Genomic DNA, 230,686 nt, shown 5'->3' with positions numbered 1-230,686 from the left:
GCACCATCATCGGCTCGGACGATTTCATCCGAAAGTACCCCGAGGTCACCAAGCGCGTGGTGCGGCAGTACGTCCTGGCAGCCCGATGGGTCGCGGAGCAGGAGAAGGACCTGAGCGAGGCGTACCGCGTCTGGTCGCGCTCCGGCGTCCCGTTCGCGTCCTTCAAGGAAGACTGGGCTGGCGAGTCCCCGCGCGAGAAAGACAGCCCGCTCGTGGACGCGTACGTGGTCGCTCGCTACAAAGCGAGCATCGCGGACGCCAAGCGCCTGGGCTTGATCCGCGCGACGTTCGACTTCGAGCCCTGGGTCGACCGCAGCTTCCTCGAGCAAGTCCTGAGAGAGGAGAAGCTCGAAGGTTTCTGGAAGCCCCGCCCGGCGCCCTGACGCGGCCGGGAGCTCGAGACGAAGCTGCCGATCGAGGCAGCGCGGATTCTGATGCCGGCTGTCGTGCGCGGCGCTGACGGCGCCCGGCGGGCCTGGTACACTGGCGCTCCGCCATGACGATTGACGACGAGCTCGTGGTGATCGTGCGCGAGCTGGATGTGGTGGTGGAGCGCGCCGGCGGGCTGTTCCTCGGCCGGCGCGATGCCCTGCCAGCGTTCGCCGATTCGCCCGTGTTCCTCGGCAGGTTCGAGGATCGCGGCTGGTACGCGGCGCGAGCTCGACGTGATGTCGAGCTTCCGGCCGAGCTCGCGTTCGCGTCGGTCCGCTCCCTGTTCTCCGAGCTGCCCGAGCCGACGCTGCACATCCTGGGGATCGCGCTCGCTGGCGTCGAGTTCGCCGAGACACACCGCCACTGCGGGCGCTGCGGGACGGCCACCGAGCCGGGCGCGGCGGCTCCAGACGGGCGCGAGCCCAGCGCCGGTGCGCAGACGCGGCGCTGCCCGAGCTGTGGGCTCAGCGTGCACCCGCGGATCGCGCCCGCCGTGATCGTGCTGGTGGAGCGCGAGGACCGCGTGCTCCTGGCGCGCAGCGCGCGCTTTCCGCCCGGTCGCTTCAGCGCGGTGGCAGGCTTCGTCGAGATCGGCGAGTCGCTCGAGCAAGCGGCGGCGCGCGAGGTCGGCGAGGAGGTCGGCGTCCAGATCCGCGATCTGAAGTACTTCGGCAGCCAGCCGTGGCCGTTCGGCCGCTCGCTGATGATCGGCTTCTCGGCCACGTATGCCGGCGGCCTGCTCACGCCCGACGGCCACGAGATCGTCGAAGCCGACTGGTTCTCGCGCGACCAGCTGCCCGACCTTCCACCCAAGGTCAGCATCGCGCGCCGTTTGATCGACGCCTTCGTCGAGCGCTCGACGCCGCGATCCTGACCGAGCAGCGTCCACGTGGACGGCGGCGCGCCGGGGGTCGGCCAGCGCGCTTCCGACGTCGACTACTTCACGACCTGCTCATTGGCGTACGGGTTGAACTCGTTCGTGTAGAGGCGGTTCAGGGCGATCTCGCCCGGCTTGAGCTCGCCGCTCCTGACCATCCAGTCGATCCAGATCTGGAACTCGCGCTCCGCGATCAAGCCACCTTTGCCGGCGACGCCGTAGCTGCGCCAGAACCTGATGGCCGAGTCCTCCTCGTTGCGGCCGCGCTTCTTCATCAGCGCGATGCAGCGCTCCACCACCGTCTCGCGCGGGGTGTTCCGGGCCCACTCGATGGCCTTCGCGGTCGCCTCGACGAAGCGCCGCACGGTCCTCGGGTTTTCCTTGATGAAGCTGGTCTTCATCACGTAGCTGCCCGCGGTGAACTTGCCGTAGAGGTCGTAGTCAGAGAACAGCGAGCGAATGCCGCCGCGCTCGAGCGCGCGATCGCGGTAGATGTCGCCGAGCGTCGCCACGTCGACCTGCTTCTGGCGGAGCAGCTGCTCGCCGTTCACCGGGGGAACGACGAGCAGCGTGACGCGCCGGGCTTCCTCCGGCGTGATCTGGCTCCGCCACAGGAACTCCTTGACCATGAACTCGCTGTGAGCGCCGAGCGTGTTCATGGAGATCGACCTGTCCAGCAGATCCCGCGCGGTGCGCAGCGGGCTGTCTTCCAGCACGTAGGCGTGGCTCTGGCGCTTCTCGTCGACACCGTAGTAGCCCGCGACGGCGATGATGGGCGCCTTGGCCGCGACGAGCTTGATGATCGCGCCGTTGAAGGCGCCGCCGAAGTCGGTGTCCCCGGTGACCACGGCCTGCACGCTCTGCGGTCCGCTCACCGTGCTGCTGACGAAATGCAGGCGGATCGGCGCGAGATAGCCGAGATCTTCCGCGAGCTCGATCGGCGCTACAGTGCCGTTGTTGCCCTGATAGCGGAGCTCGAGCGTCTCGAACTCGCCCTCGGTCCCGCCGGCGGAGGCGCGCGAAGCGTCGTCGCGCGAGCAGCCGGCCGCGCCGCACAACGCCAGCAGGGCGAGCAGCAAGACCGCGGGCAATGCGGCGCGGAGCAGGCCGGGCCGGACGGGGTACGAAGGAGCCATATCCGTTATAGTGGACAAACGTCCGTTGAAATGCAAGCATCGCTGGCCAACATGTCCTCCAGTCCCCTGCCCGCCTCTTTCCGCGTGGCCGTGCTCGACGACTACCAGCGCGTGGCGCGCTCGCTCGCGGCGTGGGACACGCTGGGGCCGGGCGTCGAGGTCGAGTTCTTTCACGATCACGTGGCCGATGCGCGAGCGCTCGTGCACCGGCTCTCGCCGTTCGACTCCATCGTGGCGATGCGCGAGCGGACGCCGTTCCCGCGCGCGGTGCTCGCCGAGCTCCCCAGGCTGCGGTTGCTGGTCACCACCGGCGCACGCAACGCCGCCATCGACGTGGCCGCCGCGCGCGAGCGCGGAGTGGTCGTGTCCGGCACCGGAGGTCTGCCCTATCCGACGGCCGAGCTCACCTGGGGCCTGCTGCTCGCGCTGGCGCGGAACATCCCGCGCGAAGATCGCGCGGTGCGCGCCGGCGAATGGCAGACGAGCCTGGGGCTCGGCCTGTCCGGCAAGACGCTCGGGCTGCTCGGCCTCGGCCGCCTCGGCGCGCAGGTCGCCCGCGTCGCGCTCGCGTTCGGCATGCGCGTGACCGCCTATAGCCAGAACCTCACGCCCGAGCGCGCCGCCGAGCACGGCGCGACATTCCTCCCGCTCGACGAGCTCCTCTCGGGCGCGGACGTGGTCAGCGTCCACCTGGTGCTCTCCGAGAGGACCCGCGGGCTGCTCGGCGCGCGCGAGCTCAACCTGCTCAAGCCCGGCGCGCTGCTCGTGAACACCTCGCGCGGCCCGATCGTCGACGAGCGCGCGCTGATCGAGGCGCTCACGAGCGGTCGGCTCGCGGGCGCGGCGCTCGACGTGTTCGACGCCGAGCCGCTGCCCGCGGAGCACCCCCTGCGCCGGCTGCCGAACACCGTGCTCACCCCGCACCTCGGCTACGTCACCGAGGAGACGTACCGCATCTTCTACGGCGACGCGCTCGAGGACATCGCCGCGTTCCGCGCGGGCCAGCCCGTGCGCGTGCTGTGATCCCGTGAACGCTGGTCCATGACGTGAAGCCCGGACCCCGGGACGGGCGCAGCCGCGCTTGTCTGCTATAACGGATTCACAGTATTATAAAACGGAGGGCAACCGTGATGGCGCCAACCGATCCGGCTGATATTGCAGTGGAAGCGGAATACTGCCTGGGTATCTTCTGGCGCGCGGAGTGCGCGGTCCTGAGGGACACGGGAGCTCGCTGCGCTGCGGATGGGCGCCTGTCCGGGGTGCTGGACGCACCGGCGCGCGATGAAGGGGCGATAGCGCTGGCCTTGCTGTTTCCGTTTTGACGGGTCGACGCCAGATCACGAAGGGTCGAGACGTTTCGAATGCTCGAGGTGACCCCGCGGCTCCGGGTCCGCATCACGCCCCGAACCACCATCCGATGAGCCCGGGATAGCCCAGCTCCGCGGCGTCGGGTGAGCCTGGGACACCGAACAGGCTGAAACCCAGAGAAAAATGAACCACAGAGGGCACAGAGGCCACAGAGGGCACAGAGGCCACAGAGGGCACAGAGGCCACAGAGTTTTTTGGCTGTTCCTCTGTGTCCTCTGTGCCTCTGTGGTTCAAATCTCTTCATTCCCGGGCGTTTCAAGCTGTTCGATGCTCCAGGCGCGAGCCGCGCTGGTGCGCGCTCTACCTCGGATCGAGGAGCGCCCGCGCCCCGCGCTCCGTCTCGGGCGCCGTGAGCCCGTGCTCCGCGCCGGTCCGCGCCACGGCGCGCCGGAACCTCCGGCGCGCCTGCGCCTGCTCCACGCTGATGAGCACGAGGCACAGGAGCGCCAGCGCCGCGCTCGCTCCCTGGCTCGGCACCGACCACGCGAGCGATCCCACCGCCACCGTCAGCAGCACGCTGCAAAGCACCATCGACTCGTTCAGCGCCTGCGCGCCGTCCGCCGCGGCGTGAGCCAGCGCCCGCGCCGCCGCCGGTGGGATCTCCCGCTCGGCGTCGCCGTGCTCCACCGAGGCCGCGCCCGCCGCCGGTCCGCTCGGCATCGACGCGCTTCCCGCCGCCGACGCCCCGGTGCTCAGGGGCCCCACCCCGCCGCGCCGGCTCTCCACGCCCGCATCGATCATCGTGCTGGGGCTTCGCGAGGACATACACGCTCCTTGCTCCGACGTGCGGAGCTCTTCTCACCTTCGTCCGTCGCTCGGTCATTCGATCTGGCCATCGATCTGGACCCTCGATACCGGCCCATCGAACCCGGTCGAGCGCGCGGGCGCCGAGCCGCCCGCGCGCCCCCTGACGTCGAGCGCTCAGGACGCGCCGGCGGGCGCCTCCGGCCGGAGCAGCGCTGACGCCAGCGGCCCCCGCGGCGCCGCGAAGACGCTCGCCCTGGCCGCGGGCTCCTCCAGCGCGCCCAGCGCCTCGGCCACCGTCGGGAACACCCGGCCGCCGGCGACCTCCCGGAGGATGCCCGCCTCCTCCAGCCGCTCCGCCACGGCCTCCGAGGCCCGCGACACGAGGGCCCGCGTCCCCTGCTCGCGCAGCCGCGCGAGCAGCGCCCGGAACGCCTGGATGCCCGTGCAGTCGATGAGCGGCACCCCCGCCAGGTCGAACACGAGGTGCCGCGGCAGCGGATCCCCTTCGGCGAGCGACCTGAGCTCCGTGTGCGACGCGAAGAAGATCGGCCCCTCCACCCGCACCACCGCGACGGGCGGCGTCGGCCCGAGCGAGCGGCGCGCCGGCAGCTCGAGCAGCCGCGGGATCTCCGCCGGCTCGTCGGTCAGCGCCGTCACCAGCGACACGTCCACCCTCCGCTGCATGTGCGCGAAGTGGACCAGCGACAGCACGAGGCCCATCAGCACCCCGCCGACGAAGTCCGACACGACGATCGACGTGGCGGTCGCCACGAAGACGAACGCCTCGAACCGCGACACCCGCCACATGAACCGCGCCTGCTGCCAGTTGATCAGCCGGTAGCCGACGACGAGCAGGATGCCGGCGAGCCCCGCCAGCGGCAGCCGCTCCACGAACGGCCGCGCCAGGTACAGGAGCCCCAGCAGCGTCACCGACTGCGTGAGCGCCGCGAGCCGCGTGGTCGCCCCGCACTGGAGCGCCGCCGACGACCGCACGATCGCGCCCGCCACCGGCATGCCGCCGATCATCGAGCTCACCATGTTGGACACCCCCTGCGCCACGAGCTCCTGCTCGCTCGAGTGGCGCTTCGCGTTGCTCTGCGCGTCGATCGCCACCGCCGACAGCAGCGAGTCGATCGACGCGAGCAGCGCCAGGGCGATCGCCTCGGGGAAGATCGCGATGAACTCCAGGCGGTGGAACTCCGGCAGCGACGGCGCGGGGAACGACGCCGAGATCGGCCCGACCGAGGCCGTGCCCACGCCGAGCACGCTCACCGCCGCGATCGCCGCCCCGAGCCCGATGAGCCCTCCAGGGAGCCGCCGGTGCAGCTTCGGCAAGAGCACCGTCGCCGCCATGACCAGCGCGCCGATGCCGACGGCGAACAGATCCACGTGCGCGAGCCAGCCCGTCCCCGGCAGCGAGGAGACGAGCCTCATCTCCGCCGGCAGCCCGAGCAGCCGCGGCAGCTGCGAGTTGAAGACGAGCAGCCCGACCGCGGCCATGAAGCCGCCGATCACCGAGACGGGGATCATGTGGATGAGGCGCCCCACCCGCGCGGCCCCCATGATCACCTGCAGGACGCCGCACAGGAACGTCGCGCACAGGAGCCCGTGGGGCCCGTGCCGCTGCAGGATCTCGAAGGTCAGCGGCACCAGCGCCACCTCGGGCCCCGTCACCTGCAGCCGCGACCCGCCGATCAGCGCCGCGATCGCGCCGGTCACCGCGCCCGTGATCAGCCCGGCGCTCGCGGGTAATCCGCACGCCAGCGCGAGCGCGAGGTTCAGCGGCAGCGCCACGAAGGCCACCGTCAGCCCGCTCAGCAGGTTGTCCACGAGGCTCCTGGGAGCGACCATCTCCTTCCAGGAGGTCACCGTCTCTGCCCAGGTCGAGCCCCAGAAGCTTGGTTGGGGCCTTGTGCTCATGCCAGATGAGGTGGTCATTCCGACGCGCCATGTTCACGGGACGTGCCAGGCCCGCGCCTCGCCCGGATTCCGCGGCCCGCGCGCCGTCCGCCCGCCCGGTGTCTGGATCCGCCGACACCCGCCTGAGGGGCTCCGCCGACACCGTCGGTGGGGTCCCACAGGGCCCGAACGGCAGCCCTCCTCCGGAAGATCCTGAAATGTCCGCAACTCGTGCGTCCGGTGGCGCGGGAGGCCATAGTCAGCCGCTCGCATGCGCCTCCTGACACGGCTCATCCTCTCTCATACAGCCCCGGTGCTCGTGATGCTGATCGCCCTCGGCGTCGTGCTCGGGTCGCTCGCGCGGATCACCTCCTCGCAGACCTTGCTGAGCGACGAGACCGAGGAGCTCCGCCGCGAGGCGGCGCTCCACCATGCCGCCTGGGCGGTGGGCCTCGCCATGCGGCGCGGCCAGGAGGCGTGCGTGCGCGGGGTCCCCTGGGAGAGCGTGGCCCCGACCCTCCGGGAGCGCATTGCCGTCCTGAAGGCGGAGATCGGCGACACCGCCCTGCTCCCGCCCGGCCCGATGCTCCCGTCGATCGACGGCCACCTCCATCTCGTGCAGCGCGCCCTGGACGACGACACGTGCGATCGCCTCACCGACCCCGACGTCCAGCGCGAGCGCGTGCGCCTCGACGAGCAGCTCACCGACGCGTGGGTCCTGCGCATCGGCGAGCTCCAGTCCCGCGCGCAGGTCAAGGAGGAGGACGCCCGCATGGCCAGCGACGCGGCGCTGTCGAACGGCCTCGCCATCGCCGTCGCCGCCTGCGTCATCGCCGCCGTCCTCGCCCACCGGATCGCGCGCACCGTCACCGAGCCGCTCGCGGCCATCGCCACCCAGGCGCAGCGCCTCGGCAAGGGCAATTTCGACGCTTCCCCCGAGGTGCGCGGCCCCGCCGAGGTGCGCGATCTCGCCCTGGAGATCGAGACGATGCGCAGGCGCCTCGCCGAGATCGAGACCCTCAAGCAGAGCTTCCTCGCCTCCGTCTCCCACGAGCTGCGCACCCCCCTCACGAAGATCCGCGAGGCGATCTCCCTCCTCGGCGACGGCGTCGGCGGCGGCGCGCTGAGCGAGCGCCAGGCGCGCATCCTCCACATCGCCCGCGTCGCCTGCGAGCGCGAGATCCGCATGGTGACCACGCTGCTCGACCTCTCCCGCTTCAGCGCCGGCTCGCCCATCCGCCTCCAGGACGGCTCCTCGATCGACGAGCTGATCCGCAGCGCCGTGCGCGAGGAGGAGCAAGAGGCGCTCGAGCGCGGCGTCACCGTCCACATCGAGGCGCCGGGCGCCGTCCCCCCGTGCAGCGTCGACGTGGCCCTCATCGAGCGCGCCGTCGCCAACCTGGTGCGCAACGCGACCTCCGTCTCGAAGCCCGGCCAGCAGGTGCTCGTGCGGCGCGAGCTCGTCCCGGCGGGCCCCGGCGGCCGCCCGGGCAGCCGGGTGATGATCAGCGTCACCGATCAGGGCCCCGGCGTGCCCGCGGAGATCCGCCAGTCGCTCTTCGAGGAGTTCAAGACGCAGCCGGTCGCGAACTCCCCGAAGCGCGTCGGCATCGGCCTCGGCCTGGCCCTCTCCCGCAGGATCGCCCGCGCCCACGGCGGCGACCTGGAGCTCGACGAGCACGCCCAGAGCGGCGCGGCCCCCGGCGACGGCGAACGCGCCGCGGGGGCCACCTTCCGCCTGTGGCTGCCGCTCTCGACGGAGCGGCCTTCCGAGCACGTCGCCGCTGCGCTACACCCCTCTGCCGCCCTCTCATGAGCTCTGTCAGAAAACCCCACGTGGTCATCGTCGACGACGAGCCGCACCTCTGCGAGCTGCTCGCCTTGCGCCTCGAGCACCACGGCTACCGGGTCACCACCGAGCTGACCGGCAGCGGGGGTATCGCCGTCCTCTCCCGCGAGCACGTCGACGCGATGATCGTCGACCTCCGCCTCGACGACTGCGACGGGCTCGACGTGCTCACCGAGGTGCAGAAGCGCTCTCCCGACGTGCCCGTCGTCATCCTCACGGCCCACGGCACCATCGAGACGGCCGTCGAGGCGATGCGGCGCGGCGCCTACGGCTTCCTCACGAAGCCCTTCCACGACCTCGACCTGCTGCAGAAGCTCGCGCACGCCGTCGAGAGCAGCAAGCTCCGCCGCGAGGTCGCCGGCCTCCGCCGCATCATCGGCGCCCAGAGCGACGAGCTGCGCCTGCTCGGGACGAGCGACCGCATCGCCGCCGTCCGCGAGATCATCGCCCGGGTCGCGCCCACCGACGCCAACGTCCTCCTGCTCGGCGAGTCCGGCACCGGCAAGGAGCTGGCGGCCCGCTCGCTCCACGGCCTCTCCCAGCGCCGCGGCAAGCCGTTCGTCGCCATCAACTGCAGCGCCCTGCCCGCCGAGCTCCTGGAGAGCGAGCTGTTCGGCCACGTGCGCGGCGCCTTCACCGGCGCCGCGCGCGACAAGGAGGGCCTCTTCGCCTCCGCCAACGGCGGCACCCTCCTCCTCGACGAGATCGGCGACGCGCCCCCCGCGGTCCAGGTGAAGCTCCTCCGCGTGCTCCAGGAGCGCCGCATCACCCGCGTCGGCTCCCTGATCGAGGAGGACGTCGACGTGCGCCTGGTGGCCGCGACCAACCGCGACCTCCGCGCCGAGGTCCGCGACGGCCGGTTCCGCGAGGATCTGTTCTACCGCCTCCACGTCGTCCCCATCGTCATGCCCCCCCTCCGCGAGCGCGTGGAGGACATCCCCCTGCTCTGCGAGGTCTTCCTCGCCCGCGCTGCCGCCCGCCACGGCCTCTCCGAGCCCCAGATCTCCCCCGAGGCCCTGCGCGTGCTCCTCGCGCACCCCTGGCCCGGCAACGTCCGGGAGCTCGCCAACGTCATGGAGGGCGCCGTGTTGCTCTGCCGCGGCCAGCGCCTGCAGCCGCAGGACCTGAGCGCCCTGCTCGTGCCGCCCGCCCGCAAGCTGGACAACTGGTCCAGCGCCGCGGAGCCCGAGGACGCCGAGCCCCCCGCGACCGCCGACGCCGCGGGCGGCGCCATGTCGGTCGCCTTCGGCGACGCGGGCGCGGAGCTCCCCTCGCTCAAGGCGGCGCGCGACGCCTTCGAGCGCGCCTACCTCGTCGAGGTCCTCCGCCGCGCCAGCGGCAACGTCAGCGCCGCCGCGAAGCTCTCCGGCAGGAACCGGACGGACTTCTACGATCTCCTCCGCAAGCACGGCCTCTCGTCCGCCAGCTTCAAGGAGTGACGCCGCCCGCCGTCGGCGCGGCGACCGGCCGGAGGGGCCTTCCCCCGCGGCGAGGGCGCTCCGAACGAGGGAGTCGCCACGAAGGTGGGTAGTTCGAGTTGCGCGGTGTGTTGATGTCGTAGGATTCGCGTCCGACCTGCCTCAGGCCAGTCGGAATTTTCGTCCCTTCGGGGCTTCGTGGACTATTTTCGTGCGAAGGCGGGCTATCGCGCTGCCGGCCAGCGCGCGAGATCCAGCGCGAGACCGATGGCGACGAACCGAGGAAGGGACGATCATGAGTGACGCCAAAGACGAGGCCAGCGCAGAGGCGAGATCGGATGTGGAAGGGGCACGCGTCGAGCTGTCGGCCACAGTGCCGCAGGGCCCATGTGCAGATGTCGGCGGCGAGAGTGGCAGGCCGGGCACCAAAAAGACCTCTACCACGGTCGACACCGTCGCCATCATCAAGGCCGCGATGGCCGACCCTCTGCTTCGGGGCATACCCATCCACTGGGAAGATGGCTGGGAAGAGAGGGCCAACGACGAGGGCCCGCTCGTACCCCGCGGCCTTGTGCTTCATCACACCGGCACGCCGGATCCAGACAAGACCAAGGACTACCCGACGTTGAACGTCATCATCAATGGGCACGGTGGCTTACCCGGTCCTCTGGCCAACTTTGGCCTCGGTCGCTTCGGGGACATCTACGTTATCGCCGCTGGCTGCGCGACTCACGCGGGGTGGACCAAGGGCTTCAACGGCCTCGAGGGAAACGACAGCGTGTGGGGGATCGAGGCCGAGAACGATGGGGACGAGGAGGCGTGGAAACCCTTCGTCCAGACGTATGTTTACCCTCGGCTCGCGGCCGCCATCGCTCGCGCCACCGGGTTCGAGGCCGACATGATCTGCTCACATAAAGAGTGGCGACCAGAGGCTATCACCAAGGGCGGCGTGACGCAGGACGCCAAGAGCGATCCCAAGGACATCGCCGACAACATGAACGGGTTCCGCAGCCTGGTCCGCGATCTGCTCCTGAACGGACCGCAACCCCGGCCGATCAAGTCCATGATCGCCCCCTCGGACTATAGCGATGGTACGAGCTGGACACAGGGCTTCGGGTTCTTCGACGGGTCGCCGTTCGTGTACCTGAAAGGGGGTGGCTCGGGCGCCTTCGTCTACAGGTTCGACCTTCCCGACTACCACGTGGAGGACAGCCAGGCCAGCGTCATCGCGACCCTGGCCTCCGCCGACGTCGCCGCGGGATCCGAGGTCTCGTTGATCGTGAACGGTGTCCCTCAGGGCACCCAGCACGTCCAGGCTTCCGATCCTGGGTCCGGGGGCACGCAGTACCAGTGGCTGCTCCCCGAGGCCGCGTTCAACCCGAACAGCACCAACGTGATCGAGTTCAGGGTCCTGGCGGATGCCCAGCTCCGCAACGGGCTGTCCATCTTCAACAGGGTCGTTGCGCCCATCGCGGGAAGCGAGATCCGGGTCAGCATCCCCTTCGAGCAGCTGCTTCCTACCCAGCCGACCTACGACGCTGCCTTCCTCTCCCAGAGCGTCCCCACCTTGATGATCGCCGGCGGCGCTTATGCCGTCTCCGTGACGATGCGCAACATCGGAGACCAGGTGTGGAGGCCGGGCCGGATCCGGCTGCGATCGGAGCAGCCGGCCGACAACCTGACCTGGGGATTGAACCGGGTCGATCTGCCCGATGGCGCCAACGTGGATCCGCAGTCGGACGTCACCTTCCACTTCAACGTCGTCGCCCCGCAGACGCTCGGAGAGCACCTGTTTCGGTGGGGCATGATTCGAGAGGGGGTCAGGCCCTTCGGGCAGAGAAACGCCGCTGTCAACGTCATGGTGGCCAAGGAAGCCCTGTTCGTGCGCCAGAGCGTACCGGCCACGATCGTGGCGGGGACCACTCAGCCTGCCTCGATCACGTTTCGCAACATCGGGACGGTCCCCTGGACCCGCGGCGCATCGTTTCGTCTGGGCAGCCAGGGCCCTGCCGACAACACCCTCTGGGGAACGCACCGGGTCGAGCTGCCCCACGACGTGCCCCCAGGCGCCGAGGTGACCTTCCACTTCTCGATCAAGGCACCGCTGACCGTGGGCAAGCACAACTTTCAGTGGCAGGTCCTCCGGGAGCTCGTGTCGTGGCTCGGCCAGCCCTCTCCGGCCTTCGAGGTGCGTGTCATGCCCGCGCTGACCAAGGCCGCGGTGTTCGTCTCGCAGTCCGTTGCCAACCCCATCCCCCCCGGGGCCGTGCAGGTGGTCGCGGTCACGATGCGAAACGTCGGCACCGAGACCTGGACGGCGGGTGCTCAGTTCAAGCTCGGTTCCCAGAACCCCACCGACAATGTCCGCTGGGGCACGAGCAGGGTTCCCGTGCCCAGGGACGTGCCCCCCAACGCCGAGGTGACCTTCACCTTCGGAATAGCTGCCCGCGAGGCGGCAGGGACCTGGAACTTCCAGTGGCAGATGCTGCAGGAGGGCTCCGCGTGGTTCGGGCAGATCACGCCCAACGTCGAGGTGAACATCGCGCCTCTGCAAGCGCCGCTCCTGGATCTTTGCTTCTTGAAGACCACGAACGTCGCCCAGGGCAAGGTCGAGGTCTTCACCGCGACCAGCAGCTCGGGCCACGCTGCGGGGCTGTCGTCGCTCACCCGCTTCAGCTCGGCTGACGCTGGCGACGGCTGGGTTGGTATGCACCGCAATGGCAACATCTACCTCGTCAAGACCAGGAATACAGGGTCGCGCAAGGTGGAGGTGCTCACCGCCACCCGCAGCTCCGGCTACCTGGAGGGGTTGTCGGCCGTCACCCGCTTCGATGCGAGCGACGGGGCGAACGGCCGGTTCGGGGTGCTGCCCAATGGAGACCTCTACTTCGTGAAAGAGAAGAACACGGGGACGGGCACGATCGAGGCGTTCACCGCCCTCGGGCCCACCTACTCGACGGGCCTGTCGACTCGCACCAGATTTGCGGCGGCCGAGGCCGGCAACGGTGTGTTCGGCATGCTCCAGACCAGCGATGTGTACTTCGTGAAGACCAGGAACACCGGCTCGGGAAAGGTGGAGGTGTTGACCGCCACCAGCGCATCCGGGTACACGGCGGGAGTCCATGCTATCACCCGGTTTGCTGCTGGGGACGCGGACAACGGCACCTTCGGCGTCCTGGCCAACGGGGATGTCTACTTCGTGAAGACCAGGAACACGGCGTCCGGGAAGATCGAGGTCTTCACCGCTACCCGAGCATCGAACTACGCATCCGGCCTGTCTGTCGCCAGCCGCTTCGGGAGCGGCGACGGAGCCAGCGGCGTCTGGGGGGTGGTATAGGGCCTGGATCTCCGCCCCTGCAAGTCGTTCGATGGTGCGCTTCGGCCTCGGTCCTGTCCGGTCGAGAGAGGCCGAGCGAAGGCGCCCGTTCGGCGGACCTCGCCCAGGGGCCTCCGGGTGAGGCCGCTTGCCCCCGCGCGGCGCAGCGCTGCTCCAGCCAGGAGTGGCGCGCGCGCAGGCGCGATCGGCGGGCTCGCTTGCACTGGCGCCCTGGGATAGCATCGGCGCGCGCTCCAACGGTATGCGCAGGAGGTTTCCTTGATCCACGCGACGAAGCACAAGCCACTCGCAACGACCATCACCGGCTCTCTACCGCGGCCGTCATGGTATGTCTCCGGCCTCGCGGGCCGTCGGTTCTCGACGGCCATGGCCGACCTCGTGTTCAGGGAGCAGTACACCGACGCGGTCGCCGTCCACATCACCGATCAGATCCGGGCGGGCCTCGATATCGTGACCGACGGCGACGCCCGCTTCGACATGGATGTCGGGGGCCGCTCCTGGTTCAGCTATCTGGCCGAGCGCATGGAGGGCATGGAAGATCCCGGCCTCCGGCCCCAGCCCTGGACGTCGCCGCGGGAGCGGGCCGCGGGCGATATCCTCCACGAGGTGATGGAGGCCCGCCTCCCCTTCTTCGTGCGCGGCCCGGTCGGCCGGGGAGGGCTGGAGTACGCGCGCGTCTGGAAGGCGGCGCAGCGCCTGACGAGCAGGCCCATGAAGTTCGGCACCTGCTGCGGCCAGCTCCTGGAGGTCGTCGTCCTCAACCAGCATTACGCGAACCGCCGCGAGCTCCTCTTCGCCATCGCCGACAGCCTCAATCAGGAGCTGCACGAGGTCGCCGACGCCGGGTGCCCCGTCGTCCAGCTCGAGGAGCCCATGCTCCATTACGTCGCCGGACAGGACAAGGGGGCGGAGCTGACCACGGGGCTCTACATCGACGCCTTCAACCGCGAGGTCGCCGGGCTGCGCGCCAAGACCGAGGTCTGGGTGCACACCTGCTGGGGCAACCCGGCGGCGCAGCGGGTGGAGGTCGCGACGAGCGGCTACGAGGGCTCGCTGGAGCTGCTCGACCGGCTCGACGTCGACGTCATCACCTTCGAGGCCGCGAGCGACGGCGGCGCGGCGCTCCCGGCGATCGGCAAGGTCATTGGCAAGGACAAGAAGGTCTCCATCGGGGTCGTGCACCACCGCAGCCTCGAGGTGGAGACGCCCGAGCAGGTCGCGGCGCTCATCCGCAAGGCGCTCCGGTTCATCGAGCCGGAGCGGCTGATCCTCAGCAGCGATTGCGGCTTCGGTCGGCAGGGCATGAGCCGGATGCACGCGTTCCACAAGATGGTGTCCCTGGTGCGCGGGGCGAACATCGTCCGCCGCGAGCTCGGCCTCGACCCGGCGCCGTGCCTCGCCGCGGAGCAGCGCTATTCGATGCTCGCGTAGCGCTGGGCTGAGCAGGGCGCCTGGAGGCGTACCAAGAAAGCTCTTCGCGTCTGTGTAGACATCCGGTCGTCAATGGCCTGGCTACAGTCCTCAACGCCGCGTCGATGTCGCGGCGAGGAACCAAATAGTAAGGAATTTCACATGACACAGAAGGCCACCACCTACAACCACGGCGTTCCGTGGGAAGACGGCTTCGGCGTCACCCAGGGTTACTGCGTCAACGGCACCATCTACATTTCGGGGCAATTCTCCCACGACATGCAGGGCGCGTTCGTCGGCGAGGGCGACTTCGAGGCACAGGCCCGGAAGACGCTGGAGAACCTCGATCGGGTGCTGGCGGGGTTCAACGTAACGAAGTCGAACATCGCCGAGATGATCATCTATCTCACGAACCCGAGCGAGCATTTCGAGCGATGCGTTGGTATCTTCAAGGAATATGTGGGGCAACATCGTCCAGCAGGCACGCTCATCGGCGTTTCGGGCCTGGCGTTCCCGCACCAGCTGATCGAGATCCGCGCCGTCGCGCACACCAGCTGACGCTGTCACGGCGGGCGACGCTCGATGAATGATCGTCCGCCTACGAAGCTGCGGCCCATTCGAGCAACACACGGCGGACGCGCTCGAGATAATCAATCTCGCGCACGATCTCCTGGTATCCCGGCACCGCGCCGACCCACTCCCGCATGCGCACGTTCGGCGCATCGGTGAGGTACATCGTGGGAAGCCCCATGAGCGCGGGGCCATCCATCCCCGCGGTCGTGACGCCGAGCTGGCCGACGAGGCCGTGCGCTCGCTGCAAGTGCTCGAAGAACTGCAGCTGCGCCCGACGCATGTCGAGTCGTCGAAAGGTGGGGTCCTTCCAGAAGAGGGTCATGTCGACCGCGCCCTCGGGGATTTTGCCGTCTCGAAGGGCGTCGCCGGTCAACACAGGCACGAGCCCCGTGCGTTGAACGAGGTCCGTCAGCTCCAGAAGCTCGACGAGCGTCGTGTTCCGGTGCGGGTGGTGGAGCCCCTCGCGGATCCAGAGCAGCACCTTCCTCCGACATGGCTTTCCCGCGCACGCTTCCGCGAGCCTGCGGTCGACCCAGCCGGTCACCGACTCCGGAATCGGCGCGTCCCCGAGAAAGGCCGCGCGGAGCCGCCGCTGGGCGGAGGACGGCTCGGCCTTGAAGGCGCGCGCGACGATCTCCGTCGTCTGCTTCACCGCGCGCGGGCGCGAGCGGTACGCCTGAAGGTGATCGCGGAGGCCTGCATCGCGAAGAAACGCCTCGGCTTGCGGTGTTCCGGCCTTGCCTGGCTCGACCTGGATGGCCGCGCCCTCGAGGACGGCGGCCGCGGCGACGTACCACCCCTCGCCGAAGGAGAAGCCGTTGTCCGTGTGGAACGTATACGCGTGGTTCCGCTCGTCGATGATCCTGCGCGCCGCGCGGGCGGCGACCTCGGCCTTGTGAGCTGCCGCATGCGCCGCGCGGGCGACTCTCGACCGCGGCGAGCCGGCCTCGAGCTCTGTGGCGCTGATCGCGGCCGCGCGGGCCGAGGCCTCCGCGCCGGCTGCGATCGCCTCCACGCGCCGCCAGCCGTCGTCGCACGCTTCGCGCGTCGGCGCGCGCTGCGCGCTCAACGAGAGCTGCCCCGCGCCGTGAAGCGCGTCTTCTGCTCGCGCCGCGTGGGCCCTCGCCAGCGTCGAACGGGCGCCCATCCTCGTCGCGAGGAGTCGCTCTCTTCCGACGGCGAGCTCATGTTCCTGGAGGGCGGCGCGCTCCTGCTCGGCGGCGGCCAGCGCGCGATCGGCCTGCTCGATCGCGCGTTCGAGCAGATGTCGGTAGCGCTCGCGCTGCCCCGGCGCGTGCAGCGTGGCCGCCAGGGCGAGCGCGGCGTCGAGGCAGCTGGCGGCGTCGCGCTCGAGGTGCTGCGCGGCGAGCGTCTCGGCGGCAGCCACCGCCGTGCACGACGGCTCGGGTCCCTCGGTCATCATGGAATGCCTCTGCTCCTCCTGAGCGCCCCCGTTGCGATACTCCGCTCCATGCTGTAACACCGCGCGTCCAGCCTCGTCCCGCGCTTCCTTCCATGCCCTCTCCACGCCTCACCCGCATCGCGCCTCCGCTCTTCGTCGTCATCTGGTCGACGGGGTTCATCGTCGCGCGGCTGGTGGCGCCTCACGCGGAGCCGCTCACCTTTCTTCTGGTGCGCTACGCGCTCGCCGGGCTCGTGCTGGCCGTCATTGCGCTCATGACGCGGGCGCGATGGCCGAGCTCGGCGCGGTCGTGGCGGGACGCTCTCGTGGCTGGTGCCCTGCTGCACGGGTTCTACCTCGGCGCGGTGTTCTGGTCGGTGAAGCACGGGCTCCCGGCGGGCATCTCGGCGCTGGTCGCGGGGCTGCAGCCGCTGGTCACGGCGGCGCTCGCCGGGCCGCTGCTCGGCGAGCGGGTCTCGCCGCGCCGCTGGCTCGGCATCGGGCTCGGCTTCCTGGGGGCCTGTCTCGTCGTGCTCCCGAAGCTCGGGGCCGGCGTGCCGCCGCTCTCGCTCGGGGTCGCCGTCCTGGGGATGCTGTCGATGACGCTCGGCACCCTCTGGCAGAAGCGCACCGGCGGCGGGGTCGACCTGCGGGTCAATGCCGTCATCCAGTACATCGGAGCCGCCCTCGTCACCTTGCCGGTGGTGCTGCTGGCCGAGCAGGGCCGGATGGAGCTCACGCTCCCGCTCTGCGCGGGGCTGCTCTGGGCGGTGTTCGGGCTCTCGATCGGGGCGGTCGGGCTCCTGCTCTACCTGATCCGGCAGGGCGCGGTGGTGGGCGTGGCGACGCTCCTCTACCTCGTGCCGCCGGTCGCGGCCCTCATGGCGTTCGGGCTCTTCGGCGAGACCCTGAGCCTGATGCAGATCGCCGGAATGGCCCTCGCGGCGCTCGCTGTCTACGGGGTCGTGCGTCCGACCTGAGGAGCCCTGGATGCCCTCGAATCGTTTCGCTCTCCCCTCTTCGTTCATCACCACCTTCGGCGGTGATGCGCGCGGGCGCGCTCACCAGCGGCTGCGCACCGCGAGGCCGGCGCCGGTCGGTCCCGCGAGCAGCGACCAGCTCACCGCGCCCGTGCGCGGGAGCGGCGGGGGCGGCTCCGTCAGGAGGAGCAGCACCGCCGCGCCCGCCAGCGCGCCGCCGGCGCCGAAGCCGATCGTGCTCACCAGCCCGAGGTGCTTCGCGCGGTCGCCGGCGGCCTTCCCGAGAGGGCTGCACTCCGCCACGTCGGGGCCGATATCCGAGCACTCCCTGGCCGCCCGGCTGCTCTCGCCGAGCGCCATCCACCCCGTCACCGACCCGAGGACCAGCCCGCTCACGGCGAGACCGCCCGTCACGTAGGTCAGCGCGCGCCGCCCGCCGGGCCCCGAGGCCGGCGGCGCCGGCGCGGGGTCAGCCACGCGGTCACCGGGCGGCGCGACGCCCTGCTTCACCGACGGGCCCTGCGACCTCACGGGCGGCGGCTCCTCGACGGGCCGCTCCACCTCGAGATGGATCGTCCTCGACTCTGTAGCGCTCGTGCTGCTTGATCTGCTCGGCCTCCGACATGCGGGAGTACAGCGCCAGATAATCGTTGTAGCGCGCGACCGCAGTCGCGATGCGCCCCCGCCTGGCCTCGCACTCGGGGAGCGTGAACAGCCGCCCTGGGCGAGGGTCGAGGCGATGGCTCTCGGCGAGCGCAGGACAGCCGGTCTCATACCGGCCCGCGAGCATGTCCGCACGGCCGCGCACGAAGAGCGACTCGGCCATGGCCACCGCGTCGGTTTGCGCGCTGGCCGGGGCGGCGATCGCGACGCTCAGCAAGCCGCTCAAGAGGTACCCAGGCGAATAGACGCGCATCGGCGAGATGAAATCCTTCGGGTTCGTCCCAGCCAGGAGATCAGCGCTCCGCTGCCCCCCTGCGTTCAGTCAGCCGTGTAGAGCGACTCCCGGGACGTGGATGCAGCTGACCTCCGCCGCTGCGCGGACGGCGCGGGCTTGCGCTCCGCGTTTGGCGGCGTCGCCGGGAGCGTCGCGCTCGCGGACGGCGCCGCGTGGGCGAGCGCAGGGTCGCTGTCGGCGCGCGGCGCGGAGGCCGAGGGCGCAGGCGCCACGAGGTCGTGCCCTCCGGGCGCCGCGGAGGCCTCGATGAAAGCGGGATCGGGCGGCGCAGCGGCCGGCGAGAGCGCCGCCGCCTGCGCGGCCTGCGCGCGCTCCGCGCCGCCGAGGGCCGCGGGCGCCCGGCCGCCCAGCGAGGTCAAGGCGATGGCGCCCCCGCCGAGCGTGACGAGCGCCGCGACCGCGAGCGCGGAGCGGCTCCGCGGCTTCGCGGGGACAACCCTGGTCTCCACGCCCGCGCTGGAGAACCGAGCGGCGCCGGGCACCGGCGACGCGGGCCACACGCTCCCGCGCGGGAGCGGCGTCTCCAGGGCGGACAGGCGCGACGACCTCACCGGCATGGAGGGGAGGTCGAAGACCTCGGCGAGCGCCTCCACCGCGGCCGATGCGGTCGCGAAGCGCGCCTCGGGGGCGCGCGCCGTCGCCTTGGCGAACCAGGCGTCGAAGGCCGGAGGCAGGCTCACCCCCTCGGGCGCCGCGCGCGCACACGCGGGCTCCTGCGGGCCGTGCACGGCGAGCGCCGCGAACGCGAGCGTGACCTGGAACTCCCGCATGTCGTGCAGCCAGTACGCCTTGCCGACGAGGAGCGTGTAAGCGATCATGCCGAGGGCGAAGATATCTACCGCCCTGGAGATCGACCCGCCGTCGAACTGCTCAGGCGCCATGTAAAGCGGCGTCCCGAGCGCCGCGGTGGTCGCCGAGTCGAGCGCTGTCTCGGCGACGAGCTTGGCAATGCCGAAGTCGAGCACCTTGATCCGGGGCTCCTCGTCGTCGTCGCTCTCTGCCAGAAAGAGGTTGGCCGGCTTGAGGTCGCGGTGGACGACCCCGGCGGCGTGCGTCTTGTCGAGGGCGAGCGCGGTCTGGCGCAGGCAGGCGACGGCCTCTTCCGGCGGAAGGCGCCCGGAGCTGCGGAGGCGCTTGCTGAGATCCTGGCCACGGAGCAGCTCCATGACGAGGAACGGCATGCCGGTGTCCACGTCGATCCCGGCGTCGAACACCTCGACGATGTGCTCGGTCGCGATGCGCGCGGCGATGCGCGCCTCCAGCTTGAACCGGGCGCGGAACTCCGGGCTTTCGGCAAGGTGCAGGTGCATCACCTTGAGCGCCCGGCGGCGCTCCGTCTCGACGTGGATGACCTCGTACACGGCGCCCATCGCGCCGGTCGCGAGGCTACGCACCACGCGGTACCTGCCTGCGAACAGCGTCCCCTCGTGGAAGTCAAGCGACATGGGTCCCACCGCGTCGGGCCAGGCTTATACCATGAGGTCCGATCGCTGCGCTCGGGAACTGATCTGGAGGACGGCAACAACAGGATCAAATACACAGAGGGCCGGCATGCGTACTGGTTCGTGTTCAACGACGGTACAGGAGGGGTGCAGGCGCCCACGGACTCAGCTCGCATCGTCAGCGAAATCGACCCGCCGCGCTCAGGCATCCAGGGTGAGATCAGCGAGATGGCCATGCACACGAGCGGGGAAGGCTTCACCACATGGGGGGCCGGCGTCGGCACCGATCCTGAACAGCACCTTCTACGACGCCTCCGAGTACCGCGGCATCACCTTCTGGGCCAGGGCAGACGGAGACTCCCCGACGGAGTTGAACGTGGATTTCGTCGACAGGCAGACCGTCTCGGGCGGCGGCATCTGCGTACGGGAGCCGACCGAGCCTCACACGAGCTGCAACGATCATTTCCACACGTCCTTTGCCCTGGATTCCCGGTGGAGGTATTTCCACATCACGGCCTCATGCCTCGTGCAACAAGGGTTCGGAATGCAGTTCGACGAGGTGAAGATGGACGAGCTCAAGACGCTCCATTTCATCGTACTCGGGCCTCGAGCCTTCAGCATCTGGATCGACGACGTCGCTTTCTATCGATAGGCGCGGCGGCGGAGCCGGCCGGCCGCCCGCCGCGCGCCCGGAGGCGGTGAGCGAAAGTGGCGACTCGACCCAGGTTGACGTTGCGACCGAGGTTGGCGCTGGACGGATTGACCAACCCAGGTCGAGGTGAGCCGACCCAGGTTAAAATCTATTAATATGTATTTACTAAGGCCATAGACTTGAGTACTCTCCGGGCGGCCTTTGGTCGTTTCCGGCGAGTCCCGAGGCTTCCCGAGGTTCTTGACGTGGTCCTGTCCATCCTGGCCAGCGAGGTGTTCTTCATGAAGAGTTTGTCCGAGATGGTTGCCCCCCCTGGAAGTGAGTGGAGGCCCGGGGGAGCGCTGTATGGTCGTGAGAGCGAGCCGAGTCAGGCGCGGTCATCCGGGGTTTCTGGCAAGCTCGTGTCTGTCGATGGAGGTCGATGGCTGGCGGGGCGCTCCCATCAGCGCGCGGCGCGCGCCACCTTCGTTCTGCTGGCGCTCCTCATGAGCGCGTGCACCAGCGAGGACGCCCCCCCTGGTACGAGCGGCGATCAAGGCCCCGAGCCGGGGACCGGCGGCGACGGCGGCACCGGCCCCGAGCCGGGGACCGGCGGCGACGGCGGCACCGGCCCCGACCCGGGCACCGGCGGCGGCGGCGGCGACGGCGGCACCGGCCCCGACCCGGATACCTCGATGGCCCCCAGCAAGAACCCGCAGTTCAGCTGGTTCGAGTACGAGGGCAAGGACCCCGTCTATCAGGAGTTCACGGCGGGGGAAGGCGAGTACTCGAACCCGATCCTCGCGGGGTTCCACCCTGATCCCAGCATCTGCCGGGTCGGGGAGGACTACTACCTCGTCAACTCCTCGTTCTCCTACTTCCCCGGCGTCCCGATCTTCCACAGCCGCGATCTCGTCCACTGGACGCAGCTCGGGCACGTGCTCGACCGCCCCTCGCAGCTCGACCTCGACAGCCAGGAGATCTCCGAGGGCATCTTCGCGCCGGCGATCAGATACCACGACGGCGTGTTCTACATGGTCACCACGCTCGTCGGCGGCGGCGGCAACTTCTTCGTGACCGCCACCGACCCGGCGGGGCCATGGTCGGACGCCATCTCGCTCAACAGCGTCGACGGGATCGACCCCTCCTTCTTCTTCGACGACAACGGCAAGGCCTACGTCGTCAACAACGGCCCGCCGGCTGGCGCGTCGCTCTACGACGGCCACCGAGCGCTCTGGATCCAGGAGTTCGACGTGGCGACGCAGAAGATGGTCGGCCCGCGCTCGGTGATCGTCGACGGCGGCGTCGACATCTCGAAGAAGCCGATCTGGATCGAGGGACCCCACATCTTCAAGGTGGATGGAACATACTACCTGATCGCCGCCGAGGGCGGCACAGGCGATCAGCACTCCGAGGTGGTGTTCCGCAGCGCGTCGGTGACCGGCCCGTACGAGCCCTACGCGGGCAATCCTATCCTCACGCAACGCCACCTCGATCGCAACCGGCCTTTCCCGGTGACCTCCACCGGCCACGCCGACTTCGTTCAGCTGCCGAACGGCGACTGGTGGTCCGTCTTCCTGGGCACTCGGCCCTACGAGGGCGATCTCTACAACACGGGCCGCGAGACGTTCCTGATGCCCGTCCGGTGGGTCGACGGCTGGCCGGTCATCACGGCAGGCACGGAGACGGTGCCCTACGTGCACGAAACCCCAGCCCTGCCGCCGCAGCCGGCGCCGGCCATCCCGATGAGCGGCAACTTCACGTACCGGGATGAGTTCGACGGCGACGAGCTCGCCCCGACCTGGAACTTCATCCGCACGCCCGTCGAGCAATGGCACGATCTCACCGCGTCGCCCGGGTGGCTTACCTTGAAGGCGCGCGCTGCCCACCTCGGGCAGCGCGAGCAACCGTCGTTCGTCGGTAGGCGGCAGCAGCACGGCTGGGCCTCCGCCTCCACGGCCATGAAGTACCTGCCGTCAGCGCCAGGGGACGCGGCGGGGCTGGTCGCGTTCCAGAACGACGACTTCTATTACTTCCTGGGCGTCACGCTGGCGGACGGCAAGCCGGTCATCCAGCTGGAGAAGAAGGCCGGGAGCACCGCGAACGGCGAACCCCAGGTGATCGCCTCGGCTCCGCTCGACCTCTCCGCGGGCGCGCCCATCCACCTCAAGATCGAGGCGCAGGGCGCCGCCTACAGCTTCTCCTACGCGCGTGAGCCCGGGGCGTGGGTCAGCCTCCTGGAAGAGGTCGACGGGAAGATCCTGAGCACGCAGCAGGCCGGCGGCTTCGTCGGGACCTACATCGGCCTCTATGCGTACACGGAGCAGCCGTGAGCAGATCGGCGCGAGCTCTGCCCCGTCGTCGGTTTACCTTGAGGTGCGGGCATCGCGCCGACCGGTCGCTCCCCCAGGGGGTCACATGTTAAGCATCGGTTAACCGACGCTTCCGCGCGGCGCGCGAGTGCTACCCTGCCGTGACGATGGCACCGGAGAGAGGCACAGCGTCGATCGTGTACATCGAGGACGACGAGAAGCTCGCGCGGCTCACGGCGCGGTACCTCGAATCCCACGACATCCGCGTCACGCTCGCGACCGAGGCCCGCGAGGGCATCGCCTGTGTCCTGCGCGAGCGCCCCGACGTCGTCCTCCTCGATCTCATGCTCCCCGAGCTCGACGGCTTCGAGGTCTGCCAGCAGCTCCGCGCCCGCGTCGACACGCCGATCATCATGGTCACGGCGCGCGGCGAGGAGGCCGACCGCGTGATGGGCCTCGAAGGAGGCGCCGACGACTACATCGCCAAGCCGTTCTCGGCGCGGGAGCTCCTGGCGCGCATCCGGGCGCAGGCGCGGCGCGCCCGTGGCGTCGCGGGCCTCGCCTCCGAGCGCCGCCTCGTCGCCGGCTCGCTCACCATCGATCCGGCCGCGCGGAGGGCGCCCCTCGGCGGCCCGGAGCTGTCACTCACGACCTACGAGTTCGATCTGCTCCACGCGCTGGCCGGGCGCGCAGGGTGCGTGCTCACGCAAGAGCAGCTCGTCGATCTCGACCCGGAAATGGGAGTCGGTCACGTGGCGCTCGGCGAAGAAGAAGTCGAGCTGATACTGCCGTCCCACCTCGAGGCCCAGCGTGTCGAGATCGACGGCCGCCGTCTCCTGGGCGTGAATTCCGCCGAGGTCGACGACCTTCTTGCCATCGATGTACGTGAAGACGTCATCGTCGCCGGCGAACGTGAACTTCTCGCCGCCATTGTAGATGAAGCCCATGTGCATCTCGAAGGTGAAATGATAGTTGTGGGGCCGACCTTCGTTCCCAAACAGCATCCCGTCGATGGGGAAGAACTCCTGGTCATCGTACGTCCACACCCCGTCGCCCTCGGGGTCGACGAACTGGAGCGTGAGCGGCATCGGGTAGTTCACGCCCTCGGCGTCATGGTACCACATGTCGAAGTTCGCCGGACCGGTCGTGGTCAAGGTGCCCTGAGCATCACCGGCGTAGACCGGCTTGAAGTCAGCTCCGAGCGTGTCGGCGACAATCGCGCGATCGTCGCAGACATCGCACTTGCCGGAGTGCCCCGGTTCCATGTCGGGGAAGCTGTCGTGGAAATCACGGATCGTTCCGGTGTACTTGCCGTCGCACGACTCGCCGTTGCCCTGGCCAGGGACCGTGCCGCCTCCACCCCCGCCAGCGGAGCCGCCCGGGTCGATGGTGCCGAAATCGCCGCCGCTGCTCGTCGTCGCCCCGCTGGCGCTTCCCGGACCCGTCGTCGCTCCACTGGAGCTTCCCGGAGGCGACGAGCTTCCCCCGGTGCTGTCGTCGCCGGCACTTTCATCATTGCCAGCAGCACAAGCGCTCAGTATTCCCATAAGAGCAAACGCCGTCACGAGACCAAACTTCGCAGCCATCTCACTACCTCGTTTCGAAAGGCCGCCGCTCGAGCCCGCACGGACATTCAGCACAATGACTCATGAAGTCTCATGTTGATGTATCGCGCTGCTGACCTCGCTCGTCAGGCTGCGCACGGCCACGTCCAAGATCCCTGCGAGCATCATCGGGCACGCCGGCACGCCAGGGCACGCCATGCCAAAGGTCCCCCGGACAGCACCTCATGCCCAGCAGTTTGAAGACAGCCTTCAGGCGATCAATAGAAGGTGATGTCGTCTATACAGAGGTCGAACTCGGGCACGGTGTTGAACTGGAACTGGATCGAGTAGATCTTCGACGCGTCGATCGCGTCCGTGGCCGCCGGATCGCCCCAGCCGCCCTGCGCGAGATCCGCGAAGGGAATCGTGAACGCCTTCCACTCCTCGGTGAGAGAGAGCGACTTCGCCCAGTTGTCGTTGCACGCCGTGGTGCAGACGCCGCCTTCCGGAGCCGTGCTCTGATCCGAGATCATGACCTTCGCAGCCGTCGCCGAGGTCGGGCCGACCTTGGCCCAGAACTTGATGCCGGTGTACCCCGAGGCGTCGTAGGCGGTCTTCTCCCCCGACAAACTGTTGAGATCGACCCCGACCCCGGCGCCCCAGTCCTCGAAGCCCGAGCCCTGCGAACAGGCCGCGATCGTGCTCTGTACCCGAGGCCGGATCCATCCCCGCTCACAACGAGGCTTGCATGACGCCCAGGCGGTACGACCTCGTGGCGTGCGCGCCCTTCGCCTCCGCGCCGCGCGCCGACGGCGACCGCTCCGCGCCGCGCGCCGACGGCGACCGTGCGCTCGCCCACGTAGAGCCTTCGGCGACCGTGGAGATGGCCGCGATGCCGCCGCGGGGCGCGGTGCGCAAGGCTGCGTCATGCGCGCGCCCGTCGGCTTCGGCGTCATGCAAGGCCCGGGAGTGGCTCTACACGCCCGACTGAGCGCAGGAGCCGCGGAGCCGCTGCGTGTTGCGTTCGCGCACGCCTTTCGCCCCACGATCATCCTCCTGCCCCTGCTGGCCTGCCACTACCTCCACAAGAGCCTGGAGCTGTTTCTGCCGATCGGGCTCGGTTACACCTTTCTCATGACCGCGCTGGAGCAGATCATGCCCGCGAGGCCGGAGTGGAAGCCACTATCGAGCTTCAAGCAGGTCGCCGTCGACTTCGCGTTTCGATACCTCGCGCCTGTCGCGACTTCGCGTTCTGATACCTCGCGCCTGTCGCTCATTCTGGACCGGTCGTTCCAGAATGAGCGCTCCAGCTAGCAGTCGAAGACGCCGGCGCCTCTCTCGATCTCGCCGAACGGGTCCACGAGCGCGCGCACGAGCGAGCGCGCCGGGGCGCTCCGGATGCCCCTGGCCGCGCGCCAGGTGGCATACCGCAGCTCGCCCAGGAGGGCCCCCGCGAGCGGCGTATAGACGAGATCGAGGGCCGAGGGGCGGACGCCGTTGGCCTCGTAGCCATATTCCCAGAGGTGGGTGCCGGCGATGGCGAACGCCACCGCGGCCGGGGCGCTGAAGCGGCAAGTCCGGGCCCTCAGGTAGATCTCGCTCCCGAGCAGGCCGTGGCCGAACACGTTGATCGGCCAGGGGTCGTGATCCCACCGGAAGGCCGGCTGAGCGGCGTCGAAGAGCGGCGGCTTCGTGAACGCCTCGCCATAGTGGTATCCCCAGCGCTCCGGGCGGAAGTCGGCGAAGGGGTCGGGCCACAGCACCGCTTCGACGCTGCGGGTCACCGTGAACACGGCCAGCGAGTGCAGGATCGGCGGCGCCCAGGCAGGGTCGGCGCTCTCCGGCGCAGCGGCGCCCGCCTCGGCCGCGGCGCGAGGGCGAATGCCCGTGGCCTCCGGCACGGGCGCGCCCTCCGGGGGAACCGCCGAGTCAGCCCGCGCAGCGGCCAAGTCACCGCGCGGAGCAGCCGAGTCAGCCCGCGCAGCGGCCGACTCCACCGGAGCAGCCACCGTGGCCTGACCGGCGCACGCGGCCGAGACGACGGCGAGGAAAGCGGCGGCGCACGTGCGGATCGGGCCCATCGGGGACAGCGGACGCGGCGCGCGCCGGGGGCGGCGGCCGGACGCGAGTCTAGCGCGGCGGCGAGCATCGGGCGCCAGGAGAACCGCGCGCCAGCTCCCCTCCCCGTCCGTGGCGGGCGTCCGCGGCGCCGCGCTCATTCCCCCACTGCCTGGCGCCAGCGCGGCGCCGAGCAGCGGCGCCGGCCCTCCGGAAGGCTCGAGTATGCTCCGGCGGCATGGCCGAGATCATGATCGTCACGGGCGGCAGCCGCGGCATCGGCGCCGCCACCGCGTCGCTCGCCGCGCAGCGGGGCTACGCGGTCGCGGTGAGCTACCTGCGCGACGAGGCCTCCGCCGCGCGGGTGGTCGACGCGATCCGCGCGCGCGGCGGCGTCGCCCTCGCGGTCGCGGCCGACGTGAGCGTGGAAGACGACGTCGTGCGCCTGTTCCAGACCGTCGACGGCGCCCTGGGGCCGGTCACGGCGCTCGTGAACAACGCGGGCGTGCTCGACCGACAGGCGCGCCTCGAGGACATGACCGCGGCGCGCGTGCAGCGCGTCCTCGCCACCAACGTCCTCGGCAGCGTCCTCTGCGCGCGCGAGGCGGTCCGGCGCATGTCGACGCGCCGCGGCGGCACGGGAGGCGCCATCGTGAACGTCTCGTCCCGGGCCTCGCAGCTCGGCTCCCCGGGCGAGTACATCGACTACGCCGCCTCGAAGGCCGCGGTCGACGCGCTCACGATCGGCCTCGCGAAGGAGGTCGCGGCCGAGGGCATCCGCGTCAACGCCGTGAGGCCGGGGATCATCGACACCGACATCCACGCGAGCGGCGGCGACCCAGGGCGCGCCGAGCGGCTCGGCGCGACCCTCCCCCTCGGCCGCGCCGGCAGCCCCGAGGAGGTCGCGCGCGCGATCCTGTGGCTCGCCTCGAGCGAGTCCTCCTACTGCACGGGCTCCCTGCTGGACGTCGCTGGCGGCCGCTGAGCCCGCTGAGTCCCGCCAGCCCGCTGGCGCTTCATCGCCGCTCGCGCGCCCCGATCGCCCGGGCCACGACGGCCGCGAGCGTCCTCGCCGCCTCCAGGAGCGCCGGCTCCGCGTGCGCGCCGAACCCCAGGATGAGCCCGGGCGCGCGCGACGCCCCGGCGCGCGACGCCGCGCTGCGCGAGAGCGGCAGCGCGTCCACGCCCCGCGCCGCGAGCGCCTGGACGATCGCGACGTCGTCCGCGTCCGCCGGCAGGTCGAGCGTCAGCACCGACCCCCCCGCCGGGGCGCGCGCCCGCACCGCGCCCGGCAGCAGGCGCCCGAGCTCCGCGAGCACGAGGTCGCGGCGGCGCCGCGTCGCCTGCTTCAGCTTCCGGAGGTGGCGCGCGAAATGGCCCTCGTCGATGAAGTCGGCGAGCGCGGCCTGGAGCAGGTACGGCGGCGAGCGCGTCGACGCCGCGCGCATCGCGGCCACCGCGCGCACCAGCGCGGGCGGCACGATCATGAAGCCGAGGCGCAGGCCCGGGAACAGCGAGCGGCTGAAGGACCCCACGTGGATCACGCGGTCCTTCACGCCCTCGATGTCGAGGCCGAGGAGCGAGGGCAGCGGCGAGCCGTCGAACCGCAGCTCGCCCTCGTAGTCGATCTCGACCACGACCGCGCCCGCCCTGCCGGCCCAGGCCAGGAGCTCGATGCGCCGCGGGAGCGTGAGCCGCGCCCCGGAGGGGAACGCGTAGGCCGGGGACACGAACGCGACCCGCGCGCGCGGCGCCCGGCGCGCCCCGACGTCGACGCGCACCCCGTCCTCGTCGACGGGGATCGGGACCAGCCGCGCGCCCGCCATGCGCACCGCCGCGCGCAGGGCGAGCGGCCCCGGGTCCTCCACCCAGGCGGCGTCGCCAGGGTCGAGCAGCGCGCGGCAGCACAGGTCGATCGCGGCCTGGGACCCCTCGGTGATGAACACCTGGTCGACCGTCGCGCGCACGCCCCGGGCCACCGCGACGTGGTGGAGCACGGCGCGCCGGAGCAGCGGCGCGCCCCGCGGATCGTCGAGCAGCGCGTCGGCGGCCGACATCGCGCGGAAGCGGCGCGCGAGGCACCTGTCGAGGATGCGCCACGGGAGGAGCTCGAGGTCCGGCAGGCCGACGCCGAAAGGGCGCGAGCGGGCGCGGCTCTCGAGGAGCGCGTCGAGCTTGTCCGGCGGCACCACCGCCGCGAGGCGCCGCGCGCTCTTCGAGGTGCGCGGCGCGGACGCCGCGGGCTGGGCGCGGGCGGCGCCCTGCCACCCCGCGCGCGCCGGCACGTGGGCGACGACCGGCGCCCGGCGCGGGCGGACCACGATGGTGCCGTCCGCGGCCAGCGCCTCGTACGCCGCCGCGGCGGTGTTGCGCGACACCCCGAGCTCCCGCGCGAGCTCGCGGGACGACGGCAGCAGGTGATCGGGCTGGAGGACGCCGTCGAGGACGGCGCGGCGCAGCTGCTCCACGAGCTGGGCGGCCAGGGTCGCGGGCGCGCCGCGCTGGAGGCGGAGGAAGGCGTGGGAGGCGGAGGGCGCTGGCACCATCGAAGTCCCCTGCGGTGGCCCTTTCCAGGGTGCCAGGCGCAGGTCACTGTGTCGACGAGGAGCACGCCATGCGCACCGAGGACGACCGCGCCACGCCGCCCATCGCTCGCCAGGGGCGGGCGCCCGCCGAGGGCAAGACCGGCGAGCTGTCGTCGCGCATCGCGCGCCGCGCGGCCGAGGCGCACGCCGGGCAGCCGCTCGATCGCCTGCTGGCCGAGGACCTCCCGGGCAACGAGCTGACCACGCTCCTGCTCCACTCCCTGCGCCAGCGCGCGCTGCGGCGGAGCTTCGCCGACGTCCTCGACCACGCGGAGCGGGCGCCGATGACGCACGCCTCCGCCGCCGACGGCCGGCGCCTGCACGCCTTCGACGCGGCGGCGTTCGCGGCGGCGGCGGACTTCGAGGTGGTCGATCTCGCGCCGGTCGTCCCGCTCGGCGCCACCGCGTGCGCCGGCGTCGAGCCGAACAACGTGCTCGCGACGGTCCGCTTCGCCGAGGTCGCCGCGGACCCGACGACGGGGCTCGCGCTGCACGCGGCGCGGCGCCGGCGCGAGTCCCGGGGCGGCGAGGCGCTGCGGCTCTGCGCGAGCCAGCGCGTCCTCCGCATGCAGCCCACGAAGACGCCGGGCTTCACGCCGCACTTCCGCCTGTTCGCGCTCGCGACCGCGGCCCGCTCGCCGGGCCGGGGCGAGGACGACGCGTGCGAGCGGCGCGCCTTGCTCGAGCACCTGCTCGTCTGGGCCGATCTGGTCCGCGCGCTGCCGGGCGCCGGCTTCCGCGCTGCCGGGCTGCGCGTGGTCCTCTCCGACACGTCCCTCGTCCGGGCGAGCCTCGCCGCGCGCGGCCTCGACGCCGACGCGCTGGCGCGGCGGGCGAAGGCGCACGAGCCCGGGTTGACGGAGGCGGCCCTGCGCGAGGCCTCCGTCGATCTGCCGCGCGCGGCCGCGGATCTCGTGGGGGCCGCGCGGTCGCTCGGCCTCGGGCCGGAGCTCCTCGCGCGGGCCGAGCGCTGGGTCGCCGAGGTGGCCGAGCCGCTCGCGCGCGCGCGGCCGGAGGTCGAGGTCGTCCACGATCTCGCGCGGCTGCAGGGGCTTGGCTACTACACCGGGCCGTTCGTCCAGCTCCACGTCCGCCGGGACGACGGCCTCGAGCTGCCGGCCGGGGACGGCGGCGCGGTGCCGTGGCTCGGCGAGCTGCTCTCGAACCGCCGCGAGCGGATGATCGCGACCGGCCTCGGGGCCGAGCTGCTCGTGAAGCTCTTCGATCGATCGACCACCCGGGCCGGCGAGGCTCGGCCGGAGGAAGCGACCCGATGATCCTCGAAATGCCCGCTCTCACGCTCCGTCCCTGGACGCCGGCCGACGCCGACGCGCTCGCGAAGAACGCGAACGACCGCCGCGTCTGGGCGAACCTCCGGGATCGGTTCCCGCACCCGTACACGCGCGAGGACGCCGAGGGCTGGATCGCCTTCTGCACCGAGCACGCGCCGCCCGGCGACAACATGGCGATCGTGGTGGACGGGGAGGTGGCCGGCGGGATCGGCCTCGAGCGCTTCGACGACGTGCACCGGCGCACCGCGGAGATCGGCTACTGGCTGGGCGCGCCCCACTGGGGCCGCGGGCTGGCCACCCGGGCCGTGGTCGCGCTGACCCGGTACGGGCTCGAGCAGCTCGGCCTCGAGCGCATCCAGGCCGGGGTCTTCGACTGGAACGGCGCGTCCGCCCGCGTGCTCGAGAAGGCGGGCTACGCGTACGAGGGGCGGATGCGCCGTCACGTGGTGAAGGACGGGCGGGTGGGAGACGTCCTGCTCTACGCGCGCGTCCGCGAGGAGGGCGCGGCTGGCGGGGCCTGAGCCGCGCCGGGCCCTGGGCTCCTGCTCAGGCCGGGTGCAGCGGCGCTCTCCTCTCCGCCGCGGGCGCCTCCTGCGCGACCGGCTCCGCGATCGGCATCGTGAAGTAGAACCGGGCGCCGTGCCCGATCTCGCTCTCCACCCAGATGCGGCCTCCGTGCGCATCGACGATCCCCCTGGCGATGTAGAGCCCCAGCCCGGTGCCCTTCTTGCCTCGCGTCTCGTCCTTCCAGAACCGTTCGAAGATGCTCGGGAGGTTCTCGGGCGGGATCCCGGGCCCCGTGTCGGCGACGGAGAAGCGGGCCGTCGCCCCTTCCCGGTCCACCGAGAGGGTCACCTGACCGCCCTGGGGCGTGAACTTCAGCGCGTTCCCGAGGAGGTTCGACAGCACCTGGAGCACGCGCTCCCGCTCCGCGCGGATCACGAGCCCGGGCTCGTTCGTGCGCGGCTCGAGCCGGATCTGCCTGGCCTCGGCGAGGGGCCCGAACATCTCCAGGGTCTCGCGGAGGAGGTCCTCCACCGCGCACGGCGCCGGCGTCACGGAGAACGTGCTCGCCTCCATCGTCGCCACGTCGAGCATGGATTGGATGAGCTGCTCCATCCGCCTGGTGACGTTCTCGATCGACGCCGCGTGCTGCCGTATCTTCTCCGGCTCCGCTCCCTTCCGCACCAGCGCGGCCTTCATCATGATGGCGCCGAGCGGGTTGCGCAGGTCGTGCGCCACGATGCCCATGAGCTCATCGCGGGCCGCCAGGGCCTTGCGCGCGGCCTCGCGCGCGTCGCGCACCTGGTCGTACGATCGGCCGAGCCGCTTCGTGAAGTACCAGGCGATCCCGAAGCCAGCCAGCACCAGCAAGCCCAGCAGGCCATACAGCCGCCGTTCCAGCTGGACTCGTTCTATCTTTGCGCGCTCGTAGTGATCCCTGACGACGGCTTCCTTGTAGTCGACGAGGCGAGCGAGGGAGCGATCGAGCTCGCGGCGAGCCGGCCGCAGCTCCGTGTCGAACCGGCGCACGAGCGAGCCCAACTCCTCGGAACGCTGCCGGGCGGCGAACAGCTCTTCCTGGAGCCGGGTGAATTGTCTGGTCGCCTGGTCGATATCCGTTACCAGCCGGAGCCCCGTCGGGCTGAGCGGCAGGTCGCGGAGCGCGCGAACGTTCTCGTCGAGGCGCGCCCTGGAGTCGTGGGTCTCTGTGAGGAGCTCTTGTTCTCCGGAGAGGAGGTAGCCTCTGCCCTGGGACACGACGAGCTCGCTGCTCCACCGGAGCCGCTCCACGAGCGCGATCGTGTGCTCCTTGGCGCGGAGCCGGGCGATCTGAGCGTCTGCCACGGACGAGAAGCGTCGAATCGAGAACGCCATGCCGACCGCCAGGAGCACGGTCAGAACGGCGTAGCCCATCTTCGCCGTGGCCTCGAAGCGCGTCCGCGTCGGCATGGCCGGAGGTCCTTCCTGCTCTCGATTCGCCCTCGAAAACTAGACCGGGCAGCGCGATGAGCAAGGTGCCCGCGGAGCTGTGCCGGAGCGACGTCGAGCGCCGGCGGCGAGCGGAAGCCCGCAGAAGCCAGGGCGATCGCGCGCGTCCTGGAAACACGGCAACTCCGCCCGTTGCCGCTGTGCTGGTTTGGTCGTCACGCCGCGCGGCTCGCTCGCCGGCGCCGAGGACGCCACGACAGCCCGCCGCGCGCCCCGCCAGGTCCGTCGTCGCGAGCTCGCCGCGCGCCCGGGGGCGCGGCGTCGCGGCCGACTGGCGAGCTCACCCCTTCTCGACGGTCTGGTAGGACAGGAGGACGACCCCGCTCCTGAACGTCTTTGTCGCCGTGAGCTTCAGGTTGAGCCTCTCCTTGAGCCCCTTGAATATCGACCGACCGTCGCCCAGGGCCACGGGGTTCACCATGATCGCGAACTCGTCGACCAGGCCCGCCTGCGCCAGCTGGGTCACGATGCTCCCGCTGCCCAGGACCGTCATGCTCTTCCCGGGCACCTCCTTCATCCGCCGCACCTCCTCCTCGAGGTTGCCCTTCGAGAGCCTCGTGTTGCTCCACTCGGCCTTCTCCAGCGTCCTCGAGAAGACGACCTTCTCCGCGCGGTTCATGCCCTCGGCGACGGCCGGGGCGTTCTTTATCGCGGCCGGCGTCGGCCAGAAGCTCGCCATGTGCTCGTACGTCACGCGCCCGAACAGGAGCGTGCTTCCGGAGCCGAGCGAGCTGGCGGCGAACTCCCCCTCTTCCGCGCCGTGGCTGTTCCAGCTGACGTCCCCGCTGGGACCGGCGAAATAGCCATCGAGCGTCACGAAGTTGAACACCTTCACTGTTCCCATGTCGACCTCCAGCGGTTCGGTTTCCGTCAACGAGCGAGCGGGTAAGCCCCTGAGATGATCGCGGTCCCGAGGCGACTCACGGGCTGTCCCCGGTGAACAGGAGCTCCAGGTAGCGGCGCAGGTGGCCGAGGCACTCGGCCGCCACGTCGCGCCCGCCCCTCGCCTTCGCGAGGACGAACGCGCCCTGGAGCACGGCCTGCGTGAAGAGCGCGAGGCCGTCGGCGCTCCACCGCGCCTCGGGCGCGTAGCGGCTCCTGGCGGCGGCGATGTCCTGGGCCACGGACGCCGCGTGCGCGCTGATGTGCTTGTCGCAGGCCGCGCGGATCGCGGGGTGGGTGCCGTAGGTCTCCTGCACCATCGTCCCGAGCAGGCACGTGAAGTCCGGCAGCGCGCCCCGGAGCATGGCGATGCGGAAGTCGACGTACCCGAGCAGCCGCTCGAGAGGGTCGGTCGCGCTCGTATACGGAGCCGCCGCGAACCTGCTGTCGGCCATCGCGGCGAAGCGCTCGGCCGCCGCCAGCGCCACGTCTTCCTTGCTCTTGAAGTGATGGAAGAAGCTCCCCTTGGTCAGGCCGGCCGCCTCGCACACGTCTTCCACCCGGGTCGCGACGTACCCCTTCGAGCGGATCATCCGGATGGCGGCGTCGACGAGCTGCGACCTCGAATCTCGCGTGGCGTCAGGTGATTTCATACAATACCCACCGGTCGGTATGGACCGTACCAACAGGTCGGTATGGAGGGCAAGCGCCGCGTTCGCGCCGGCTTCGATGGGTACCGGGAGGGGGCGCGCGGACGGGCGATGGAGGTGAGCTTCCGGCGCGCTCGAGCAGGGCGGCTCGGCCCGAGGTGGTGTGGAGGCGCACGTCCATGGATGACGCGTACGCCTTCCTCGGTGTAAAGGATGCTTGTCATGGTCGACCGAGCTGCGAACCGGGTCCGGGAGCGGCGCGAGGTGCGCGGGCTGTCGCAGGTCGCGCTCGCGGAGCGCGCCAGCCTCACGCGGCAGAGCGTGGGCGCCATCGAGGCGGGCCGCGCCACGCCGGCGGTCGACGTCGCGCTGCGCCTCGCGAGGGCCCTCGACTGCCGGGTCGAGGACCTCTTCGACGACGCGCCCGCGCGTGGGGCGGCGGTCGTCACCGCCGAGGCCGACGGTCCGGCGGCGCCGGGCCGCGCCGCGATGGCGCGCATCGCGGGCCGCTGGGTCGCCTACCCGCTCGTCGAGGACGCGGTGCGGGTGGCCGCGGACGGCATCGTGACGGCCGAGCGGCGCGGGAAGGCGGAGGTCGAGCCCCTCCGGGCGCTCGCCGAGGTGGAGGAGAACGTCGTGATGATGGGCTGCGCCGCTGGCCTCGGGCTGCTCGCCGACCGGCTGAACACGAGGCCTGGGCCGGGCCGGTTCCTCTGGTTCCCCCGCTCGAGCACCGCGGCCCTCCAGGCGCTGGCGCGGCGGCGCGCCCACGTCGCGGGCGTTCACCTCGTCGATGCGCGCACGGGCGAGGCGAACGTCGCCGATGTCCGCCGGCTCGGCCACTGCGAGCCGATCGTCCTCATCACGCTGGCGCGCTGGGAAGCGGGCCTCGTGGTTCGCCGCGAGGAAGCGGGCCGCATCCGTGGCGTCGCCGACCTCGGCCGCCCCGGCCTGCGGCTCGCCGGCCGCGAGGCGGGCGCCGGCGCCCAGCGGCTCCTCGAGCGCGAGGTGCGCGCTCGCGGGCTGCCGCTCGAGCTCGCGCGCAAGCCGCAGCTGCGGGTCGCGGGCCACCTCGACGTCGCGCGCGCCGTGGCGATGGGCGCGGCGGACGCGGGGGTCGCCACGCGCGACGCCGCGATGGCGTTCGGGCTCGGCTTCGTGACCCTGGCCGAGGAGCGTTACGACCTCGCGGTCCCGCGCGAGGCGCTCGCCGACGCCAGGGTGCAGCGCCTGCTGGACGTCCTCGTCTCGGGGGAGTTCCGCCGTGAGCTCTCGGTGCTCGGCTACGACGTCCGCCCGGCGGGCGAGCGGGTCGCCGAGGTCGCGGCGGCGTGATGGCGCGAGCGAGGGCGAGGGACAGGCGGAGCCGAGGCGTCGCGCCGATGCGCGGCGTCCGGAGGTGGCGTTCGCGGCTCCTCCTGCTCGCGCTCGTGGCGGCGTGGCTCGTCTCGGCTGGCGGCTGCCAGCGCTCGGAGGCGCCGCCTGCCGGGCGCGAGGACCGGCTGGTCGTCTTTGCCGCCGCCTCGCTCCGGGACGTGTTCACCACGATGGGCGAGGACTTCGAGCGCGCTCACGCCGGCGTCGAGGTCACGTTCAACTTCGCCGGCACGCAGGAGCTCCGCGCGCAGCTCGAGCAAGGCGCCGCGGTCGACGTGTTCGCCTCGGCCGATCAGCGCCACATGGACGAGCTCGTGAGGTCCGGGCGCGCGGTGAGCCCCGCCGTCTTCGCGCGCAACGAGCCCGTGATCGTCGTCGCGAGGGAGAGCGCCGGGACGATCCGGGGGCTCGCGGACCTCCCCGCCGCGACCCGCATCGTCATCGGCGCCCCGGAGGTCCCGATCGGCCGCTACACGCAGGAGATCCTCGATCGCGCGTCCATGTCCATGGGCGCCGACTTCCGCGCGCGCGTCGAGGCGAGGGTCGTGTCGCGCGAGCTCAACGTGCGCCAGGTGCTGGCCAAGGTGCGCCTCGGCGAGGCCCAGGCCGGCGTCGCCTACCGGACGGACGCGCGGGCGGCGCAAGCGGCGCAGGCGGCGCAGGCGGCGCCGGACGACGTGTCGATCGTGGCGATCCCGCCCGACATCAACGTCATCGCCGGGTACCCGATCGCTGTCGTGGTCGGCGCCGCGCACCCCGGGCTCGCGCGCGCGTGGGTCGATCTGGTCCTCTCGGAGGCCGGGCAGGGCGCCTTGCAGCGCGCCGGGTTCCTCGGGCGTCCCGGGGGCGGGTCGGGCCCGTGAGCGCGCGCCTCCGTGCGGAGCGGGGCGCCCTGGCCGCGGTGGGCGCGGTCCTCGTGGCGTTCCTGGCTGTCCCGGTCCTGGCCCTCTTCGCGACGGCCACGGCGGCGGACGTCGCGCAGGGGCTGCGCCACCCGCTCGTGTGGCCCGCGCTCCGCCTGAGCCTCGTCACGACCTCGGCGAGCCTCTTCCTCGTGGTGATCCTGGGGACGCCGCTCGCCTGGACGCTGGCGCGCGCGCGGGGGCGGCTCTCGCGGGCGCTCGAGGTGGCGGTGCAGCTGCCGATCGTGATCCCGCCCGCGGTCGCCGGGGTCGCGATGCTGCTCGCGTTCGGGCGGCGCGGGCTCCTGGCTGGCTGGCTCTACCCGGAGGGGTGGTCGGTGACGTTCACGACGACCGCCGTGGTGATGGCCGAGGTGTTCGTCTCGGCGCCGTTCTTCGTGCAGGCGGCGGCGAGCGCGTTCCGTCGGATCGACGCGAGGCTCCTCGTCGTGGCGCGGACCTTCGGCGCGACGCCGCTGCGGGTGTTCTTCCGCGTGGCGCTGCCGCTCTCGGCCCCGGGGCTCGTCGCGGGCGCGGCGATGAGCTGGGCCCGCTCCCTCGGCGAGTTCGGCGCGACGCTCATGTTCGCCGGGAACCTGCAGGGGGAGACGCAGACGTTGCCGCTCGCCATCTACACGGCGCTCGAGTCGGACATGCGCGCCGCGCAGGCGCTGTCGATCGTCCTTGTCGTCGTGGCGTTCGCGCTGCTCGTGTTCGTGCGGGCCGTGGCGCGGCGCTCCACCGAGCTGCCCGAGGCGAAGCGCTGATGGGCGCCGAGAGCCTGCGGGCCCGCGTCGTCGCGCGCGTCGGGCGGCTGCTCCTCGATGTGGACATCGACACGGGCGGCGGGACGCTGGCGCTGGTGGGGCCGAACGGCGCCGGGAAGACGAGCCTGCTCTCGGTCCTGCTGGGCGTGCTGCCCGTGGAGCGGGGTCGGGTGGAGGTCGGAGCCGCGGTGCTCCTCGACACGGCGCGCGGGCGCGACGTGCCTGTCGAGGAGCGCCGGATTGGCTATGTGCCCCAGGATTATGCGCTGTTCCCGCACCTGAGCGTCCGCGAGAACGTCGACTTCGCGGTGAGGAGCGCGCCGCCGCGGCCGAGGGGCGCGGCCCGCGCCGAGCGCGTCGACGCGATGCTGAACGAGCTCGGCATCGCGGCCCACGCCGGGCGCCGGACGCAGGCGCTCTCCGGGGGCGAGAAGCAGCGCGTTGCCCTCGCGCGCGCCCTCTCGGTGAGCCCGCGCGCGCTGCTGCTCGACGAGCCGCTCGCCGCGCTCGACGTCCATTCTCGCCGCGAGGTCCGGACGTTCCTCGCGGGCTACCTGCGGGCGCTCGCGCTGCCGACGATCGTCGTCACGCACGACGCGTCGGACGCGCGGCTCCTCGGGCACCGCATCGCCGTCCTCGAGGCAGGGCGCGTGACGCAGACAGGCACGTGGGACGAGCTCGCCGCCCGGCCGGCGTCGCGCTTCGTGGAGGAGCTCGTCGCGTCCGCGCGGGGAGGAGAATAGCCGCCTTTCTTCCGGATGGACCACGCCAGCCGGACCTACCGAAGCCATGGCAGAGAGAAGAAAACGACTGGAGCTCACGTGGATCGGCAAGGAGGAGCGGCTCCGCCTGGAGCCGCGGATCCTGCTCGAGGACACCGCGCTCTCGTACCACGCCGCGGAGCGCGTCACGGACCACGACCTCTTCGACAACCGCCTGATCCACGGGGACAACCTGCTCGCCCTGAAGGCGCTGGAGCAGGAGTTCGCGGGCAAGATCAAGTGCATCTACATCGATCCGCCGTTCAACACCGGAAAGGCGTTCGAGCACTACGACGACGGCGTCGAGCACTCTCTCTGGCTGGATCTGATGGCCAGGCGTGTCGAGCTGATGCGCACGCTCATGGCCGACGGCGGGGTGCTCTTCGTCCATCTCGATCAGGAGGAAGTGCACTACATGAAGGTCGTGCTCGACGAGGTGTTCGGCCGCCCCCAGTTCCTGGGGCAGATCGCCTACGAGCGGTCCGGCGTCTCGGGCATCGGCCAGGGTGGGGCCTTCCTCGTGAACACGCACGAGTACATCCTGGCCTACACGAAGGATCGCTCGAGGTTCAGCGCCGTGGACCTGCAGGGCGAAGGCCCCCTCGAGCCGAGCGCGATGAAGCGCTACAACCGGGTGCTGGTCTCGGCGGGGGCGCGGAGGGAGGTCGCGCGGTTCAAGGCGCCCTCGACCGGGGAGCCGGTGGTCATCTACAAGCACTCCGGCTTCGACGTGCAGAGCATCTCGCTCCGCGACTTCGAGAAGCGCAAGGAGGAGATCGACGCGGAGTACGCCAGGCACTTCGCGGCGATATTCCGGCTTACCAGCATCCAGAAGGAAAACGAGTTTCAGAACCGCATCATCTCGCACTGCAAGGACGGCTTCTTCTCGGCGGACTACCTCGTGTCGCGCGGCAAGAGGGAGGGCGAGCGCACGACCGTGTACTACATGGACGGCCAGGCGGCGGTCTGGCTGAAGGACACCGCGAAGCTCGTGGATGGCCGGGTGGTCCGGACCGGCAAACAGTCCGACTTCTGGGCTCACGCCGACATCCCGAAGGCCAACCTGGCGAACGAGGGCGACGTGGACTTTCGCCGCGGCAAGAAGCCCGAGTTTCTGATCAGGCGCCTGCTGAAGCTGGTCACCGAGCCGGGCGACTGGGTCCTCGACGCCTTTGCTGGCTCCGGGACGACAGGGGCCGTCGCCCACAAGATGGGGCGTCGCTGGATCATGGTGGAGATGGGGGACCACTGCAGGACGCATGTGCTCCCGCGCCTCCGATCCGTGATCGACGGCTCCGACAAGGGCGGGGTCACCGCGACGACGGGCTGGCGAGGCGGGGGGGGCTTCCGCTTCTTCGACCTCGCGCCCTCTCTCGGCGGAGAAGCTGCTGTGCGATCCCAGGCGCGCCGACCAGCTGCAGGATCCTGTCGTGCTCGCGAAGGCGCGGACGGCCGCGACGTGGTGCAAGCATGCGACCGCCCGCGAGACAGCGAACAAGGGCAAGCCGTGGCGCTACGTGCTCATCCCGCACGACGCGATCACTGACGGCACGACCGTCGGCGGGCTCGCGGCGCTGTACGCGAACAGGGGCGCGCCGTAACGTCGCAACGGCCTGGCTAGGGTTCCCGCACGGGCTCGTCGTCTTCGTCGTCGCCGAAGAGCACGCCGACCTGCAGCGGAGTCGTCTCGAACGGCTCGGCCCGGACCTGCTCGCCGCGCTCGGCGGCGAGGATCTCGACGTAACCTTCCTGCGTCCAGCGATAGACGGCCAGGGTCTCTTCCTGGGGGTCGATGATCCAGTAGTGCGGAACCTGGTGCCGGTGATAGACGCGCTTCTTCTTGATGAGATCGTTCCGCTTGTTCGTCGAGAGGATCTCGCAGATCCAATCGGGGCGCACCATGATCGGGATACCGCGCGGGCGCTCCGGGACGCGGCCTCGTCGCCAGCCGACCACGTCGGGGCGGAAGGTGTTCGCGGCGTCGAAGTAGACATCGACCTCGGTGGCGAACCACCATCCCCCGGGCCTGCGCCCGCCGGGGCGCTGATCGTAGGGGTCGACGTAGGCGGAGAGCTTGCGCTGCACGGCCCCGTGCTCGCCGGTCGCGGCCCCCTTCTCGACGATGCTGCCCTCGATGAGCTCGTGGCGCCGCTCCTCCTCCGGGATCGCAAGGAGATCCTCCAAGGTCGCGGGACGGGCAGCCTTCGGCGCCGATGCGGTCATGCCTCGACGATAGCAAGTCCGTTCGGGCGGTGGCTCCATCGTGATGGCCGACGGCGAATACTCCGTCGCCGTCCAGCCGGGGGATTGAGCGCCGGCGCCCCAGCTGGCCAGCGAGCATGCCGGGCGGGCGGAACTAGGAGGTCACGGGCGCGGGGGTCGCGGGCGCGGGGGTCGCGGGCGCGGGCGCCGCCGCCGGCTTGCCGTTGGCCTGTCCGGGCTCGGCGGCCTTGCGGGCCTTCTCGCGCCGCGCCGCCGCGCGCCGGCGCCGCTCGTAGGCGCTCGTCACCTCGCGGGCGATCTCGGGGTGGCGCCGGAAGACGTGGGCCGCCGTCTTCCGGATGGCGCCGACCCGCGCGACCATGAGGTGCAGGAGCTGGTTGCGGGTCGTGGTCGCGGCGGCCGAGGCGCCGGCTTCGGGGGCCGCCGCCAGCGCTCGCCGTTGCAGGTCCTCCGCGAGCTTCCTGGCCTCGGCGATGAGGCGCACGTCGAACGCCTCGTCCGCCTCGACCAGGCGGTCCTTGAGCGACTCCGCGAGCCCCGCGTAGTCGCGGAGCGCCTGGGAGAGGGCGCTCGAGCGCTGGCCGTCTTGCGCGTGGAACTCCTTGATGCGCGCGAGCTGCGCGTCGGCGGGCTCGTCGACGTCGTCGTCGAGCAGGAACTCGAGCGCCGACTCGAGCTCATCGACCACGAACCGGGCGCGCTCGCCGAGATCGGCCACGGCCGGATCGACGACGAGGAGCAGCCGCGTCTGCGCTTCCTGCACGGCGTGCACGATGGAGAGCAGCTCCTCGCTGCTCGAGGCGGGCAGGCGGCTCTTGACCCGCTTGAGGCCCGGGCGATCGCCGTCGGGCTCCCAGTACTTCTTCACGAACGCCGCGGCGGCGACCGCCTCGCGCACGGCGATGTCGTACGGAATGTTCAGCGGGTTGTCGGTCCGCTCCGACCCGGCGGCGACCTTGAACCAGCGATCGAAGTCCGATCCTTGCTTTGCCATGATGACGTTGACCCCTCATGGTCGAGCGCGTGGTCGCCGACATCGACGAGATCGTACGGCTCGTCCGCTTCCCCGGCTGGCAGAACACGGCAGCCGGCGAGCGCGAGGTGGAGAAGGCCCTGCGCAAGAGCCTGCTCAAGTACCAGCTCCACCAGGACGCGCACCTCTTCGATCGCGCCTACGGCTACATCCGCCAGCACTACTGACCATCACGCAGCCGCTCCTGAAGCCGGTGGGATGAGCTCCGACGGTTGGGCGCTGGCGCCTCGCACCGTGGCCGAACGACTCAGTGTACCCGGAATGGTTCCTGGGGTATCCTCGATCCCTCGCGGCGCGGCCGTCCGTCATCGGTGCTCATGTCCACATTCGACTCGACCAAAACCCAGCTCAGCGTGCTCCTTTCCAGGGTGGTGGAGGGCAAGCTGCAGCTGCCCGACTTCCAACGAGGGTGGGTGTGGGACGACGAGCACATCCGGTCCCTGCTCGTCTCCATCGCGCGCTCCTTCCCGATCGGCTCGGTGATGCTCCTCGAGACCGGGGGCGAGGCCCGGTTCCAGGTCCGGCCCGTCGAAGGCGTCGAGCTGCCGCCCAAGTCTGCGCGCCTCGCCGAAGAGCTGATCCTGGACGGGCAGCAACGCCTCACGTCGCTCACCCAGGTCCTGAAGTTCGACAAGCCAGTTGCGACGCGCGACGCGAAGAAAAGGGACCTCCGCCTCCACTACTATTTCAACATCGAGAAGGCGCTCGAGGGGCCTGAGTCACTGGCGGATGCGATCGTTGCCGTCGACGAGCAACGGACCCTGCGCAGTGTGTTCGGGCGCAAGGTCGACCTCGACCTGAGCACCCGTGAGAAGGAGCTCGAGGCGTTCCACTTCCCGTGTAGCCAGATCCTGAACTCGGACGACTGGGAGCAGCTCCTCTCGGAGAGGGCTCCAGACAAGCTCGTCCGCTTCATGAAGTTCAGGCGCCAGGTGGTCGAACCGTTCCGCAGCTACATGCTGCCGGTCATCAGCCTGAAGAAGGAGACCTCGAAGGAAGCCGTCTGCCTGGTGTTCGAGAAGGTGAACACCGGGGGCGTTCCGCTCTCGGTCTTCGAGCTCGTCACGGCGACGTGGGCTGCCGATGGGTTCAACCTTCGCGACGATTGGCTCGGCGGCCGCGGTCACGCGGGCCGGCATGCTCGTCTCAGCAAGCGGCCGCTTCTGCGCGACCTTCAGCCGACGGACTTCCTTCAGGGCGTGTCGCTCCTGTACTCCTCGGAGCGCCGCGCGCGGGACCTCGCAGCAGGACGTTCAGCAAAGGAGACTACCGGCGTCACGGCCAAGCGTGAGCACATCCTCGACATGCCGCTCGCCGCCTACGAGAAGTGGTCGGAGCTACTGACCAAGGGCTTCGAGCAGGCCGAGCGTTTCCTGCGCAGTGAAGGGTTTCATCACCCCAAGTTCCTCCCGTACCGCACGCAACTCACGCCGCTCGCAGCCGTGCTCGCGCGCCTCGGCGAGCGATGGCTCGAGCCACAGATCAAGGCGAAGCTCGCACGCTGGTTCTGGTGTGGCGTCTTGGGCGAGCTGTACGGTGGGGCGGTGGAGACCCGCATCGCGCTCGATGTCCAGCAGCTGATGGCGTGGATCGAAGACGCCTCGGCGCCCGAGCCCGCGACGGTCCAGGCTGCCGGGTTCAATCCGAACCGACTCGATACCCTCCGCTCGCGCACGAGCGCGGCCTACCGCGGCTTGTACGTGCTGCTGCAGCGCGAGGGGGCCTGTGACTTCTTCTGGAAGGCGCGGATGGTCGATCTCGACCTTGATGATGTGAAGCTGGACATCCACCACATCTTCCCGAAGAAGTGGTGCGAGGAGCGCGGAATCCCGCCGCGCATCTTCGACGCGATCATCAACAAGACGGCCATCTCGTACAAGGCGAACAGGATGATCGGCGGCCGGGCGCCTTCGCTGTACCTGGCGCAGATCCAATCCCACGCGCAGGTCCAGCTCAAGGACGCCGCGATGGACGCCATCCTGAAGAGCCACGTCATCGATCCTGCGCTGCTGCGCGCCGACTCGTTCGAGGCCTTCTATGCAGCCCGCAAAGCCGCGCTCCTCGGGCTCGTGGAGCGGGCCATGGGCAAGGCCCCCACCGAGGCGTCGCCGATCGTCGCGGACGATGAGGGGGACGACGACGGCGAGAGCGACGCCTGAGACTCGGTCAGCAGGTGCGTCGTCGTGGGTGCCGCTCGATCTCCACGCGTCCGCGAGTTCGCGAACTCCGCGCGATGGCGGCTCATGTTGAGCAGCCCCGGTGAATCGGCCTCAGCCCCCTCTCTCTCCGGCGGATGCCGAGAGAGAGGCGAGAAGCTGTCCCCGGCGGGTGAGATGATCGCTATGGCGCGCTCTCTGCCCTGCGCGCCGCGTCGTCACGCGCGGCGCGCGTGCCCGCGAAGGCCCAGGCTCTGCGCAGAAGCAGCGAAGCCCCCTCGGATCTCTCCTCGGGGGCTCCTGTTGACTGGCTCTCGCCTGAACTTCGCGACGAGAGAAGGATGGCTCCAGCTGCTGGACTCGAACCAGCGACCCGGCGGTTAACAGCCGCCTGCTCTACCAACTGAGCTAAGCTGGAATGCGTTGGAGACGGCGCGAGAATAGTCAGCCGGCTCTTCCCGTCAAGCGAATCCGCACGCCGCTTCACTTTGGTGACGCGCCTGCGAGCTCGCCCGCTCCCTCCCCCGCCCCCGCGTGCTTCGCCTCGCCCGCTCCCGCGAGATTGCCCGCCCGGCGTGCTTCTGCGACAACGCCGCCGTGTCGCGCCCCGCCGTGCCCCTTCCGCCGCAGCCGCCGGACGCCCCGGACCCCTCGCCGCCCCTCCCGGCCACGGCCCCCGCCTCCCCGGATCCCTCCCCCTCCGCCGCCCGCTCCGCCGGCCGCGGCGGCCTTGCCATCGCGGGCGCCAAGGTCTCCTTCATCGTCTTCGGCTTCGTCCAGCAGCTCATCCTCCCCCGGCTGCTCGGCACCGACGGCTACGGCGAGGTCTCCGTCGTCCTCGCCGGGGTCGGCGTCGTCAACAACGTCATCGTCGCGACCGGCATCCAGGGCGTCTCGCGCGCCGTCTCCAGCGTCGCCGAGCGCGACGTCGCCGAGGCCTTCCGCCGCACGCTCGCCCTCCACGCCGTCCTCGCCGTGGCCGTCTCCTCGGCCTTCGCGCTCCTTGCCGGCGCCATCGCCTCCTTCTCCGAGGCGCCGCACGTCGCCGGCCCGCTGCGGCTCGCCGCCGCCGTCGTCCTCCTCTACGGCCTCTACGCCCCGCTCGTCGGCGCGCTCAACGGCCAGCGGCGCTTCCTCACCCAGGCCGCCTTCGACGTCGGCTACGGCGCGCTCCGCACCGCGAGCATCGCCGCCGGCGCCCTCCTCTTCCTCCGCGCCGGCCAGAGCGGCGTCCTCGGCGCGATCGCCGGCTTCGTCACCGCCGCCGCCATCATCGTCCCCCTCGCGCTCACCCGGACCGGCCTCGGCCGCCGCGGCAGCGCCGGCCCCTCGATCCGCGAGCACCTCGTCTTCCTCCTGCCGCTCGCCGTCTCGCAGACCTTCCTGAACCTCCTGCTCCAGACCGACTTCTTCCTCCTGCGCCGCTTCCTCGGCCAGGCCACCAACCACCTCGCGCTCGGCGCCAGGGCCGCCGACGACCTCATCGGCGTCTACCGCGGCGCGCAGCTCTTCGCGTTCCTCCCCTATCAGCTGCTCCTGTCCGTCACGTTCATCCTCTTCCCGATGCTCGCCCGCGCGCACGCCGAGCAGGACCGCGCCGCCGTGCGCCGCTACGCCATGACCGGCGTCCGCCTCTCGTTCCTGCTCACCGGCCTGCTCTGCGCCCCCATCTCGGGCCTCGCCCCGCACGTGCTGCGCTTCGCCTTCCCGGTCGAGATCTGGAGCCGCGGCGGCGGCGCGCTCCGCATCCTCTCGCTCGGCATGGGCGCGTTCGCCGTCCTCGGCGTCGCCTCGGCCGCCCTCACCAGCCTCCGCCGGGAGCGCACCGCAGCCGCGCTCACCGCCACCACCGTCCTCCTCGTCGCGGTCGGCTGCTCCCTCTTCGTCCCGCGCGCCCCCTTCGGCCCCGACATGCTGGTGAGCTCCGCCATCGCCACCTCGCTCGCGCTCGCCACCGCCGCGGTCGTCTCGGGCTTCCTGCTCCACCGCGCCGCCGGCGGCTTCGTCCCTGCGCGGACGGCGCTCCGCGTGGGCCTCGCGCTCGCCGTCGCGGTCGCGATCGGCGCGCGGCTGCCGTGGCTCGGCAAGGTCGCCGTGCTCGGCGAGGCGATCCTCGTGGCCCTCGTTTACGTGGCGCTCCTCGTCGCGACGCGCGAGGTCGGCCGGGACGACCTGGCCATCCTCCGGCAGGCGTTCGGCCGCGGCGGTAGCCGGGCGTGAGCTGACCGACGCCCGCCGGCCTCCGCCGGCGATCCTGCCCTTTCCGCCGGCCGATCCTCTCGCTCCCGCGCCCGATCCTCTCGCTCCCGCGCCCGATCCTCTCGCTCCCGCGCCCGCCCCTCTCGCCCCCTCAGGCCCCCCCGCGACCGCCCGCCAGAGCCGCCCTGCCGCCTGCCGTCGACGCCTCTTGACCGACAGCCGGCAATCTCGCATACGCCGGTCTCCCTGATCCGGCCAGCGGCCGGGGCCCGCCCGGTCGACGCTCGGTCGATCGGGCGGCGCGCCTCCATCCCCCACCCGCCGCGCGCCGGGCGCGCACACGCAGGAGATACCGTGGCTCCTCAATTCATCTTCACGATGCAGGACGTCCGGAAGGTGCACCCCCCGAACAAGGAGGTGCTGAAGGGCCTGTGGCTCTCCTTCTACCCGGGCGCGAAGATCGGCGTCCTCGGCTCGAACGGCGCCGGCAAGAGCACCCTGCTCCGCATCATGGCGGGCGTCGACAAGGACTACCTCGGCGAGGCCAGGCCCGCCGACGGCATCCGCATCGGCTACCTCGCACAGGAGCCGCAGCTCGAGGCAGGCAAGACCGTCCTCGAGCACGTCGAGATGGCCGTGCACGACGTCCGCTCCCTCGTCCAGCGCTTCGAGGAGATCGGCACCAAGCTCGGCGAGTCGCCCCCCGACATGGAGGCGCTCCTCGAGGAGTACGCCGCGCTCCAGGACAAGATCGAGGCCGCCAACGGCTGGGAGATCGACCGCGTCGTCGAGCGCGCCATGGACGCCCTCCGCCTCCCCCCGCCCGACGCCGACGTCACCAAGCTCTCCGGCGGCGAGCGCCGGCGCGTCGCCCTCTGCAGGCTCCTCCTCGAGAAGCCCGACATCCTGCTCCTCGACGAGCCGACCAACCACCTCGACGCCGAGAGCGTCGCCTGGCTCGAGCGCTTCCTCCACGATTACCCGGGCACCGTCGTCGCCGTCACCCACGACCGCTACTTCCTCGACAACGTCGCCGGCTGGATCCTCGAGCTCGACCGCGGCGCCGGCATCCCGTACGAGGGCAACTACACAGGCTGGCTCGAGCAGAAGAAGAAGCGCCTCGAGCTGGAGCAGAAGCAGGAGAGCTCGCGCAAGCGCACCCTCGAGCGCGAGCTCGAGTGGGTCCGCATGGCCCCGCGCGCACGCCAGGCCAAGAGCAAGGCCCGCCTCGCCGCCTACGAGTCGCTCCTCGCCGAGGACAGGTCGAAGAAGGTCGAGGAGAACGAGATCCACATCCCCGCCGGCAATCGCCTCGGGAACGTGGTCGTCGAGGCCGACCACCTCCGCAAGGGCTACGGCGACCGCGTCCTCATCGAGGACCTCACCTTCTCCCTCCCGCGCGGCGGCATCGTCGGCGTCATCGGGCCGAACGGCGCCGGCAAGACCACCCTCTTCCGCATGATCATGGGCCAGGAGCAGCCCGACGGCGGCGCGCTCCGGCTCGGCGAGACCGTCGAGCTCGCGTACGTCGACCAGTCGCGCGACGCCCTCAACCCGAACAACAACGTCTGGCAGGAGATCTCCGGCGGCGAGGACCGGCTGCTCGTCGGCAAGCGCGAGGTCAACTCGCGCGCCTACGTCTCCAGCTTCAACTTCGCCGGCAGCGACCAGCAGAAGAAGGTCCGCGACCTGTCCGGCGGCGAGCGCAACCGCCTCCACCTCGCCAAGCTCCTCCGCCGCGGCGGCAACGTCCTCCTGCTCGACGAGCCCACGAACGACCTCGACGTCGACACCCTCCGCTCGCTCGAGGAGGCGCTGCTCAACTTCGCCGGCTGCGCCGTGGTCATCAGCCACGATCGCTGGTTCCTCGACCGGATCGCGACCCACATCCTGGCGTTCGAGGGCGACAGCAAGGTCGTCTGGTTCGAGGGCAACTACGCCGACTACGAGGCCGACCTGAAGCGCCGCCTCGGCGCCGACGCCGCCGAGCCCCGCAAGATCCGCTACCGCAAGCTCACCGCGAGCTGATGTCGCGCAGCTGAGGGAATCCCCTCATCTTGCAGCCCTTTTCAGCGGAGAAATTGAACAGGGAGGCGGGGAGACGGGGAGTATTTGAAGATTTCCCTCCCCGCCTCCCCGCCTCCCTGTGAATTTTCCGAAAGATTTGAGGGATGCCTCGGGTGGCCAGCGCACCGCGTCTCGCGGCGCTCCAGCCCCGGAGCACGTTTCCGGTCTGGTGCGACGCGGGCGCCCGCAGTAGCTCTTCTCCTCCATGGTCCGGAGCTCCCTGGGCGCAGGTAGCGCATGGCTCAGCGCGGCCGCCGCGGCGGCCATGCTCGCGACGACGGCCGCCGCCGGCTGCCGGGACGCCGCCGAGACCCGCTCGCCGTTCGCCGTGGCCCCGTCGAACGGAGACGGGGGCGGCGGGGCCGCGGGCGCGGGCGGCTCCGCCGACCACGGCGCCGGCGGCTCCGCCGACCACGGCGCCGGCGGCTCTGCCGACCACGGCGCCGGCGGCTCGGACGGCGGCGCCGATCCGGTCGGCCCGCCGCCCGACACCGCCCCGCTCGCGGTCGTCACGTGGAACACCAAGGACTTGTTCAACGACCAGGAGGACAGCGACGTCGCCGATGAGCTCCTGCTCAGCCCCGCGCGCTACCGCGAGAAGCGCGAGGCCGTCGCGGCGGTGCTCGCGGCGCTCGCCCCCGACGTCGCCGTGCTCCAGGAGGTCGAGAACCTCGACGTGCTCGAGGACCTGAACCGCACGGAGTTCGGCGGCGCGTACCCGCACGCCGCGCTCGTCGACGCGTACGACCCGCGCGGCATCGACGTCGGCGCGATCTCGAAGATCCCGTTCGACAAGGTCGTGTCGCACCGGGACGACCGCTTCACGCTCCGCGGCACGCAGGGACCTGTCTATACGTTCACGCGCGACTGCCTGGAGCTCCACCTCACCCGCGCCGGCCGCAAGGTCATCCTGCTCGGGGTCCACTTCAAGGCGAAGGCGGCGCCGGACAACCCGGACCGGCGCCTGGCCGAGGCGCAGCGCGCCCGCGCCATCGCCGACGCGCTCGCCGCCGAGCACCCCACCGCCGCCATCGCCGTGCTGGGCGACTTCAACGACCTGCCCGGCTCACCCCCCTTCGAGGCCGTCGCCGGCGCCGGCGCGGCCGCCTTCACGGACGTCGCCGCCTCCGTGCCGCCCGCGGATCGGTGGACGTACGACTTCAACGGACAGCTAGAGCTCATCGACCACCAGCTGGTCAACCCGCTGCTCCGGGACATGCTCGACCCGGGCTCGGTCCAGATCCCGCACGGGCCGCCGGTCGACGAAGCCAGCGATCACGCGCCGGTCTTTTCCGTGTACAGGGTCACCCCTCCCACGTAAGCGTTCGACCGCGGTTCAGCTAAGCTGCGCCCCGATGCACGGCACGAGGAGAAAGGGCTCCCCGCCGAGAGCCCGCAGGGACTGGGGGCGCGTCGCCGTGCGCCTGCTGTGCGCCGTGTTCGCGGTGATCGGGGCGATCCCGCTCGCGGTCGGCTTCCTCGTGCGGACCGAGACGGTGCGGGCCTGGGCCGCGCGCGAGACGGCCGCGCTGCTCCAGCGCGAGCTCGGCATCACGGCCCGCTACGACGTGCGCGTGCAGGCCTGGCCCCTCATGGTCGGCCTGAACCGCCTCGTCGTCGACTCCTCGGACGGCGGCGCGCCGTTCCTCGAGCTGGAGCGCGTGGCGATCCGCCCGCGCCTCTTCTCGCTGCTCGCGGGGCACATCGACGCCGGCGACGTCGAGATCATCGGCCCCCGCGTCCGCGCCGTGGTGAAGGACGGCGAGCTCCGGAACCTCGAGCTCCCGAGCACCGGCGGGAGCAGCGGCGACAAGGGCAAGCTCGACCGCGCGCCGCTCTCCTCCGTGGCCATCACCGACGCGCGCCTCGACCTCACGATCGACAACGTCCGCGTCCAGGCCCGCGAGGTCGATGTCGACGTCTCCGCCGAGCCCTCCGACGCCTTCGAGATCGCGATGCGCTCCGGCGTCATCTCGGTCGTCCACACGCACGCCGCGCCCGGCCGCGAGGCCGAGGAGGACAGCGTCGACGAGGACGTCGTCTGCCGCTTCGACACGCGCGTCCGCGTCGAGCCCGACCGCGCCCTCGTCCGCCGGCTCATCCTCGAGGGCGCCGCCGACTTCGACCCGGACCCCGGCACCACGCCGCCGTGCGAGCTCCCGGCCGGCGACTGGCGCCGCGTCGAGCTCGAGCTCGGCGCCCTGCGCGCCGTCGGCCTCGGCGGCGGCATGCCCCACCGGATCGAGGGCCGCGTGCGGGCGCGCCTGCCGGTGCCGGTCGTGCACCGCTTCGTGAACCTGCCGCCCGCGTCCGGCGCCGTCTCGCTCGACGTCGCCGCCGAGTACGACGCGGCGGCCGCGCCGTTCGGGCTCGCGCTCCCCCGCGTCAAGGGCACCCTCCTGCTCGACCAGCTGGGCCTCGACGGCAGATCCTTCGTGACGCGGCTCTCGGGCGAGGTCTCGACGACCGCCGACGCCGTGCAGCTCTCGAACGCCGACATCGCGTGGGGCGACGGGACGCTGAAGATCGCGAGCGCGGAGCTCAAGCCGTTCGAGAAGGGCATGCCGCTCCAGGCGGGCCCGATCGACATCGCCAACATCGAGCTGCCCGGCCTGCTCCGCGACCTCGGCGTGCACCCCCAGGCGCACGTCGCCTGGACGCTGCGCGAGGGCCGGTTCGATCACTTCGGCGGCACGCTGTCCCCGCTCTCGCTCGAGGGCCCGCTCGCCGTGCAGTCGCGCGGCTTCGAGATCTTCGATCGCCCGACGAAGGACCCTGCCCGCCAGCGCCTCATGGGCGTCAGGGAGGCCGCGCTCCGCGGCTCGTTCCAGGTGCGGCCGAACGCCGTCGTGCTCGCGGGCTTCTCGGTCGACACGCCGGTCTCGCACCTCAGGACCACCGTCTCGCTCGGCTTCAACGACCAGCTCGGCGCCGAGGTCCACCCGGGCTCACGGGTGGACCTCGCCGAGGTCTCGCCGCTCGCCGATCTCGAGCTCGCCGGCGTCGCCACGATGAAGGCCTCGATGCACGGCTCCTACGCGCACCCGAAGCTCACGGGCGAGGTAGGCATCGAGAAGTTCGTCTTCACCGGCTTCCCCATCGGCGACCTCGAGCCCTCGCCGGTCGCGTTCGAGCCGCTCGCCCTGACCCTCGAGAACGCGCGCGTCCGGCACGGGGCGAGCCGCGTCCGCGTCCCCTCGATCAAGATCGACTTCGACCCGGCGGGCAACCTGCCCAGGGGACGCCCGCTCGACAGCGCGTCGGGGGTCGTCGTCGTGGACGCGACCGTCGACACGCGCGAGGCGCCGCACCTCGGCGCGCGCGACCTGCTCGAGATGCTCCGCATGGACAAGGACCCGCGCTTCGCCGCCTACAAGGCGACCGCGAGCGGGACGGCGCGGGCCCACTTCGCGCTCGGCGGCCCGGAGGACCGCTGCGGCGGCGGCTACCTCGCCGTGAGCGCCGGGATGCGCCTCACCGGCGTGGAGCTCCTCGAGGAGCGCTTCGACGAGGGCGAGGTCGACCTCAACCTGATCTGGGACGACCAGGCCGCCGGCGCCGACGGCATGCGGCTCGACGTCCGCTCGGCGTCGCTGCGCAAGGGCACGGGCTCGGTGCTGGCGAGCGTGTCCGTGGCGCACGGCGGCGCGCTCAAGGGGAGCGTCATCGCGAGCGGCCTGCCCCTCGCGCGGGTGGACGCGCTCGGCGCGGCGGGGTCGCTGTTCGACGGCTCGGTCTCGCTCGTCGCCAACCTCGGCGGCACGGTGAGCAGGATGGCCGGGTTCGCGGACGTGCACGTCTCGCGCGTCGGCATCCGCCGCACGCACGCGAGCCTGCCGCCCTCGCGCCTCGAGCTCACGATCGTCCCCACCGACAGGCAGCCCAAGATCATCGGCAGGACGCCGATCTGCGGCAACCCCCAGGGCGCGCCGTTCGACCCGGCGGAGCTCGAGCGCGACCTCCCCGACGGCTCGTTCGTCGCCAACGGGTCGCTGTTCGGCGGCCAGATCGCGCTCCAGGGGCTCCGCGTCACGCGCCAGCAGCGCAAGATCGTGGACGGCAAGGTGCGCGTCGACGCGCTCGACCTCGGGACGCTCGCGAACCTGATCCCGGGCGTCGCGTTCTCGGCGGCGCCGCCGAAGGGCACGCTGACCGCGTCGCTCGACGTCGCGCGGCTCCCGCTCGCGGATCCGCGGCAGGCGGCGCTCACGCTCACGGTCGACGCGCTCAGGCTGGAGCGCGACGGCCAGGGGCTGACCCTCAAGAGCCCGACCGGGCCGATCCACCTCGCGGGCAACACGGTGAAGGTGCCGGAGCTCCACCTCGAGGCGCACACCGCCTCGCGCCTGTCCGCCGCGTTCACCGCGTCGGGCGAGGTCAAGCGGGCGTTCACCGCGCCGGATCTCGACCTCGCCATCCGGGTCAGCCCGACGAACCTGTCGCGGCTCAGCGCCGACATCCCGCAGATCCGGCACGCGCGGGGCACGGTGCAGGCCGAGGTGCAGGTGACCGGGCCGCTCACGGGGCTGCGCTACTCGGGCTCGGCGACGCTCAAGGAGGGGGAGCTCGACGTCGTGGGCCTGCCCGTGTCGCTCGACGACATCGACGTCGAGATCGCGATCGGCGGCGACCAGGTGCGCCTCACGAAGGCGACCGCGCGGGTCGGCACCGGCACGGTGACGGCGGTCGGGCAGATGCCGGTGCGCGGCCTCTCGCTCGGCACGGCGACGGCCTCGATCGTGGCGACCGGCGTGAAGCTGCCGGTCGCGGAGGGGGTGAACCTCACCGCGAACGCGAACCTCAACGCGACCTTCCGGCCCGGCGTCGAGGACGAGGAGGCGGGGGAGAAGAACCTGCCGTTCGTGATGGGCACGGTCACCCTCACGTCGTTCAGCTACACGCGCCCGATCCTCATGGCCGTCGATCTCGGCGACCTCACGGGCCGCCAGCGGACGGCGGTGCAGACCTACGACCCGGCGGCCGACGTGGCCCGGTTCGAGGTCACGGTCCTGTCGCCCAACCCGCTCCGTTTCTCGAACGATCTCGCGGACATGCGGCTCGAGGTCTCGCCGACCGGGCTCCAGCTGTCGGGCACGAACCAGCGCTTCGGCGCGCGCGGCTCGCTGCGCATCCTGCCCGACTCGAAGCTCATGCTGCGGAGCACCGAGTTCGAGGTCCGGGAGGGCTACGTCCGCTTCGACGACCCGTTCCGCATCGCGCCCAAGGTCGACGTGCGCGCGGAGAGCGAGTACCGCCGCTACACGTCGGTGGCGAGCAGCGGCGCGGCGGACGCGTCCGGGAGCGCGGAGCCGGCGGCGCCCGTGAGCGCGGGCCTCGGCACCGGCGCGAACTCGAGCGGGCAGTGGCGCATCAAGCTGCACGCCCAGGGCGACGCCGACAACCTCCGGCTCAACCTCACGAGCGATCCGCCGCTCAGCCAGGAGGACATCGTCCTGCTGCTCACGCTCGGCGTGACGCGCGCCGAGCTCAACCAGGGCGTCGTCTCGTCGCTCGGCGAGACGATGGGCCTCGAGGCGCTCTCCTCGCTGACGGGCGCCGACAAGGCGGTGAAGACCATCGTCCCCATCATCGACGAGTTCCGCTTCGGCACCGGCTACTCGTCCAGGAACGGCGCCCCGGAGCCGACGGTGACCCTGGGCAAGCGCATCACGGACGCGGTCCGCGCCAACGTCACGACGGGCCTCTCGCAGGGCAGCCAGGTGCGCGCGGGCGTCGAGGTGAAGCTCAGCGACCGCATGAGCTTGCAGGGCTCCTACGACAACGCGAACGACGCCTCGAGCTCGCCGGTCGGCAACGTGGGCGCCGACCTCCGGTGGCGGCTCGAGTTCGAGTAGCGGGCGGGACCGGCGGCCCGGCGCTCAGGTGGCGGCGGCGCGGCGGAGCCGGCGGCCCGGCGCTCAGGTGGCGGCGGCGCGGCGGAGCCGGCGGCCCGGCGCTCAGGTGGCGGCGGCGAGCGCCGCGTCGAGGGCGCTGTAGCGGTCGTCGCGGCCGGCGACCCACTGCTTGTGGCCCATGAGCTCGAAGATGCGCCGGTGCTTCGGGTTCTTCCAGGTCATGCCGAGCAGCACGCGCTGGAACGCCTCGGCCTTGGCCTCGGGCAGCGACGGCATCGCGTCGAACATCGCGAAGTCGTAGGCCGGCGTGGTCCAGAGGACGTCGACCCGGCGGAGGTCGATGTGGCCGTTCGCCTGCTCGGCGAGCCACACGGCGTCCCCGACCGCCGCCGCCTGCGCCTTGCCGTCGTGCAGCGCCGCGAGCGCCTGGACCTCGCTCGTCGCGGTGTCCCCGTGCTTGCCGACGTCCACCTCGAACGGCAGGAGCTGGATCTTCTCCACCGCCACCCCCGCCTGCCGGAGGAAGTGCAGCGGCAGGATGCGCGCGTGCGCCGAGTCGGCGCTCCCCACCGCGAGCACCTTGCCCTCGAGGTCGCTCAGCGCCCCGACCGCGGCGTCGCGGCGGACGAGGAGCTTGCTGTGGAAGTCGCGGTCGATCTCGCGCATCGCCAGCGAGCGGGAGCGGCCCTCGGTCTGCCGCTTGACCCGCACGTGCGCGATGGCGCTGTCCCAGGCCACGTCGATGTGACCGCGGACCAGCGACTCCACCTGGCGCTCGTAGGTGGAGAACAGCGCGAAATCAATCAGGATTCCATGCTCGCGGAAGTGCTCGCGCAGGCTCTCCCACAGCGTGACCACCTTGGCGTCGTGCGCCACGGCGCCGACAAGCATCGCCAGGTCCTTCATCCGGTGCCTCGCACGGGCGGCGACGCTAGCACGAGGTCCGCCCGCCGAGAGCCCCGCGTCTCGCACATCGACGCCCCGGAGCGCGATCCGGTCCGGCCGGGCCGGGCCAGGCCTGGAGCCTGCGCACCCCGTGTCGGCGCGCGAACCCCGCGGCGGCGCCGGCGGCGCGCCAGCACGAACGCCGCGCGGGCGGCCTCTTGCCCACTTTCCGCCCAACCGGGCTACGCTGCGCTCCTCGTGCAAGCCGGCGCCGGTTCGTTTCGGTTTCGTCCCCCGGCGCTCCGCGCCTGATGGCCCGCTTTCGCTCCTCCCTCATTCCCTTCTTGCTCGGCTTCTTGCCGCCAGGCGCGGCCGCCATCCCCGCGCGCGCCCAGCAGGCGCCCGCGAGCCAGGCCAGCGAGGTTGGGGCCAACCCCGGCGCCCTCGCTCAGGCCGACCCCAACCCCAACCAGGTCGGCGCCAACCCCGGCGCCCTCGCTCAGGCCGACCCCAACCCCAACCAGGTCGGCGTCAACCCCGGCAACCAGCCCAACGCCAACCAGGTTGGGGTCAACCCCGGCAGCCAGGCCCAGGCCAGCCCCGCCCCCAACCAGGTCGAGGCCAACCAGGTCGAGGCTCGCCCGGCGCCCTCGGGCGCGGCGAGCACCGAGGCCACCGACGTGCCGTCGCTGCAGCCGCCGATCGCCCTCGGAGAGCTCGCCGGCAAGCCGATCGTCCGCATCGACGTCGTCGCCGTGGGCAATCGCTGGCAGAGCGCGTCGCCTGTCGCCAGCGTCGAGCTCGGAGAGCCGCTCAGCCTCGACGCCGCGCGCCGCGCCATGCGCGAGCTGCTCGCCTCCGGCAACTTCGCCCGCGCGTCGGCCGAGGCGAGCCTCATGCCCGACGGCGCCGCGCTCCGGATCGTCGTCGTCCCGCGCCGGCGCATCGCGACCATCCAGCTCACCGGCAGCGCGCTCGACCGGCAGGACACCCTCGAGGCCGCCGGCGTCTCCGAGGACGGCGACATCACCGCCGCGACGCTCGCCGGGCTCGGCCCCCGCGTCCGCGCCTTCTATGCGCTGCACGGCTACCCCGCGGCCACGGTCACGGTGCGCGCCGTCGACACCGACGACCCGTCCGCGATCGTCCTCGCCCTCAACATCGAGGCCGGCGCCCCGCGCGTCGTCGCCCAGCGCGTCTTCGTCGTGGCGCCGCGCGCCGACAAGGAGCTCGGCGCGCTCAAGGAGAGCTACCCCCTCGGCGCCGGCGCCCGCGTCGACGAGTCCGCCCTCGCCGACGCCGACCGCGAGATGGCCGACCTGCTCCGCCGGAGCGGCTTCCACTACGCCCAGGTCTCCCACCGCGTGCTCGCGGTCGGCCCGAACAACTACCTCTACGTCTACCTCGAGCCCGGCGCCCGCATCGTCCCGGCCTTCGACGGCAACCGCGCCTTCGACGACGACGCGCTCGAGGCGGCGCTCGGCCTCGGCGAGACGACCGAGACGAAGCCCAATGACCTCACCGACAAGCTCCGCGCGTTCTACGTCGCGCGCGGCTTCCTCGACGCCGAGGTCACCCCTTCCCTGGGCGGCAAGCCCGAGGACCCGGTCCGGTACCTGACCTTCACCGTCCGCGAGAACGAGCAGGTGCGCGTCACGAAGCGCGTCTTCCCCTGCCTCACGGGCGACCTCAGCGCCGACGACCTCGGCCGCGAGATCGAGAGCTTCCTCGAGGAGGACCTGCCCGGCGAGGTCTTCACGCTCCCCGACCCGCGCGGCGTCGCGGACCTCTTCGGCCCGACCCGCGGCGCCGGGGGCCGGGCCCGCCCGGTCGAGCTCATCCCGGCGATGACGTACGCGCCGGAGACCTACGACCGCGCCCTCAAGCACCTGCGCGACCTCTACTTCAGCAAGGGCTACCTCAACGCTGCCGTCGGCCCGGTCTCCGTGCTCCGCGCCACCTGCTCGCGCCGCTCGCCGCCCGGCGCCTGCATCCCCGAGCCGGTCGCCGAGCGCGTCACGGCGCAGTGCCGCACCGACGCGCTCGGCCTCCCCCTGCCCGAGCCGCCCGTCCCCGCCGCCCTCACCTGCCGCCCCGACCCCGCGCGGCACATCGCGTGCGCCCCCGAGGTGACGCTCCGCATCCCGGTCCACCCCGGCCCGCAGACCCAGCTCTACGACCTCGCCTTCGAGGGCAACAAGGGCTTCTGCGGCCAGGCCGGCCTGGGCGAGCGGGACCGGACCACCTGCGCGGAGGAGCGCCCGTTCAGCGAGCGCTGGCTCAGCGACATCGCCGATCTCGAGGTCGGACAGCCCCTCTCGACGCTCGCCCTCGACGCCGCGCGGCTGCGCATCCTCGATGCGTACCGCGACCTCGGCTACGCCTTCGCCGAGGTCCGCGCCGCGATCGAGCCGTCTCCCGACCGCACGCGCGCCCGCGCGCGGTTCATCGTGTCGGAGCGGGACCGGGTGATCGTCACCGGCATCGTCATCAAGGGGGCGGTCCGGACCGACGAGCAGCTCATCCTCCGCCGCGTGCTGCTGCGCGAGGGCGCCCCGTTCCGGCAGGGGCAGGCCCGCCTGAGCGAGGAGCGCATCGCGACGCTCGGGCCCTTCTCGAGCGTGTCGATCGCGCTGGAGGACCCGGACATCCCGCAGAAGAACAAGCGGGTCATCATCCACGTGGTCGAGCAGCTGCCGCAGTACCTCAACCCGCAGATCGGGTTCTCGACCGGCGAGGGCGTCCGCTTCGCCTTCGAGTACGGGCACCGCAACATCGGCGGCCTCGCCGTCGGCCTCACGATGCGCGTGCAGCTCAGCTACCTGTTCGAGTTCATGATCGTCGACCCCGCGGCGCGGCGTCACTACGAGACCGTTCTCAACGGCGACGACCAGCTGGAGCGCCGCAACACCGTCTCGGTCACGCTCCCGGACATCGGGCTCGGCCCGCTGGTCAGCCTGTCGCTGTCGGGCGTCGACGTGCGCGACAACCAGCTCGATTTCGGCTTCACGAAGGACGCGCTCATCCCCGCGCTCACGTACCGGCCGCGGCGCGCCGTGACCGCGCAGCTCGCCTTCTCCACCGAGCTGAACAAGGTCGACTTCTTCGGCGACTCGGACTCCGACAAGCGGGAGATCCTCAACCAGCTGCGCATGCCCGAGGGCCGCACGATCGCCCTGGCGCAGCGGGTCGACGCGTCCTGGGACACGCGGGACACCCCCTTCGCCGCGACCCGCGGCTTCCTCCTGTCCGGCGGGGTCGAGCACGTCGACGCGTTCGACGTGTTCGACTCGGTCGGGGACACGACGAGCTTCCCCGAGAGCCATTTCCTCCGGTTCACTGGCCGCGTGTCGGGCTACATCCCGCTGGCGCGCCGGTCGGGGCTCACCCTCGCGCTCAGCCTGTCCGGCGGCTACATCCAGCCGCTCGTCGCCACGAGCGGGACGTACCCCGATCGGCTTTTCTTCCTCGGCGGCGTCGACTCGCTCCGCTCGCACCTGGCCGAGTCGCTGTACCCGGAGGACGGGATCGAGGAGGCGAAGAAGGTGCTGCCCGAGGGGGCCACGCTCTCGACCGACGACATCCCCCGCGGCGGGACGGTGATGGTGAACCCGCGCGCCGAGCTGCGCGTCCCGCTGACCGATCTGCTCCAGCTCGGCCTCTTCCTCGACGCGGGCAACCTCTGGATCAGGGCCAGGAACGTCAACCTCGACCCGCGCCTGCTCCGCTACGGGCTCGGCGCCGGGCTGCGGGTGAACACCCCGATCGGCCCCCTCGCCTTCGACTACGGCCTCAACCTCGACCCGCGCGAGGAGCTCGACGAGATCAACGGCGCCCTCCACTTCTCCGTGGGGCTCTTCTGAGCGGCGGCGCCGCGGCTCTTCCGAGGCGACGCCGCGTCCACGACAGGCTCCCGCGGCGCGCTGTGGGCGCGCCGCGCCAGCGCGCCTCGCCGCTGCTGAGGTCGCCATCGGCCCGGCCAGCGCTCGCCACCCCGGCGCAAATGCCTGACAGGCCGCTCCAGCGGGGACGCTAGGATCGTTCGCCCCCACGACACCGGGACGCGCTCTCGGCGGCTCAGCGACGGCGGGGGCGCAACGGCAGCTCCCCCCAGCTCAAGACGACGAGGCTCCCCTGATGAACCGTTCTCTCCGCGCGTGTGCTCTGCTCGTCCTGACTTCGTCCCTGACGACCTTCGGCTGCGGGGATGACAGCGCCGCGCCGAGCAGCACGGCGAGCGCGTCCAGCGGCGGCGGGGGGGACGGACAGGGCGGACAGGGACAGGGCGGCCACGGCGAGGCCGGCGGCGGCGGGGCCTCGACCGGCTCCGGCGGGGCGGCGGTGTGCGGCGACCTGCGGTGCGACGCCGGCGAGACGTGCGAGAGCTGCCCCGGCGACTGCGAGGCCTGCGCGCCGGGCTGCGGCGATGGCCAGTGCGAGGCGCCCGAGACGTGCGGCTCGTGCGCGGGCGACTGCGGCGAGTGCCCGCCCGTCTGCGGCGACGGCAAGTGCGAGCCCCTGCGGGAGACGTGCAACGCGTGCGCCGCCGACTGCGGGGCGTGCCCGCCGGACGACTGCAGCCACGATCCGTGCGAGGAGGGAGATCCCCTCGGCGCCGGCTGCGACCCGTGCGTGACCGCGCTGTGCGCGGCGGACCCCGCGTGCTGCATGAGCGCGTGGGACGCCCACTGCGTCGAGGGCCTCGCCGCCGCCTGCGGGCGGGCCTGCGGGTGCGCGCACGACCTCTGCGAGGCGGGCGAGGCGCTCGACCCCGCGTGCAGCAGCTGCGTCGCCAACGTGTGCGATGAGGACGAGGGAGACAGCTACTGCTGCACGTTCGGCTGGGACCCGTCGTGCACCGCGCTCTCGCAGCTCCGGTGCGGCGTCGCGTGCCCGTGAGCGCTCAGCCCGCCGCCTGCCACGAGATCGACGCGCGGAGGCGCGCGCTGGCGAGCGCCCCGGCGAGGCGGGTCGCCGCGCCGCCCCCGTCGCGCTCCGGCGCGGCGTAGCTCACGCGGTGCACGGCGCGCAGGCCGAGGTCCGGGACCGCCACGCCGAGGACCAGGTGGGCGCCGGCGGGCACGCGCGCCGGCGACCCCGCGCGCTGTCCGCCCAGCACCGCCGCGTGGAGCGTGATCGAGACGGGGCCGGCCGTGAGGTGGAAGGAGGCGGTCGCAGGGGCGTCCGGCGCCTCCAGCAGGGCGCCGGCTGCCTCGAGGTGCGCCGCGGCCGCGCCGAGGGCCGCGGCGGCGAGCAGCGCTGTCGTGTTCGTGGTCAGCCGCATGGACGACTCCTGGGGGTGGGCGGGGGCCATCCTGGCGAGGATCGCCGCCGCGCGGAAGCGGCGAGCAGCGAACCGCCCGGCCGCTGCAGGGAGCGAGGCGGGCGCCGCGGCGAGCCGTCCAGGGGGACGGCGACCGGGCGCCGCGGTCAGCGCGCCGTGGCCGCCTTCATCTCCCGGACGAAGCTCGCGACGGAGCGCGCGGCCGCCTCGGGATCCCCGAGGTTCGACGCGATCCGCTGGACGACAGCGGACCCGCTGATCACGCCGAACGCCCCGGCGGCGAGGGCGGCGCGCACGTGCTCGGGCTTCGAGATGCCGAACCCGAGGATCGCGGGCGGCGCGCCGAACCGGCGCAGCGTCTCGAGGAGGTTCCCGTGGCTGAGGCTCAGCTGGTCGTCCGCCCCCGTCACGCCCTTGCGCGTCACGCAGTAGGTGTACGCGGCGCACCGCTCGGAGAGCAGCTGCAGCGTCGCCTCCGAGGCGTTGAGGGGCGCGATCAGCACCGGCGCCACGCCCACCGCGCGCGCCGCCGCCACGTAGGGCTCCGACTCCCGCACGGGCACGTCGGCGACGAGCACGCTGTCGACCCCGGCCGCGGCCACCGACGCGTAGAACGCGTTGAGATCGCGGTGCTTCACCAGGTTCGCGTACGTCAGGATCCCGACCGGCACCTCCGGCGCCTCCGCCCGGAACTGGCGGAGCAGCTCGATGCAGTCGGCCGGCCGCACGCCGGCGCCGAGCGCCCGCACGGCGGCGGCCTGGATGGTCGGGCCGTCCGCGATCGGGTCCGAGAACGGGATCCCGACCTCGATCGCGTCCGCGCCGCCCTCGACGACCGCGCGGAGCAGCCGCGCGCTCGTCGCGAGGTCGGGGTCCCCGAGCATCAGGAAGGGGATGAACGCCCCCTCGCCCCGCTGCCGCAGCCGCTCGAATGCGCGATCGTAGCGCGTCGTCATCGCTTCCCGACTCATGTCGACCTCCCGGGATCGAGCAGCTTCTGCGCCTGCTCCATGTCCTTGTCTCCGCGGCCCGACAGGTTCACGACGAGCACCGTCTCGCGCCCTGCCTGCGCCGCCTCCGCCGCCATCTTCAGCGCGTGCGCGATCGCGTGCGCCGACTCGAACGCCGGGATGATGCCCTCGCTCCGCGCGAGCTTCTGGAACGCATCGAGCGCCTCTTCGTCGGTCGCCGCCACGTAGGTCGCCCGGCCCGACGTCATGAGGTGCGCGTGCTCCGGCCCGACGCCGGGGTAGTCGAGCCCCGCCGAGACCGAGTGCGTCTCGGCGACCTGCCCGTGCTCGTCCTGGAGGATGTAGGTCTCCGACCCGTGCAGCACGCCCGGGCGGCCCTTGAGGAGCGTCGCGCCGTGCTTGTCGGTCGAGAGCCCGTGGCCGGCGGGCTCGACGCCGATCAGCGCCACGCCCTGGTCCGGGAGGAACTCGGAGAAGATGCCCATCGCGTTGCTGCCGCCGCCCACGCACGCGACCACCGCGTCGGGCAGGCGCCCCTCCGTCTCCAGCACCTGGGCCCGCGCCTCTCTGCCGATCACCCACTGGAAGTCGCGCACGATCGTGGGGAACGGGTGGGGCCCGGCCACGGTCCCGATCAGGTAGTGCGTGTCCTCGTAGCTCTCGGTCCAGTAGCGCAGCGCCTCGTTGAGGGCGTCCTTCAGCGTCTGCGTGCCCGAGCTCACGGGCACCACCTCGGCCCCCATCAGCCGCATCCGGAAGACGTTGAGCCGCTGCCGCTCGACGTCCTTCGCGCCCATGTAGATGCGCGTGGGCATCCCGAGCAGGGCCCCGATCATCGCCGTCGCGACGCCGTGCTGGCCTGCCCCCGTCTCGGCGATGAGCCGCTTCTTGCCCATGCGCCGCGCGAGCAGGCCCTGGCCGAGCGCCTGGTTCGTCTTGTGCGCGCCGCCGTGGAGCAGGTCCTCGCGCTTCAGGTACACCTTCACCCGCGGGTCGCCGGTGAGGTTGCGGCAGAGGGTGAGCGGCGTCGGGCGGCCGGCGTAGGTCGTCAGCAGGGAGTTGAACTCCGCCGCGAACATCGGATCGCCGCGCGCCTCCAGGTACGCGCGCTCGAGCTGCTCGAGCGCGGGCACGAGGATCTCCGGGACATAGGCGCCGCCGAAGGCGCCAAAGCGACCGCTTTGCTGCATGGTGATTGCCTCGATCGTCGGTGTGCGTGGTGTTGTGCGTCGTGGACGAGTGGGGGATGCGGTCAGGGGGAAGCGAGGTCCGCCGGGGCCGCGGGGTCGGGGCCGTGGCGCGAGGGCCCGCGCGCGCCGTCGAACAGCCGCACGAGCAGGTCGGCGCACTTCTCGCCGGGCGCGCGCTCGACGCCCGAGCTCACGTCGAGCGCCCAGGTCCCCACCCGTCGCGCCGCGTCGATGTTGTCCGGGTTGAGCCCGCCCGCGAGCAGGCTCCGGGGCCGCGCCGGGTGGCCCGCGATCGCGCTCCAGGCGAAGGTCCGGCCGGTGCCGCCCCGCGCCTCGGCCGTGCGCGTGTCGAAGACGAGCCGGTCAGCGCGCCGCTCGACCTCGGCGCCCTCGCCTGCCGCGCCGGGGCCGCCTGCCGCGCCGGGGCTGCCTGCCGCGTCGCCGGAGGGCGCCATCGGGACCGCCTTCCAGACCTCGCACCCCTCGGGGAGCGCGCGCCGCAGGCCCTCGACGAACGCGGCGTCCTCGTCGCCGTGCAGCTGCACGGCGCGGAGCCCGAGCGCGCGCGCCGTGTCGGCGACGAAGTCCGCGGGTTGATTCAGAAAAACGCCGACGAAGGGGAGCCCCGCGGCGGTGGCGACGACGACCTCGGCCTGCTCCCGGGTCACCCGGCGCGGCGAGGCCTCGGCGAAGACGAGGCCGCCGAAGCGGGCGCCGAGCCGCTCCGCCTCGCGCGAGTCGCCGGGCCGGGTCAGGCCGCAGACCTTCACCCGGCCGTTCACCAGCGCGCGCGCGGCGTCGGCGATGTCGGGGCTGCGCATGAGCGACGTGCCGACGAGGAACCCGTCGACCGAGCGCGCGAGCCGGTCCACGTGGGCGCGCGACTCGACGCCCGACTCCGCGATGACGATCCGGTCGGCCGGCACGCGCGGGGCGAGCCGCTCCGAGACGGCGAGATCGACCTTGAGCGTCTTGAGGTCGCGGTTGTTGATGCCGATCACGGGCGCCGGCAGCGCGAGCGCGCGGTCGAGCTCCGCGTCGTCGTGGACCTCGACGAGGCAGTCCATGCCGAGCGCCTCGGCGGCGCCCAGGCACCGGAGCACCGTCGCGTCGTCCAGCACCGACAGCATGAGCAGGATGGCGTCCGCGCCGTGCGCGCGCGCCTCGACCACCTGGTACGGGGTCACGACGAAGTCCTTGCAGAGGAGCGGCACGTCCATGACCGCGCGCACCGCCTGGAGGATCTCGAAGCTGCCCTGGAAGAAGGGCTCGTCGGTCAGCACGCTCACCGCGTCGGCGACGCCGTAGTACGCGGCGGCGACGGCGTGCGGGTCGAAGTCCTGCCGGATCAGGCCCTCGGACGGGGAGGCCTTCTTGCACTCCAGGACGAACCGCGCGCCCGGCGCGGACAGGGCGCGCCGGAGGCTCCGCGACGTGGGCGGGGCCTTGGCCCTGAGGTCGGCGAGCGGGGTCCGCCGCTCGCGTTCGGCCACGTCCGCCCGCTTTCGCTCGACGATGCGCGCGAGGACATTGCTCTGCTCAGCCATGGTGCGCCTCCTTCCGTGCTTCCTGGGCCCCTTCGCGGCTCAGCGCCACGAAGCGCGTGAGCCGCTCGCCGGCGCGCCCCGACCGCAGCGCGTCGAGCGCCGCGGCCGTCCCCTCCCTCAGGCTGTCGGCGCGCCCGGCGATCCAGAGCAGCGCGCCCGCGTTGATGGCGACGGCATCGCTGTGCGCGGGCTCGCCGCGGCCGGCGAGCAGGTTGCTGAGCCACGCGGCGTTGGCCGACGGGCCGGCGCCCCGGAGCGCCTCGATCGGCGCCGGCGCGACCCCGGCGTCGGCGGGGTCGATCGTGAGCTCCTCGACGACGCCGTCGCGGAGCCGCGCCGCGCGGGTCGGGGCGTGCAGGGCGATCTCGTCGAGCCCGCCGCCGTGCACGACCAGGGCCGCCTGACAGCCGAGCATCCCGAGCGTGCGGGCGGCGGTGGTGACGAGCTCCGGATCGTAGATGCCCATCACCTGGATGGGCGGCGCGCTCGGGTTCACGAGCGGGCCGAGCAGGTTCAAGATGGTGCGCACCCTGAGGACGCGGCGCACGGGCATCGCGTGGCGGATTCCGGCGTGGTACTGCGGCGCGAAGAGGAAGCAGAACCCGACCTCGTCGAGGGCCTGGCGCGAGACCTCCGCCGGCGGATCGAGCCGGGCGCCGAGCGCCTCGAGCACGTCGGCGGAGCCGCACTGGGAGGAGACCGAGCGGTTGCCGTGCTTGGCGATCGGCAGCCCCCCTTCGGCAGCGACGAAGGCGACCGCCGTCGACACGTTGACGGTGGAGTGCCCGTCGCCGCCGGTGCCGCAGCAGTCGGCGTAGGCGTAGGCCGGCCGCGGGAAAGGCGCCGACGCCCCCCTGAGCGCGCGCGCGGCGCCCGCGATCTCGGCGGGGGTCTCGCCCTTCGCCTTGAGCGCGACGAGCAGCGCCGAGATCTCGATCTCGGTCAGCGCCCCGGCGATCGCGTCGCGGAACAGCGCCTCGGTCTGCTCCGCGGAGAGGTCCACGCCCGCGCAGAGCGCGTCGATCACTGCATGCACCATGGTTCGCTCCTCATGTTCACGGCCGTTCCGGCAGACACTGCTCCTCGAGACTCGAGCGTCGGACTGCGGCGCCCTGCATAGCGGACAAAAACGAAAAGGCCCACCGTTGTTCGGCGGGCCCTCTTTCTTCTTTCCTTCAGGTCGTCCTCCCTGCAGGGAGGCGCATTACCCGTCGTGAGGGCCCGCCGCGGTAGACCACCAGCGCCACCAGCGAAGCCCTGCCGCGCGCGATCCCACCTGGGCGACAGCGCGCACGGCGGTGCCGAGGACGAACGCCTCGGAGCCGGAGTGAGCGCTGGACGCGGTGAGCGCGCGATGCATGCGGGAAACATAGCTTGGGTTCGCGCGGGGGGTCAAGCGGGTTCGCTGCGGTTTCCGCTTCGCTGGTTCTGCCGGTCTTCGGTCTTGTCTGTCTTCCTGCCAGGGTTCCTGCCGGGGTTCCTGCCGGTCTTCCTGCCGGTCTTCCTGCCGGTCTTCCTGCCGGTCTGCCCAGCGGCCTGGCGGGTGTCCGCGCGGGCGGCGCCGGGTGTGCGGGACAGACGCGGTGTCGGGATCGGCGCGGCGGGATGTATCCATTCTCGGCGGGCTCGGCCCGCTGTCAGGCTATCTGGTCGCTCGGAAGAGAGGAGTGTCTCGGCGACAGCGCTGCCCGCGAGTCGCCGCGATGGATGGCGACGAGGCCGCGCCCCCCCCCATGGCGCCGCACTTCCCGGAGCGCCCCAGATACGTAGGAGTCCTGGCGATCATGCGCTGGCGAGGAGCGGGCGGAGCTGTACACGGCGCTCCTGGTGCTGGCGACGATCGACCCCTGGGGGCACACTCTGCAGAAGGAGCTCATGACGATGGTGGAGGACATGGAGGAAGGGCTGCTCCGGCGCACGCCGATCATCGGGGAGATGATCCTCGAAGCCGAGCAGAAGGGGCAGAAGCAGGGACGTGAGGACGCGATCGCCGAGCTGCTCGGCCGCCTCTTCGCGCGGCGGGTCGGGCGGCGGCCCACGACCGAGGAGGAGCGCTCGATCACCGAGCGGGCGCGCGCGCTCGGTCCGGGCGAGGTCGAGGACGCGTTGCTCGACCTCGAGGGCGACGCGCTGATCCGCTGGCTCGCCGAGCCGGCGCGCCGGTCCTGAGTTCATGGAGAAGGATGCATGGCTCGAAGCTCGGCTGCGGCCGATCGGCGTGATCTCCTCCGAGCTCACGCGCCGCAGCGAAGCGCCCCGACAAGGCTCGGAGGGGGCGCCCGACGCCTGGATCGAGGTGCACCCGTGGGCGGCGGAAGGACTGCAGGGCCTCGCCGCTGGCGACGAGATCCTCGTCATCACGTGGTTTCACCAGGCATGCCGCGACGTCCTCCGCGTCCATCCGCGGTCCGACGCGCGCAATCCGCTCACAGGCGTCTTCGCGACGCGATCCCCGGACAGGCCGAACCCGCTCGGTCTGCATCCCGTCGTCGTGCGCGCGATCGACGGCAACCGCCTGCGCGTAGGCCCGATCGAGGCCATCGACGGAACGCCGGTCGTCGACATCAAGCCGGTGCTGAAGTCATCGTCTTTCTTCTCTTCCAGAGGTTCTCCCCGATAACCGTTGTCGTGAGCCGCCAAGCTGTCCGTATGCACTGCTGGCCGGCCACCGGCTGGCCCGATGACCAGGCGCTGGCGCGGGCCTGTCGCCGCTTCCGGCGTCCGCGTTATCTGGAGATCACGAGCCAGGTCAGCTCGTCGATCCCGGAGCGCGGCGCCGTCTTGACGGACGCGCCGTCGGCCTCACCAGCGACAGGCGCCGAGAGCTTGCCATCGTACTCACTCATGCTCCGGAAGCTCACCGGCGTCCCGGGCGCCAGCTCCGAGGGAGCCTGAACCCCGATCGGCGAGCCGCTGGTCGTCGCGAACGGGGAGAGCGCATAGACCGCCACGATCTCCTCTCCGCCCAGCTCGGGGAGCGGCGGCACATGCTCCGGCGGCATCCGCCGGGCCGCGATGTCGTGGAGCGATACGCCGGGCGGCGCGACGAGCTCCGCGCGGCTCACGGTGAGCTGGAGGCCGTCGCCGACCTCCAGGGTCTGCGGATCGCGGCTGCTCGGGCCGAGAACGGCGCCCGCGGGCAGATCCGGCACGAGGAGCGTCCCCGCGTCCACGGTGCCCGCGTCGCGGAAGCGCAGCGGGAACATGGTCACTCCCCGGCGCGGCGTCGCCCCCGCTTCCTCCAGCGACTTCACCACGAAGTCGACGGGAAGCTCCTCGTCGCACTCGAAGGTGAAGCGACCATCCGCCCTCGATCGATCCGAGTAGCAGACCGTGGTGTTGCAGAACAGCACGGGGGCACCGCCGATCGGCTGCCCCGCCTCGTCCGCGAGCACGCCGGTCACGCCCAGACCCGCCGGACCACCACCCGAGCCAGCGCCGCCCGCCGCTGCGCCGCCGCCCGTCGCGCCGCCGCCGCCCGTCGCTCCATGACCCCCGTCGCCGCCGCCCATCGCGCCATCGCCCCCGCCGCCGCCGCCGTCCTCCGCGCCGCCCGTCGAGCGGCCGTCGCAAGCGGACGTGATGAGCGCGGCCAGCAGGAGCAGGGCGCGGCTCGTCACTCCGCCAGCGCCTGCTCGATGATCGCCGTCATCGTATCCGGGTCGTACTCGTGGCTGGCGTACCGGACGATGCCGTCCTTTCCGACGATCACGTCGACCGGGAAAGGGTTCGGCCCGGGGAAGCTCGACGTCACGGCGGCATAGGTGCTCGCGGTCTCCTCGAGCCCGACAGGAAAGGTGATCTCGATGTTGTCGCAGTACGCCTGCACCTGGCCGATCTGCTCGACCGGCTCCCTCGGGTTCAGGGCGACGATCTGCAGGCCCTGGTCCTTGTACTTCCGCCAGAACCGCTCCTCGGTGTCGGGCAGGTGGTTGGCGCAGACCGGGCAGAAGGTCGCAAAGTAGGTGAGCAACAGGACGCTCCCGGCCGACTCCTCCGAGGTCCAGGTCGTGCCCTCCAGCATCGTGCCCGTCGTCGCGGGCAGGGGCGCGCCGACGCTCACGCCGGGCGCGTTGCCGACGAGGTAGGCCTTGCGCACCGGGGCCGCGGGATCATCGGACACGATGTGGAGATAGCCGATCTCCGGATCCCCCGCCGACGCGGCGTAGGTCAGCTCGAGCTCGATCTTCCCGCCGGGCTCGATCCGGGCCTGGCGCGGCTCGACGCTGAAGGCGGAGCCGCTGATCCAGCTGTCCACCAGCGTGAGCGGCGCCGTCCCCTGGTTCGTGACCTCCAGCGGCAGGGTCTTCCTGTCCCCGATGGCCACCGGGCCGAAGTCGATCCGGGAAGCGGCTTCCGGGAGACGGATGTTGGGGGCGAGGCGGTCCGGCTCGAGGCGGTAGGAATACGGGTTCTCCCAGGTGCCGATGAACACGTCTCGACCCCGGGCGGCGACGCCGAAGGTGCGCATGGTCGGGAGCTCGCGATCCGGATCCTCGTACTCGAACTCCCTCGGGATGCGCACGGCCGCGATGAAGGTCGGGGCGGCGGGCGTGGACACGTCGTAGACGCGCACGTCGTTCCACGCGGCGACGAAGAGGCGGTGCTCGGAGTACGCCAGGCGGAGCGGGGTCCCGGGCATCTCTGCGCGGCCGACCACGACCGGGTTCGCGAGATCCGAGACGTCGACCACGGCGACGCCCGCCGAGCCCGCGGCCACATAGGCGAAGTCGCCGTCCACGACGACCCCCTTGGCCTGGCCGCCGGTGGCCACGCGACCGAGCTCGATCGGCTGCGCGGGGTCCGTCGCGTCGACCGTGACGAGCCCGTCCACGCCGTCGGCGACGAAGACCTGGTTGTCGCGCGCGGCGACGCCCCACGCGTTCGTGAAGCCACCCAGGCTCCCGACGCGCGTGAACCCGACCGCGCCGTCGTAGTTGTAGACGCCGAGCCCATTTCCGTGCAGCCCCACGAAGATGTTGTGGTTCGCGACGTCGACGCCCTCATAGCTGATCCCCGGCTCCCGCAGGACATGGAGCTGCGTCGGGGCCTCGGGATCGCTGATGTCCCAGCCGCTGAGGAAGGCCGGGTTCCGGATATTGCCGAGGTGCGTGGTGAAGACGAGGTCGTCGTCCCACGCGAGGTGCTTGCAGCCGGGAGTGCGGGTGTCGTCGGGGATGGAGTGCTTGAGCCCCCCCGCGAGCAGCTCCATGCCAGCGGCGTCCTCCGCGTCGATGACGTTGAATGTGTAGCTGCAATTGAGGAGCAGACCGTCGCCGCGGACCCGGACCTCGTCCGTGTGGCTCCCGACCTCGTGCAGGCTCTGGAGCTGCACCAGCGGGCTCAGGAAATGGCCGGCCGCGAGCGCGGTCGGGACGCACTCCCCGTCGACTTCCTCCGTCCCCTCGCCGCAGGTGACCTCGGGGCTCGTCGCCGCCGGCACGCACGCGCCGCCGGCCTCCATGGTGCCGGGGCCGCAGGACAGCCCGGCCCCGCTCACCGCGTCATCGCCCCCGCAAGCGGACGAGGCGACCATGACCAGCGCGGGGAGGACAGCGCGACGTCGCAGCAGCGTCATGACGTGGCTCCTTGGCTCGAGGCGAAGATGAGGAGTGCTCAGCAAGAAGGACTGGCAGTGTCGCTGCGAGCATAACGGTCACGACGACCCCGCGGGCAAGGGGAAACCGGGGTCGGGGCGGGTCGACCCCGTGCAAAGCACGATCCCGCCCGGACGCGGCTGGCCACCTCCATCAAGGACGCTCGCCGTCGATGCTCTCGTGCAAGCGCAGCGCCTCGGGGATGGCCAGCAGGTCCGCGATCGTGGCGAGCTCGCGCGCGGGGGGCGAGCTCGCGCGCGGGCACCGACACGGCGCATCCGTGGCGCCGTGACCGCCCGGCTTCGGCCAGCGCGCCCCCTCGAGCTGCACGCGCCGCACGCGCCGCGCGCGCCGGCGGCGAGCGACCTCGGGACCCGAGCGCCCCGCCCTCCCCGGCCGTCCAGTCCCGCAGGATACTTTGCGGCCCCGCACGCCGATGGTAGGCCCCGTCATCCCCCCAGGGCGCACGACCTCGCGGCCAGGCGCGACAGGCCCCTCGCGAGGCGCCGCGCGGCCCTCCCCCCTGTGTGCCCATGATCACCGCCGAACCAGGTCCTCCGCCCCCGAGCGCCGCCGGCTCTCATGACAGCGTCCCGCCGCGAGCGCCGAGCGGGCCGCCCGCCCACCCGAGCTCGCCGCCGGCGCGGTCCGTCCCCCCGCCGGGGCGGTCCGCGCCCCCGCCGCCGCGCCGCAGCGCCTGGACCACCCGCCTCGGCGAGGCCTGCGTCCTCGGCCTCGGCGTCGCGTCGCTCTCCGCCGTCCCCACCGCGCTGCGCACCGCCCGCGCCGGCGCGTCCTTCCTCGACGGGCTCCTCGTCGGCGCCGCGGTCCTGCTCCCGCTCGTCACGCTGGCGCTCATCCTCTCGCGCGCCGCCGGCCGCGGCTTCCGCGGCATCGTCGGCACAGGCGGCGAGCGGCTCGCCGTCCTCCGCGTCGCCCTGTGGATCGGCGTCGCCTTGCCCGTGCTCGCCGCCCTCGCCGCCCTGCTCAAGGTGGCGACCCACCACCGCGGCCTCGCCGGCGCCACCTTCGGCGTCCTCGGCCTCGCCGGCGTCGCGGCCGCGGCGCTCCTCACCCAGCGCCTCGTCGCGCTCGGCGACCGCCTCGCCGCCCGCGGCGTCAAGCCGTGGATCCTCGCCGTCGCCGGCGCCGCCATCGGCGTCCTGCCCCTCGTCGCCGCCTTCGCGCCCCTCACCGCCTTCGCGGGCAACAACACGACCGGCGACGCCGGCGCCGCCGTGCGCGCCGCGATCGTCGACGGCGCCATCGCGCTCGTCGCGACCGCGCTCGTCTCCAGCGTCGACCTCAGCGCCGCGGTCGGCCGCATCGCCGGCCTCGCGGGCGTCCCGCTCGCCGCCCTGGTCCTCATGACCGCGACCGCCCGGGTCGAGTCCTTCCCCCCGCTCGGCCAGGCCGTGCGCGCCGGCGGCGGGCTCGCGGCCACGCTCTTCGGCGCCCTCGAGCGGTGGACCGACCGCGACGGCGACGGGATGGGCTCGCACTTCGGCGGCAGCGACTGCGACGAGGGCGACCCCACCCGGTACCCCGGCGCGCGGGACATCCCGGGCGACGGCATCGATCAGGACTGCAGCGACGGAGCCCGGGCCGACGCCCCCCGCCCCGCCAGGGCGCTCGCGGCCGCGCCTGTCGACGTCGACGCCCCGCCGGCCGCCCCGGCCCCGCGCCCGCCTGCCGCCGCCGCCGCGCCCGCGCCGCGCGACGATCGCGGCGCGGTCGTCCCGGCCGTCCTGACCAGGATCGCCGCGGACACCGCGCCGGCCGCAGCCACCGCCGTCGGCGCGCCCTCTCCCGCCGCGCCGGCGCCCGCCGCCCCCGCCGCCTCGCCCGCCCAGCGGCGCCCCGACATCCTCCTCGTCACCCTCGACACGGTCCGCGCCGACCACACGTCGGCCTACGGTTACGGCCGCGACACGACCCCGCGCCTCGCCGAGCTCGCGGCCCGCGGCGTGCTGTTCGAGCGCGCCTACGCCGCCTCCAGCGAGACGCAGCGGGCCCTCTCGCCCCTCGTCACCGGCCGCCGCCTGAACCGGGCGGCGCGCGACCGCCGCGAGTGGCCCACGCTGCTGCCCGAGAACGACACCCTCGCCGAGCGCATGAAGCGCGCCGGCTACCTCACCGCCGCGGTCAGCTCGTTCACGTGGATCAGCCAGGAGCGCGGCTTCGATCAGGGGTTCGACCGCTTCGAGACCGTCTACGATGACGCCCACCCGGAGCGCGAGGCGACCGGCCACCTCGCCGTGCAAAAGGCGATCGAGCTCCTCGCCGGCCATGCCCAGCGCCCCCAGCCGGTCTTCCTCTGGCTCCACCTCTTCGACGCCCACGAGCGCTACCTCGCCCACCCCGGCATCCGCTTCGGCTCCGGCAGAACGGCCGCCTACGACGGCGAGCTCGCCTACGTCGACCGGCAGCTCGGCGCGCTGCTCGACGCCGTCGCGGCGGGCCCGCGCGCGGGCCGCACCGCGGTCATCGTCCACGGCGCGCAGGGCGAGGGGCTCGGCGAGCACGGCCCTGTGGGGCACGGCGTCGAGCTCTACGAGGAGGCGATCCGCGTCCCGCTGGTCGTCGCCCTCCCCGGCGCCGCCCCGGCCCGCTACCCCCACCCGGTGAGCACGGTCGACATCGCGCCCACCGTCCTCGAGCTCGGCGGCGCCGAGGCCACCGCCGTCGAGGGCGGCTCCCTCGCCGCGATCGCGACCGGCGCCGACCGCGCCCCCCGCGGCCCTGTGTTCGCCCGCACCGCCCGCCGGTCGGCGCTCGTCGATGGGCAGCTCAAGCTGCTCGTCGCCCACCGCAAGAAGCGCGACCGGCTGTTCCTTTTCGATCTCGAGCGCGACCCTCGCGAGACCCGCGACCTCGCCAGCGAGCGCCCCGACGACGTTGTGCGGCTCCGCGAAAAGTTGTCTGCCCTCGAGTCTCCCGCGCAGTAGAGTCTACGCGAGGGATCATGCATCCACCTGCCCGTCCGGCGCGGAAGCCCGCGCCCCCCCGCGCGAGGGCGCTGCGCGCCGCGGTCGCCGTCGGCTTCGCGCTGGGCGTCGCCTCGCTCGCGCTGCTCGTGGTGCGGCTCGCTCGCGCGCCGTCGGTGCCGCTGACGCTCGGCGCCGGCGCCATCACGGCCGCGCTGCCGCGGCGGCTCCGCTTCGAGTGGCGCCTCGTGCGCGACCGCCACTGGCAGATCGCCTCGTCCCCTGCGGCGTCGCGCGACGCCATCGATCAGCTCGAGGGCAACCGCGGCGTCTGTCCCACGGGCATGGTCGAGGTCTCCGGCCTCATGAAGCTCGACCCGGCGCCGAAGGCTCAGGGCGACCTGCGCACCATCGACGAGATGCAGCGGACGACCTGCAAGCACTGGATCAGCCGGGACTACCCGGAGCGGTGCGCCGAGTTCGATCGCGAGCAATGGCTGCTGATGTCGAGGGACCTCGACGCGAAGCCGATGCACTTCTGCATCGATCGCTACGAGTACCCCAACCAGAAGGGTGTCTATCCGGTCATCCTCGTCTCGTTCTACGAGGCGGCCGAGCTCTGCGCCGAGGAGGGCAAGCGCCTCTGTGACGAGGCCGAGTGGACCTTCGCCTGCGAGGGCGAGGAGGCGCGCCCCTACCCTTATGGCTACGTCCGCGACCCCGAGGCGTGCGTCGTCGACCAGCCGTGGCGCGCGTACATCGAGACAGCGCTGCGCCCGCGGAGCGGCCCCGCCGCCATGGCCGAGATGGATCGGCTCTGGCAGGGCAGGTCGTCCGGCGCGCAGCCTCGCTGCCGCAGCCCGTTCGGGGTGTACGACATGACCGGCAACATCGACGAGTGGACCCGTTCCGTCCGTGAGGGGGAGCGCCCCTCCATCCTGAAGGGCGGCTACTGGGGCCCTGTGCGCACGCGCTGCCGCCCCTCGACCCGCTCGCACGACGAGAACCACATGTTTTACCAGCAGGGCTTCCGCTGCTGCGCGGACCACGACGCGGCGCGCGCCGCGCCCTCGGAGCGCCCTGTCGCCGCCGACCCGGCTGTCGCCCCGCTGCCGCGCGAGCTCCGCTGACGCGCGCGGCCAACACCCCGCGCGCCTCGCCTCGACACACCGCGCGCCGCGCGGTCGACCCGGCTCGCGGCAGCGCGTATCCTCTGCGCTGATGGACGACTCCCCCGCCGGACAGGGTGCCTCGCCCGGCCCTCGCGACGCGCACGCCGGCGCGCGCCCCGCCGCCGTCGCGGCGCCGCCCGGCGCCGTGCCGGCGCTGCCGCACGCGCGCCGGCTGGACCGGCTGACCGGGCTCGTGCTCTTCGCCGCCGCCGCCGTCGCCCTCCTCCCGACGGCCCCGCTCCTCCTGCGCGCCCTTGCTGGCGAGCGGCCGCCGATGCAGGGCGCTGGCCGGTTCGCGCACCTCCTGGAGCGCCGCTCCCCGGCGGCGGAGCGCTCGCGGTCTCACCCTCGCTTCCCGTTCGACGCCGACCCGGGCGCTGACGACCCGAGGTCGCCGCGCGAGGACGATCCCGGCCTCGACGAGGAGGCCGAGGAGCCGGGCGGCGCCTCGCCCCTCCAGCTCGGCATTGCCTCGCGCGGCATCACGCTGCTCGACGAGCCTGGGGACGGCGCCCGGGTCGGCGTGGTCGCCGCTGGCGAGCTCGTGATGGTCGTGCGCGAGTCGGGCGCGTGGGCGCTCGTCGCCAAGAACCAGGGCGGCAACATGGTCATGGGCTGGGCGCGCCGGAGCGAGATCGCGATCCGATGAGCGCGCCGAGCCCCCGGTCCCCGCGCGCCTACCGCGGCCGCCTGCTCACCCCGCTCGCCGCGCCGGCGAACGGCTCCCCGGTCCGCTTCCTGGACGACGCGTTGCTCGTCGTCGGCGAGGGTGGCCTCATCGAGCAGGTCGTCCCGTTCTCTCCGGGCGCCTTCCGCGGGCTGGTGCTCGACCTGCGTCCGGCGGTGTTGATGCCGGGCTTCATCGACGCGCACGTGCATTTCCCGCAGACCCGCATCATCGGCAGCGCCAGCGGCGCGTTGCTCGACTGGCTCGAGCGCTCTGTCTTCCCCGAGGAGGCTCGCTTCCGGGACGACGGCTACGCGGAGCTCGTCGCTGCCGAGTTCACGGGTCACCTCCTCGCGTCGGGCACGACCACCTGCGTGGCCTTCTCCAGCTCGTGCCCTGGCGCGACCGACCGGCTGTTCCGCGCCCTGGAGCACGCCGGCCTGCGCGGCATCGCAGGTCTCACGTTGATGGATCAGAACTGCCCCGAGGCGCTCTGTGTCCCTCGCGACGAGGCCATCGCGGCGGCTCGCGATCTCGTGCAGCGCTGGCACGGCGCGGCTTCTGGCCTGCTCGAGTTCGCGATCACGCCCCGCTTCGCCCCCACGTGCTCTCGTCGCTTGATGGAGTCGGCCGCGCAGCTCGCCGCGGATCATGGCCTCCTCGTGCAGACGCACGTCGCCGAGAACCTGGCCGAGGGCGAGGCGACGCGGCGCGAGCACCCGTGGGCGCGCGATTACGTCGACGTCTACGATCGCGTCGGCCTGCTCGCGGGCCGCGCCCTGCTGGCGCACGGCATCCACCTCTCGCCGCGCGAGTGGGATCGCGTCGCCGAGGCGCGCTCCTCGGTCGTTCACTGTCCTGACTCCAACTTCTTCCTGGGCAGCGGCCGCATGCGCCTTGGCGACGCGCGTTCCCGCGCTGTCCCCGTGGCGCTCGGCAGCGACGTCGGAGCGGGCCGCAGCTTCGACATGCGCCGCAGCATGTCGAGCGCCTTTGACAATGCCCTCTGCCTCGGCGACCGCCTGCCCCCGGCCGATCTGTTCGTCATGGCCACGCAGGGCACTGCCGACGCCATCGGCCTGGGCCGCACCATTGGCAGCCTCGAGCCCGGCAAGGAGGCCGACTTCATCGCCGTCCGTTTCCCCGAGCGGGTCCAGGGCGAAGCCGAGCTCCTGAACCACCTCGTCTTCGCCCCCGAGACCGCCACGGTCCGCCGCTCTTTCGTCCGCGGCAAGCCCATCCACCCCCGCCCCCACTGACCCCCTCTTCCTACGGCCACGAGGCCCCCTCGCCGGGGGCCGGCCTACTCGACCTCGTAGACCTCCAGCTCCCAGACGAGGATCTCGAAATCCCTCCGCAGGATGTACCGCGCCCCGTCGTCCCCGCGCACCTTGACGTAGAGGTGGTCCCCCCCGAACCACCGGTCGATGATCTCGGTCACCCGCACGCGCCGCTCCCCCAGGGTGAGCGCCTCGGGCTCCTCGCTTCCGCCGTGGCCGGCACGGCACGCCACATCGACCCGCATCTGTCTCCCGCTCAGGCTAGCAGGCGCGGGCGCCCCGCTCTCGCGTTCTCCGGAGCGGGAGCTCGCCGGCCGGGCGCCTCGGCGTCGCGCCCCCGGGCGCCGCGCCCGGGGGCGCTCCCTCGCTCAGAGCGGATCGACCGAGCAGCCGTAGAGCAGGTTCATGCTCGCCGTGTTGTCCTGGACCGCCATGGTGCACGTGTCCGGGCACAGCCTGATCAGCCCCTCGTCGATGTAGAACGACATCGCCTTGCACTCCTCGGGGCTCTTCACCTGGGAGAAGGTCTGCTTCTCCCCGCCGTTGCTCGGCGTGAACTCGATCTGCACCGTCTCCAGATCGATCGAGTGCCCGCCTGGCGCCTGGGGCACCTCGATCTCGCACGACAGCTTGGCGCCCGAGATCACGCTGTCCGCGATGGCCTGGAACACGGCGTCGTACGTGTCGTACCGGTTGATCGGGTACCTCAGGCCGCCGGTCATGACGCTGAGGGTCTGGTACGTCGTCCCGGGGTCGACCGAGCCGGGCCGGCACTGCTCCCAGGTGGCGGGCAGGTCCGGCGGCCAGGGCGCGGTCGGCGGCGTGTTCTCCTTGATGCCCACGAAGCTGAAGAACATGTAGTTGCGCGCGCTCGGCGTGCCGAAGTACTCCGGCGCGACGGTCGTCAGGGCCGCGTCGAACGCCTCGGCCGAGGTCGCCCCCCCGGCGGTGTTCTCGTTCTCCGGCAGGTCGTCGTCGAGGTCGTACAGCGTGATATCGCCGTCGTCGGTGAGCAGCTTGTCCGCGCCGAGCGATCTCGTCGAGCAGTCGGCGCCGTCGTCGGTGATCTCGACAAACACCTTGAGCGAGTCCGTGCGCAGCCATTGTGACCACCCGGGCGACGTGGCCTCGCCGCGGGGCGGGATCGCGCCCTTCACGGTGTCGATGGCCAGGCAGAGCGAGTCGAGGCTGCCGACCTCCAGGTTGTACTGGTAGAAGTGCGGCGGGTTCGAGTTCGGCGTCGCCGGCACCGGCGAGCAGCCCCCGCTGCCGAGCGGCGCCTCGATACAGACGGACTGCTCGATCGACGAGCTGCCGTGCCTCGACAGCATGATGACGCGGTAATCGATGCCGCTCCCGTCGATGATCGAGGCGAAGTTCTGGTTGATGTTGCGCTGAACGCTCTCGATCTCCTCCGTCATGCTCTCGGAGTTGTCGATGAGGAAGATGATGTCTGCCGGGCGCTGCTCGTAATCGGCCTGCAAGCTGGTCGCGACACACGCCGTGTCCGGGTTGAGCGAGCTGCCGGTCGTCCCCCCGTCGGGCGTGAAGCCGCCGCTGTTCCCGATCCCGCTCCCGGTCGTCTCGCCGCCCCCGCCACCGTTGCCGCTGCCGGCGCTGGTCCCGCTGCCAGAGCCGTTGTTGCCGGAGCTCGCCTCACCACCCCCGCCGGAGCACCCACCGATGGCTGCCACCGCCGCAAGCAAACCCAAACCGACCAGCCCAACAAGCGTCTTCGTCGAGACCTTCAAAATGACCTCCCAATCGGGGGGCGCGAGAATGCGCAGCGACGGATGTTACCAGAGACACGTTCTCATGGATGCGATCAGCATGAATTATTTGAGCCTCACCGGAGGTAGACAACCGGCCACCGTTGTCGGTCCATGTACCTTGTCCGCGACCTTTCGACTCGCGGTCTGGGACAGGCTCCCCTAAGGGGCGAGCGCATGGCCGAGCGCGGGTGGACGGGCGCGCCGCGCGACAAGGAGGGTGCGTGTGCCCCGCCGAGACCACCCTCGAGCACACGCGACGAGCGCCGCGCACCCGCGGGCGCTCGCGTCGCGTCCGTGAAGCGCGCGGCGTTCGCGTGGATCGCGCGGAGCTAGCCTGAGGCTCTCGAAGCGACGATGTCGCGCGCCGCGGCGAGCAGGCGCTCCGGGGTGTTCGCCTCGGGCTCCTCGGTGACGAGCTCGACGAGGCGCTCCAGGGTCTCACCGATGAGCTTGCTGGGCGGAATCCCGAGCTCCTTCATCAGCACACTGCCGTTCACGGCGAGATCCTTGACGGAGAGCGCCGCGCCCGCGGCGAGCAGCGCCTCCACGCGCGCCCGGAGCCGCCCTATCGAGGCGATGTCCTCCGTCACCTCGCGCCCCTTGCCCAGCGCGTCCGCGAAGCCGATCTCGTAGAGGTCCGGCGCGAGCGCCGGCGTCACCCGGCGGAGCCAGCGGCGCACCGCGCCGTCCGTCCAGGTGTCGTCGTAGCAGATCAGGTGGTGTCGAATCAGCGCCACGACCCGCGCCCGCTCGTCGTTGGAGAAGCGGAGCCGCGTGAGGATCGGCTCCGCCATTTCAGCGCCGATCCGCTCGTGCTCGTAGAACGTGTAGTCGTGCGTCTTGTCGGAGAACGCGCGCGTCCGCGGCTTGCCGATATCGTGCATCAGCGCCGCCACGCGGAGGATCGGCTCGGGCTTGCACGCGTCGAGGCAGGCCATCGCGTGCCCCCACACGTCGTACGCGTGCCAGCGGTTCTGCTCGCACCCGACCGACTCGATCATCTCCGGGCAGGTGATCGCGAGCAGCTCCGTGCGGCGCATGATCTCGAACGCCACGCTCGGGCGGCGCGCCCGCATCGCCTTGAGCCACTCGTCGCGCACCCGCTCCGCGCTCACGCAGCGGAACGTCTGGTGCGACCGCGCGGAGCCCATCGCGCGCTCCGTCTCGGGCTCGATCGACCCCTCCAGCGTCGCGGCGAAGCGCGCCGCGCGCAGCACCCGCAGCCCGTCCTCGGCGAAGCGCTCGTTCGGGTCGCCGACCGCGCGGATGACCTTCGCCTCGAGGTCCCTCTGACCCCCGAACGGATCGATCAGGTGCCCGTCGACCGGATCGAGCGCGATCGCGTTCATGGTGAAGTCCCGCCGCGCCAGGTCGGCCGTGATGTCGTCCACGAACTCGACCCGGTCCGGCCGCCGGCCGTCGCTGTACGTCCCGTCCCCGCGCAGCGTCGTCACCTCGTACGGCACGCCGCGCACGAGGACGGTCACCGTCCCGTGCTGGATCCCGGTCGGGATCACCTTCCGGAACGACGCCACGACCTCGTCCGGCCGCGCGTCGGTCGCGACGTCCCAGTCCTTGGCGGGCTGCCCGCGGAGCAGGTCGCGCACGCAGCCGCCGACGATCCAGCCGCGCTTGCCGCGCTCGCGGAGGCGGTGACAGATGCCGAGCACGTCCTCGGGGACGAGGGTGATGAGCTGCTCTACCGGGGTCACCCCCGCGGCTTAACACGGCGAAAGCGGAGCGGGGCGCACGGCGCGCGGGCGCTCACTTCTTCTCTTTCGCCCAGGGGTCCCGGACGTCCGAGCCCTTGGGCGTGCGGACCGTCGACGGCGTCGCCGGAGGCCGGGCCCCGCTGGGCCTCGCCTTCATCCCCTTGTCGTCGACCTCGACCAGCTTCACGAGCTTGCTCGGCTCGGTCCCGTCGAGCACCACCGTGCTGGGGACGTACCCCTCGGCCCGGATGTCGATCGTGACCGTCTGCCCCCGCTCGATGTCGATGCTCGCGGGCAGCTTCATCTCCACGCCGTTGCGGTAGCCGACCGCCGTCTCGGGCACGGCGGCCAGCGCGACGACCGCCTTCTGGACCGGCGCGGGCACGGGCGCCGGCGCGGGCACGGGCGCCTCGACCGGCGGCTTCGGCGCCGGCGCGGCGGTGTGGCTGGCCGACCCGCTCCCGCCGATGACGAAGATGGCCGTCACGATCCCGACCGCGGCCGCCGCGCCAGCGACCCACACGTAGCGGGGCCACGGCGAGCGCGGGGGCGACGGCGGCGTCGCCGGGACGATGACCTTCGACGTCTTGAAGTAGTCGTGCGGCACGTTGAAGCCGCCCGAGCGCGCCATCATCTCCGCGACGGCGCCTGGCACGCCGCCGCCCTTCACGCGCTCGAGATCCGCGTGGAGGTCGCCCATGCTCTGGTAGCGCGACTCCGGCTTCTTCGAGAGGCACTTCAGGATCACCGCCTCGAGCCCGGGCGGGCAATCCGGGCCGCCGACGAGCGCGCGGATGGGGACCGGCGCCTTGTACATGTGCTGCGTCAGGATCCCCATGAAGTTGTCGGCGTTGAACGGCAGCTGCCGGCTCACGAGCTCGTAGAGCATCACGCCGAGCGAGTAGATGTCGGTCCGGTGGTCGATGGGCGCGCCCGCCGCCTGCTCGGGCGACATGTAGTGCGGCGTCCCGAACACCGCGCCGGCGCGCGTCAGCTTGGTCGTCGTGCTGGTCGACACCTTCGCGATCCCGAAGTCGAGGATCTTCACGAAGTTCGGGTCGCTGCCGCGGGCCACCACGAAGACGTTGTCCGGCTTGAGATCGCGGTGGATGATGCCGGCCTCGTGCGCGGCGGCGAGCCCCGCGGACAGCTGCAGCGCGAGGTGGCAGATGCGGTCCGTCGGCAGCTCGTTCGGCGAGTCGATGAGCTGCGCCAGGCTCACGCCCTCCAGGTACTCCATCACGAAGTACGTGGAGCCGTCCGGCAGGTCGCCGAAGTCGGAGATGTCGACGATGTGCGGGTTGCCGATGCTCGACGCGGCGCGGGCCTCCTGCACGAAGCGCTCGAAGATCTCGCGGTCCCGCGCGAGCTCCGCGCGCAGCACCTTCACCGCGACGCGCTTGTCGATGACCTTGTGGCGGGCGAGGTAGACGTACCCCATCCCGCCCTCGCCGAGCAGCCGCTCGATCTTGTACCGGTGATCGAAGGTCGTCCCGATGTACGGGTCCTTCGCGCCGGGCGGCCGCCGCTCGCGCGGCTCGACCTCGTCCGGCGGCGGGATCTCCATCGACGGCTCGCCCTCGCTCACCGGGGCCGCGCTCGTCCGCCCGCCGGCCTCGTCGATGTCGGGCTCGCTCTGCCGCGCGAAGCGCGGGGTCTTCTGGCGCAGCGGCGGCGGCGCCACGAAGCTCGGCGCCTCGCTCGCCGGCCCCTCGACCCAGCCCGACCTGGAGGGCCGCGACGGCCTCGACGAAGGGCGGACCTCGACCTCCACCGGCACATCCTCGCCCGCGTCCTCGGGCCCCACGCTCGGCGCGCGCGCCGCCCCGAAGCCGGACGAGCGCGCCCCGCCCGCCGCGCCGCTGGGGCGCGACACCGGCGCCTCATCGAGCGCGCCAGCCTCGTCGTTGAAAACTCTGCTGCGCGCGGTGTGGTGCTCGTTTTTGGTGGCGCTCATGAAAGGCTCGCGGGCAGAGGTGCACGCCACATGCCGCCGTCTGCGGCAGGGCTGGATTCTAGCAGGCGTTCGGTCCGGGAAGCGAGGGCATGCGAGCGCCGCGCGCGAAAGTCCGCGCGCGCGCGCCGCCGGACGGCCGCACCCCGGCGTGCCGCGCGCGCGGCGTTCTGCTAGGAGGGCACCGCGATGAGCTATCCTATCGAGGTCGCGCTGCGATATCTCGGCTCCAAGAAGCGCGCGTTCATCTCGGTCGGCACCACGTTCGCGATCCTCGGGGTCGCGCTCGGGGTCGCGGCGCTCGCGACCGTGATGAGCGTGACCGGGGGCTTTCAGGCGGAGTTCCGCGACAAGGTCCTGGGCGTCAACGCCCACGTCCTCGTGATCAAGTACTCGACGGATTTCCGGGAGTATCGCTCGATCATGGATCAGGTCGCCCAGGTGCCTGGCGTCATCGGCGTCGCGCCTTTCAGCATCAACCCCATGATGTTGACGCACGGCGACGCGACGGCGACCGGCGTCCTCGTGAAGGGGGTTGACCCGGCCCGGAGCCTCGGTGTGGGGACCGACGGCGGCGCGCCGGTGCTCGATCTGCCTCGCCACATCCTCCCCGGCGGCGATCTCACCGGGCTGCGGCGCCCTGGCGCGAAGCCCCCCGAGCGCGGGGCGCCGCCCTCCTTGCCGGACGTCCCTTCCATCGAGGCCGACGCGGGCGCCCGCGGCGCGCTCGAGCCCCCGGACGCGGGCGCCGAGCTCGATCTCCTGAAGGCCTACGAGGCGCGCATCCAGGAGGACGAGCGCGCCGCCGCCGCGCGGAACGCGCGGAACGTCGACACCGAGCCCGCGCCTTCCGCGGTGGATCTGGAGGGCGCGGCGGACGCCGGGTCTGACGAGGGCGAGGAGGCCGAGGTCGCGGTCGCCGAGGGCGCCCCGCGCGGCGCGATCGAGCCGGAAGGCGGCTACGGCAGCGTGCTCCCCGACGACGACGAGCTCCCCGCCGACGTCGATCCCGACCCGTGCGCCGACAAGGAGCAGATCGCGAGGATGCCGGGCATCGTGATCGGCGCCGCGCTGGCGAAGAACCTGTCCCTCGACCTCGGCCAGTGCGTCACCGTGACCTCGCCGACCATCGGCTTCTCGTTCTCGAACGGCGCCATCAAGCCGCCGGTCGCCAAGCGGTTCCGGGTCATCGCGATCTTCGAGGCCGGCTTCGAGCAGTACGACACCAAGCTCGCGTACGCCGATCTCTACGAGACGCAGGCCTTCTACGACCACGGCGACACGGTGACCGGCGTCGAGATGAAGGTCGACGACATCGACAACGCCAGCACCATCGCCCGCGAGATCTCGAAGCTCCTCAGCAACGGGCTCTACTACACGATGGACTGGGAGGAGCTGAACCACGGCCTCTTCACCGCGCTGCGCATCCAGCAGATCGGCATGAGCGCGGTGCTGGCGCTCATCATCGTGGTCGCCGCGTTCACGGTCATCGCGACGCTGATCATGGTGGTGCTCGACAAGAAGAAGGAGATCGCCGTGCTCAAGGCGATGGGCGCGACCGACGGCGCCATCCTCCGCATCTTCCTCTACCAGGGCGGCATCATCGGCGTCGCCGGCACCACGCTCGGGCTGCTGCTCGGCGTGGCGGTGTGCAAGGGCCTCCTGGTCTACGGCTTTCCGCTCGATCCGAAGGTCTATTTCATCTCCCGCCTGCCCGTGCAGGCGCGCCCGCAGGAGTTCGTGATCACCGGCTGCATCGCGATCCTGATCTGCCTCGCGGCCACGATCGTGCCCAGCCTGTACGCCGCCCGCCTCCGCCCCGCCGAGGGCTTCCGCGCGCAGTGAGCCGAGCAGCAGCCGATCAGCGGCGAGAGGCAGCGTAGAGCCGCTGCTTCCCGTCCGTGTCCAGGTTGGACGCCAGGTACAGCGTGCACTCGTCGGGCGAGAGCGACGGCGTCATGACCGCGACGGTCGGGGGCAGGTTCGACAGCAGCATCCTCGCCGGCTGCCCGTCCGCGGGCTGCCCGTCGGGCCCGAGCTTCACGTAGAAGCTCCGCAGCACCGACGCCTGCGCGCAGTTGCCCCGCGGGCTGTAGGGCGCCTGGAAGAAGAGCACGCTGCCGTCGGGCGTCACCCACGGGGCGAGGTCCTCGCCCTGCGCCGGGCAGTCGCCGGGCAGGGTGATGTCGAGCGGCTGCGCCTCCGCGTCATGGACGCGCTTCGTGACGAGCCGGTGCGTGATCCCCCCGTCGTCCTGGTGCTCGCTCATGAACCAGTACCTGTAGGGGCGCGCGGAGTGCGCGACCGCGACCGAGTGGCTGCCCCCGTCCAGGTTCAGCGGCTCGAACGGCTCCGCGGCCGTCGCGTCCAGCGCGTCCGCGACGAACAGCCGCCGCAGGCTGCCCGGCCCGGGGAGGAACCTGTCGAAGAGCAGCGAGCCCGGGGGGAAGCCGTCGCGCGGCGAGAACGCGTCCACCGGCAGGAGGAGCGGGCCCGACTCCGCCTCCGGCGAGTTGACCATCGCGCTCGAGACGACCGCGCCCCCGGTCCACGGCCGCCCGGTGGCCGTGGCGATCTGCCTGTCCGGGCCGAAGCCGGCCACGTAGACGAGCCGCTGGGTCGCCCCGTCCTCGCCCGCCTCCGCGCGCACGCGCGGGAACGCGGGCGACGTCCCCTCGACCTCGACCTTCGCCGGCGTCCCGAACGACAGCAGGCCGCCGCGGTCGGCGCACCGCACGCAGGTCTCGCTGGCCGTGCAGAACTCCCCTTCCTTGCAGGCGCCGCAGCCGCCCTCGCCGCCCCCGCCCGACGTCGACGAGGAGGACGACGCCGTCGTCACGCCGCCGCCGCCGCCCGCGCCGCCGCCGCCGCCGCCCGCGCCGCCCCCGCCGGTCCCCGAGCTCGACGAAGCGGACGTGGTGGACGCGGCGCCGGCCGCGAAGGGCTCGCCGCAGCCGGGCAGGGCCGAGAGCGAGGCCAGCGAGAGGGTTCCGTAGAAGCGAAGCGTGCGCAACCGAGCTGCCTCCTGCCGTGATCCCGCCGCGCAGAGCAGGCGCGCGCCCGGGTCAAGACGGCTTGTTGTAGTCCGTGTCCTCGAGAAGGATGACGTTCGTCTTCGAGCGGGTCTCGCCGACGCTGGTGACGTAGACCGCCGGCTTGTCCTGCACCGGGCAGACCTTCTCGCACGCCCCGCAGCCGATGCACAGCGACGGATCGACGTGCGGACGCTGCACGTGGACCATCTTCAGCAGCGGCTCCTTGCCGTGCTCCGCGGCCACGGGCTCGCGCTTCGGGATGTCGACCTCCTCGACCCAGATCGCCTTGGGCGACGTCGGGCAGAACTCCTCGCAGACGATGCACGGCACGCTCATCGACCACGGCAGGCAGCGCCCCTGGTCGTAGAACGCGGTGCCGATCGAGATGGGCTTCTGGCCGATGCCCATCTTCTGCTCCTCGGTGATCTTCTGGATCGCGCCGGTCGGGCAGACGTCGCCGCAGAGGACGCAGGAGTGCTCGCAGTACCCGATGCGCGGGATGACGATCGGCGTCCAGATGCCCTCGATGCCCGCCTCGAAGAACGCGGGGTGGATCGCGTTGTTGGGGCAGACCTTCATGCACTCGGCGCACCGGATGCAGCGCTCCAGGAACTCGCGCTCCTCGACCGAGCCCGGCGGCCGGATGACGCGGTGGTCGTAGTTCGCGTCGAGCACGTCGGCGATGCGCGCCGTCGGGATCATCACCGCGCCGGCGGCGGCGGTCGCGAGGGCGGTGCGGCGGCCCGTGTCCGGCGTCACGAGGGCGCTCTTCCGGTTCGGGAGGAAGCGGAACTTGATGACGTCCTCGGGGCAGGCGTTCTCGCAGTTGAGGCACATGTGGCACTCGTCCTGCCGCCACTTCACCCCGCCCTGGGGCGAGTCGGCGCCCTGGCAGTGCACGAGGCACAGGTTGCAGTCGGTGCACTTCGCGTGGTCCTTCTGCATCCCGAAGAGCGCGAAGCGCGCGAACACGCCGAGGAAGGCGCCGAGCGGGCAGAGCACGCGGCACCAGAACCGCGGGATGAAGCGGTTCATGAAGAGGATCGCGACGAACAGGATCCCGACGAACCACGCCTGGTGGAAGTAGAACTGCTTCGTCTGCCACACGCTCGAGGCGAGGAAGTCCTGCGCCTGATCGGCGGTGAACTGCACCGGCCGGCTCCCGGTCCCGGCCGCGGCGCCGGTCACCACGGCGGCGACGTACTGCGTGGCGGGGATGACGGCGAGGCCGATCGCGCGGACCGCCACGCAGATCGGGTCGAACAGGCCGCCGATCACGCTGCCGGCCACGCTCGCCGCGAGGAAGGCGTACATCATGTAGTACTTCACCCGCTGCCGGGAGTACGTCTTGTTCGCCTCGACGCGCTTGCCGCCCTTGCCGTAGCGCGAGGGGAAGATCCACCCGAAGAAGTGGTGGAGGGTGCCGAAGGGGCAGATCCAGCCGCAGAAGACGCGCCCGAAGACGAGCGTCAGCGCGAGGATCCCGAGCGACCAGAGCAGGCCGCGGTAGACGGTGTGCGTCGAGAGCAGGGTCATCGCGCCGACGAACGGGTCGGCGAGGAGGAAGCCCTCGACGGGCAGCGGCAGGCGGACGCGCGCCTCGGCCGACGTGAACGACCCGCGGAAGCCGGTCTGGAACAGGAAGTAGAGGAACAGCCCGAGGCAGCCGGCCTGCACGGCGCGGCGCACCCAGACGAGCACCTGGATCGTCTTGCGCGCCGGCAGCCCCGAGCCGGACCGGCGCTTCGGCGCGGGCCGGACGATCGCGCGCGCCTTGCGCAGCAGCGCGGTCCAGGGGGCCACCCGCGCGGGCGCCACGCGGCTCGGCGCCGCTGCCCCTTCAGCTGGGCGGTGCGCCGGCTCGGCCGGCGTCGGATCGGGATTTGCCATGAGTGCTACACCTCGGCGAGCCGCAGGTTCTGCCAGTGCATCGTGCCAAGGCCCCGGTCGTGGCCCATCTTCAGGTACGGGATCTCCTCGGGCTTGCGGCCGATGAGCTGGCATCCGTACGCGTCGGCGGCGACCTGGTCGGTCGTCGCGATGATCGTGTGCATGTCCTTCGCGTCCGCGACGTTCCCGCCCTGCGGCCCGTTGCGCATGAGGACGCGGACGGCGTCCACGATCGTGAGCGTGGGCTGGATGAACGTCGCGAGGTCGGCGATCGACACGTCGATGTTCTGGTGGAGCCGGTTGCGCCGGCCGCCGAGCGCCCCGTACCAGTTCTTCATCGCGGCGGTGTACCTGGACAGGTTGTGGTGCTTCGCGATGGGGACGTTGATGACCTTGTCCGCGTTGACGAGCGGCGTGTACACCGGCCAGTCGTCGAGCACCTCGCCCTTCAGGCGCATGCCGCGGAAGCGGTGCGCCGCGGGGATCACGACCTCGGCGCCCACGTCGTACGCGGCCTTCCAGATGCCGGAGCGCTGGAAGCAGCGGTTCGGCTCGTTGCACGAGGCGTCGGTCACGATGACGGTCTTGGCGCCGGCGTCGTAGGCGAGGCGCACCACCTCGGCGACGACCTTCGGGTTGGTGTTGGCCGCGTGGATGGGCGTGCGGTCCCACCCGATGTTCGGCTTCACGACCACGACGTCGCCGCGCGAGATGAACCGGCGCATCCCGCCGAGCGCGTCCACCGCCTTGCGGACCAGGGCGGCGGGGTCCGGCGCGCCCTCGGCGAGCGCCTCGGCGCCGGCGCGGGCGATCACGAGCTGCGGCACCCCCGCGGGCGTGTCGCGGAGCCGGTAGTCCCGCGTCTGCGGGCGCTCGGCGGCGATGGCGGTGCTGCCGCCGCGGTCCCACCGGGCCGCCGCGACCCCGGCCGCGCCCCCGAGGACGAGGCCCGCCGCGCCAAGGCGACGCAGCACTTCACGTCGAGAGATGTCACCCATGGCCCTCGCCTCCCTGGCCTTACGGATAGCCTCCCCGGGCGGTCGCCACAAGCAGAGGTGGCCTGGCGACAGCCGCGTCCGCCGCTTCCGGCGGCGGCGCTCAGGGAGGAGCGGCGGTCGGCGTCGAGGCCGCCGGGGTCGCCGGCGCCGCCCCGCTGCCCGCGGCGGCGGGCGCGCCCCCGCTCGCCGGCGCGCCCGCGCTCGCCGGCGGCTGCGGCGTCGCGCCGCTCGCGGCGGCCGGCGCTTGCGGCGCCGGCGAGGGCGGCCCCTCGTAGGGCTCGGCCGCCTCGGCCTTCAGGCGGTCGCGCTCTTTGACGCAGCTCGCGCGCTCCGCGTCGCAGGCGGCGCGCGCCTGCGTCGCGGCGGCGAGCTCGGCGGCGCGCTGCTCGGCCAGCGCCCTGGCCTCGTCGCGCTCGGTGACGAGCGCGGCGCGCGCCTTCTCGGACTCGGCGAGCCGCTCGCGGTCGGCCATGCTCGCCTTCTCCGCGGCCGCGGCGCTCTCCTCGCAGGTCTTGAGGCGCGCCGCGTGGGTCGCGTGCAGCGACTGGATCTGGCGTGCGTGCTCGGCCTCGGTCATCGAGCCGCTCTTCTGGAGGGTGGCGAGCGTCTCGTTGAACTCCGCGCGGTCCTGGTCGCGGGCGCTGCGGCACGCGTTCGTATCGGACTGGGCGATCTGGTGGGACGCGATGCACGTGTCGAGCTTGTCGAACGACTCGGCCCCGACCTGGCGCGCGCGATCGAGCTCGTTCGCGAGCCGCAGCGTCTCGCGCTTCGAGACGCCGAGCAGCACGACCGCGCAGCCGATGAGGGTCATCGCGCCGGCCGCGATGCGCACGCGCAGGTAGGACGTCTTCTGCTTGATCCGCAGCCGCTCCGCCTCGCGCTCGGCCTCGCGCTCCGGCTCGAGCAGCACCTCGAGCTCCTCGGCGATCTGGCGCATCGTGGGCCGCTCGTTCGGGTCGATCGCGAGCCACCGCTTGAGCGCCTCCTGGAACAGCTGGCGGGGGGGCCCGGTGAGGTCGGGCAGCGCGTTGTCGGCGAGCGGCTTGTCGGCGCGGACGTCGTGCGACTCGACGAGCTCGGTGCGGGTCTGCGCGGACTCGCCGGGGAAGTCCCTCGGGTTCACGAGCGAGTAGAGGAGCGTCGTGGCGAGGCCGTACGTGTCCATCTTCTCGGTCAGCGGCACGACGCCGGGGAAGCCGTTCAGCGCGCGGATCTGCTCGGGCGAGGCGTAGAGCGCGGTGCCCGCGCAGAACGAGGCCTCGCGCTCCGCGGCCACGCCGAGGTCGAGCAGGATCGGGTGGACGCGGCCGGCGAACCTGGCGAGGAAGATGTTGTCGGGCTTGACGTCCTGGTGGCGCAGCCCGGCGGCGTGGAGCGCCTCGAGCCCGCGCGCGACGGGGAGGAAGATGTCGTACGCCTCGCGCATGCTGAGGGGGCTGCGCTCGAGGCGCTGCGCGAGGGTCTCGCCCTCGTACACGGGCATGGTGAGCCACACGTACTCGGCGTTCATGCCGTGGTCCTTCAGCTGGACGACGTGCGGGTGGCCGACGGTGGCGAGCATGACGAGCTCGCGCTCGACGTTCCGCATCGCGTAGAGCGAGCGGGGCATGAGCTTGAGGGCGACCTGGTGCTCGGGGACGTCGACGCGCTGGGCGACGTAGACCTTGCCGAACATGCCCTGCCCGAGGAGGCGGCCGAGGCGGTACAGCCCGCCGACGACGTGGCCGACGTCGGGGAGGATGGAGGGGCCGCGGCTGCTCCTCTCCGGGTCGTCGGTGCCACCGCCGCCGCGCGACGTGGTGCGCACCAGGCTCGACGGGTCCGCGACCGTGACGGCGAACGCGTGGACGATCGTGGTGCGGAGGTTCGGGTCGACGATCGGCACGGCGGTTGCCAGGGTAGCGGAAGGGTCGCGCGCTGAGAAAGAAGCCGGCAGACCGGAGACGGCGGGCGCCGGCGGTTTATTCGCGGACGGTGGCGGAAACGCCAGGCCCCGGGATCCGGTCGTGGAGAGGACAGCCTCGACGCGGGCGGGAGCACGCGCTGGCGGGGGGCGGGGACGTCGCCGACCTCACGGCCGCTCGAGAAGTCCTGCACGGGCACATCCCGACTCCGCGCCGCGATGGCGCGGCTCGGACGAAATGGCGCGGCTCATTCCAGCGACAGCCGCGGCGACCGCCCGCGGAGGGCGCTCCAGACGGCCAACACGAGGACCTCTCCGGCCGAGGGGTCGTACACGTAGTACACGAGGTAGCGCGATGTCGGCAGCGGGGCGCGGCGAACGCCTTTGATCCGACGGTGTGCGTGCGGGGCCCCGACCTCCGGCGCTGTCCTGAGCAAGTTCAGCAGCGCGGCGAGCTCCTCGCGGAACAGCGCGGGAGCGGCGGGGCGGTTCTCGATCCACCATGCGGCCGCGTCCCTCGCCTGTCGGGCTGCATCCCCGGTGAGCCGGATGCGGGCTCGTTTCATCCGCGCGCCGGCTCGAGGCGCGCGATCTCGGCCAGGAGATCGTCCGCGTCGATCGTCCCCTCGCGCGCGCTCGCCAGCGATCGCTCCAGCGCCTCGTCGAGGCGGGCGCGCTCCTCGTCGTCGAGGTCGTCGTTGTCGGCCACCACGAGCTCGATCACGGTGCCCTCGGCGAAGCTCGTCGGCTCGTCGAGGACCAGCCGGCCCCCCTGCACCTTTGCTCGCAGCGCGCTCATCGCCACAGCGTACCATTGCGGGTCCTGGCCAGGTAGGTCACGGCCAGCTGCGCTCAGCCTCCCGGCTCGCCAGCTCCCGCTCGATGAGCGCGCAGGAGCACGCGCTCTTGCCTTCGAGAGCGCCCGACGGCTCAGCCGTCCGAGGGCAGCGCCGACGCCGCCAGCGAAGGTACCACCGGCGGCGGCGCCGAACCCGCGCGCCTGGAGCGCGCCGGCCAGGCTGGCCTGCCCGATGCACAGCGCGATCGCAGGCGCGCGGCCGTGAGCAACGGTTCCACCGCGCGCGCCGCGAGATCAGGAATCCACGCAAATGCTCGCCAGAACCGCGCTCGTGATCGCCTGTCTGGGACTCGCCGGGTGCGCCGCGTTCCGGCCGCCGGCGTCGCCGCCCGAGCTCGCCCGCGCCCGGGCGGCGATCCGCGCGGCCGAGCGGGAGGGCGCGAGCGCCGACCGGCGCGCGGCCATGCACCTCGCGCTGGCGAGGAGCGAGCTCGCGCAGGCGAGGCGGCGGCTCTCGGTGGGCGACCAGGAGGGCGCGCGCTGGCTGCTGCGGCGGGCCGAGGTCGACGCGGAGCTCTCGACCCTCCTCGTGAGGGAAGCGGGGCTGCGCGACGCCGCGAGCCGCACGCTGGACCAGGCGAGCGCGCTCGCCGAGGGGAAGAAGGGGAAGAAGTAATGGGCCGCGTGCGCGCCGGAGCCCCGCTCGCGATGGCCCTCGCGCTCGCAGGCTGCGCGAGGAGCGCGGCCGCGCCGTCCCCCGAGCTCCTCACGGCGCGCGCCGCCGTCGTGCAGGCGCAGGACAACCCGCTCTCGCCGCTCGCCATCGCCGAGCTGAAGCGGGCGGAGGAGGCGCTCTCGATCGCCGAGCGCGAGGCGCGCGAGCGCCCGCGCTCCCCGTCCGCGCGCGACGCCGCCTACGTCGCGCGGCGGATGGCGCAGTGCTCGCTGCTCTCGTCGCTCGTGCGCGCGAACCAGAGCGCGCTCGTGCGCGCGCGGCTCACCGCCACGCGAAAGCCGTAGACGCTCCGGGACGCGCCGCCGGAGCCACGTCGGCTCGCGGCCGCCGCCGGGGCGCGCGGCGTACCGCCCCGGGCGTCAGCTCCGGCCTGACGGAGCAGTTTCTCCTGGGATCGACCGGGCTTTGGATCCAAGATGCGCGCGATACGCCTCCGCAGGCGGCCAAAGCGTCCCGGGGGCGGGCAACGAACGAAGGGATCCCCGGGTCCCGCGGGCGAGGAGAGCGCGATGAAGGAAGGCGCGAACGTGATACTGGTCCCCGTCGACTTCGAGGAGGCCTCGCGGAAGGCCGTCGAGCTCGCGAAGGACCTCGGCGCGAAGCTGGGGCGCGAGGTCGTGCTGCTGCATGTCTACCAGCTCCCGGTCTACACCTACCCCGGGCTCGAGCCGGCGCTGATGCCCGGGTTCCACGCCGAGGTGAGCGCCGCCGCGTCGCGCGCGGTCCAGCAGCTCTCGGCGCAGACCGGTGGGCTCCGGGCGCTGCTGCGCGACGGCGACCCGGCGACCGAGATCCTGGCCGCCGCCGAGGAGCAGCGGGCCGCCATGATCGTCATGGGGACGCACGGCCGCCGGGGGCTCACGCACCTGTTCCTGGGGAGCGTCGCCGAGCAGGTGATCCGCAAGAGCGGCGTCCCCGTGCTCACCGTGCGCGTGGCCAGCTGATCCCGCGCGATCGCCTCGTGTAGATCAGGCCGGCGCTGCTGCTGGCCAGGGCGCGGGCCGGCCTGGCCGCGCCCGTGTGGACCAGGACCATCCGGGTGCCGTGACGCACCTGCGACGCAAGGGATGCCCGCAATGCCGCCCCTGTCTGCGCGCGATCTCGCCCTCCCGCCGAACCTGATGAGCCTGGCCCGGCTGCCGCTCGCGGCGCTGTTCCCGTTCGTGGCCACGCGGCCTGCGCTCGCGCTCGCCGTCCTCTGCTGCGCCGGGCTCACCGACGTGCTGGACGGCTGGATGGCGCGCCGCTCCGGTCAGGTGACCCGCATGGGCGCGATCGTCGACCCGATCGCGGACAAGGTGTTCGCGCTGGCGGTGGTGGGCACGCTCCTCCGGAACGGCGTGCTCCCGCTCTGGGGCATCCCGGCGCTGCTCGCCCGCGAGATCCTCGAGCTGCCGCTCGCGCTCTGGATCGCGCTGAGCCGCCGCTTCCGCGGCGCGCGCCTCTCGACCGCGAGCGCGAACATCCCGGGCAAGCTCGCCACGACGGTGCAGTTCGCCGCGGTCCTGGTCGCGATCGCGCTCCCCGCGGCGCTGCCCCCCACGCTCGCTGCGGCGGCGGGCGCGGGCGCGGCCGCGGGCATCTCGTACTGGGCGCGCCAGCTCCGCCGCGCGCCCGGCACCCCGCCCGCGGCGGGCGCCTGAGCTTGAAGCACGTGCCTCCGATCACGTGAACGCGGCGGTGTGCCCCGCGTGCGCCCGGAGGACGGCATCGAGCCAGCCGAGCAGCGCCGCGACGGGCGCCAGCGCCCGCGCCTCGCCGTGCCAGAGCATGAGCGTCCTCGGGCCCGCCGGCGTGGCCACGGCGATGTCCAGCAGGGCCTCGTCCGGAATGCCCGGGCGCTCCGAGCGCCGGGAAGGCACGGAAGACAGGCCATCGAGGATGCCAGCCAGCGATTGCCGCTCGGCGGGCGAGAGCGCCACGGGGCCCGGCTCCGTGCGCCGCCCGAGCACCTGACCGCGAATCAACAGCGTCCCTGTCGCGTCGACCGTGACCGTCCAGGCGCCGAACCGCCCGTTGGGCCCGTGGGCATGACCTCCGGAGAACTGGAGCACGTGAGCTGGCGGCGAGGCGGGCAGCACGCGACAAGCTCTATCATCCCTGAACCCGAGGATCTCCACAGCAACAGACCATGAAGCGCACTCACGATCGGGCCGCACGTCACCGATCCGGAGCGTGATGGTCCACGGCGGACTGCCGTCTGCAGGGGGGTAAAAAGCACGACCGCGACGGCCCGCGAGCGTGCCGGGAGCTTGCGGCGGGCTCGACCGATGTCGAGACTCGGGGCGCCCCTGACCAAAGGAGGGTATCTCATGGGTTATCGCAATCTCAGCCCCCAGGCGATGGTCAATATCTCCGGCCCGTGGCTCGATCCGGAGCAGGATCGAAGGGTCTTCACGTCGCTGCCGCTGCTCGCGCCGCTCGTGCCCGCGGTCCAGGAGGCGCACGACCGGATCAGGACCACGCAGCGGCTCGGCTCCAGCCTCCAGCAGCAGACGAAGGCGCTCATGGAGAGGGCCATCGCGCTCGACGCGACGCACGACCGCAAGCTCCGCGGCACGTACAACTACCTCGGCGCGCTCGCCGAGATGAGCGACGACCCCGCGTTCGCGGCGGCGCTCCTCGACCTCCGCGATCGGCTCGCGCCGTCGGGGCTCAAGGCGATCTCGCGGAGCTACGGCGATCAGGCCGGCGACGCCAAGCTGCTCCGCTCCCGGCTCGACGAGGCCTCGGAGAAGCTGCTCAAGAAGCTCAAGACGCCCGAGGGGCCGCTCGCGCAGGTCGTGGACGCCTGGGTGGCGGCCGCGCTCGAGCTCGAGAAGGTGGAAGCGCAGCGCGAGCAGCTCGCGCTGAGCGCTCCGTCGAACACCGACGGGGCGACGCCGCGCGAGGTGCTGAGCGCCCGCAACGCCTGGATCCGCGTGGTCCGCGCCGTTGAGACGAACCTCGCGCTGGAGAAGGCGGCGACCGGCGAGATCGCCGAGCGCCTCCTCGGCCGGCTCCACCGCGAGTCCGCCAGGGCCGACCGGCGCGGCCGAAAGGGCGCCGCGGACGGCGCCGCCGAGCCCACCGAGCCGGCGCCGGTCGAGGACGCCGCGCTGCCCGCCGGCGACGACGACGATTCGTTCGACGGCGCCTGAGCCTGGCGTTCCTCGCCTCCAGCCCCCACGGCCCATCGTGCGCCAGGGCCCGTGAGGCAAGCTGCGTGGCTGCACACGGAACATCCCACCCCTTAGAAGTAAGCAATTTTACTCAAATCGCCGCCCGATGGCGGGCATGCAGCTGTTCACTCGCGCAGATCGGGTAGCAGGAGGCGATTATGGTGAGTTTTCTTACGCACGATCGCTCCCCTGCGGCGGTCTCACGTAAGACAGTTCACCACGAAGCGGTGCACGCCAGCGATCGGATGCAAGCTGGCTCACGTTGAAATGCCACCAGCCGGCGATCGCCGGCAGTCTACTTGCGCCGAAGCGCCGCCCGCCGGGGATCGCACGCAAGCCTGCTCACGGTTGGACACCGCCCGCCGGCGATCGTCGGCAGCCGGCTTGCTCCGAGGCGCCGCCCGGCGGCGCTCGCGTGCTGGCGCTCGTCTCCCATGGACGGGACCTCCGCATGTCCCATCGACGGGACCTCCGCGTGCCGGACGACCGCGTCGCGTTGCGCATGCTGTAAGGTCGTCCGAGCCGGGTGCGTTCCGCGCATACCGATCGGCGCCACCTCTCGAGGAACCATGCGAAGAACGCTGCCCTCCTGGGCTCTCCTTGCCTTGCTCGCAGGCCCCGTCGCCTGCGCCACCTCGAAAGCAGGCGGCCGCTCCGCCGAGGCGGGCGACGTCGCGAGCCCGTCGATGCCGGCGTACGCGCCGCAGGCTGCGGCCACAGGAATGCCCGTCCCGGGCGGTGATGCGTTCGACGCGTCGTCGCGCGAGGAGGCGTCGTACGACTTCGACGCGTCGGTGGCCTCGGTGGAGCTCGCCAAGGCTGCGCCGGCGCCCACGCCCACGCCTGCGCCTGCGCCTGCGCCTGCGCCCGCGCCGAAGGTCACGCAGGCGGCGCCGTCGCCCGCGCGGCCGCCGTCCCCCCCCGTCGCCCAGACCGCGGCGGAGAAGCCGGCGCCAGGCCCTGCCGCTCAGCCCGCGACGACGCCGGCCGCCCCTGCCGCGCAGGGCACGCCGGGCGCGCAGCAGGTCGCCGCCGAGGTGAGCGAGGCGCCAGCGCCCCTCCTCATCTACACGGCGCAGGTCGCGATGGCGGTGTTCGAGGTGGGCGCGTCGCTCGGCAAGGTCGAGGCGCTCGCGCGGGAGCTCGGCGGCTTCCTCGCCCGCCGCGACGACCGCACGATCACGATCCGCGTCCCCGCCGCGCGGTTCGACGAGGCGCTGAAGCGCCTCGAGGGGCTCGGCGACATGCTCCAGCGCAACGTGGTCGCGGAGGACGTGACCGAGGAGTTCCTCGACCTCGGGGTGCGCATCCGGAACGCGCGGGCGGTGCGTGATCGCCTGGAGAAGCTCCTCGAAAAGGCTGCGAAGGTCGAGGAGTCGATCCAGCTGGAGCGCGAGCTCGCGCGCGTCGCCGGCGAGCTCGAGCGCCTGGAGGGGCGCCTCAAGTTCCTGCGCGATCGGGTCGCGTTCTCGACCCTCACCATCTCCTTCCAGCCGCGCTCGACGGAGACCATCACCCCGTCGGGCCCGCGGCTCCCGATCGACTGGCTCAACGAGCTCGGCCTCTCGCGGCTCCTCAACCTGTGACCTGGGCGCCTCCGATGATGCACTCCCTTCGCCACGCCTTCGTCCTCGTCGCCTCGCTGCTCGGCGCGGCGGCGCTGCTCGGCTGCGGCCGGCCCTTCGTGCCCGCGACCCCGCCGGGCTTCGTCGACCTCGGCGACCGCTATGGCGACGACGAGTACCGCGCGACCACCGCCGAGGGGGTGGTGCTCGGGATCCGCGCCTTCGAGAACGAGCCAGAGGGCGACCTCGCCTTCTGGTCCCGCGTGATCGAGAAGCGGCTGCGCGAGGGCGGCGGCTACGCGCTGCTCGGCAAGGCCGACGTGAAGAGCCGGAACGGCCTGCCGGGCGTCCAGCTGCGCTTCGGGCACGACGAGGGAAAGGACGCGCACCTTTATTACCTCACGGTCTTCGTCAACGAAGATCGCGTCTTCCTCCACGAGGCGGGCGGCCGGAAGGAGCTGGTCGAGCGGCACCAGCAGCAGATCGACTGGGCGATCCGCAACTTCGTCCCGGAGTGACGCGCGCTCTGCCCGCGCCGCCGCCCGCGTCTGCCGCGCGCGGCGCTCGGGGGCTGAAGGCCGCCGCGCTTGCTCGCGGAAGCCCTGTTTGCTACCTGGCGGACGTGCGTACCCGCCCCATGCTCCGCGACGCGCGGCGGCGCCCGTCGGCCCAGGCGCTGCTCCTCGCCCTGGCGGCGTCGCTCGGCAGCGGCAGCGCCCTGGCCCACGGCGAGGGAGAGCGACCGCTCTCCACGGTGCCCGCGCCGCCGCCCGGCGACGGCGCGAAGGCGGTGCAGATCCTCCAGGAGATCGAGGCGCGCCTGGCGGCGCCGCCCCCGGCTGGCGAGGGCGAGAAGACCGCCGCCGGTGAGAAGACCGCCGCGGGCGAGAAGGGCGCCGCGGGCGAGAAGGCCGTGGGCGAGAAGGCCGCCGCGGGCGAGAAGGCCGCGGGCGAGCAGACCGCCGAGGCGCCGCGCGTCGAGCCGGGGGCCGCGAGGGGGCCGGCGAAGGGCACGGCGAAGGTCGTGGCCGAGCCGGTGGCGCAGGCGAAGCGCGCGCTCCAGCGCGCGCACGGGGCGCGCGCGGCGGGCGACGCGACGAACGCGCGGCGGCTCGACGCGGTGGCGCTCGAGTGGGCGGAGACAGCGAGGACGCTGCTGCGCGCCGCCGCGGCGGAGTCGGCGGCGATGGACGCGGCCAGGCGGGCGCGCGAGGTCGAGACGAAGCTCGAGCGGGCGCGCGCGCTGCTGGAAGAGACACAGGCGCGGCGGGGCCGCGCCGCGGCGGAGCTCGATCGGATCGAGGCCGAGGCGCGCGAGGCGACCAGGGCCGCGGCCAGCGCGGAAGCGCAGCGGATCGAGGCCGGCAAGAAGGGCGGCGCCAGAGGGGCGACCCCGGCGGCGCCCGCGGCCGAGCGGGCGCCCGCCGCCCCGCAGGGCGCCGGGGCAAAGGGCAGCGGGGGCGCTGGCACGGGGGCTCCGGCGGGCAAGGAGGTCACGCCGTGAGCGCGCGCCGCCTCGCCACGATGGCTGTCGCCGGGGTGCTGCTCGGCGCGTGCGCGCCGATCCCGCGGCCCGCGGTGCTCGACGAGCTCGAGCACGTCCGCGCCGGCGCGGTCGCGGCCGAGTCGAAGCGGTACGCGCCGGGCGCGTTCGCCCGGGCGGAGAAGCTGCGCGGAGAGGCGCTCGCCGCGCTCGACAAGAAGGATCGATCCGGGGCGCAGATCCTCGGCGAGCACTCCATCGCCGCGCACGCCTACGCGCACGCGCTCTCGCGGGTGGCCCGGGCCGAGGCGGCCGAGACCGAGGCGAAGGCGCAGAGCTCGACCGGCGAGGCGTCCCTCGCGGGCCTCGAGGCCGAGCAGGCGCGCGTCGCGGCCGAGGTCGACGCGCTCGACATGCGGATCAAGGTCGCCCGCGACGCGCAGCCCGTGGTCCCCTCGGGCAAGGCCGACGCCGATCGCGAGAAGGCCCGCGTCGCCGCGGCGCGGTCGCTCGCGCTCCAGGCCCGGCTGCTCTGCGGCGCGGCGCGCCTCCTGATCGCGCCGGCGGAGCCCGCCGGCGCGCAGCCCACCGCTGCGCAGCCCGCCGCTGCGCAGCCCGCCAGCGCCGATCTCATGGCGCAACTCGACGTCGCGACCGCCGCGATCCGGAAGCTCGACGCGGAGCTCGCGGAGGTCGGCGGCTCCGCCCGCCCCATCCCGGCGCCCATCGACCAGGCTTCCCGCGCGCGGGCAGGCTGCCTCGCCGCGCTGACCGCCGCGCGCCGCGCCGCCACGCCGGTGACCCGCGCGCCCGGCGCCGGCGATGCCCTGCTCGCGGAGCTCTCGGCCGCGGGCACCTGGTCGCCCGTCCGCGACGACCGCGGCATCGTCGTCACGCTCCGCGGGCTGTTCGCCGGCAACGCTCTCACCAAGGCCGGCGAGGCGCGCCTCCGCGACCTCGCGCGGGTCGCCGCGGCGCACCCCTCGTTCCCCGTCGCCGTCGTGGTGCACACGGACAGGGACATCAGCTCCAGGGAAGAGCCTGCGTGGTCCGCGCGGGCCGATGCCGTCGTCCGTGCCCTCGGCCCGGCGCCCGGCGCGAGCGCCGCGGGGGCCTCCCCCGCGACCCAGCCCATCGCGCCGTTCGTCGCGGGGTCCGCGGCCCCGGTCGTCGACCCGGGCGGCAGCGAGCGCGCCCGCAACGCCCGGGTCGAGGTCGTGTTTGTAACCCCCGAAACCCTTTGAGGAGCGATGGTCCCGGTCGCCGGAACTCCGCTGCCCTGGGAGAGTCGTTCTCGATGATGCGCTCTTCAACCCTCGCTCGAAGCGAAAGCAAGCCGCTCGTGCTCGCCTGCGCCCTGGCCGCCACCCTCGCGAGCGCGTGCCAGGAGGACGGCAAGACGTCGCAGAAGCACGCCGCGGAGCTCTGCGCCAAGCTCGCCCCGGTCGTCGCGGAGGACGTCGGCCAGGTGCGGACGGGCCTCCCCGCGGGCGCGGCGAAGCTCGCGGCGCTGGTCGACGCCGATCCGGGCGCGAACCTGCTCGGCCTCCAGCGCGCGATCGCCGGCGCGCGCGCCTCGGTGAAGGAGCTCGAGTTTGCGAAGAGCACCTTCTTCTCGTTCACCGATCCGAGCGGCACGGTGCTGCGCAGCGAGGCCGATCCGGACATGCTCGCCAACCGGTCCGTGCTCGCCTCGTTCCCTGAGCTCAGGAAGGTGCTCGAGCCGAACAGCGGGGTCGTCGAGGCGTTCGGCGAGATGCAGGAGATGCGCGGCGTCAGGAACGGCCCCGACCTCCAGTGGGTCGCGGCGCATCCGGTCAAGGCGAGCGGCGGCGAGCTCAAGGGCCTCTTCGTCACGGGCTGGTCGTTCCGCGCCTACGCCTACCGGCTGCAAGAGGCGGCCAAGCACGAGATCGCCGAGATGGCCAAGCGCGACGGGGTGAAGTCGACGCCGCTGCACTATGTCTTCGCCTGGAAGGGCGCGAAGGCGTACGGCGGACCGGTGACGCCCGATGTCAACACCGAGGCGCTCGAGAAGCTGGACCTGCCGGCGAAGACCGCCTCGGGTCCGTGGAGCGGCACCGTCGAGATCGCCGGCCGCACCTTCGGCGCCGCTGCGCAGCGCGCTCCGGAGCTCGCGGCCGACGCGGGCGTCGCCGCGCTCGTGTCGACGCTCTGAGCGGGAAGCTGGCGCGACCGACGCCAGCTGGCGCGGCCCGCTGTCCCGCAGCGTCGGCCCCGCGGCGGTCGGCAGCCGGGTGATCGCCCGATCGAGCGAGGCCGTGCTAGTCTCGCGACTGGCTCGCGCTGCCGAGCTCACCCCCCATGCCGGCTTCCATCGATCAGCTTCTCAAGGTTTGCCGCGAGGTCATCGCGCCGCTCGTCCGAGCCGACGGCGGTGAGCTCTACATCGTGGCCGTCGAGCCCGATCACCTGACGCTCCATCTGGCCGGCGCATGCTCGGGCTGTCCAGGCGCGATGCTCACCGCGCGCGCGGTGATCGAGCCGGCGGTGCTCGCGGTCGCACCGTCGGCGCGCGTCGTCGTGACCAACGGAATGCGCGTCCCCGAAGGCGCCTCCCTGGCCTGAGACGTCACCCGCTTCGGATACGGGCCCATCTCGACGTTTTCGGTGCTCGGCGTACTGGAGTCTCAGGATCCTACACATCATCGCTTGATGTGCGCCGCGTAACATGATCCAAGCTGCGGATGGGTTCACCTGCAGCAGAGCACGCGGCGTCACTCGCCCAGGAGATGAGCGACGCCCACTTCGGCGACGCGCGGCTTTCGAAGCGTCAGACCAAGCTGGTGAAGAAGCTGGCGCAGGCGCCGGACAAGAGCTTCCCCTCGCTGCTGTCCGACAGCGAGCTGGAGGCTGCGTACCGCTTCTTCGGCAACGACGCCGTCACTCCCGCGGCGATCCTGGCTCCGCATGTGCGCGCCACGCTCGCGCGCATGCAGGCCGAGCCGGTCGTGCTCGCCATCCATGACACCACGACCCTCTCCTTCCGCTCCGACGGCCAGCGGCAGGGGCTCGGTCGGCTGCGCTCCTCGGGGCAGACGTTCTTCGCCCACTTCACCCTGGCGGTCAGCGGTGATGGAACGCGCCGCCCGCTCGGCGTGCTCGACCTGAGCACACACGTGCGCGACGACCACCCCACGGGCAACGAGCACGACCGCTGGGGAGAGCAGGTGGAGCGAGTCGCAGCCCTGGGCTGTGCACCGCACGTGGTGCACATCATGGATCGCGAAGGCGACGACTACGGCCTGTTCGCGCAGCTGCTAAGCGCAGGGCATCGGTTCGTGATTCGGCTCGCGCACAACCGCCTCGTGGAGGCTGCCGTCCCCGGAGAAGAGGCCAAGCTCGAGCAGGCGCTCGCGCAGGTTCAAGCGGTGGCCGTGCGCGAGGTAGAGCTCTCCACGCGGCCGGCGGGCAACCGCAGCCCTCAACAGAAACGCCTTCATCCCTCCCGCGCCGGACGCCTGGCGAAGCTCGCCGTTGGAAGCACGCGCGTGACGCTGCGACGACCGAGATCCCAGCCGCGTGAGATGCCTGCGACGCTCTCGCTTCAGGTCGTACGCGTCTGGGAGCTCGATCTGCCGCCAGGCGAGGCGCCGGTCGAGTGGGTGCTGCTCACGAACGAGCCGGTCGATTCCGATGAACAGCTGACGCAGCTCGTCGACTGGTACCGCGCGCGCTGGACGGTGGAGGAGTTCTTCAAGGCCCTCAAGACCGGATGCGCCTACGAGAAGCGCCAGATCGAAGATCTGCACGGCTTGCGTAACGTGCTGGCGCTCTTCGCCCCCATCGCCTGGCAGCTACTGCTGCTGCGCAGCGAGGCCCGGCGCGCTCCGGAACAGCCCGCGAGCGCCGTGCTCACGCCCACCCAGCTCGAGGTGCTACGGGCCTTCGCCCGCAAGCCGCTGCCCGAGAACGCCACGGCCCGCGATGCCTTCCTGGCGATCGCCGCGCTCGGCGGACACCTCCGGAGAAACGGCGAGCCCGGCTGGCAGACCTTGGGACGCGGCTACGAGCAGCTCCTCATCCTCGTCCAGGGCTGGAGCGCCGCGAAGGAGTCGGGGAAATGTGATCAATCCTGAGACTGGAGTACGCCTGCGCGCCGAAAACGCCGATCTGGGCCCGTCTCCTGTGCGGGTGACGCCTCAGGCCGGACTGCTGGGACCGAGAAGACGGAGCGCCGCGGCGGGGGAACGCCGCGGCGGGGGAGCGCCGCGGCGGGGGAGCGCCGCGGCGGGGGAGCGCCGCGACGGGGGCTACTTCTTTTTGCCGGGCTTGTCGGCTGCGGGAGGGGGGCCCGGAGGGGCCTCGTCCTTGCGGATGGCGGACGCGACGGAGGGATCGATGGCGTTCACGTCGACGGGCTTGTTGGGGCGGAGCGAGTCCAGGCTGCTGAGCGTCACGAGATCCTCGTAGGCGAAGGCAATCTCGGTCTCGCCCCGCTCGATCACGCGGAAGCGCGTGCCCGCGTCCTTCCAGTCGACCTCGGTGACGTAGCGACCCTTGTCCGGATCGGGCGGCGTCACACGGCCAGGCACGCCGAGCGCCGTCGCGAGCTTGACGACGGCAGACTGGAAGTCCTTGCCGCGCGAGCTGCCCTCGCCCAACGCGTGCTCGTCGATGATCTTCCAGAGCTTGTCCTGGATGAAGAAGAAGTACCGCTTCCCGCCGTCGCGGGTCAGCGTCATCATCGACTCTTTGTTGAGGTAGGTGTACTCGCCCTTGAGCGGCGTCGAATCGATGCCGGTCGGCAGCTTGCCGAAGTCGATGCGGCTCCGGCGGAACGCGCTCTTCTCCTCGGCGAGCTCGGCGTCGAGCGCCCTCATCTTCACGCCCGGCGAGGTCGCCTTGTAACGCGGCACGTAGGCCTCATCGAGCATCTTGTCGATGACCGCCGCGACCTGCTTCGTGCTCAGCCCCCACGCGATCCCTGGAGGGGTCAGCGCGATCGTCTTCTTCGTGACCGGCGGCTCGGCGGGCCGGGCGGGAGCCGCAGCGGCCGCCGCGCCCTTCCCCCGCTTCGGCTGGGCAGCCACCACGGCCGTGCTCGTGATCGCCGCTAGGCCAAGCCCCACGGCCAACCCCGCTCCCAGGAGCCTCTTCGCTTTCATGTTCCTCCTCCAGCCGGCGCAGGCCCTGTCCCCGCGCGCTCTGCAATCGCAAAAGTTAGGACGACCCGCCCGGCAAGCCCGGGCACGCTAGCACCAGCGGTAGGACAGGAGAATAGGATCTCCGCGCCGATCAGCGCCGACCAAGGCCGCCGGACCATTGGACGGCCGCTCGTCCGGATCGATGGAGCACAGTGCGCGGCGAACAGCTGGAGCGCAGCGCGCGGCCGACAACGGAACCGACGACACCGACGACACCGACGACACCGGCGAGCCAGCGGAGGGAGGCGCGCGAGACACGGGGCTCGAGAGCGGGCGGAACGGGAAATAACGGCCCTGAATGGACGAGGATGACGACGAGGATGACGACGAGGACGACGACGAGGATGGCGACGAGGTCCGGCGGCGGCGACGGCGACGGTCTCAGCAGCGCACGTCGCCGGTGTGTGCCGGGTCCTGACAGGCGCCGGCCGACGTGCTACGGACTCCGGTCCCAGGAATGATTTCCGCCGCCGGTGCTGCTCCCCTGCGCCTCGCGCTTGCCGCGCTGGCGACCGTTGGCTCCGCCGGCGGCTGCATCGCCGACCAGGAGCGCCCCGCGACGTCCATCGACCCGTACTCCGGCCTGCCGGCGTGGGAGGGGCACGTGGTCGAGGTGTTCGACGACAACATCGAGCCGGCCGCCGTGGGCTTCTCGCTCGACGGACCCTCGCCCAGGTCCGACCCCTTCCTCCGGGAGAGGGCGCAGACGGCCGACGTCGTCACGCGGGTGCGCGTCAGCACCGTGACGGTCGACTCGATCGGCGAGCAGAGCAGCTACCACCTCGGGGTCCAGGTCGCCGACGCGCCGCTGACGACACCCCGGGTGCAGGACCGGACCTTCGAGCTCCACATCCGCCCCACGAGCCGCGCGTTCGGCGTCGCGAAGGCGGTCGACGCGCGGCTCCGCGGGGTAACCTTCATCGCGTTCATCCGACGCTTCGCCGGCGAGGCAGGCGAGCCGGAGTTCCACTGGCACCTTTCACCTGATACAGCGGAGGTCGCCGCGGCCGTCAAGGAGGCCGTCGTCCTCGGGGAGCTGTCTGCGCCGTGAGCAATGTGAGCATCAAGACGGTCAAGGAAGTCGACGCCCTCCGGGTAGCCTCCCAGATGGCATCGGAGACGCTCCTCGGCGTCGGCGACATGATCCGCGCCGGCATCACCACCGAGGACATCAACACGTTCGTCCACGAGGACACGATCCGCCGCGGCGGCTACCCCGCGCCGCTCAACTACCACGGGTTCCCGAAGAGCGTCTGCACCTCGATCAATGAGGTCGTCTGCCACGGGATCCCGTGCGATCGCGTCCTCGAGCCGGGTGACATCATCAACGTGGACGTCACCACCATCTACAACGGGTTCTACGGGGACACGTCCGCGACCTTCTACATCGGCAAGCCCTCGCCGGAGGCGAAGCACGTGACCGAGGTGTCGCGGCGCTGCCTGCAGCTCGGCATCGCCCAGGTCCGGGACGGGGCGCGCCTCGGCGACATCGGGGCCGCGATCCAGGAGTTCGCCGAGGCCGAGGGCTGCTCGGTGGTGAGGGCCTTCGTCGGCCACGGCATCGGGCGGCGCTTCCACGAGGCGCCGCAGGTCTCGCACGTCGGCAAGTACGGCAGCGGCAACCGGCTCCGCGCTGGCATGTGCTTCACGATCGAGCCGATGATCAACATCGGCACCTACGAGGTCGAGATCCAGGAAGACAAGTGGACCGCGCTGACGGCCGATCGCTCGCTGTCGGCGCAGTTCGAGCACACCATCGTCGTCACGAAGAGCGGCTGCGAGGTGCTGACCCGACGCAGCCGGCCGCTCGCGAACAGCGAGATCTTCCCCGATCCGTTCGTCGTCTCCGCGGCGCAGGCGCTCTGACGCAGAGGCCCGCGCGGCTGACGTGCAGGGCCGCGCCGGCCGACCGCGGCCAGCAGCGCCGAGCGGACCGGAGCCGGCTCCCGGGGACCGAGTTTTGTGGACCGATCGGCGTAGGATAAGGGTAGAAGCAGGGGCATGGCCTTGGACGAAGCGTCGCGCGCCAGAGTCGCGCCGTATGTGTCGAGCCTGACGGCTGACGTCTTCTCGCTGTCGGGTCTGCCCGAGGAAGTCATCGCCGTGCTGTTCGCGTACTACTCGCGCAGCCGCGACGACCTGCGCACCAACCTGGCGCGCCTGCTCGGCGACGAGGAGCTCGACGTCGCTCCGCAGGGCGACGACAGGTCGCGGCGCGGGCTCGCGTTCGCGTCGGACAAGGCGCGGAGCTTCCACGAGAAGTGGGTCGTCGGCTACGGCCACGCGTCCGTCGCGGAGCACGCCGTGGTGCACCTCGCGATCGAGAACGTGAGCATCGTCGCGTCGAAGGTGATCGAGGACCTGCGGCTCGGCTCGTACACGGAGAAGAGCACGCGCTACGTGGTCTTCGATCAGCACGCGTTCATCGATCTGCCGGAGCTCGACGCCGAGCACAGCGCCAGGTACCAGGCCTCGAGCGAGCGGCTCTTCGCGACCTACCTCGACCTGGTCCCGAAGGTGACGGAGCGGCTGAGCGCGCGCGAGCCGAAGCCCGAGAAGATGTCGGACGCGGCCTACAAGGGGGCGCTGCGCGCGCAGGCGTGCGATCTCCTGCGCGGCCTCTTGCCGGCGGGGACGCGGACGAACATCGGCCTCACCGCGAACGCGAGGGCGCTCGAGATCCTGCTCACGAAGATGATGTCGAACCCGCTCGAGGAGGTGCGCAGGGTCGGCCGCGAGATGCACGCGGCGGCGCTCGCCGTGACCCCGACTCTGGTGAAGTACGCCGCGCCGAACGAGCTCCGGAAGGAGCTGCAGGGCACCGTCGCCGAGGCGATGAAGCGGGTCTACACGCCGCCGGAGGAGGGCGTGAGCGCGACGATGGTGATAAACCAGCCGGTCCGGCTGGTGCGCTACGACAAGGACGCCCTGGAGCGCATCGCGCTGGCGCTGGCGTACGAGGGCAGCGATCCGGGCGTGCACGCCTACAACCTGGGCGACGCGCTCCGCCGCGCGACGCTGCCGGAGCTCATCGGCATCGCGCAGACGGCGTGCGCGAAGCGCGGGCCCTACGACGCGCCGCCGCGCGCGTTCGAGGCGTCGACCATGACCTTCGAGCTGATGCTCGACTACGGCGCGTACCGCGACCTGCAGCGCCACCGGATGCTGACGCCAGCGACGCAGCGGCTCACCTGTCGGCTCGGCTTCGAGACGCCGCACGTCCTCTCGGAGCTTGGTCATGCCGAGGCCTACCAGGACGCGATGCTCGCCGCGCGCGACGCCTGGCACGCGATGGAGGGGCGCTACCCCCTCGAGGCGCAGTATGCCGTGCCGCTCGGCTTCCGCGTGAGGACGCTCTGGACGCTGAACCTGCGCGAGCTCTTCCACGTGGTCGAGCTCCGCTCGGCGAAGCAGGGACACACGAGCTACCGGCGGATCGCCCAGGGGCTTTACCGCACCGCGATCACGGTGCATCCCTGGCTCAAGGACCTGATCCGCGTCGATCTGAACGACTACACGCTCGCGCGGAGCTGATCCGCGCCACGCGGCTGATCCGCGCCGCGCCGCGCGGCCGATCCGCGCCGGCCCCACCTCGGGCACGGCCGTCGCAGAGCGGCGGTCACCCGCACAGGAGACGGGTCCAGATCGGCGTCTTCGGCGCGGAGGCGCACTCCAGTGCGCTGAGCACCGAAGACGCCGAGATGGGCCCGTATCCGAAGCGGGTGACCGCCGCTCGCTCTAGAGACGCGCCGCCTCGATGAGCTCCGTCGCGGCCTTGAGCGACGCGCCGGTGACCTTCGCGCCCGACAGCATCCGCGCCACCTCGGCGATGCGGTCCTTCTTGTCGACACGCGCGACCGAGCTCTTCGCGATGCCGCCCGCGTTCTCCTTGGCGACGACGAAGTGCGCGTCGGCGAACGCGGCGATGGGCGCCAGGTGCGTGATGCAAAGCACCTGGTGGTGGCGCGCCACGTCGCCGATCGCGCGCCCGATCTTGTCGGCGACAGCGCCGCCGACGCCGCTGTCGACCTCGTCGAAGACGTAGAGCCCCGCCGGCCCGCACTCCGCGAGCACGCGCTTCAAGGCAAGGAGGGCGCGCGACAGCTCGCCCCCCGAGGCGATGCGGCGCAAGGGGCGAGGCTCGATCCCCTTGTTGGGCGAGATGAGGAACTCGACACGGTCGATGCCGTCCTGGCCCAGGCGGGCGCCGTCGACGACCAGCTCGGCGCGGTCTCCGCCGTGCGGCGCGACGTCCACGACGACCCGCGCGCCCCCCATGCCGAGATCGGCGAGCTCCGCGGAGATCGCGACGCCGAGCTTCTCGCCGGCCTTCCGGCGCTTCACCGAGAGCTTGCGGGCGCGCTCGGCGGCGACGGCGAGCAGGGCGTCGCGCCGCCGCTCGAGCTCCGCGACGTGGCTCTCGACCCCCGCGAGCTGCTCCAGCTCGGTCGCGAGGCGCGCGCGCGCGGCGAGCACGTCGTCGATCGTGGGGCCGTGCTGCCGGAGCAGGCCCTCGAGGCGGTACATGCGATCCTCGATCTCGGAGAGGCGATCCGGGTCGGCCTCCGCGCGCTCGGCGTAGCGGGCGATCTGGCGGGCCGCCTCGCTGAGCTCCGTCCAGCACGCGTCGACCGCGCGGGCGACGGCGTCGAGGGCGGGATCGATCTCCGCGGCAGCCTGGAGCTCGGAGGCGAGGCGCGCGAGCTCGTCGCACATCGCTTCATCCCCCTGGTCGAGGCGGGAGGCCGCGCGCCGCGTGATGTCGTGCAGGCGGCCCGCGTGGCGGAGCCGGTTGCGCTCGGCCGCGAGATCGGCGAGCTCGCCAGGGCGCGGCGACAGCGCGTCGATGGCCTGGAGCTGGAAGGCGAGGAACGCCTCGCGCTCACCGCGGCCGCGCTCCAGCTCGCGGGCGGCCCTGAGCTGCGCGCTGAGCGCCTCGAGCTCGGCGACGTCGGCCGCGAGCTCGCTGCGCGCCGGCACCAGGCGGCCGAAGCGATCGAGGTAGCCGAGGTGCGTCGACGGATCGGTGAGCGCGACGCTCTCGTGCTGCGAGGCGACGTCGGCGAGCTCCGGGGCGAGCGCCTGGAGCTCGCCAGCGGTGCAGAGGCGGCCGTTCAGGTAGGCGCGCGAGCGACCGGTCGCCTGGACCACGCGGCGGACCACGAGCTCGCCGCCGCTCGCGATGCCCGCGGCGTCGAGCATCGCCATCGCGCGATCGGAGCTGCGCACGTCGAACAGCGCCTCGATCTCGGCCTCGTCGGCGCCGGGGCGGATCTGCTCCGCGCTCGCGCGGCCGCCGAGGACCAGCGAGAGCGCGCCCACGACGATGGACTTGCCGGCGCCCGTCTCGCCGGTGAGCACGTTGAAGCCAGGCTCGAGCCGGAGCTCGAGAGCATCCATCAGGATGAAATTCTTGACCCGAAGCGCGACCAGCACAGCGGCGGGAGGATAGGAAGCTTTCGGCCCGTCGTCAGCGGATCTTCACCTGCTTCATGACGGTGACCGGAATTCCCTCGAAGGGCGGCACCGTGGCGCTGCGGAACGCGGCGGCGATGCACGCGGCGGTGGCCGTCCCCACGAGGTCGCCCCCTTCCACGCGCGACGACATCGCCTTCCCCGAGGGGGAGAAGGTGACGGCCACCCGGGCCGTACCGGTGAGGCCCTCGCCCGTGCACCCGGCGGCGGCCGCCGCCGCGGACGCGAGGGCGCTGCTCGCCGCGCTCTGGTCGAAGCGGGCCGGCTCGTCCCGCGCCGGGAGGAGCTGCGTGGGCGCCGGCTGCTTCGCCGCCGGCTTCGCGCGGTCGGGCGCGCTCGGCGCCGCGGCGCGGGCCGGCTTCCCTACGGCCTGAGGACCGTCGCTCGGCTGCGAGCCCGCACCCACGACCGCAGGGGCCGGGGGCGCTGCCGGGGCGCTCGCCGCTGGCGCGGCGCTCGCGGCCGGCGCCGCGGGGGTCGGCTCGGGCGCTGCCGCGAGCGCAGGACCTGCCTGCGCCGGCTCGGGCGGCGGCGCGGCCTGCTCGCCCGTCGGGATGGCCGAGGCGGGAGCGGCCGGCGCCTGCTCCGCCGCCCCAGCGGCTGCGGCCGGCGGGTCGGCGACCGGCTCGTCGTCGAGCGACGGCTCCCGGTCCGCGGTCTGACCTGCCGGAGCAGCCGCGGCGGCCGGCGCCGCCTCTTCCGGCGGGGCCGCGGCGACCGCGCCGCTGCTGCCCGCGGCCGCGACCTGGGCCGGGGCGCTGGCCGCCCTGCCGCGGGCCTGCGCGAAGTACAGCGCGGCGCCGAACACGACGAAGACGACGGCCACCCAGCCGGCGATCTCCAGGTACTGGCGCGCCACCGGCGTCGAGAGGGCGCGCCGCCCCTCGGACACGAGGGAGCCGGCCGTGATCGAGGTGCGCACCGGCGTCTCTTCCCCGGAGGCAGTGTGCCCCTCGGCGGAAAGGAGGAACTCCGGCTCGATCGGGTCGTCGGGGAGCGGCCCCTCGACGGCGCTGTCGAACAGCCCGCCGCTGATGCTCAGGACCTCCTCGTCGGCCCGGAGCTCGTTGCGACGCTCGCCGCCCTCGGCGACGGGCGGCGGCGCCATGCTGCGCAGGTCGATCAGACCGGAGTCCTCCTTGCGGCCGGCGCGGCCGCGGAGGTCGGTCTGGCTGATCCGGTCGGCCGACGGGCCGGGGGCCGGGTCGCTCGAGGCGCGGGCAGCCCCCCGGGGGGCGTTGCTCGCGCGCGCCGGCGGCTCGCGCGAAGGCCGCTCGTCGTTCCCCTGCTCCCGCAGATCCCCGGCGGGGCCGCGCGCCTCCGCCCTCGGCCTCGCGCGCTCGCGCTGCGGCTCCTCCGCGGCGCGCGGCGGGACCGTGGCCGGCGGCGGAGCCAGCGACCCCAGCAGGGCAAGGTCCGCCGGCGAGGAGTCGGCGGGCATGGCGCCCGGGCCGGACCGGGGACGCCGCGCGGAAGGCAACGGCTGCGGGGCGAGCGCCGCCATCGCCTGCACGTCCTGGAGGCGGAGCTCGGGCGACGAGCGGTGAGACGACGGCCGGCCCTCGTCGATGGACAGGGGCGCCGGCGGCCCCTCGGACAGGGGCGCCGGCGGCATCTCGGACGGCGGCGCGATCGGCCGGGAGGAGGCGCTCGCGCGCGGCAAGGTCGCGGAGCGCGGCCGCACCGTCGCGGTCGCCGTGCGGTGCTCGCGGCGCGCCGGCGGCCGGACCGGGACCGGCGTGTGCGCGGTCGCGCGAGGCGCGGGGTGGCTCGCGCGCTCGTCCTCGGAGCCGTCGTGCCCGAACGAGAGCGAGGGCGGCTCGACCCCGGGGGAGAGCATCTGCGCGAGATCCTGGATCGAGACGGGATCGGAGTCGGCGGGAGGAAGCGCGGACGGGCTCCGGCCCGTCGACGGCGCCGCACTTCCGCGCCGCGCGTCGTCGCGGGGGACGCCGGCGAACGTGCGAGACCGCATCAGGATGTCGCGCCGGCCCAGCCCGCCGTCCGGCGTCACCACCGCGTGCTCGAGCGAGGCCTCCGCGGCGGCGTCGAGCGCATCCAGCGGGCGCGCCCTCGGGCTGGACACCGGCTCGTCTCCCAGGTCCTGCTGCGCGATCCGCTCCGCGAGCGTGAGCCCTCGACCCCGCACCGCCGGAGCCGCCCCCGCGCGTCGCTCCGAGCCGCCCGCGAGCTCCCGCTCGCGCTGGATGCCCGCCCCCGGCAGCGTCGACTCGGCGTCCAGCAGGTCGCCGGACAGCCCGTAGTCCCTCGCTGACGGGCGCTCGGAATACGGCCTTGCGAGCTCTGGCTCGCTCGGCGGCTCCCGCCGGTCGCGCCCGTTCGCGGAGCTCGGAACGACCGAGGGGGAAGAGCGCGGCTCGGCCCCGCCTGTCCTGTCAGACGCCGCCTGCTTGTTCTTCGTGCGGCAGGATTTGCAGACAAACGGAAGGGACGGACGCATCTCGCGTCCCACACCGATCTCCACGTAAGCCCTGCAGAGAGAGCAGGCGAGTTGCACCTTGAGAAGAGGATCGCGCAGCTCGGCAGAACGCGCAATCTTTCTCGCTGGCGACCAGGGCGGTCGCCCTCGTGGGCAGGGCTTGCCCGCGCCGTTTCGACTGCCGCGGGTGATTCCGTCCTACGCGGCGGGCGTGCTGGCGATCACAGGCGGCAGGGGCGCGGGCGGGCGCACCCAGCGCTGCTCCAGCCACTCCAGCGAGACCGCCGCGCTCCGCAGCGCCGCGTCGACGGCGCGCGCGGCCGCATCGGGCGCGGTCGAGGACCCGAGCGCGCGTGTCGACAGGAGCCAGTTCGACAGCTCGTAGTGGTGCAGGAGCGGCGCGAAGCGGTGCGCGTCGAAGCCAGCGAGGATCTCGGCCGCGCGGCTCATGCGATCGCAGGGCAGGAGCGCCGTGGTCACGTCGAAGAGCAGGGCGCGGAGGTCCTCGAAGGCGCGCTCCGGGTCCGCGGACACGCCCTCCAGGAGCGCCTCGAAGCCGGCGTCGGAGAGCCCGGCCGCCTCGGCCGCCTCGGCCATCGCGGGCACCTGCGTGGCCAGGAAGTCGGCGTTCGGGGCGTGCCCGAGGAGGCGACCCACGAGGTACATATCGAAGGCGCTCGCGATCGCCTCGGCGAGCAGGAGCCCCTCCGCGCTGGGCGGAGCGCCGCCGCCCGCGGCGGTGAGGGCGCGGTGGGCGAGGTGGTGCCAGGCGACGTGCGCGACGACGTCCGCGGCGAGGTGATCGCTGGCGATCAGGTCGCCTTGCTCGCTCTGGCTCCAGAATGTCAGGTTCAAGAAGACCACGCGATCCCAGCTCGCCTCGACCTCGGGCACGCGGAAGCGGTACCCGTCGCGCCGGAGCACCTGCTTGAGATCGTCGTAAAGTCCGACGTGCCGGAAAGAGCGCTCGTCGTCGATGGTCAGCTCGTCCAGGGTCAGGCTTCTCAGCTTCACGCCGCGGACCTTAGACCCTGATCGTTTCATCAGCCACAGCGGATCCTGGAAGAACCCGGCGGCCTCGCGGGTTTGGGGGCTGGAGCCGGGCTCTTCCCGACCAGGGACGCAAGTTCCCGCCAATGGCCGGTGTTGCAAGCGCCGCCGGCTTAGGCATGATGCGCCCGTTCCTGCGCCAGCCGAGGAGGCACACCGAATGATTTCCGTCAGGTCTCTCTGTTCCATCGCGCTCGTGCTCGTCGCCAGCGGTGCCGCCGGCTGCAAGGAGGACCCGCCTCCTCCGCAGCCGGAGCCGGCCAGCTCCGCGGCGGCGAACAAGGGCAAGGCGAGCCTGCGGACGCCCGTGTCGCCGATCGCGAAGGTCGATCCGCAGTCGATGAAGGAGTACCGCGTCGACGCCTGCTACTTCGGGACGCTCTCGCTGAAACAGGCCCGCGACGCGTACCTCGCGAGCCTCGGCAAGGACGAGCCCAGCGAGAAGAAGGTCCCGAGCTTCGGCACCGAGGATCAGAGCAAGCCCGGGGACGCCGGCAAGGCCGTGCTCCCCGCGAAGCCGCCCACCCCCACCACGCCCGCGGCGCCGAAGACGACCGCCACGCCGCCCGCGGCGACGGCGGCGCCGCCGGGCGGCAGCGCCAAGGCCGGGCCCGCCAAGCCCGACGAGCGCCGGCCGATCAACATCGGCGCGCGCGCGCCGTACGAGCGCAACGCGCGCGCCTGCACCGTCGCCCTCAGCCTCAAGGATCCGGCCATGCCGGACGTGGACGCCGCGCTCTCCGAGTACGCGCCGTTCGCGACCGAGCTCGCGAAGAACATCGCCGCGGCGTCCAACTACTACCAGCGCGAGGAGTACAAGAAGGACAGCTTCGCCAAGGGCAAGGAGCTCCACACGAAGCTCCTCGCCGACTTCGAGAAGCTCGACGCGCACTCCGACAAGCTCGGCCTCGCGGTGTCCGCGTGGCACGCGTCACACCTGCCCGACCTCGCGAAGGCGGACGAGGGCCAGAAGGCGGCGCTCACGGCCCTCGAGGACGCGCGCACGCTCATGCTGACCCTCGCGAGCAAGAACCTCGACCCCGCGGCGGCGAGGACCCAGCTCCAGAAGCTGGAGACGTCCGCGGCGGCGCTCAAGGCCCACGGCACGACCAACCAGACCGACCCGTGGTCCAAGATCATGGCGCCCGCGCTCGACAACTTCATCCGCGATGTGAAGGCGGCGGAACCCAAGCTGACGGACAAGGGGATCAGCTCCCCCGCCCTGTACCTGCCGGTGGTCACGAGCTTCGTTTCGCTGATCGAGGGGAAGCACCGGGCGCTCTCCCGCTCGCTCACGGCGAAGGGCCAGCCGGGCACGCGCGAGGCCGCCGGGAACGCGCAGCCGGCCGCTCCGGCTGCCCCGGCCGCGCCCGAGCCGCAGAAGGAGTAGGTCGGCAGGAGCAGCGACGCGCCCCGGGCGGCGCTCCCCGGAAGGGGGGCGCGCCCGCGCGCGCGGATCGCGCCGCGTCCCCCCGCGGCGGGCGATCAGCGCGTGAGCGCGATCAGATCTGGCGTCCGGTCCGGCGGGAGATGGCGAGGCGGTAGAGCGCCTCGTACTGCCGCGCCTGGTGCGACCAGCCGAAGTTCTTCTTCATCGCGCGCAGCTGCATCGTCCGGAAGTAGGCCGGGTCGGCGCGGTAGAGGTGCACCGCCCAGGCGACGGTGTTCCCGAGCGCCATGGACGACATCTCCTCGAACTTGAAGCCGGTGACGTTGTTCTCGACGGTGTCGTCGAGGCCGCCGACGGCGCGCACGACCGGCAGCGTCCCGTACCGCTGGCTGTAGAGCTGGTTCAGCCCGCAGGGCTCGTAGCGCGACGGCATCAGGAAGAGGTCCGCGCCGGCCTCGATGCGGTGCGCGAGCCCCTCGTTCATGCCGACGTAGACGCGGAAGCGGTCGCTCGATCCGGAGATCCGCGAGAACAGGTCCTCGGCCCAGCGCTCGCCGGAGCCGAGGATCACGAACTGGACGTCGAGCGAGAGGATGTGGTCGAGCGCGCCCGCGAGGATGTCGATCCCCTTCTGGGTCGCCAGGCGGCTGATCAGCCCGAGGAGCGGGACGTCGGGGCGCTCCTCGAGGCCCATCTCGCGCTGGAGCGCCGCCTTGCAGAGCCGCTTGCCGCTCAGGTCCTCGGCGGAGTACGTCGCGGCGATGTGGGGATCGGTCGCGGGGTTCCAGATGGCGTCGTCGATGCCGTTGAGGATCCCGACCACGTCGCTGCCGCGATCCCGGAGCACGCCGTCGAGCCCCTCTCCCCCTTCCCACGTCTGGATCTCCTGCGCGTACCTGGGCGAGACCGTCGAGACGATCGTGGCGTTGTAGATGCCGGCCTTGAGCAGGTTGATGCTGTCGTACGCCTCCAGGCAGAACCTGTGGAACTGGTCCCAGCCGAGCCCCGTCGTGGGGAGCTGGGACTTGTTGAACCAGCCCTGGTAGCCGAGGTTGTGGATCGTCAGCACGGTCGCGGCGCGCGCGAGCGGCGACCGGTGCTCGAGGACGTTGATGTAGAGCGGCACGAGGGCCGACTGCCAGTCGTGGACGTGGACGATGTCCGGCCAGAAGCCGAGCGCGTGGCAGAGCTGAAGCGCGCCGCGCGACAGGAGGGCGTAGCGGGTGAGGTTGTCGCCGAACTCGCCGTGCGCGTCGCCGTAGATGCCGTCGCGGTCGTAGAGCACGTCGTGCTCGATCATGTACACGCGGGGCGCGGGCGCGCCGGGGGTCCCCGGATCGAGGCGCGTCTCCCAGATGCCGGTCCACGCCTCGCCACCGCCGATCGGCACGCCGAGCGCGTCCGGCAGCCGGTGCGGCATGAAGCGCTCGGCCGGGGGCGCGCCGTCGCCGCCCTGCGCCGCGACGAGGGAGGGCGCGGCGTCCGGCGCGGCGACGTGCGTCGGCGCGGCATGGGCCAGCGCGGCGTCGGCCGCGGCGAGGGCCGGCGCGCCGGCAGCGGCCGCGACGACGGCCGGCGCGGAGACGGGCCCGCTGCCCTCGAGCTGCTGCTCGGCGGCCGCGATCTGGCGGGCGAGGTAGCGCTTGGCGACCCGGTAGGCCGGCATCACGACGCGCACGTCGTGGCCGGCTTCGGCCAGCGCGAGCGGCAGCGCGCCGGCGACGTCGGCGAGGCCGCCCGTCTTGCTGAAGGGGACGCATTCGGACACCACGAAGAGAATTTTCAGGCGCGGCATGGACATGGGAGGGGGCGCGCCCCTGATCAAGGCGAGCGCGTCGCGTCCCTTCTACCAGCTTCACGGGCGATCTTGACCACGCGATCGACAGACCGGGCGAGACCGAGCGCCGACGTGTCCACCACGAAGTCGGCCTGCTCATAGAGGGCGCGCCGCGCCTGGAAGAGCGCCCTGAGCTCCTTCATGGCGTCGGCCCGGTTGGCCATGGGGCGCGCGTCCCCCTGCTCGACCACGCGCCGCCAGTGGTCCTCGGGCTTCGCCCGCAGCCAGACCGTCACGGCGCAGCGCCTCAGCCGCTCGAAGGTCGCCGGATCGGTCACCAGGCCGCCGCCCGTCGCGACGATCCCGTGGGCGCGCGCGTCGGCGAGCCGCGCCAGCTCCTCGCGCTCCAGCCGCCTGTAATAGGCGTTTCCGTGGATCTCGAACAGCGCCGCGAGGCTCATCCCCGCGCGCGTGGCGACGAGGGCGTCGAGCTCGAGGAAGGGCACCCCGAGCCGCGCCGCAGCGCGGCCGCCGATCGTCGTCTTGCCGGCCCCGCGCAGGCCGAGCAGCGCGACGAGGGCCCCGCCTGACCCGCCCTCCGCCTCGGAAGACGTGCCGCGCGTCCCCTCGCCATCGACGAGCTCGCCCGCTCCGAGCAGCGCCGCGGCCGAGGTGCCCAGCGCGCGGCCGATGTCCTCCAGCCGCACCACGGACACGTTCGCTCGGCCGCTCTCGACCAGCACCAGGAAGCGCTCGCTCACGCCGGCGAGCTCGGCGAGCTCGCGCAAGGTCAGCGCGAGCTCCTGCCGCCGCTGCCGGAGCCGCCCGGCGAGGTGCGCGAGGATCGGCGGCGCGCCGTCCGCGGCGCTGGCCCCGCCCGCTGCCCCGGCCTCCGGGGACCCCGGACCTTGCCCGGCGCGCGGCGCACGCGCTCCACGTGGCGTTCGGCGCGGGTCCTGTCGGGACGGCATGTCTACAACGCACTATATTTCATGAATCCAGGATCATCAAGCACTATACTGCTTGACGAGAGGGCGCCGGGGTGGTGGGCTCAACGGCGTATGGAAGCGACCACCTCTCCTCCTTCCGCGGCCGCAGCGCCGCAGACCAGGGCCCGGGAAGAGGGCTCATCCGGCGAGGGCGCGCCCCTCCGCTTCGAGACGGAGCCGGGCCGTTACCGGCACTGGAAGCTCTCGTTCGACGGGGCGATCGCGCGCGTGGCGATGGACGTCGACGAGGAGGCGCCGACGCGGCCCGGCTACCAGCTGAAGCTGAACAGCTACGACCTCGCGGTCGACATCGAGCTCGCGGACATCGTGCAGCGGCTGCGCTTCGAGCACCCCGAGGTGAAGGCGGTGGTCGTGACCAGCGCGCAGCCGCGGATCTTCTGCGCGGGCGCGAACATCTACATGCTCGGGTCGTCGACGCACGCGTTCAAGGTCAACTTCTGCAAGTTCACGAACGAGACGCGGCTCGCGCTCGAGGAGGCCTGCGCCGAGAGCGGACAGCGCTACCTCGCGGCGCTGAACGGCGTCGCGTCGGGCGGCGGCTACGAGCTCGCCCTCGCGTGCGAGGAGATCTTCCTCTGCGACGACGGGAGCAGCGCCGTCTCGTTCCCGGAGACGCCGCTGCTCGCCGTGCTCCCGGGCACGGGGGGGCTCACGCGGCTCGTGGACAAGCGCAAGGTGCGGCGCGACCTCGCGGACGTCTTCTCGACCCTGGCCGAGGGGGTGCGCGGCAAGCGCGCGCAGGACTGGGGCCTCGTCGATCGCTCGATCCCGAAGAGCCGGTTCGATCAGGCGGTGGCCCAGCGCGCCGCCGAGCTCGCGGCGGCGACGCCGGACAGGGAGGGGCCCGGGGTGAAGCTCGCGCCGCTCGAGGCGCAGCGCGCGGAGAAGGGCGACGTCTCCACGTGCGAGTACCGCCACGTGTCGCTGAAGGTCGACCGCGCCGCGCGGACGGCGGAGATCCGCGTGCGGGCGCCGGAGGGCGAGGGGCCGTCGGACGCCGGCGGGATGCGCCGGGCAGGCGCGGATCTCTGGGCGCTGCGGGCGTTCCGCGAGCTCGACGACGCGCTGCTCGATCTCCGCTTCAACCACCCCACGGTGGGCCTCGTCCTGCTGAAGACGAGCGGCTCCCCCGCGGCGGTGCGGGCCGCGGACGAGGCGCTGTGGGCGAGCCGGGACGACTGGTTCGTGAGGGAGGTCTTGCTCCACATGCGGCGCGTGCTCAAGCGGCTCGACCTCACGGCGCGCAGCGTGTTCGCGCTGATCGAGCCGGGCTCGTGCTTCGCGGGGAGCCTGTTCGAGCTCGCCCTCGCGGCGGACCGGTCCTACATGCTGGACGGCGGAGGGGACGGCGAGGAGGCAGCGTTCATCGGGCTCAGCTCGCTGAGCTTCGGCCCGCTCGCGATGTCGAACGGCCTGACGCGGCTCGCGTCGCGCTTCCTGGGCGCGCCGGAGCGCGTCGACGCCCTGAAGGAGAGGAAGGAGCTCCTGTCCGCCGAGGAGGCGCTCGAGGAGGGGCTCTGCACCTTCACGCCCGACGCGATGGACTGGGACGACGAGGTGCGGCTCGCGATCGAGGAGCGGGTGAGCCTGTCGCCCGACGCGCTCACCGGGATGGAGGCGAGCCTGCGCTTCTGCGGGCCCGAGACGATGGAGACGAAGATCTTCTCCCGGCTGTCGGCCTGGCAGAACTGGATCTTCCAGCGCCCCAACGCGGTGGGCCAGCGGGGCGCGCTGACCATGTACGGGCGCCCGGAGCGCCCTGAATTCGACTGGAGGCGGACGTGAGCGCAGTCATCAACTCGGAGAGGATCCCGAACAACGTCGACCTCGCGTCGGACAGGAAGCTCCAGCGCGCGCTCGAGGCGTGGCAGCCGAAGTTCATCGACTGGTGGCGGGAGACGGGGCCCGCGGGCTTCCAGGCGGACGACATCTACCTTCGTACGGCGATCAGCGTCGATCACGAGGGGTGGGCGCACTTCGACTACGTGAAGATGCCGGAGTACCGCTGGGGCATCTTCCTCGCGGATCCGGTGCCCGATCGGAAGATCGGCTTCGGCGATCACCTCGGCGAGCCGGTGTGGCACGAGGTGCCAGGGGAGCTCCGCAACATGCTGCGCCGGCTGGTGGTGACGCAGGGAGACACGGAGCCGGCGAGCGTCGAGCAGCAGCGGCTGCTCGGCCAGAGCTGCCCGAGCGTCTACGACCTGCGGAACCTGTTCCAGGTGAACGTCGAGGAGGGGCGGCACCTCTGGGCGATGGTGTACCTCCTGCAAAGCCACTTCGGGCGCGACGGCCGGGAGGAGGCCGAGGCGCTCCTCGAGCGGCGGAGCGGCGACCCGGACAAGCCACGGATCCTGGGCGCCTTCAACGAGCCGTGCACGAACTGGCTCTCGTTCTTCATGTTCACCTACTTCACGGACCGCGACGGCAAGTACCAGCTGCTCGCGCTCGCGGAGAGCGGCTTCGATCCGCTGTCGCGCACGACGCGCTTCATGCTGACCGAGGAGGCGCACCACATGTTCGTCGGCGAGACTGGCCTGCTCCGCATCTGCCAGCGGACCTGCGAGCTGATGAAGCGCAACAAGAACGAGGACGCGCGCGCCGAGGGCGGCATCGATCTGCCGACGATGCAGAGGTACCTGAACCTCTGGTACTCGCTGTCGCTGGACCTCTTCGGCGGCGAGATCTCCTCGAACGCCGCGTCGTTCTTCGCGTCGAGCGTGAAGGGGCGCGCGAAGGAGGAGTCGTACGCGGATCACCGGGCGGTCGAGGGCGTGTACGCGCTCGACGTGCCGGTCGCGGCGGGCGGCGGCGCGGTGTCGGGGTGGCGGCGCGAGGAGGTGCCGCTCCGCAACGCGATGAACGAGGTGCTGCGCGACGAGTACGTGAGCGACTCGCAGCGCGGGATCGACAAGATGAACCGGGTGCTCGAGGAGGGCGGCGTCTCGTTCAGGCTGAGGCTGCCGAGCCGGCGCTTCCACCGGAGCTCGGGGATCTACGCGGGGCTCCACTTCGACGTCGACGGCAACCCGCTCTCGAAGGAGGAGTGGGAGCGCCAGCGTGACGAGTGGCTGCCGACCGCGAGCGACGAGGCCTACGTGCAAAGCCTCATGGAGAAGCCGGTGTTCGATCCGAAGCAGATGGCGAACTGGATCGCCGCGCCGGCCAAGGGGCTCAAGGGCAAGCCGGTCGACTTCGAGTACGTGCGGCGCAGCGGCTAGGGGGCGCCCGCGTCGGGGGGAGGCGCGCCCGCATCGGCGGGCGGCGGCGGTGGCGCCTTCTTCGGCGGGTCGCCGTGCTCGGCGGCGAGCTTCTTCATGAGGCCGTCGAGGAGCACCTGCTCGTGGTACTGCGGCATCGCGGGGAGCTGCACGGCGACGTGCACGCCGGCGTTGCCGTTCACGACCTCGATCGAGCCCTGCGTCACCCGGCTGCCGCTCTCCGGGCTCCGGTACTCGAAGAGCAGGTAGCCGTTCGAGACGTCCTTCTCCACGAGCTTGAAGCCGAGATCGACGCGCACGAGGCGCAGCGCCGTGCCGAAGGTCTGCTCGAAGGTGTAAGGCGACTCATAAGCGACGCTGGCGCTGGCGTCCCGAGCGCCGAGGCCGATGGCCACGGGGGCGGCCAGCGCGACGAGGAGAAGCGCGATCGGCGGAAGGCGGCGCATGGCACAGCGGCGTAGAGGGACGGCCGGGGATGGGCCAAGTTTGTTGCCGGCGCGCGCGCGGGTATGCTGGCGTCGATCGCGATGGACCGACCCTACGTCGAGCAGCTCCGCATCCAGGGCTACGGCTGCGTCCAGGACGCGACGCTGGAGCTCACGCCGCTGCACGCGCTGATCGGACCCAACGACGGCGGCAAGAGCACCGTGCTGCGAGCGCTCCGGACGCTTTCCTCCGTCCTGGAGCGGGCGCTCGGGGCGCCGGCCCCCGACACGCTCGGGCGCGCCGGTCCGGCGAGCAAGGCGCCGGGCGGGTCCGTGTTCGAGGTGTCGGCGGCGACCACGACGTGGCGCGTGGAGCTCGACGCCGCGGGGCGGGTGCGCGCCACGTCGTTCCCGAGGGACCTGGAGCCCCCTTCGTTGCTCGACGACGCGGACGATGACGACGTCGCGAACGGCGCGCCGAGCCCCGAGCGCCCCGCGGCGGACATCGTCCAGGCCCTGCGCGGCACGCAGATGCTCCGGCTCGACCCCGACGCGCTCAGGTCGCCGCACCCGCTGATCCCCGACGGGCAGCCGCTCTGCTTCGCCGACGAGCGCGGCACCGGCCTGCCGGCCGTCTACGACGCTGTCATCAGTCGCGACCTGTCGGCCTACATCGACCTGAACGAGGAGCTCACCCGCCTCTTCCCCAGCGTGAAGAGCATCCACCTCGGCAACCCGAGCCCGACAACCAAGGCCATCGGGGTGAAGCTCGAGGGCGGCGGGGTCGTCCCGGCGGCGCTCATGAGCGAGGGGATGCTCTACTACCTCGCCTTCGCCGCGCTGCCGCACCTCGATCCGATGCCGCTGCTCCTGGTCGAGGAGCCCGAGCACGGGCTCCACCCCGCGCGCATCGCCGACGTGATGCGCGCGCTGCGCATCGTCTCCGAGAAGACCCAGGTCCTCCTCGCGACGCACAGCCCGCTCGTCGTGAACGAGCTCCAGCCCGAGGAGGTCACGGTCGTCACCCGCTCGGGCGAGCAGGGCATGAAGGCCACGCGCATCCTGGACACGCCCGGCTTCGAGGACCGCGCGCGGGTGTATGCGCTGGGCGAGCTCTGGCTCAGCTACGCCAACGGCGCGGACGAGGCGGCGCTCCTCGGAGGAGGCCCGCGGCCGTGATGAAGCCGCCCGAGAAGACCAGGGTCTTCCTGGTCGGCGAAGGCGAGAACGAGCTCGGCAGCCGCGCCGGCGCTCCCGCCTTCCAGTCGGACAAGCGCCCCGGCGTGCTCTTCACCCTGCTCACCCGCGTCCAGCCGAGCGGGTGGGTCGTCGGCGGCGCCCGCGAGTGGAAGAGCATCCGGAAGTACAACGCGCGCGGAGCGACCCACGAGGACACGCGCCACGTGCTCGGCGCGGCCCTCGACGCGAAGGAGGCGGGGTGCGATGTCCTCGCGTTCTCCCGCGACATCGATCGCGATCCGGCGCGCCGCGACGCGGTCGCAGAGGGCATCCGGCGCGTGTCGTCGATCCTGTCCGCGCCGCCCGAGGTGATCGGCGGCGTGGCCGTGCCGGCGCTCGGAGGCTGGATCCTCGCGCTCCTCGGGGAGAAGGCGACCGAGGAGCTCTCGCCCCTCAGGGCGCAGGCGATGCTCGCCGCGAAGGGCATGATGCCGGACGACGGCGCCGCCCTGGTGCGCGTCGCCGAGGACGCGGACCTCGACGCCGTCCCCCAGGACGCCACCTCGCTCACGGAGTGGATCGCGCGCGCGCGCGCCGTGCTGCCGCGGCGGACCGTCCGCGGCGCGCGGTGAGCCGCTCGGCGGCGGCGCGGCTCACCGACGGCACTGCGGCGCCGCGGAGAGCGCAGCCCTCGCCGTCTCGCGCAGGCCGTGCGGCGTGTCCTTGTCGAGGAGCGGCTTGAGGCGCGCGGGCAGGTCCGCCGGGTGCACCGCGCCGAGCGCCGCGAGCGCCGCCGAGCCGAGCCGCTGATCGCGCTCGCCCATGGGCGCCTTCGCCCGCAGCGCGAGGCGCGTCCACAGGTCGACCGAGCTCGCGTCGCACATCGCCCCGAGCGCGAGGATCGCCCGCGCGCGCACCTCGACGTCCTCCTCCTTGTCCTCCGCGCGATCGCGCACGGCCTCGATGTGGGCGACCGCGCGGTGCGCGCCGAGCCCGTCGAGCGCGCTCCGGCGCACCTCGGGCGCGCGGTCGGCGAGCGCCCCGACGAGCGCCCGATCGCCCGCGGGCGCCGCCGGCATCGCGCCGATCGCGAGCGCGGCGCTGCCGCGGATGAACGTCCACGGGTCCGAGGCGAGCCGCGCCGCGAGCGCCGCGGGCGCGCCGGCGGGCAGCTTCGCCCCGGCGGAGGCCGCGCGCGAGAGCGCCACGATCGCCGCCTCGCGCACGCGCACCTCCGGATCGGAGGCCGCCGCGAGCAGGTCCGGCGCGAGGGCCGGGACGTCCGCCGCCACCTCGGCGGCGCGGAGGCGCACGTGCGCGTCCGCGTCCTTCCGGAGCGACGCGCGCAGGTACGCCTCGGCCGGAGCCTCGCCCGCGCGGGCGAGCGCCGCCGCCGGCGCCTGGAGGAGGTAACGCCGCTCGAAGGGGGCGCTCGCCGCAGAGGCGAGCGCCTGGAACGCGGCGCCGCCACCCTTCACGCGCCCGAGCGACGGCCCGAGGGCGCGGAGCAGATCGAGCTGCGCCTCCTCGGGGCGGGCCCGCAGCCGGTCGAGCTGCACCTCCTCCTCGACGACGTCGGCGGCGCGCTCGCTCCGCGCCGCCAGCGCGAGCGCGGCCCGGAGCTCGCGCCGCGTCGCGCCGCGCGCCCCGGCGAGGGCGTCGAGCAGCGCCGGAATCGCCTCGGCGGGCGCCACGAGCGCGATCTCGCGGGCCGCCGCCACCCTGGCCGCGGCCGCGCCCCCCTTCACGATCTCGGCGAGCGCCGGCGCGGCCGCGCGCCCGCAGCGGCGGATGCGATCGCGCGCGTGATGGAGCTCGGGATCCGGCTCGGGCGGCGCGGCGCGCGAGGCGCGGCGCGGCGGGGCCGCGGCCGCGCCGGACGCGAGCCGCGCGGTGAAGAACGGGATCTGCACCGCGCATGGCGCCGTGTCGATCACGCCCGCCGCGAGCTGCCTGCCCGCCGGATCGAGCTTGTCGTAGCCGGCGATCGCCGCCTCGACGGCCTCCGGCCCGCTGCGCGCGAGCAGCGCCGCCGCCGCCCTGGCGCGCTCGCCGCCGCCCGCGAGCGCGCCGACGAGCGCCGCCGGGCCCTGCCCGTCGAACGCCGTGCGCGCCGTGATCTCGGCGATCGTGACGCGCACCTCCGGCCCGGACGGGGCGCCGCGGTCCCCTGCCGCCGCCGGCGCGCCGCGCGGCGCGTACGCGTCGTCGAGGACGACCGCGATGCACGAGGCCCTGATCTCCTCGGGCAGCTTCACCTCGTAGCCGGCGGTCTCCTTGAGCCACGCGTCCTCGGGCAGGCTCACCTGGAAGAGCCGATCGGGCGTCGCCACGAAGAGCGTGCGCGGCGCGGCGCCGCCCTCCACGACCTCGGTCGGCTTGATGCGCAGGCCGAGGCCCGTGATCCCGACCTCGTCCGCCGACGAGAGCGACACGAACTCGCCCCGGCCGGCGCCCACCTTGCCCTCGGACCACGCTGTCTTCGGGTCGCCGTCGGCGATCTCCGCGAAGCGCTTGCCGACGGCGCTCGACGCCGCGGTCGGGCGCAGCAGCCTGAAGGCGGGCGCGGCCGCGTCGGCCTCGCGGCGCTCGGCGGCCACCTTGCTCGCCGCGCGCCGCTCCTCGAGCGGGAGGTTCTGGAAGCTCGCCCCCTTCAGGAGCGTCATCGTCCGCGGATCGACCTCGCTCGCCCCGACGAGCGCCGGGCGCCCGCAGATCGTCACGTCATCGCGCAGCTGCCCGACGAGCACGCGGCTGCCGCTGCCGAGCGGCTCCACGACGACGGCGTCGCTCCGCCCCTCGCCGTGCTCCCCGGTGGAGACGCCGGTCCAGCCGCTCCAGAGGACGATCGGCTCCGTCCCCTTCCCCGCGAGCGGCGCGGCGAGCAGCATCACCCAGCTGCCGCCCCCGGCGCCGAGCGCGGTCGCGGCGGCGCCGGCCGGCGTGGCGGCGACCGGCGCCTCGATCTTCGCGAGGCGCTTGCCGTCGGCCAGAGTGACCGGCACGACGCGCGCGCCGCCGAGGAGCGGCGCGACCTCGGGAGCCACGGCGAGGACCTTGCCGCCGTCGGGCGCGCACGCCGCCGCAGCAGGACAGGCGCGGGCGGTGATCCCGCCCGCGTCGATGCGGACGGCGAGCGCTTGCTGGCCCGCCGCGTGAGGGAGCACCACGGGCGCGACCTGCGCGGCGGCGTTGCCGAGGAGAGCCGAGGAGGCTGCGATCCATCCGACGGCGGCGCCGACGCGACGCCACCCGGAACGAAACGGCGATCTGCGCATGCGCGCCATCGTAGTCGCGCTGCGCGGCGGTGCGCTCGGGAGTTGAGCGAGAGTTGAGCCTCGCCGAGCGCGTCGCGCCGCGGGGGCGCGCGGCGTCGCTGCAGCGCGTCGTTCGAGCAGGCCCGCCGCGCGCCGCGGCGGGCCTGGGTGTCTTCGTTACTTCGGCGTCTCGGCGGCGGGGATCCAGAAGCCGCCCTCGTCCGGCGGCGTCATGCCGAGCGCCTTCGGGAGCACGTTCGTCCAGCCCGCCACCGTCTCGAGCAGGTAGATCTCCGCCCCGGCCTCGATCTCGCCGACCGGCTTCTCCTTCTCGTCGCGCCGCGCGCGGACCGGGATGGCCCTCGTCGCCTTCACGATCGGCGGCGCCTTGTCGAGCGCCAGCTGCGCGCCGGCCACCGCGGTCGTCGGCGGGATGTACTGGTCCATCATCTCGCCCTTCTTGAGCGGCTCCAGATCCTTGAGGCGCGCCCAGGCGTCGATCGTGAGGTCGCCCCGCGACATCAGGTGGACGAAGCCGTTCTTGGCCTCGGTGCTCCAGAAGAGCTGGGCCGTCCCCTCGAGCATCTTCAGCGTGAAGATCACGTCGCCGCCCGCGCGATCGAACAGCTCGATCGTCGACGTCTTCATGAGGTAGCCGCGGGCGCTGCCGGGGATCTCCATCCTCACGGGGGCGCCGCGCTGCAGCGCGAAGGCGTCGCACGAGGCCGAGCCCTTCGCCGTCTGCCCCTCGGACCCGGAGATCGAGAGCTCCGCGCGGAGCGAGTCGCCCGTGGCCGCGACGAGCTTCACCTTCTGCGCGCTCGAGATCCAGATGTGCCCGGCGATGACCGGGATGTCGCGCGTCGTGAACACAGCGACGTCCGAGGGCGCGACGTAACCGTCGAGCCGCAGCGCCGGCGAGCCCTCCGACGTGCTCAGCCGCGCCCGGCCCGACGCCGGATCCGCCGGGATCGCGCTCAGCGTCATCGGGACCAGCGCGCCGGTGAAGCTCGCGAGCGTCCGGCCGCCGCTCGGCGCGTCGTAGAGCCGAGCGCCCTTGGGCACCGGCGCGGTGCCCTTCAGCTTGCAGGTCGGCCCGGACACCGCCGCCTGCGCGGCCGCCCCGGTCACCTGCGCGGCCGACACCGCCACCTGCGCGGGCTCAGCGCTGGCCTCGGAGATGGCCGGCACGCCCGGGAGCCCCGCGCCGCAGAGCACCACCCCAAGAGCCAGAAGACCAAGTCCCAGAACGTCGCTTCTCATCCACTTCCTCCGACGTAGGCCGGCGGTCCCGCGCTCGCGGCACTCGCACGCGCGGTCCTCTCTTGTCGAGTCTCCCCTGGAGCCGCCGGCCTCCTGCGCGGCGACAACCTGCAGGACCGCCCGGCGCGCCGAGCCGTCCGTGCCGTTGGTCGGATCATCCTAGCGGAACATTCAGGCTCCGCCCGAGAAAGGTCCTACCCCGCAGCGCTTCAGGCGATTCCGGTGTATTGAGCAGGGCGCCCCGAGGCGGCTCATCCCGGGCAGCCCGGCTGGACGGTACCTGCCTCCCCCGGGAAGCTACGCCATGCACGGATTCGATCTCGCCTTCGCCTCCCCCCGCAAGCTCCCGCGCGCCCGCGACCTGCGCGGCAACGTCGCCGTGCTCGACATCGCCTTCGCCTCGGAGGCGGGAGGGAAGAGCTTCGAGACGGTCACGCTCCCCTTCATCCAGGAGCTCGGGCCGCGGCTCGCCGCCTGGGTCGACCACCACGACAGCGCCCACCACGCGCGCTTCGCGGGCGATCCCCGCTTCGTCCTGTCGACCAAGGCCGAGCACGGCGCCTGCCCCGAGATGGTCACCCCCGGGGTCGTCGCCCGCGCCGGGCGCGTCGATACCCTCGTCTGCCACGTCGACTTCGACGGCCTCGCCAGCGGCGCCAAGTGGATGCGCGGCGGCGTCGAGCCCTACCCCGGCTGCGACGAGGACGCCCGCGCCATCGATACCCGCATCGGCGTGCCGAGCCCGGTCGCCACCCGCATGGACCGCGCCCTCCGCGCCCGCCCCCGCGACCAGGCCCTCTTCGGCCTCATCATCCGGCACCTCGCGTCCGGCCTCGCCGACCCGTCGCTCTGGACCCCCATCGACCAGGCCGGCGCCGAGCTCGCCACCATGGAAGCCGAGACCCGCCGGATCGCGCTCCGCTACGAGCGCGTCGAGCCAGGCCTGGTCCTCGTCGATGCCTCCCAGCGAGGCGGGTCCTACGACAAGACCCTGCTCCTCCTCATTGGCCAGGAGCGCGCCCCCATCTCCGTCGTCGTCGACAACGACAGCATCACCTTCGCCGCCCGCTTCGACAGCGGGGTGAACTTCCTCGAGACGTTCAAGATCTCCGGAGGGATGCCGACCCGCATCTCCCTCCAGCGCGCCAAGCTCAAGGACGCGCTCCTGGCGCTCGGCGTCAAGCCGGCGGACGCGAGCCGGCTCGCCCCTCCCCCCTGAGCCCGCTCCCACGCCGGTCCCCGCGGTCCCCGCGGTCCCCCCCGGATTCCTCCGGTCCGCCGACATCGTTGACGCTGTGGGCCCTGGCTGCTAGGGGGCATTGCAGATCTGCAATTTGCAACTCTGCAATGCTGGCGTGACCCGAGGCATCACGCCTGCGCCGAGAGCACGAGGGGTATGGCGGCGAGAAACCTTTCTTTGACGTCGAGCAGCGGTGTCGACGAGCTCCTGTTCCGGAACGACGCTGTTTCGCTCTGTCTCCTGGTCAACCGGCGGCACCGGACGCTCCGCATCATCGACTTCCGCGCGGGGCCGACCCCGTCCAAGCGGAACTTCGTCCTGTCGGCCGCCAAGCGCGAGGGGGTCGAGAAGATCTTCACCCTCGTCGAGCGCGACGAGGTGCCGACGTGGACGCGCCTCGGGTTCGTCCGGGAGGGGTCGATCCCCGGCTTCTACAAGCGCAGCGACGCGTGGATCCTCGGGGCGGTCGTGGCCGAGATGTCACCTTCGCTGCGCGAGGAGAGCGACGACGAGGGCGCCGAGGGCGACGGCAAGGCGGGGTCGCCGGCGGTGATGCTCGCCGAGCGCACGATCGCCCGCGCGCGGCGGCTGCTCCGGGAGAGCGAGGGGCGGCCGCTGCCCGCGATGAAGATCGCGCCGGCGAGCGGCCAGGAGCTGCGGCGGGCCGTCGCCGCCGCGCAGCGGGAAGGGCGGGCGCTCACGGGCTTCGAGCCATTCGGGCGCGACGCGCTGCGGACGGGCTACGTGCTCTCCGCGCGGGGCGGCTTCAGCCTGCACGCAGCGTGGGAGATGCAGTCGTGCTTCGGCAACTCGTTCCTCGAGATCCTCTCCTCGCCGCGCCATGAGTCGGAGCGGCTCGCCACGACGGCGGCGATCGGCGCCCTCTGCGAGCGCCTCGTCGCGGAGAGGGCCGTCAGCACGTTCACCTTCGCCCCCGCGGACGACCAGGAGCTGTGCGCCGCGCTGCTCGCGAACGGCTTCCGCCGCTCGGCCGTGATGGCGCGACACCTCGTCGTCGGCCGCGCCCGCAAGGACGCCATCCTCTGGTCGAAGAAGCTCGTCGCGCCCGAGGCCTGAAGCCGCATGCGGCACACGGCGCTGCTGCCCGGCACATCGGCGCTGATGCCCGCCGCGCCGTTCGATCGCCGGCCCGCCGCGCGGCGGGGCTACTTCGCGAGCGTGACCTCGTAGTCCTCGATGACCGTGTTCGCCAGCATCTCGTCGGCCATCTTCTTCAGCCGCTCCTCGAGATCGGGCGCGCTGCCGAGCGAGGGGTCGAGCTCTATCTCGATGAGCTTGCCCACGCGCACGCCCTTCACGCCGGGGAACCCGAGCGAGGTGAGGGCGCGCTTCACGGCGTCGCCCTGCGGATCAAGGACTTCCTTCTTCAATCGGACGGTGACGACGGCTTTCACTCGCTTTGCTCCAGGCGCTCTCGGCGCGACGCTAGCACTCGTACGGGCGCGGCCGCGCCCACCTACACTCCCAGGTTGCGCGGGATGCGGACGGCCGGGTCCTCGAGGTCGGGGACGAAGGCCGCGCCGGTGATCCGCTCGAACGCCGCGATGTAGCGGCGGGACGCCTCGATCCGGATCTCGTCCGGGATCGGCGGGATCGGCCCGTCGCCCTGGAAGCCCCGCGCCGCGAGCCAGCGGCGCACGTACTCCTTGTCGAACGACTCCGGGTCCTCGCCGGCCGCGAAGCGATCGGCGTAGGAAGACGCGAACCAGAAGCGGGACGAGTCGGGGGTGTGGATCTCGTCGATGACGACGATGTTCCCGTTCCGGTCCTTGCCGAACTCGTACTTCGTGTCGACGAGGATGAGCCCCTGGCCTTCGCAGTAGCGGGCGCCGTGCTCGAAGAGCGCGAGGGCCATCTCGGCGGCGGCGTCGAAGTCGCGCGGCGCGATCGTCCCGAGGGCGAGGATCTCCTCGCGCGAGGCGGAGAGGTCGTGCCCGCCCTTCGGCGCCTTGGTGCTCGGGGTCAGGATCGCCCGCGGCAGGCGCTCGTTCTTGCGGAGGCCGTCGGGGAGCCGGTGGCCGCAGAAGACGCGCTCGCCGCGCGTGTAGTGCGTCCAGATGCTGGTCGAGGTCACGCCCGTCACGTAGGCGCGCACCACCATCTCGACCGGCAGCGGCGTGCACTCGAGCGCCTCGAGGACGTTCGGGTCGGGCTGGGAGAGCATGTGGTTCGGCGCGACGTCGCGCGTGCGCTCGAACCAGAAGGAAGAGAGCCGGTTCAGCACCTGCCCCTTCAGCGGCAGCGTGCCGAGCACGCGATCGAAGGCGCTGATGCGGTCGGTGACGACGAGCAGGCGCCGGCCGTCCGGCGTCGTGTAGCAGTCCCGGACCTTCCCCTCGTAGCGGGCGAAGGGGCCCGCGAGCGAGGTGCGCTCGAGCACCCTGCCGAGCGCGGTGCGCAGATCGTCCTCGGTGACCATGGGGCGCGGCTTACCCGGCCTCGCGGGCCGAGTCGACAGGTTTCCGAAGCCGCCGGCCGAGTTCCTTCCCGGCGGCCCACCCGGGAGCCCCGTTGGTCCCCGGCCGGGGGGGTGGTAAAGGGCCGCCCATGGCCAACCGAAAGAAGATCGCCCTCATTGGCGCCGGAAACATCGGCGGGGAGCTCGCGGCCCTCATCGCGCGCAAGGAGCTCGGGGACGTCGTGCTCTTCGACATCCCCCAGAAGACCGATTTCGCGAAAGGCAAGGCGCTCGACCTCGAGCAGAACGGCGCCGTCCTCGGCTACGACGCGTCGATCAAGGGGACCTCGAACTGGGCCGACTGTGCCGGCGCCGACGTCCTCATCATCACGGCCGGCATCCCGCGCAAGCCGGGCCAGAGCCGCGACGACCTCGTGGCGACGAACCTGCCGATCATCCGCAGCGTGGCGGACGGCGCGAAGGAGCACTGCCCGGACGCGCTGGTGATCGTGATCTCGAACCCGATCGACGCGATGGTGTACGAGTTCAAGCGCCGCACCGGCTTCCCGCGCGAGCGCGTGCTCGGCATGGCGGGCGTGCTCGACAGCGCGCGCTTCCAGCTGTTCCTGGCGCGCGAGGCGAACGTCTCCGTGAAGGACGTGCGCGCGATGGTGCTCGGCGGCCACGGCGACGACATGGTGCCCATCCCGTCGGCGTGCACGATCAACGGCGTGCGCGCGACCGAGCTCATCAGCAAGGAGAAGCTCGACGCGCTCATCGCCAGGACGCGCAAGGGCGGCGGCGAGATCGTGCAGCTCATGGGGACGAGCGCCTACTACGCGCCGGCCTCGAGCGCCGTCGCGATGGCCGAGAGCTTCCTGCTCGATCAGAAGCGGCTGCTGCCGGTCGCGGCCTACCTGGACGGCGAGTACGGCTACAAGGACATCTACATGGGCGTGCCGGTCGTGCTCGGCGGCAAGGGCATCGAGAAGATCGTCGAGCTGCCGCTGACCGCGGAGGAGAAGGAGATGCTCGCGAAGAGCGCGAAGAGCGTGCAGGGCATCACCGACGTGGTGAAGGCCGCGAGCTAGCGCACGGCGCGCGCCGCGCCGGGGGGCAGGGCGCTGAGCCGGTTGGAGGGAGAGAGAAGAACCGTCAAGACGCCAAGAGAGGCGGAGAGAGAAAGGATGAAGAGTCTTTTCTCTCGGTGTCCTTGGCGCCTTGGCGGGACCATCACACGGCGGCGCGAGCGGGGATGAAGTCCGCGACCTCATGCGGTGAGTCGCTGGCGAGCTCGCCGGCGCGCGCGTAGGGGGCGGGCACGTCCATCGTCGCCTCGCCGCCCTCGGCGATGTCGTTGATGCGCTGGCAGATCATGTTCATCATCTGCCACCCCTCGGTGAGCGCGCCGCGCAGCGAGGCGACGTCCAGGCCGGGGAAGCTCTTCAGGAGCTCGTAGCCCAGCTTGAAGTGGTCGGCGTCCACCTGGGCGTGCGTGGAGAAGTAGTTCGAGCCGGGGAAGAGCGCCTGCGCCGCCGTGAGGAGGACGTCCGCGCAGCGCTCGATGACGAAGTGGACGAGGACCGTCCGCTCCTCGGTGGACGCGGAGCCCATCCGCTCGATGAACCAGGACGACGCCGCGGCGATGCCGCGGTCCCAGGACGGCACGCGCGACGGGCCGTGCATCCGGGCGAGCCGCCAGTTGTGGCCGATCTCGTCGGCCAGGTGACGCTCGGCGATCGCGCTGGCCGCGGGGTGCGACTCGAACACGACCCGGGCGCACAGGACCTTCTGGAACGCGTCCGACCAGATCTGGAGCGCGCCGAGCATGCGTCGCTTCACGTCGTCGCCGCGGGCGCGCTCGGACCGGATGAGCCGCATGAGGGGGCTGCCGGCGAACTCCCGCGCATGGACCTCGTTCTCCTCGACGAGGCGCTCCAGGGGAGGCGCGGCGCCGCGCGAGGGGTCCTCGCCCGGGCCGCCCGGCGCGGGCGTCGCGCAGAGACACGGCGTGTCCCAGCGAGCGCCCTCGCCCTCGAAATGGATGGATATCGCAGAGAGCCCGCCAGGCGCCCCGCCCACGAGCCCGGGGAGCCCGCCAGGAGGGACCAGCACGACGTCTCCGGCCTGGACCCGCCGGGGCGAACCGCCGAGTACCTCGCCAGAACCATCGGTGATGACGAGCATGCCTCTCTTCGGGAGCTCATGGGGGCTGAACGACTGATCCGGAGAGAGGCGCACCCATCTCAGGGACAGTCGGCAAGCTTCTGGGAAGAAAGCCGAGAGCTCCGGGTGCTCCCGGAAATCCTTGAACAACCCCAGAAGGGTGCGTTCGTCGGTCTTGAGGGACTCGATCGCGGGAATGCAAGCTGTGTTGATGACGCGCATCTATCGTCCTCTGGGTCGACGCTGTGGTGCGGGGACTGTGCACGGCTCGACTGCCTGTGTCCAGAAGGTGCATAGGGGATAAATGAGAATCCCAGAGGCCTAGAGAAGGAAGAGAACATGAAGTTTCCCTGGCCGGAGGTCTGACGCGCGGAGCTAGCGCTCGGCCATCGCCCTCGCGCGGAGCCCGATGAGCAGGGCGTCGAGGCCGAACTCGAAGTGCTGTCGCGCGTCGTGGCCCTTCAGGCCCGAGACGACCGCGGTCAGGTGGGGGAGCTCCTCGCGAGACAGCGCATCGTGGCGAGGGGCCGAGGCGTCGCCAGCCGGGCCGGACGACGCGAGCGCGTGGCCGACGACGAAGGCGATGAGCGCCTGGTACGCGCCGACGCACGCCTCGGGGCCGAAGCCCGCGCCGCGCAGGACGCCGAGCGCCGCATCGACGTGGCGGAGCGCGGCCGGGGTCACCGGCGGGCGCGACGCGAACAGCGGGAGCGCGTTCGGGTGGGCGGCGAGCGCGCCGTGAAACGCGCGCGCCGCGCCCCGCAGCACCTCGACCCAGTCGGGCGCAGGACAAGGGAGCGGCAGCGCGTCGAGGATCACCTCCTGCAGGCCGTCGAGGACGGCGGCCTTGCTCGGGACGTGGTTGTAGAGCGACATCGCCTCGACGCCGAGCTCCGCGCCGAGGCGGCGCATGCTGAGCGCCGAGAGCCCCTCGCGATCCACGAGCCCGAGCGCCGCCTCCAGGATGCGCGCGCGCGAGAGCGCGCGGCGACCGTGCTTCTCGGCCGATCCGGCCCTTGACGACATAGGGACTTACACCATAAGCTTACGTCGTAAGTACAGGGGGAAGCACACGGGCGCCACGGGGGCGCGGCGGGACCTGCGGGGACGCGCGGAGACCGGGAGGCATCGATGTGGGTGAGCAAGACGCGAGCGCAGAGCGCGCCGGCGCTTCGGGCGGTGTCCGGCGTGGACGAGGAGGAGCTGCGCGAGCACGTCGGGTGGCTCTCGGTCCGGCGGAACTTCTGGCATCAGGCCGCGGTGAACCAGCGGATCGGCGAGCGGCTCGGGGATCTGTTCACCGCGCTCGGCTACCGGACGTCGATCGAGGGGCCTTTCCGGAACGTGGTCGCGGTGCCCGAGCGCGCCGCGGGCGAGGCGTGCACGCTCGTCTGCGCGCATTACGACAGCGTCCCCTCGTCGCCGGGCGCCGACGACAACGCGAGCGGCGTCGCGGTGGCGCTCGCGGTCGCGCGCGCCCTCGCCCGCGCCGCGCCGGGGGCGCCGGTCGCGTTCGTCGCGTTCAACGGCGAGGAGGACGGCCTGGCCGGCAGCGCCGATTTCGTGACGCGCCTCGCGCACCGGCGCGGGCTCCGCGTGCGCGAGGCGCACGTCCTCGAGATGGTCGGCTTCACGTCGCGCGCCCGCGGCTCGCAGCGCGCGCCGCTGCCCGTGCCGATCCCGGGGATGCCGGACGTGGGCGACTTCCTGGGCCTCCTGGGGAGCGGGCCGTCGCGCGCCAGCGTCTCCGCGATCGTCCGCGCGGCGAAGGAGGCGACGCCGGATCTGCGCGTGGTCGGGCTGAAGACGTACCTCGGCGTGGACCGGCTGCTGCCGGTGCTCCACCGGAGCGATCACGCGCCGTTCTGGAAGGCCGGCATCCCGGCGGTGCTCTGGACCGACACCGCCGAGTTCCGCAATCCCAACTACCACCGCGGCACAGACCTGCCGGGGACGCTCGATTACGGGTTCATGCGGCGTGTGGCCGAGCTGCTGCTGGCGCTGCTGGCGAGCACCTCGCGCGCGGGCACGTGAGGGCCGCGGGAGACGAGATGGAGGGCGTGGCGGGCGGCTGGGCGCGCGGGCCGGCGCGACGAGCGCGCGCTGGCGGCGTAGGGGTTCCAGCGCCGCCGCGCGATGAGGCAGAATGGGGGCGTGAGCCAGCCGCAGCTCGTACCCACCATCCGCCGCGCCGTCGAGGCAGACCTGCCGACGGTCATCCATCTGTTTTCGATCCCGGACGAGGGCAACCTGAAGACGGACCACCCGGGTCCGCCGCTCGATCCGCGCTACCGCGAGGCGCTCGCGGCCATCGCCGAGGATCCGAACAACGCGCTGCTGGTCGCCGAGGTCGAGGGGCGCGTCGTCGGAGCATTTCACCTGACCATCATCCAGTACGTGGCGAACCACGGAGGACGGGTGGCGCAGGTCGAGAACGTGATCGTCGACCCGAGCCAGCGCAGCCGCGGGGTCGGCGAGGTGATGATGCGCTGGGCCATCGACGAGGCGCGGCGGCGGGGGTGCTTCCGCGTGCAGCTCACCTCGAACAAGACGCGGCTGCGGGCGCACCGCTTCTACCAGCGGCTCGGCTTCGTGGCGAGCCACGAGGGGATGAAGCTGAAGCTCTAGGCGCAAGCCGATAGGCAACCGCGGGACACGCTGTGTACCCTCGGCCCAGGAGGATCGAGCGTGGCCACGGCGAAGAAGACGACGACGAAGACCGCGGGCGCAGTGAAGGCAAAGGCGGCCGCGGGCGCAAAGGCGACCGGGAGCGGCGGCTCAGCAAAGGCCACCAAAGGCGCGGCCACCAGGGGGACAGCCACCAAGGGCGCCGCCACCAAAGCCACAGCCACCAAAGCGGCAGCCACCAAGGGCGCCGCCACCAAAGCCACAGCCACCAAGGGCGCCGCCACCAAAGCGGCAGCCATCAAAGCGGCAGCCACCAAGGGCGCCGCCACCGGCGGCAACACAAGCACCTTCGAGGCGCTGCGGAGCATCCTCCAGCGGCACGCGCGCCACCTCGTTGTCGTGCACGACACGCCCGATAATTACTACCTCGACACGCGCACGAAAGGGCCGAACGGGAAGCCGCTCTTCTTCGGAGCGACGCGGGTGGGCCGGGCCTACACGAGCTTCTACCTCATGCCGGTCTACACGAACCCCGAGCTGCTCGGCGACATGAGCCCGGAGCTCAAGAAGCGCATGCAGGGCAAGTCGTGCTTCAACTTCAAGACGAACGAGCCAGCGCTCTTCGCCGAGCTCGAGGCGCTCACCGGGCGCTGCTTCGAGAGGTGGAAGGCCAGCGGCCAGGTCTGAGCGGGGAGGCCGCGCCGGGCGCCGGAGCCGCCGCCTCGGCCGGCGGCGGGCGCGCGCCGCTCACAGGAGCGGCTCCCCCTCGGGCCCGAGCAGCGACAGCGGGAACACGGGCGCCCCCGCCAGCACGTCGCGGCAGAGCGGCTCCACGTCGGGGCCGCGCAGCGGCAGGGCCTTGATCTCCTTCAGCGTGACCCAGCGCGCCTCGAGCGAGTGCTCGTCCGGCTCGCTCTTCGGCGGCATGTCGCGAGCCGGGCGCGCGAGGAAGAGCACCCGCAGGCGCGCCTGCAGCGAGGTCGGGCTGTGCTCGATGCGCAGGATGCCCTGCAGCTCCACGGGGACGCCTGTCTCCTCCAGCGCCTCACGGCGCGCCGCCGCCGCGAACGTCTCACCAGGCTCGACCCGGCCCGCGGGCAGATACCAGAGCTGGTCGTGCTTGCGCTCGTGCACCAGGAGGAAGCGGTTCCCGAGCTTCACCAGCACCACGGCGAAGCACCAGGTCGGAATGGGAGAGCGGGACATGATGGATCCGACCGCCAGCTTACCCTGAAGCTCCCCCGGCGGTCTTCATGGTACGGTTCGCTGCACCAAACGCGTCCGAGCACCGCTGTAGACGCCCCGCCCGTTGCGCTTCCAGGACGATGACAACCGGAGCCGATACAGGAACATCCTGACTCTACCTCGGGCCGAGGGCTCGCAGCGCCGCGAGCCGGGGCACCGGTGAGCCCGTCCCCGCCGTGCTACGGTCATCGCGCCGGGTTACCCAGAGGAAAGCGAGGGCTCCAGTGCTGCACATCCAGGAGAGCATCCGCATCGAGGCTCCGCTCGAGATCGCATGGGCGTGGATAAGCGACCTCGAGCGCCTGATGAAAGTGAACGAGTTCCACGTCTCCATGCGCTTCGAGACCGACCAGCGCCGGGGCAAAGGCACGTGCGTGCACATCGTTCACTCGTTCTTCGGGAGCTCTCCTGAGGTGCGCGGGGCTCGGGTGACCCACTGGGAAGAGGGGGCGGGGATCGGCTGGGTCGAGACGGATCTCAAGGAGCCGAGGGGTAATTTCCCGCACTCGTCCCAGTACCGGCTGAAGCCGCTGCCCGACGGGGCGACGCTGCTCTCGGACGAGCTGCGCGGCTCGCTCAACCTCCCCTTCCTGGGGAAGGTCGCCGACAGGCTGATGCAGGACGTGTTCGCGTCGAGGATCGTCCGGCGCGAGTGCGCCTACATGAAGGCGCATATCGAGGAGTTCGCGGCCGGCTGGAAGGCGGGGCGCGCGGCGGCGTAGCGCGCCGGGGCGCGCGGCCGGCCACGCCCCGCGCGCTCGCGCTACCGAGGCCGGAGCTCGCCCGGCCTCGCGGCGTGGCGCTATGCGCTTGCGGCGAGGGGGGGCTCCTCGTAGCGTCGCGGTCGCCTGCAGCGCATGCGGTCATGCGCTACGTTCCGGCCCGCGCATATGAGATGGTCTCCGCTCCTCGCCGCCCTGCCCGTGCTCGCGGCCGCGTGCACGCGGACCGCCCCCGCGGACGAGGGAATCGCGCTCTCGCCCCAGGCCGCGAAGGGCAAGGCCCTCTTCTCCACCCACTGCGCCACCTGCCACGCCCCCGCCGCCAGGGTGGTCGGCCCTCCGCTCAGCGAGATCGCGGGCCTGTATGCGACCGACCCCGAGGGCATCGTCCGCTGGGCCGTGGAGCCGGGCCGCAAGCGCACCGACGTCCCCCCGATGCCCAGCTTCCGCGGCATGCGCGCGTCGGATCTCGCCGACGTGGCGCAGTACATCATCGAGGCCGGCACCGCAGCCGGGAAGCAGAAACCATGATCTATTCCATCGTTCTTCTGTTGCACTCGTGGCTGCGCTGGGCCGTCCTTTTGCTCGGGCTGGCGACGCTGGTGCGATCGGCCCGGGGCTGGATGCAGCGCCGGCCGTGGACCGCGGCCGATCGCAAGCTCGGCGCCGCGTTCGTCGGCTCGCTAGATCTCCAGCTCCTCCTCGGCCTGGTGCTCTACGTCGTGCTCAGCCCGCTCACGCCCAAGTCGCTGGCCGCGCTGAAGGCCGCGATGCCCGTCCCCGCGCTGCGCTTCTTCGCCGTCGAGCACGTCTTCGCGATGGTCCTCGCGCTGGTGGTCGCCCACATCGCCTCGGCCCGGGCCAAGCGCGCCTCGGATCCCACGGCGCGGCACCGGCTCATGGCGCTCGGCGTCCTCTTCGCGCTGCTCCTCGTGCTCGCCGCCATCCCCTGGCCGTCCTCGCCGCACGGTCGTCCGCTGTTCCGGCTGCCCTGAGGGACCGCCAGCCATCGACGCTCATGGGCATCGCCGATCGCATTCCCGCGAGCTTCGTCAGGCAAGTCGAGCGCCACCATGGGACCTTCGCGCCGCCGAGCTGGCTCGCCAGAGCTACGAGGAGGTGCTGGAACAGATGCTCGCGCAGCTGCCTCCCGAGAAGCTTCTGGCAAGGCTGACGCCCGAGCAGCGCCTCGCGGGGCACACGCCCGAAGAGATCTTGCGTGCGGTTCCGCCCGAAGTGCAGGAGTTGCTCGCGAAGAAGCTCGACCGCTGAGCCACGGCGAGACGCAGAAGCGGCTGCCCGCACCGCACGCGAAGAGCGAGGCTCCTTCCAGAGGCAGGCGCCCGCCCCGGCCTGCATAGGACATGGGCCGCGTGCTTCGCGGCACAGATCCGTTCACTACATCACGGCTCGGCCTGGGCTCAGGCGTCTTCCGCCGATGCCACGCCGCTCGCAGACGGCGTAACGGCGGGCGGGAGCGCGATGAGGGGCTCGCCGTCGGGGAGGAGGAGGAGGCTCGGCAGGTAGGGGTCGAGCTCGCCGGCCTCGAAGCGGCAGAGGCCGATCACGTGCCAGAAGGAGCCAGCGATGTCGCCGCCGAACCGGTAACGGCCGTCGGGGGTGAAGGCGGCCCAGCCCTCGGGGCAGGGCAGGAGGATGGCGAGGCACAGGCCGGTAGCCACGTGCCAGAGGCGGAGGGTGCCATCGGAGGAGGCAGAGGCGAGGAGCGCGCCGTCAGGGCTGAAGGCGACGCTCGACACAATCGCCCTGTGGCCACCGAGAACGCGGAGGGCTCGACCGCTTGGGACATCCCACAGCCTCACGCACGCGTCATCCGATCCCGAAGCCAGCAGCCGGCCGTCGGGACTGAATGCTACGCTCCTCGCCCAGTTGGCATGGCCCTCTAGGACGCGGAGGACTCGGCCGCTCTCCACGCTCCACAACCTCACGGTCCTGTCACCCGACCCTGAAGCCAGCATGCGGCTATCGGGGCTGAACGCCACGCTCATCACGCCGCCGCCATGGCCCTCGAAGACGCGGACGGCCTGCCCGCCCTCGACCTCCCACAACCTCACTGTCTTGTCGACCGACCCCGAGGCCAGCGTCCGGCCATCGGGGCTGAACGCCACGCTCATCACGCCGCCGCCATGGCCCTCGAGGACGCGCAGCGCTCGCCTGCGTCCCACCTTCCACCACCACACGGTCCCGTCGCCCGCCCCCGAGGCCAGCGTTTGACCATCGGGGCTGAACGCCACGCTCATCATACCGCTGCCATGGCCCTCGAAGACGCGGAGGGCTCGACCACTCTCCACCTCCCACAACCTCACGGTACTGTCACCCGAAGCAGACGCCAGCCTCCGACCATCGGGGCTGAACACGACGCTCCTGACCCAATCTCGATGGCTCTCGAAGGCGCGGAGAACTCGCCCGCTCTCCACCTCCCACAACCTGACGAGCCGGTCATCCGAACCCGAGGCAAGCGTTCGGCCGTCAGCGCTGAACGCCACCATCATCACCCTGGCGCCATGGCTCTCGAGGACGCGGAGGGCTCGCCCGCTCTCCACCTCCCACAACCTCGCGGTCCTGTCGACCGAACCCGAAGCCAGCGTCTGGCCATCGACGCTGAACACCACGCTCGTCACCTCAGCGGAATGATCATCGAAGACGTTGAGGGCTCGCCCGCTCTCCACCTCCCACAACCTCACGGTCTTGTCATAAGACCCCGAGGCAAGCGTACGGCCATCGGGGCCGAACGCTACGCTCGTTACCGTAGCAAAATGGCCCTTGAAGACGCGGAGGGCTCGCCCGCTCTCCACCTCCCACAACCTCACGGTCTTGTCATAAGACCCCGAGGCAAGCGTACGGCCATCGGGGCTAAACGCGACGCTCATCACGGCACCGTCATGGCCCTCGAAGTCATGGTCCTCGAAGACGCGCAGGGCTCGCCCGCTCTCCACCTCCCACAACCTCACGGTCGTATCATAAGACCCCGAGGCAAGCGCTCGGCCATCGGGGCTCAGTACAACGCTCATCACCCACGCGCCATGGCCCTCGAAGGTGCGGAGGACTCGCCCGCTCTCCACCTCCCACAACCTCGCAGTCCTGTCAGCCGAACCAGACGCCAGCGTTCGGCCATCGGCGCTCAGCACAACGGTCAGCACTCTGCGACCATGACCGTCGAGAACACGGAGCGCTCGCCCGCTCGTGACCTCCCACAACCTCACGGTTCTGTCATCCGCACCCGAGGCCAGCGTTCGGCCATCGGCGCTGAACGTCACGCTGTTCACCGGGCCGAGGTGTCCAGCCATTCCCCTGATAGCTTGACCCGAGAACGCATCCCAGAGCCGGACCGAGCCGTCGTGATGGCCCGTGGCGAGGAGGTCGCCCCGCGGACTCCAGGCCACCGCGTTGCACGCCGAAGTCAGCATCCATATCAGGTCAGCCCCGGAAGGCCGAGGTGGTGCCGCTCCCTCCGCCGCGATCGGCGCGACGGTGACCCCCCGGGCGCCGACTAGCTTGGCGCCACGCAGCGCCGCCCCCTCGAGATCCGCGCCGGTCAAGTCCGCGCCCACGAGGCAAGCGAACGAGAGGTCCGCGCCCCGGAGATCAGCGCCCGTCAGCGAGGCATCGCGCAGATCCGCCCGGCTGAGCCGCGCGGATACAAGCGAGGCGCCGGCCAGCCTGGCCTCGACCAGCGTGGCGTTCGTGAGGTTGGCTCTCGCCAGATTGGCCCTTCGAAGATCCGTGTGGTTGAGGTTCTGCCCGCTCAGGTCCTGCCCGGCCAGGTCGGCGCCTTCCGCCGCATCCTTCTCGTCGTCCTCGGCGCCCGCGTCCTCCTCACCCCTCGCCAGCCAGCGCGCTACCCGCAGCCCGTTGTCCTTCGCGTGGCCCTCCGCCGCCCCGTGCAGCACCCGCGCTGCCCACGCCGACGCCTGCTCGCGCCCCGCCAGCGACACGAAGAAATCCACCATCAGCTCGCTCATCTCGTCAGCCGCGAGCGCCGCGCTGTCGCCTGTCCCCATCACCTCCCGCGCCGCCGCCTCGGCCACGAGCCACTCCAGCACCGACCGGTGGACGAACGAGAACGCCCCCTCCGCGTCCCGCACGAGCAGCGATCCCGAGCCGATCAGGAACTCGACCATCGCACGCTCCAGCGGCGGACCGTCCACCGGCTGCACGCCCTTCACGAGGCTCTCGGGCAGCTCGCCGATCCCGACCGCGCGCACCCGCCTGTCCCAGAGCAGCCGCGCGAGGTCGGTCATCGCCCTCCGGAGCGCCCCGCGCGAGATCCCGCGCGGCGCTCCCCGCGGATTGGCGCGCCGGTGCTCGTAGTCGAGCCACTGATCCACGAGCAGATCGTACAGCTTCGCTGCGGTGATCTCCCCGGTCCCCTCCCTCGCCTCGAGGAGCTTCTTCTCCTCGATCCTCGCGATGAACCCCAGCATCCGCGGGTTCTCCGAGAGCCCCAGCAGATCCTTGACCTCGTGGAGCAGCCGGTACCGCGCCTCGGCCTCCGCGGGCTCGGGGATCATGTTGCCCAGGAACCTACGGATCTGCGGTTCGCCGAACCCCTGGAGCTGCACGAGCCGGTAGCCCTGGACCTGCTCCGCCCGCCGGGCGAGCTCCTGCTTGATCTGCCGGTCGTCGAGGAAGTGCTGCGTCCGGCTGGTCACCACCACCTTCGCGACCCCCTCGGCCGCCTGCACCACGGTCTCGAAATGCTCCAGCACCCGGTCGTACGTCAGCCGCAAGGCGAGCTCGTCGAAGCCGTCGAAGAGCAGCGCGATCCGCCCCTCGGCCAGCATGTAGCTGAAGGCGCGCGGGTCGACCGGCTCGTCCGCGAGCGCGAAGTGCTGCGCCACGAGGACGCTCAGCGAGCGCTGCTTCTCGAGCCGGCTCATCTCGATGAGCACCGGCACGAGCGGGTGCTTGTCCCTCGCCATCCGCCGCGCGAGCTCGTGCAAGAGGAAGGTCTTGCCCGCCCCGAAGTCGCCGAGCACCAGCACGAAGCGCCGGCGGGGCGCGTCGAGCAGCTCCCACAGCGACGCGAGCGCGCTGTCGGTCGCGCTCTTCTCGCGGTCGCCCAGGCTCACCACCGCCGGCTGATCCACGTAGAGCCACGGCGGGTAGGTCGGGTCCGCCTCGATCCGGTCGGTCTGCCGCGCGAGGTACCGGCCGAAATCGAGGAGCCCCTGGTACTCGGAGAAGCTCTTCAGCGCGACGCCGCGGCGCCACGCGCGCTGGGCCAGCTCCGGCGGCGCCTGCGAGCCTGCGTGGATCAGCATCGACCGCAGCAGCGGGTCCTGCTGCCGGAACCGGCGCTCCACGTCGGTCACGTAGCGCGCGACGAGCTCCTCCGTGATCGGCTGGTCCAGCGCGCCGATCACCCGCACGTCCACGAGCGATCCGTCGCGCGCCGCCACCTCGAGCACGCCCGCGAACGGCGGCGGCGCGCGGTGCCTCGTCACGGTCGCGCCGGGCGCCCGCAGCAGCGCCACGCGCTCGATGCGCTGGAGGAAGCCGTCGCGCCGGTCCTCGAACGCGCGCTCCCCGCGCTCGCCGCTCTCCGCATTGCGCTCGACGCCCTCGGCCACCGCGCGCCGCTCCCAGGGCTCTCGCTCGATCCGCGGCGCCGGCTCGAGGTGCTTCTGCAAGAACGCGAGCAGCACCGCCGCCGACGCCCGGCACGCGAACCCGCGGAAGCCGTCGTCCTTGGCGAGGTCGGCGTGGTCGCTCACCGCCTTGATGAAGATCGACCGCTTCTGGCTCCGCGCCGCGAGATCGCCGATCGCCGCGCCCTCCATGTCGAGGCCCAGCGTGCCGCGCACCACGCGCTGGAGGTCGCCCCAGACGCCAGGATCCTGCATCACCGCCGTGAACGTGGCGATGGCCCCGACGTGCACGCGCAGCGGCGGATCCGCCGGCGGCCCGTCCGGGTGGAGCAGCCGCTCCTCCAGCGCCCTCTCCCGCCCGGCGTCCGTGAGGCGCAGCGCGCCGCCCTTCATCGCGGCGAGCCCCTCCCGCACGGCCTCCTTGAGCCGCGCCGTCCACCCCGGGCAGGCGCGCCTGCGATCAGGGTGCGCCACGGGCGCGGGCCCGCCCTCCGCCTCGTGCGCGTGGAGCGCGTCGACGAGCCAGCGCTGCTGGGCCTCCCTGGAGGGCGGACGCTCGCGCGAGAGCGCCGCGAGATCGAGCTCGCGCGCGAGGAAGGCGGCGTCCATCTTCCACGTGGCCGCGAGATCGAAGGTCCGCACGTCGTGGAGGAGCTCCGCCTCCTTGCCCGGCGGCGCGACGCGCTTGCCTTGGTCGAAGCTGTAGAGCCGGTCGGCGACGATCACGTCGCCGAGCGCCACCTTGCCCGGATCGCCCGCGCAGACGCCGCACATCGCGAGGCACGCGGGGTCGAGCTCGGTCAGGAGCTGCTGCCCCCGGATCGCCGCCGTGCGCTCGCCGGCCTCGCCGATCCACGCCGCAGCCACGGCGATCGATCCTCCGTGCGCGGCCGGAAACGTGCGCCGGTAGTAGCGGAAACCGCCCAGGTCCCGCAGCGCGCGCCACCCGTCGGCGCCGCCTTCCCCCTGCTCGAGCACCCCCTCGAGCTCGTCCTGGAGCGCCGTGACGACGAGCACGTCGACCGTCCCGCCGTCGCGCTCGGCGCCCGCGCCTCCCCTGCCCTCGTTCCCCGCCTCCGCCGCGTCGTCGTGCTGCGCCTTCGCCACGAGGCATGGTGCAGCCGGAGGGAGAGACGCCGCAAGACGCCACGGCCGCGCGGTTCGAGCCGGCTGCCGGACGGGGTACGCTGAGCCCACCTCGAACGGGAGAGCAGCACCGTGAACGACGTCGACTTCGCCTTTGCCTGGGAAGGCGCCTCGGAGGGAGCCGGGCCCTGGCGACACCTGCAGGTCGTCGAGCTCCGCGGCAGCGACGCCATCTCGAGCCTGTACCGCCACGAGCTGGTGCTGGTCGCCCACGAGCCAGCGCCCGAGGTGGACCCGGAAGAGCTCATCGGGACCCGGGCGACCCTGCGCGTGACGACGCGCTCCGAGCCGGCCTACCGCGTGGTGCACGGGATCATCACCGAGGCGGAAGAGCTCGGGCCGATCTACGACGGCATGCTCTACCGCGTCGTGCTCTCGCCGCCGCTCGCGCGCTCGATGCACCGCTCCCGCTGCCGGATCTTCCTCGAGAAGACGACGCGCCAGATCATCGACGCCGTGCTCCAGGGCGACTCCTCGCTGCACCGCGACGACGGCGCCGCGCTCGAGCCCGACGGGGGCGACGCGCTCGCCTTCCAGCCGGCGCGGGAGCTCTACGCGTGGCGGGTGACGGACCCCACCCGCATCGACGACGTGGCCACGCGGCCCTACTGCGTGCAGTACAACGAGAGCGACCTCGCGTTCGTGTCGCGCCTGCTCGAGGAAGAGGGCATCAGCTACCACTTCGAGCACGGCGACAGGGCGTGCCTGCTCGTCCTCGCCGACGCGGACAGCGGCCGGGCGCGCCTCGCCCCGTTCACCCCGCTCGGCCCGGGGCTGCTCGGCCGCGAGATAGCGACGATGAAGCTCGGCGCGCGCCTCCGCCCCCGGCGGGTGTCGCTGGTCGACTACAACTGGAAGAAGCCGGCGCTCGACATGAAGGTGTCGACGTCGGGCCAGCCAGACGGCGAGGACCTCGTCGACCACGAGTACCCGGGGCGCTACCCGGACACGCCCGAGCAGGGGCGGCCGCTCGCCCAGGCGAAGCTCGATCGGCTGACCGTGGAGGCGAGCTACGCCGTCGGCGAGGGCACGGCGCGGCTGCTCGGCGCGGGCAGCGTGTTCGCGCTGGATCACCCGGCGTCGCGGTACGACGGCGAGTACCTGGTGACGCGGGTGGAGTCGCGCGGCGAGCAGCAGGGCGCGCTGCCGCCGGAGCTCGCGGCGCGCTTCGCGCTGCAGGGCGTGCCGTTCACGGCGCGCTTCGAGTGCGCGCGCCGCGGCAAGAACGGCAGCGTCGCCGAGTCGCGCTTCCGGCCGGCGCGCGTCACGCCGAAGCCGCGCGTCCAGGGGACGCAGACGGCGTTCGTCACCGCGGAGCCGAGCGGCAGCTCCACGGTAGCGTGGTTGTCGGGCGGGAGGATGGCGGCGGGCCGGTCGTCGACGTCCACGATCTGGCGCCTCCGGTTGAAGGCGTAGAGCCGGCGCGTTCTACCGCTCGTCCCCGCGGCTGCCCGCTAGCTCTCCGCCGCTCCTGCGCTCTTCCTGCGCTATTCCTGCGCTACTCCTGCCAGAGAACGCCGAGCTCGATCTCCACCGCGTCGAACGGCGCCGCGCGCACGGTGACCTCGCCCTCCCACGCGCCCGCGCGCGCGAACCGCCCCGCTTCGCTGCGGTAGACCTCGAGCAGCCGGAGCCGCGGGTCGATGAGCCAGTAGTGCGCCACGTGCTCGCGCGCGTAGATCTCCATCTTGTCGCGTCGATCGAGCGCCTCGGTGGACGGCGAGATCACCTCGCACACCCAGTCGGGCGCGAGGAAGATGGCCGCGTTCCGCATCGGGATCTGCGGCATCCGGTCGCGGCGCCACGCGGCGATGTCGGGGATGACGATGTCCGGATCGATGCCGAGGTGCAGCTCGGGCTCGACGAGCAGCGCCCACCGCCCGGGCCCCTTGATGCCCCGGCGGAACGGCAGGTAGAGCTCGCCGGCGAGCACCGAGGTGACGTTGCGGCACGACAGCGACGGCCGCGGGGTCGCGTGGAGCACGCCGTTCAGGATCTCGGCCACCTGGTTCGGCGGCGTGTCAAGCACATCCTGGTACGTGGCGCGACGAGCGCTGTCGGACATGGGCGGATGTTAGCACGCACGCCGTACGCCGCGGCTCACGTCGCGAAGATCTGGCTCGTATCCCTGAATGATTTGAACTCCAGCGCATGACCGCTGGGATCGACGACGAAGAGCGTCGCCTGCTCGCCGGGCTCGCCGACGAAGCGGATGTGCGGCTCGATCAGGAACTGCACCCCGAGCCCGCGGAGGCGCTCGACCAGCGCGTGCCAGGCGCGCCACTCGAGGATGGCGCCGAAGTGGCGCACCGGCACGTCCTTGCCGTCGACCGGATTCGTGGGGAGGCCGGCGCCGGCCTCATCGACGCGGGCCTCACCGACGCGGGCCTCACCGACGCGGGTCTCGTCGACCAGATGCGCCGAGATCTGGTGGCCGAAGAAGTCGAAGTCGATCCACCGCGCGGCCTCGCGCCCGACGCGGCAGCCCAGCACGTCGACGTAGAAGCGGCGGGTCGCCTCGAGGTCCGAGACCGGGAAGGCGAGGTGGAACGGCGGAGCCTGGCTCATCGAGGTCCTCCCATGCGGCGTCCGCCATCGTAGGGGAGGCCGCGGGCGCGGGACAGCCCCCGCTGCCGCCCGCCGCCTCCCCTCCCCTGCGATGGCGGACGCCGCGCGCCGGGGGCCACGCCCCGCGTCGCTCGGCCCCGCGGGTGCGCGGACGCGCGGACGTCAGAGGAGGGGTCGAAATTCCCTGAGCTGCCCCCCCCGATCGCCGCGGCTTCGTTGTAGATTCCGCCGCCATGAGCGAAGCCGCACCTTCTCCCAGTCAACGCCCCCGCCCGCTCGTCCTCTGTATCCTCGACGGATTCGGCGAGCGCGAAGAAAAGGACCAGAACGCGATCGCCCTCGCGACGACGCCGCACCTCGACGCGATCAAGCGCGACGCCCAGAAGACGCTGATCGGGACGAGCGGCCCCGACGTCGGCCTGCCGGTGGGGCAGATGGGCAACAGCGAGGTCGGCCACCTGAACTTCGGCGCCGGCAGGATCGCGCTGATGGACATCTCGCGCATCGACGTCGCGATCGCCGAGAACAAGCTCGGCTCGAACCCGATCATCGACAGGGCGTTCCGCATCGCGCAGGACCGCAAGTGCCGGCTGCACCTCTTCGGGCTCGTCTCTGACGGCGGCGTGCACTCGTCGCTCGATCACTTCTTCGCGCTGTTCAAGCTCGCGAAGTTCCACGAGGTCCCCGTCGTCCTGCACGCGTTCCTCGACGGGCGCGACACGGCGCAGAAGAGCGCGTGGGGCTACATCGAGCAGATCGAGCGAGCGCTCGAGGGCGTCGGCGTCATCGGCACCGTCTCGGGCCGGTACTACGCCATGGACCGCGACAAGCGCTGGGACCGCGTGATGAAGGCCTACACGGCGATCGTGCGCGGCGAGGCGCCGCGGGTCGACAGCGCGTACGACGCGATCCAGCAGTCGTACGCCCTCGGCAAGACGGACGAGTTCGTCGAGCCGGTGCGCATCGGCGACTACCAGGGCATCAAGGGCGACTTCATGGCCGACTTCGCCGCGCAGGACTCGAAGTGGGAGTGGTGGGGAGAGGAGGTCGGCCTCGCCGTCAACTTCAGGCCCGATCGCATGCGAGAGATCTCGGCGATGCTCACGCGGCGGAACCTGCCGCCCGAGGTCCTCGAGTTCCTCACGGACCGCGGCAAGCCGGTCCACGCCTTCCAGGAGCACTGCTACAGCTGCATGACCGAGTACGACGCGGCGCTGAAGCTGCCGGTCGCGTTCCCGAAGGACGAGATCACCCAGTCGTTCCCCGAGGTGATCTCCGGCGCCGGGCTCACGCAGCTCCGGTGCGCGGAGACCGAGAAGTACGCGCACGTCACGTACTTCTTCAACGGCGGGCGCGAGGAGAGCTTCCAGGGCGAGGACCGGAAGCTCGTGCCCTCGCCGCGCGACGTCGCCACCTACGACCAGAAGCCCGAGATGAGCGCGGCGGGCGTGGCGAGCGAGGTCGTGGCCGCGATCAAGAGCGGGAAGTACGACTTCATCCTGGTGAACTTCGCGAACCCGGACATGGTCGGGCACACGGGCATCCTCGAGGCCGCCATCCACGCCGTCGAGGCGGTCGACAAGGGGCTCGGGGACATCGCGGACGCCGTGCGGGAGGCCGGCGGCGCGCTCATGATCACCGCGGACCACGGCAACTGCGAGCTGATGCAGGACGAGCACGGCAACCCCCACACGGCGCACACGCTCAACCCGGTGCCGTTCTACTACCTGAACCAGCACGACAAGGGCATCGTGCTCCGGTCGGGCGGGCGCATCTGCGACGTGGCGCCGACGATGCTCGAGATCCTCGGCATTCCGCAGCCCGCGGCGATGACGGGGCGCTCGCTCCGCGTTCGACAATAGGAAGTGGTCGCGGCGGAGAGGCAGCTCGGCCCGTACATCCTGCGCGAGGCCGTCTCGGCGCGGGCGCTCACGGTGACGTACCGGGCCGAGCACGCCGAGCTCGGCCGGGCGGCGCTGGTCAAGACGCTGAAGCCCACGGTGTCGGCCGCGAGCGCGTTCGCGGCCGGCCTCGAGCGCGAGGCGAAGATCCTCGCGCGCATCCGGCACCCCAACATCATCGACATCCACGACTTCCAGCGCGACGAGGACCGGATCTGGCTCGTGCTGGAGCCGCTCTCGGGGCCGACGCTGGCGGAGCTGTGCGCGCGCGCGGGCCGGCTCGACGAGGGCGCCGCCGCGGCCATCGCGCTCGAGATCGCGCGCGGCCTCGGGCACGCGCACGAGCGGGGCGTGGTGCACCGCGAGCTGCGCCCCGAGCGCGTGATCGTCACGCCGTCGGGCGGGGTGAAGATCCTCGAGTTCGCGGCGGCGTTCGACGGCCGGCTGCCGTCGCTGCCCGAGCCGTTCGAGGGGAGCGACACGTTCGCGCGGCCCGACTACATGGCGCCGGAGCAGATCCTCGGGGCCGATACAGGCCCGCAGGCCGACGTGTTCACGCTCGGCGTGGTGCTGTTCGAGATGCTCACCGGCGCGCGCCCCTTCGACGAGCCCAGGGCGGAGGCGGAGGAAGGGAACCGGACGTCGAGCGCGTCGAGCGCGGCGCGCGTGTCCCGCGCGCCGCGCGAGCGCGAGGAGGACCGGTGGGCCGAGGGCAGGGCCGTCGCGCACCGCATCCGCAGCGCGCCGCCGCAGCCGCTGCGGGGGCTCGTGCCCGACGTGTCGCGCGGGCTCGAGCGGGTCGTGCTCCGGTGCCTCGAGAAGGACCCGGAGCAGCGCTACGAGAACGGCCGCGCGGTCGCGGACGCCCTGGCCGAGGAGCTCACCGAGCGCGGTCACCCGGCGCCGCGCGCGCTCATCGCGCGGGCGCTCGCGGCGGCGAAGCTCGGCGGGGACGAGCTGCCGCCCGCGCAGCTGCCGTCCGTGCGCCCCGCGGCCGAGCGGCGGAGCGGGCCGTCGCTCGCGCCCGACGTGGGCCGGCTCGCAGGCATCTTCGCGCTGGTCCTCGCGGGCGGCGCGCTCATCGAGCTCGGCCTGCGCCAGAGCGACGCGGCCGCGCCGCCGAGCGCTGAAGCGCGGCAGCCCGCCGCGGGCTTCGAGGAGCGCGGCTACCTGAAGGTGCTCGCCAGGCCGTGGGCGGAGGTCGTCATCGACGGGGAGCTCATCGACGTGACGCCGATGGCGCGGCCGATCCCGCTCCAGGCCGGCCGGCACTTCGTCACGTTCCGGCACCCGAACGCGCCCGAGGAGAAGCGCACGATCTCCGTCTCCACCGGGCAGACGGTCACGCTCGACGTGAGCATGCGGATCGACCGGGCCGTGCTCGACGCGGGCGCGCCGCCGGTGGAGGACAGGGACGCCTCGCCGTGACGGCGAGGCGGGCGGCGCCTACGCCGGGCCGCCGCCCTGCCCCGCGACGCCCCCGCCGCCCGCGCGGCGCCGGAGCGCGTCGAGCGCGATGAGCGGCCGCTCCCGCTTCTCGTGCAGCTCGCCGAGGCACGCGCCGCTGCCGCGCTCGAGCGCGCGGCAGCAGTCGGGCCGCACCTCGTAGATCGAGCAGAGGAACCGGCCGAGCTCCGCGTCGAGCGTGAGCGCGGCGCAGCGGCCATCCTCGATGCGCATGTAGCAGCGGTTGCCGATGAAGTGCGTGAGCCCCCGCGCGCGGTCATCCATGCGATCGTGGTCGCACCCGAAGACCCGGATGTACTCGGGCAGACCCGAGAAACAGCAGGTGCCGCACGCGGTGCACTCGGGGACGACCGCATCGCCGGCGCCGCCCGCGCGCCTCCTGCTCCCCGCGCCCCCCGCGCCCCCCGCGCCCTCGCGCGTCAGAGCCGGACCTCGACGTGCGTCCCGCGCTTCAGCTCGTCCAGCCACTTCACCTTCGCCTTCTGCAGGATCTCGCCCTGCAGCCGCTGCAGGATCTCCGGGCGGGCAGCCTCGAGCGTGGTGAAGCGCGACGGCTGGCGGCTCAGGAGCTTCATCACCACGAACGCGTCGCCCGCGCGCATCGGCCCGGTCATGTCGCCGGGCTCGATCGCCATGAGCGCGGCCTCGAGCTCCGGGGCCATCACCTCGCGCTGGCCGGTCGCCGCTGCCTGCGTCCCCTGGGGCGCGCGGACCCCGAGGTCGCCGCCCTCCTCGCGGGTCGCCGTGTCGTCCGAGAACTGCCGCGCGAGCGCCGCGAAATCCTCGCCCCGCCGCGCGCGATCCGCGATCGCCGCGGCCAGCGCGCGGCGCTCCTCGACCGCCTCGGCGCTCGAGCCGGGCAGGACGCGCAGGACGATCCACGCCGGGTGGTACTCGCGCCGCCGGCGCTCCTCGCGCACGAGCCGATCGAAGGCGGACTGCACGTCCTGCTCGGTGAGGCGCACGCGGCCCTTCACGCGCAGCTGCAGCATCTTGCCCTCGAGGATCTGCCGGCGGATCTCGTCGCGGTACTCCTGCTCGGTGAGCCCGGAGGTCGTCCGCGCCAGCCGGAACAGCTCCTCGACCGTCGTCTGCTCCGCGGCGGCGATGTTCCGGAAGGCGTTCTCGATCTCGTCGGAGGTCACGCGGATGTTGGCCTTCTCGGCCGCCAGGCTCTCGAGCTCCTCGTCCACCATCTTCTGGATGAGCTCGCGCAGGACCTGCGACTCGGCCGCGGCCTGCTGCGCGCCCGGCGGGACGCGCGCCTGGATCTGCAGGAGGAAGGGCCGGGCCCGCTGCCGCAGGTCCGAGAGCAGGATGGCGCGATCGCCCACGACCGCGACGATGCGCTCGCTCACGACCGCGTGGGCGAGCGGGGCCGCGAGGGCGGCGGCGGCGAAGACCCCGGCGAGGGCGAGGCGGAGCGGTGCGCGCATCGGGCGCCTCTACCATTGGACCCCAGCCGGTTCCACGCGTTTCCGGGCCGGCGCGGCCCGGCATGAAGCGGCGCGCCTCCCTCGCGGCGCGCCGCCTGGCCGCCGCGGTCCAGCCTGTTGCCGCAGCGATCCCGGCGCGGTAAGCGGCCCCAACGACAACCTCCCCGGAGCCCACGCATGGACAACCGGTCTCCATGTCGCAGGCCGGCGCGCTGGTCGTGCCGGACAACCCCGTCGTCCCCTTTCATCGAGGGAGACGGGACCGGACCGGACATCTGGCGCGCGAGCCAGCGCGTCTTCGACGCGCGGTCGAGAAGGCGTACGGTGCGACGGGCCCTTGGCGCCGGGCGAAACCTTCCCGACAATCCCGGCCCTTTCAACCCTCGAGGACACAGTGGAAACGCAAAATTCTACCATCATCTACACGAAGACAGACGAGGCGCCGGCCTTGGCCACGTATTCGCTCCTCCCGATCGTCGAGGCGTTCACGAAAGCCGCCGGGGTCCGAGTCGAGACGCGCGACATCTCGCTGGCGGGCCGCATCCTCGCCAGCTTCCCGGAGCGCCTGACGGACAACCAGAAGCTCGGCGACCACCTGGCAGAGCTCGGCGAGCTGGCCAAGACGCCGAACGCCAACATCATCAAGCTGCCCAACATCAGCGCCTCCATCCCGCAGCTCGTGGCCGCCATCAAGGAGCTGCAGCAGCAGGGCTACGCCGTGCCGGACTACCCCTCCGAGGCGAAGACGGAGGAGGAGAAGGCGATCAAGGCACGTTACGCCAAGGTGCTCGGGAGCGCCGTGAACCCCGTCCTGCGCGAGGGCAACAGCGATCGCCGCGCCTCGCCCGCCGTCAAGGAGTACGCCAGGAAGCACCCGCACTCGATGGGCGCGTGGAGCCGTGACTCGAAGAGCCACGTCGCGCACATGTCCGGCGGCGACTTCTACGGCAGCGAGAAGTCGGTCGTGGTGGACAAGGCGCAGGAGCTGAAGATCGAGCTCGTCGCCGGCGGCAAGACGACCGTGCTCAAGCCGAGCGTCAAGGTGCAGGCGGGCGAGGTCGTCGACGCCAGCGTGATGAGCGCCAAGGCCCTTCGCGCGTTCTACGCCGAGCAGGTGGCGGACGCGAAGAAGCAGGGTGTGCTGTTCTCCCTGCACCTCAAGGCCACGATGATGAAGGTCAGCGACCCGATCCTCTTCGGGCACGCCGTCAGCGTGTTTTATGCCGAGGCGCTCGACAAGCACGCGGCCACGCTGGCCAAGGTCGGCTTCGACCCGAACAACGGCATCGGCGACCTGTACAGCAAGATCCAGAGCTTGCCGGCAGACGAGAAGGCGAAGATCGAGGCGGACATCAAGGCCCTCTACGAGCAACGCCCGACGCTGGCCATGGTCGACTCCGACCGCGGCATCACCAACCTGCACGTGCCCTCGGACGTGATCATCGACGCCTCGATGCCGGCGGCCATCCGCTCCAGTGGCAAGATGTACGGCACCGACGGCAAGCTCTACGACACCAAGTTCACGATCCCCGATCGCTCCTACGCCGGCATCTACCAGGCCACGGTCGAGTTCCACAAGCAGCACGGGGCGTTCGACCCGCGCACGATGGGCAGCTCGCCGAACGTGGGGCTCATGGCGCAGGCCGCGGAGGAGTACGGCTCACACGACAAGACCTTCAAGATCGCCGAGAGCGGCACGGTGCGCGTCGTCGACGCCTCCGGCAACGCCCTGCTGGAGCAGGAGGTCGAAGCCGGCGACGTCTTCCGCGCTTGCCAGACGAAGGACATCGCGATCAAGGATTGGGTCAAGCTGGCCGTCACCCGCGCGCGCGCCACGGGCGCCCCGGCGGTGTTCTGGCTCGACGAGAACCGCGCCCACGACAGGAACCTGATCGCCAAGGTCAAGGCCTACCTGTCCGAGCACGACACCAAGGGCCTGGAGCTCCCGATCAAGAGCCCGGTGGAGGCGATGAACTTCACGCTCGGCCGCATGAAGGAGGGCAAGGACACCATCAGCGTCACCGGCAACGTGCTGCGCGACTACCTGACGGACCTGTTCCCGATCCTGGAGCTGGGCACCAGCGCCAAGATGCTCTCCATCGTGCCGCTCCTGGCCGGCGGCGGCCTGTACGAGACCGGCGCCGGCGGCTCGGCGCCGAAGCACGTCCAGCAGCTGCAGAAAGAGAACTACCTGCGCTGGGACTCGCTCGGCGAGTTCCTGGCGCTGCAGGTCTCGATCGAGGACCTCGCCACCAAGACCAACAACGCCAAGGCCAAGGTGCTCGCCAAGGCGCTGGACACGGCGATCGGCCTGTTCCTCGAGAACAACAAGAGCCCGGCGCGCAAGGTCGGCGAGATCGACAACCGCGGCAGCCACTTCTACCTCGCGCTCTACTGGGCGCAGTCCCTCGCCAAGCAGACCGAGGACAAGGAGCTGGCGGCCAAGTTCGGCAAGCTCGCCAGGACCCTGACGGACAACGAGTCCAAGATCGACGGCGAGCTGATCGGCGCGCAGGGTAAACCCGTCGATCTCGGCGGCTACTACCACTTCGACGACCAGAAGACGTTCGCCGCGCTGCGGCCCAGCGCCACGCTGAACGCGGCCATCGACGGCTTCTCCTGAGCCGCGCGGGCCCCCGCCGAGCGCGCACGTGCACACAGGCGACGCGCTCGGCGGCCACGGCCGCCTCGCTGGCTCAGCTAGAGCCGGGATAGACCGTCCGCCGGGACGCGCGCTCGCGGACGGCCTCGCGCGCGAGCGCGTCGGCGCGCTCGTTGAGCAGCACGCCGGCGTGCCCCGGCACGTACACGAGGCGCGCGCGCGGGCGCGACGCGAGCACGCCGCGCAGCGACGCGATGAGCTCGGCGTTCGCCTTCGCCTTCCACCCCTTCTGGAGCACGCCGATCGAATACTGGCTGTCCGTGTGGATGACGATGGGCCGCTCCGGCTCTTCCACCTCCTCGAGCGACCGGAGGATGGCTGTCAGCTCCGCGATGTTGTTGGTCGCGGTGCCGAGGTACTCGCTGCGCTCGATCCGCCGGCCGCCGTCGATGACCACCACGCCGAGCCCGGCCGGCCCGGGGTTGCCCGAGCACGCGCCGTCGGCGTAGACGATGACGGCCCCTTCCGGCACAGGCGCCGCGGCGGTCGCCCCCCGCGCCGACGCCTTGCGCTGCGCGCGCGCTGGCCCGGACGCCGCCGGAGCGCCCGCGCCCCCCGCTCCCTCCGGCTGCTCGCCGGCGCGCGCCTTGACGACCGCCTCGGCGGGGCCGCAGGTGTCGTCGGGCAGCACCTTCGGGTCGACGATGGTCAGGTTCTCCGGGCGCGCCTTGTACCTGCGGCCGTCGTGCGGCTTGTAGCGGATCTCGACGCCGCCCCCCTCCTCCGGGGCCAGGGCGCCGGCGGCGTCCGCGCGGGCGTAGACGGTTTGACCTCGAAGCGATGCGCGAACCCAGGGCACGCGCGCACCCTGGCACGGATCGAGGGCCGCCGGTACGGGAGACCAGGCCAGGCGAGCGCGGCTGCTCACGCCGGACGGGCGCGGGAGATGCGAGGAATGGAGAGGCGCGCGCCGGTCCGCGCGCAGGCCGCGGAGCGCAAGGCGCCGCGGGTGCCGTCGCCGCGGGGGCGCCGCGCGCGCCGCGCGCTCAAGGGGCGATGCAGAGGGCGAGCGACCACGCGTCGAGCGTGCCGGAGTCGGAGCCGGCGTCGTCCCCGACCCGGAGCGTCCATGTGCCGTTCGCCGGCCCGGACAGGAGCGCCGCGAACGACGCCTCCGGGCGGTAGCAGCCGCGGAACGGCGCCATCGCCGCCCAGACCGGGGCCGCACAGCCCATATCGAAGATCGTCCCGCGGTAGTTGTCGCCGGAGCCCCCGTTGTCGCTCGAGACCTCGACCGTCGAGCCCGCCGGAGACGTGAGCGAGACGTCGATGTCCCCGTCGAACGGGTGCGTGATGTCGAGCTCCAGCGACACGCGCCGGATCACGCCGACCGACGGGACCGCGAGCACGCTCGAGACGGTCGAGCGATCCGCGACGTTCCTGGGCACGTCCGCGGACGACTGCACCCACAGCACCTGCCCGGGCGGGCAGTCGCCCACGACGTCCTCGCAGCCCAGCGCGCAGTCCGGGTCGTCGCAGTCCGTCTCGCCATCGAGGTCGTCGTCGTCCGCGTCACCGCAGTCGCGCTCCTTGGTGAAGGTGCACACGCTGGGCGAGCTCCGGCAGGTGTAGCCCGCCTCCACGGTGCACGTCGCGCTGCAGCCGTCGCCGCCCGACGCGTTCGCGTCGTCGCAGCCCTCGACGCCGGCCCGCACGAACCCGTCGCCGCACCGCGCGGCGCGGCACGTGATGGGGCAGCCGTCGGCGCTGTCGGTGTCGCCGTCGTCGCACTCCTCGCCGGCCCGGACCGCGCCGTCGCCGCAGCCCTCGAGGAGGCACGCGGGGCTGCACCCGTCGCCGGCGCTCCGGTTTCCGTCGTCGCACGCCTCGACGCCGGTGCGCACGAACCCATCCCCGCACGCCGCCCGCGCGCAGCTCGCCGGGCAGGCGTCGGTGTTGCTCGCGTTGCCGTCGTCGCACGCCTCCACGCCGGCCTGCACGAACCCGTCGCCGCAAGCGGCCGCCGCGCACGCCGCGAGGCACGCGTCGGTGTTGCTCGCGTTGCCGTCGTCGCACGCCTCGCTGGCGGCGTTGACGACGCCGTCCCCGCACGCCGGCGCGGCGCACTCCCCCGCGGCGCTGCACACGCCGCTCAGGCAGTCGCGCCCGTCCGCGCACCGCATGCCGGCGGCGCACCCGGCGCACGCCGGGCCGCCGCAGTCGATGTCCGTCTCGGCGCCGTTCCGGGCGACGTCGGTGCATGAAGGGAGGCACGTCGTCCCGGAGCACCGGCCGCCCAGGCAATCGTCGTCCACGGCGCACGCCTTGCCGGTGGCGCACGGCGGGCACGCCGGGCCGCCGCAGTCGCGGTCCGTCTCGGCCCCGTTCTTCGCGCCGTCGCTGCACGAGGACGCCGCGCACAGTCCGTCCCTGCAGATGCCGCTCCGGCAGTCGCCGTCGGCGAGGCAGGCGGCCAGGTCCGCGCACGGCACGCAGGCGGGGCCACCGCAGTCCGCGTCGGTCTCGTCCCCGTTCGCCACGCCATCACCGCAATCCGGCGCCACGCACCGGCTCGCGACACAGACGTTGCTCAGGCAATCGCCCGCGGCGAGGCACTCGACGCAGGCGCCGTCCCCGTCGCAGTAGCGACCTGCGGCCACGCCGGGGCCGCCGCAGACCGTGGCGGCCGGCGCCGGCGGGTTCGCCGGCGCGCCCGCGACGCAGACGTCCGCCGAGCACGGGTCTCCGTCGGAGAAGGCGTCGCGCTCGTCATCGAGCTCGATCACGGCGCCTTGCCCGTCGCAAACGCTCTTCTTGCAGTCGCCCGGGACCTGCTCGGCCACGGGCTTGCCCCGCGGCGCCGGGTCGAGGCCGCACCGGCCGCCGTCGCAGGTGCGCCGCTGGCACTCGCCGTCGACGCCGGGGCAGTCCGCGGCCGCGCCGCAGGGCGCCCCGCCGCCGCTGCCGTCTGCGCCGCCCCCGGCGTCCCCGCCGCCCCCGCCCCCGCCTCCGCCGGCGACGGTCCCGCCGCCGCTGGCCTCCGGGCCCTGCGATCTCCCTCCGCCATCGCAGCCGTGCGCGGCCACGGCGGCGGCGGCGATGACGAGCGGCGGCAGGACCCTCGTGAACGGAGCGCTTCTGAAGAGGTCCTCTGGCACTGACACCTCGATCTCCTCCGCGTCTCGCGGGAACGGCGATGTCTCGTCAAGGCCCGATCCGGGCCTGACGGACACGCACGCGGTCGATCATCAGCGCACTAGACTGATATGGAATCGAGAGGACGCCAGCAGCCATGAGGCTCAGGAGAGGCCTTATCCCGCGCGGCGCCCCGGACGTCTCGTCGACCGAGCTGCGCCGGGCGCATGGCGCGGCGCTCCGCGATCGACGCGGGCTCCGCGCGGCGCCCCGCGGGCGATCGCTAGTACTCGACGTCTTGCTTGAAGACGATCTCCGAGGACGGCGACTCGGGATTGGGGTTCTTCTCGACGGTGACGACGAGCTCGAACCGGGTGAGCGGCACGCTCGCGTCCTTGAGCTTCCCGGTGCGGTCCTCGACGTCGTAGTTGAGGGCGCCGACCCGCTGCCAGGGCGAATCGCTGTCCGGGCGCGCCCACACGACGAAGGCGGTGCTGGACGCGTCGAGGCGTTCCGGCGGCGGGAGGTTCTTCGCGTTGATGTCGAGGCGAGTCATGGCCGCGTCGAAGTTGACGTCGGCCACGACCACGGCGTCGGCGCCCGGCGCCTTCCCGATGCCCTGCGGCGTGTAGCGCAGCGGGCCGCCGCAGCCCGCCATCATCGCGCACGCGAACGCCACGACAGCGAGCCGCAGCACCTTCGATTCATATCCTCTCATCTCGGTAGATCCTCCTTCGTCCCTCTGCTGCGGGCGAAGACGCCTCGCGAGGCCGCCAGCACCGGCCGGCGGCCGAAACAGTCGCGACATCATAGCCGCTCCGTCGCGCCGACGGCGCTCGCCGATGCGGGACGGCGACCGAGCGCGCCGGAGCGCCGGCCGCCCTGGATGGCGGGCGCGGCGCGCTCCGGGACCGGCCGCCGCGGCCGCGCAGCCCCGGCCGCACCGCGGCGCGGCGCACGGTCCGGTCTCGGGGATCGGCGGACGGCGCGGGGCCGAACGATCGGATGGCGAAGCGCCGCCCATCGACTAAAGTCCCGAAATCGAGATGGATTTGGCACACACAAGGCTCGGAGCGCGGGGCGACCGCTGGTCGACGTCGCGGGGGGTCCTGGATATTCGCACGCCCGCGTCCGACGTCGTCACGCGGCGCTTCGAGGGGTACGCGACGCTCGACCTCATCGAGCCGGCGGTCAGGCACCTGGAGACCCTCATCGACTCGGGCCTGCACCCCATCGTGTTCAACGATCTCGAGCTCGGCACCGGCTACGACAGCGACGTCCGCGCCAAGCTCACGGCGTGGCACCTGCGGAACCCTGACAAGCTGAAGGAGGTCCATATCCTCGTCCGGCCAGGGCTCATCGCCATGGGCGTCACCGTCGCCAACCTCGCGACGGGCGGCAAGTTCGTCGTGTACACGGATCGCTCGACCTACGAGTGGACGCTCGCGGGCGTCCTGACGGCGAGGATCACGGCGGGGCCCGTCTCATCGGTGCGCGCGCCGTCGCCGCGCTGACGCGCGCTCCTGCCAGCGCGCAGCCGGCGCGCGGGTGGCTCGCGCGCCGCCGGCCCGGGCTCACGGGTGCTGCACGGCCCCGTTCGCCGGGGCGCTCCTCGCGCCGAGCGTGATCTCGCTCATCCGGCTCGCGTGCTTTCCCTCGATGCCCTCGTAATGGCGGCGGATCGCCGCCATGTCGGCCTCGATATCGCCCGTCGGGTAGAAGACGTGGAGGATCCCGCCTCGCTTCCGGGGGAAATCGAGGTAACCGAGGAGGATCGGGACGCCGGCGCCGAGCGCCACGTAATAGAAGCCCGTCTTCCACCGCTTGGTGCGCGAGCGCGTGCCCTCGGGCGCGATGATCAGATGGAGCTCGTCGCGCTGCTTGAGCACGTCGACCACGGCCGCGACGAGGTTGTTCCGGTCGCGGCGGTCGACGGGGACGCCGCCGAGCCACCTGAAGAACCAGCCGAACGGCGGCTCGAAGAGGGTGTGCTTGCCGAGCCACGAGAACTCGAGGTCGAGCACGTAGCTCACCGCGAGCGTGAACGGGAAGTCCCAGTTCGATGTGTGAGGCCACGCGATCAGCACCGCCTTCGGCGGGAGATCCTTCACGCCCTCCACGCGCCAGCCGAATACAGAGAGCCAGGTATGGCCGACCCCCCGGCGAATCGCACGGCGGGCGGCTGAAAAACGCGGGGCAGGTTCGCTCGGCATGGATGACCTCGACGGCTAAGCAGCCGGAGGTTCGTCGTGGACCGAGTGGATGTCACGTCACGCTTCCGTCATCCCTCCCCCGCGACAACACCAGCGCGACGCCGCCGTCAGTCGTCACCGCCGCCCCCGCGCGCGCACGGCGCTGAGCGCTCGACGTCGCGCGCTCAGCGTCGCGCGCTCAACGTCGCGCGCTCAACGTCGCGCGCTCAACGTCGCGCGCTCAACGTCGCGCGCTCAACGTCGCGCGCTCAACGTCGCGCGCTCAACGTCGCTCCAGGCCGTGCGGCTTGCCCTCGCCGTAGCCGGCCAGCGTCTGCACCCCGATGACGGCCTTGTCGTGGAGCTCGTCGAGGTTCGCCGCGCCGGCGTAGGTGCACGCCGACTGCACGCCGGTGATCATCTCGATCAGGATGGCGCCGACGCTCTCGCGCCCCTCGTGGATGTAGATGCGCGACGTCGAGATGCCCTCGCGGAAGAAGACCTTCTTGGCCCGCTCGAACGGGTCGAGGTCGGCGGTGCGCTCGCTGACCGCGCGCGCGCTCGCCATGCCGTAGTTCTCCTTGTAAAGCAGTCCGTCGCGGTCCTCCATCACGTCGCCCGGGCTCTCGTACGTGCCGGCGAGGGTCGTGCCGACCATGACGCGCGAGGCGCCGGCGGCGAGGTAGAGCGCCACGTCGCGCGGGTGCCGCACGCCGCCGTCGGCCCAGACGCGCTTGCCGTGACGGCTGGCCTCGCGGGTGCACGCGAGCACCGAGGAGAACGTCGGCCGCCCGGCGCCGGTCTGCATGCGCGTCGTGCACATCGCGCCGGGGCCGACGTTCACCTTCACGATGTCCGCGCCGGCCTCGATGAGCTCCCGCGTGCCCTCCGCCGTACAGACGTTGCCGGCCACGAGCGGGACGGCGTCGCCGACCGCGGCCCGCACCGCCCGGACCGCCTCGATCATCCGGCGCTGGTGGCCGTGCGCCGTGTCGAGCACGATCGCGGAGACGCCGATCTCGAGCAGCCGGGCGGCGCTCTGGGCCGCCTGCGCCGAGATGCCGAGCGCGGCCGCGACCATGAGCTCGCCGCGGTCGTCGCGCGTCGGCTTGAGCAGCTCCAGGCGCACGGCGTCGTCGCGGGTCAGCACGCCGTGGAGCCGCCCCTCGGCGTCGAGCACGGGCACCGCCTTCACGCGCGCGTCCTCCATCAGCAGGAACGCCGTCCGGTTCGGCGTGCCGGCCGGGATCGTGATGAGGCGCGACGACATGAGCGCGGACGCGGGCGTGTACTGGTCGCGGTTGCGCAGGTCGGCGTGGGTGACGATGCCGATCGGGCGGCGCTCGTCGTCGACCACGACCACCATGTCGTGCGACCGCTTCCGGATGATGCCGTGCACGTCGCGGAGCGTCGCCCGCGGCGAGACCGAGAGCGGCGTGTCGTACCGCGGGTCCGCGCGCTTGATGTGGCGGACGATGCGCTCGACCGTGTCGAGATCCATGTCCTGCGGGAGCACGCCGAGGCCGCCGAAGCGGGCCATCGTCTCGGCCATCCGCTTGCCGGTGACAGCGTTCATGTTGGCGGAGACGATCGGGTGCGAGCCCCCGGGGAAGTCCGTCGGGCGCAGATCGGTGTCGAGGCGGGAGCCTCCGGCGAAGTACCCGGGGGTCAGGAACACGTCTTCGAGGGCGAGCTCCAGGTTCTCGTCACGCTCGGGGTGCAGAAAGCGCATGCAGGGCTCCGATCAGGGGTGGTGGCCACGCGGCCACGCGGCGACGGCGGCCGCGCGCCAGTCTAGAGCACGACCGGCGCCGCCGCGCCGGCGCGCCGGCCACGAGATCCCGCGCCGGCGGCGTGCCCCGCGGCTCAGCCGGCGCGGCCGCTGTCCGCCGCCCGGATCACGCCGTCCAGGATCTCGGCGATCCTGGCCGCGGCCGCCTCGGACGAGAGCTCGCGCGGCGGCTCCACCGGGACAGGCAGCGCGCCCGTCTCCCGGAAGCGCGCGAGGTGGCGCGCGAGCGCGGCGGCGACGCCGTCGATGTCGTCCGGCGCGACGCGCGCGTTGTCGCTCCGGTACGCGAGCAGCTCGTCGAGCTCCCGGGTCGCGATGGCGCTGACCATCGGCATCCCGGACGCGATGTAGTCGTACGTCTTGGCGGAGATGCGGAGCACGACGTGGGGGCTGCACATCGTGAACAGCACGTGCGCCCGCCTGAGCTCCCCGAGCACCTCGCGCTGCGGGATCGCGGGGAGCGCCTCGACGAACGGCGCGAGCCCCATCCGCTCGAAGCAGGCGCGATCGTAGTCGGACATCCGGCCGATCTGCCGCAGCACGACGTCGCCTGGCGCGAGCCGCTCGCGGTCGATCAGCCGGCGCAGCGCGGCCCCGATCAGCTCGGCGGAGGCCTCCTCCCGCAGGGTGCCGAGGTGCAGGATCACGAAGCGGCGGGGCGGCTCGGGCGCGGGCGCGGGCGCGTACAGCGAGAGGTCGAAGTGGTTCCGCACGACCGAGGACTTCCCGAGGAGCCCGGGGAAGCGCGCGCGGTACGCCTCGAGCGCGGCCTGCGTGTTGAGGATCACGTGATCGGCGGCCTCCAGCCAGCGCCGCTCCAGGCGCGGCACGATCGCGCGCCGCGCCCGCTCGGCCAGGCCGGACGGCGGGCCGTTCCCCGTCTCGTGGAGCGAGTAGGGGTCGCGCAGGTCGAGGACGAGCGGCACGCCGAGCTTCCGCTTCACGTACACGCCGACGGGGCAGGCCGAGTAGGGGCCGGCGCTCACCACCACGGCCCGCGCGCCGGTGCGGCGGGCGGCGGCGACCGCCGCCCGCGCCCCGTGCGGCGCGTGCGCGATCCAGCGATCCGTGAGCGCCTGGAACGGGCGGAGCCCCACGAGCGGCCGCGCGCGGGGTGGCCCCGCGAGCGGCGCCCGCGCGCGCAGGGCGCGGACCGCGGCCTCCGCGGCGAGGACCGCCGGATCCAGGTACTCGTCGACGACCTCCACCTCGGGCGGCAGCGCGGCGAGGAGCCCTTCATCGCGCGGATCCTCGGGGAAGGTCCCCGACAGGACGGCCGGGCGGAAGCCGTGGCGCGGCAGGTGCCGCGCGAGCTTCACCCAGCGGAAGGCGCCCACGCTCGTCTGGGGCGCGAAGGCGGGCGAGATCACCAGGAGCGGGCGCACGGTCGCGGGATCCATCGCGCGGGTCAGGCGTCGCGGGGCCGCTGCGCGCCGGCTCCGCGCCCCTGCGCGAGCAGGTCCGCGTACAGCGCGAAGAGCGCGTCGAAGTGCTCGTCGCTGGCGGGCAGCCGCTCGCCCGCGGCGCGGGCCGCCGCGACGCGCTCGCCCCGGGGGCGCTGCAGCATCCGCTCGATCGCGGCGGCGACCTCGGCGGCCGGGACGCGCGGCGGGTAGGCCTCGGCGGCGCCGGGGCTCACGAAATCCATCGCCGCGCCGGACGCGGGGACGACCAGCGGCAGGCCCGAGCAGAGCGCCTCGCCCAGCACGAAGCCGAACGTCTCGGCGGCGCCGCCGTGGACGAACACGTCGGCGCTGGCGAGCAGCGCCGCGTAGGCGGCGCGGTCCTTCGCGAAGCCGAGGAAGCTCACCTGCGGCAGGCTGGCCGCGCGGCGCTCCAGGCGCGCCCTCTCGGGCCCGTCGCCGAGCACCGCCAGCGCCACCGGGCGCCGCGCCGCGAGCTCCCGCGCGGCGTCGATCACGAGCGCGACCCGCTTCTCGACGGCGAGCCGGCACGCGACGAGGAGCAGCGCGGCCGACGGCTCGTCCGCGAACCGGCCGAGCAGGCTCCGCCGCACCGCGTCGTCCGCGCGGGAGGGATCGAACGACTCGCGCCGCACGCCGAAGGTGACGCGGTGGACGCGCTCGCAGCCGTGCGCGCGGAGCTGCTCGGCGATGAACGTCCCGGGGGCGATCGTCGCGTCGAAGCGCCGCGACAGCGCCCGCGGCCAGGCGAACAGCGCGCCCTCGACGGCGCGCGCGATCGCGCGCGGGCGCACCCGGTCGAGCAGCGGCGCGGCGTACGTGCTGATCTGGTCGGAGTGGTACACGAACGTGCGGAGCGGGACCGAGCGCTCGGTCGCGGCGACCAGCGCGGCCGTGTACGGCGCGCTCGCCTGCAGCACGTCGGGCGCCTCGCGGCGGATGATCGCGCGCACCGCGCCGAGCCGCAGGAGCGCGTGGTAGGTCGGGTCGTACGGCATCGGCGGGCCGGCCACCCGCACGATGCGCCCTCGCTCGAGCTGCACGACCTCGTCCCGGGGCCCGGGCGCCACGACGACCACCTCGTGGCCGCGCCGGCTGCCCTGGCGCACGAGCTCCTCGAGGTACGACCGCACGCCGCCCCCGCGCGACGAGAAGAACTCCGCGACGTCGAGGATCTTCATGAGTGGCTGCTCCCTCTCCAGAGGAGGCCGCCCTTCCACATGCCCCGCAGCGCCGCGGTGCGGTTCATCACGTGGAGCAGCGCCGGGAGGAACAGGAGGGCGCTCGCCACGCACGCGATCTCGCCGCTCACCGCGACCCAGCCGAACGAGTTCAGCGCCTGGTTGTCGGCGAAGACGAGCGACCCGTAGCCCAGCACGGTCGTGTAGCTGCAGAGCGCCACCGGCCCGGCCGAGCGCTTCAGCGCGAGCGTCACGTCGCCGCCGAGCAGCCGCGCGCGGTCGAAGACGTTGAACGGGTACTCGGCGCCGATGCCGAACGTGATCGGGAGCGCGATGAAGTTCAGGAAGTTGATCTTCACGTCGAGCAGCGCCATCGCGACCGCCGTCCCGAGCACGCCGAGCACCAGGGACGACAGCACCGAGAACGCGCCCATCAGGCTGCCTGTCGCGAGCACCACCACGGCCGTGACGGCCAGGAACGACACCGCCGTCGCCAGCGGGCCGTCGCGCTCCATCGACCGGATCATCTCGGCGAAGACCGTCGGCCTGCTGGCCGTGACGACGTGCGTACCGTCGGGGAGGACCACGTTGCCGGTCGTGTTCGCCATCCGGAGGAGGTTCTTGCCGTTCGAGAACGAGACGTCGTTCTTGTACTTCACGTAGAACACCGTGCCCACGACGCCGTTGTTCTCCTCGAACCGGCGCCGGATGAGGTCGGGCAGGTCCTGGGGCGTGATCACGCGCAGCGTCTCCGGCGGCTTCATGAGCAGGACGCGCTCCTGCTCCTCGGGGGTCAACGCCCGCAGCACGCGCGGGGTCAGCCGGCTCCGGATCTGCTCCAGGATCTCGATCTTCCGGCGCTGCTCCTCGGGGGTGCCGGGGAGGGCGTCGGCGATGGTCGCGACGTCGGCCACGAGCTTGCCCTGCGGGTCCTTCGCGTCGTTCGCCAGGATCTGCGCCTTGATGGCCGGCACCTGCTCGGGGGTGTCCGCGAGCATCATCGCGCCCGCCACGTTCATCTTGCCGCCGAAGACCTCGGACGCCTTGACCGACCAGCTCCCCGCGCCCCGCTCCCGCGAGCTCTTCGAGCCGAGGCGCGCGAAGTTGTACTCCCACGGGTCCCTCACGTACGCGGGGAGCACCCACGCCGCGAGGACCAGGGTGATCGGCGCGACCGCGAGGATCACGCCCGGCCACCGCCGCGTCACGCGCGCGAGCGTCCGCGCCCCAGGCCCGGCGGCGCCCTCCTCCGAGACGCGCGGCACCGGATCGCGCAGCCAGCTCGGGAGCCGCGACTGGACGCGCTCGATCGCGACGAGCGTCGCGGGCACGAGGGGCACGATGGAGGCCCACACCATGAGCATCCCGACGAAGCCGATCATGCCGAACTGGCTGAAGCCGCGGAAGTGCGTGATCGTGAGCGATCCGTAGGCGATCGCCGCCACGCTGGCCCCGACGAGCTCGGCCCGGAACGCGTTGACGACCGCCTCGCGCCGCGCCTCGTCCGCCGCCATGCCGCGCGCGCGGAAGTCGCGGTACCGCGACAGGAGCACGATCGGGTAGTTGACCCCGTTGCCGACGATGATCGCCCCGAGGAACGCGCCGACCGTGTTGACGTAGCCGTACGTCGCCGTCGCGAACGCGTAGCCGGCGCTCGCGCCGAACGCCGTGGGCAGGGCGATCACGACGATCGACCAGGGCGAGCGGTAGTAGACGACCACGCCCGCGAGGATCAGCACCAGCGCGATGACGGTGGCCCACACCGCCTCGCTGACGAGCGACCGCTGCTCGGCGATCGCGTTCGGGATGTCGCCCGCGTACCCGACCTGCATGGCCGGGTGGAACTTCGCGGGCTCGAGGCCGCCGACGAGCGCGGTCACCTGGTCGAGGAGCTGGGCCGCGCTGCGATCGCCCATCCCGGCGCTGCGCGAGACGATCCGGATCGCGACCATGCGCCCGTCCGGCGTGGAGAAGTAGCCGCTCGGGAACTCGTCGATCTTCTTCAGCCGCCGCTCGAGCTCCGCCCACGTTTCGTCGAGCGGCAGGCCCTTCTTGGCCGGCGCGCCCGCCGCCTGACCCCCGCTCGCGCCGCCGCCCTCGCCGGTGTCCAGGTCGTCGATGAGGCCGCTCCTGAGCGCGAGCTCCAGCTCGATCGCCTCGTCCGCCTGCTCGAGCTCGCGGACGCCCGCGTAGAGCCACTTGTTCGCGTCGAAGAAGCGGCGCACCTCCTTGGTGCCGGACTCCATGTAGCGGATGAGCGACGCCGGCCCGCACGCCTGTCGGCACGCGTCGTCGGCGCACGCCGCGAGGCAGGCCGCGCGCCGCCGCAGCGGCTCCTCGAGCTGCTCCGAGAGCGCGTCGATGAACCGCTCGTTGGCGGCGCGATCCGGCGACTCGGCGATCACGATGAGCTGCGCGCCGCCGTCGACGCGCCTGGCCTGGCGCTCGTAGGCCATGAACGCCGGGCTGTCGCTCGGCAGGAGCTCCCGGAGCTCCGTGCGCAGCTCGAGCCGCGACGCGTAACCCCAGAGCCCCGCCATGGCGGCGATCGCCAGGCCGATCACGAGCCAGGGACGGCGCCCGCTGAAGTCGACGAGCGCCCCGATCATCCTCAGAACCATGCGAAGAACACCTCGAGCCGGCGCCGGGGAGGCCCGGCGCGGGGCAGGTCTACCATGCGCGCGTCGCGCGGAACGACGGCGAGCGCGCCGCCTCGCGCAGAATCACGCGCAAATTACGCGCAAAACGATGGCTGGATCCCCTTCGGCCGCGGCGCCGCCGCCGGCCTCAGGTGGCCGAACGCGAAGAGGCCGCCGGTGACGCCCACCCAGGAGCGGAAGTGCCGGAAAGTCTCCAACCACTGGAGCGCCTTCGGCCCGTCGACGAGCGGGCGGATGCCCGACTGCGCCGCGTGCTCGCGCGCGTTCACGAACGCGTTCGCGAGCATCCTCTGGACCACGTGCGGCGAGGAGCGCTCGCGCGCGCGCTGCGCGGCCGCGCTCCCGAGCCGCGCGGCGGCCTGCGGATCGCGCGCGATCGCGAGCGCCGCGTTGCCGAACGCGGCGTTCGCCTTGTCCTCGGCGAGCGCGCCGCGGCCCGGATCGAGCAGCAGGCCGTTGTAGCCGCTCTGGATCTGCGAGCTCACGCCCATGCCGTCGGCGAACGCGACGGTCGGGGAGCCACACCAGAGCGCCTCGCTGAGCACGTTGCCGAACGTCTCGCTGAGCGACGCGTGCAGGAACGCTGTCGCGTGCCGGTAGTAGTCCGAGATGCGGCTGTACGGCACCTCGCCCGTCATGATCACGCGGCGGGCGACGCCGAGCTCCCGCGCCAGCGCCGCGTACGCCGCGCTGTCCGGCCCGTCGCCGACGAGCGTGAGCGTCGCCTGCGGGTGGTGCGGCGCGATGTGCTCGGCGAAGATGCGGATCAGCCGGTGCTGCGACTTCTCGCGGGTGTGGCGCCCGGCGCAGACGAAGCGCGGGCCGCGCGGGTCGAGCCCGCGCTCCTCGAGGAGCGGCGCGTACGGGTCGGGGCCGAGCTGGCGATCGAACACGTCCTCCGGCACCATCCGCGGGATGACGTGGATGGGCACCGCCACCCCCCGTTCGCGCCAGTAGTCGCGCAGGCCCTCGCTCAGCACGACGAGCCCGTCGCCCTGGTTGTACAGGTCCACGAAGAGGCGCTCCATCGGCGCGCGCAGCGTCTTGTGGAGCACCGTGTGGACCGCGCCGATCCGGGAGATGCGCTCCGGAAGGAGCACGTCGTACGCGGCCGCGAGGTGCGTCGTGTTCACGCAGAGCAGCGGGGTGCCGCGCATCTTGCGCAGCCAGATGCCGAACTCGACCAGGAGCGTCGTGGTCTGGGCAAAGCAGATGTCAAAATCCCACCGCATGGGATCGAAGACCGCCGAATCCAGGGGAATGGGCAGGTGCACCCCCGGGTAGGTGCGCAGCGGCAGGCTGGGCAGGGCGATGGTGCCCGGAGGAATCTCGTCGGCCGTGGCGTCCGGATCCCGGGGTCCGATCAGTGTTGCCTGGTGACCACAGGTGTTGAGCGCGCGATACAGGGCCCGGGTCTGGAAGACGGCCCCGTTCGCGTAAGGAATGCGCGTGAAGTCGCTGAGGATGGCGACCTTGAGCGGCCGCCCGTTGGCTCCGGAGAGGGCAGCGAATGGATTTTCCGGAATAGCCGCTTGCGCTTGCGCCCTGGCGAAGGAATGCCCTCCCCGCGCCGGGCCCGTCGACGGGGTGTGGCGCACCGACGCGATCACCTCGTGCTGTGCGCGATCGCCGCGGTGCTCACCGAGCGGCCGAATTGCATCCATGGTCATCTTCGTTGCTCCTTCGAGAAGCGGCGCGAACCGTGATCGACGACCGATGCGCGCAGCGCGACGGGGGCCGATATGACGTTCATGTCGCGTCAGCGACTGCCGTGTCGTTCAGCGCCCGCGAGCCCGGCCTGCTGCTCATCACAGCAGCCATCCCTCGTTGGTCGATCAGCCTGTCAGTCCAGAATGATTAGCAAACTCCGTGCCGTCAGCGTCACCCTGGTTGACGGCCAGGGTGCGAACGCGCCATCGCACCTAGTTGTGCGCGCGCGCCTCGTCCAGCGCCATGCGCATCGCCGATGGCGCGCTCGGCAATGCGCGCTCCAGATCGATGCGCGCGAAGTCGCCGGCGCGGACGCGATCGAAGAAGCGCGCGACGGTGTCCCGCGACAGCGCCGCGAACGAGCTCGCGACCGCGACGCCGGCCCGCTCGGCGACGAGCGCGTTGAGCGTCTGCTCGTGATGGCGCTCGTCGTGGAGCGCCAGCACCGGCTTGCCGGCGAGCACGCACTCGGCGAGGACGTTGCTGCCGGCGGTGGTCACGACCGCGGAGGCGACCTCCAGGTGCGCGAGGAACGCGCCGGGATCGAACGGGCGCGCCAGCACGCCGGGCACGTCGAGGCCGGGGGCGCCGAACGCGATGACGCGCCGGCCGGAGCGCGCGACGCGCTCGAGCATGCCGCGCGCGTCGTACTCGCTGAAGTAGCAGACGACCGCGCCGGGCTCGGCGCTCTCGGCGGCGCCCTCGGGCGTGGGCCGGCGCTCCGGGCGCGCGACGATGGTGCCCGGCGTCCTCGGCTGGGCGGGCAGGAAGTGGACGGCGACCGCGTGGCGCGCCCAGCTCGACGCCCAGGTCGTGCGGCGGCACGCGAGCACCCTGAGGCGCGGCAGCCCCTCGGGCAGGCAGCAGCGCGAGAAGACGAGGTCGTGGCCGAGCGCGATCGCCGGGATCCCGAGCGCGCGCGCCGCGAGCAGCGAGGGCACGTCGCCGTCGCTCACGATGACGTCGGGCCGGAAGCCCCCCTGCTCGACGAGCTCCTTCGCGACGCGGCGCGGGACCTCGATCACGCCGCCGAGGCCTCGGCCGATCGGCCGCACGTGGCGGTGCTCCGGCAGCGCGCCGAGCATCTCCGCCGCCTGACCGCCGCCGTAGATCCTGAGCTCGTGACCGCCCTCGCGGAGCGCCCCCGCGATCGCCAGCGCGCGGCTCGCGTGCCCGCGCCCGCGCCCGTGGACGTAGTAGCCGATCTTCGCCACGGGCTCAGAGCTCGATCTGCGCGATCGAGACGGCGCGGATCTCGCACGGGCGCCCCGCCACCATGACGCCGAAGCCGTCGAGCAGCCGGTTGTGGTGCGCGACGATCGCCGCCGCCGGGAGCGCCGGGCTGTCCGAGGTGCCGTGCGCGTCCGCGGCGAGCGTCACGCCGAAGCCGAGGGTCACCGCGCGCCGGCAGGTGGTGTCCACGCAGAACTCCGTCTTGCAGCCCGCGACGACGAGGTGGTCGACCCCGAGCCGCTCGAGGCGCGCGGCGAGGTCGGTCTCGAAGAACGCGTCGCAGGCGAGCTTGCGGACGCGCTCCTCGCCGTTCACCGGCGCGATCGACGCGTGGATGTCCCACGCGGCGGAGCCCACCTCCCCCACCTCGTCGTCCTGCACGTGGACCACGGGCACGCCGCGGGCGCGGGCGCGCGAGAGGAGCGCTCCGATGTTCGCGAGCAGGGCGCTCGCCCCCTGCACCGGGGCCTCCCCGTCGAGCACGCCATTCTGGACATCGATGATCACGAGAGCGCTTCGCTGCTTCATCCGTGCTTCCCCCTGCTCCTCTTGGCGCCCGGGCCGCCGGCCGTCCTCTTCGATTCGCTCGATTCGCTCGATTCGCTCGATTCGCTCGATTCGCTCGATTCGCTCGATTCGCTCGATTCGCTCGATTCGCTCGATTCGCTCGATTCGCTCGATTCGCTCGATTCGCTCGATTCGCTCGGCTGGTTCGGCTGGTTCACCTGGCCGTGACGAAAGCAGCTCACGAGGTGATCGTTGACCATCCCGGTCGCCTGCATGAGCGCATAGCAGATGGTCGAGCCGACGAACTTGAAGCCGCGACGCAGGAGATCCTTGCTGAGCGCGTCGGAGGTCGCCGTCTTCGCGGGGACCTCCGCGGGCGCCCGGAAGGCGTTTACAACAGGCGCCCCGCCGACGAAACCCCAGAGGTACGCGTCGAAGGTGCCGTGCTCGCGCTGCACCTCCAGGAAGCGCCGCGCGTTGTTGACGGTCGACTCGATCTTGAGCCGGTTGCGCACGATTCCAGGGTCCGCGAGGAGCTTCTCGACGCGCGCCGGCGTGAAGCGGGCGACGCGGGCCGGGTCGAAGCCGGCGAACGCCTCGCGGTACGCCGCGCGCTTGCGCAGCACGGTGAGCCAGCTGAGCCCCGCCTGCGCGCCCTCGAGGGTCAGCATCTCGAAGAGCGCCTGGTCATCGTGCAGCGGCACGCCCCACTGCTCGTCGTGATAGGCGATGTAGTCTGGATCCGAGGTCACCCACGCGCACCGCTCCGGCATCGGCCGCCACTGTAGCAGCCTCTGGTTCCCCGTCGCCGCCCGTCGCCGTTCATGCCGCTCGCGCCGCGCCGCGCCGCGCCGCGCCGCGCGCGGCGGCGGGCCATGGTCGGCGCTGCGCGGCGCGCGACCGCCCTCGCCCGCTCCTCCGGGAGGCGACGTGCGCTTTGACTCCCCGCCAGCGCGGCGCTCCAATGCGGCCTGCGTACCCTGGGCCGCGCCGCACCATGACCGCCTCGAGCAGCCTTCATTCGACGGGATCCCAGGGGCTTCGCAGCGCCAACACGGCGGAGGAGCGCCGCGCGATGGCCCGCGGCCTGCCCACGGCGCTCGTGACCTGGCCCACCTTCGCGGCGCTCGACGTGTTCGTGGTCCTCGCCGTGTTTCCGAGCGCGTCCGTAACCCGGCTGCTGCTCTACCGGCTGCTCGGCGAGGTCATCCTGCTCTGGCTGTTCCTCCTCGCCCGGCGCGAGCAGACCTCGGCCGAGCTCCTCGACGCGGCGCACGTCTTCGCGGTCTGGAGCACGGGGGGGCTGATCTCGGTGATGGCCCTGGAGTTCGGGGATCTCACCTGGAACTACATGCACGGGCTCTCGATCGTGATGCTCGTCGACGCGACGATCCTGCCCACGCACTTCTCGCGCTCGCTCCGGATGACGCTCCCGGTGGCGCTCAGCTTCCCGATCATCATGGGCGCGGGGGCGTCGCTCGACCCGGCGCTCGCGGCGCAGTGGTCGTCGCCGCGGTCGCTCGTGATCTTCTCGTGCAACTACATCTTCGTGCTCGCCACCGCGATCCTCGTGTCCGCGGCGAGCCACGGCCTCTGGTCGGCGCGCCAGCAGGTCTACGAGGCCCGCAAGCTCGGCCGCTACCGGCTCGTGGCGCCGGTCGGCCGGGGCGGGCAGAACGAGGTGTGGCTCGCCTGGGACGAGTCGCTCCGGCGCGACGTGGCGCTGAAGCTGCTCCGCAGCGAGAGCAAATCGGAGGGCGACGTGCGCAGCTTCGAGCGCGAGGCGCGCGCGACGAGCCGGCTCACGTCGCCGCACACGATCCGGATCTTCGATTTCGGGGCGAGCAGCGACGGCATCTTCTACATCGCGATGGAGCACCTGGCCGGCGCCGACCTGGCCACCCTGGTGCGCGATCACGGCCCGATGCCTCCCGCCCGCGTCGTTCACTTCGCGCGGCAGGCCTGCCTCTCGCTCGCCGAGGCGCACGACGCGGGCGTCATCCACCGCGACATCAAGCCCCACAACCTCTACATCACGCGCGTCGGCGACGAGCAGGACGTGCTCAAGGTGCTCGACTTCGGGATCGCCAAGCAGGTGACCCTGGAGGGAGACGCGAGCATGACGGACGTCGGCGTGATCAAGGGGACGCCGACGTACATGTCCCCGGAGATGATCTCGGCCGGCACCGTCGACGCCCGCAGCGACATCTACTCGCTCGGGGTGACGCTCTATTACCTGCTGACGGGGGTGGCCCCCTTCGACGGGCGGAGCTTCGGCAAGCTCGTCTATTCTCACCTGACGATGCCGCCGATCCCGCCCTCGCTCCGCGCGCCGTGGCCGCTCTCGTCGGAGCTGGAAGAGGTCGTGATGCGGTGCCTCGCCAAGAGGCCCGGCGACCGCTACCAGAGCGCGCGCGATCTGCTCGCCGCGCTCGACGCGTGCGCGCCCACGCCGCCGTGGACGCCGGAGGACGCGAGGAGCTTCTGGGCGGCGCGCGCCGCGATGCCGCGCCCCGAGCCCCCGCCGCCCGACCCGGGCCCCACCGTGCGCCTGCGGCCGGACAAGGCCGCCTCGGCGGCCTGAGGCGGGGCCGGGGGCGCGCGACCAGCGACGGGCGCGCGCCAGCGACGCGCGCGCCAGCGACGGACGCGCGCCGCTTCAAGCCGCTTCAGGCCTGGCTCGCCCCGAGCTGCACGGCCTCGGGGAACCGCCGCGAGGCGGGCGCGGGCGCCCACCGGCGGGACGAGGGAGGCGGCGCGTCGAGCTGGAGCACGGGGCGCCTCTCCAGCGCCGGCACCGGCACGGACACCGGGACAGGCAGGGGCCGCTCGCCGCGCGCCGCGAGGATCGAGTTGTAGAACGCGCGGGCGCTCTCGTCCCACCCGGAGCACCCGGCGAGCGCCGAGATCCGCTCCGGATCGTACGGCGCGTAGGCAGCGCGCGACATGGCCGCGCCCAGGGACGGCAGGTCGCCTGGTGACACGAGCTCGCCGAGCTCGGGGCTGGACAGCACGTCGGGGATGCCGCCGACGTCGGTCGCGACGACGCGGCGCCCGGACGCGAGCGACTCGATGACGACGTTGGGCGTGCCCTCGTGATGGCTCGGCAGCACCAGCGCGTCGCACGCGGCGACCCAGCGCGCCACCTGGTCGTGCGGCAGCCGGCCCGTCAAGTGGACGCGGCTGCCGAGGCGCTCCGCCGCCGCGCGGCAGGCCTGCTCGTCGGCGCCGCTCCCGACCAGCACGAGGTCGAGATCCGGGTGCGCCGGGGCGATCCGCTCGAAGGCGGCGATCGCGTCGAGCGCGCCCTTGTCGCGGAGCAGGTGCCCCACGTAGAGCAGCAGCCGGCGCTCCGCGGAGCGGCCCAGGGCAGCGCGGGCCTCGCCGCGATCGCGCGGCCGGAACATGGCGCGATCGACGCCGTTCATCACCACGTCGATGCGGTCGCGCGGGACGCCGAGCGCGTGGACCCCGTCCGCGAGCTTCTTGCTCACGGCGACGACGCGGGTCGCCCGCTGGAGCCCCCACTCCAGCGCCGGCCGCACCGCCGGCTGCTGCGAGAGCACGTCGATGTCCGAGCCGTGCACCTTGACGACCGCAGGGACGCCGAGCAGCTCCGCGAGGCACACAGCGGCGAAGCCGTCCGGATAGGCGAACGAGCCGACGATGACGTCCGGCGCCGGATGATGGCGCGCGAGCTCGACGAGCATCGAGGCCGCATAGAGCGGGCCATTCAGGTAAGGAGCCACCTTGGGGAGATACAGGAATCGCGGGTGGCGCACCGGCAACCCCTCGATCACCTCCTCCCGAGGCGCCTCGGCCGAAACCGACCACTTGGAGAACCTGGACGCCCCGGGAAACCAGGGAATGGTCGCGAAGACGTCGATATCGCAATAGCGCGACAGCGCGGCGAACTGTCGCCGGTTGAACGGCGCCTGGCCCGGGTTCATCGCGTTCGGGAAGATCTTGGTGATAAGCAGGACGCGCATTACCTCTGCTCCTCCGGACTCGCCCGCTTGGCTCGACAGGCCTTCTCCGATAAGGGGTGCGCGGCAATCGCCGCACGGTCGGGCCACACCGAGCAGAGAGCATGCCACCGCGGAGAAGCTGGAGAATCGAAGCGAGAACAGGAGCAACCGGGCCGTATCGACAGCGCGCGACAGGCCACCCTGCCCCATTCGAGGCAATTTGGCACAAGCCGAGAGCGGCCTCTGCGGGTAGTACAATTCCGCAGGTAGCGCCTTTGTACAACAAAGCGCGAAATTTACAACCGGACACTAAAGAGAAAGTTTCGCGACGAACGCATCTCCCTCGCCCGCGGCCGAGAGCAGCCCCTGGCCGAAGTTGATGCCGCCGTAGAAGCGGCCGGCGACGAGGACGCTCGCGCCTGAGTCCGCCGCGATGTCGAGGGCGACCTGAGTCTGGGAATCCCCGAACAACGAGCTGAACAGGTGGTCGCCGGAGGGGCCGAGCTTGACCAGGTACACGTCGGTCTTGCCGCGGCTCGTCAGCGCGCCGCCGCCGAAGTCCGCGGCGCCGAAGAGCGGCCCCGCGAGCAGGACGTTGCCCTCCGCATCGACCGCGGCGCTCGCGCGCGCGCCGGTCTCGAAGCCGGTGAAGAGCTGGTCCTCCTCGTCGCCGAAGCGCTGGCTCAGGAGGTGCGCGCCGGCGCCGGAGAACCTGGCGACATAGAGGTCGCGCCCGCCCGCGCTCGCCAGCGGCCCGCCGCCGAAGTCGATGGTCGACGCGAACGTACCCGTGAGCACCACGTCGCCCGTGGCCTCGTGGACCGCGACGTCGTGGGCCTCGTCGGCCTCGGCGCCGCCGAAGCGGGCGCTGAAGAGGTGGTCGCCAGAGGGACGGAGCCTGGCCAGGAAGACGTCGGAGAGCCCGGCGCTCTCGAGCGGCCCTCCGCCGAGATCGACCGTGCCGGAGAAGTGGCCCGCGACGAGGACCTCGCCGTCCGCGTCCGTCGCGACCGCGCTGGCGTAGTCGTCGCCCGCGCCGCCGGCGCGCACGGCGAAGATCGTGCTGCCGTCGTCCCGGCCGAGCCCCAGCACGAAGGCGTCGCGCATGCCCGCGCTCGCGAGCGCGCCGGTGCCGAAGTCGACGGTGCCGTTGTAGCCGCCCGCCACGATCACGGTGCCCGTCGGGTCGATGGCGATGCGATCGCAGCGATCCTCGCCGGATCCGCCGAGGATCCTGCTCCAGATGTGCTCGCCGTCGTGGTCGAGCCTGGCGACGAACACGTCGTCTTTGCCGTGCGACGCGAGCTCGCCGCCGCCGAGGTCGACGCTGCCGAAGGCGCGCCCCGCCACGACGATGTCGCCGCTCGTATCGACCTCGACCGCCATCGCGAACTGGTTGCCCTCGCCCGGGAACCGCTTGCTCCAGAGGTGCGTGCCGTACCTGTCGAATTTGGCCACGAACGCGTCGGCGCCCGTCCCCGTCGCCACGAGCGGACCCCCGCCGAAGTCGACGGTGCCCTCCAGCTGGCCGGCCACGATGACGTTCCTCTCCTCGTCGACCGCCACGGACCGGGCGTACTGGCCGGTCGCGTCGCCGAAGCCGCGGCTCCACACGTCCTCGCAGGTGGGCACGACGCCGTCGCAGTCCTCGTCGTCGGGCGTGTCGCACGCGTCGAACGAGGGCAAGGCCTCCCCGGCGCAGGGGCTCCACGACGTGCCCTCGGCGTTGCAGGTGCGCGTGCCGGCCGCGCAGCGCCCGACCCCCTGCGTGCCCTCGGGGCCCGTGTAGCACGCCTCCTGTGCACCGGGCGCGCACACGCACCCGGTACAGCCGCAGTCGGGGCCGCTGCACGCGGACGGCGTGAGCTCGGCGATCCACGCGGCGACGCACGCGAGCTCCTCGGGCGTGTACGGCGCCGCCCCGAGCGGCATGCGCGCGCCGCACGACGGGGAGTCCGTGAGCTTCGCGTAGAGCACGCTGTCCTCCGGGCGCTCGGGGTCGGCGAGCACGCCGGCGCAGCTCTGTGCAGGGCGGCCGGCGACGCGGGCGTCCACGCCGAGCGTGACGAGGTCGAGGGCGGCCGCGGGCTCGCCCGGCCCGTGGCAGCTCGCGCCGCCGCACCGCTCGGCGAACACCGCGGGGACGTCGGCGCACGCGGCGTCCGGGCCGCCGTCGGGCCGCATGAACCGCTCCTTGTCCTCGATCGTCCCCGGACACGCCGCGAGCAGCAGCGCCGGCGCGGCGAGCGCGGCCGCCGTCCAGAGGTCGCGGCGGAGGCGGAGCGCGGCGCTCGCCGGGCGCCGTCCGCGAAGCTCAATACCCATGATAGGCCACCCCCAGGTGAACGCCGAAGAGCTGGTCGAGCGCCCCGCCCGCGATGAACGCGTCCTCGGGCTCGGAGTCGAAGTCATAGAAGAACCGCGTGTAGGAAGCGCCGGCGCGCGCCTCGAGCCCCGGCGCGAACGGGACGGCGACGGCGAGGCGGAGGTCGACGCCGCCGGCGCTCGGCCCGCGGAAGTGCGACGCGAGCGCGCCCATCGAGAGCGGCGCCTGGTAGCCCGCCCCCGCCTCCAGCGCGACCGGGCCGACAGGCAAACGGCCGTCGGCGCCCAGGCGCAACGTGACGTATGACACCGAGGCCGCGTCGCGCGACGGCTCGCCCGTCGGCTCGACATCGAAGTCGATCCAGCAGAGTCCGCCGGTCGCGAACAGGACCGGTCCGGCCTGCCCCGCTGGCCGGAAACGGCCCCTGAGGCCGGCGTGGAGGCGGCTCCAGGAGGTCGATACGCTCGCTCCCCCGGCGCCCTCCGAGTCGAGGCCGACGGCGCGCGCGTACGAGAGCGCGACGCCGAGGTCGCGGAGCACAGGGAGCGCGCTGCGCGCGAGCGGGTAGAGCTCGCCGTGGATGGACGGCATGGGCACGCCGAGCACCTCGTAGGTGCGGAGGTTCTCGGAGAGCAGATCCGTATAGGAGAGCGTGCGACCCGCGATCTCGAGATCGACTCCCGCGCTGAAGAGCTCGGTGCCGACGGGCGGTGTGCGGCCGTCGCCCTCCTCGCGATTCGCGCGATCGTCGCGGGGCGCGGCGGCGCTCGGCGCGGCGAGCACGGCGAGCGCCGCGCCGAGCAGCGCGGCCGATGAGCCGCGCCGGGCGCGGCGCCGAGATACAGCAGCGGAGATAGAACAGGCGAGCGGTCGCCTTTGCATTGGGCGGGAGCATAGTCGCTCTGGACGTCCAGGGTCGAGCGCCGCCTTCGATGACCGGAGTCCGCGCTCACGGGAGCACGCGGTGAGACCCGGGCGCACGGGAAGATCACATCGGCCCCGAGCTCCCACTTGATTCACCCTCTCCCCGCGCGGCTCCTATCGCGGAGCAGCGGACTGCAATAGGCTCCCTGGAAGATGGCGAGGGGGCGCGCATCACGCGCCGCGCGCTGCACGAAGGGGGTCGACCCACCCGCCCTCGGCCCCCGCTCGCACTCGCTGACGAGGCATCATGGCTGAACCACGAGCTCTCCGCTGGCCCATCGGCCTGCTCCTCCTCGCGTCCTGTACAGGCCAGTACGGCGATCTGCCCGCGCACGACGGAGACGGCGAGGCGACGGGCCCGCTGTGCGCCACGATCGATCCCGGCGAGTCCCCGCTCCGCCGGATGACACGCGTGGAGTACGACAACACGATCTTCGACCTCCTCGGCGACGACAGCCGACCTGCGCAGGGCTTCGTGCCGGAAGAGGAGTCGCTCGGCTTCAACAACCAGGCAGCGGCGCTCGTGGTGAGCCCGCTGCTCGCCGAGCAGTACATGAGCGCGGCCGAGGGCATCGCGGCGCGCGCGGCGGGCAAGCTGCTCGGCGAGCTGCCCGCGTGCCGCGAGGCCGCGGGGGGCGCGGCCTGCCGCGGCGAGGCCGCGGCGCTCCTCGCCTCGCTCGGCAAGCGGGCGTTCCGCCGGCCCCTCGCCGAGGACGAGGTCGAGGAGCTCGTCGCGCTCTTCCAGCGCGGGCTCGCCCTCGGGGACACGCCGGACGACGCGTCGACCGGCCTCGAGCTCGCGCTCCAGGCGGTGCTCCAGTCGCCCCACTTCCTCTACCGCGTCGAGCTGGGCATGCCCGATCCCGTGGAGGCCGACGTCGTGCCGCTCAGCTCGTACGAGGTGGCCTCGCGGCTCTCGTACCTGCTCTGGGGCACGATGCCCGACGACGCGCTCTTCACCGCCGCCGAGCAGGGGGCGCTCGGCACCGCCGCGGAGATCGAGGCGCAGGCGCGGCGCATGCTGGAGGACCCGCGGGCGCGCGAGGCCGCGAAGAACTTCCACCGCCAGTGGCTCGGGCTCGCGAAGATCGACGAGGTCGCCGCGGGCGGGAAGGATCCGGAGCTCTACCCCGAGTACCGCGACGAGCTCCTCGGCCTCTTCCAGGCCGAGACCGAGGCGTTCCTGGACCACGCGATCTTCGAGCAGGACGCGAGCGTGAGCACGCTGTTCACGGCGCCCTACTCGATGATGAACCGGGAGCTCGCCGAGTTCTACGGCATCAAGGGCGGCCCGCGGGGCGAGGCGTTCGAGGAGGTCGCGCTCGATCCGTCGCAGCGCGCCGGCTTCGTGACGCACGCCGGGCTGCTCTCGCTCTACGCGAAGCCGAACCGGTCCTCGCCGGTCCACCGCGGCCGGTTCGTGCGCCAGAGCCTGCTCTGCCAGATCCCTCCGCCGCCGCCGGACGTGGTCCCGGAGCCGCCCATGGTCGACCCGACGAAGACGACCCGCGAGCAGTTCTCGCAGCACGTCTCGGATCCGGGCTGCAAGAGCTGCCACGCGCTGCTCGACCCGATCGGCTTCGGCTTCGAGCACTACGACGCGCTCGGGCGCTGGCGCGACGCCGAGAACGGCATCCCGATCGACGCGAGCGGCGAGCTGACGCAGACCGACATCGACGGGCCGTTCGACGGGGCCGTCGAGCTCGCGCACCGCCTCGCCGAGAGCGAGCAGGTGCGCGCGTGCGTGGTGAAGCAGTGGTTCCGCTTCGGCCACGGCCGCGCCGAGCAGAGCGCGGACAGCTGCAGCATCTCGCAGGCGACGCAGGCGTTCGAGTCGTCCGGGTACAACATCAAGGCGCTGCTCGTGGCGCTCACCCAGACCGACGCGTTCCGCTACCGGCGCTTGATCAGCGCAGGAGGCGACGCTGAAGGCAACGCAGGAGCCGCCGCAGACGGCGCAGAAGGAGAGCCTTGATGAAGCCGTTTCGACTCAGCCGCCGCGCCGTGCTCCGCGGCCTCGGCGGCGCGGCGCTCGCGCTGCCGTTCCTCGAGGCGATGGGCTGCTCGAAGCGGCTCGCCCCCGCGTCGGAGCAGACGGGGCGGGCCTCGTTCGGGGCCGAGTTCCCGAAGCGCTTCGTCGTCCTCTACACGCCGAACGGCACCGTGCCGCCGGACTTCTGGCCTTCGTCCTCGCGGCTCCAGAAGGGCGAGGAGCTGTCGCCGATCCTGGCGCCGCTCAAGGACCACAACGAGGATCTCCTCGTCCTCGGCAACGTGAGCGCGCTGTCGGCGCTGGTGGGGCCGGGCGACGCGCACCAGAAGGGCACCGGCCAGTGCCTGACCGGGCGCCCGATGCAGGAGGGCGATTTCCCCGGCGACGCCGGGCTGTCGTGCGGGTGGGCCGACGGCATCTCGGTCGACCAGGAGATCGCGAACCACATCGGCACGAGGACCAAGTTCCTGTCGCTGGAGCTCGGCGTCCTCGTCTACGGGGCGAACGTGGGCGCGCGCATCTCGTACCGCGGCCCGGCGCAGCCGCTGCCGCCGGAGAACAGCCCTTATGCCGCGTTCGACCGCCTCTTCTCCGACTTCGCCGTCGCGCCGGAGGCGACGACGCGGAAGACGGAGCAGCGCCGGGCGGTGCTCGACAAGGTGGCCGCCGACTACAAGCGCCTCCAGAAGCGCCTCGGCGCCGCGGATCAGGAGAAGCTCGCGGGGCACCTCGCGTCGGTGGAGGACATCGCCTCGCGCCTCGACCGCGGCGTGGCGCCGACCTCCGCGGCGTGCGCGGAGCCGGCGCTGACGCCGGACATCGACCCCGACAAGGTCGCCAGCATGCCCGAGGTCACGCGGCTCCAGCTGGATGTCATGGCGATGGCCCTCGCCTGCGATCTGACGCGGGTCGCGAGCCTCCAGTTCACGAACTCGGCGACGACGAAGGTGCTGAGCTTCCTCGGCCCGGACATCACCGAGGGCCACCACCCGCTGGCGCACAACGGCTACGCCGACCCGGCGAACCGCGAGCGGCTCATGAAGATCAGCCGCTTCTACGCCGAGCAGGTCGCGTACCTGATCGCGAAGCTGAAGAGCATGCCGGAGGGGAACGGCTCGGTCTTCGACAACACGGTGATCTTGTGGACGAACGAGCACGCCGACGGCAACCACCTGCGTCAGAACATCCCCTATGTCCTCGCGGGCAGCGCGGGCGGCCATTTCAAGACAGGCCGCTACGTCGCCCAGCAGAAGCAGGTCGGGCACAACAACCTGCTCGTGTCGCTGCTCCAGTCGATGGGCATCGATGCAGAGTCGTTCGGAGATCCGAGCTACTGCACCGGGCCGCTGACAGGGCTGACCAGCTGAGGGCAGAGGTGATGGCGCGCGGAGAGGGATAGGCGCGCCGACGCTCACCTGGACGCTCGCCTGGAGTGGAGCCGAGCAACGCTCAGCAGTTGATCCACCCGCCCAGCGCTTCACACCTCACGCCAGCCATGTCGGCAGCTCCGCGCATCGGCGCCCGCGACACGATGTCGAGCCGGAGCGCCTGACCGCCGGAGCGAGAGATGCCGCGAGCGTGCCCGCCTCGCATCGGGCCCGCACGCGCGTCGCGCCGACATCCGAGTTGTGGACGGGACACCCCTCGTGCGACGCTCGAGAGCGCCATGGCCAAGGTCACCGCCCTTCACATGGACACGATCACGGAGAAGTCGGGTCACCAGATGACCGGCATGGCCGTCAGCGTGTGCCTGACGCCCGCGGCGCCGAGCCCGTTGCCGATCCCGTACCCGACGATGGGCTCCGTGGCCGAGGGGATCATCGATCCGTGCATGCGGACCAAGATCGAAGGGGCGAAGATCCTCACGGTCGGCGGCTGCATGAAGGCATGTCACGGCAATGAGCCAGGCACGCTCAAAGAGGTCGTCAGCCTCAACACGGGGGGGCCGTGCTTTCCCTGGCTGGGCGCGCCCAACGTCCTCATCGAGCTCGGCATGGCCGGCATCACGGGCAGCATGGGCCAGATGAACAAGAGCATCACCGTCGGCGCGGGGGCAAGCGCGAGCAACGCCGCGGGCGGCGGCGGGGGCGGCGGCGGGGGCGGCAGCAGCGCCGGCGGTCCGGGCGGCGGCGGGCCTCAGGGCCCGAGCAACGGCGGCGGCGGCGGCGGGGGCAGCGGCCAGGGCGCGGGCCCACCGAGCCCACCCGCGCCGCCAGGGGCAGATGGCCAGGCGTCCGCGGGGCACCCGGTCGACGTCGTGACGGGGGCCATGTACACGAACCCGGTCGCGGACCTCGAGCTGCCGGGGCCCCTGGTCGTGACCCTCGAGCGAAGCTACTCGACCGCGGCGGTGCGGCACCGCTGCGGCGTGGGGTGGGGCTGGTCCCACGATCTCGCCTGGAGCGCCCGTCGCCGCGGCGATGAGCTCGAGCTCACCGCGCCGGGCGGTCGCACCCAGGTGCTCTCCTGGCCCGCGCAGGATCACGTCCTGCTCCTGCCGTTCGGGGTCCGCGTCGCCGCCGTCGGAGAGGATCTCCTCGTGGAGGAGGACGACGGCCTCGCGCGGGTGCTGCGCCGCACCGGCCCGGAGGAGCGCTTCGCGCTCGTCGAGATCCGCGACGCGTTCGGCAACAAGGCCACCATGGAATGGCAAGGCGACGAGCTCACGGGCATCGTCGATGGCGTCGGGCGGCGCGCCCGGCTCGAGCGCCAGGGGCCCTTCTCCTGGTGGGAGGTGACCGCGACCGACGAGCAGGGCACCCCGCACACCCGCCGCGCCGTGACCTACGAGCTCGACGACGCGGGCGACCTCGTGCGGGTCATCGACGGGGGCGGCGCCGAGATCCGGTACGAATACGACGAGGAACACTACCTCATCCGGGAGATCTTGCCGGACGGGCTCGCGTTCCACTTCAGGTACGAGGCGATCGAGGGCGTCAAACGGTGCGTCGAGACGTGGGGCGAGATCGCCGGCCGCGACGTGCTCGCGGAGCTCGGCGCGCCCCGCCTCCCGGGCGCCCGGGGCGTCCACCACACCCGGCTGTCGTACGACCCCGCCCGGGGCAGGACCGTGGTGATCGACGGCGAGGGCGCGACCCACACCTACATGGGCAACGCGCTCGGCCTCGTGACCGCCTATGTCGATCCACGCGGCCACGCGCGCACCTATACGTACGACACGGTCGGCAGGCTGCTCTCGCTCCGCGACGGCGGCGGGCGGACCACGCGGTGGTCGTACAACGCCGCGGGGCACCTCGAGAGCGTCACCGAGCCCGACGGCGCGACCTGGCGAGACGCGGTCGACGAGGAGGCGCAGGAGATCGTCCGCACGCGGCCCGACGGGAAGAAGACCCGCACCACGTACCGGAGGGGCACCCCGACCGGCAGCGTCGACTGGCGCGGCCGCGAGCAAGCCCTCGAGTGGGACGCACACGGCCTCGTGCGGGCGTCCACCGGGCCGGACGGCGCCGAGCTCACGTACGACTACGATGCGCACGGCAACCCGCTGCGGGTCGAGACGCCGGCCGGCGACGCCTACGAGTACGTCTTCGATCTGTTCGGGTGCCCCGTCGAGGCGCGGACCCCGAAGGGCGGAGTCTATCGATTCGCGTACGACTCGCGCTTCGCGCTGGTGCGCCTGGAGGAGCCGAACGGCAACGTCCTGGAGATGGAGATCGACGCGAGCCGCCGCGTCATCGCGCGCTCCGACGCGAGCGGGATCACCACGTACCGCTATGTCGCCGGAGCGCTCGTGGAGGTGGCGCGCCCCGACGGCAGGCGATTCCGGCTTGGCTACGACGCGCTGCTCCGGCTCCGCTGGATCGAGAACGCCGCGGGCGAGCGCCACGCGCGCGAGTACGACGGCAGCGGCAACCTCTCCCGCGAGACCTCGTTCGGCGGCTCGACCACGTCGTACGAGTACGACGGATCGAACCACCTCGTCCGGACGACCCATGCCGACGACACGTGGGCGCGCTACGAGCGCGACGGGGCCGGCCGCGTCACCAGGCTCGAGACCTCGAGCGGGCTCGTGGAGGAGTTCCAGCACGACGCGCTCGGCCACCTCACGCACGCGCGGAACGCGGACGTGATGATCACGTTCGAGCGCGACGAGGACGGCCGGGTCGTCCGGGAGGTCCAGGAAGCAGCCGGGTTCGCGTTCGCCGTCTCCCGCCGCTTCGACGACGCGGGCCGCGTGCTGCACCGTCGCTATGCGACGGGGTGGTCCGTCGAGGTGCGCCGGCGCGAGGAAGATGGCGCGCCGGCATCGCTCGAGGTCGCCGCCGCCGAGGCGGACGGGCTCGCCTTCACGCGGGACGCGCGCGGCGAGTCGCGGCGAAGGCGGCTCGACGGGACGCGCGAGCTCGCCTGGTCGCGCGACGTCCAGGGCCTGCCGGAGAGCGTCGCCATCCTGGACGAGCGCGGAGAGCCGGTCCGGAGGCGCGCGTGGACGTGGAGCCGGGTGGGCCCGGTCGCGGCGGTCACGGACAGCGATGGCGGCGGGCGCCAGTACGACCTCGACGTCGAGGGCAGGCCGCTCCGCCTCCACGGCCTCGGCGCCGACGAGCAGTTCACGTACGCGCCCCAGGGGACCCCGATCCCGTCGCGCGGCCCCGCGTGGTCGATCGGCGCGGACGGCCGCCCCGTGCGCGCGGGCGGCGCCGAGATCCAGTGGGACGCCCGCGGCCGCCTCGCAGGCCGCGTCGGGCCGGGGCCGCTGCAGACCTGGCGCTACCAGTACGACGAGCGCGACCGCCTCGTCGCGGCGGTCCGCGGCGACGGCCTCACCGTCCGCTACCTGTACGACCCCCTCGGCCGCTGCGTCGCGCAGGCGCACGGCAACGGCGAGAGCACCTGGTTCGGCTGGGATGGCGAGAGCCTCGTCGAGGAGCGCCCGACGAGGGGCCCGTCGATCCAGCGCGTGTTCGACGACGACGGCTTCACGCCGCTCCTCGAGGCGCGCGACGGCAAGGACTGGCGGATGGTCGTGACCGACGCGGCCTCCACGCCATGGCTCTACCTGCACCGCGACGGGCGCGCGTCGGAGATCGATCTCGGCGCCTTCGGACGCGTCGCGCGCGCGACGGGCGATCCGGGCGCGCTCCGGTTCGCCGGGCAGCGCGCCGACCCGCTGACCGGCCTGCACTACAACCGCCACCGCTTCTACGACCCGGCGACGCACGTCTTCCTGACCCCCGATCCGATCGGCCTCTTGGGCTCGCTGCAGGAGATCGGGTTCGTCCCCAACGTCACGATCTTCATCGATCCTTCGGGGCTCACGACGATCGTCGTGGGCGCGCCGGGCGACGCGACCATCCAGCAGCATGTCGCCCTTCTTCAGGCACAGCACCCGGGCGCGCGGGTGCTTCGACATGATCAGCTCACGCCGGGCAGCCTGGCGCGAGAGGATCACGTCATCCTATCGACCCACGGCGCGCCCAACACGGTGGAGTGGGGCAATGGGTACATCGACGGCCGCCAGCTCGGGCAGCAGCTCACAGCGGCGGGGTTCCGCGGCCAGAAGCGGGGGCGGAAGCGGCGCATCGAGCTGTCCGCGTGCAACAGCGCGACCCCCGCGGCCGGCAACGGGCCGAGCGTGGCCCAGGCCGTCGCGGACGAGACCCGGGCGGTCGCGAGCGGCGCGCGCTCGGCCAACCCGGCCGCGACCTACGCGGGCACCACGTCCGTGGGGCCGGGCGGCCACCAATGGGGCCCGGGCATGATGGCGCCGAACTGGACGGGCGGAACGACGCCGTACGTGCATCAAGGCACCTGGGTCGAGACGCGCCCCCGCCCGCAGGGAGGCCGCGGCCGGCGCGGGCGCTGATCAGCCCGGAGCGAGGAGCGAGACGAGCCCGTGCGTTTCATCAATCCCTATCCTTACGGCCACCCCCCCCGGAACGAGGACCTCCAGCGCGCGCTGGAGGCGGCGTCCCGGGGCCAGGTGGTCGATGGCGACGATCGCGTCCTCGCCGAGCTCGACCGGGCGGCGCTCGACGCCCTCGCGCCCGCGCTGACGATCCGGGACGACGGGCCCTGCTTCGACGAGCGGTGCCGCGGACCGCTCGGGCTGCCGCAGCTCGGGCTCCTCCTCACCGGCGAGGCCGGCCCCGTCGGCCGGGTAGACCTGTACCCGGAGAACCGGTCGATCTACTGGCGCGGGCTCGACTGGAAGCAATGGTGCGGCTGGTCGGAGCTCCGCGACGACCGCGCGCTGCTCGAGCAGCTCGCCGCGCGCGGCGTACCGGGACCGCTCGAGGACGTGACGCGCTGGCGAAGCGAGGAGGGCGAGCGCGCGCGGCGCGAATGGCGCAAGACGATCCCACCGAACCTCAATGGGCCCTGGTGCGCTCCGCTCGATCGCCTCCTGGACCCCTGGCACATCCTGGAGGCGGCGGCGTGGATCGCTCAGGCCGGCGCGACCATGCGCAAGGCCAGAGGGCTCCTGGAATGGTATGGTGCGGGGTCGGGCCCGTTCGCGCGCCGGCCCGATTACGAGTTCCTCCCGCGGCTCCTGCTCGGCCGCTTCCACGGCGAGGATCTCCAGCGCGCGCTCCAGTCCGGGCCGAGCGACCGGGTGCTCGCGGGCGCCGGGCGCCATCTCCTGGACATCGGGCCGCTCTCCCCGGGCGCCCGCGCCCAGCTCGCGCCGCTCGACGGCAGGCTCCGCGAGGCGATCCTCGGCGCGGTACGGCGGCTCGCGTCCGGCGAGGACGCGGATCTGCTCCGCGAGCGGCTCTTCCCGGCGCCGTTCGTCGCGCCGGAGCACACCGCGCTGGTCGGCGGCTCGATCACGCTGCACCTGCGCCGCCCGGTGGCCGCCGGCGACGCGGTGTACGCGGTGGATTTCCAGGAGATCGTGCGCCTCGAAGGCGGCGCGCGCGCCGTCCTCGGCAAGCTCCTCGGCGACGCCGTCCTTGCGGTCCGGGGCAGCCGGTTGCTCGTGGGCAAGGGCGGCGGCGTGCAGGAGCTCGACGCGCGGGGGAACGTCGTGGCCGTGCACCCCGCCGCGACCCCCGAGCAGGCGGCCGCGGCGCGCGCGATCTCCGCGGCTTGGTCCTCGCCGGCCGCGGCGCCGGCCCTGGGCGAGCCGCTCGGCCCCACGCCCGAGGAGCGCGAGGCGTTCGAGGCGCTCGCGCACCTCGGGCTCGGCGCGCCGCCGTCGGCGCGCGCCGTGGGGCGCGATCACCTCGAGGCAGGCGGGCGCGCGCTCGTCCGCCGCGGCGAGGCGGGCGCGCCACCCCGGCGGATCGCGCTGCCCGGGCGCGCCGTGCTGCACGCCTTCTCGGCGTCGCACCTCGCGCTCGCGCTCGACGCCGGCGACGCCTGCCAGATCGCGTGGGTGGACGAGGGGAGCGACGCGCTGCACCTGTCGCCGCCGCTCCGGATCGCCCCGCGCGCGCTCCGCTTCCTGCTCGCCACGGGCGATGCCGCGCTGCTCGGCGTCGACCTGGGCGCCGGCGAGGTCGTGCTGCGCGTCGGCATCGGGCGCGCCGGCGACGGGCGACCCTGAGCGCCTGCGTACCGCAAATTCGCCCTTGGGCTGACGAGGAGCCAGGCGGCCGAGAGCGCGCTCGCATACGCTGCCCTCGGAGCCGGCGTCATCGTCTACGGGGCGAACGTGGGCGCGCGCATCTCGTACCGCGGCCCGACCAGCTGACGAGTCGGCCCGAGAGCGCGTCGCGGCGGCCCGCGCCGCCGCGGCGGCCAGACGCTCGTTCACTTCCTCAGGGCGCGAGCGCGGCGATGAAGTCGTGGATGCACGCGATCTCGGTGTCGCTGAGCGGCTGGGCGCCGAGCGGCATCCGGTTGTTGCACGTCGGGGTCGGGGTGACCTTCGTGTAGAGCGTGCTGCCGTCCGGGTCGCCCGGGACGAGCACGCTGGCGCCGCCGCCGCACGCGGACGCCTGCCCCCGGACCGTGTTCTCCCAACCGGCGGCCAGCGAGAGGCCCGCCTGCTTCGAGTTCGCGTCGTGGCAGCCCGCGTTCGCGCACTTCGCCGTGACCAGCGCCGGCGCATCGTCGCATCCGGTCGGCCCGCCGCCGGTGGTCGCGGTCGTGGTGGTGGCGGGGTCGCCGCCGGTGGTCGCGGTCGTGGTGGCGGGGTCGCCGCCGGTGGTCGCGGTCGTGGTGGCGGGGTCGCCGCCCGAGGTCGCCGCGGGGGTGCCGGCCCCCTGGGTGCCGCCGGCGCCGCTGCCCTGCTCGTCCGGGGGGAACTCGTCCTCGTCGAGGGTCCCAGCGCAGCTCATGAGGAGCGCGCCGCCGGTCAGCAGGGCGCCCGCGGTGAGCGCGGCGCGCCCGTGAAGGGAAGTCATGAACGTCACGTGCTACCTCTCTCTCTTAATAGACGTAGGCTCCGGCGAGCCGGAGTCCCAGGTACTGGTCAATGGCCCCGCCCGCGATGTAAGCGTCGCCCTGCTCGGGCTGGAACGACGAGAAGAACCGGGCGTACTCGACGAGCAGGCGCGCCTCGATGCCGGTCGCGACCGGGATCATCACCCCGGCCAGCGCGCCGATGCCCTGCACGCTCGCCCCGGTGAACCGCTCGTAGACCGGGCCTGACGAGAGCGGCAGGATGTACTCGGCGCCCAGCCCCAGCGCGACAGGGCCGACCGGGAAGCGCCCGTCGAGGCCTGCCCGGAACAGGGTGTAGGAGACGTTCGGCACTGTCCTGGCGAGGTCCGCCGGCGCGTCGATCTCGAAGGTCAGGAACCGGAGCCCGGCGGAGATCCCGAGCACCGACTTCTCGCCGATCGACAGCCGCTCCCGGAGCCCCAGGTTGATGCGCTGGTAGGTGGTGCTGATCGGGTCGCCGTCGCCCACAGCCGAGTTGAGGCCGAGCGCCTGCGCGTACCCCGCGGTGATCCCGAGGCCCTTGAGCACCGCGATGTCCGTGGACGCGAGCGGATACAGCTCGCCCGAGACCGAGATCGCGGGCTGCCCGAAGACGCCGTAGGGCCGGAGGTTCAGCGTGCGCGGATCGGAGTAGTCGAACCAGCGGCCGACGAACTCGACGCCCAGCTCGACCGAGAAGAGCGCCGAGCCGATCTCGTTCTTCTTGCGCTTGCCGCCCTTGTCGTCCTTCCCGCTGTCGCCCTCGTCTTTCTCCTCGCCGCCTCCGTCCTTCTCCTCGTCGCCCCCGCCTTCCTCGCCGTCGCCTCCCCCGTCGCTCTTCGCCTTGTCTTCGTCGGCGGGCGGCGGCGCGATCTGCGCCAGCGTCGGACCGAGCAGCTCCTCCAGCGCCTTCTTGCGGTCGTCGCGCGAGCCGCTCAGCGGCACCGCGCCGTCCACGGCGAGGTCGCCGGCGTTCTCGTCGACGTAGACGAGGTGGACCTCTTTCTTCTTCTTCTTGTTGGTCCGCGAGACGCCGTAGATCACCCCTTCTGCCTTCGCGGCCTTGCCTGCCTTGCGGATGCGGTCGATGGCCTTCTTCCGCTGGGCCTTCGACACGAGCGTGTCCCCGACCGGCTTGGCCTGGCCGGCGCTCTTCAGCGCCTTCGAGAACGCGTCAGGCTCCACGACCCCGAGCGTCTCCGGCACGATGGAGAGGATGTCCTCGCGGATGTCATCCGCGTTGGGACCCTCGATGCGCACCGCGATCGACTTCGACGCCTTGGGGGCGGCGAGCGTGACGGGCGCGAGCGCGAACGTCGCGGCGGTCGCGGCGGAGAGCCCGAGCAGGATCCGCCCGCAGAGGCTCATGGAAAGGAACAGCGTTGTATTTTTGATGGGTTTGCGCACGGGCCTCTCGCTAGCGGCAGAGACGTCAACCGGGGCTTGAACGCGCGTGAGCCTACAGGGGACCAGGACGAGCTCCCGCAGGCTGTGGAGTGAAGGCGGCCCCTTCGATGCATGGATAAGTTGCTGGCATAGCTTCGCTTTTCCAGGGGGGTCGTATAGAAAATTTGGCTGTCAACCCAGAGCAGGTCCCGCAGTGTGACGGAGCCTGGAGCACCTGATCCGGGCCGGGGCCGAGGTGATGACACCGTGCACCCGAGGAGGGGCTGAGCAGAGCCCGCCGCAACATGAATCACGCCGCACCCGAAGTTGCCATCCGGCCGCCTCGCCGGATCTCGGAGAATTCCCGTGGACGATCCCCTGGATCTCACGACAGCCGAAGCGAGGCTCGTCGTGGTCTCCAGTGCATTGAAACTGGCAAAACGCCAAGCACCATCGATCGGCGATCGCTTCCGCGGTGACCGACCGAACGGAATCGGTGCCGAGGCCGATCAGATGACGAAGGTCTCGGTGCGCGTGACGAACCACCCGAGGCGAAGCGAAAGGATACCTCTCGACAGGATTGTGAACGGTCACATGCACGAAGTCAACGCGATTGATGGGCCCGCGGGGGGCATCCCGAGCCCGAGGGAGGGCAAGGCTGGCGGCGCTCCTCCGGCGCCCCGCGTGGACATGGGCGGACGCCGGACCGCGTTGTTCGCCGGCCCGCCCGACGCGCTCGAAGCCGAGGAGCGCATCGACGGTTGGCGCTCGACGCTGCGAGCCTGCGAGCGCCTGGGCACCGCCGCTTGCGCGCGGCGACTCGAACGCGCGGTCCAGCGCGAGCTCGCCCGCGGCTCCTGCGCTCGCCGGACCTCTCCCAGCTCGGGCGCCGCGGCCGGCCGCCGCCGCGCACCCATCGGGATCGAGGAGAGCCGCGCGTCGGACGATTCCTGTTGACGTCAGTATTGTGAACGCTCACAATAAGATTCTCCGAGTTTCGATGGCTCGTCCGAGCTTGCTTCTTACATGACAGGAGACGTCGGATGTCGATGAGCATGAAGCTGATGAGCGCGGTGTTGATGAGCGTCGGCATTGGCTTTGCGGGCGCAGCATGGGCCGCGAGCGGGACGGCGGACGTCCCCGGTTCCGTTGCCGAGGGGAAGGATTTTGGCTGCGGTGCAAAAGGACAGAAGGCCTGTCCGATGCAGGGCTGGATGAAGACGGTGATGCAGTCGGCGACCACGAGCGGCGACGGCGCGAAGATCGCGTCGGCGCTGGACTACGTGGCGTCGAAGCCGCCGCCCGGGATGCCCAAGTGGGTCGCGATCTCGAAGGAGGGCGCGGAAAAGGCCAAGAAGGGCGACATCGACGGCGCCAAGGCGAGCTGCAAGGCCTGCCACGATCTGTACAAGGCGGAGTACAAGGCGAAGCTCCGCGACGCCGCCTTCTGAGGCGCGTCTCTCTGCTCTCCCCCTCCCCGCTCGTCGGGCCGGGCGCGCGCTCTCCTGGCAGCCCCGCCCCTACCCGCCGGGCTGAGGCCAACACTGGCCCGGAGGGCTCCGTTCGAGCGGGTCCGCCCGACGGAGATCTGGAACCTGCGTGGCAGGTGCGTGTGCGCCCTGATCAGAGGTGCCCGGCAGGCGAGGTCTCGTGGTCATCGTGAGCTCCTGTGCCGTGGTGCACCGATTTCTGTTCATGGTCAGGCCGTCGCCCATGGCAGCCTTCGTGGGCGACCGTCGTGATGCCGTTCGCTCTCTTGAGCCCGAGGCAGGCCGATGTATCGCACGGACAGGTCCGCTATCTCGCCCTCTCGCCGGGCCGTGATACGAGCCGAGCGCACCGGAGAGCGCACACGGGCGCCGCGGCCGGGCGCCGCTGCCCAACTCCGGGGATCCAGGCGACCCGCGCGCCGCTCCATTTCTGGTTGACACCGAATATGTGAGCGTTCACAATACCTTCCAGGGGGTGTCCTTTTGCTTTGCCCTGGACAGGCCTTCGTGCGCGCCGGCCCCTCGTCCCCGGGATCGGGATCGATCTCGGCACCGGGTACGTTCGTTTGCTCGTCGATCACGCGTGCAGCGGCGCGTTCGCGGGAGCATCGTTCGCGTCATCCCGCGCTCTGAGCGCGAGGCCTCACCTGCGACCCGCGCACGCACCGGTTCACTCAGCTTTCAACCGTACACAACCAACATCGTCGAGGCTGCCGTGCGTTCATATGCAGCACAAAGCATCGCTCTTGTTGGATTGAGCCTGGTGCGGTGCGGCTCGTCGGATCCAGCGCCGGCCGCGCGAAGGTGGAGCACCCCGTCCTGGGCAAGAGCGGGGAGCGACGGCGCCCATGGAACGACCAGCGGTGGGGCGACCACGTTACACGCCGAGCGGCGTTCGTGATGTGGAGCGCCTGGAAGTCCTTCATGGGAGTCCTCCTCGCCCCCCGGGGTCGGGGGGAACGACATGGAGATGGCGCGGCCAAGCAGGAGCTCGATGGCTCATCGGGTGACCTGACCGGCCGAGTCCGCCGCATCCACCCCGCCCCAGAAATACATCGATGAGCGATCTTCACGGCCTCTCGGGAAACCTCGAGCGAACCGTGATTGAGCTCGGACGCTCACGTTCATCTCAGTGCAAGACGCGACGCACGGCGGTCGCATCGTGTCCTCCGTCAACAAGGTCTTCCAGCCGCGACACGTCCGCTCACTCCAACATTTCATCCTAGCAAGAGCGTTCCATGCCAATCGCAAAACGAATCGGTGTACTGCAATTACTCACGAGCCGCTCGTTTCGCCTTGCAGCGCCGCTCGCGGTCGTCGTGGCCAGCGGGTGCACGGGCGTCTTGGGCCCCGAGGGCGAGGCGGCGCCGGCGCCGGAGGCCGAGTGTAGCGCCACCCCTGCGCTGGCCAAACCGCGCATCTGGCGATTGACCAACACCCAGCTTGCCAACACCTTGCGCGACGAGTTCGACCTCCAGCCGGCAGCGCTCTCGAACTTGCCGAACGAGGCCAGGCTCGACGGCTTCGCCAACCAGGCCGCAGAGCTGCGAGTCGCGCCGCTCCTCGCGGAGGTATACTTCGCGCTCGGCGAAGAGCTCGGGGCGCACGCGCTGAAGAACCCCGACAAGTTCGGGATCGCTTGCGACGTCGCCACCCTGGCGCCCGGCAGTTGCCTGGACGGCTTCGTCGCCAAGACGGGGCAAAAGCTCTGGCGCCGCCCGCTCTCGGCGACCGAGCTCACCTCCTTCAGCGCGCTCTTCGCCAAGACCGCCGCGCAGGGCGAAGGTCCTGCCGGAGGCGTCAAGAGCGTCGTGCAGGCGCTGCTCATGTCGCCGAGCAGCCTGCACCGCACCGAGCTCGGCACGGTGAAGGACACCGGAGCGGTGACACCGCTGACGGATCACGAGATCGCTTCGGCGCTCTCGTACCTGCTCTGGGACAGCGCGCCGGACGCCGAGCTCACCGCGCTCGCAGATCAAGGGAAGCTGCGCGACCGTACAGTGATCCTGGCCCAGGCCCAGCGCCTGTTCGAGGCGCGCGACAAGGCGGCGCCGGCCATGAACCACTTCTTCGAGCAGTGGCTGGAGCTCGAGAATCTCTCGAAGTCGGTGAAAGACGCCAGCGTCTTCCCGATGGCAACGCCCGAGCTCGCCGCCGATTTGAGAGAAGAGTTGCGCCTGCTCACGAACAGCGTGCTGTTCGACGCGGGAGCGGATCGTCGCTTCGACTCGCTGTTCTCGGGCACGTACGCGTTCGTGAACGAGCGCACCGCCCCGCTCTACGGTCTGAGCGGGGTGACCGGCGACGCCATGGTGCGTCGCGAGCTCGATCCGACGGAACGCCGCGGCATCTTCACCTCGCTGCCGTTCCTCTGGGGCCACTCGCACAGCCAGGATACGGGCCTCGTCGGGCGCGGCGCCTACGTCCGCGCAGAGGTCCTGTGCCACCGCGTGCCGCTGCCGCCCGGCGGTGTCCCGAATGCTGGCCAGTTCGCCGAGCCGGGCGCCACGGGTCGGCAGAGACTCGGCATTCATGCGAGTCCGGGCTGCGCCGTCTGTCATAAACTGTTCGATGGCATCGGGTTTGCTCTTGAAAGCTACGATGCTATCGGTCGCTACAGAACGACGGACCAGGGGCAGGAGATCGACGCGAGCGGCAGTCTGCCGCTGCCGAGCGAGGAGAACGCGCTCCCCGGGATCGTGTTTTCCAACTTCGTGGAGATGGTGGACGAGCTGGCGCAAAAGCCGGATGTCTACGGCTGCTTCGCCCAGCAGTTCGCCGCCTACGCTTCAGGATACGATTTGCCGGAGCTCGACGCCTGTGAGAAGGAGCGCCTCGTGGACGAGTTCGCGCGCTCACAGCACACGATCGATCAGCTGGTGCTGAGCGTGATCGCATCGCCGAGCTTCATCGACCGAAGGAACTAGGAGTTCGCCATGCGCAACGTGAAATTTTCCCGGCGTACGATGCTCCGTGGCCTCGGCTACGGAACGCTCTTCTGTTCTGGGCTGGTCGACAACCTCTACGCCCAAGCGGTTCCGCGAATCACGCGCGTCGCCATGTTCGGCTACGCGAATGGCTCTCAGTATCAATCGGAGCCGACCGGAGGCGAAAGAAATTTCGTGCTCAAGCCGCACATGGCGCCGCTCGAGGCGGTGCGCGACGACATCCTGGTGTTCAAGAACCTGACGCTCGCACGCGACCCCGGTAACGCGCACCGCTCGGCGTCGTTTTCGGTGTTCGGCCTTGGCGCGCCGACCAGCATCGATCAGGAGTTCGCCAGGTTCCTGAAGGACACGACCCCGCTGGCATCGCTGGAGATGGCGGTCGGACAGACATCCGGCGACGGCGGCGTCATCCCCGGACTGTCTCAGGTCGATGGCAGGTTCATCCCCAGCGTGACGAACCCGCTGGCTGCGTATCAGCGCATCGCGGACCGGATCGGCGGGGGCAACCCGTCCATGAACACGCCGAGCGCCGCCGAGCAGGCGCTGCTCCGCCGTCAGAGCGTGCTCGACTTCATCAAGGACGATGTCCGGTCCTTTCGCGGGCGGCTCGGGCCGGAGGAGGCCGTCAAGATGGACTTCTACCTCGAGTCGCTGCGCACGCTCGAGCGCGATGTCGGCGGCAGCATCCCCCAAGAGAGTTCGTGCAAGCAGATCGCGTCGCCGCTGCTCAGCAAGAACACCATGATGAACGACATGCCGGAGCACAGCCGGCTGTATCTCGACATCCTGGCGATGGCTTTCGCCTGCAACATCACCCGCGTGGCATCCATGATGTGGGGCGGCGGCGAAAACAACGAAGCCGTCAAGTTCGGCGACATCGATATCTCGGCCTGGCACTCCATCTCACACGGCGATCCGGACGGCGCTCCGGGACAACAGATCACCCGACTCCAGGCCTACTTCGCAGGAGAGTTCCGCTATTTCGTCGAAAAGCTGAAGAGCATTTCCGACGGCGAGTTCTCGCTGCTCGACAACACCGCAGCGGTCCTTTCCACCCAGAACGGCAGCAGCCAGCTGGGCTCGTCCCAGAACTTCGCCGAGACCGACCACCCGCCCCAACACGCACCTTTCGTGGTTGCCGGCAGCTGTGGAGGTGCCTGGAAGACCGGGCGCCTGCTCGACGCCGGCGGGCGCAATCACAACGACGTTTATGTCAGCATTGCCCAGGCGATCGGCATGAACGTGACGTCTGTCGGCCGCGCTGGCTGGTGTCGAGGTCCGCTCATCCAGTAGCTGGCGGCCGATCGCGGCGCGGCAACAGCAGTGCCGTGCCGCGCCGCGGGCTCCCAAGCGACCGAATGCGGCTCCTTCGGCGCCGCGCGGTCGCGTCAGGCGCCGACCCCGACCGATGATGCCACGGCCCCCTCGACAGCGGCCGACGCGGCGGCGGAGGGCGACCCGTTGGGCCCCCGCGCTGGGCCACGCCGGAGCCGCCTCCGACGGTGAAAACCGCCGACAACTAGTGGAATCACCAAGCTTTTTAGCGGACGCTCCTCCTCGCCCGGGAAGTCATGACGGGATTTCTGTCGCGCGGCGCTAGGCGGCAGCGGGTGAGCTCGCGTACCGTATTCTCCCATTCGCCATGGCAGCTCCGCACCGCCGCCCACACCTTCTGTTCGCCGCCTCTGCGCTCCTCGCGTCGCTGCAGTCGCTCACCGGGTGTGCCGCGCCTGATCCGACGCCGGACGAGGCGCTGCGCAGCGCTTTCCCGGACCATGCCGCAACCGTGCTGAGCGTCGGCCCGGGGTTCCTCCGCAGCGGCGGCGGGCTCGAGCGGGCCGCCGCGGGGCGGCGCGGGGGCGTGGTGGCGCGGCTGCCGAGCGACGGGAGCGGCGAGATCCTCTTCGCGCTCGACGGGGGCGAGGCGCTTCGGGTTCGCGAGGTGGGAGCCGAAGGCGAGGCGATGCTCGCCGATCGCGCGGTGGCCTACCGGCGCGCGGGCGGGTCCTCGTTCTGGACCGCGACGCCAGCGGGCGTCGAGGAGTGGCTGCTGCTCGACGCGGCGGCGGAGCAGCGCGACGCGCCCGCGGCGGCATGGGAGGTCCAGGGCGGCGCGCTGGCGGAGCGGGACGGGGCGATCGAGATCGCCGACGCGGCGGGGGCGGTGCGGCTCCGCGTGACGGCGCCGGCGGCATACGCGGCCGGCGGCCGCGAGGTCGGCGCGCGGCTCGCGGCGCGCGGGGCGCGGATCGAGCTGTTCGTCGACGCGGAGGGCGAGCAGGTGCTCGTCGACCCGGAGTGGCAGTCGCCAGCCCCGCCGGCCATGCGGACCCGCCGCAGCCGCCACGCGGCCGCGCTGCTCGGAAGGCACGTGCTCGTCACGGGAGGAACCGACATCTACGGCGTAAGGCTCGAGAGCACGGAGCTCTACGATCCCGCGGAGAACGCGTGGTCCGCCCCTCCCGTGACAGGCAACATGCAGCGGGCGCGCACCGACCACGCCGCGATCGCGCTCGACAGGGACCGCGTCCTCGTGGTCGGCGGGGACGGCGACGGGGCGAGCGCCACGTACGAGGTGTACGACACGCGCACGATGAGCTGGGTGGTCCAGGGCACGCTTCCCCTGATCCACCCCCTCGATGAGGCTCTGCCGGCCGATCTCTACCGCCACACCCTGACCAGGCTCGGGGAGGAATCAGGCGATGTGCTGATCGTCGGCGGTGGGGCCGATCGCAACGACGTCGCGGTCTACGACACAGTCTTCCGCTACGACCCGAGCACCGGCGAGCTCGAGGAGGCGGCGTCCCTCGAGGAGCCGCGCACGCTGCACACCGCCACGCTGCTCCAGACAGGGGAGGTCCTCGTCGTGGGCGGCTATCGCGGCGACGGGCTGCGGACCACCGAGCTTTACAATCCCGTGAGCGACACGTGGACCCGGGGGCCGTCCATGATGGCGGAATCCGAGCGATACCTGCACACGGCGACGCTGCTCCCGGATGGGCGCGTCCTCGTGGTCGGGTACTCCGATGTGACGGAAATCTACGTTCCTTCGACGAACAGCTTCTCGCTCGGCAGATCGATGGAGAGGCACGGATCCCGTCACGCGCACACGGCGACGCGGCTTCCGAACGGCTGCGTGTTCATCGCGGGCGGGCGGCCCGATAGCGAATCGTTCACCGCGGATGCAGAGCTCTACAACCCGGACAACGATCGATGGATCACGGTACCGGCGCTCAGCGCGCCCCGCGCGTTTCACGAGGCGACGTACATCGCCGAGGACGGGTCGGTGCTGATCACGGGCGGAGAGTATCAGAACGTGGAGTATCAGACCGTGGAGCGGTTCACCCTGGGCCAGCCCGGCGAGGCGTGCGCGGATCGGTGCGAGTGCCAGAGCGGGTTCTGCGTCGACGGCGTCTGCTGCGACGCCGCCTGCGATCTCGGCACCTGCGACGCGTGCTCCGTGGCGGCCGGCGCGAGCGCCGACGGCACCTGCTCGCCCCTCACCGGCACCGCCTGCAATGATGACAATCCCTGCACGAGCGGCGACGCCTGCAACGCGGGCACCTGCGTGGGCACCGACGACGACACGGCCGCCTGCGGCGGCGACGAGCCGTGCACGCGCTACGCCTGCGTCGGGGGGAGCTGTGTCGCGACGGACGACGACGACGCGCCCTGCGATGACGAGAACTCCTGCACCACGGATGACATCTGCCGGGCAGGGACGTGCGCCGGCGAGGCGATCACCTGCGCCGCGACGGACGAGTGCCACGAGGATGGCACCTGCGATCCGGAGACCGGCAAGTGCGTGCCGCCGAGCAAGGCGGACAACGCGCCGTGCGAGGATGGCGGGGTGTGCATCGCCGGCGGTTGCGTCCACCGATCGCAGGTCTCGTCGTCGTCGCAGGGCGGGACGGGCGCAGGGGAGGCCATGGGCCCCGCGGAGGACGCGGGCGGCGGGGGCTCAGGCCCGGAGACCGACGACGAGGGAGGCTGTGGCTGCAGGGCCGCCGGCGCGGCGGCGCCAGGCGGCAGCGCCGCCGCCGCGCTGCTCATGGCGGCGGCGGCTTGGCGAGCCTCACGACGGCGCCGTCGGCGTTGCCCGTCGACCCCACGAGGGGCGACCCCTCGTTGATCCAGTAGAGCGCGTCCGCGTCGACAACGATCGCCCCCGGGTTGAGCTGCCCCGTGGCGAGCGTGCACGCGCCGTCGCGGCACGCGCTGCCGGGCGGAGCGTCGCGGGGCAGCATGTTCACCGTGCCCTGGATACGGTTGGTCCAGTAAACCCGGCGCTCGTCGAGCGCGATCCCGTACGGGCCGGGCGTGGCGAGGTCCCGGAAAATGACGTCGCGCGCTCCGCCGTCCAGCGGGGCCCGCACGACCTCGCCATCGAGGTTCACCCAGAACACCTCCTTCGGGTTCTCGGCGTCGAGCGCGATCCCGTACGGCTTCCGTTCGCCCACGCTCACGGGGTGCACCGAGCCGTCCTTCGCGCACAGGACCGAGCCCGCCGCGGCCTCGTTCCCGGCGCTGTCCGGGCCGACATCGGTCCAGCAAACGACGTTGTTTGCCGCGGCGATGCGGTAGGCGCGGTCGGCGTCGGTGAGCTCTGCAGGCGTCACCTCGCGCTGCGCGTCCAGCATGTCCAGCTCCGCGAAGCCCACGCGACCGGGCGCACCATGCTCGGGGAGCTGCGTCCAGACCAGGACATCGCCTTTCGTCGCGAGCGCCTCCAGGCTGCCCGAAGGACCCAGCTTCGCCAGCTGCTGCGCGTCCAGCAGGCGTTCAGCCTTGCCGCCAGGGATCCATCGCATCAGCGCCGTCGCGGTCGCGCCGACGACCCCGCGGTTCGTCCAGAAGACCTCGCCGTTGTCTCCGAGCGCGAGGTGGCGTGGCACCGCCTGCGCCGACGCGAGCGTCTCCGGCGCGCCCCCCGCGCGCGCGACGCGCTTCACGGCGCCGTCGACGTTGGGCTCGTCCACATCGCGCAGCGAGCCCTGCTCGGTCCAGAACACGCCGCCATGGCTCACCGCGAGCGAGCCCGGGCCCCGCTGCCGCGCGGCCAGGACGACCGGCCAGCGCTCGTCCGCAGGGCAGAGCGGGTCGCCGATCTGCTTCGGGGGACACGCCGGCGTGACCGGAGAGACGACCACGCCGAGCCGGGCCGGCCGCCCGGGCGAGCAGAGCGCCTTCGGGAGCGCTATCCGCCCGTCGTCGCGCCTGCGCCAGCCGAATTCGCTCTCCGCGTCGAGCGGCACGAAGCACCCCGCAGCGCCGCAGCCGCCGTCTCCCTCGGTCGCGATCGCGACGTTCACGTCGTCGTCGCCCGCCGCGATGGAACAGTCCTCCTCATCGAGGTCGCCGACCTCGACCGGAGGCGCGCCCGCAAAGCAGATCGCCGCGTCGAAGCAGGCACGGCGCAGGGCGTCCCGCTCTACGTAATCGGGCAGGCTCGCCGAGCTCACGCGGCGCTCCCCGCACGCGTCGGCGGCGCACGCGGGGTCGTCGGGACATGCGCCCGGAGGGCCGGCGTCGCGCGCCTCGCCTTGTTCCTGCGCCTCCACGCTGCACAGGAAGTGCAGCGGCACCCAGAGCGTCGCCACGCGGTTCTCGGGGACGGTCGTGAGCACCGTGTGCGTCACGCGGGTCCAGTCGCCCAGCATCGCCCGCACGCGGATGCTGATCTCCCGGCCCGGGTCCTCGGAGACCGTGAGCCCCTGTGTCGCGGGGAGCTGGAACTCGCCGGGACCGAGCGGAAAGGGCGTGCTGGGAATGACGATGTTGCCGCCGGAGAGGACCTGGAGCTCGATGCGGTCGAGATCCTTGGGCACGGCCATGTCCGTCTGGATGGCCACCATGAGCTCCCCCGTGACAGGCGCCGAGCACCCTGCCGAGGCGATCGCGAGCGCCGCCATCGACCCGAAGGACGACCGGAGCGAGCGCCTCACCAGCGGCCTCCGAACCCGGTGGGGCGCGTCTCCCCGAGGGTGCCCTTGATCGGCGGCTCCGGCCCGGGCTGGAGCGGCAGGCCGACGAGCACGACCGCCGCCGCGACGAGCAGCGCGGAGCCGGCGACCCACGCCCACACCGGCACACCGGCCTTCTCGACCGGCTTCAGGCCGACGATGGCGCTGCTCAGCGCCTCGTCCTGGATCACGAGCTCCGACTCATACGGCACCATCCCCGGCGCCGTCACCCGCAGCACGTGGCGACCGCTCGGCACGGCGCCTTCCCACCGCCCCCGGCCGAGGAGCTTGCCGTCGAGCACGATGATGTCGTTCGGCGACGCAAGCACGGAGAGCCTGCCGGCGTGGACCTGCTTCAAGAGCCGCACCTCGACGAGCAGCTCCTGTCCCGCAGTCACGGTCTCCACGAGGACATGCTCCTTGAAGCCCGGCTTGAAGACACGGATACGTCTCGTGCCGGAATCGACGATCACCTTGCCCGAGAGCGGCGTCTCTCCGACCGGCTCGCCGTCGATCGTCACCTCCGCGCCGCGCTCGCTCACCGCGAAGTCCAGGTGGCCGACAAGGCCCCTGGCGTTCCGCTCGAGGTCGGCGATCTGCGCCCAGTCGTCCGGGAGCAGGACGCCGCGATCCTCCCGCCTCAGCTTCTCCACCAGCGCGAGCAGCCGGCTGTACCGGTGCATCCTGGACGTGCAGACAACCATGTTCCAGAGGAGGCGCGCGTCCTTCGAGCTCTCGTAAGCATGCTGGAACTTGATGAACGCGTTGGCGAAGTCCCCATTGCCAAAGAGGCTCTTTCCGAGCTCGTAATCGGCCCTGGCCGTGCCGGTGAGCGTCTCGGCGAGCGGCGCCGGAGGCGCCTGGGCGGGCGTCGAGGCCTGGGTCGGCGCAGGAGCCGGCGGCGTGGCCTGGGTCGGCGCAGAAGCGGGCGGCGTGGCCTGGGTCGGCGCGGCGGGCTGCGCAGCGGCGCCGGCGGCCGTGGTCAGCGCCGAGAGGGCGACCGAGGAGGCCAGCCTACGTGAACGCATCGATGCCTCGTCCGTGATCCGGTTAAAGAAAGGTACAGTCGGTCGGAGACCGGTGATCCCTATCTCATTTGAGCTGGATCTCGAAGGGATTCCGGGCCTCGGACGACGACGGCGCCCTCGCGGGCGAGGGATCCGCGCTCGGGGTCGCAGGCGCACGCCGGCGCTGCTGCTGCGCCGGCGCGAGGCGCGCCGCCTCGCCGGTCGGCGCGGGGCCCGGGGAGGCCGACGGCAGCGGCGCGGCCACCTGGACGACCGGCCGCGGCTCCTGCGCGATGGGCGGGTCCGCCTCGCCCCCTGCCATTCCCTGCCCCGTACGCCGCGGGTCCCCCTCGCCCTCCGACGCCGTCCGCTCCGCGCCCCGCGCGGCCGGGGCGCCCTGCGGGACCTCCGCGGCAGGCTCCAGCGCCGCTCGCTCCTCCGGCGCGCCGTCGCGCAGCGCTACCGCGCCCCAGATCGCGAGCGCCAGCGAGGCCATCGCGGCCGCTCCGATCGCCATGCGGAGGGTCGTCCTTCGGGACGTCGGCTGCGCGGGCGTCCGCGCGAGCACCCGCGTCGTGGGCAGGAGGCTCGCCGTCGGCGCCGACGTGGCGCTCGGGCTGCTGTCCGGCCCGGGCCGCGGCGCCGGCACCGAGGGGCTGCTGGGCCGGGACGGCGCCGCGGGCGGCGCCCTGAGGATGCGCTCGGCGCGCTCGGCGCGCTCCTGCCCGCCCGCCGGCGCGAAGGGCGCCAGCGCGAGCGCCAGGTCGGCGACGGTCTGCGGCCGCCGGGCTGGGTCCTTCTGGAGGCAGTGGAGGATCACGCCCTCCAGCTCGAGGGGCAGGTCGCTCCGGAGCGCGCTGGGCGGGACCGGCTCCGCGCTCGCGACCTGCAGCACGAGCTCGGCGAGCGCCGGCGCCTCGAAAGGCGGCCGCCCGACGAGCGCGCGGTAGAGGATCGCGCCGAGCGCCCAGATGTCGGAGCGGGCGTCGACGGAGCGCGACGAACGCATCTGCTCCGGCGGCATGTAGATGGGCGAGCCGAGCACCTCGCGCGTCTGCGTCAGCGACGCGCCGCCGCCCTCGCCGCCGCTCGGCATCTCCTTCGAGATCCCGAAGTCGAGCACCTTGATGAGCTTCGCCCCGCCGGGCGCCGTCGTGAGGAAGAGGTTCGCCGGCTTGAGATCGCGGTGCACGATGCCAGCGGCGTGCGCCTCGGCCATCGCCACGCACGCCTGCAGCACGTAATCGGCCGCCTCCGCGACGTCGAGCTGGCCGCGCGCGCGGATCACGTCGGACAGATCTTCGCCCTCCAGGAACTCCATCACGATGTACGGGACGCCCGACTCGAGCTCGCCGACGTCGAGCACCCGCACGACGTGCTCGCCCTTGAGGCGCGCCGCCGCGCGCGCCTCGCGGAGAAACCGCTGCACGAGCGCTGGGCTGTCGTCGCTGAGGAGGAGCTTGATCGCGACCCGCTGCGGGAGGAACAGGTGGCTGGCCGCGACCACCATCCCCATGCCGCCCCGGCCCACGACGCGATCGACCCGGTACTTGCCGGCGATCACCTCTCCTTCGACGACGGGTGCGTTCATGAGAGCTCCGCGCAGCGCGCTCCGGCATGCGGCAGTCGCGCCCCGGACGTGCTGTGTGGTCGATGGTAGCACACACGCGCGCCGGCCGGCTGCGGGAGTTCTCCCCGGTGGGGCGGATGCCGGGCCGCGCGGAGGGCGCGTCCGCCATCCCGCGCGCGCTGAAAAGCGCTCGCCGGCTACACAACCGCCGCAGGCGGGCGGTACGATGCGACCGATGATGCGCTCACCTCACCGACTCTCGATGGCGGCCGGCTCGCTGGCGCTGCTGGTTCAAGCCGCGTGCGGCGGCGCCGTGGTCGTGGACGGCGGCGGGGGTGGAGCCGGCGGCGCGGGCAGCGCGGGCGAACCGGGCTCGACGACGACGTCGGTCGACCCCTCGGTGTCGACGTCGGTCGGCCCCGCGCCCACGACCTCCGGCGGCGCCACGCCGGGCCCGAGCGCGATCGTCTATGGCGACTCGACCGTGACGATCCGGATCGCCACGCTGCCCCTGACCTGCAGCGATCCCGACATGAGCCCCACGTTCGATCCGTGCGGCGTCTGGTGGGATCTGGAGCTCCGCATGCCCGAGTCGATGCTCGTCGTGGGCGAGGTGGATACGGCGAGCAGCGACCTCTCGCTCTTCGAGATGTCCTCTCGCGCGGACTGCAGCACGACGGCGGCCGCCACCGGGGGCGGCAACACGGGCTTTGGCAGGCTCACCATCACGGCGGTCGAGCCGACCTCGGTCACCTTCGAGCTCGCCGAGCTGGGCGCGCTGCTCCCGGGCAGCGACCCGAACGGCCGGTACGTCGCGGCCCGCTGCGTCGAGCGCTAGAGCGCTCGTCGCGCCCCCGCGTCGTCCGCCGTGCCTGGCAGCCGCCCGCGGCTGCTCTCGTGCGGAGCCCCGGCGCGTCCCGACGCGGGCCGGCTCAGGGCTGGCCAGCGGGCGACGGCGCGGCGGGAGGTGGGCTTGCGGCCGCTGCGCCAGCGGGCGTCGGACCGGGCGGCGCCGGACCAGCCGGGGCGAACACGATGGGATAGACCACGGTCACGATCCCGCCGCCCTCCGGCTCCGGAAACTTCAGGCTGAAAACGCTCTTGAGCACGCAGCCAACGACCTCTCGATCCGGCAAGTCAGAGCCCGCGTCGCCCGCCTCGGAGACAGAGCCGTCGCGAGCGATCGCGAAGCGGATCATCACCTTGCCCGTGAGGTTCGGATCCTTCAGCAGCCCGCGCTCGTAGCAGGACCTGAGCTGTCCAAAGCCGGCCCGCACCACCTGCTGAACCTGCGCGGACGTCAGCCGGCCGCGCTTCGCCGCCCCGTCGGGCGTCGACGTATCGCCCGTCCGCTGCGCGCCCGGCGCCGCCGCTGCGGACGGCGCCGCCGCCGCGGGGGACACGGCGACGGGCGGCGCCGGCGGGGCGCTCGGCACGTCGACCGTGACCGGCGGAGGCGGCGCGGGCGGCGGGGACGAGGTGGCGCAGGCGCCCGGCAAGAGCGCGAGGAGCACGATCGAACGGCGCATCTCTGCCCCTTGTACCACGCGCGGCTTCGCCGGCAGAAGGCCCCCCCGGAGCCCTGCGCGCCGTCCAATGCGGGCCAGACGCGCTATGCGCCGGCCGCCGCCTGATCGCCTCGCTCGCCGCGCAAGAAGGCCAGCGCGGCGCGGGCGAACGGCTCCTTCCACTCGCCGAAGACAGGAGTGTGCCCGCAGTTCGGCAGGAGCCACAGGCACGAGCGCGGGATCGCGCGGTACATCTCCAGCGCGAGCTCGGCCGGATAGAGGGGATCGCGGTCGCCGTTCACGATCATCGTCCGCGCCGTGATGGTCGACAGGTAGGGGGGCGTGAAGCTCATGTCGTCGTGGCTGGCCGCGAAGAGCCGCGGCTGCCGCCACAGCGCCTGGATCTGGGCGTCGCCGAGCCTGTGGCGGCTCCTCATCTCCTCCCACTCCGCCGCCGTTCGGCCCTCGCCGGAGACGTGGCGCATGAGCACCCTGGCCTGCTCGGGGAAGTACGGAGCCGCGGAAACGAGGACCATCGACTCGACGCGATCCGGCTGCTGCGTGGCGAGGTGCAGGAGGCACTTGGCGCCGAAGCTGAGCCCCACGGCCCGGAAGGTCTTCACCCCGAGCTCGTCGAGGAGCGCAAAGACGTCGAGGGCGCACTGGCGGATGGTGAGGGAGCCGGCCGGGTTGGTCGACCGGCCGTGGCCGCGCAGGTCGGGCGCGATGACCGCGTGATCGCGCCCCAGCTCCGCAATATCGAACAGGTGGGCCCAGTCGCCGCTCGCCCCGGTGAAGCCGTGGAGCAACACGAGCGGCGTCCCCTCGCCGCGGAGCTCGTAATGCATCTCGATGCCGTTGACGGACGCGGTGTGCGCGGTGTGTCGATCAACCGGCGCTGTCTCGCTCTCCATTCGCTCCTCCGATCGCTCGGCCGCGGGCGATCCGCAGCCGGATGCACAGGAGCTTTAAGCGCAGATCTTTGAACTTGATAGCTGGGCCGTTCACGCATAGAATGCGAGTCGGTCGTTGAGCGGACGGCGAGACGGTCGCCTGGTGCGCTGAACAGGAGTTCAGCCCCCGCGTGGCGGCGAGCGTCAGGACGCGAGCCGCGCGCGAGCAGCGCTCGTCAGCTGCCGAGGAACGGGCGCAGGAAATCGTCCGCTTCGCGGAGGATGCGGGGGATCGAGGCCACGAGCTCGTGGCCGTCGTCCACCTCGACGAGCCGGACATGCCGCTTCGCCGCCGCGAACGCGCGCGACAGCTCGATATCCACCACCTCGTCGTGCCGGCCGTGAACGATGAGCGTGGGTACCCGCACGTCGGGCCAGCCCCCGGAGCGGTCATCCACCTCGGCCGCGTCGGCGGCAAAGCCGAAGTCCACCCGGGCTCGCCGCTTCTCCGCGTAGTCGTCGACCTCGAGCCACCCCCGCTCCTCCCAGGCCCGGAATCCCTCCTCGCCGAGGCGCCGCCGCCACCGCTCCATGATCCGGAACGCCGGCGCGAGCAGCACGAGCGCGCACACCCGCGCGTCCTCCGCGGCGACGCGGCACGCGGTGAGGCCCCCGAGGCTCGAGCCGATCACCAGGGCCCTGTCGCGCTCGCCGCCGATCGCCTGCTTCACGGCCTCGATCATCGCGCTCAGGCGCAGGCGCTCGAACGAGGGCACCCGGAGGTCGAGCCGCTCGACGGCGACCCCGCGGCCCCCGAAGTGCGCGGCGATCTGGACGCCCTTGGTCGAGCCCGGGCCCGAGGCGAAGCCGTGGAGGTAGAGCCAGCGCGGGCCGGCGGCGGAGGGCGCGGTCGTCATGGTCATGCGGGCGCGGAGAGCCTAGGGCGCGCGCGCGGCCAGCGGCAAGCCGGCAAGCCGCGCCGCCTCGAGCGCTCTCCGCGCCGGGCGGCGCGTGAGCGCCGCGGCAGATCGAGCGCGCGGATCCCCTCGCGGACACGGGGATCTCGAGCTCGGACCCGAGGCGCTCCAGGCGCGTCCCCGGCGTGATCTCCTCTCGGTGCTTCCGCTCCGGAAGCGCGGTGCTGTATGAAGCGCAGGAGAGACGCCATGATCCGCCCCGCCACCGCCGCCGATATCCCCACCATCGCCCGCCTCATCCGGATGCTCGCCGAGTACGAGCGGCTCGCGCACGAGGTCGTCTTCGACGAGCGGGAGCTCGAGGCGAACCTCTTCGGCCCGAGGCCCGCGGCCGAGGTGGTGCTGGCCGAAGCGGAGGGGACCGCGGTCGGCTTCGCGCTCTTCTTCCAGAGCTTCTCCACCTTCCTCGGCAAGCCCGGGCTCTACCTCGAAGATCTCTTCGTCCTGCCCGAGCACCGCGGCGGAGGCCACGGCAAGGCCCTCCTCGTGCACCTGGCGAGGCTCGCGGTGGAGCGCGGCTGCGGGCGGTTCGAGTGGTCCGTGCTCGACTGGAACGAGCCCGCGATCGGCTTCTACCGGAGGCTCGGCGCGAAGCCCATGGATGAGTGGACCGTCCACCGCCTCACCGGCGAGGCGCTCTCCCGGCTCGCGCAGGGCTGAAGAGCTCGCTCGCGCGGTCGCCGCGACGGCGCGCGGCGTCCATCGAAGGGCGCCACGGCACGGATCGAGAAGCGGACTCATCCTCTGGGCGGCGGCTCGTACGCTCGTGCGCGCCTCGCTGTCGCCGCTGTGTCGCGATGATGTCGTTCCGCCGGAGAACAGCGTGTCCGGGAAGACCGCTACACGCGCTGCTCGACCCGGGGATCCCGCCCCCCGACAGCACGTTCCGGTGAAGCCGGATAGGAACACCAACGGACGTTCTCTACGATGGTGGGCATCCGTCGAGGGCAGGCACGGCTGGAGGTCGTTGAATGGACACGCAGGAGCAGTGCAGGACCAGCGAGTTCGAGTTCGATATCGGTGTATTCAACCTGGACGAAAGCGGCCTGGACGCGCAGCCCTTCGGGATCATCCGGATGGATCGCGACGGCGTGGTGCTCTCCTACAACCTGTACGAGGAGCGCCAGGCGCGCCGGAAGCGGCAAGATGTAGTAGGAAAGAATTTTTTCACCGACATTGCACCCTGCAGCCGGGTGAAGAAGTTCTACGGGCGCTTCCTCGTCGGGGTCGAGCAGCGCGAGCTCAACGCGACCTTCGGCTTCGTGTTCCACTTCCCCCACAAGACACGGCACGTCGACGTCTCGCTCTTCTACAAGCCGGCCGCGCGGCAGCAAGACGACACCGTCTGGGTAATCATCCGCGGCTGAGAGGGGCGGTCGCCCGCTTCGGAGACGGGCCCATCTCGACGTTTTCGGTGCTCGGCGTACTGAAGTACGCCTGCGCGCCGAAAACGCCGATCTGGGCCCGTCTCCTGTGCGGGCGACCGCCCCTCTGCAACGGAGATCGAGGGGATCTGGCGGGCGGCGCTAGCTCCCTGGCTGCTCGTGGCGACGCAGCGGAGCACCAGCGCTGCTGCTGGAGCAACAGCGGCCGCCTGCGCGCCCGTCGCTGCGCAGCACGGGCACGCGACGGGGGGCGCCGGGGGGCCGCCGCGGGGGGTGGCACGGGGGTTGCGGAAGCAAGACGCGTGCTGACGCCGGTGGCGCGACTCCCGGACTCGGTCGCGACATGCGCCGTCGCTCATCGTGCGTGAGCGAGAGTCCATATTCCCCCTCCAGGGTCGCCGCAGGCGTCGAGATGTCCTCCAACAACCTCACCGGGCTCGGCGTGCTGCGCCACCGGAGCTTCACGTTCTACCTCGCCGCCAGGCTGCTCTCCGCGATCGCGGTGCAGATGCAGAGCGTCGCGATCGGCTGGCAGGTCTACGCCCTGACAGGCGACGTGTTCGACCTGGGGCTCATCGGGCTCGCCCAGTTCGCGCCCTTCTTCGCCCTGATCCTCTTCGCCGGCCAGGTGGCGGACCGGTTCGACAGGCGCCACATCATCGCCGTCGGCCTCGGCGCCGAGCTGCTCTGCGCCGCGCTGCTGCTCGCCTTCACGGTCTCAGGCCTCACCGTGGTGTGGCCCGTGTTCGCGGTGCTGGTGCTGTTCGGCAGCGCCCGCGCCTTCATGATGCCGGCGCAACAGGCGATCCTGATGAACCTCGTGCCGTCGGAGAGCTTCGGCAAGGCGGTCGCGATCAGCTCCTCGAGCTTCCATGTCGCCGTCATCGTCGGGCCGACGCTGGGCGGGCTCCTCTACCTCGCCGGGACGAAGATCGTCTATTCGATCGTCGGGGCGCTGCTCCTCGCGTCGCTCGTGCTCATGGGCCTCACGCGCACGACCCAGCAGGCCAGGCGCTCGGAGCCGTCGTCGTGGAACACGGTGCTGGAGGGGCTGCGCTTCGTGTGGTCGAGGCCCGCGGTGCTCGGCGCGATCTCGCTCGACCTGTTCGCCGTGCTGTTCGGCGGCGCCGTCGCGCTCCTGCCGGCGTACGCGCGCGACGTGCTCCACGCCGGCCCGACCGGCCTCGGCATGCTCCGCACGGCGCCGGCCGTGGGCGCCGCGCTCACCGCCGGCGTGCTCGCCTTCCGGCCGATCACGCGCCAGGTCGGCCGGTGGATGTTCGGCGGCGTCGCTGTGTTCGGGCTCGCCACCATCGGGCTCGGGCAGACCCGGAGCTTCGCCGTCGCGCTCGTCGCCCTGTTCCTCATCGGCGCCGGCGACATGGTGAGCGTCTATATCCGCCACATCCTCGTCCAGTTCGAGACGCCGGACTCGATCCGCGGGCGGGTGAGCGCGGTCAACGCGGTGTTCATCGGCGCGTCCAACGAGCTCGGAGAGTTCGAGTCCGGCCTCACCGCCGGCTGGTTCGGCCTGCTCCGCGCCATCTTCATCGGCGGCAGCGCCACCGTCATCGTCGCGGCGCTGTGGGCCCTCGGCTTCCCCGTGCTCAGCCGCATGGACCGCTTCCCGCACGCGAAGCGAGAGGACGAGGAGAGCGCGGAACGGCCCGGCGCGCCCGAGGCCGCCGCCGCGACGTGAGGGGCGCCAGGCGGCGAGGCGCCCCAACCCTGAGGAATCCCCTCGTTTTGCAGCCCTTTTCAGCGGAGAAATTGAACAGGGAGGCGGGGAGACAGGGAGTATTTTGAAGATCTCCCTCCCCGTCTCCCCGCCTCCCTGTGAATTTTCCGAAGAATTTGAGGCGATGCCTCAGGCCCCGCCCGGGAGCCGCGCTACTCCGTGCGGAGCGCCTCGATCGGGTCGAGCCGCGCGGCGCGCCACGCCGGGTAGAAGCCGAACAGCACGCCGATCGTGACCGAGAGGCCGAGGCCCAGGACGATCGACCAGACCTCCACCTGGAAGGCCCAGCGGCCGACCATCCGCTCGAGCACCGCGCCGGCAGCCCAGGAGAGGCCCACGCCCGAGAGCACGCCGAGCACGCCCCCGAGCAGCGAGACCGCCGCCGCCTCGCAGAGGAACTGCAGCAGGATCGCGCGCGGCGAGGCGCCGACAGCGCGGCGGACGCCGATCTCCCGCGTCCGCTCGGTCACGGTCACCAGCATGATGTTCATGATGTTGATGCCCCCCACGATCAGCGCGACCACGCCGGTGCTGAGCAGCAGCATCTTGATGATGTCGAGGACGAGCTGCTCCTGGCCGTGGCTGTCCTTGTCCTCGATCTTGAAGTTCTTCACCCCGTGGTGGCGCCGCTGGAGCGTCGCGTCGATGATCCCGCGCAGCGCGGCGAGCGGCGAGCGGACGGCGAGGATCGGCTCCTGCCGCACGTAGATGCGGTCGGTCTTGTGCGACGGCGAGAACAGCGCGTCGTAGGTCGTCTCCGGGACGAGGACCTTGCGGTTCCAGATGTTCGTGCTGTCCGTGGAGCCCAGGATGGGCCGGTCCTTCAGCACGCCGACGATCGTCCACAGGTGCCCGTCGGCCGTCATGTGGAGCGCCTCCCCCTCCGCGGCCCGCTCCGGGGGGCCGCCGAAGAGATCGGCCCAGACCTCGTGGCCGACGACGCCGACGCGCCGCCGCGACGCGAGGTCCTCCTCGGTGAGGAACCGGCCCGCCGCGAGCTCGAGGTCGTAGAGCGCGGGCGCCGCCGGCGCCGCGCTCACCAGCGTGATCCGCTTCTTCTTGTCGCCAGCGCGGGCCTCGGTGTCGCGCACCGACTCGCTCAGGGCCGAGGCGCCGCCGAGGGCGCGCGACGCGTCGAGCGCGCGGGCGTCGGCGCGCGAGAGGTCGCGGCGGGTGCGGCGCCGGTCCTTGACGCTCACCTCGGCGGGGTGGATCTGGATGAGATCGGCCTCCACGGCCTGCTGGCTCGCGCGGAGCAGCGCCTCCTCGCCGCCCGCGAGGAGCGAGGCCAGGAGCACGATCGAGCCGGTGCCGATGATGATGCCGAGCAGCGTGAGCGCGGCGCGGGTCCGGTCGGCCACGACGGCGCGCGTCGAGTGGAGGAGGTCGGCGAGCCTCATCGCCGCATCGCCGCCACGGGGTCGAGCCGGCCCGCGCGCCGGGCCGGCAGCCACCCGAAGACGACGCCCACGCCCGAGGAGACGACGAGCGCCGCGACGACGGCCGACACCGAGACGGCGCCGACCCAGCCCGGGGTGAAGCGGCGGATGACCGCCGAGGCGAGCTCGGCCACGGCCGCGCCGCCGAGGACGCCGAGCAGGCCGCCGAAGCCGGAGAGCAGCGCCGCCTCGCAGAGGAACTGCGCGCTGATGTCGCGCGGCGCCGCGCCGAGCGCCTTGCGGATGCCGATCTCGCGCACGCGCTCGGACACGCTGACGAGCATCATGTTCATCACGCCCACGCCGCCGATGAGCAGCGCGATGCCCGCGATGAGGCCGACGATCGCCTTCATCGTGGCGAACATGGCGTTGAACTTCTCCATGATGCTGCTGAAGTCGAGGAGGGTGAAGTCGTCGACGCCGTGGTGGCGCTCGACGAGGAGCGCGTTGAGGATGCGCTTCACCGGGTCGTTGTTGCGGGCGTCGTCGGTCTTGATGACGAGGAGCGCCGAGGTGCTCACGGTCGGCTCGACGTCCGCCGCCGTGTCGATGGGCGCGACGACGAGGTCGTCCCAGCTGAAGCCGAAGTTGACGCCGAGGCGATCGCTCTCGGCGAGCACGCCGATGACGCGGCAGCGCAGGGACCCGACCGTGACCCAGCGGCCGATCGGGTCGCCGCGCCAGAGCCGCGCGGCGAGCTTGGGGCCGGCGACGCAGACCCGGGCGCGGCGGCGGTCCTCGTCGTCGGAGAACGCGCGGCCGCGGCCGACGCGCATCCGGAAGGCGTCGAGGAAGCCTCTGTCGGCCGCGATGAGGTCGGAGCGGTCCTCCTTGCCCTCGTCGGTGGTCACGTCGCGCGAGCCGAGCATGGCGTACATGGAGTGCTCGACGACGTGCGGGATGCCGCGCGCGAGCCGGTCGCGGTCCTTGCGGGTGAAGCCGGTGACGTACATCGTCTGCTTGCGCTCGGCGCGCTCCGGCACCTTCGGCGCGACGAGGATGAGCCGCGCCCCGCCGAGCTCCTCGATGCCGCGGCTCAGCGTGAGCAGGCCGCCCTCGGCGAGCGAGGTCATGAGCACGATGGCAAAGGCGCCGAGGGTGATGCTGAGGACGGTGAGCAGCGACCGCAGCTTGTGCGCCGAGAGGGCCTTCGCGGCGATCGCGAGGTAGACGGCCCACCTCACATCTTGGTCTCGTTCTCGGCCGCCGAGGGCGGGTTGATGAGCACCCGGGACCCCTCCGGGACGCCGTTCATGATCTCGACCTCGCGGTCGTTGCGCGCGCCGAGCGCGACCTCGACCTTCTCGGTCGTCTGCTTGCCGTCCGGCCCGTCGATGACGCGCGTGACCGTCGGCTTGCCGCCCTCCTCGGAGACGGCCTCGATCGGCAGGGAGACGACGCCCGGCTTGCTGTCGAGCCGGATGCGCACGTCGGCGGTCATCCCGGGCTTGATGAGGTCGTCGCCCTGGGAGAGCTCGGCCTCGACGGGGAAGACGTCGACCTGGCGATCCGCGGGCTTCACGGAGGCGGGCGCGATCTTGGTGACCTTGGCCGTGTACGTCTTGCCGGGCAGGGCGTCGAGCGTGAGCGTCGCCGGCTGGCCGAGCACCACCTTGGCCACGTCGATCTGGTTGAGGTCGACCTTCACGATCAGCGTCGAGAGGTCGGCGACGGTGAGCAGCGCCTTGCCCTCGAAGGTCGACTCGACGCCCGGCGTCACGACCTCGCCGGGCTCGATGTTGCGCTGGATCACGGTGCCGTCGAGCGGCGAGAGGACCTTCGTGTACCGGAGCCGGTCCTTCGCGGCGTTGAGCGAGACCTCGGCGAGCCGGATCGCGATGGTCTTCGCGGCGAGGTCGTGCTTCGCGAGGTCGAGCTCCTCCGCGGGGATGACGCTGGCCTCGACGCCGGCGGACCGCCGCTCGACGACGCGCCTGGCGTAGCCCGCGGCGGCCCGGGCCTGGGCGAGCTCGGCCTCGGCGCGGGCGACCTCGCGCTCGTAGTCGGTCGGGTCGAGCACGAGCAGGAGCTGGTCCTTGGCGACCCGGGCGCCCTCGTCGGCGAGCACCTCGGCGACCTGGCCCGCGACCTTGGATTTCAGCTCGACCTGCTCGCGGGCCTCGATGCGCCCCGTCTCGAGGATCTCGACGGCGAGGTCGCCGCGCTTGGCGGTCACGACGAGCGCGGGGTCGATGGGCGGGGGGCCGCCGCGGGTCAGCCCGACGATGAGGGCGACGGCCCCGGCGAGCGCCAGCGCGCCGACGAGCCACGGCCAGAGGCGCCGCCGGCGGCGGGCGCTCACGAGGCACCTCCAGGCTGCGCCGGACCGGGCGGCGGGGCCGATTCGGGTTGGGATGGCTGTCCGGGTTGGGATGCCGGCCCGGACTGCGACGCCGGCCCGGGCTGCGACGCCGGCCCGGGCTGCGAGGCCGACCCGGGCTGCGACGCCGGTCCGGGCTGCGGCGCCCGGACGTCGACGCGCCGCCCGCGGGGGCCGGTGTCCTCGACGATGGCGCCGTCGCGGAAGGTGATCACGCGGGTGGCGTAGTCGGCGATGGAGCGGTCGTGCGTGACGACGATGACCGTCATCCCCTGCGCGTGGAGCGCGCAGAAGAGCTCCATGACCTGCTGCGTGGTGGCGGAGTCGAGCGCGCCGGTCGGCTCGTCCGCGAGGAGGAGCGGCGGCTCGTTGACGATGGCGCGGGCGATGGCGACGCGCTGCTGCTGGCCGCCGGACAGCTGGTTCGGCAGGTGGTGCGCCCGGTCGTCCAGCCCGACGCGCGCGAGGGCGCGCGCGGCCCGCTCCCGCCGCTCGGCCGGACGGACGCCGGCGTAGACCATGGGCAGCTCCACGTTCGCGAGGGCGCTGTCGCGCGGCAGGAGGTTGAACGACTGGAACACGAACCCGATCTTCCGGTTGCGGAGGCGCGCGAGCTCGACCTCGTCGAGCTCCTCGACCGGCTCGTCGTCGAGGAGGTACCGGCCGCCCGTCGGCCGGTCGAGCGTGCCGATGACGTTGAGGGTCGTCGATTTGCCCGACCCGGAGGCGCCCATGATCGCGACCATCTCGCCCCGGGAGAGCTCGAGGGAGACCCCGCGGAGCGCCTGCACTTCGACCTCGCCCATCCAGTAGGTCTTGGTGATCGCGTCGAGCTTCACGAGTGGAGCCATGGGGGTTCTGGGCGGGTGGCCGGGGCGCTTTCCAGGGCGGCGGCCGGGGTGCGTCCGATCTCGGTTCGCCTGACGCGCCTGGAACTTTCAGGGCGCGTCCCCCGTGTCGCCAGGGACATCACGAGGGATAGCGCGCCGCGGCAGCCTGCGGACGAGCCGAGGCGTAGGCGAAGCGCGGCAGCGAAGCAACCGCGCCGCACGGGCGCGCCGGCGGTGCGACCGGAGGACCAGAAGAATGCAGCGCTACAGCCCTGACGTCTCGACGAGCGCCAGGATGACGGCGCCCACGCCGTACGAGATGTCGTCGCGGAGCTCGACCGCCGCGTAGTCCTCGAGCTTGCCCACCGTCGTCGGCCCGGAGATGCCCGTCACGACCGGGCGCCCCGACCCGTCCAGCTCGATGCGCGAGCGCACGCCGGCCATGGCGCTGTCGATCGCGGGGCGCACCGAGGCGTCGAGGAAGCCGTGGCGCAGGCCGCGCGCGAGCCCGGCGGCGAAGAGGGCGGTCGCGCTCGTCTCCAGGTAGATCTCGCCGGGGCGGTTCAGGATCGTCCACCAGAGGCCGGTCTCCGGGTCCTGCGCGTCGAGGACCGCCGCGACCTGCCGGTCGAGCGCCCCCGCCACGGCGTCGTCGCGCTCGCCGCGCGCCGCGCGCACGCGCAGGTACTCGTAGCCGGCCGCCGTGACCCAGGCGTTGCCGCGCGCCCAGTACACGTCCGGGTCCTGCGGCGCCGCCCAGTTGTACGCGTGCCGGAAGAGCCCCGGCTCGTCCTGGAGGAGCGACGCGAAGATCTCGAATTGATTGGAGAATTCGTCGAGTGGACGCGGGTCGCCCGCGCGCTCGCCGGCGCGGACGAGCACGTTGCCGAACATGAACAGCGAGTCGACCCAGAGCGTGGGCTCGAACAGCGGCGACACGCCGAGGTGGCTGATGCCGCCCTGCTCCGTCCGGCGAGCCTCCTCGTACAGGTAGCGGAGCACGTCGTCGACGACCTTCCCGTAGGGCGCCGCGCACGTCTCCTCGTGGAGCGCGAGCGCGGCGAGGGCCGGCGGGCAGCGATCGCTGGTCGTGATCTCGTAGCCGTACTCGATGTGCCGGTCGATGTAGCGGCGGGTGTAGTCGCGGTAGGGCGCGTGCTGCGTGACGCGGTAGAGATCGACAAGCGAGAGCATCACCGTGCCCTCGCCCCAGTCCCACGAAAGCGACTCCGCGGGGTGCTCGGCCATCCAGCGGTCGGCGACGGCGCGCGCCAGCGCGATGCTCTCGGAGCCGGGCGCGCGCTCGCGCGCGAAGGCGTCCTCCGCCGACGACGGGGTCGCGGTGCACGCCTCCCCGGGATCGGCGCCCGGGTCGCTCGAGCAACCCGCGGCCGCGGCCACGGCGGCCATCAAGGAGGCGGCGGCGAGCAGCACGCGGAGGCGTGGCGACACGGCGGACGCGCGCGGCACGGCGGACGCGCGCGGCACGGCGGACGCGCGCGACAGGGCGGGCGCGCGCGACAGGGCGGCGATCGGCATCTTCTCACTCCTCCACGGCGACGCCTGTCGCGTCGGGCGCAGTGACCTGGGGGACCCCGTCGAGGAGCACCTGCGTGCCCCGGGCCATCAGCGCGAACGGCCGCTCGCCCTCGACGCGCAGCACGACGAGCTCCGCGTCTGTCTCGAGGACCTGCCCGCCGGGCAAGGTCAGCGACCCCGGGGCGCCCTTGCTCCTCAGGACGGCGACGTCGGTCCCGCCGTCGCCCTCGATCTGCCACGCGACGACCCCGGGCTCCGCCTCGATCGGCGCCGCCTGGAGGGGCGCGTCCGGGCCCGCGTCCGCGCCGACCTTGTAGGGCAGGAGCACCGCCAGGAAGCCGGGCGCCTCGGCCTCGACCGTGGCGTCGATCACGGCGTGGTCGGCGGCCTCGCGGTCCTCCTCGAACTCGTGCACGTGGGGCGCGGCGAGCGGCGTGTACGGCGGCTCCACGACGGCGAGCCCGGGCGCCGTCGACTGCACGCGCGCCTCGACGCCGGCCCGCGTCCGCTCCCAGCGCGCGCCGTCGGCGAGGAGCTCGAAGGTGCCGCCGGAGGTGAGCCCCGCGTAGCCGTGCAGCCGCCACGCGTGCGCGCGGGCCGCCGGGTGCGACGTCGTCAGGCGGTCGCCGACGACGAAGTAGCGCCCGTCGACGAAGGCCACCGAGCGCTCGACGTGCGTGTCCTGGTAATCCTGGTGCGCCTCCGCGTACTCGACCGCGTCGCCGTCGTGGGTGTTGCGGATCCAGGCGTCCGCGTCGCCGAAGTTGTTGAACAGCCCCTTGTCGGGCGCAGATCTGCCGTCGATGAGGATCACGTTGTGCGACGGCGACTGGCTGGTCTTCGCGTTGTCGAGCGCGTCGGGCTTGTAGTAGCCGGGGTCGATCAACAGGTACTCTCCGTAGGCGGCGAGCGAGAAGGACGTGCCGTCCACGTGGTCGTGGATCGCCTTGCGCGCCGAGCCGTGCTCCGCCACGAGCAGGAGCCAGCGCGCCTCCTCGCCCCAGTCCGAGCGGAACACGGCGTTGCCCGCGTCGGGCAGGAAGCGCGTGAGCTGCGGCGGCTCCTCGGTGGCCACCGCGTCGTCGACGTAGACCAGGTGATGGGCGATGAGGTCGGCGCCGAACTCCATGTCCTGGGGGTTGTCGCGGTTCTGCTCCCAGTCCCATAGGTACGCCCCGCTGCCCCCGAAGGAGGTGAGCAGCGAGCTCCCGTTGAACGGGGTGAAGACGGCATCGTCGAGCGGGGGCCGGCTGCCCCAGGGCAAGCGCAGCGCGAGCGACCAGTCGACGGCGCTCGTGAAGAGCCCGCCGCGCAGCGGGAGCTCGAAGGTGCCCTGTTCGCCGCCGACGCAGCCATGTCCGGCCCAGGGATCCTCGTCGGAGCGGGTGCGGCAGTCGCGCGTGAACGTCGCGGGCCCCTCGAGCGCGTTGTCCAGCGCGATGAAGAGCGCCGCGGTCGGCCCCCAGGCGAACGCAGAGTAGTACGGGCCCTCGGACACGCCGCCGTCGGGCTGCACGTACTGGCCGTCCGGGCCCCACAGGTAGTCGAGCTCCGAGATCGACCAGCTCCACCAGGTCTCGGCCGCCGGATGCCCGGGGAACGCGAGCGCCACATAGGCGATCGCGTCGGCGGTCCGGATCGGATGGTTGTTCTGCGCCGGGCGGAGCAGGATGTCCCTGTAGAAGTCGTGCTCGACGTACTTGGCGAAGAGCTGGCCGGTGATCTCGGTGATCTTGCGCTCGGCCTCGGCGGACTCCTCCGCCGGGAGCCACGGCGTGGCGCTCAGGAGGTCCCACGCGTTCGTGTACCCCATCAAGGTCTTCGCCATCCGGATGTTGATGTCGAGGACGGTGTTCGTGTCCCAGTCGGTCTCGAGGCGGCGCAGGAACTCGCGCGCCTTGTCGGCCGCGGCCCGGTCCTCGAAGGCCCAGGCGAGCAGGGCGTTCGCCTGCGCCGTCGAGGCGTTGTTGCCGTTCGTCCGGTGGTCCCATGACGCCGGGTCGGGATCCTCCTCGTACGCGCGCTCGGCGCGGCGCTTCAGGGTGGCGAGGATCGAGGCGTAGGGCTCGCGCTCGACACGCGAGCGCAAGAGATCGCGCTGGTCCGGGCGCGCGAGGAGCCGCGGATGGACGCCGGTGTCCCGCTGCTCGCTCGGACCGGGGCCGTCCGCGCCGCACGCGGAGGTCGCGATCGCGAGCGCCGCGAGCACCTGGGGGAGAGGGGAGATCGAGAGAAGCGAGCCGTGAAGCCGTGAATGCATGGGTGGGATCGACCGAGGGCTGATGGGAGGGCCAAGCGCGAGGACGCAGCGTATCAGCTGGCGCCAGCGCAGATCGGCTCGACGTCTCGCAGGCGTGGGGGCGATCACCAGGCGCCCGTCGATACAGCGGTCCCAGCATCCACACGGCCAGACGCCGGAACGGAGATCCCGTTGCCGGCGACGCGGAACGGGAGGCGCGCCGCGCCCGGGCGGCGGGGCCAGCGAGGCGAGCCGCCCGGAAAGCGCGGATCAGGCGAGCTGAGCAACACGCGCGTGACGCACGGGCGCGCGCTGCGTGGAGCGCGCCCGCGGCTCCCTGGACGTGAGAGGCGCGACCGCCTGGAGTGGTGCAATCCTGCGCGAGCGCCTGCCTGCTGTGGCGAAACGCAACGGGCGGCGCCGGGCGAAAGCGCTGGAAGCGCGGAGTCGCCGAAACGACGAGCGGATGCGTGGTGCGGCCTCTCACTTGCATTGCACCGGCGCCGCTGGGGGAAATTGAGGAGGTTTGGAATGGCGAACGAGCAGAAGCAGGGAGTGAGCGCGCAGGGACAGCAGGGCTCCGGTCTGAGCGAGAGCAGCGTTGTCGCCGACAAGGAATACAACCTGGTCAGCGTGCTCTACCATGCGCTCCAGGGCGCGCAGACCTACACGCAGTACGTTCAGGACGCGCAGAAGCAGGGAGATCAGGAGCTAGCCACCTTCTTCAGCGAGGTGCGGCAGGAGGAGCTCCGGCGGGCGGAGCGCGCGCAGCAGCTACTCGGCCAGCGGCTGGGCGGCGGTCGCCAGCAGGGAGGCTCGCGCGGGAGCGCCTAGCACGAGGACAGGTTGAGCGGTGAAGGCGTCAAGTACGCCGGGGGACCTGGTTTCCCTTGGCGTGCTTGGCGCCTTGCTGTTTTCCGCCCGGGACCGGTTCGAGCTGGGCGCCTCCGTGGTATGCGCTCACTCCATGAGCCTCCCCAAGCAACCTCGCGCCGTCATCACCGGCGCCGCCTCGGGCCTTGGCCGCGCGCTCGCCATCGAGCTCGCCGGCCGTCACGCGAAGCTGCTCCTCGCCGACCTCAACGACGAGGGTTCCCGGGAGACAGCGCGCCTCGTCGCCGACGCCGGGGGCGAGGCCCACACGGTCCGGTGCGACGTGAGCCGGAGCGACGAGGTCGCGGCGCTCGTGGGCGAGGCCGATCGCGCGCTCGGCGGCGTCGATCTCGTCGTGAACAACGCGGGGGTCTCCGCCTCCGGCAACGTCGGCGAGCTCTCCCTCGAGGACTGGTCGTGGGTCATGGGCGTCAACCTCTGGGGCGTCATCCACGGCTGCCACGCGTTCGTGCCGCGCTTCAGGGAGCAGCGGAGCGGGCACTTCCTGAACGTCGCTTCCGCCGCCGGCTTCCTCGCGGTGCCCCGGGCCGCCTCCTACTGCGTGACCAAGGCCGGCGTCGTCGCCCTCTCCGAGACGCTGAGGCTCGAGCTCGCCCCGCACGGCGTCGGCGTCACCGTCCTGTGCCCGACCTTCTTCAAGACGATGATCGTCGAGAGCGGCCGCGGCTTCGACGAGAAGACGAAGGCGATCGCGGAGAAGCTGATGGGGCGCAAGGGGCTCCAGGCCGACTACGTGGCGCGGCGCGCGATCGAGGCGGTCGACGCCGGCCGCCTCTACGCGGTGCCGCACCGCGATGGGCGCTGGTTCTGGCGGGCGAAGCGGGCGATGCCCGAGCTGCTCCACCACGGCGTCGTGTCCCGGCTGATGAGCAAGCTCTGACGGCGCACGCCCCCGACAGGAGTCTCCGCCTCTCGCCCGTGGAGCGCGCGCGTGGAGCCCCGGGGCGCGGCGCTCCGCCAGCTCTCCCGGGCTGGCGGAGCGAGGCGCGTCGTCTCACGACCGTCGCGGCCTAGGACAGCCCCTCGGCCGCGAGCGCGGCTTTCACCGCGGGGCGCTCGCCGACGCGCTCGAAGTACGACTTGAGCCCAGGCGACCGCTCGAGCGCCTGCTCGTCGAGCCGGCGGAGGTTGCGAAGCGTGTAGTAAGCGTAGCCGTCTGCGACCGTGAAGGTGTCGCCGAGGAGGAAGCTCTTGCCTTCAACGCCCTTCGCGAGGATGGCGAACCGCGCCTCGAGCCGCTCCCGGAACGCCTGCTTCACCTCGTCCGTGGACTTCGGGTGGTTGATGGGCCCGAACCCCTTGTGCAGCTCGGTCGCGATGAAGTGGAGCCACTCCTGCAGCCGCAGCCGCTCGAGCGTCCCGGCCTGCGGCGCGAGCCGGGAGGAAGGGACCTTGTCCGCGATGTACTGGACGATGATCGCCCCCTCGGTGAGCACCTCGCCGCTGTCGAGCGCCAGGGCCGGGACATACCCCTTCGGGTTCACGGCGAGGAAATCCCCGCCGTCCTTCAGCTTCTTCGCCTTGAGGTCCACCTGCTGGAGGTCGAAGGACAGCCCCGACTCGCGCAGGGCGATGTGTGGAGACAGAGAGCAGGCGCCAGGCGTGTAGTAAAGCTTCATGATCGTCCTTTCCAGGGAGGGAACGCGTCGGTGTCCCCCGGTCGTGCGGTCGTCCTGCGCGCCACGGCGGCGACCCGCGGCGAGAACATGGCAGTCCATCGCTCGCGTGAGCGCGGCAATTCCGACCCACGCTCCTCCTTATCACCGAAGAGCGCGCAGCGTCCACCATAACGGACGAATATGCGCAAACCATCCGTCTTAACGGACAAATCGCATGATGACTGTAAAAATCCAGGATCCGTCCGTCGTCACGACGTGCACCGCCTTCCCTGGGTGCCCGCGCATCCTGGACGGGAGTCGGCCCCTGCGAAATCCAGGGCCATCTGGGAGCTCCAGGCGAAAGGCGCTGCCTCGGTGTGCCAGCAGGCCAGTTCGCGTCGAGGTGCGCCGCCCCGCGGATCGTCAGCTTGTGGCGCCGCCTCCTGACCCGTTGTAAACGCGGGGCGTGACCCAGGTGCGCTCGATCTTCGCCCGAGGACTGTTCGAAAATCAGGTCGCGGTCGTCACCGGCGGGGGCAGCGGGATCGGCCTCGCGTGCGCCCGCGAGCTCGCTCACCTCGGCGCGAAGGTCGCGCTCTGCGGCCGCAAGCCCGACAAGCTCGAGGCGGCGGCGAGGACGCTCGAGGCCGACGGCATCCCCGGCGACCACGTGCTCGCCGCCCCCTGCGATATCCGCGAGCCGGAGCAGATCGCCGCCTTCGTCGGCCAGGTGCTCGAGCGCTTCGGCCGCATCGACGTCCTCGTGAACAACGCCGGCGGCCAGTTCCCGAGCCCGGCCGCGGACATGAGCACGAAGGGCTGGGAGGCGGTCATCCGCAACAACCTGAACGGGACCTTCTTCATGACCCGCGAGGTAGCGCGGCGGGCGATGATCCCGGCGCGGCGCGGCCGCGTCGTGAACGTCACCGCGTCGGTCAGCCGCGGCTTCCCGGGCATGGCGCACACGGGCGCCGCGCGCGCCGGCGTCGAGAACCTGACCCGCTCGCTCGCCGTCGAGTGGGCGGCGCTCGGCATCCGCGTCAACGCGGTCGCGCCAGGCAACATCCGGTCGAGCGGGACGTCGCAGTACGGCGACGAGCTCCTCGAGCTCGCGCGGCGCGCCACCCCGCTGAAGCGCCTCGGGACACCGGAGGAGGTCTCGCGGCTCATCGTCTTCCTCGCGAGCGACCAGAACGACTTCATCACCGGCTCCGTCCACGGCGTCGACGGGGGCCAGCCGCTCTGGGGCGACATCTGGTCCATCCCCGAGCCGGAGGGCCCCCAGCCGGAGGGCCCCGGGCCCGAGGGCGCTCCGGGCGCTCCTCCAGAGACCAAGAGCTGAAGGGGGCCCGTCGTGATCTCTCCGCCCCCGTACCACGCCGGCGAGCACGCCGCGCCGGAGCCCGCCTCGGGCGCCCTCGTCGAGCCCATGGCGGGGCCGCTTTCCGCGCCGCCGCTCTCCGCGCCGCCGCCGTCCGCGCAGCCGCCCGGGCCGCCCGTCGCCAGGACCGCCCTCGGCAGGGCCGCGCAGCGCGTGCGCGGCTACTTCCTCGCGTTCGACCCGACCTTCCTCTCCGCTGTCGCGCCGCTCGCGCTGCTCGCCATCATCCTCTTCACGCGCACGCCGTCGACCAACTACATCTTCGACGAGCAGGAGGCGCTCCTCGCCAACCCGTACGTGAACGCGAAGGGCGGGCTCGGCTTCATCGACGCCATCCACCGCGATTTCTGGGGGCTGCCGCCCGACCGGAGCGTCGGCTCCTACCGCCCGCTGCCGAACTTCCTCTGGCGCACGATCTGGGCCGTCACCCGGCAGCCGTTCTTCCACCACTTCTACAACGTCCTCTTCCACGCGGCGAACGGCGCGCTGCTCACGTGCATCACGTTCTGGCTCACGCGCAAGCGCGGGCTCGCCTACCTCGTCGGGCTCATCTTCGTCGGCTGCGCGGTGCTCACCGAGGCGGTGAGCGGCATCGTGGGCATCGCCGACGTGCTCGGGGGCATGGGGGCGATCGCGGCCCTCGCCGCCCTGGCGCTGCCCGCGTGGGCGATGCCGTTCGGCGTCTTCACGGCCGTGCTCCTCGGCCTCTTCTCCAAGGAGAGCGCCCTCGTCTGCGTGCCGCTGATCCCGTTCGCCGCGCTCATCGCGGCGCCGCTCACGCACCCGACGCGCCCGGCGCGGCTCGTCCGGGCGCTGCTCGCGCTGCTCGCCGCGGGGGCGGCGTTCGTGCTCTACGTGGAGCTCCGGCGGCGCTGGTTCCCGGCGCCGATGCCGGCCGAGCTCACGGCGCCGCTCCCGGAGGGCGCGCCGCTCGTGAAGCGCGCGCTGCACGACGCGCTCGTCTGGTTCCACCAGGCGCCCCTGCCGCGCGACCCGCTCAACAACCCGCTGAGCGGCGCGGACACGCCGCACCGGATCGCGGGCGCGCTGCGCGTCTACTGGCGGGGCCTCACCCAGCTCGTGTTCCCGTGGACGCTCAGCGGCGACTACTCGTACCCGCAGGAGCCGGCGCCCGACCGGCTCGTCTTCTTCGAGAGCGTCGCCGGCGCCGCGATGATGGCGCTGCCCCCGCTCGGCTCGCTCGCGCTCTGGATCGCGGCGCTCCGCCGCGAGCACCTCGAGCGGCGCGAGCGGCGCTCGGTGCGCGCCGCCTTCCTCGTCGACGGCGGGCAGGCGACGTCGCGGAGGTGGTCGCTGCTCATCGCGGGGGCGCTGCTCGCGACGGCGGCGGTGGGGCTCGCGGCGTACGACTGGCACACGCTCCGGCCGGCGGGGCGCATGGCGCTGCTCCGGGCGCTGCCGCTCGTGCTCTGGCCGCTGCCGTTCCTGCCCGCGCTGCTCCTCGGCCTCGGGCTGCTCGTCGAGGGCACGCGCCCCCTGCCCTGCCCGGCGACAGCGGACCGGAGCGTCTGGGTGCCGCTGCGCCAGGGCTACGCGGGGCTGTGCCTGGCGGCGATCGGGCTGACCTGGGTCGTGGTCAGCTACTTCCCGCACTCGAACATCCCCGTCGTGCTGCCGACGGTGCGCGCGGAGCGCTTCTGGTACTTCCCGGCCATCGGCTCGTCGCTGGTCCTCGCCGTCGCCTTCTCGTGGCTGCACGAGGCGCTCGCGGGCTCGACCCTCTTGCCGCGCGCGCGCTGGTCGTGGCGGGCGTGGGTGACGCCGGCGCTGTTCACGCTCTTCTTCGGCTTCCAGTGCGCGCAGGCCTACCGGCACGCGATGGACTACCGGAACGACCTCGAGTTCTGGGCGGCGACGAAGAAGGCGGTCCCGAACAGCGCCAAGGCGCACCTCAACTACTCGGTGATGAAGGGCGCCCGGGGCGACCTCCCGACCCGGCTCGCCGAGAGCCAGATCGCGGTGGATCTCGCCCCGAGCTGGCCGATGGCCCACGTGTACACGGGCGACACGCTCTGCCGCATGCACCGCGCGGAGGAGGCCTTCCCGCACTACGAGCGCGGGATGGAGCTCGGCCCGAACGAGCTCAGCCTGATCGCGCTGGCGCTGCAGTGCCTGCACGACGAGCAGCGGCTCGCGGCGCACGAGGCGGAGCTCAGGCAGCTCGCGGAGGAGCACCCGGGGACGTGGCTCGCGTACCTCGCCGTCGACACGCTCGACAACGGCGCGAAGCACGGCGGCGTGGACCCGAAGTACCGGCCGCGCGGCTACAACGAGGGGCCGAAGGAGTGACCGCGGCCTGGCACGTGTACATCCTGCGCTGCGGCGACGGGTCGCTCTACACGGGCATCGCCCGCGACGTGGAGGCCCGCCTCGCGCAGCACGCGGCGGGGCGCGGGGCGCGGTACACGCGCGGCAGGGGGCCGCTCGCGCTGGTGCACGTCGAGGCGGCGGCCGGCAAAGGCGAGGCGCTGCGGCGCGAGGCGGCGATCCGGCGGCTGGGGCGGGCGGGGAAAGAGGCGCTCGCCGCCGCGAACGGGGCGCGATCCGTGAGGGAGTCGGCCTGAGGAGGGCGTAGTCGGCGCGAGGGGCGGGGCCGTCGGGATCGCGTGTGCGCTCGATGGCGCTGATCTCCGCGGTGAACGGCGTCGGGAAGCGGTTCCCCAGCTCTGCCCACGGTCCCGTCCGCTACGCTCGTTCCCCTTGATCGCCCGTCGACCGACCACGCTCGCCTTCTGCCAGGATCACCCCAACGCCACCGCGGCTGCGCGCTGCGCGTCGTGCAGTCGCGCGCTCTGCAACGCGTGCTTCTGCTTTCGCATGGACGGGTGCCCGGCGTGCGCGCGCTGCGCCTACGAGGCGTCCACCCGGCCCGGGCGGCGCCCCTCGCTCGCGGTCGCTTTTCTCTGCTTCACCCTCGGCGGCGGCGCCTGGTTCGCCCAGCGGCACGACCTGTGGGACGAGATGCCTGTCGCGCTCGCCGCCTGCGCGCTCGTGGCGATCGCGGTCGCCGCCGCGATCGGCGCCTCCGGCCGCGGCGGCGACCTGCCGGCGGTGGAGCACCGCGACCCCGACGAGGACGAGATCGATGAGCGCGCCTTCTCGGGGCGCGGGGCCCCCTACCGCGCCAGCGCGCGGCGCGCGCTGCTCGCCGCCTCGCCCCGCCTGTCGGGGAGCGCGACGGCGATCGTCATGATCGCGAGCCTCGCCGCCTCTGCCGTGCTCCTGCCCGCGTCGCTCAAGCTCCCGCGCTGGATCGAGGCCGAGCTCGTGCTCGCCCTGTGGTGGGTCATCGTGACCACCACGCTGGCGGCGCTCCTGCACCGCGGCTTCCGCCTGCGCGACGACTTCGTGTACTTCGCGCCGTGGAACCGGCCCGCGCCGCCGGGCGAGCCGCGCGGCAGCGGCGGCGCTCTTTCGCAGGGCGTCGACGTGGGCGTCACGGTGGGCTGCGAGTCGCTTGGCGGCGCCGACATCGAGGGCTGCGCCGTCATCATCGCCCTCGGGCTCGCGCTCTCAGCGGCGTTCGGCGCCGCGTGGGTCGCCGTCGAGCTCGCGACCCCGCTCGCCTTCTTCCTGATGTACTGGCTGTTCATGCGGGCGATCGGCCGCGTCGCCAACGACCACCACGGTTGCGAGGGCGATCTGCCGAGATCGATCCGCTGGGGCGCGCTCTGGGCCACCCTGTACGTGCTGCCGGTCGCGGCGATCGCCTGGGCCGTCCACGCGCTCGGCCGCTGAGGCCAGCCGCGCTTCGCCGGGCGGCCCTCGTCGGCTGCGCGGCGCGCACCGGGGCGGTGAGCGGCGCCGCGGGCATCGCCGATGCGCGCGGGGGCATGGGGGGCGCTCGCCGCCCCCGCCCCCCAGCCTACCTCCGGCGAGAGCCGGCCAGGTCGGCGAGGATCCGCAGCAGGTGCGCCGCCGAGACCGGCTTCGGAACGTGCACCTGGTAGCCCTCCTGGAGGGCTCTCCGGCTGTCCTCGGCGCCCGCGTAGGCCGTCAGCGCGACGGCCGGGGTGGCGCCTCCTTCCTCCGGGCGCAGCTGGCGGATCCGACGGATGAGCTCGTAACCATCCATCCTGGGCATGGCGATGTCGCTGACCAGGAGGTCAGGGCGCGACGCCTGGAACGAGCGCAGCGCCTCCTCGCCGGACGACGCGGCGATGACCTCGGCGCCTCGAGCCTCCAGGATGTGGCACGCGAGCTCGCGCGCGTCGTCGTCGTCATCCACCACGAGCACGCGCACGCCGTCGAGCCGCGCGGCGTCCTGCGGCCGCGCCGGCTCGCCGTCGCGAGGCGGCAGCGCGCGCGCGGGCAGCACCACCGTGAAGGTCGCGCCCTGATCCGCGCCGCCGCTCTCGGCGCTCACGGTCCCGCCGTGCAGCTCCACGACGTGACGCACGATCGACAGCCCGAGCCCGAGGCCCCCGTGGGCGCGGGTCGTGCTGTTGTCCTCCTGCCGGAACCGATCGAAGACGTGGGGGAGAAACGCCGCGGAGATCCCCTGGCCTGTGTCGCGGACCCGGAGCCGCGCCGCCTCGCCCTCGCGCGTCACCGTCACCTCGACGCGCCCGCCAGCAGGCGTGAACCGGACCGCGTTGGCCAGCAGGTTCCAGGCGACCTGGTGGAGCCTCTCCGGGTCGCCGACGATCAGCCCCGCCCCCGGCTCGACGTGCACGTGAAGCTGGAGCTGCCGCGCCGCGGCCGTGTGGCCGAGGACGTCGACCGCCGACTGGACGACGCGCCCGAGATCGACGTCCTTCACCTGCAGCGTGAGCATGCCGGAGCTGATGCGCGAGATGTCGAGCAGCTCGTCGACGAGCCGCGCCTGGAGCCTCGCGTTGCGGTCGATCACCTCGAGCGCCTGCGCCTGGACCGAGGGCTCGACGCTGGACGAGCGCAGGACCTGCACCCAGCCCAGGATCGCGTTGAGCGGCGTCCGCAGCTCGTGCGACAGGGTGGCGAGGAACTCGTCTTTCAGCCGGTTCGCCGCCTCGGAGTCGGCCCGCGCCCTCCGCTCCTTCTCGAGCAGCACGTCGCGCTCGCGCTCGAGCGCGCGCCGGGCCTCGCGCTGCCCTCGCTCGGCGATCTCCCGCGCGACAGCGGGGCCGAGGCGCGCCATGTTCTCCTTGCGGAAGTAGTCGTGCGCGCCCGCCTTCATCATCTCGACCGCGATGTCCTCGCCGATGCTGCCCGAGACCACGATGAAGGGGATGTCCTTGCCGCTCCGCTGGACGATCTCCAGCGCGTCCCGCGCGGTGAAGCTCGGGAGCCGGTAGTCGGAGAGGATCACGTCCCAGTCTTCCTCGAGCGCGGCGGAGAGCTCTCTCGCCGTCTGCACGCGGCGCACGCGATCGCTCGCGTAGCCTGCCCGCCGCAGCTCGGCGCACACGAGCTGCGCGTCGTCCTCCATGTCCTCGACGATGAGCACGCGAATGGGCCCGCGCTCGGTCATGCGGGAGGCCCCTCATTGACCAGGAGCCAGTACAGACCCAGGCTCCTCACCGCCTCCTGAAAACCCATGACGTCAATGGGCTTGCACACGTAGCTGTTCGCGCCGGCGTCGTAGCAGCGGTCGAGATCGCGCCGCTCCTTCGAGGAGGTCAGGATCACGACGGGCAAGCGCCTCGTCCGCTCGGTCGTGCGGATGCGCCGCAGCACCTCCGCGCCGTCGACCTTGGGCAGCTTGAGATCGAGGAAGACGACGGCCGGCAGCTCCGGCGGCTCGCCCGCCTGCGGGAAGAGGTAGTGGAGCGCCGCCTCGCCGTCCGTGACGTGAACGATCCTGTGGCTGACCCCGGCTTTCCGGAGCGCGCGCTGGGTCAGGTGCGCATCGTCCGGGTCGTCTTCCACGAAGAGGATGAGTCCAGGTTTCATGCTTCACCTGTGGATGAGGCGGCGAGGGTGAAATGGAGCGTCGCGCCGCGCCCGACGGCGGCGTCGAACCATACCTTACCCCCGTGCTTCGAGATCACGCGGGACACGATCGCGAGGCCGATGCCGGTCCCCTCGAACTCCGACGCGGCGTGGAGCCGCTGGAACGGCGCGAAGAGGTTCTGGGCATAGGCCATGTCGAAGCCCGCGCCGTTGTCGCGCACGAAGTAGACGGGCGGCGCCCCGTCGCGCGGCGTCACGCCGAGCTCGACCTCCGCGCGCGCGCGGTTCGCGGTGAACTTCCAGGCGTTCCCGAGGACGTTCTCGAGCATCACCTGGATGAGCCGCGGGTCGCACTGGTCGACGAGGCCGGGCGCGATCCGCACGTCGACGTCCCTCGTCGGGTCGCGCTCGCGCAGCGCGCTGACCACCTCGCGCGCGAGCTCGCTCAGGTCGACCCGCTCCGGGCGCAGCTCCGCGCGGGTGAGGCGCGACAGCGAGAGCAGATCGTCGATGAGCTGCCCCATGCGCCGCGCCGCGGCCAGGGCGCGCGCGAGGGCGCTGCGCCCCTCGTCGTCGAGGGCGGCGGCGTAGTCCTCCTCGAGGATGCGGCAATAGCCCGCCACCGCGCGGAGCGGCGCGCGTAGATCGTGCGAGACCGAGTAGCTGAACGCCTCGAGCTCCGTGTTCACCTGCTCGAGCTCCGCCGTCCGCTCGGCCACGCGCCGCTCCAGCTCGGCGTTGAGCCGCGCGAGCGCCTCATTGGCCTCGGCCAGCGCGCTGGCGGCCTTCCTCTGCTCGGTGATGTCCTTGGCGACCACCACGCCGAGGCGGAGCTCGCCTTCCGGGCCGTAGACGGGCGCGGCGCTCGCCAGGAGCCAGACTTCGTCACCCGTGCTCGGCGCCACCACCATCTCCTCGTGAGGGACGACCTCGCCGCGGAGGGCTCGCGAGAGCGGCAGCTCGCCGGGCACGTAGGGCGTGCCGTCTGCCCGGCGGATCGTGCGCGGCCGCTCCGCGCTCGACGACCCTGCGTCGAGCAAGGCGGGATCGCCCGTGAGCTCCTTCATGCGCTGATTGACGTACACGATGGCCCCGGTCGGGGGCGCGGCGAGCGCGACGCCCACCGGCATCTGCGCGAGCACCTCGTCGCGCTCGGCGTCCGAGCGGCGGCGCTGCTCGGCCGTCTTCCTGACCACGGCGCCCACGGCGAGCGCCAGGGCGAGCGCCGCGCCCGAGCTGCTGACCAGGAGCACCGTGACGCGATCGCCCTCATCCGCCTCGTGCTGGCGGCGCTTCAGCTGCTCCTCCTCCGCCTCCACGATGTCACGGACGCGGGCGCGGATCCTGTCCATGGTCTGCTTGCCAGCACGGCTGCGCACCACGTCGAGCGCCGCGTCGGTCTGCCCTTGCCGCCGGAGACTGATGAGCTCGCCGAGCAGCGTGAACCACTGCCTGGTCAGCGCGTCGAGGTCGTCGAGCGCTCGCCGCTCGTCCTTGTCGGCGATGAGCTCGCCGAGGCGCGCCAACCTGCTCTCCGCGTCGGTGATGCCGATGCGATAAGGCTCCAGGAACTCTTCCTGACCGCTCAGCAGGAACCCGCGCTCGCCCGTCTCGGCGTTGAGCAGCGCCGAGAGGAGCCTCTCGAGCTCGACCTGGACCGCGGCTGTCCTGCGAACGAGCTCCGTCGAGCGCGAGAAGCTGCGGAAAGAATAGAACGACGTCGACAGGAGCACCGCTGCGGCGAGGACGGCCGCGAGCAGCCAGGTCGTCCTGGAGCTCAAGCGCGTGGAAGGAGGGGTCATCAAGGGTCGGCTTCCCGTGCTCCGCGCCTGACCTCGGCGGCGCTGGCCGCCTCGGCCGCACAGGAAACCGAGTCCGTTCTATAGTGTGATACCCGATCTCCGGCAGCGGAAAAAAGCGGGGAAAAACGCCACAGTCCGGGTTCACGCGCGGCCTTGTTACCGCGTGGGCGGCACGGACCCGACCTCGGCTCAGCCCGCTGACCGCCCTCCACCCGCGCGGGCTCACCGTCGTTCGTTCCTCCGTAAAACCCGTTCGCGCCAGAGAGATCCGCTGCGCTCTCCGGGGTTGTTCTTCCTGGCTCCAGGCCGCTCAGCGCTCTCGGGCGAGCGCGCGGCGCGCCCAATCCGCCTTTTCCTGGACACCGCTCGCCCAGCGCCGCGCCGGCGAGCCCCGCGCGATGGCGGAGCTCAACGTCGGTTTTCTCTGCACCTGATGAGGCGCTATTTTATTCCCGTCCAGACCTCGATCGGGTACCCCGCTCCCCCATGGCGGTCGACGTGGATGCTGTCGTGATCGGGGCGGGTCCGAACGGGCTCGCCGCGGCCGTCGCGCTGGCCGGGGCCGGGCTCCAGGTGCGCGTGATCGAGGCGCGCGACACCGTGGGTGGGGGCGCGCGCACGGCCGAGCTCACCTTGCCCGGCTTCCGCCACGACGTCTGCTCCGCCATCCACCCGACCGCGGTGATCTCGCCCTTCATGCGGACGCTGCCGCTCGCGGAGCACGGCGTCACCTGGATCAACCCCGAGGCGGCGCTCGCGCACCCGCTGCCCGACGGGAGGGTCGGCCTGCTCTATCCCGATCTCGATCGCATGGCGGAGACGCTGGGCGAGGAGGACGCCGCGGCCTGGCGCGACATGTTCTCCCCGCTCCTCACGCCCGAGGGCGCGCTGTTCGGCGAGCTGCTCGGCCCGCTCCCCATCCCGCCGCGCCACCCGCTCCTGCTCGCGCGCTTCGGCCTCTCGGCCATCCGCTCGGCGGACGGGCTCGCGCGCGACACGTTCCGCGGCGACGCCGCGCGCGGGCTGTTCGGCGGCTGCGCGGCGCACTCCTTCTTGCCCCTCGAGACGCTGTTCTCGGCCTCGTTCGGCCTCGTGCTCGCGCTCGCGGCGCACGCGGTCGGCTGGCCCGTGGTGCGCACCGGCTCGCAGGCGCTCATGGACGCGCTGGCCGCCATCCTGCGCGCGCGCGGCGGCGAGATCGAGACGGGCCGCAGGGTGGCGTCGCTCGACGAGCTCCCCGAGGCGCGCGCCTACCTGTTCGACACGACCCCGGCGGCCATGGCGCGCATCGCGGGCGACCGGCTGCCGGCGGGCTTCCGCCGCCGCCTCGAGAGCTTCCGCCACGGCCCCGGCGTGTTCAAGATGGACTACGCCCTCGACGGCCCCATCCCCTGGAAGGCCCCAGCCGCCGCGCGCGCGGCGACGGTGCACCTGGGGGGCACGCTCGACGAGATGGTGGCCTCCGAGCGGGCGCTCGCCGGCGACACGCCCGCGGAGCGCCCCTTCTGCCTCGTGGCGCAGCAGAGCCTGTTCGATGACACGCGCGCCCCCGCCGGCAAGCACACCGCCTGGGTCTACTGCCACGTACCCCCCGGCTGCCCGGTCGACATGAGCGCGCGCATCGAGGCGCAGCTGGAGCGCTTCGCCCCGGGGTTCCGCGATCTCGTGCGCGCCCGCTTCGTCTACACGCCCGGCGACTGGCAGCGTTACAACGAGAACTACGTCGGCGGCGACATCGCCGGCGGCGCCAACGACTGGCTCCAGATCTTCGCGCGCCCGATCGCGAGCCTCAGCCCCTATTCGACGCCCAACCCCTCACTCTATCTCTGCTCCAGCTCGACGCCGCCCGGCGGCGGCGTCCATGGCATGTGCGGCTATCACGCCGCCGCCGCCGCGCTCCAGCGCGTGTTCCAGCGGCCGGCGCCCGCCCTGGCCATGCCGACGCCCCACGCCCAGCTGCCGCCGCGCGAGTAAGCGAGAGAAGCGAGGCCGGACAGGCGCTGTATGGGGCGTGCCCTCGGGGCCCGATCACGACCACGACACGTCGAACTCGCAGGCCTTGGCGCCGCGGAAGCGGCAGCGGACATGCAGGGTGCGGCTCTCCCGGACGCCCAGGCGGGCCATGATCCGATCCTGCCATGCCGGCACGCCCACCGCGCAGGTGACCGGCCCGGGGCCGCGGTCCGGGAGCCGCGACGCGGTGAGTCGGACGGTGTAGCGCCTCTCGGCGACCTCGACCCCCTCCATCGTGCCCGCGTCGAAGTAGCGCTCCCAGAGCGAGGCCGACCGCTGCAGCACGGTATGGGGAGACGCGGCCTTGAGCAGCACCGTGAAGAACCGCTGCAGGTCCTCCTCGGCGATCGCGTTGGCCACGGGCCGGAAGCTCTGCGGATTGCCGTCGCCGTACAGCGCCACATAGCGATCGACGAGGCTGTTCCAGAGGCTCACCGGATACCAGCCGTGCGGCAGGACGATGCCGCCCACGCGCGCGGCGTCCTCCGGGCTCAGGCACTCCAGCCACCGGTCCACGCCGGCGGCGCCGTGCTGAGCGGCCACGAAGCTCTTGAACCCCCCCAGCGCGTTGCCCTTGACGTTGCTCATCGAGATCACTCCAACCGGGCGACCGGCGCCTGGCGCGTCGCTTGCCGGGCAGATCCTGACGAGGGGCACCGGCGAATGCAATCGCTGCTTTCGGCCCGCGGGCGACGTACTACAATCGCCCGCGTGAAACCCTGCCCCTTCTGCGCGGAGCAGATCCAGGACGCCGCGATCAAGTGCCGCTTCTGCGGCAGCATGCTGGAGGAGCGAGCGCCTGTGACCACCGCGGTCACCGGCGCGCCGCTCGCCCACGCCTCCGGCGCGCTCGCCCACGCGGGCAGCGCGCTCGCCCCCTCGCCGGGCGGGGCGCGCGTCATCTTCGAGGGGACGCCGAGCTGGAAGGCGTGGTTCTGGTCCTACGTCGCGGCGGGCGTGCTCTCGCTCGTGCTGGTGGGCCTCGTGTGGCTCGGCATCCTGCACTGGAAGCGCAAGAGCCTCCATTACAAGATCACCGACCGCACGATCGATTACGAGGCCGGCCTGCTCACGCGGCGGGTCGAGACCCTCCAGCTCTGGCGGGTGCACGACATCGATCTTCGCCAGACCTTCATGGAGCGGCTGCTCGACATCGCCGAGATCCGCGTGTTCACGCGCGACGCGAGCGACCCCGAGCTCGTCATCCGGGGGCTGCCCGCGTCGCGCGAGCTGTTCGAGGCGCTCAAGAACGCGGCGGAGCTCGCGCGGCAGCAGCGCGTCCTCGGCGTCGTGCAGTGATCGCGCTGGGCGGCTTCAGTAGAAGCAGACCTCGAGCCAGGGACGGTCGCCGGTGTTCGCGTGCTCGCTCGAGCGGTACGCGGTGAGCGCCGTCGGGTCCTCCTCCAGGACGAAGCCGTGGTTCGGGTGCACGCCGTCGACCCACGCCTGGACGAGCGCGGTCAGGTCCGCTGCCCCCGTCGCGTCGGGCGCGCCGAGGAGCGTGGCGTCGATCGCCGGGTCGTAGCTGCCCGCGAAGCTGCTCCAGGTGACCTCGGTCTCGTCCCAGGAGGCCGTGATGCGGTGCGCCCGGATCTCGTTCGTGCCGGAGCTGTAGAGCCTCGTGCCGAACGTGGCGGACTCGATGGTCGAGCCGGGCGGGATGAAGCCGAGCTCGAAGCGGACCAGCGCCATCTTCGGGTCGCCTTGCTTCAGGCCCGTGTGGGTGTATGACGAGCTCCCATCGTTGTGGTGCGGGTACCGCTGCCAGACGGTCGCGTCCGTCACCTCGCCTCCGACGTCGCGCTGGATCGTCGTGCATACGACCTCGCAGTCGTCGCCGACCCCGTCGCCGTCGCTGTCCACCTGGTCCGGGTTGTGAAGATGGCAGTTGTCCACCTCGTCGCAGACGCCATCGGCGTCGCTGTCGTACCGGCCCTGTCCCACGCACCAGTCGCACGCGTCGCCGAACCAGTCGCCGTCGCTGTCCACCTGGTCGGGGTTGGGGGCGTGAGAGCAGTTATCCGCCGGCTCGCAGATCCCATCGGCGTCCACGTCATAAGCCCACTCCCCGAGCGCGTCGCACGCGTCGCACGCGTCGCCGAGGCCGTTCCCGTCGCCATCTTCCTGGCCGGGGTTCGGCGTCGCCGGGCAGTTGTCGCACGCGTCGCCCACGCCGTCGGCGTCGATGTCGGCCTGATCCGGGCCGGGGATCGTGCTGCCGCAGTCAGCGTGGCCGATGGTGTAGGTGATCCCCGTGGGGGCCGCGCGCGCTGCGTCGGGTAGCAGCACACAGCCCAGCAACAGGCCAAACGGATAGAACAAGCCAACCTTGCCGAGACGGCGCATGGTCCCTCCTCAGGTCTTGTACGCCCCACCGGGGCGCATCGGGGACCGAGCCTTGCCCTGAATCCCCCGACCTACACGGGTATCACGGCGCCCATCGCGGATGGGTCAGATCCGAGGACACGAAGCGAGAGGTCACCACATGGTCCCCTGTGGTCATCCTGTGTGGACGTGACGAGACACCAGGGGCTCTGCCCCGGGCGCTGGCTTCGCAAAATTCCAGTAACACTAGATCGCGGGCCGGGGCTGAGGGGGCGTGACGCCTCCGCGAGGCCCGAGGGCCGGCAGCACGAGTTCGCGCGGCGGCGCGGGCCTGCTAGGAGCGAGCACATGTCCTCGAGGCGATCCCCGTTCGATGATCTACCGGATGTGCGCGACGGCTTGACGCGCGCCGAGCGCATCATCGTGTGGCAGCTCTCCGAGCTCGAGAAGGAGTTCGCCGGCCGCAACGTGCCCACGGCCACGCTCTACGGCCGCGTCGTCGAGCACATCAACCTCTCGGTCCCGGAGTTCCAGCGCCTCATGCAGCGCCTCGTCGGCGTGCGCTGAAGGCGGCGTGGCGCCCGCTGCCGCTGGTCAGGCGGCGCGCTGCTCGAGGGCGGCGCGCTGCTCGAGGGCGCTCCGCAGCGCGGAGACCGAGGCGCTGCGCAGGTAGACGACGGGCGCGCCGTCCGACGCGAGGCTCTGCATCTGGTCGCGCAGCGCGTGCGAGACCATCGTCACCATGATCACGATGAGCGCGACCTTGCCCGCGCCGTGGCGCGCGCCCGGCGGCACGCGGTTCTCGTAGTGGCGCAGCGACCAGCCGTGCTTCTCGACCACATCGCGGTAGCGGCTCGACATGCCCCCGCTGCCCCCGATGACCAGCACCGTCTGTTCCTCGCGCTTCCTGTCTGCCGCCTGAGAACGACGCTCCGCCTTCATGCGATCTCGCTTGAGCAAGGCGCAAGCCACCCTCCGCGGCGCGCCATTTCCAGCGCAAACATCGAGTTCACGCTCTATTCCTGGGCAAATTGTCCTCCCGGCGCGAAGGTCCATGTCACCGTGACATGGAGAGCGCAGTCGCAGCGGCGGAGCGCGCGCGGGCCCGGGCGAGCGACGGGCACCGGCGCTCGCGCACGACAGGCATGCATCCAGCCGACTCGATGGCTGGGCTCCCGTCGCGCGCGCCGCGTGCCGCGCCAGCGTGTCCTGGTGCGAGGCGCGCGAGCGCGGAAGGACACGCCGTCGCGCGGCGAGCCAGGTCGGCCGTGGCCGAGGGAGCCCGGGACAGACAGGCCCAGAGGGGCTGATCAGGAGTTGACGGGAATAAAAGGAGGAGCGCTCGGCGGCGGACGACGGGTGGGGCGGTTCTCCCCGGCCGCGGAGGATTGACGCGGTGTCAGCCGGCCCGCTGCTCGAGGGCGGTCCGCAGCGCGGAGACCGAGGCGCTGCGCAGGTAGACGACGGGCGCGCCTTCCGAAGCGAGGCTCTGCATCTGGTCGCGCAGCGCGTGCGAGACCATCGTCACCATGATCACGATGAGCGCGATCCTGCCGACGCCGTGGCGCGCGCCCGGCGGCACGCGGTTCTCGTAGTGGCGCAGCGACCAGCCGTGCTTCTCGACCACATCGCGGTAGCGGCTGGACATGCCCCCGCTGCCCCCGATGACCAGCACCGTCTGCTCCTCGCGCTTCCTGTCGACCGCCTGGGAACGC

At 72.3% G+C, this 230,686-nt stretch carries 182 protein-coding genes, 1 tRNA gene and 3 pseudogenes (2 of these 186 only partly in view); 94 read left to right on the top strand and 92 right to left on the bottom strand.

Features of this window, described 5'->3' with window-relative positions:
* Positions 1 to 383, top strand: the 3' end of a protein-coding gene (locus WME89_RS08955) for an ABC transporter substrate-binding protein (protein WP_438008796.1). The gene continues 664 nt to the left of window position 1, outside the view; only the last 383 of its 1,047 coding nucleotides appear in the window; the start codon falls outside the window, past its left edge; its stop codon occupies positions 381 to 383.
* 113 nt (positions 384 to 496) lie between these two features.
* A complete protein-coding gene (nudC, locus tag WME89_RS08950; RefSeq protein ID WP_438008795.1) occupies positions 497 to 1,306 on the top strand; it encodes an NAD(+) diphosphatase in 810 nt (269 codons plus the stop codon).
* Between the two features lie 62 nt (positions 1,307 to 1,368).
* On the opposite strand, the gene WME89_RS08945 is transcribed toward nudC, so the two are convergent.
* Positions 1,369 to 2,445 carry an ABC transporter substrate-binding protein gene (locus tag WME89_RS08945; RefSeq protein WP_438008794.1) on the bottom strand — a complete coding sequence of 359 codons (1,077 nt, stop codon included), beginning with the start codon at positions 2,443 to 2,445 and terminating at the stop codon, positions 1,369 to 1,371.
* Between the two features lie 51 nt (positions 2,446 to 2,496).
* Here WME89_RS08945 and WME89_RS08940 point away from each other — a divergent pair, with 51 nt between their 5' ends.
* Complete coding sequence (locus tag WME89_RS08940) at positions 2,497 to 3,468, top strand: D-2-hydroxyacid dehydrogenase family protein (protein WP_438008793.1); 972 nt, start codon at positions 2,497 to 2,499, stop codon at positions 3,466 to 3,468.
* 645 nt (positions 3,469 to 4,113) lie between these two features.
* Here the strand turns inward: WME89_RS08940 and WME89_RS08935 are convergent.
* Together WME89_RS08935 and WME89_RS08930 are read right to left on the bottom strand one after the other, a co-directional pair.
* Positions 4,114 to 4,578, bottom strand: a complete 465-nt coding sequence (locus WME89_RS08935; protein WP_438008792.1) for a hypothetical protein — start codon at positions 4,576 to 4,578, stop codon at positions 4,114 to 4,116.
* Positions 4,579 to 4,734: 156 nt separating this feature from the next.
* Positions 4,735 to 6,480 (bottom strand): SulP family inorganic anion transporter, encoded by a 1,746-nt coding sequence (locus WME89_RS08930; protein ID WP_438008791.1) that lies wholly within the window; start codon positions 6,478 to 6,480, stop codon positions 4,735 to 4,737.
* A gap of 250 nt (positions 6,481 to 6,730) precedes the next feature.
* Here WME89_RS08930 and WME89_RS08925 point away from each other — a divergent pair, with 250 nt between their 5' ends.
* The 5 genes from WME89_RS08925 to WME89_RS08905 all read left to right on the top strand — a co-directional run bounded on the left by WME89_RS08925 (position 6,731) and on the right by WME89_RS08905 (position 15,031).
* Positions 6,731 to 8,275 (top strand): HAMP domain-containing sensor histidine kinase, encoded by a 1,545-nt coding sequence (locus tag WME89_RS08925; protein ID WP_438008790.1) that lies wholly within the window; start codon positions 6,731 to 6,733, stop codon positions 8,273 to 8,275.
* Positions 8,272 to 9,747, top strand: coding sequence for a sigma-54-dependent transcriptional regulator (locus WME89_RS08920; RefSeq protein WP_438008789.1), 1,476 nt, complete (start codon positions 8,272 to 8,274; stop codon positions 9,745 to 9,747). The genes WME89_RS08925 and WME89_RS08920 overlap by 4 nt, the downstream gene beginning before the upstream one ends.
* Positions 9,748 to 10,021: 274 nt before the next feature.
* The gene (locus WME89_RS08915) at positions 10,022 to 13,063 is read left to right on the top strand and encodes an N-acetylmuramoyl-L-alanine amidase (protein ID WP_438008788.1); all 3,042 of its coding nucleotides are present in this window, start codon (positions 10,022 to 10,024) and stop codon (positions 13,061 to 13,063) included.
* 366 nt (positions 13,064 to 13,429) lie between these two features.
* Entirely contained in the window at positions 13,430 to 14,494 is a 1,065-nt protein-coding gene (locus WME89_RS08910) for a hypothetical protein (RefSeq protein WP_438008787.1), read from the top strand.
* Positions 14,495 to 14,635: 141 nt separating this feature from the next.
* Positions 14,636 to 15,031 (top strand): RidA family protein, encoded by a 396-nt coding sequence (locus tag WME89_RS08905; RefSeq protein WP_436625879.1) that lies wholly within the window; start codon positions 14,636 to 14,638, stop codon positions 15,029 to 15,031.
* A gap of 40 nt (positions 15,032 to 15,071) precedes the next feature.
* Here the strand turns inward: WME89_RS08905 and WME89_RS08900 are convergent, their stop codons facing one another.
* The gene (locus WME89_RS08900; RefSeq protein WP_438008786.1) at positions 15,072 to 16,469 is read right to left on the bottom strand and encodes a hypothetical protein; all 1,398 of its coding nucleotides are present in this window, start codon (positions 16,467 to 16,469) and stop codon (positions 15,072 to 15,074) included.
* A gap of 92 nt (positions 16,470 to 16,561) precedes the next feature.
* On the opposite strand from WME89_RS08900, the gene WME89_RS08895 reads away from it, so the two are divergent.
* On the top strand, positions 16,562 to 17,428 hold the full coding sequence (locus WME89_RS08895) for a DMT family transporter (RefSeq protein WP_438008785.1): 867 nt from the start codon (positions 16,562 to 16,564) through the stop codon (positions 17,426 to 17,428).
* An 81-nt stretch (positions 17,429 to 17,509) separates the two neighbouring features.
* Here the strand turns inward: WME89_RS08895 and WME89_RS08890 are convergent, their stop codons facing one another.
* From WME89_RS08890 to WME89_RS08880, 3 genes are all read right to left on the bottom strand, one after another.
* Positions 17,510 to 17,959, bottom strand: a complete 450-nt coding sequence (locus WME89_RS08890; protein WP_438008784.1) for a hypothetical protein — start codon at positions 17,957 to 17,959, stop codon at positions 17,510 to 17,512.
* Complete coding sequence (locus tag WME89_RS08885; protein WP_438008783.1) at positions 17,910 to 18,344, bottom strand: hypothetical protein; 435 nt, start codon at positions 18,342 to 18,344, stop codon at positions 17,910 to 17,912. Before WME89_RS08885 ends, WME89_RS08890 begins: the two co-directional genes overlap by 50 nt.
* Positions 18,345 to 18,409: 65 nt before the next feature.
* On the bottom strand, positions 18,410 to 19,831 hold the full coding sequence (locus WME89_RS08880) for a protein kinase domain-containing protein (protein ID WP_438008782.1): 1,422 nt from the start codon (positions 19,829 to 19,831) through the stop codon (positions 18,410 to 18,412).
* A gap of 373 nt (positions 19,832 to 20,204) precedes the next feature.
* Between WME89_RS08880 and WME89_RS08875 the strand changes: the two genes are divergently transcribed.
* The 3 genes and pseudogenes from WME89_RS08875 to WME89_RS08865 all read left to right on the top strand — a co-directional run.
* The gene (locus tag WME89_RS08875; RefSeq protein WP_438008781.1) at positions 20,205 to 20,480 is read left to right on the top strand and encodes a hypothetical protein; all 276 of its coding nucleotides are present in this window, start codon (positions 20,205 to 20,207) and stop codon (positions 20,478 to 20,480) included.
* 485 nt (positions 20,481 to 20,965) lie between these two features.
* On the top strand, positions 20,966 to 22,792 hold the full coding sequence (locus tag WME89_RS08870; protein ID WP_438008780.1) for a glycoside hydrolase family 43 protein: 1,827 nt from the start codon (positions 20,966 to 20,968) through the stop codon (positions 22,790 to 22,792).
* A gap of 146 nt (positions 22,793 to 22,938) precedes the next feature.
* Positions 22,939 to 23,283, top strand: a pseudogene (locus tag WME89_RS08865) (response regulator transcription factor); the annotation flags it as partial.
* A 129-nt stretch (positions 23,284 to 23,412) separates the two neighbouring features.
* Here WME89_RS08865 and WME89_RS08860 read toward each other — a convergent pair.
* Both WME89_RS08860 and WME89_RS08855 read right to left on the bottom strand, forming a co-directional pair.
* Positions 23,413 to 23,718 (bottom strand): fibro-slime domain-containing protein, encoded by a 306-nt coding sequence (locus WME89_RS08860; protein WP_438011915.1) that lies wholly within the window; start codon positions 23,716 to 23,718, stop codon positions 23,413 to 23,415.
* Positions 23,719 to 24,593: 875 nt separating this feature from the next.
* Positions 24,594 to 24,944, bottom strand: coding sequence for a hypothetical protein (locus WME89_RS08855; RefSeq protein ID WP_438008779.1), 351 nt, complete (start codon positions 24,942 to 24,944; stop codon positions 24,594 to 24,596).
* A 298-nt stretch (positions 24,945 to 25,242) separates the two neighbouring features.
* On the opposite strand from WME89_RS08855, the gene WME89_RS08850 reads away from it, so the two are divergent.
* Positions 25,243 to 25,629, top strand: coding sequence for a hypothetical protein (locus WME89_RS08850; protein WP_438008778.1), 387 nt, complete (start codon positions 25,243 to 25,245; stop codon positions 25,627 to 25,629).
* Here the strand turns inward: WME89_RS08850 and WME89_RS08845 are convergent.
* Complete coding sequence (locus tag WME89_RS08845; protein ID WP_438008777.1) at positions 25,626 to 26,216, bottom strand: DUF3943 domain-containing protein; 591 nt, start codon at positions 26,214 to 26,216, stop codon at positions 25,626 to 25,628. The two genes, WME89_RS08850 and WME89_RS08845, sit on opposite strands and share 4 nt — an antisense overlap.
* A 395-nt stretch (positions 26,217 to 26,611) precedes the next feature.
* On the opposite strand from WME89_RS08845, the gene WME89_RS08840 reads away from it, so the two are divergent.
* A complete protein-coding gene (locus WME89_RS08840) occupies positions 26,612 to 27,358 on the top strand; it encodes an SDR family oxidoreductase (RefSeq protein WP_438008776.1) in 747 nt (248 codons plus the stop codon).
* Positions 27,359 to 27,389: 31 nt separating this feature from the next.
* Here the strand turns inward: WME89_RS08840 and WME89_RS08835 are convergent, their stop codons facing one another.
* Positions 27,390 to 28,919 carry a PLP-dependent aminotransferase family protein gene (locus WME89_RS08835; protein WP_438008775.1) on the bottom strand — a complete coding sequence of 510 codons (1,530 nt, stop codon included), beginning with the start codon at positions 28,917 to 28,919 and terminating at the stop codon, positions 27,390 to 27,392.
* Between the two features lie 68 nt (positions 28,920 to 28,987).
* On the opposite strand from WME89_RS08835, the gene WME89_RS08830 reads away from it, so the two are divergent.
* Entirely contained in the window at positions 28,988 to 30,235 is a 1,248-nt protein-coding gene (locus WME89_RS08830) for a hypothetical protein (protein ID WP_438008774.1), read from the top strand.
* 8 nt (positions 30,236 to 30,243) lie between these two features.
* Positions 30,244 to 30,771: a GNAT family N-acetyltransferase gene (locus WME89_RS08825; RefSeq protein ID WP_438008773.1), complete on the top strand. Its 528-nt coding sequence runs from the start codon at positions 30,244 to 30,246 to the stop codon at positions 30,769 to 30,771.
* Between the two features lie 25 nt (positions 30,772 to 30,796).
* On the opposite strand, the gene WME89_RS08820 is transcribed toward WME89_RS08825, so the two are convergent.
* From WME89_RS08820 to WME89_RS08810, 3 genes are all read right to left on the bottom strand, one after another.
* The gene (locus WME89_RS08820; RefSeq protein WP_438008772.1) at positions 30,797 to 32,203 is read right to left on the bottom strand and encodes a sensor histidine kinase; all 1,407 of its coding nucleotides are present in this window, start codon (positions 32,201 to 32,203) and stop codon (positions 30,797 to 30,799) included.
* Positions 32,204 to 32,522: 319 nt separating this feature from the next.
* Positions 32,523 to 33,086: a dihydrofolate reductase family protein gene (locus WME89_RS08815; protein ID WP_438008771.1), complete on the bottom strand. Its 564-nt coding sequence runs from the start codon at positions 33,084 to 33,086 to the stop codon at positions 32,523 to 32,525.
* 76 nt (positions 33,087 to 33,162) lie between these two features.
* Entirely contained in the window at positions 33,163 to 33,777 is a 615-nt protein-coding gene (locus tag WME89_RS08810; protein ID WP_438008770.1) for a TetR/AcrR family transcriptional regulator, read from the bottom strand.
* Positions 33,778 to 33,996: 219 nt separating this feature from the next.
* Between WME89_RS08810 and WME89_RS08805 the strand changes: the two genes are divergently transcribed.
* Genes WME89_RS08805 through WME89_RS08785 form a run of 5 tightly spaced genes read left to right on the top strand, consistent with a single transcriptional unit; the run spans position 33,997 to position 39,127 of the window.
* A complete protein-coding gene (locus WME89_RS08805) occupies positions 33,997 to 35,109 on the top strand; it encodes a substrate-binding domain-containing protein (RefSeq protein ID WP_438008769.1) in 1,113 nt (370 codons plus the stop codon).
* A gap of 47 nt (positions 35,110 to 35,156) precedes the next feature.
* A complete protein-coding gene (modA, locus tag WME89_RS08800) occupies positions 35,157 to 36,014 on the top strand; it encodes a molybdate ABC transporter substrate-binding protein (protein ID WP_438008768.1) in 858 nt (285 codons plus the stop codon).
* Positions 36,011 to 36,820, top strand: a complete 810-nt coding sequence (locus WME89_RS08795; RefSeq protein ID WP_438008767.1) for an ABC transporter permease — start codon at positions 36,011 to 36,013, stop codon at positions 36,818 to 36,820. The genes modA and WME89_RS08795 overlap by 4 nt, the downstream gene beginning before the upstream one ends.
* A complete protein-coding gene (locus tag WME89_RS08790; protein ID WP_438008766.1) occupies positions 36,820 to 37,563 on the top strand; it encodes an ABC transporter ATP-binding protein in 744 nt (247 codons plus the stop codon). Before WME89_RS08795 ends, WME89_RS08790 begins: the two co-directional genes overlap by 1 nt.
* A 46-nt stretch (positions 37,564 to 37,609) precedes the next feature.
* Positions 37,610 to 39,127, top strand: a complete 1,518-nt coding sequence (locus WME89_RS08785; protein WP_438008765.1) for a site-specific DNA-methyltransferase — start codon at positions 37,610 to 37,612, stop codon at positions 39,125 to 39,127.
* 71 nt (positions 39,128 to 39,198) lie between these two features.
* On the opposite strand, the gene WME89_RS08780 is transcribed toward WME89_RS08785, so the two are convergent.
* Both WME89_RS08780 and WME89_RS08775 read right to left on the bottom strand, forming a co-directional pair.
* Positions 39,199 to 39,765, bottom strand: coding sequence for a Uma2 family endonuclease (locus WME89_RS08780; RefSeq protein WP_437652640.1), 567 nt, complete (start codon positions 39,763 to 39,765; stop codon positions 39,199 to 39,201).
* A 172-nt stretch (positions 39,766 to 39,937) separates the two neighbouring features.
* Entirely contained in the window at positions 39,938 to 40,798 is an 861-nt protein-coding gene (locus WME89_RS08775; protein WP_438008764.1) for a hypothetical protein, read from the bottom strand.
* 11 nt (positions 40,799 to 40,809) lie between these two features.
* Here WME89_RS08775 and WME89_RS08770 point away from each other — a divergent pair.
* Together WME89_RS08770 and WME89_RS08765 are read left to right on the top strand one after the other, a co-directional pair.
* A pseudogene (locus WME89_RS08770) lies at positions 40,810 to 41,004 on the top strand (hypothetical protein); the annotation flags it as partial.
* 150 nt (positions 41,005 to 41,154) lie between these two features.
* Positions 41,155 to 42,996, top strand: a complete 1,842-nt coding sequence (locus tag WME89_RS08765) for a GmrSD restriction endonuclease domain-containing protein (RefSeq protein ID WP_438008763.1) — start codon at positions 41,155 to 41,157, stop codon at positions 42,994 to 42,996.
* A 339-nt stretch (positions 42,997 to 43,335) separates the two neighbouring features.
* On the opposite strand, the gene WME89_RS08760 is transcribed toward WME89_RS08765, so the two are convergent.
* Positions 43,336 to 43,411: transfer RNA gene (locus WME89_RS08760), tRNA-Asn, on the bottom strand.
* Positions 43,412 to 43,590: 179 nt separating this feature from the next.
* Between WME89_RS08760 and WME89_RS08755 the strand changes: the two genes are divergently transcribed.
* The 4 genes from WME89_RS08755 to WME89_RS08740 all read left to right on the top strand — a co-directional run bounded on the left by WME89_RS08755 (position 43,591) and on the right by WME89_RS08740 (position 53,114).
* Positions 43,591 to 45,213 carry a lipopolysaccharide biosynthesis protein gene (locus tag WME89_RS08755; protein ID WP_438008762.1) on the top strand — a complete coding sequence of 541 codons (1,623 nt, stop codon included), beginning with the start codon at positions 43,591 to 43,593 and terminating at the stop codon, positions 45,211 to 45,213.
* 333 nt (positions 45,214 to 45,546) lie between these two features.
* Positions 45,547 to 47,220, top strand: a complete 1,674-nt coding sequence (ettA, locus tag WME89_RS08750) for an energy-dependent translational throttle protein EttA (RefSeq protein ID WP_437624674.1) — start codon at positions 45,547 to 45,549, stop codon at positions 47,218 to 47,220.
* Positions 47,221 to 47,464: 244 nt separating this feature from the next.
* A complete protein-coding gene (locus WME89_RS08745) occupies positions 47,465 to 48,580 on the top strand; it encodes an endonuclease/exonuclease/phosphatase family protein (RefSeq protein WP_438008761.1) in 1,116 nt (371 codons plus the stop codon).
* A gap of 34 nt (positions 48,581 to 48,614) precedes the next feature.
* Entirely contained in the window at positions 48,615 to 53,114 is a 4,500-nt protein-coding gene (locus tag WME89_RS08740; RefSeq protein ID WP_438008760.1) for a translocation/assembly module TamB domain-containing protein, read from the top strand.
* A 102-nt stretch (positions 53,115 to 53,216) separates the two neighbouring features.
* Here WME89_RS08740 and WME89_RS08735 read toward each other — a convergent pair whose 3' ends face one another.
* Entirely contained in the window at positions 53,217 to 54,020 is an 804-nt protein-coding gene (locus WME89_RS08735) for a phosphate/phosphite/phosphonate ABC transporter substrate-binding protein (protein WP_437652650.1), read from the bottom strand.
* Positions 54,021 to 54,310: 290 nt separating this feature from the next.
* On the opposite strand from WME89_RS08735, the gene WME89_RS08730 reads away from it, so the two are divergent.
* On the top strand, positions 54,311 to 57,862 hold the full coding sequence (locus WME89_RS08730) for a POTRA domain-containing protein (RefSeq protein ID WP_438008759.1): 3,552 nt from the start codon (positions 54,311 to 54,313) through the stop codon (positions 57,860 to 57,862).
* 274 nt (positions 57,863 to 58,136) lie between these two features.
* Positions 58,137 to 58,898 carry a hypothetical protein gene (locus WME89_RS08725; RefSeq protein ID WP_438008758.1) on the top strand — a complete coding sequence of 254 codons (762 nt, stop codon included), beginning with the start codon at positions 58,137 to 58,139 and terminating at the stop codon, positions 58,896 to 58,898.
* Positions 58,899 to 58,902: 4 nt separating this feature from the next.
* On the opposite strand, the gene WME89_RS08720 is transcribed toward WME89_RS08725, so the two are convergent.
* The 5 genes from WME89_RS08720 to trpD form a co-directional block, all read right to left on the bottom strand.
* Positions 58,903 to 59,283 carry a hypothetical protein gene (locus WME89_RS08720; protein ID WP_438008757.1) on the bottom strand — a complete coding sequence of 127 codons (381 nt, stop codon included), beginning with the start codon at positions 59,281 to 59,283 and terminating at the stop codon, positions 58,903 to 58,905.
* 146 nt (positions 59,284 to 59,429) lie between these two features.
* Positions 59,430 to 60,254: a tryptophan synthase subunit alpha gene (gene trpA / locus WME89_RS08715; protein WP_438008756.1), complete on the bottom strand. Its 825-nt coding sequence runs from the start codon at positions 60,252 to 60,254 to the stop codon at positions 59,430 to 59,432.
* Positions 60,251 to 61,444, bottom strand: coding sequence for a tryptophan synthase subunit beta (gene trpB, locus WME89_RS08710; RefSeq protein WP_437624666.1), 1,194 nt, complete (start codon positions 61,442 to 61,444; stop codon positions 60,251 to 60,253). Before trpB ends, trpA begins: the two co-directional genes overlap by 4 nt.
* Positions 61,445 to 61,506: 62 nt before the next feature.
* A complete protein-coding gene (gene trpCF / locus WME89_RS08705) occupies positions 61,507 to 62,991 on the bottom strand; it encodes a bifunctional indole-3-glycerol-phosphate synthase TrpC/phosphoribosylanthranilate isomerase TrpF (protein WP_438008755.1) in 1,485 nt (494 codons plus the stop codon).
* Positions 62,984 to 64,027 carry an anthranilate phosphoribosyltransferase gene (trpD, locus tag WME89_RS08700; protein ID WP_438011914.1) on the bottom strand — a complete coding sequence of 348 codons (1,044 nt, stop codon included), beginning with the start codon at positions 64,025 to 64,027 and terminating at the stop codon, positions 62,984 to 62,986. The genes trpCF and trpD overlap by 8 nt, the downstream gene beginning before the upstream one ends.
* 791 nt (positions 64,028 to 64,818) lie before the next feature.
* Here trpD and WME89_RS08695 point away from each other — a divergent pair.
* Both WME89_RS08695 and tsaA read left to right on the top strand, forming a co-directional pair.
* Complete coding sequence (locus WME89_RS08695) at positions 64,819 to 65,160, top strand: hypothetical protein (RefSeq protein WP_438008754.1); 342 nt, start codon at positions 64,819 to 64,821, stop codon at positions 65,158 to 65,160.
* 4 nt (positions 65,161 to 65,164) lie between these two features.
* Positions 65,165 to 65,611, top strand: a complete 447-nt coding sequence (gene tsaA, locus WME89_RS08690) for a tRNA (N6-threonylcarbamoyladenosine(37)-N6)-methyltransferase TrmO (RefSeq protein WP_438008753.1) — start codon at positions 65,165 to 65,167, stop codon at positions 65,609 to 65,611.
* 106 nt (positions 65,612 to 65,717) lie between these two features.
* Here tsaA and WME89_RS08685 read toward each other — a convergent pair whose 3' ends face one another.
* Both WME89_RS08685 and WME89_RS08680 read right to left on the bottom strand, forming a co-directional pair.
* The gene (locus WME89_RS08685; protein ID WP_438008752.1) at positions 65,718 to 66,611 is read right to left on the bottom strand and encodes a hypothetical protein; all 894 of its coding nucleotides are present in this window, start codon (positions 66,609 to 66,611) and stop codon (positions 65,718 to 65,720) included.
* Positions 66,608 to 68,569, bottom strand: coding sequence for a redoxin domain-containing protein (locus WME89_RS08680; RefSeq protein ID WP_438008751.1), 1,962 nt, complete (start codon positions 68,567 to 68,569; stop codon positions 66,608 to 66,610). Before WME89_RS08680 ends, WME89_RS08685 begins: the two co-directional genes overlap by 4 nt.
* A gap of 552 nt (positions 68,570 to 69,121) precedes the next feature.
* On the opposite strand from WME89_RS08680, the gene WME89_RS08675 reads away from it, so the two are divergent.
* The 4 genes from WME89_RS08675 to WME89_RS08660 all read left to right on the top strand — a co-directional run bounded on the left by WME89_RS08675 (position 69,122) and on the right by WME89_RS08660 (position 74,613).
* On the top strand, positions 69,122 to 71,536 hold the full coding sequence (locus WME89_RS08675; RefSeq protein WP_438008750.1) for a sulfatase-like hydrolase/transferase: 2,415 nt from the start codon (positions 69,122 to 69,124) through the stop codon (positions 71,534 to 71,536).
* Positions 71,537 to 71,553: 17 nt separating this feature from the next.
* Positions 71,554 to 72,645, top strand: coding sequence for a formylglycine-generating enzyme family protein (locus WME89_RS08670; protein ID WP_437652661.1), 1,092 nt, complete (start codon positions 71,554 to 71,556; stop codon positions 72,643 to 72,645).
* Positions 72,646 to 72,736: 91 nt separating this feature from the next.
* Complete coding sequence (locus WME89_RS08665; protein WP_438008749.1) at positions 72,737 to 73,336, top strand: SH3 domain-containing protein; 600 nt, start codon at positions 72,737 to 72,739, stop codon at positions 73,334 to 73,336.
* Positions 73,333 to 74,613 carry a guanine deaminase gene (locus tag WME89_RS08660; protein WP_438008748.1) on the top strand — a complete coding sequence of 427 codons (1,281 nt, stop codon included), beginning with the start codon at positions 73,333 to 73,335 and terminating at the stop codon, positions 74,611 to 74,613. Before WME89_RS08665 ends, WME89_RS08660 begins: the two co-directional genes overlap by 4 nt.
* A 44-nt stretch (positions 74,614 to 74,657) precedes the next feature.
* On the opposite strand, the gene WME89_RS08655 is transcribed toward WME89_RS08660, so the two are convergent.
* The 4 genes from WME89_RS08655 to WME89_RS08640 all read right to left on the bottom strand — a co-directional run bounded on the left by WME89_RS08655 (position 74,658) and on the right by WME89_RS08640 (position 80,075).
* Positions 74,658 to 74,867: a hypothetical protein gene (locus WME89_RS08655; protein ID WP_438008747.1), complete on the bottom strand. Its 210-nt coding sequence runs from the start codon at positions 74,865 to 74,867 to the stop codon at positions 74,658 to 74,660.
* Between the two features lie 135 nt (positions 74,868 to 75,002).
* Positions 75,003 to 76,328 carry a hypothetical protein gene (locus WME89_RS08650; protein ID WP_438008746.1) on the bottom strand — a complete coding sequence of 442 codons (1,326 nt, stop codon included), beginning with the start codon at positions 76,326 to 76,328 and terminating at the stop codon, positions 75,003 to 75,005.
* A gap of 407 nt (positions 76,329 to 76,735) precedes the next feature.
* Complete coding sequence (locus WME89_RS08645; protein WP_438008745.1) at positions 76,736 to 78,118, bottom strand: CCA tRNA nucleotidyltransferase; 1,383 nt, start codon at positions 78,116 to 78,118, stop codon at positions 76,736 to 76,738.
* Between the two features lie 52 nt (positions 78,119 to 78,170).
* Positions 78,171 to 80,075, bottom strand: coding sequence for a protein kinase domain-containing protein (locus WME89_RS08640; RefSeq protein ID WP_438008744.1), 1,905 nt, complete (start codon positions 80,073 to 80,075; stop codon positions 78,171 to 78,173).
* A gap of 186 nt (positions 80,076 to 80,261) precedes the next feature.
* Here WME89_RS08640 and WME89_RS08635 point away from each other — a divergent pair, with 186 nt between their 5' ends.
* On the top strand, positions 80,262 to 81,917 hold the full coding sequence (locus WME89_RS08635; protein WP_438008743.1) for an ABC transporter permease: 1,656 nt from the start codon (positions 80,262 to 80,264) through the stop codon (positions 81,915 to 81,917).
* Positions 81,918 to 81,933: 16 nt separating this feature from the next.
* On the opposite strand, the gene WME89_RS08630 is transcribed toward WME89_RS08635, so the two are convergent.
* The 6 genes from WME89_RS08630 to WME89_RS08605 form a co-directional block, all read right to left on the bottom strand.
* Positions 81,934 to 83,085, bottom strand: coding sequence for a hypothetical protein (locus WME89_RS08630; RefSeq protein WP_438008742.1), 1,152 nt, complete (start codon positions 83,083 to 83,085; stop codon positions 81,934 to 81,936).
* Between the two features lie 52 nt (positions 83,086 to 83,137).
* Positions 83,138 to 84,997: a 4Fe-4S binding protein gene (locus WME89_RS08625; protein WP_438008741.1), complete on the bottom strand. Its 1,860-nt coding sequence runs from the start codon at positions 84,995 to 84,997 to the stop codon at positions 83,138 to 83,140.
* A gap of 5 nt (positions 84,998 to 85,002) precedes the next feature.
* Complete coding sequence (locus tag WME89_RS08620; RefSeq protein WP_438008740.1) at positions 85,003 to 85,995, bottom strand: DUF362 domain-containing protein; 993 nt, start codon at positions 85,993 to 85,995, stop codon at positions 85,003 to 85,005.
* Between the two features lie 100 nt (positions 85,996 to 86,095).
* Positions 86,096 to 87,883 carry a serine/threonine-protein kinase gene (locus WME89_RS08615; RefSeq protein ID WP_438008739.1) on the bottom strand — a complete coding sequence of 596 codons (1,788 nt, stop codon included), beginning with the start codon at positions 87,881 to 87,883 and terminating at the stop codon, positions 86,096 to 86,098.
* Between the two features lie 266 nt (positions 87,884 to 88,149).
* Entirely contained in the window at positions 88,150 to 88,467 is a 318-nt protein-coding gene (locus WME89_RS08610) for a type II toxin-antitoxin system RelE/ParE family toxin (RefSeq protein ID WP_438008738.1), read from the bottom strand.
* Positions 88,464 to 88,700 (bottom strand): hypothetical protein, encoded by a 237-nt coding sequence (locus WME89_RS08605; protein ID WP_437652674.1) that lies wholly within the window; start codon positions 88,698 to 88,700, stop codon positions 88,464 to 88,466. Before WME89_RS08605 ends, WME89_RS08610 begins: the two co-directional genes overlap by 4 nt.
* A 310-nt stretch (positions 88,701 to 89,010) precedes the next feature.
* On the opposite strand from WME89_RS08605, the gene WME89_RS08600 reads away from it, so the two are divergent.
* From WME89_RS08600 to WME89_RS08585, 4 genes are all read left to right on the top strand, one after another.
* On the top strand, positions 89,011 to 89,376 hold the full coding sequence (locus WME89_RS08600; protein WP_438008737.1) for a DUF4398 domain-containing protein: 366 nt from the start codon (positions 89,011 to 89,013) through the stop codon (positions 89,374 to 89,376).
* Positions 89,377 to 89,384: 8 nt separating this feature from the next.
* Positions 89,385 to 89,720: a DUF4398 domain-containing protein gene (locus WME89_RS08595; protein ID WP_438008736.1), complete on the top strand. Its 336-nt coding sequence runs from the start codon at positions 89,385 to 89,387 to the stop codon at positions 89,718 to 89,720.
* 225 nt (positions 89,721 to 89,945) lie between these two features.
* Positions 89,946 to 90,380: a universal stress protein gene (locus WME89_RS08590; protein ID WP_438008735.1), complete on the top strand. Its 435-nt coding sequence runs from the start codon at positions 89,946 to 89,948 to the stop codon at positions 90,378 to 90,380.
* A gap of 132 nt (positions 90,381 to 90,512) precedes the next feature.
* Positions 90,513 to 91,079 (top strand): CDP-alcohol phosphatidyltransferase family protein, encoded by a 567-nt coding sequence (locus tag WME89_RS08585; RefSeq protein ID WP_438008734.1) that lies wholly within the window; start codon positions 90,513 to 90,515, stop codon positions 91,077 to 91,079.
* A gap of 21 nt (positions 91,080 to 91,100) precedes the next feature.
* On the opposite strand, the gene WME89_RS08580 is transcribed toward WME89_RS08585, so the two are convergent.
* A complete protein-coding gene (locus WME89_RS08580; protein ID WP_438008733.1) occupies positions 91,101 to 91,517 on the bottom strand; it encodes a hypothetical protein in 417 nt (138 codons plus the stop codon).
* 231 nt (positions 91,518 to 91,748) lie between these two features.
* On the opposite strand from WME89_RS08580, the gene WME89_RS08575 reads away from it, so the two are divergent.
* The 8 genes from WME89_RS08575 to WME89_RS08540 all read left to right on the top strand — a co-directional run bounded on the left by WME89_RS08575 (position 91,749) and on the right by WME89_RS08540 (position 99,745).
* Entirely contained in the window at positions 91,749 to 92,576 is an 828-nt protein-coding gene (locus tag WME89_RS08575; RefSeq protein WP_438008732.1) for a hypothetical protein, read from the top strand.
* Between the two features lie 590 nt (positions 92,577 to 93,166).
* Positions 93,167 to 94,183, top strand: a complete 1,017-nt coding sequence (locus WME89_RS08570) for a DUF4349 domain-containing protein (protein ID WP_438008731.1) — start codon at positions 93,167 to 93,169, stop codon at positions 94,181 to 94,183.
* A 14-nt stretch (positions 94,184 to 94,197) separates the two neighbouring features.
* Positions 94,198 to 94,680 (top strand): serine/threonine protein kinase, encoded by a 483-nt coding sequence (locus WME89_RS08565; protein ID WP_437624640.1) that lies wholly within the window; start codon positions 94,198 to 94,200, stop codon positions 94,678 to 94,680.
* A gap of 104 nt (positions 94,681 to 94,784) precedes the next feature.
* Positions 94,785 to 95,666, top strand: coding sequence for a hypothetical protein (locus tag WME89_RS08560; RefSeq protein ID WP_438008730.1), 882 nt, complete (start codon positions 94,785 to 94,787; stop codon positions 95,664 to 95,666).
* Positions 95,663 to 96,889 carry a hypothetical protein gene (locus WME89_RS08555; protein ID WP_438008729.1) on the top strand — a complete coding sequence of 409 codons (1,227 nt, stop codon included), beginning with the start codon at positions 95,663 to 95,665 and terminating at the stop codon, positions 96,887 to 96,889. Before WME89_RS08560 ends, WME89_RS08555 begins: the two co-directional genes overlap by 4 nt.
* A gap of 53 nt (positions 96,890 to 96,942) precedes the next feature.
* Complete coding sequence (locus WME89_RS08550) at positions 96,943 to 97,824, top strand: hypothetical protein (RefSeq protein ID WP_438008728.1); 882 nt, start codon at positions 96,943 to 96,945, stop codon at positions 97,822 to 97,824.
* Between the two features lie 146 nt (positions 97,825 to 97,970).
* Positions 97,971 to 98,234, top strand: coding sequence for a NifU family protein (locus tag WME89_RS08545; protein ID WP_436625804.1), 264 nt, complete (start codon positions 97,971 to 97,973; stop codon positions 98,232 to 98,234).
* Positions 98,235 to 98,398: 164 nt separating this feature from the next.
* The gene (locus WME89_RS08540; RefSeq protein WP_438008727.1) at positions 98,399 to 99,745 is read left to right on the top strand and encodes an IS4 family transposase; all 1,347 of its coding nucleotides are present in this window, start codon (positions 98,399 to 98,401) and stop codon (positions 99,743 to 99,745) included.
* Positions 99,746 to 99,919: 174 nt separating this feature from the next.
* On the opposite strand, the gene WME89_RS08535 is transcribed toward WME89_RS08540, so the two are convergent.
* Entirely contained in the window at positions 99,920 to 100,774 is an 855-nt protein-coding gene (locus WME89_RS08535) for a hypothetical protein (RefSeq protein ID WP_437652684.1), read from the bottom strand.
* A gap of 496 nt (positions 100,775 to 101,270) precedes the next feature.
* Between WME89_RS08535 and WME89_RS08530 the strand changes: the two genes are divergently transcribed.
* The 3 genes from WME89_RS08530 to WME89_RS08520 all read left to right on the top strand — a co-directional run bounded on the left by WME89_RS08530 (position 101,271) and on the right by WME89_RS08520 (position 104,347).
* Positions 101,271 to 101,864, top strand: a complete 594-nt coding sequence (locus WME89_RS08530; RefSeq protein ID WP_438008726.1) for a cobalamin ABC transporter substrate-binding protein — start codon at positions 101,271 to 101,273, stop codon at positions 101,862 to 101,864.
* Complete coding sequence (gene map, locus WME89_RS08525; RefSeq protein WP_437652686.1) at positions 101,861 to 102,679, top strand: type I methionyl aminopeptidase; 819 nt, start codon at positions 101,861 to 101,863, stop codon at positions 102,677 to 102,679. Before WME89_RS08530 ends, map begins: the two co-directional genes overlap by 4 nt.
* Positions 102,680 to 102,814: 135 nt before the next feature.
* A complete protein-coding gene (locus WME89_RS08520) occupies positions 102,815 to 104,347 on the top strand; it encodes an FAD-dependent thymidylate synthase (RefSeq protein WP_438008725.1) in 1,533 nt (510 codons plus the stop codon).
* A 204-nt stretch (positions 104,348 to 104,551) separates the two neighbouring features.
* Here the strand turns inward: WME89_RS08520 and recN are convergent, their stop codons facing one another.
* The 3 genes from recN to WME89_RS08505 form a co-directional block, all read right to left on the bottom strand.
* Entirely contained in the window at positions 104,552 to 106,249 is a 1,698-nt protein-coding gene (gene recN / locus WME89_RS08515; RefSeq protein ID WP_438008724.1) for a DNA repair protein RecN, read from the bottom strand.
* Positions 106,250 to 106,283: 34 nt separating this feature from the next.
* Positions 106,284 to 108,749, bottom strand: coding sequence for a hypothetical protein (locus WME89_RS08510; protein ID WP_438008723.1), 2,466 nt, complete (start codon positions 108,747 to 108,749; stop codon positions 106,284 to 106,286).
* 177 nt (positions 108,750 to 108,926) lie between these two features.
* Positions 108,927 to 109,742, bottom strand: a complete 816-nt coding sequence (locus WME89_RS08505; RefSeq protein WP_438008722.1) for a hypothetical protein — start codon at positions 109,740 to 109,742, stop codon at positions 108,927 to 108,929.
* Between the two features lie 196 nt (positions 109,743 to 109,938).
* Between WME89_RS08505 and WME89_RS08500 the strand changes: the two genes are divergently transcribed.
* Positions 109,939 to 111,168, top strand: a complete 1,230-nt coding sequence (locus WME89_RS08500; protein WP_438008721.1) for a DUF3829 domain-containing protein — start codon at positions 109,939 to 109,941, stop codon at positions 111,166 to 111,168.
* Positions 111,169 to 111,280: 112 nt separating this feature from the next.
* Here WME89_RS08500 and WME89_RS08495 read toward each other — a convergent pair whose 3' ends face one another.
* Both WME89_RS08495 and WME89_RS08490 read right to left on the bottom strand, forming a co-directional pair.
* The gene (locus WME89_RS08495) at positions 111,281 to 112,963 is read right to left on the bottom strand and encodes a glycogen synthase (protein ID WP_438011913.1); all 1,683 of its coding nucleotides are present in this window, start codon (positions 112,961 to 112,963) and stop codon (positions 111,281 to 111,283) included.
* A gap of 26 nt (positions 112,964 to 112,989) precedes the next feature.
* Positions 112,990 to 113,916 carry a shikimate kinase gene (locus WME89_RS08490; protein WP_438008720.1) on the bottom strand — a complete coding sequence of 309 codons (927 nt, stop codon included), beginning with the start codon at positions 113,914 to 113,916 and terminating at the stop codon, positions 112,990 to 112,992.
* Positions 113,917 to 114,006: 90 nt separating this feature from the next.
* Between WME89_RS08490 and boxC the strand changes: the two genes are divergently transcribed.
* Together boxC and boxB are read left to right on the top strand one after the other, a co-directional pair.
* Positions 114,007 to 115,740 carry a 2,3-epoxybenzoyl-CoA dihydrolase gene (boxC, locus tag WME89_RS08485; RefSeq protein ID WP_438008719.1) on the top strand — a complete coding sequence of 578 codons (1,734 nt, stop codon included), beginning with the start codon at positions 114,007 to 114,009 and terminating at the stop codon, positions 115,738 to 115,740.
* Entirely contained in the window at positions 115,737 to 117,176 is a 1,440-nt protein-coding gene (gene boxB, locus WME89_RS08480) for a benzoyl-CoA 2,3-epoxidase subunit BoxB (protein WP_438008718.1), read from the top strand. Before boxC ends, boxB begins: the two co-directional genes overlap by 4 nt.
* Here boxB and WME89_RS08475 read toward each other — a convergent pair.
* Positions 117,173 to 117,622, bottom strand: a complete 450-nt coding sequence (locus tag WME89_RS08475) for a hypothetical protein (RefSeq protein WP_438008717.1) — start codon at positions 117,620 to 117,622, stop codon at positions 117,173 to 117,175. The two genes, boxB and WME89_RS08475, sit on opposite strands and share 4 nt — an antisense overlap.
* 81 nt (positions 117,623 to 117,703) lie before the next feature.
* Here WME89_RS08475 and WME89_RS08470 point away from each other — a divergent pair, with 81 nt between their 5' ends.
* Positions 117,704 to 118,780: an AAA family ATPase gene (locus tag WME89_RS08470; RefSeq protein ID WP_438008716.1), complete on the top strand. Its 1,077-nt coding sequence runs from the start codon at positions 117,704 to 117,706 to the stop codon at positions 118,778 to 118,780.
* Positions 118,780 to 119,412: a hypothetical protein gene (locus WME89_RS08465; protein WP_438011912.1), complete on the top strand. Its 633-nt coding sequence runs from the start codon at positions 118,780 to 118,782 to the stop codon at positions 119,410 to 119,412. Before WME89_RS08470 ends, WME89_RS08465 begins: the two co-directional genes overlap by 1 nt.
* Positions 119,413 to 119,433: 21 nt before the next feature.
* Here the strand turns inward: WME89_RS08465 and WME89_RS08460 are convergent, their stop codons facing one another.
* On the bottom strand, positions 119,434 to 122,058 hold the full coding sequence (locus WME89_RS08460) for a HEAT repeat domain-containing protein (protein ID WP_438008715.1): 2,625 nt from the start codon (positions 122,056 to 122,058) through the stop codon (positions 119,434 to 119,436).
* A 156-nt stretch (positions 122,059 to 122,214) separates the two neighbouring features.
* Positions 122,215 to 123,300 (bottom strand): hypothetical protein, encoded by a 1,086-nt coding sequence (locus tag WME89_RS08455; RefSeq protein ID WP_438008714.1) that lies wholly within the window; start codon positions 123,298 to 123,300, stop codon positions 122,215 to 122,217.
* A gap of 304 nt (positions 123,301 to 123,604) precedes the next feature.
* Between WME89_RS08455 and WME89_RS08450 the strand changes: the two genes are divergently transcribed.
* Both WME89_RS08450 and WME89_RS08445 read left to right on the top strand, forming a co-directional pair.
* The gene (locus WME89_RS08450) at positions 123,605 to 124,519 is read left to right on the top strand and encodes a hypothetical protein (protein WP_438008713.1); all 915 of its coding nucleotides are present in this window, start codon (positions 123,605 to 123,607) and stop codon (positions 124,517 to 124,519) included.
* A 198-nt stretch (positions 124,520 to 124,717) separates the two neighbouring features.
* A complete protein-coding gene (locus tag WME89_RS08445; RefSeq protein ID WP_438008712.1) occupies positions 124,718 to 125,617 on the top strand; it encodes a hypothetical protein in 900 nt (299 codons plus the stop codon).
* Between the two features lie 89 nt (positions 125,618 to 125,706).
* Here the strand turns inward: WME89_RS08445 and purS are convergent, their stop codons facing one another.
* Positions 125,707 to 125,955 (bottom strand): phosphoribosylformylglycinamidine synthase subunit PurS, encoded by a 249-nt coding sequence (purS, locus tag WME89_RS08440; RefSeq protein ID WP_436625784.1) that lies wholly within the window; start codon positions 125,953 to 125,955, stop codon positions 125,707 to 125,709.
* 62 nt (positions 125,956 to 126,017) lie between these two features.
* Positions 126,018 to 126,980 carry a phosphoribosylaminoimidazolesuccinocarboxamide synthase gene (locus WME89_RS08435; RefSeq protein ID WP_438008711.1) on the bottom strand — a complete coding sequence of 321 codons (963 nt, stop codon included), beginning with the start codon at positions 126,978 to 126,980 and terminating at the stop codon, positions 126,018 to 126,020.
* Positions 126,981 to 127,108: 128 nt separating this feature from the next.
* On the opposite strand from WME89_RS08435, the gene mdh reads away from it, so the two are divergent.
* Positions 127,109 to 128,050, top strand: a complete 942-nt coding sequence (gene mdh, locus WME89_RS08430; protein WP_438008710.1) for a malate dehydrogenase — start codon at positions 127,109 to 127,111, stop codon at positions 128,048 to 128,050.
* 142 nt (positions 128,051 to 128,192) lie between these two features.
* Here the strand turns inward: mdh and WME89_RS08425 are convergent, their stop codons facing one another.
* A complete protein-coding gene (locus WME89_RS08425; protein ID WP_438008709.1) occupies positions 128,193 to 129,146 on the bottom strand; it encodes a hypothetical protein in 954 nt (317 codons plus the stop codon).
* Between the two features lie 354 nt (positions 129,147 to 129,500).
* Complete coding sequence (locus tag WME89_RS08420) at positions 129,501 to 130,151, bottom strand: TetR/AcrR family transcriptional regulator (RefSeq protein ID WP_438008708.1); 651 nt, start codon at positions 130,149 to 130,151, stop codon at positions 129,501 to 129,503.
* Positions 130,152 to 130,262: 111 nt separating this feature from the next.
* Here WME89_RS08420 and WME89_RS08415 point away from each other — a divergent pair, with 111 nt between their 5' ends.
* The 3 genes from WME89_RS08415 (at position 130,263) to WME89_RS08405 (ending at position 132,440) form a co-directional block, all read left to right on the top strand.
* Positions 130,263 to 131,159, top strand: a complete 897-nt coding sequence (locus WME89_RS08415; protein WP_438008707.1) for a M20/M25/M40 family metallo-hydrolase — start codon at positions 130,263 to 130,265, stop codon at positions 131,157 to 131,159.
* A gap of 102 nt (positions 131,160 to 131,261) precedes the next feature.
* Complete coding sequence (locus WME89_RS08410) at positions 131,262 to 131,753, top strand: N-acetyltransferase family protein (protein WP_438008706.1); 492 nt, start codon at positions 131,262 to 131,264, stop codon at positions 131,751 to 131,753.
* Positions 131,754 to 131,813: 60 nt separating this feature from the next.
* Entirely contained in the window at positions 131,814 to 132,440 is a 627-nt protein-coding gene (locus WME89_RS08405) for a hypothetical protein (RefSeq protein ID WP_438008705.1), read from the top strand.
* 60 nt (positions 132,441 to 132,500) lie between these two features.
* Here WME89_RS08405 and WME89_RS08400 read toward each other — a convergent pair whose 3' ends face one another.
* Positions 132,501 to 132,959, bottom strand: a complete 459-nt coding sequence (locus tag WME89_RS08400) for an NUDIX domain-containing protein (protein WP_437624611.1) — start codon at positions 132,957 to 132,959, stop codon at positions 132,501 to 132,503.
* 263 nt (positions 132,960 to 133,222) lie between these two features.
* On the opposite strand from WME89_RS08400, the gene WME89_RS08395 reads away from it, so the two are divergent.
* The 4 genes from WME89_RS08395 (at position 133,223) to WME89_RS08380 (ending at position 134,992) form a co-directional block, all read left to right on the top strand.
* Positions 133,223 to 133,720 carry an SRPBCC family protein gene (locus tag WME89_RS08395; protein WP_438008704.1) on the top strand — a complete coding sequence of 166 codons (498 nt, stop codon included), beginning with the start codon at positions 133,223 to 133,225 and terminating at the stop codon, positions 133,718 to 133,720.
* Between the two features lie 168 nt (positions 133,721 to 133,888).
* Positions 133,889 to 134,251, top strand: a complete 363-nt coding sequence (locus WME89_RS08390; RefSeq protein WP_438008703.1) for a c-type cytochrome — start codon at positions 133,889 to 133,891, stop codon at positions 134,249 to 134,251.
* Positions 134,248 to 134,715, top strand: a complete 468-nt coding sequence (locus WME89_RS08385; protein ID WP_438008702.1) for a hypothetical protein — start codon at positions 134,248 to 134,250, stop codon at positions 134,713 to 134,715. Before WME89_RS08390 ends, WME89_RS08385 begins: the two co-directional genes overlap by 4 nt.
* A 124-nt stretch (positions 134,716 to 134,839) precedes the next feature.
* Positions 134,840 to 134,992 carry a hypothetical protein gene (locus tag WME89_RS08380; protein WP_438008701.1) on the top strand — a complete coding sequence of 51 codons (153 nt, stop codon included), beginning with the start codon at positions 134,840 to 134,842 and terminating at the stop codon, positions 134,990 to 134,992.
* Positions 134,993 to 135,141: 149 nt separating this feature from the next.
* Here WME89_RS08380 and WME89_RS08375 read toward each other — a convergent pair whose 3' ends face one another.
* Complete coding sequence (locus WME89_RS08375) at positions 135,142 to 140,439, bottom strand: pentapeptide repeat-containing protein (RefSeq protein ID WP_438008700.1); 5,298 nt, start codon at positions 140,437 to 140,439, stop codon at positions 135,142 to 135,144.
* 111 nt (positions 140,440 to 140,550) lie between these two features.
* On the opposite strand from WME89_RS08375, the gene WME89_RS08370 reads away from it, so the two are divergent.
* The gene (locus tag WME89_RS08370; protein ID WP_438008699.1) at positions 140,551 to 141,894 is read left to right on the top strand and encodes a type VI secretion system Vgr family protein; all 1,344 of its coding nucleotides are present in this window, start codon (positions 140,551 to 140,553) and stop codon (positions 141,892 to 141,894) included.
* An 82-nt stretch (positions 141,895 to 141,976) separates the two neighbouring features.
* Here WME89_RS08370 and WME89_RS08365 read toward each other — a convergent pair whose 3' ends face one another.
* The gene (locus WME89_RS08365; RefSeq protein ID WP_437624597.1) at positions 141,977 to 142,543 is read right to left on the bottom strand and encodes a Uma2 family endonuclease; all 567 of its coding nucleotides are present in this window, start codon (positions 142,541 to 142,543) and stop codon (positions 141,977 to 141,979) included.
* Positions 142,544 to 142,578: 35 nt separating this feature from the next.
* On the bottom strand, positions 142,579 to 143,046 hold the full coding sequence (locus WME89_RS08360; RefSeq protein ID WP_438008698.1) for a VOC family protein: 468 nt from the start codon (positions 143,044 to 143,046) through the stop codon (positions 142,579 to 142,581).
* A 233-nt stretch (positions 143,047 to 143,279) separates the two neighbouring features.
* On the opposite strand from WME89_RS08360, the gene gpmI reads away from it, so the two are divergent.
* Together gpmI and WME89_RS08350 are read left to right on the top strand one after the other, a co-directional pair.
* Positions 143,280 to 144,908, top strand: a complete 1,629-nt coding sequence (gene gpmI / locus WME89_RS08355) for a 2,3-bisphosphoglycerate-independent phosphoglycerate mutase (RefSeq protein WP_438008697.1) — start codon at positions 143,280 to 143,282, stop codon at positions 144,906 to 144,908.
* Positions 144,909 to 144,911: 3 nt separating this feature from the next.
* A complete protein-coding gene (locus tag WME89_RS08350) occupies positions 144,912 to 146,375 on the top strand; it encodes a serine/threonine protein kinase (protein WP_438008696.1) in 1,464 nt (487 codons plus the stop codon).
* Between the two features lie 18 nt (positions 146,376 to 146,393).
* Here WME89_RS08350 and WME89_RS08345 read toward each other — a convergent pair whose 3' ends face one another.
* Together WME89_RS08345 and WME89_RS08340 are read right to left on the bottom strand one after the other, a co-directional pair.
* Positions 146,394 to 146,882, bottom strand: a complete 489-nt coding sequence (locus WME89_RS08345) for a YkgJ family cysteine cluster protein (RefSeq protein WP_438008695.1) — start codon at positions 146,880 to 146,882, stop codon at positions 146,394 to 146,396.
* Positions 146,834 to 147,850 (bottom strand): peptidylprolyl isomerase, encoded by a 1,017-nt coding sequence (locus WME89_RS08340; protein WP_438008694.1) that lies wholly within the window; start codon positions 147,848 to 147,850, stop codon positions 146,834 to 146,836. The genes WME89_RS08345 and WME89_RS08340 overlap by 49 nt, the downstream gene beginning before the upstream one ends.
* 394 nt (positions 147,851 to 148,244) lie before the next feature.
* Between WME89_RS08340 and WME89_RS08335 the strand changes: the two genes are divergently transcribed.
* Positions 148,245 to 150,473, top strand: coding sequence for an NADP-dependent isocitrate dehydrogenase (locus tag WME89_RS08335; protein WP_438008693.1), 2,229 nt, complete (start codon positions 148,245 to 148,247; stop codon positions 150,471 to 150,473).
* A gap of 73 nt (positions 150,474 to 150,546) precedes the next feature.
* On the opposite strand, the gene WME89_RS08330 is transcribed toward WME89_RS08335, so the two are convergent.
* From WME89_RS08330 to WME89_RS08320, 3 genes are all read right to left on the bottom strand, one after another.
* Positions 150,547 to 151,311, bottom strand: a complete 765-nt coding sequence (locus tag WME89_RS08330) for a ribonuclease HI (RefSeq protein WP_438008692.1) — start codon at positions 151,309 to 151,311, stop codon at positions 150,547 to 150,549.
* Positions 151,312 to 151,498: 187 nt separating this feature from the next.
* Positions 151,499 to 153,616 carry a proprotein convertase P-domain-containing protein gene (locus WME89_RS08325; protein WP_438008691.1) on the bottom strand — a complete coding sequence of 706 codons (2,118 nt, stop codon included), beginning with the start codon at positions 153,614 to 153,616 and terminating at the stop codon, positions 151,499 to 151,501.
* A 254-nt stretch (positions 153,617 to 153,870) separates the two neighbouring features.
* Complete coding sequence (locus tag WME89_RS08320) at positions 153,871 to 154,305, bottom strand: hypothetical protein (RefSeq protein ID WP_438008690.1); 435 nt, start codon at positions 154,303 to 154,305, stop codon at positions 153,871 to 153,873.
* A gap of 328 nt (positions 154,306 to 154,633) precedes the next feature.
* On the opposite strand from WME89_RS08320, the gene WME89_RS08315 reads away from it, so the two are divergent.
* Complete coding sequence (locus WME89_RS08315) at positions 154,634 to 155,101, top strand: hypothetical protein (protein ID WP_438008689.1); 468 nt, start codon at positions 154,634 to 154,636, stop codon at positions 155,099 to 155,101.
* Between the two features lie 60 nt (positions 155,102 to 155,161).
* Here the strand turns inward: WME89_RS08315 and WME89_RS08310 are convergent, their stop codons facing one another.
* From WME89_RS08310 to WME89_RS08270, 9 genes and pseudogenes are all read right to left on the bottom strand, one after another.
* A complete protein-coding gene (locus tag WME89_RS08310; protein WP_438008688.1) occupies positions 155,162 to 155,698 on the bottom strand; it encodes a lysophospholipid acyltransferase family protein in 537 nt (178 codons plus the stop codon).
* A gap of 364 nt (positions 155,699 to 156,062) precedes the next feature.
* A complete protein-coding gene (locus WME89_RS08305; protein ID WP_438008687.1) occupies positions 156,063 to 157,511 on the bottom strand; it encodes a GuaB1 family IMP dehydrogenase-related protein in 1,449 nt (482 codons plus the stop codon).
* A 134-nt stretch (positions 157,512 to 157,645) separates the two neighbouring features.
* Complete coding sequence (locus WME89_RS08300; protein ID WP_438008686.1) at positions 157,646 to 158,956, bottom strand: glycosyltransferase; 1,311 nt, start codon at positions 158,954 to 158,956, stop codon at positions 157,646 to 157,648.
* 23 nt (positions 158,957 to 158,979) lie between these two features.
* Positions 158,980 to 160,176, bottom strand: a complete 1,197-nt coding sequence (locus tag WME89_RS08295; RefSeq protein WP_438008685.1) for a glycosyltransferase — start codon at positions 160,174 to 160,176, stop codon at positions 158,980 to 158,982.
* Entirely contained in the window at positions 160,173 to 162,797 is a 2,625-nt protein-coding gene (locus WME89_RS08290; protein ID WP_438008684.1) for an efflux RND transporter permease subunit, read from the bottom strand. Before WME89_RS08290 ends, WME89_RS08295 begins: the two co-directional genes overlap by 4 nt.
* Positions 162,798 to 162,910: 113 nt before the next feature.
* Positions 162,911 to 164,500: a glycosyltransferase gene (locus tag WME89_RS08285; protein ID WP_438008683.1), complete on the bottom strand. Its 1,590-nt coding sequence runs from the start codon at positions 164,498 to 164,500 to the stop codon at positions 162,911 to 162,913.
* A gap of 258 nt (positions 164,501 to 164,758) precedes the next feature.
* Complete coding sequence (locus WME89_RS08280) at positions 164,759 to 165,760, bottom strand: glycosyltransferase family protein (protein ID WP_438008682.1); 1,002 nt, start codon at positions 165,758 to 165,760, stop codon at positions 164,759 to 164,761.
* A gap of 4 nt (positions 165,761 to 165,764) precedes the next feature.
* The gene (locus tag WME89_RS08275) at positions 165,765 to 166,307 is read right to left on the bottom strand and encodes a cysteine hydrolase family protein (RefSeq protein ID WP_438008681.1); all 543 of its coding nucleotides are present in this window, start codon (positions 166,305 to 166,307) and stop codon (positions 165,765 to 165,767) included.
* Between the two features lie 194 nt (positions 166,308 to 166,501).
* Positions 166,502 to 167,059 (bottom strand): annotated as a pseudogene (locus WME89_RS08270) (DNA-3-methyladenine glycosylase I); the annotation flags it as partial.
* Between the two features lie 302 nt (positions 167,060 to 167,361).
* Between WME89_RS08270 and WME89_RS08265 the strand changes: the two are divergent.
* A complete protein-coding gene (locus WME89_RS08265) occupies positions 167,362 to 168,870 on the top strand; it encodes a serine/threonine-protein kinase (RefSeq protein ID WP_438008680.1) in 1,509 nt (502 codons plus the stop codon).
* An 85-nt stretch (positions 168,871 to 168,955) separates the two neighbouring features.
* Here WME89_RS08265 and WME89_RS08260 read toward each other — a convergent pair whose 3' ends face one another.
* The 3 genes from WME89_RS08260 to WME89_RS08250 all read right to left on the bottom strand — a co-directional run bounded on the left by WME89_RS08260 (position 168,956) and on the right by WME89_RS08250 (position 173,462).
* A complete protein-coding gene (locus WME89_RS08260; RefSeq protein ID WP_438008679.1) occupies positions 168,956 to 170,275 on the bottom strand; it encodes a glycosyltransferase family 4 protein in 1,320 nt (439 codons plus the stop codon).
* A gap of 288 nt (positions 170,276 to 170,563) precedes the next feature.
* Positions 170,564 to 172,579 carry a nucleotide-binding protein gene (locus tag WME89_RS08255; RefSeq protein ID WP_438008678.1) on the bottom strand — a complete coding sequence of 672 codons (2,016 nt, stop codon included), beginning with the start codon at positions 172,577 to 172,579 and terminating at the stop codon, positions 170,564 to 170,566.
* On the bottom strand, positions 172,569 to 173,462 hold the full coding sequence (locus tag WME89_RS08250) for a hypothetical protein (RefSeq protein WP_438008677.1): 894 nt from the start codon (positions 173,460 to 173,462) through the stop codon (positions 172,569 to 172,571). Before WME89_RS08250 ends, WME89_RS08255 begins: the two co-directional genes overlap by 11 nt.
* Before the next feature lie 289 nt (positions 173,463 to 173,751).
* On the opposite strand from WME89_RS08250, the gene WME89_RS08245 reads away from it, so the two are divergent.
* The 4 genes from WME89_RS08245 (at position 173,752) to WME89_RS08230 (ending at position 183,010) form a co-directional block, all read left to right on the top strand.
* On the top strand, positions 173,752 to 175,479 hold the full coding sequence (locus WME89_RS08245) for a DUF1592 domain-containing protein (RefSeq protein ID WP_438008676.1): 1,728 nt from the start codon (positions 173,752 to 173,754) through the stop codon (positions 175,477 to 175,479).
* Entirely contained in the window at positions 175,479 to 176,864 is a 1,386-nt protein-coding gene (locus WME89_RS08240; protein ID WP_438008675.1) for a DUF1552 domain-containing protein, read from the top strand. The genes WME89_RS08245 and WME89_RS08240 overlap by 1 nt, the downstream gene beginning before the upstream one ends.
* Before the next feature lie 299 nt (positions 176,865 to 177,163).
* The gene (locus WME89_RS08235) at positions 177,164 to 181,324 is read left to right on the top strand and encodes a PAAR-like domain-containing protein (RefSeq protein ID WP_438008674.1); all 4,161 of its coding nucleotides are present in this window, start codon (positions 177,164 to 177,166) and stop codon (positions 181,322 to 181,324) included.
* A 30-nt stretch (positions 181,325 to 181,354) separates the two neighbouring features.
* Positions 181,355 to 183,010, top strand: coding sequence for a hypothetical protein (locus WME89_RS08230; RefSeq protein ID WP_438008673.1), 1,656 nt, complete (start codon positions 181,355 to 181,357; stop codon positions 183,008 to 183,010).
* 214 nt (positions 183,011 to 183,224) lie between these two features.
* Here WME89_RS08230 and WME89_RS08225 read toward each other — a convergent pair whose 3' ends face one another.
* Positions 183,225 to 183,812 carry a hypothetical protein gene (locus WME89_RS08225; protein ID WP_438008672.1) on the bottom strand — a complete coding sequence of 196 codons (588 nt, stop codon included), beginning with the start codon at positions 183,810 to 183,812 and terminating at the stop codon, positions 183,225 to 183,227.
* Positions 183,813 to 183,837: 25 nt separating this feature from the next.
* Positions 183,838 to 185,238 carry a hypothetical protein gene (locus WME89_RS08220; RefSeq protein ID WP_438008671.1) on the bottom strand — a complete coding sequence of 467 codons (1,401 nt, stop codon included), beginning with the start codon at positions 185,236 to 185,238 and terminating at the stop codon, positions 183,838 to 183,840.
* A gap of 345 nt (positions 185,239 to 185,583) precedes the next feature.
* Between WME89_RS08220 and WME89_RS08215 the strand changes: the two genes are divergently transcribed.
* The 5 genes from WME89_RS08215 to WME89_RS08195 all read left to right on the top strand — a co-directional run bounded on the left by WME89_RS08215 (position 185,584) and on the right by WME89_RS08195 (position 193,787).
* Entirely contained in the window at positions 185,584 to 186,174 is a 591-nt protein-coding gene (locus tag WME89_RS08215; protein WP_438008670.1) for a hypothetical protein, read from the top strand.
* Between the two features lie 92 nt (positions 186,175 to 186,266).
* Positions 186,267 to 186,668 carry a hypothetical protein gene (locus WME89_RS08210; protein WP_438008669.1) on the top strand — a complete coding sequence of 134 codons (402 nt, stop codon included), beginning with the start codon at positions 186,267 to 186,269 and terminating at the stop codon, positions 186,666 to 186,668.
* Positions 186,669 to 187,945: 1,277 nt separating this feature from the next.
* Positions 187,946 to 189,634: a DUF1592 domain-containing protein gene (locus WME89_RS08205; RefSeq protein ID WP_438008668.1), complete on the top strand. Its 1,689-nt coding sequence runs from the start codon at positions 187,946 to 187,948 to the stop codon at positions 189,632 to 189,634.
* Between the two features lie 9 nt (positions 189,635 to 189,643).
* Positions 189,644 to 190,948, top strand: a complete 1,305-nt coding sequence (locus tag WME89_RS08200; RefSeq protein WP_438008667.1) for a DUF1552 domain-containing protein — start codon at positions 189,644 to 189,646, stop codon at positions 190,946 to 190,948.
* A gap of 349 nt (positions 190,949 to 191,297) precedes the next feature.
* Positions 191,298 to 193,787: a kelch repeat-containing protein gene (locus tag WME89_RS08195; RefSeq protein WP_438008666.1), complete on the top strand. Its 2,490-nt coding sequence runs from the start codon at positions 191,298 to 191,300 to the stop codon at positions 193,785 to 193,787.
* Here the strand turns inward: WME89_RS08195 and WME89_RS08190 are convergent.
* The 3 genes from WME89_RS08190 to WME89_RS08180 all read right to left on the bottom strand — a co-directional run bounded on the left by WME89_RS08190 (position 193,705) and on the right by WME89_RS08180 (position 198,216).
* On the bottom strand, positions 193,705 to 195,600 hold the full coding sequence (locus tag WME89_RS08190; RefSeq protein WP_438008665.1) for a hypothetical protein: 1,896 nt from the start codon (positions 195,598 to 195,600) through the stop codon (positions 193,705 to 193,707). The two genes, WME89_RS08195 and WME89_RS08190, sit on opposite strands and share 83 nt — an antisense overlap.
* On the bottom strand, positions 195,597 to 196,646 hold the full coding sequence (locus WME89_RS08185; RefSeq protein WP_438008664.1) for a PEGA domain-containing protein: 1,050 nt from the start codon (positions 196,644 to 196,646) through the stop codon (positions 195,597 to 195,599). Before WME89_RS08185 ends, WME89_RS08190 begins: the two co-directional genes overlap by 4 nt.
* Before the next feature lie 64 nt (positions 196,647 to 196,710).
* Positions 196,711 to 198,216 carry a protein kinase domain-containing protein gene (locus tag WME89_RS08180; protein ID WP_438008663.1) on the bottom strand — a complete coding sequence of 502 codons (1,506 nt, stop codon included), beginning with the start codon at positions 198,214 to 198,216 and terminating at the stop codon, positions 196,711 to 196,713.
* Positions 198,217 to 198,430: 214 nt separating this feature from the next.
* Between WME89_RS08180 and WME89_RS08175 the strand changes: the two genes are divergently transcribed.
* The gene (locus WME89_RS08175) at positions 198,431 to 199,033 is read left to right on the top strand and encodes a hypothetical protein (RefSeq protein WP_438008662.1); all 603 of its coding nucleotides are present in this window, start codon (positions 198,431 to 198,433) and stop codon (positions 199,031 to 199,033) included.
* A 94-nt stretch (positions 199,034 to 199,127) separates the two neighbouring features.
* Here the strand turns inward: WME89_RS08175 and WME89_RS08170 are convergent, their stop codons facing one another.
* From WME89_RS08170 to WME89_RS08160, 3 genes are all read right to left on the bottom strand, one after another.
* On the bottom strand, positions 199,128 to 199,724 hold the full coding sequence (locus tag WME89_RS08170) for an AgmX/PglI C-terminal domain-containing protein (RefSeq protein WP_438008661.1): 597 nt from the start codon (positions 199,722 to 199,724) through the stop codon (positions 199,128 to 199,130).
* An 83-nt stretch (positions 199,725 to 199,807) separates the two neighbouring features.
* On the bottom strand, positions 199,808 to 200,617 hold the full coding sequence (locus tag WME89_RS08165) for an alpha/beta fold hydrolase (protein ID WP_438008660.1): 810 nt from the start codon (positions 200,615 to 200,617) through the stop codon (positions 199,808 to 199,810).
* Between the two features lie 215 nt (positions 200,618 to 200,832).
* The gene (locus WME89_RS08160; protein WP_438008659.1) at positions 200,833 to 201,519 is read right to left on the bottom strand and encodes a YqiA/YcfP family alpha/beta fold hydrolase; all 687 of its coding nucleotides are present in this window, start codon (positions 201,517 to 201,519) and stop codon (positions 200,833 to 200,835) included.
* A gap of 243 nt (positions 201,520 to 201,762) precedes the next feature.
* Here WME89_RS08160 and WME89_RS08155 point away from each other — a divergent pair, with 243 nt between their 5' ends.
* The 3 genes from WME89_RS08155 to WME89_RS08145 all read left to right on the top strand — a co-directional run bounded on the left by WME89_RS08155 (position 201,763) and on the right by WME89_RS08145 (position 204,657).
* A complete protein-coding gene (locus WME89_RS08155; RefSeq protein ID WP_437624548.1) occupies positions 201,763 to 202,233 on the top strand; it encodes an N-acetyltransferase family protein in 471 nt (156 codons plus the stop codon).
* Between the two features lie 311 nt (positions 202,234 to 202,544).
* Entirely contained in the window at positions 202,545 to 202,940 is a 396-nt protein-coding gene (locus tag WME89_RS08150; protein WP_437652762.1) for a PAS domain-containing protein, read from the top strand.
* 430 nt (positions 202,941 to 203,370) lie between these two features.
* The gene (locus WME89_RS08145; protein ID WP_438008658.1) at positions 203,371 to 204,657 is read left to right on the top strand and encodes an MFS transporter; all 1,287 of its coding nucleotides are present in this window, start codon (positions 203,371 to 203,373) and stop codon (positions 204,655 to 204,657) included.
* A gap of 191 nt (positions 204,658 to 204,848) precedes the next feature.
* On the opposite strand, the gene WME89_RS08140 is transcribed toward WME89_RS08145, so the two are convergent.
* From WME89_RS08140 to WME89_RS08115, 6 genes are all read right to left on the bottom strand, one after another.
* Entirely contained in the window at positions 204,849 to 206,096 is a 1,248-nt protein-coding gene (locus WME89_RS08140) for an ABC transporter permease (protein WP_437652764.1), read from the bottom strand.
* Positions 206,093 to 207,319 (bottom strand): ABC transporter permease, encoded by a 1,227-nt coding sequence (locus tag WME89_RS08135; RefSeq protein ID WP_438008657.1) that lies wholly within the window; start codon positions 207,317 to 207,319, stop codon positions 206,093 to 206,095. The genes WME89_RS08140 and WME89_RS08135 overlap by 4 nt, the downstream gene beginning before the upstream one ends.
* Positions 207,316 to 208,437, bottom strand: coding sequence for an efflux RND transporter periplasmic adaptor subunit (locus tag WME89_RS08130; RefSeq protein WP_438008656.1), 1,122 nt, complete (start codon positions 208,435 to 208,437; stop codon positions 207,316 to 207,318). Before WME89_RS08130 ends, WME89_RS08135 begins: the two co-directional genes overlap by 4 nt.
* Positions 208,434 to 209,306 (bottom strand): ATP-binding cassette domain-containing protein, encoded by an 873-nt coding sequence (locus WME89_RS08125; protein WP_438008655.1) that lies wholly within the window; start codon positions 209,304 to 209,306, stop codon positions 208,434 to 208,436. The genes WME89_RS08130 and WME89_RS08125 overlap by 4 nt, the downstream gene beginning before the upstream one ends.
* A 243-nt stretch (positions 209,307 to 209,549) precedes the next feature.
* The gene (locus WME89_RS08120) at positions 209,550 to 210,824 is read right to left on the bottom strand and encodes a glycoside hydrolase family 88/105 protein (protein ID WP_438008654.1); all 1,275 of its coding nucleotides are present in this window, start codon (positions 210,822 to 210,824) and stop codon (positions 209,550 to 209,552) included.
* 4 nt (positions 210,825 to 210,828) lie between these two features.
* Complete coding sequence (locus tag WME89_RS08115; RefSeq protein ID WP_438008653.1) at positions 210,829 to 213,084, bottom strand: heparinase II/III domain-containing protein; 2,256 nt, start codon at positions 213,082 to 213,084, stop codon at positions 210,829 to 210,831.
* Between the two features lie 510 nt (positions 213,085 to 213,594).
* Between WME89_RS08115 and WME89_RS08110 the strand changes: the two genes are divergently transcribed.
* Both WME89_RS08110 and WME89_RS08105 read left to right on the top strand, forming a co-directional pair.
* On the top strand, positions 213,595 to 213,897 hold the full coding sequence (locus WME89_RS08110; protein WP_438008652.1) for a hypothetical protein: 303 nt from the start codon (positions 213,595 to 213,597) through the stop codon (positions 213,895 to 213,897).
* 133 nt (positions 213,898 to 214,030) lie between these two features.
* Entirely contained in the window at positions 214,031 to 214,837 is an 807-nt protein-coding gene (locus tag WME89_RS08105) for an SDR family NAD(P)-dependent oxidoreductase (protein ID WP_438008651.1), read from the top strand.
* Between the two features lie 130 nt (positions 214,838 to 214,967).
* On the opposite strand, the gene gstA is transcribed toward WME89_RS08105, so the two are convergent.
* Positions 214,968 to 215,576, bottom strand: a complete 609-nt coding sequence (gene gstA, locus WME89_RS08100) for a glutathione transferase GstA (RefSeq protein ID WP_437652771.1) — start codon at positions 215,574 to 215,576, stop codon at positions 214,968 to 214,970.
* Between the two features lie 445 nt (positions 215,577 to 216,021).
* On the opposite strand from gstA, the gene WME89_RS08095 reads away from it, so the two are divergent.
* The 4 genes from WME89_RS08095 (at position 216,022) to WME89_RS08080 (ending at position 220,695) form a co-directional block, all read left to right on the top strand.
* The gene (locus WME89_RS08095; RefSeq protein ID WP_438008650.1) at positions 216,022 to 216,897 is read left to right on the top strand and encodes an SDR family oxidoreductase; all 876 of its coding nucleotides are present in this window, start codon (positions 216,022 to 216,024) and stop codon (positions 216,895 to 216,897) included.
* Between the two features lie 12 nt (positions 216,898 to 216,909).
* Positions 216,910 to 219,246 (top strand): tetratricopeptide repeat protein, encoded by a 2,337-nt coding sequence (locus tag WME89_RS08090; RefSeq protein ID WP_438008649.1) that lies wholly within the window; start codon positions 216,910 to 216,912, stop codon positions 219,244 to 219,246.
* A complete protein-coding gene (locus WME89_RS08085; RefSeq protein WP_437652774.1) occupies positions 219,243 to 219,521 on the top strand; it encodes a GIY-YIG nuclease family protein in 279 nt (92 codons plus the stop codon). Before WME89_RS08090 ends, WME89_RS08085 begins: the two co-directional genes overlap by 4 nt.
* A 136-nt stretch (positions 219,522 to 219,657) precedes the next feature.
* A complete protein-coding gene (locus WME89_RS08080) occupies positions 219,658 to 220,695 on the top strand; it encodes a hypothetical protein (protein WP_438008648.1) in 1,038 nt (345 codons plus the stop codon).
* Between the two features lie 127 nt (positions 220,696 to 220,822).
* On the opposite strand, the gene WME89_RS08075 is transcribed toward WME89_RS08080, so the two are convergent.
* From WME89_RS08075 to WME89_RS08065, 3 genes are read right to left on the bottom strand one after another with little or no spacing between them, the layout of a single operon-like run.
* Complete coding sequence (locus tag WME89_RS08075) at positions 220,823 to 222,409, bottom strand: response regulator (protein ID WP_438008647.1); 1,587 nt, start codon at positions 222,407 to 222,409, stop codon at positions 220,823 to 220,825.
* Positions 222,406 to 222,831 (bottom strand): response regulator, encoded by a 426-nt coding sequence (locus WME89_RS08070; protein ID WP_438008646.1) that lies wholly within the window; start codon positions 222,829 to 222,831, stop codon positions 222,406 to 222,408. The genes WME89_RS08075 and WME89_RS08070 overlap by 4 nt, the downstream gene beginning before the upstream one ends.
* Positions 222,828 to 224,633 (bottom strand): sensor histidine kinase, encoded by a 1,806-nt coding sequence (locus WME89_RS08065; protein WP_438008645.1) that lies wholly within the window; start codon positions 224,631 to 224,633, stop codon positions 222,828 to 222,830. The genes WME89_RS08070 and WME89_RS08065 overlap by 4 nt, the downstream gene beginning before the upstream one ends.
* Before the next feature lie 486 nt (positions 224,634 to 225,119).
* Between WME89_RS08065 and WME89_RS08060 the strand changes: the two genes are divergently transcribed.
* Positions 225,120 to 226,607, top strand: a complete 1,488-nt coding sequence (locus WME89_RS08060) for a phytoene desaturase family protein (RefSeq protein ID WP_438008644.1) — start codon at positions 225,120 to 225,122, stop codon at positions 226,605 to 226,607.
* A 54-nt stretch (positions 226,608 to 226,661) separates the two neighbouring features.
* On the opposite strand, the gene WME89_RS08055 is transcribed toward WME89_RS08060, so the two are convergent.
* On the bottom strand, positions 226,662 to 227,234 hold the full coding sequence (locus WME89_RS08055) for a hypothetical protein (protein WP_438008643.1): 573 nt from the start codon (positions 227,232 to 227,234) through the stop codon (positions 226,662 to 226,664).
* A 123-nt stretch (positions 227,235 to 227,357) separates the two neighbouring features.
* On the opposite strand from WME89_RS08055, the gene WME89_RS08050 reads away from it, so the two are divergent.
* Entirely contained in the window at positions 227,358 to 227,945 is a 588-nt protein-coding gene (locus tag WME89_RS08050) for a PH domain-containing protein (protein ID WP_438008642.1), read from the top strand.
* Positions 227,946 to 227,960: 15 nt separating this feature from the next.
* Here WME89_RS08050 and WME89_RS08045 read toward each other — a convergent pair whose 3' ends face one another.
* Positions 227,961 to 228,992 carry a DNRLRE domain-containing protein gene (locus tag WME89_RS08045; RefSeq protein WP_438008641.1) on the bottom strand — a complete coding sequence of 344 codons (1,032 nt, stop codon included), beginning with the start codon at positions 228,990 to 228,992 and terminating at the stop codon, positions 227,961 to 227,963.
* 327 nt (positions 228,993 to 229,319) lie between these two features.
* Here WME89_RS08045 and WME89_RS08040 point away from each other — a divergent pair, with 327 nt between their 5' ends.
* Positions 229,320 to 229,538 carry a hypothetical protein gene (locus WME89_RS08040; RefSeq protein ID WP_438008640.1) on the top strand — a complete coding sequence of 73 codons (219 nt, stop codon included), beginning with the start codon at positions 229,320 to 229,322 and terminating at the stop codon, positions 229,536 to 229,538.
* A 27-nt stretch (positions 229,539 to 229,565) separates the two neighbouring features.
* Here the strand turns inward: WME89_RS08040 and WME89_RS08035 are convergent, their stop codons facing one another.
* Positions 229,566 to 229,931: a DUF2325 domain-containing protein gene (locus WME89_RS08035; RefSeq protein WP_438008639.1), complete on the bottom strand. Its 366-nt coding sequence runs from the start codon at positions 229,929 to 229,931 to the stop codon at positions 229,566 to 229,568.
* Positions 229,932 to 230,370: 439 nt separating this feature from the next.
* On the bottom strand, positions 230,371 to 230,686 hold the 3' portion of the coding sequence (locus tag WME89_RS08030; RefSeq protein WP_437624523.1) for a DUF2325 domain-containing protein. The gene runs 14 nt beyond the window's last position; 316 of the gene's 330 nt are visible here — the last part of the coding sequence; its start codon lies beyond the right edge, outside the window; it ends in the stop codon at positions 230,371 to 230,373.

Origin of the sequence: Sorangium sp. So ce321, assembly GCF_051530195.1 — a bacterium.
Lineage (GTDB): Bacteria > Myxococcota_A > Polyangia > Polyangiales > Polyangiaceae > Sorangium.
The sequence above is the reverse complement of the archived record's forward strand: the minus strand, read 5'-3'. Positions and strand labels throughout refer to the sequence as shown.

Coding starts and splice junctions, on each gene's coding strand:
- nudC (WP_438008795.1), top strand. CDS start 497: ATGACGATTGACGACGAGCTCGTGGTGATCGTGCGCGAGCTGGATGTG.
- WME89_RS08945 (WP_438008794.1), bottom strand. CDS start 2,445: ATGGCTCCTTCGTACCCCGTCCGGCCCGGCCTGCTCCGCGCCGCATTG.
- WME89_RS08940 (WP_438008793.1), top strand. CDS start 2,497: ATGTCCTCCAGTCCCCTGCCCGCCTCTTTCCGCGTGGCCGTGCTCGAC.
- WME89_RS08935 (WP_438008792.1), bottom strand. CDS start 4,578: ATGTCCTCGCGAAGCCCCAGCACGATGATCGATGCGGGCGTGGAGAGC.
- WME89_RS08930 (WP_438008791.1), bottom strand. CDS start 6,480: ATGAGCACAAGGCCCCAACCAAGCTTCTGGGGCTCGACCTGGGCAGAG.
- WME89_RS08925 (WP_438008790.1), top strand. CDS start 6,731: ATGCGCCTCCTGACACGGCTCATCCTCTCTCATACAGCCCCGGTGCTC.
- WME89_RS08920 (WP_438008789.1), top strand. CDS start 8,272: ATGAGCTCTGTCAGAAAACCCCACGTGGTCATCGTCGACGACGAGCCG.
- WME89_RS08915 (WP_438008788.1), top strand. CDS start 10,022: ATGAGTGACGCCAAAGACGAGGCCAGCGCAGAGGCGAGATCGGATGTG.
- WME89_RS08910 (WP_438008787.1), top strand. CDS start 13,430: ATGGCCGACCTCGTGTTCAGGGAGCAGTACACCGACGCGGTCGCCGTC.
- WME89_RS08905 (WP_436625879.1), top strand. CDS start 14,636: ATGACACAGAAGGCCACCACCTACAACCACGGCGTTCCGTGGGAAGAC.
- WME89_RS08900 (WP_438008786.1), bottom strand. CDS start 16,469: ATGATGACCGAGGGACCCGAGCCGTCGTGCACGGCGGTGGCTGCCGCC.
- WME89_RS08895 (WP_438008785.1), top strand. CDS start 16,562: ATGCCCTCTCCACGCCTCACCCGCATCGCGCCTCCGCTCTTCGTCGTC.
- WME89_RS08885 (WP_438008783.1), bottom strand. CDS start 18,344: ATGCGCGTCTATTCGCCTGGGTACCTCTTGAGCGGCTTGCTGAGCGTC.
- WME89_RS08880 (WP_438008782.1), bottom strand. CDS start 19,831: ATGTCGCTTGACTTCCACGAGGGGACGCTGTTCGCAGGCAGGTACCGC.
- WME89_RS08870 (WP_438008780.1), top strand. CDS start 20,966: ATGAGCGCGTGCACCAGCGAGGACGCCCCCCCTGGTACGAGCGGCGAT.
- WME89_RS08860 (WP_438011915.1), bottom strand. CDS start 23,718: ATGGGCTTCATCTACAATGGCGGCGAGAAGTTCACGTTCGCCGGCGAC.
- WME89_RS08850 (WP_438008778.1), top strand. CDS start 25,243: ATGCGCGCGCCCGTCGGCTTCGGCGTCATGCAAGGCCCGGGAGTGGCT.
- WME89_RS08840 (WP_438008776.1), top strand. CDS start 26,612: ATGGCCGAGATCATGATCGTCACGGGCGGCAGCCGCGGCATCGGCGCC.
- WME89_RS08835 (WP_438008775.1), bottom strand. CDS start 28,919: ATGGTGCCAGCGCCCTCCGCCTCCCACGCCTTCCTCCGCCTCCAGCGC.
- WME89_RS08830 (WP_438008774.1), top strand. CDS start 28,988: ATGCGCACCGAGGACGACCGCGCCACGCCGCCCATCGCTCGCCAGGGG.
- WME89_RS08825 (WP_438008773.1), top strand. CDS start 30,244: ATGCCCGCTCTCACGCTCCGTCCCTGGACGCCGGCCGACGCCGACGCG.
- WME89_RS08820 (WP_438008772.1), bottom strand. CDS start 32,203: ATGCCGACGCGGACGCGCTTCGAGGCCACGGCGAAGATGGGCTACGCC.
- WME89_RS08815 (WP_438008771.1), bottom strand. CDS start 33,086: ATGGGAACAGTGAAGGTGTTCAACTTCGTGACGCTCGATGGCTATTTC.
- WME89_RS08810 (WP_438008770.1), bottom strand. CDS start 33,777: ATGAAATCACCTGACGCCACGCGAGATTCGAGGTCGCAGCTCGTCGAC.
- WME89_RS08805 (WP_438008769.1), top strand. CDS start 33,997: ATGGTCGACCGAGCTGCGAACCGGGTCCGGGAGCGGCGCGAGGTGCGC.
- modA (WP_438008768.1), top strand. CDS start 35,157: ATGCGCGGCGTCCGGAGGTGGCGTTCGCGGCTCCTCCTGCTCGCGCTC.
- WME89_RS08790 (WP_438008766.1), top strand. CDS start 36,820: ATGGGCGCCGAGAGCCTGCGGGCCCGCGTCGTCGCGCGCGTCGGGCGG.
- WME89_RS08785 (WP_438008765.1), top strand. CDS start 37,610: ATGGCAGAGAGAAGAAAACGACTGGAGCTCACGTGGATCGGCAAGGAG.
- WME89_RS08775 (WP_438008764.1), bottom strand. CDS start 40,798: ATGGCAAAGCAAGGATCGGACTTCGATCGCTGGTTCAAGGTCGCCGCC.
- WME89_RS08765 (WP_438008763.1), top strand. CDS start 41,155: ATGTCCACATTCGACTCGACCAAAACCCAGCTCAGCGTGCTCCTTTCC.
- WME89_RS08745 (WP_438008761.1), top strand. CDS start 47,465: ATGGTCCGGAGCTCCCTGGGCGCAGGTAGCGCATGGCTCAGCGCGGCC.
- WME89_RS08740 (WP_438008760.1), top strand. CDS start 48,615: ATGCACGGCACGAGGAGAAAGGGCTCCCCGCCGAGAGCCCGCAGGGAC.
- WME89_RS08735 (WP_437652650.1), bottom strand. CDS start 54,020: ATGAAGGACCTGGCGATGCTTGTCGGCGCCGTGGCGCACGACGCCAAG.
- WME89_RS08730 (WP_438008759.1), top strand. CDS start 54,311: ATGGCCCGCTTTCGCTCCTCCCTCATTCCCTTCTTGCTCGGCTTCTTG.
- WME89_RS08725 (WP_438008758.1), top strand. CDS start 58,137: ATGAACCGTTCTCTCCGCGCGTGTGCTCTGCTCGTCCTGACTTCGTCC.
- WME89_RS08720 (WP_438008757.1), bottom strand. CDS start 59,283: ATGCGGCTGACCACGAACACGACAGCGCTGCTCGCCGCCGCGGCCCTC.
- trpA (WP_438008756.1), bottom strand. CDS start 60,254: ATGAGTCGGGAAGCGATGACGACGCGCTACGATCGCGCATTCGAGCGG.
- trpB (WP_437624666.1), bottom strand. CDS start 61,444: ATGCAGCAAAGCGGTCGCTTTGGCGCCTTCGGCGGCGCCTATGTCCCG.
- trpCF (WP_438008755.1), bottom strand. CDS start 62,991: ATGGCTGAGCAGAGCAATGTCCTCGCGCGCATCGTCGAGCGAAAGCGG.
- tsaA (WP_438008753.1), top strand. CDS start 65,165: ATGGAGAAGGATGCATGGCTCGAAGCTCGGCTGCGGCCGATCGGCGTG.
- WME89_RS08680 (WP_438008751.1), bottom strand. CDS start 68,569: ATGACGCTGCTGCGACGTCGCGCTGTCCTCCCCGCGCTGGTCATGGTC.
- WME89_RS08675 (WP_438008750.1), top strand. CDS start 69,122: ATGATCACCGCCGAACCAGGTCCTCCGCCCCCGAGCGCCGCCGGCTCT.
- WME89_RS08670 (WP_437652661.1), top strand. CDS start 71,554: ATGCATCCACCTGCCCGTCCGGCGCGGAAGCCCGCGCCCCCCCGCGCG.
- WME89_RS08665 (WP_438008749.1), top strand. CDS start 72,737: ATGGACGACTCCCCCGCCGGACAGGGTGCCTCGCCCGGCCCTCGCGAC.
- WME89_RS08660 (WP_438008748.1), top strand. CDS start 73,333: ATGAGCGCGCCGAGCCCCCGGTCCCCGCGCGCCTACCGCGGCCGCCTG.
- WME89_RS08640 (WP_438008744.1), bottom strand. CDS start 80,075: ATGAGCGCCACCAAAAACGAGCACCACACCGCGCGCAGCAGAGTTTTC.
- WME89_RS08635 (WP_438008743.1), top strand. CDS start 80,262: ATGAGCTATCCTATCGAGGTCGCGCTGCGATATCTCGGCTCCAAGAAG.
- WME89_RS08625 (WP_438008741.1), bottom strand. CDS start 84,997: ATGGCAAATCCCGATCCGACGCCGGCCGAGCCGGCGCACCGCCCAGCT.
- WME89_RS08620 (WP_438008740.1), bottom strand. CDS start 85,995: ATGGGTGACATCTCTCGACGTGAAGTGCTGCGTCGCCTTGGCGCGGCG.
- WME89_RS08610 (WP_438008738.1), bottom strand. CDS start 88,467: ATGAAACGAGCCCGCATCCGGCTCACCGGGGATGCAGCCCGACAGGCG.
- WME89_RS08605 (WP_437652674.1), bottom strand. CDS start 88,700: ATGAGCGCGCTGCGAGCAAAGGTGCAGGGGGGCCGGCTGGTCCTCGAC.
- WME89_RS08600 (WP_438008737.1), top strand. CDS start 89,011: ATGCTCGCCAGAACCGCGCTCGTGATCGCCTGTCTGGGACTCGCCGGG.
- WME89_RS08590 (WP_438008735.1), top strand. CDS start 89,946: ATGAAGGAAGGCGCGAACGTGATACTGGTCCCCGTCGACTTCGAGGAG.
- WME89_RS08585 (WP_438008734.1), top strand. CDS start 90,513: ATGCCGCCCCTGTCTGCGCGCGATCTCGCCCTCCCGCCGAACCTGATG.
- WME89_RS08575 (WP_438008732.1), top strand. CDS start 91,749: ATGGGTTATCGCAATCTCAGCCCCCAGGCGATGGTCAATATCTCCGGC.
- WME89_RS08570 (WP_438008731.1), top strand. CDS start 93,167: ATGCGAAGAACGCTGCCCTCCTGGGCTCTCCTTGCCTTGCTCGCAGGC.
- WME89_RS08565 (WP_437624640.1), top strand. CDS start 94,198: ATGATGCACTCCCTTCGCCACGCCTTCGTCCTCGTCGCCTCGCTGCTC.
- WME89_RS08550 (WP_438008728.1), top strand. CDS start 96,943: ATGATGCGCTCTTCAACCCTCGCTCGAAGCGAAAGCAAGCCGCTCGTG.
- WME89_RS08545 (WP_436625804.1), top strand. CDS start 97,971: ATGCCGGCTTCCATCGATCAGCTTCTCAAGGTTTGCCGCGAGGTCATC.
- WME89_RS08540 (WP_438008727.1), top strand. CDS start 98,399: ATGAGCGACGCCCACTTCGGCGACGCGCGGCTTTCGAAGCGTCAGACC.
- WME89_RS08535 (WP_437652684.1), bottom strand. CDS start 100,774: ATGAAAGCGAAGAGGCTCCTGGGAGCGGGGTTGGCCGTGGGGCTTGGC.
- WME89_RS08530 (WP_438008726.1), top strand. CDS start 101,271: ATGATTTCCGCCGCCGGTGCTGCTCCCCTGCGCCTCGCGCTTGCCGCG.
- WME89_RS08520 (WP_438008725.1), top strand. CDS start 102,815: ATGGCCTTGGACGAAGCGTCGCGCGCCAGAGTCGCGCCGTATGTGTCG.
- WME89_RS08510 (WP_438008723.1), bottom strand. CDS start 108,749: ATGCGTCCGTCCCTTCCGTTTGTCTGCAAATCCTGCCGCACGAAGAAC.
- WME89_RS08500 (WP_438008721.1), top strand. CDS start 109,939: ATGATTTCCGTCAGGTCTCTCTGTTCCATCGCGCTCGTGCTCGTCGCC.
- WME89_RS08495 (WP_438011913.1), bottom strand. CDS start 112,963: ATGCCGCGCCTGAAAATTCTCTTCGTGGTGTCCGAATGCGTCCCCTTC.
- WME89_RS08490 (WP_438008720.1), bottom strand. CDS start 113,916: ATGCCGTCCCGACAGGACCCGCGCCGAACGCCACGTGGAGCGCGTGCG.
- boxC (WP_438008719.1), top strand. CDS start 114,007: ATGGAAGCGACCACCTCTCCTCCTTCCGCGGCCGCAGCGCCGCAGACC.
- WME89_RS08475 (WP_438008717.1), bottom strand. CDS start 117,622: ATGCGCCGCCTTCCGCCGATCGCGCTTCTCCTCGTCGCGCTGGCCGCC.
- WME89_RS08470 (WP_438008716.1), top strand. CDS start 117,704: ATGGACCGACCCTACGTCGAGCAGCTCCGCATCCAGGGCTACGGCTGC.
- WME89_RS08465 (WP_438011912.1), top strand. CDS start 118,780: ATGAAGCCGCCCGAGAAGACCAGGGTCTTCCTGGTCGGCGAAGGCGAG.
- WME89_RS08460 (WP_438008715.1), bottom strand. CDS start 122,058: ATGCGCAGATCGCCGTTTCGTTCCGGGTGGCGTCGCGTCGGCGCCGCC.
- WME89_RS08455 (WP_438008714.1), bottom strand. CDS start 123,300: ATGAGAAGCGACGTTCTGGGACTTGGTCTTCTGGCTCTTGGGGTGGTG.
- WME89_RS08450 (WP_438008713.1), top strand. CDS start 123,605: ATGCACGGATTCGATCTCGCCTTCGCCTCCCCCCGCAAGCTCCCGCGC.
- WME89_RS08435 (WP_438008711.1), bottom strand. CDS start 126,980: ATGGTCACCGAGGACGATCTGCGCACCGCGCTCGGCAGGGTGCTCGAG.
- mdh (WP_438008710.1), top strand. CDS start 127,109: ATGGCCAACCGAAAGAAGATCGCCCTCATTGGCGCCGGAAACATCGGC.
- WME89_RS08425 (WP_438008709.1), bottom strand. CDS start 129,146: ATGCTCGTCATCACCGATGGTTCTGGCGAGGTACTCGGCGGTTCGCCC.
- WME89_RS08420 (WP_438008708.1), bottom strand. CDS start 130,151: ATGTCGTCAAGGGCCGGATCGGCCGAGAAGCACGGTCGCCGCGCGCTC.
- WME89_RS08410 (WP_438008706.1), top strand. CDS start 131,262: ATGAGGCAGAATGGGGGCGTGAGCCAGCCGCAGCTCGTACCCACCATC.
- WME89_RS08400 (WP_437624611.1), bottom strand. CDS start 132,959: ATGTCCCGCTCTCCCATTCCGACCTGGTGCTTCGCCGTGGTGCTGGTG.
- WME89_RS08390 (WP_438008703.1), top strand. CDS start 133,889: ATGAGATGGTCTCCGCTCCTCGCCGCCCTGCCCGTGCTCGCGGCCGCG.
- WME89_RS08385 (WP_438008702.1), top strand. CDS start 134,248: ATGATCTATTCCATCGTTCTTCTGTTGCACTCGTGGCTGCGCTGGGCC.
- WME89_RS08365 (WP_437624597.1), bottom strand. CDS start 142,543: ATGTCCGACAGCGCTCGTCGCGCCACGTACCAGGATGTGCTTGACACG.
- WME89_RS08360 (WP_438008698.1), bottom strand. CDS start 143,046: ATGAGCCAGGCTCCGCCGTTCCACCTCGCCTTCCCGGTCTCGGACCTC.
- gpmI (WP_438008697.1), top strand. CDS start 143,280: ATGAGCGAAGCCGCACCTTCTCCCAGTCAACGCCCCCGCCCGCTCGTC.
- WME89_RS08340 (WP_438008694.1), bottom strand. CDS start 147,850: ATGCGCGCACCGCTCCGCCTCGCCCTCGCCGGGGTCTTCGCCGCCGCC.
- WME89_RS08320 (WP_438008690.1), bottom strand. CDS start 154,305: ATGAGAGGATATGAATCGAAGGTGCTGCGGCTCGCTGTCGTGGCGTTC.
- WME89_RS08315 (WP_438008689.1), top strand. CDS start 154,634: ATGGATTTGGCACACACAAGGCTCGGAGCGCGGGGCGACCGCTGGTCG.
- WME89_RS08305 (WP_438008687.1), bottom strand. CDS start 157,511: ATGCGCTTTCTGCACCCCGAGCGTGACGAGAACCTGGAGCTCGCCCTC.
- WME89_RS08295 (WP_438008685.1), bottom strand. CDS start 160,176: ATGAAGATCCTCGACGTCGCGGAGTTCTTCTCGTCGCGCGGGGGCGGC.
- WME89_RS08290 (WP_438008684.1), bottom strand. CDS start 162,797: ATGGTTCTGAGGATGATCGGGGCGCTCGTCGACTTCAGCGGGCGCCGT.
- WME89_RS08285 (WP_438008683.1), bottom strand. CDS start 164,500: ATGGATGCAATTCGGCCGCTCGGTGAGCACCGCGGCGATCGCGCACAG.
- WME89_RS08275 (WP_438008681.1), bottom strand. CDS start 166,307: ATGAAGCAGCGAAGCGCTCTCGTGATCATCGATGTCCAGAATGGCGTG.
- WME89_RS08265 (WP_438008680.1), top strand. CDS start 167,362: ATGGCCCGCGGCCTGCCCACGGCGCTCGTGACCTGGCCCACCTTCGCG.
- WME89_RS08260 (WP_438008679.1), bottom strand. CDS start 170,275: ATGCGCGTCCTGCTTATCACCAAGATCTTCCCGAACGCGATGAACCCG.
- WME89_RS08255 (WP_438008678.1), bottom strand. CDS start 172,579: ATGGGTATTGAGCTTCGCGGACGGCGCCCGGCGAGCGCCGCGCTCCGC.
- WME89_RS08250 (WP_438008677.1), bottom strand. CDS start 173,462: ATGCAAAGGCGACCGCTCGCCTGTTCTATCTCCGCTGCTGTATCTCGG.
- WME89_RS08245 (WP_438008676.1), top strand. CDS start 173,752: ATGGCTGAACCACGAGCTCTCCGCTGGCCCATCGGCCTGCTCCTCCTC.
- WME89_RS08240 (WP_438008675.1), top strand. CDS start 175,479: ATGAAGCCGTTTCGACTCAGCCGCCGCGCCGTGCTCCGCGGCCTCGGC.
- WME89_RS08235 (WP_438008674.1), top strand. CDS start 177,164: ATGGCCAAGGTCACCGCCCTTCACATGGACACGATCACGGAGAAGTCG.
- WME89_RS08225 (WP_438008672.1), bottom strand. CDS start 183,812: ATGACTTCCCTTCACGGGCGCGCCGCGCTCACCGCGGGCGCCCTGCTG.
- WME89_RS08210 (WP_438008669.1), top strand. CDS start 186,267: ATGAGCATGAAGCTGATGAGCGCGGTGTTGATGAGCGTCGGCATTGGC.
- WME89_RS08205 (WP_438008668.1), top strand. CDS start 187,946: ATGCCAATCGCAAAACGAATCGGTGTACTGCAATTACTCACGAGCCGC.
- WME89_RS08200 (WP_438008667.1), top strand. CDS start 189,644: ATGCGCAACGTGAAATTTTCCCGGCGTACGATGCTCCGTGGCCTCGGC.
- WME89_RS08195 (WP_438008666.1), top strand. CDS start 191,298: ATGGCAGCTCCGCACCGCCGCCCACACCTTCTGTTCGCCGCCTCTGCG.
- WME89_RS08185 (WP_438008664.1), bottom strand. CDS start 196,646: ATGCGTTCACGTAGGCTGGCCTCCTCGGTCGCCCTCTCGGCGCTGACC.
- WME89_RS08180 (WP_438008663.1), bottom strand. CDS start 198,216: ATGAACGCACCCGTCGTCGAAGGAGAGGTGATCGCCGGCAAGTACCGG.
- WME89_RS08175 (WP_438008662.1), top strand. CDS start 198,431: ATGATGCGCTCACCTCACCGACTCTCGATGGCGGCCGGCTCGCTGGCG.
- WME89_RS08170 (WP_438008661.1), bottom strand. CDS start 199,724: ATGCGCCGTTCGATCGTGCTCCTCGCGCTCTTGCCGGGCGCCTGCGCC.
- WME89_RS08165 (WP_438008660.1), bottom strand. CDS start 200,617: ATGGAGAGCGAGACAGCGCCGGTTGATCGACACACCGCGCACACCGCG.
- WME89_RS08160 (WP_438008659.1), bottom strand. CDS start 201,519: ATGACCATGACGACCGCGCCCTCCGCCGCCGGCCCGCGCTGGCTCTAC.
- WME89_RS08155 (WP_437624548.1), top strand. CDS start 201,763: ATGATCCGCCCCGCCACCGCCGCCGATATCCCCACCATCGCCCGCCTC.
- WME89_RS08150 (WP_437652762.1), top strand. CDS start 202,545: ATGGACACGCAGGAGCAGTGCAGGACCAGCGAGTTCGAGTTCGATATC.
- WME89_RS08145 (WP_438008658.1), top strand. CDS start 203,371: ATGTCCTCCAACAACCTCACCGGGCTCGGCGTGCTGCGCCACCGGAGC.
- WME89_RS08140 (WP_437652764.1), bottom strand. CDS start 206,096: ATGAGGCTCGCCGACCTCCTCCACTCGACGCGCGCCGTCGTGGCCGAC.
- WME89_RS08125 (WP_438008655.1), bottom strand. CDS start 209,306: ATGGCTCCACTCGTGAAGCTCGACGCGATCACCAAGACCTACTGGATG.
- WME89_RS08120 (WP_438008654.1), bottom strand. CDS start 210,824: ATGCCGATCGCCGCCCTGTCGCGCGCGCCCGCCCTGTCGCGCGCGTCC.
- WME89_RS08115 (WP_438008653.1), bottom strand. CDS start 213,084: ATGCATTCACGGCTTCACGGCTCGCTTCTCTCGATCTCCCCTCTCCCC.
- WME89_RS08110 (WP_438008652.1), top strand. CDS start 213,595: ATGGCGAACGAGCAGAAGCAGGGAGTGAGCGCGCAGGGACAGCAGGGC.
- WME89_RS08105 (WP_438008651.1), top strand. CDS start 214,031: ATGAGCCTCCCCAAGCAACCTCGCGCCGTCATCACCGGCGCCGCCTCG.
- gstA (WP_437652771.1), bottom strand. CDS start 215,576: ATGAAGCTTTACTACACGCCTGGCGCCTGCTCTCTGTCTCCACACATC.
- WME89_RS08075 (WP_438008647.1), bottom strand. CDS start 222,409: ATGACCGAGCGCGGGCCCATTCGCGTGCTCATCGTCGAGGACATGGAG.
- WME89_RS08070 (WP_438008646.1), bottom strand. CDS start 222,831: ATGAAACCTGGACTCATCCTCTTCGTGGAAGACGACCCGGACGATGCG.
- WME89_RS08065 (WP_438008645.1), bottom strand. CDS start 224,633: ATGACCCCTCCTTCCACGCGCTTGAGCTCCAGGACGACCTGGCTGCTC.
- WME89_RS08060 (WP_438008644.1), top strand. CDS start 225,120: ATGGCGGTCGACGTGGATGCTGTCGTGATCGGGGCGGGTCCGAACGGG.
- WME89_RS08055 (WP_438008643.1), bottom strand. CDS start 227,234: ATGAGCAACGTCAAGGGCAACGCGCTGGGGGGGTTCAAGAGCTTCGTG.
- WME89_RS08045 (WP_438008641.1), bottom strand. CDS start 228,992: ATGCGCCGTCTCGGCAAGGTTGGCTTGTTCTATCCGTTTGGCCTGTTG.
- WME89_RS08040 (WP_438008640.1), top strand. CDS start 229,320: ATGTCCTCGAGGCGATCCCCGTTCGATGATCTACCGGATGTGCGCGAC.